The organism is Dyella sp. S184, assembly GCF_009766065.1.
In the GTDB taxonomy this organism is placed as follows: domain Bacteria; phylum Pseudomonadota; class Gammaproteobacteria; order Xanthomonadales; family Rhodanobacteraceae; genus Rhodanobacter.
This window is the reverse complement of the sequence record NZ_LMUE01000005.1, coordinates 57,672-288,357: the sequence shown is the minus strand read 5'-3', so window position 1 is coordinate 288,357 and position 230,686 is coordinate 57,672. Positions and strand designations below refer to the sequence as shown.

Sequence of the window (230,686 nt, the reverse complement as noted above, 5' to 3'; positions counted from 1 at the left end):
CTGGCTTCTGCCAGTCGCCGAAACTGCTCTGCGCCAGCTGCTCCGCCTGCGCCGGGGTGATGTCGCCGGTGAGCACCAGGATCGCGTTGTCCGGCCGGTACAGCCAGTCGTGCAGATGCTGCACATCGGTGCGGGTGATCCGCGCGATCGAGGCCGGCGTGCCGCTGCGCGAATGGCCGTAGGCACCATCACCGAACACGCCGCGACCGGCCACCAGCGAGGCCAGTGCGGTCGGCCGGCTCAGCGTCAGGTGCAGGTCATCGACCGCCTGCGCCTGCGCGCGCTTGAGTTCGTCCGCGCTGAAATCCGGCTGGCGCACCACCTCGGCCAGCAGACTCAATGCCTGCGGGAGCTTCGGCGTGGTCACCGTAATACCTACCGCGCTTTCATCCCAGCCCGCCGCTGCGTTCAACGAACCGCCCAGGGTCTCGGCGGCGGCGGCGATCTGCGGCGCCGTCTTGCCGGCGGCGCCCTTGCTCAGCAGGTTCGCGGTGAGGTCGGCCAGGCCGCCCAGTTGTGGTGGGTCCATCTCGCCGCCACTGCGCAGCACCAGCTGCGCGGTGACCAGCGGCAGGCCAGCGCGCCGCACGCTGACTACCCGCAGCCCGTTCGCCAGTGTCTGGGAGGATGGCGTCGGCACGGTCAGTTTCGGGGCTGGGCCCGGGGCCGGTGGCGTGGCTGGAAAACCCTGATCGGCAACCACGACAGGCGAGCTTGCCAGCACGACGCCGGTGGCAATCAGCGCAGCCGTAAAGACGGCCATACGAAATGCGCTTCTGCAATAACAGGTTATGTCACGATTATTCATTTCACTGCTCCATTGCCCGTTGCTGGCGTGCTCTTGGCAGCTTGTGGCAAGTAATCGATGGTGACGCTGTGCGCACCGGTCACATATTTCTGCAGCACGCGATGCACGTCTTCCTCGGTGACTTTCTGCAACGCGACAAGATCGGTATTGGCGTGTTCCGCGCCACCATCGATCAGGCTCGCCTGCCCCAGTGCAAACGCGACGCCCTGCGCGGTCTGCCGCTGCTTGAGTTCGGCGGTCAGCAGCTGGGTCTTCACCTTGTCGAGTTCGGCGGCGGAAATCGGCTGGGTCGCCAGCCAGATGATTTCCTCATGCAACAACTTCTCCGCCTCGGCCGGCTGATGGCCACTGGCGAGAATCGCGTCGACCGTGAACAAGCCCGGCCCAACCCGGGCGTCGACATCGGCACCAATCTGCTGGGCGATCTGGTGGCGATACACCAGCGACTGGTACAGCCGCGACGAGTCACCTTGCGACAGCAACGCAGCAGCAATCTGCAGCGGGATGATGTCGGCGCTCTCGGCCGCTGGTGGGATCAGCCAGGTAATCGCGACTGCAGGCAGCGGTGCGGTTTCGCTGGTGACGGTGTAGCGCAGGTTCTTCTTGCGCGGTGGTTCCTGCACGGTGACCTGCGGTACCGGCGTGGCCGGCTTCGCGATCGCGCCGAAATACTGGTCGACCCATGTATCGAGCTGCTTCGGATCGAAATCGCCAGCGACGATCAGGGTCGCGTTGTCCGGCCGGTAGAAGGTGTTGTGGAAATCGATCACGTTCTGCAACGAGGCCGCTTCCAGCTCCTCGATGCTGCCGATGGTCGGACGCTTGTAGGGATGCACCGTGTACGAATACGGGTCGATCGCGTTGAACAGCTTGCCGTAGGGATTGGCCAATACGCTCTGGCGGTACTCCTCCTCCACCACCGCGCGTTCGGACTTGAAGTTCGGCTCGTCCACATTGAGGTTGGACAACCGCTCGGCCTCGGCCCACAGCAGGGTCTGCAGGTAATTGCTCGGCACGATCTCGAAGTAGTTGGTGGCGTCATCGCCGGTGGAGGCATTGTTGGCACCGCCAACGTCCTCGGTCAGCCGGTCCATCTGCTCGGCGTGCATGTGCTTCGTGCTCTTGAACATCAGGTGCTCGAACAAGTGCGCGAAGCCGGAACGCCCCTGCGGGTCGTCCTTGGAGCCGACGTGGTACCACATCTGCACCGCCACATTCGGACTGGCGTGATCCTCCACGCTGATCACCTGCAGGCCGTTCGGCAAGGTGCGCTGCTGGTACTGGATCGGCGGAATGCTCAGTTCGGCCGCGGCCAGTGGCGGCGACAACACTGCGAACAAGGTGAGTGAAGCAAGCAACATGGCCGGGCGCAAACGCTTGGTCATCCCTTCAATCCCTTCGGGTCAAAACCTAACCATAGCAAGCCGATGGAGCGGCATGCGCATAACTTCCGGGCCATGGCGGAACTTTTTACCCGGACATTATTGACAACTTATTTGATCCGGGTAAAAATAAGTCGCCTATTCTCGCCGGATCAAAGCACATGCCTCACCGCGATAACCTCGCTTGCAGTGCCTTCGTCGGCAATCGCCTGATTGCCGACGGTGCGCTGGCCGACGTGGTCCGTGCAGCGAAACGGGCTCTCGATGCCGGCGCGCGTGACCCCATGCTGATTTTCGACAACCACGACAGCCGCCAGATCGAAGTGGATTTTCGCGGTACCGAGCATCAGGTACTGGCGCGCCTGCCCCAGGTTGAAGCCGTGCCGGAACCTGCCGCACGCGGCCCGGGCCGACCGAAGCTGGGCGTGGTTCCGCGCGAGGTCACCCTGCTGCCGCGTCACTGGGACTGGCTTGGCGAGCAGCCGGGCGGTGCCTCGGCCATGCTGCGGCGACTGGTCGAGCAAGCCTTGCGTGGTCATGGCGCAAAAGACCGTGCACGGCACGCGATGGAAGCGGTCGACCGCTTCATGCTCGCGATGACCGGTGATTTTGCCGGTCACGAGGAAGCATCGCGGGCGTTTTACCGGCGCGACCGCGAGCGTTTCATCGCACTGACCGAACCGTGGCCCGTCGATGTGCGCGATCATCTGCGCCGACTGGCCACGGTCTCCTGGGATGAGACAGGCGCTAACTGATTTCCGTCGCAGCAATCGTGGCATCGCTTTCAAACTCACTTCAGCAACGCGGCAGTTCGCAGACAGCCGATCAAGGACCTCCCGATGCAGACCTCCTCCCGCAGTTCGCTGTTTGCCAACCATAATTTCGCCCTGCTGTTCGGCGGCAGCACGATCTCGGCGATCGGCGACCAGTTCACCCTGGTGGCGTTGCCGTGGCTGGTGCTGAAGCTCACCGGCGATCCAGCCGCGCTTGGCCTGGTGCTGGCGGCGATCGCGCTGCCGCGAGCCGTATTCATGCTGATCGGCGGCGCGGTGGTGGATCGGATGTCACCGCGGCGGGTCTTGCTCGGCGCACGCGCGATCAATGCGTTGCTGGTCAGCCTGCTCGCGCTGCTGGTGCTGGCCGGCTCGATCCAGATGTGGATGATCTACGCGATCGCCTTGGGCATCGGCCTGTCCACTGCGTTTGCCTATCCGGCGGGTTCGGCGATCCTGCCGCAGCTGGTGGAACCGCAGCAGTTGCAGCCGGCCAATGCGCTGTTCATGGGCATGCGCCAGCTGAGCATGATTATCGGCCCAGTGCTGGCCGGCCTGGTGATCGGCATCGCTGCCCATGCGGGGCAGCCACAGGCAGTTGCTGACGCCCGCGGACTCGGGCTGGCCTTTAGCGTGGATGCGCTGAGCTTCCTGTTCTCGCTCGGCTCACTGATGCTGGTGCGCATCCACAGCGACCACCACCCGAAGGCACCGGAGGGCAGCGTGCTGACTAACGTCGTCAGTGGTATCCGTACTATCTGGGCCGACCTGCCACTGCGCGCGTTCATCCTCTATGTCGCGGTGGTGTCGGTGTTCGTCGGCGGCCCGATCCAGGTTGGCCTGCCGGTGCTGGCCGATACCCGACTGGATCTGGGCGCCGCGTCGCTGGGCATCCTGATGACCGCCAACGGCGTCGGCATGCTGCTGGGCAGTTTTCTTTCCGGCATCGTCACCAAGCTGGTACGTAGCCGGCTGGGCCTGATGGTGCTGGGTATCGACAGCCTCGCCGGGCTGGCGCTGGCCACGATGGCGCTGGTGCACTCGACGTTCGCCGGCGCCGCGCTGCTAACCGCCACCGGCATGCTGGGTGGCATCGCGCAGATCGCCATCTTTAGCTGGATCCAACGCCGGGTGGCACCGGAGATGATGGGACGCACCATGAGCGTGCTGATGTTCACCTTCATGGGCCTGGGCCCGTTGTCGGCCATGATCGCTGGCAAACTGCTGAAGGTGATCTCGTTGCCAGCGCTGTTCGTTGGCGCGGGATTGACGCTGACCGCAATCGCGCTCTGCTGCATGACCAGTCCGGCACTGCGCAGCATCGGCGCAGCGCGGCCGGCGACGGAAGCCGGCTGAGGCTTCGGTAAGGTGCGCCACTATTTCGGCAGCGCCGGCATCTGCTGCTGCAACGCCCGCTGACGCTGGATTTCGGCGCGCAGTCGTTTGCGCTTCGCCTTGCGTTCGCGGCGGTCGTGTTGCCACAGGTAGATCGCCGGGGTACTGAGCAAGGTCAGCAGCTGCGACACGAACAGGCCGCCGAGGATGGCGATGCCGAGCGGCTGGCGCATCTCCGAGCCGTAGCCGAAACCGATCGCCAGCGGCAGCGCGGCGCCCATCGCCACCAGGGTGGTCATCGTGATCGGGCGGAATCGCACCAACGCGGCTTCGCGGATCGCCTCCGGCGGCGTGTGGCCGTGCTCGCGCTCGGCGACCAGGGCGAAGTCGACCATCAGGATCGCGTTCTTCTTGACGATGCCGATCAGCATCAGCACCGCGATCACCGACATCAGGGTGAGCTGGGTATGCGTGACCAGCATCGCGAGAAACGCGCCCATGCCCGCCGCCGGCAAGGTGGAGAGGATGGTCAGCGGATGGATCAGGCTCTCGTAGAGAATGCCAAGCACCACGTACATCACCAGGATCACCGCCAGCAGCATGATCAGCGCATTGTTCAAGGTATCGACCAGATTCTGGTTGTCGCCGGTGTACTTCTGCTGCACGCCAGGCGGCAGCTGCGCGGCAAAGATCGCCTGATCAACCAGCTTCAGGCCATCCGCCTGGGTAACACCCTTGGCCAGGTTGTAATTGAGCGAGGCCGACTCGAGCTGGTTGTAATGGCTGATGGTGACCGGCGCGATACCGGGCTGGATCCGCGCCAGCGCCGACAGTGGGATCATTTTCCCGAGCGAGTTGCGCACATAGGTATTCAGCAGGGTGCTCGGGCTCAGCGACTCCGCACTGTCGGCGGTGAGCACCACCTGGTACTGGTTGATGTCCGAATAGATTATCGACACCTGGTTCTGGCCGAACGCGTCATACAGCGCCGAATCGACCTGGCCCATGCCCACGTTGAGGCGGGCGGCAACATTGCGATCCACCTGCAGCATCTGCTGCCTGCCGATGCTGTCGAAGCTGGTGGTGACGTCGCGGAACTGCTTCATGCCGCGCATGACCCGCGCCAGTTGCAAGGTGGGCTCCTGCAGTGCGGTGCCGTCATTGCTGCTGAGCTGGAATGAATACTGACCCTGGCCGCCACTACTAGGTCCACCGCCCTGGATGAACTGCACCGCAGTCAGCGAGACGTCGAGGTCAGTCACCGTCTTGTAGTACTTGTCCAGCCGGTCGACCACGGTCTGCGCCGAGTCGTGCCGATCGCCCGGACCATCGCCGAGCGGCTTGAGATCGACGAACAGCACGGACTTGTTGCCCACCGCGCCATTGTTGTTGCCGCCGCTGCCGAGAATGGTGGAGACATCAAGCACCGCCGGATCGGCCTGTATGACGGCAGCCATCGCCCGCGTGCGGGTAGCCAGCAGGTCGGGCGAGATGTTCGCGTCGGCGGTGATCTGCGCCTGCAGCAGGCCGGTGTCTTCCTTCGGCATCAGGCCGCCGCCGGCAACCTTGGCCACCACGATCGCCAGCAGCACGGTCAACACCAGCAGGATCGGTGGTTGCCAGCGCATGATGCGGCGATGGTGCATCGCCCAGTCCAGCCCGCGCTCGTAGATGCGCAGCATGCCGTTGTCGAAACGCTCCGCCATGCGCTCCAGCCGACCCGGTGCACGAGCACCCTCCGCCTCGTGCAGCAACCAGCTGCCACACAACGCCGGCGTGAGCGTGAGCGAGACCAGAGCGGAGATCACGATGGTGGCGATCAGGGTCACCGCGAACTCACGCATCAGCGTGGTGAAGATGTTGTTGCCGAACACCATCGGCCCGAACACCGCGATCAGCGACAGCGTGATCGAGATCACCGTGAAGCCGATCTCCTGCACACCGGTGAGCGCAGCCTGCAGCGGCGCCGTGCCCCGTTCCATGTGGCGCACGATGTTCTCGATCACCACGATCGCGTCGTCCACCACGAAGCCCACGCACAACACCAGCGCCACCAGCGAGAAGATGTTGAGCGTGAAGCCGAGCATCCACATCAGCACGAACGCGCCGGCCAGCGACAGCGGCACGCTGAACATGGCGATCACGGTGGGCCGCACGCGGCGCAGGAAGACCAGCATCACCAGCGCCACCATCACGATGCTCATCAGCAGCGCCACCTCCACCTCGTGCAGCGCGGATTCGGTGGTCGGCGTGAGGTCGAAGATCGGGGTGATCTGTACATCGGCCGGCAGCAGGTTGTGGAACGTCGGCAACGCGGCACGGATCGCCTCGACGGTGGCCACCGCGTTCGCCTCCGGCCGTTTGCTGATCTGCATCGTCACCGCGCGGGTGCCGTTGAACCACGCCGCCGCGTACTGGTCCTGCTGCCCGCTGCTGATCGTGGCCACGTCCGACAGCCGTACCGGAATGCCGTTGCGGCTGGCGATCACCAGCGAGGCGAAGTCCTGCGCAGTCTGCAGCGAGTCGTTGGCGGTCACTGTCATCTGCGTGTGGCCGTTGCTCAGCGTGCCCTGCGGCGAGGTGACATTGGCCGCACGCAGCGTGTTCGCCACGTCGTTCGCGGTGATGCCCTTGCTGGCCAGCGTGGCGGTATTCAGTGCGATCCGCACCGCGTGCGGCGCGCCACCGGACACCGTCACCTGCGCCACGCCGGGGATTTGCGCCACCGCCGGCTTCAGCAAGGTGTCGGTGAGGTCGTACAACTTGTCCGGTGGCAGACTGGTGGAGGTGAGCGACACCAGCAATACCGGAATCTGCGAGGTGTCGAACTTGATGTAGTTCGGCGGGCTGGGCATGCCCGACGGCAGGTCGGCGGAGGCAGCATTGATCGCCGCCTGCACGTCGAGCGCGGCCTTGTCGGCGTTGCGGCTCATGTCGAAGATGATCTGGATCTGCGCGCCACCTTCGCTGGCGCTGGAGAACATCTGCTTGATCCCGGCGATACGCCCGAGATGCCGTTCCAGCGGCGCCACCACCGTGGTGGCCATGGTCTGCGCACTCGCGCCGGGCATCTGCGCAAACACCGCCACGCCGGGAAACTGGATCGACGGGAAGGCCGCCACGCCCAGCAGCAGGTAGGCCCACACTCCGGCCAGTATCAAGCCGATGGCAAGCAGGGAGGTGCCGGCGGGGCGGCGGATCAGTGGGGCAAAGATATTCATGGCGCTTCCATGGCCCGCAAGCATAGTGGCGAGCTGCCATTCTCCGGCATGCTCACGGCGGACAACAGGGTAACTGCAACTGCGGGCATCCGGGTCATGTCGGCTTTGTGCCAGCGGCGGCGCCGTCGGATGTGCCCGAAGGGTCTCACCCTCGTCATGCCGGCGCAGGCCGGCATCGCTTCAAGAGGCGTTACCAGTTGTTCCGGGTAGCAAAGCGATGCCGGCTTGCGCCGGGATGACGGGAGAGTGTCAGGTTGCCGGCTGCAACTTCAGCCGGCGCTTCTCCGCACGCCGCGCACGCCGCGCGGCCTTGCGGATCTTGCGATCGTAATTCCACAGGTAGATCGCCGGCGTGCTGAGCAAGGTGAGCAGCTGTGACACCAGCAGGCCACCGACGATCGCGATGCCGAGCGGCTGGCGCATCTCCGAGCCGATGCCGAAACCGATCGCCAGCGGCAGCGCCGCACCCATCGCCACCAGGGTGGTCATGGTGATCGGACGGAAGCGCACCAATGCCGCCTCGCGGATCGCCTCGGGTGCGGACAGGCCACGGGTTCGCTCCGCCACCAGGGCGAAGTCGACCATCAGGATCGCGTTTTTCTTGACGATGCCGATCAGCATCAGGATTGCGATGATCGCCATCAGGCTGAGCTGCGTATGGGTGACCAGCAGCGCCAGAAAAGCGCCTGCACCAGCCGCTGGCAGGGTGGACAGGATCGTCAGCGGATGGCCGAGGCTTTCGTAGAGGATGCCCAGCACGATGTACATCGCCACGATCGCCGCCAGCAACAGAATGTAGCCACTGCTCTCCGCCTGCTGCAGGCGTTGGTTGGCGCCGGTGAAATCCACCCGCATGCCATCCGGCAACTGGATCGCCAGCGCGGCCTGGTTGATCAGCTTGATGCCCTGATCCTGCGGCACGTCCTTGGCCAGGTTGTAGTTAATCGTGGCCGCTTCCTGCTGGTCGTGATGGCGGATTTTCATCGGGCTCAGGTTGGGTTCGATCCTGGCCAGCGCCGACAGCGGGATCATCCTCCCCTGCGTATTGCGAACATAGCTGTTGAGCAGCGACTGCGCGCTGATCGATTCGGCCGCGCTGGTGTCCAGCACCACGCGATACTGGTTGAGATCCGAATAGATCACCGACACCTGGCGCTGGCCGAATGAGTTCTCCAACACCGTATCGATCGCGCCCATGCTGACCTGCAGGCGCGACGCGACGTCACGGTCCACCTTCAGCATCTGCTGCTTGCCGACCTGGTCGAAACTGCTGCTGACGTCCTTGAACTCTTTCAACGTGCGCAGTTGCTGCACCATCTTCAGCGCCCACGGCTGCAGGTCGCCGCCATTGCTGCTGACCAGCTGGAATTCGTACTGGCCGGCATTGTCACCACTGCCACCACCGCCGAGGAACTGCACCGGGCTCAGCGCCACCTTCACGTCCGGCAGCTTGTCGTACTGCTTGCCGAGCCGCTCCATCAGTACCTTGATGTTCTCGTGACGATCGTTCGGCCCGCTGCCGCGCGGTTTCAGATCGACGAACATGGTCGCCCCATTGCCCACCGCAGTGCCGCCGCCGTTGGCACCGAGCAGGGTGAGCACATCGACCGCATCGGGCTCGGCCTGCATCATCTTCGCCACCTGCTGCGCACGTGCGGCCATCAGGCCGGGCGAGATGTTGGTATCAGCGGTGATGTCGACCTGAATCTGGCCGGTGTCCTCGTCCGGCATGAAGGTGCCGCCGGCAGTCTTCACCACCGCGGCCCCCAGGGCGAAGGTGAGCAGCAGCAGGATCAACGGTTGCCAGCGCATGATGCGGCGATGGTGCATGGCCCAGTCGAGTGACCGTTCGTAGCGCCGGTGCAGGCTGCGATCGAAGCGTTCCACCATCTGCTCGATCCGCGACGGCGCGCTAGCGTCATCGGCACGGTCGTGTTTGAGGTAGCGCCCGCACAACGCCGGCGTGAGGGTCAGAGACACGATCGCCGAGATCACCACCGCCGCGGTTAGCGTGACCGAGAACTCGCGCAGCAGCAGCACCAGCACGTTGTTGCCGAACAGCAACGGAGCAAATACCGCAATCAGCGACAACGTGATCGAGATCACCGTGAAGCCGATCTCGCGCACGCCGATCAGCGATGCCTCCAGTGGCTCTTCTCCGTGCTCCATGTGCCGCACGATGTTCTCGATCACCACGATTGCATCGTCCACCACGAAGCCGATGCACAGCACCAGCGCTACCAGCGACAGCGTGTTCAGGCTGTAACCGAACGCCCACATCACCACGAAGGCACCGGCCAGCGACAACGGCACGCTGAGCATGGCGATCAGCGTCGGGCGCAACCGCCGCAGGAACACCAGCATCACCAGCGCGACCAGGGCGATCGAGATCAGCAGCGCAATCTCGACTTCGTGCAGCGCCGACTTGGTGGTCTGGGTAAGGTCGAACACCGGCGTGATCACGATATTCGCCGGCAGCGACGCGCGCAGTTGCGGCAGCTTCGCGCGGATCGCCTCGACCGTGGCTACCGCATTCGCTTCGGGCCGTTTGGTGATCTGCATGGCGACGGTGCGGGCGCCGTTGAACCAGCCCATCTGATACTTGTCCTGCTGGCCGGCATAGACCCTGGCTACGTCGGACAACCGTACCGGCACACCCTTGTTGGTGGCGATCAGCAGACTCGCGAATTCCTCCGGCTGCTGCAGCGCGTCGTTGGCCTGCACGGTCATCTGCGAATGGCCGTCGCTGAGAATGCCCTGCGGCGAAGCCACATTGGCGGCGATCAGGGCATTGCTGACGTCATTGGCAGTCAGCCCTTTGGCGGCCAGGGCGTGGGTATCCAGGTCGACCCGCACCGCATGCGGCGTCCCGCCGAACACCTGCACCTGGGCCACGCCGGGAATCTGCGCCACTGCCGGCTCCAGCAAGGTCTCCGTCAGGTCGTACAACTTGTCCGGCGGCATGCCGTTCGAGGTGAGCGTGATCAGCAGGATCGGCAGCGATGAGGTGTCGGCCTTGAAGTAGGTCGGCGGGCTGGGCATGCCTGAGGGCAGGTCGGCGGAAGCGGCGTTGATCGCCGCCTGCACGTCGCGTGCGGCCTTGTCGACCTTGCGCCCGAAGTTGAAGCGCACGATCACCGTGGCTGAACCCTCGGAGGCATTGCCGTACATTTCCTCGACGCCGGGTATCTGCCCGAGATGGCGTTCCAGCGGTGCCAGCACGGTGCTGGCCATGGTCTGCGTGCTGGCGCCGGGCTGCGCGGCCTGCACGAACACCGCCGGGAATTCCATCGACGGCAAAGCCGCCACGCCGAGCAGCAGATAGGCGCACAAACCGGCCAGGATCAGGCCAAGGGCGAGCAGCGAGGTACCGGCCGGCCGGCGGATCAGGGGGGCAAAGATATTCATGGCGCTTCCGTGGCCAGCAAGCATAGCGCTGAGGTGTTGCCGACAGACAGCAACCGCGCCGCAGGCAGCATGTGGGCGACAGCAGGGGCAGACGTTTCGATCATGCGGGCTTTATGCCTGCACTCGCGCCCCGGCGTATGTGCCTGAAGTCCACACCCTGTCGGAAGGCAGGGGTGCGAACTTCCCTATTCGTGCCGCCCTGTCCGTGCGGCCTCCTCCACTCCATGGACCGACACCGCCGGCTTCCGTGCCGGCGGTTCATGCAACAGCTCAGTGCGTGGACGGGCTGTAACGCAGGGTCAGGTACCAGGTGCGACCAGGCTGGTTGAAGTAGTACGCGGTCTCGTACTCCTTATCGAGCGCATTGGCCAGCTTCGCCTCGACCTGCCAGTCGGCGGTGAAGTGCCAGCTGGCACGCAGCGCCAGCGTGCTGTAGCCACCGAGGCGGTTCTGGTTGGCGGCATCGTCGTAGCTCTTGCCGGCGGCGTACCAGGTGGTACCGACGCCGAAGTCACCGAAGCGACGGTCGATGTCGATGCGCGCGGTGCGCTCCGGGCGACGTGGCAGCAGGTTGCCGTTGTTGGCATCGCCAGCGCCACCGTCGTCCTTCGGTTGCTGCAGGGTCAGATAGCCTTGTACCTGCCAGCCATCCAGGTTCGCGCCGAGCTGGCCTTCCAGGCCGCGGATACGCGCCTTGCTGACGTTGTACGGCACGTAGTTCTGGCTGGGGTCGAGCAGGATCAGGTCGTCGATGTCGGTCTGGTAGGCATTCAAGGCCCAGTTCCAGATGCCGAGTTTCTGACTCAGCCCCAGTTCGCCGCTGCGCGACTTCTCCGGCTTGAGATTCGGATTGGCCGACGGGATGCCGCCGTACGGCGGGTAGTACAGGTCGTTGAAGGTTGGCGCATGGAAGGCCGTGCCATAGCTGGCCATCAGGCGCAGGTCGTGATCGAAGTTGTAGCCCCAGGCCAGCGCGCCGGTATCGTGGCCGCCGTACTGCGAGTTGTCATCATGCCGCGCGGACAGCTGTACCTCGTTGCGGCCGAACGTGCCCTGGTACTGCGCATAGGTGCCGGTGTCGTTGCGGTCGTCGGCCAGGTAGCCGGTGCTGCTGTCGAGGTGCTCCTGCTGGTAATCCACACCGACCGTCAGCAGCTGGTTCGAGGCCAGCGCGATGTCGTTCTGCCACGAGAACTGGTTGCGCTGCGAGTTGTAAAAACCGGTCTGCGCAAGCGGGTAGTAGGTGCCGTAGTAGGTGCCCTGGTAATACGTCGTGGCGAGGTCCTTGCTCTGCCCCGCATTCAGCGTGACCTTCCATATATCCAGCGGAGTGAAGCTCAGCCGCACGCCAGCCACGCGCTGCTCGTTGACGGCGTCGTTGCCGCCATAGGGACTACCGGCATATTCCACGTCGTTCTTGCTGCGCAACCAGGTGAAAGCCAGCTCGGTGCCGTTGTCCCAGCGGTAGCCGGCATTCGCCGCGCCGTTCCAGTTGCGGTAGGCGTCGTCGCGCGGATCGTCCACGAAGCAGCCGGCACCGTTGCCGCCGTTGGCCTCGGCCGCGCCGAACTTGCAGCCGGGAAAGCCGCTGGTGTACTCGCCACCCAGGCTGACGTTGTACCAGGCGTGCTGGTCGCCGCCGGACAAGCCCGCCTGGCTGCCGAACAGGCCGTTGCTACCAGCCGTCATGCTCAGCGACGGCGTCATACCGCCATCGGCCTGACCGTGCCGGGTAAAGATCTGGATCACGCCGCCGATCGCGTCGGCGCCGTACAGGCTCGAACGCGGGCCGCGCACGATCTCGATGCGCTCGATCTGCTCCACCGGAATCTGCTCCAGCGAGGCGAAGCCCGCCGTCACCGAGCCGATTCGCACGCCATCGATCAGCACCAGCGTATGGGTGGAATTGGTGCCGCGCAGGAACAGTGTGCTCTCCTGGCCAAGGCCGCCGCTCTGGACCAGGTTCACGCCCGGCAGTCCGGTCAGCAGGTCGATCACGGACACCGGCTGCAGCCGCTCGATATCGGCGCGGGTGATCACGGTGACCGACGACAGCGCATCGTCCACGGTAATCGGGGTGCGTGTAGCGGTGACGATCACCGGATCAAATGCTGTCGCATTGTTCTGGCCGGTCACGTCGTTCTGATCGGCTGCATGGGCAGCCATCATGCAGCTCAGGAGTGCTGCTGCCAGCAAGGTCTTCTTCAAGGTCGTTCCCCAGCCGCGCACCCGCGCACGGCTCATGCGTTCAATGAGCTGGCAGCAGACGCAGGAAGAAAGACGGAACGACGGGCAGGCAGGGTCGCCACACGCGTGGTTCGGCCTCGCCCACCGCGAGCCACCAGGAATCGTTCGGGCCGGTCTCCGGGCTTGCGAGCGACATGCGGTGATCCGCATATCCTGAACGGCGCCTTCCCGTGCTCAAGCACAGTGGCATTCGCCGTACGTGAATCTCGCTTACCGTTGCGGGGGCAGCGCCGGCCTTGCAGTGCATGCAGCACCGCGCACCGGCTTCCCGTTTCATCCCTTGGACATCATGTCTGTCGGGACACCTGAACCGGGCAAGTCTAGCTTTGGACGGCTATTTCAGCAAACGCGTTGGAGAAACGAGAGAAAGCGCAGCGGCTTTTACTCGTTTCTCATTCCTTTATCCTCACTGCTCGCTCGCCATGCCGCCGATCCAGCTCTGCTGCACGCGGTAGTCGTCGTCCAGCACCACCAGGTCAGCCTGATAGCCCGCGGCGATGCGGCCATGACTGGCGCCGAGGCCGAGGAAATCGGCCGGATAGGTGCTGGCCATGCGCACCGCCTCGTCCAGCGGCAGGCCGAGCAGTTGCACCGCATTGCGCACCGCACCGGCCATGTCCAGCGCGGAACCGGCCAGCACGCCTTGTGCGGTCTGGCAGATGCCATCCTTCGCGGTGATGGTTTCGCCGTTGAGCACGAAATCCGGATGATCCGCGCCCACCGGCGGCATCGCGTCGGTGACCAGCAGCATCTTGCCGCGTGCTTTCGCCGCGATCGCCACGCGCAGGCTGGCGGGATGCACGTGATGACCATCGACGATCAGCCCGCACCAGCTGTCGGCATCCTCCAGCGCAGCGCCGACCACACCCGGTTCGCGACTGCCGAACGGCGTCATCGCGTTGAACAAGTGAGTAAAGCCACGTACGCCAGCGGCCAGCGCAGCCTGCGTGGTCGCGTAGTCGGCCGCGGTATGGCCGGCGCTGACGATCACCCCGGCAGAGGCCAGTGCACCGATGCTGGCCAGTGGCACCCGTTCGGGCGCCAGCGTGAGCAGGCGTACGCCGCGATGCGGCGCGCACAGCAGCGCCAGCTCCTCGCTGCCGGGCGTGTGGAAAAATTTCGGATCGTGCACGCCCTTGCGCGCTGGCGCGAGGTACGGGCCTTCGAGATGGATGCCGAGTACACCGGGCACACCTTCAGCCAGCGCCTGCTCCACCGCGGCAAGCGCGGCGCGCATCACGTCCACGCTGTCGCTGACCAGGGTTGGCAGGAAACCGGTAGTGCCGTAGCGCCGATGCGCCGCGCCGATGCGGCGGATCGTCTCCACCGAGGGCGCATCGTTGAACAACACGCCGCCACCGCCATTGACCTGTGTGTCGATGAAGCCCGGCAGCAGCATCGCGCCGTGCAGATCGTGCCAGGTCGCGTTGTTTATGCGTGGATCAGACGATGGCAGCAGGTCGACGATACGCTCGCCGTCCAGCAACACAGCAAGATCGTCGCGCCAGCCGTCGGAGGTGAGTACGCGGGCGTTGGTGAGGGCGAGTGGCATGGTGCATTTCCCTTGAGAAGAAACGAGTGAAGAGGAGTGAGAAATGAGAGAAAGCGGCACCAACGCACCACTCGTACCTCATTCATCTCCACTCACTCCTCAAACCGTTTCGGTCACCTTGTTGAGATGCGGAGGTACGTCGGGATTGAAGCCGCGACGCAAAGCCAGTTCGCTCGCCGCGCGATAGAAACTCTGGATGATCAGCAGCGGCGTACACAACGCCGGCAGCCCGGCCAGCACCGGAAGCATGCCAGCACCTTGCATGCCGGGTGCGGCCACGAAAACCTGCGCGCCGCGCTTGCGGAACTCGTCGGCAATCGCCAGCGTGCTGGCCAGCGTGTCGTCGTCCTGGGCGAAACACAGTACCGGGAAATGCGGCCCGACCAGCGCCATCGGGCCATGCTTCACCTCGGCCGCACTGAACGCCTCGGCGTGCAGGCCACAGGTTTCCTTGAACTTCAACGCCGCCTCCAGCGCGATGCCGAAACCGAAGCCGCGACCCACGACGAACAGGTTGTGCGCGTCGACCAGGCCATCGCTCAACGCCGACCAGTCGGCGTCCCAGCCGGCACGCAAGGCATCGGGCAACGCATGCAGCGAATCCACCAGGGCACGGTCGCCGTGCCAGCGCGCGCACAGATGCAGCACCGCGGCAAGGGCGGCGATGTAACTCTTGGTCGCCGCCACACTGCGTTCGGGCCCCGCATGCAGCGGGATCACCGTGTCGGCAATCGCCGCCAGCGGCGAATCCTCGACATTCACCATCGCCACCACGCGCGCGCCGGCCAGCTTCGCCGCCTGCGCGTTGCGCACCAGATCCGGACTCTTGCCCGACTGCGAGATCGCGATGAACAGCGCGCCCTCCCATTGCTGCGGGGCTGCGTACACCGACGTGACCGAGGGCGACACCGAGGCCGTGACGATGCCCAGCTGGGTCTCGAACACGTATTTCGCATACGCCGCGGCGTGATCGGAACTGCCGCGCGCGCAAGTGACGATGAAGCGCGGCGGCTGCGCGCGCAGCGACTGCGCCAGCGCCGTCACCACACTGTCGTTGGCAGCGAACTGGCGTGCGACGACGTCGGCCGCCTCGTGCGCTTCGCGGTACATCAAGGTGTTGCTGGCCTGCGTGGTTGCTGTGTTCAAGCTGTTCTCACCAAGGTTGGTCTCAATCGGTTTGCAGTTCGGCGACGAAGTCGTAGATGTCGCCGCGATACCAGGAGCAGGTGAACTCGACCACGCGGCCGTCGTCCAGGAAGCTGCGGCGTTCGATGCTCAGCCCCGCACTGCCCACGGCGACGTGCAGCAGGCGCGCCTGCTGCACATTCAGCGACACCGCACGCAGTCGCTGCAGCGCGCGACGCGGGCGGCAGTTGAGTTGTTCCAGGGCCTCGTACAGCGAGTCATGCACCAGCATCGGATCGGGCAGCACGCTGGCCGGCACCACGCTGCGCTCGATCGCCAGCGGTTCGTCCTGGCCGTAGCGCACACGATGCAGCCGCACCACCAGCGAACCCGGCGACAGGTTCAGCGCCATCGATTCTTCCGGCGTCACCTCGCCGATACCGCGCTCGAAGAATTCCGAACGTGGTGACAGGCCACGTTCGCGCAGATCTTCGGTGAAGCTGGTCAGCCGTGACATCGGCTTGACGATGCGTTCGGCGATGAAGGTGCCGGCACCATGACGCTGGGTCAGCAAGCCTTCCTCGACCAGGCCGGCGATCGCCTTGCGCACGGTCACACGCGACAGCTTCAGCGCCTGCGACAGATCACGTTCGCTGGGCAATGCCTGACCCGGCTCGATGTCGCGGTGCTCGACCACGTTGCGGATCGCCCGGCGCAGGCGCAGATAAGCCAGCGGCTGATGCGTGGCCGGGTCGTGGCAGATCCGGCGGTATTCGTTGGCCAGTGCAGTTTCCATATTTGCAGAAGATACCAATAGCGAACCACTGACCGCAAGCCCCCTCATGACAACGTTGGCATTGGGCGCAGCCTGCGCTAGAGGCGTGGAGTCGAAGTGCGCTGGGCGGAGTTCCTTCGATTTCGGCCTGCGGCCTACGCTTGGAGCCTTCCCTGGACTTGATCCGGGGAACGGTATTTTCGGCAATCGACTTGCTTCGACGCCGTTCAAGCGACATTTCATGAATTCGTATGCATAGCGGTAGCCGATCTGGTATTTCACTGGTACGATCATCAGCACCCCCGGGCCAGACGCGCCGCCAGGCCCTCTGCCCGCCATCCGGCATCGAGTCGAGGTGACTGCGTGACTGTTTCTTCCCAATCGGTCGAACCGTTCGACCTGGTGATTTTCGGTGGCACTGGCGATCTCGCCGTGCGCAAGCTGCTGCCGGCCCTGTTCCATCGCTTCCTCGACGGCCAGATCCCGGCCAGCAGCCGGATCGTCGGCATCGCCCGCGAGGCACTGGACGACGCCGGCTATCGCGCGCTGTTGCGCGAGGCCTTGGTCGATATCTGCGATGCGGCGAAGCTCGACGTCTTCCTGCAGCAGGTCGGCTATCGCCCACTGGATGCACGCAAGGACGAAGGCTGGGCCGAGTTCGCCGCATTGATCAAGGCGCAGCCCGACCACATTCGGGTGTTCTACCTGTCCACCTCGCCGGAATTGTTCGTCGACATCTGCGCGCAGCTTGGCCAGTACGGGCTCAACCAGGGCGCCTCGCGGGTTGTGCTGGAAAAGCCGATCGGCCGCGACCTCGCCAGCGCGAACCAGATCAACGACGCGGTCGGCAAGGTCTTCAGCGAATCGCAGACCTTCCGCATCGACCACTACCTCGGCAAGGAAACGGTCCAGAACCTCTTGGTGCTGCGCTTCGGCAATGCGCTGTTCGAGCCGCTGTGGAATGCCGGGCACATCGACCATGTGCAGATCACCGTCGCCGAAACACTCGGTGTCGGCCATCGTGGCGCGTACTACGATCGCGCCGGCGCGTTGCGCGACATGGTGCAGAACCACATGCTGCAACTGCTGTGCATGGTGGCGATGGAGCCGCCATCGTCACTGGCGCCGGATGCGGTGCGCGACGAAAAATTGAAAGTGCTGCATTCGCTCAAGCCGATCGACGACAGCAACGCCAGTCAGCTTACCGTGCGCGGCCAGTACCGCGCCGGCGTGGCTGAAGGCGCCAGCGTGCCCGGTTATCCGGACGAACTGGGTAACAACAAATCCAATACCGAAACCTTCGTCGCGCTGAAGGCGGAAATCGCCAACTGGCGCTGGGCCGGCGTGCCGTTCTACCTGCGCACCGGCAAACGCCTGCCGAGCCGGGTGTCGGAAATCGTGGTCACCTTCAAGCCGGTGCCGCATTCGATCTTCAATCCCGACGCCGGCCCACTGGCGCAGAACCGGCTGGTGCTGCGACTGCAGCCTGACGAAGGCGTGAAACTGTGGCTAACCATCAAGCATCCCGGCCCCGGCGGCCTGCGCCTGCGCCACGTGCCGCTGGACATGAGCTTCGCCGAAGCGTTCGGCGTGCAACAGCCGGATGCGTACGAGCGCCTGCTGCTGGATGTGGTACGCGGCAATCCCACCCTGTTCATGCGTCGCGACGAAGTGGAAGCGGCATGGCGCTGGGCCGGCCCGATCCTCGCTGCCTGGTCCGCGAGCGGCGAAGCACCGCGGCCGTACGCCGCTGGCAGCTGGGGACCGAGCGCCGCCGTGGCATTGATCGAGCGCGATGGCCGCACCTGGAATGAAGACAGTGAATAGCGTGCGCTCTTTACTCTCGCTTCACCCGGCCATGTCGATGCCTGCGGCAGACTTTGTCTCCCTTCCCCACGAGCTGCGCGCCAACGGCTGCTAGCCGCAGGCGCGCCACCATCATCATGCCCAACCTCTCGAACGTCACTACGCACAGTTTCACCGATGGCCACACACAGGCCGTGGCGCTGGCCGGACAGGTCGCCGCACAGTTGCGTGCTGCGCTGGCCGAGCGCGGCCACGCACTGCTTGCGGTTTCCGGTGGCAGCACGCCCAAGGAATTTTTCGCCTGCCTGTCGCGCGAACCGCTGGACTGGGCGAAGGTGCAGGTCACCCTGGTCGACGAACGCTGGGTACCGGACAGCGACGAACGCTCGAATGCGCAACTGGTGAAATCGCTGCTGTTGCAGCATGCCGCCAGCGCTGCGCAGTTCGTGCCGCTGTATACCGGCGCGGCGACGCCCGAGGAAGGATTGGCCGAGGCCACTGCACGGATCGGCGCGCTGCCGTTGCCGTTCGACGCGGTGGTGCTGGGCATGGGCGACGATGGGCATACCGCCTCGTTCTTTCCCGGCGGCGATCATCTGGCCGAAGCACTGGATCTCGATGGTCGCACTCCCGTGCTGCCGATGCATGCGCCCGGCGCCGGCGAACCGCGCATCACGCTCAGCCTGCCCTTCCTGCTGAATACCCGCGCGCTATACCTGCTGGTTGCCGGCGAGAAGAAGGGCGACCTGCTGGCCGATGTGCGGCTGGGCCTCGACGCGGCAAAGAACTATCCGATACGCGCCGTGCTGATCCAGCAGCGCGTGCCGGTGGCTGTGTACTGGTGCCCGTGAAGGCGAGAAGTGAGAGACGAGGAGTGAGAAGTGAGAGAAATGCACCAACCACTTGCTCCTTCTCTCGCTTCTCACTCCTCTCCACTCACTTCTGGATTTGAATCATGAGTACGTTGCACCCCGTCGTTGCCGAAGTCACCGAACGCCTGCGCGAACGCAGCCGCGAAACGCGCGCAGCCTACCTGCGCCGGATCGACGCCGTCGACCGCGGCGGTCCGCAACGCGAACACCTGTCCTGTGGCAACCTCGCGCACGGCTTCGCCGCCTGCGGTACCGAAGACAAAGCGGCATTGCGCTCGGGCCGGCGCGCCAACCTCGCGATCATCACCGCCTACAACGACATGCTGTCGGCGCATCAGCCGTACGAGCGCTACCCCGCGCTGATTCGCCAGATCGCGCGCGACGCCGGCTTCACCGCCCAGGTCGCCGGCGGCGTGCCGGCGATGTGCGATGGCGTCACCCAGGGCCAGCCCGGCATGCAGCTGTCGCTGTTCTCGCGCGACCTGATTGCGATGGCCACCGCGGTTTCGTTGTCGCACGACATGTTCGACGGCGCGCTCTACCTCGGCATCTGCGACAAGATCGTGCCGGGCCTGCTGATCGGCGCGCTGAGCTTCGGCCACCTGCCCGGCGCCTTTGTACCCAGCGGACCGATGCCCAGCGGCATTCCCAACGAACAGAAATCCAAGGTGCGCCAGGCGTATGCCGACGGCAAGGCCAGCAAGGCCGAGCTGCTGGAAGCCGAAGCCGCGTCGTACCACACCGCCGGCACCTGCACCTTCTACGGCACCGCCAACTCCAACCAGATGCTGATGGAGATCATGGGCCTGCACCTGCCCGGCGCCAGCTTCACCGCGCCGGACACCCCGCTGCGTGATGCGCTCACCGCCGAGGTGGTGCGCCGGGTCAATGCGCTCAGCGCGCTGGGCGAAAGCTATCTTCCCATCGGCCACATTATCGACGAGCGCGCGATCATCAACGGCGTGATCGGCCTGCACGCCACCGGTGGCTCCACCAATCACCTGCTGCATCTGGTGGCGATCGCGCACGCTGCCGGCATCCTATTGCGCTGGGACGATTTCGACGCGCTGTCCGGCGTGATCCCGTTGCTGGCGCGCGTGTATCCGAACGGCTACGCCGACGTGAACCAGTTCCACGAAGCGGGCGGCATGGCCTTCCTGATCGACCAGTTGCTCGGTGCCGGCCTGCTGCACGCAAACGTAAACACCATCTTCGGCACCGGCATGGACTGCTATGCGCAGATTCCGCAACTCGACGCGGCCGGCGCATTGCACTGGACGCCGGTGTCGAAGCAAAGCGGCAACCGCGGCGTACTGCGCGGCATCGACGAACCATTTCGCGCCGACGGTGGCCTGCGCATGCTGCAAGGCAATCTCGGCCGCGCGGTGATCAAGGTGTCTTCCGTACCGGACGACCGGCTGGTGATCGAGGCGCCAGCGATCGTGTTCCACGATCAGGACGAACTGCCCGCGGCATTCAAGCGCGGCGAGCTCAACCGCGATTTCGTGGCGGTGGTGCGCTTCCAGGGCCCACAGGCGAACGGCATGCCCGAGCTGCACAAACTCACGCCGGCGCTGACCCTGCTACAGGATCGCGGCCACCGCATCGCACTGCTCACCGATGGGCGCATGTCCGGCGCTTCCGGTCGCGTACCCGCCGCGATCCACGTGACGCCCGAAGCGGTAGCCGGCGGCAATATCTCCAAGATCCGCAACGGCGACATGATCCGTCTCGATGCCGTGAATGGCCGTCTGGACGTCCTGATGGAAGCTCACGAACTGGATGCGCGCCTGCCGCACACCGCCGACCTGTCCGCCCAGCACAGCGGCATGGGCCGTGAGCTGTTTGGCCTGTTCCGTCAGGCCGCGACCACCGCCGATCTCGGCGCGGGCGTGTTGTAACCCAATCCCTGTAGCGAATGCCCTGCGTCGTATCCCCAAAGACATCGCGCACAAGGTGCGCTCCTGCACAAATCCACTTACTTGGCGAGTGAATCCATGAGCAACATCGAACTCAAGCAGCAACACGTCGAAGCCACCATGCGACTGGCGCCAGTGATCCCGGTGGTGGTGATCGACGATGTGCGCGCCGCGGTGCCGATGGCGCGCGCCCTCGTCGCCGGTGGCACGCCAGCGATCGAAGTGACCTTGCGCACGGCGGCCGCACTGGATGCGATTCGCGCGATTGCCGCCGAAGTGGAAGGTGCCGTTATCGGCGTCGGCACCGTGCTCAGCGCGCGTGATCTGAAGGCCGCGCAACAAGCCGGCGCGCGCTTCGCGGTATCGCCCGGCGTGTCGCCGTATCTGCTCGATGCTGCCGACGACAGCGAATTGCCACTGCTGCCCGGTGCCGCTACCGCCAGTGAGGCGATGAGCCTGCTCGAGCGCGGCTATCGCCACCTGAAGTTCTTCCCGGCGGTGCCGGCTGGCGGCCACAAGCTGCTCGGTGCCTGGGCCAGCCCACTGCCACTGATCCGCTTCTGCCCCACCGGTGGCATCGGCCTCGCCAGCGCACCGGATTTCCTTGCCCTGCCCAACGTGATCTGCGTCGGTGGCTCATGGCTGACCCCAGCCAACCTGCTCACGAGTGGCGACTGGTCCGCGATTGAGTTGCTGGCGCGCGAAGCGGCCGGATTACGCCAGGCCACCTGATTCCGTTTTCCTGCGTGCAAAAGCAACTGCTGCTGGGCCATGCATACGCATTTCCCTAATGTATGGCTTCGCCAAGGCTCACGGTATTGCGCAATGCAGGCACGTACTCAGGATGGTCTGAGATATCGTTGTGTCCAGCATCAGATATGACAATAAACGACACAATTCCGGCCTTGAAATGGGCCAGCAATCGCTGCGTACTTGGCATCGGAATGACGCCATCATTTTCCGCCGCAATGATCGTCGTCGGGACAGAAATTCGAGGTGCAAACCGCCACGATTCGTATTTGTCCCGCAAAAGCAGGTTGATCGGCAAGAACTTAAAGCGCTCGGCTGCCAGCTCTAAAATGCTGTTGTAAGGCGTCACCAGAACAAGGCGTGATGCCGGGCGCAGGCTTGCCACATGAATCGCTATTCCGCTGCCAAGGCTGCGGCCGATCACCGTAACGTCTTCATGCTCTTTATGGATTGCGTCAAACAGCGCGATGCCATCAGCAACAAGATTTTTCTCTGTGGGCTTGCCCGTGCTGCCGCCATAACCACGGTAGTGCAAAGCGTAAATCGCGGTGTGGGGGAAGGCCTCCACCAATAACGGAAGTGATTGAGAGACGTCCTCGCCATTGCCGCCGAAGTAAAGGACTGCATGGGACCCCGCATCCGAATGGATGGAAACAACGAGGTCAGCGCCCTCTCTTTGAAAGCTCGTCGTCTGGGTGGCCGTGTCCACCGATGCAGGCGTAGGGTGATAGATAAATGAGCGCTGAAACAAGAACAGCAGTGCGCATACAACTACGTATGCGCACAACGCGATCGCAAGCAGCCATACCAAGCCTCTGGCAACATATTTCGTCAGCATGCGGCGCACCATTGCGGCTGATCAGTTGCCACTTTTCTCCGGCTTCACATACGTATTGAACAACTCATCGATCCGCCGGTATTCGTCGTACCACGAATCCGGATGCTCGAAGCCGTGGCGTTCCAGCGGGTACAGCGAGATCCAGAAGTTCTGCTTGTGCAGCTCGATGAAGCGCTGGTACAGGCGGATCGAGTCGCTGGCCATCACGTTGTCGTCGATCAGGCCGTGTTCGATCAGCAGCGGGTCGCGCAGGTTGTTGGCGAACTCGATCGGCGAGCTGGTCTTGTACGCCTCAGGATCGAGCTGCGGGTCGTTGAGGATGTTGGCGGTGTATTCGTGGTTGTAGCTGGTCCAGTCCGATGGCGCGCGCAGCGCGGCACCGGCGGCGAATTCGCCCGGCGCACGCAGGATCGCCATCTCGGTCATGAAGCCGCCGTAGCTGCCGCCATAGATGCCGACACGCTCCGGATCGACGCCATGGTTTTTCACCAGCCAGGCCTTGCCGTCGAGCAGGTCTTCCAGTTCCGGATGGCCCATGTGTTCGTAGATCGCGGTGCGCCAGGCGCGGCCGTAACCTTCGGAGGCGCGGTAGTCCATGTCGAGTACGACATAACCCTGTTGCACCAGCAGGTTGTTGAACATCTGCTCGCGGAAGTAATAGGTCGACGACAGCGTGACGTCCTGCAGGTAGCCGGCACCATGCACGAAAAGTACAGCCGGGCGTGAAGCGGCAGCGGCTTCGTTGGCGGGGCCGTAGTACTTCGCATAGATCACGCCGGCACCATGCGATGAAGGCACTTCGACGATCTTCGGCGCGATCCAAGCATGCGCGGTGTACGCCGCCTTCATCGTGCTGGTCAGTTCACGCGGATCGCCGCCAGCACTCGACTGCACCGCCAACTGCGGGAACACGTACGGCGCGGAATGCAGCACGGCCAGCTGGCTGCCATCCGGCGACAGCTTGAAGTCGTCCATGCCTTGATAGTGAGTGATACGGCTCAACGCACCGCCGCCAACCGGCAGGCGGTACACGTCGTAGCTGTACGGCGCGACCTGGTTAGTGCGCACGTAGAACCACTTGCCGTCATCGCTGAGCAGCGGATGGCTGACCTCGAACTTGCCGGACGTCAGCGCCCTGGCACCGCCGTCGAGCGGCTTGCTGTAGAGCTGCGAATAGCCGGTTTCCTCGCTCATGTACCACAGCGTGTGGTTGTCCTTGAGCCAGCCGAAATCGTTGAAGTTCCAGTTGATCCACGCGTTGTCGGTGAGCCGCTGCTGGTTGACCAGCGCGTGGCGGGCGAAATCGACGCTGGTGATCCAGCGATCCTTGTTGTCGATCGCGCGCAACTGGATGGCGAGATGACTGCCGTCGTCACTCCACACGATGCCGCCGCCACCGCCGTCCTCGGCATTGGCGACGATACGCACCGGGCGCACGTCGGGCGCCTTCAATGCCTTCGCCTCGTCCTGCTTGCCGGCCTTGTCCAGCGCGGCCACGGCCTGGCTACGCAGTGCTTTGAGCGGATCGTCCTTGATGCCCGGCAAGGTGTCGGTCTTCAGCGGGTACTGCTGGTGGTTGCGCAGATCCAGCAGCAGCAGCGACTGCGGTGCCGGGTCATTGTGGCCGACATAGGTACGCGCCTTCTGCGGCTCGGTATAGCCGCTGTCGGTGACGTAATGATTGACCTGCGGTGCCTCGCCCTTGGCGTAGTCCTTCGGCGCCGTCACCAGCAGCAGCCAGCGGCCATCCGGCGACAGCTCGGTATCCACGACGCGGGACTTGTCGCCCAGCCAGAACGGCGCCGGCGCACGGCCTGGATCGGCGGCATCGAGTACCTTGTCCTCGTCGTGCAGGGCCTGCTTGTCGGCCTTGATCTCGCGCAGCGTCTTGAACAGGCCCAGCTGCAAGTCGCCCAGTTGGTCGGGCTGCTTGGCCTGCGGATCGTCGGCGAAGTTGAGCACCGCCACCGGAGCGGCGACCCCACTGGTCAGGTCGTAGCTGTACCAGTCATTGCCGTCGCGGTACTGCAGCGCGCGGCCATCGGCGGAAAACTGCGGCGAGGATTTTTCCTGCGGCGTGCGCGTCACCTGCTGCCGCCGGCCACTGGCCAGATCGACCACGAACACGTCACCGTGCAGGATGAACGCTGCGTGCTGATGGGTGCGATCGAACACCGCCGGGCCGTCGGCCCGTGCCATCGCGGCCGGATCGAGCTTCACGCTGTTGCCGCTGGCCGGATCGACGCGATACAGGTCACGCACCGGGCCGCCGTCGCGCTTGACCGAGTAGTACAGGCTGCGCCCGTCCACGCTCCAGTACGGCGTCTCCACCGACTGCCCGATCCAGTCGGGATTGGCCATGATGGTTTCCATGTCGAGCGACCCCGTGATCGCGACCGACGGCGTGGCGGCGGCCGCAGGCAGCACACAGAAGGCGATCAGGCCGGCAAGCAACACTCGACGCATGGATGTATCCCCACAGGCAAAAAACCAGCATAGCCGAGCATGGCGGCAGCGCGTGGCAGCCCATGCCATAAGTCAGGGGTCGGCGCCGGCCAAAACCGCCGGACTCTGGCGCACCGCGCAAGCTTCGGCATAATGGACACTCAACCTTCTGGGGGGAAGGGAATCCATGCTGTCCAGTCTGAGTACGTTGCCGGCCTTCCTGGCCTATTTCGCGACCAGTTTGCTGCTGCTCGCGCTGTTCGTTATCTGCTACGTCTGGCTTACCCCGGTACGCGAAATCCGCCTTATCCGCGCCGGCAACGTCAGTGCCGCGGTAAGCCTGTGCGGCGCCGTGCTCGGTTTCGTGCTGCCGCTGGCCAGCGCGATCGCGCACAGCGTGAGCCTGCTCGATCTTGCGGTGTGGGGCGGCATTGCGCTGTTGATACAGCTGTCCGCATTCGCCCTGCTGCACCTGCTGTTGCGTGACTTGCCGGCACAGATCGAGCAGGACCATCTGGCGATGGCGCTGATGGTGGCGCTGGCCAGCGTGGTGGTCGGCCTGATTGCCGCGGCAGCGATGAGTTAGTGTCGATGGATACACAACGCCGCTACCCACGGCCGCCGCCACCTCATGGAACTCATCCGGGGACGGCCACCGACAGCTCCGCGCAACGCCGTTCGCTGGCCGTACCGCTGGTATTGGCCGGCACACTCGGCTTTGCGCTGTTGCAGCACAGCGGTACCGACGTGCAGCGCAACCGCTACCGCAACCTGCAGGATTGCACGAGCGACTACTCGCTAGAGCAGTGCAATTCCGACACTCCGCTCAGCGGTAGCGGCGGCACCTCCTATTACGGTCCCTGGTACCGCAGCCGGGGCAGCAGCACTACCCAGGATGCCAGCGATCCTGGCCCAGGCCGCAGCGGCGGTTTCGGCGCGGCGCATACTCTCGGCGAAGCCGGTCCCAGTGGGGTCGAACTCGGCAGTCGTGGTGGTTTCGGCCGCAGCGGCCGCATTTCCGCGCGAGGCGGTTGATGCGTCGCGAGCGGATCGTCGCACGACCGGACTGGCCGGCCCGCGTCGAGTCGCTGGGCTTCCATTTCCACACGCTCGACGGCGCACCGTACTGGCGCGAGGATGTCTGTTACGTCTTCGACAGCGAGCAGATCGATATGCTGGAAGCAGCCATCACCGAGCTGCATGGGTTGTGCCTTGAGGCCGTGGATCGCATCGTGCGCACCGGCCGTTACGCCGAGCTGGGGCTGGACGAGCGTGCCGCAGCCCTGATCGAACACAGTTGGCGCAACCGCGATCCTGCTATGTATGGACGCATGGACTTGAGCTATACCGGCCACGGCGCGCCCAAGCTGCTCGAATACAACGCCGACACGCCTACCGCCCTGCTCGAAGCCAGCGTGGTGCAGTGGTACTGGCTCACGGAGACGCAGCCGGGCGCCGACCAGTTCAACTCGATCCACGAACGCCTGGTGGAATGCTGGCGGCAAGTTCTGCCGCCGCGCTCGACCATGCACTTCGCCGCCAGCTACGAAAACCCCGAGGACGCCGCCGCCTGCGACTACCTGCTCGATACCTGCCTGCAAGCCGGCCATGCCGTGCAGGCGCTGGATATCGAGCAGATCGGCTGGAGCGGGCGCGACTTCATCGACCTCGAGAACCTCCCGATCGGGCGCCTTTTCAAGCTTTATCCCTGGGAGTGGATGCTGGCCGAACCATTCGCGCAGCATCTGCCGCAGACGCGGCTGCAATGGATCGAGCCGCCGTGGAAGATGCTGCTCTCGAACAAGGCGATCCTGCCGCTGCTATGGGAGTTCTTCCCCGGCCACCCCAATCTGCTGCCGGCCAGCCGCCGTCGCGCGGACCTCGCCGGAGCGGTGGTACAGAAACCGTATTGGGGCCGCGAAGGACAGGGCGTGCATGTGTTGGCCGCGCACGAGAACCCCATCGCCACGGCAGAGCCGTGCGTCTTCCAGGCATTTGCCCCGCTGCCACGCTTTGATGGCCGCCATGCGCTGGTCGGCGCCTGGGTGATCGGTGGCATCGCCGCCGGCATCGGCATGCGCGAGGATGTTGATGCGGTCACCCGCAATACCAGCCAGTTCGTGCCGCACTATTTCCGTTGATGGCTACTCGTGCCTTCGGATGGGCCGCGGGCGCGATACGGAAGTTGGCAAGTCGGCATGCTTACAGTGGATTGGCGCAGTTGCGCGGGAAGCTGGCGACCTGAGTCACGCGGGTGGAGGTGACTGTTACGATGCAGCCTTCACCCTTACTTAATCAATCACGATCACGCCATGACCCTGCCCGCCTTCGAGATCGAAACCGCCGCCAACCCCAGCCACAGCGTGATCTGGCTGCATGGGCTGGGCGCCGACGGCAATGACTTTGCGCCGATCGTGCCGCAACTGGTGGATCGCGCGTGGCCGGCGCTGCGCTTCGTGTTTCCGCATGCGCCGGTACGGCCGGTGACGATCAACAACGGCATGTCGATGCGCGCCTGGTACGACATCGCCGCGTTCGATCTCAATGCACGGCAGGACGAGGCGGGCATGCGCGCCTCGGTCAGCGAGGTGGAGACCCTTATTGCACGCGAGCATCAGCGCGGCGTACCGAGTGAGCGGATCCTGCTCGCGGGCTTCTCGCAGGGTGGCGCGATCGCCCTGGCGGCCGGCCTGAAGCATGCGGAAAAGCTGGCCGGCATCATCGCGCTGTCGACCTATCTGCCCGCTTATGTCGCACAGCCCGGCGAACGCAGCGCGGCGAATGCGGCGATTCCGATTTTCTGGGGCCACGGCAGCGTCGATCCTGTGGTCATCCTGCAGCGCGGCATCGATTCGCGCGACCTGCTGAAGTCGCTCGGCTATGCCGTGGAATGGCATACCTACCTGATGGCGCACGCGGTCTGCCCCGAAGAAATCAGCGACCTGCGCTACTGGCTCGGTCAGCACCTGGCATAACCACGCCCGCGCATGCGGCATACTTGCCCGCATGCGCGTACCCACGTCCACCAGCGGCCACCGCGGCCGCGCCGAGCACAGCCCGTTGCCGGATTTCTGCGGACTACCGGCCTTGTTCGCATTATTCGTGGTGGGTGCACTGACGGTAACGGTGATCTGGCTGGCCCGCGACAACCAGCGCGACTGGTCGGCCTACAGCGTCAGCATGCTGTTCGTGACCTGGCTGGTGCTGGTGTTTACAGTGGTGCTGTGCAAATTGCGGCCACTGCTGCAACGGCTGCCCGGCCTTACGCCTTATCTCGGTGTGTGGCTGCTGATCGTGCTGATCGTCACCGTCGCCAGCATCGTGGCGCGCTGGCTCGACAGCTCGCTGCAGATGCATCTGATCGGCAGCAGCACGCCAGCCTTCGTGCGCGACAACGCATTTATCGCGGCATTGCTTGGTGCGGCGATGCTGCGTTACTTCTATGTGCTGGCACAGTGGCAGGCGCGGCTCGCGGCGGTCACGCGGGCCCAGGTCGAGGCCTTGCAGGCACGCATCCGCCCGCACTTCCTGTTCAACAGCATGAACACCGTGGCCGCGCTGATCCGCGTTGATCCGGCGGCGGCCGAACGCACGGTGGAGGATCTGTCCGAACTGTTCCGCGCCGCGCTGGGTCAGCACGACAATGGCGACGACACGCTGGGTGATGAGCTGGCACTGATCGAGCGTTACCTGGCGATCGAGCAGCTGCGCCTTGGCGCGCGCCTGCATGTGCGCCGCGAACTGGAGGATCTGCCCACCGAATTCCCGCTGCCACGACTGCTGCTACAGACACTGGTGGAGAACGCGATACGCCACGGCATCCAGCCGCTGCTCGAAGGTGGCGAGGTGATCCTGCGCGGGCGCCGCGACGGCAACGGCATCCGCATCGAGATCATCAATCCGCTGCCCACCAGCCCCGCTTCGCCCGGCAACGGTCACGGTCTGGACAGCGTGCGCCAGCGCATCGCCTATCGCTATGGACCAAATGCCAAGGTACAGGCGGGAGTCCAGGGCGATAGCTTCGTGGTCCTGCTGCAATTGCCGGGACCGTCGGCGTGATGCGCGTGCTGATCGTCGACGACGAGCCACTGGCTCGCGCACGCCTGGCCGCACTGCTCGGCGAATGCGACGACGTGGAAATCGTCGGCAGCGTCGGCGACGGTGAAACTGCACTTGCTTCACTTGGTGAACTGCGCCCGGATGTCCTGCTGCTGGACATCAACATGCCCGGCCTCAGCGGCACCGCGCTGGCACAGCGCTTGTCCGGGCGCACACGCGCCCAGGTGATTTTCTGCACCGCTTACGAAACACACGCGATACAGGCGTTCGAACTGGGTGCGGTCGATTACCTGCTCAAACCTGTGCGGCTGGAGCGACTGCGCGATGCGCTGCAACGTGCACAGCGACGGCTTGCCGATGCGCCGCGCGAACCGGTCGCCTATCTGCATGGCCGGATGCGTGGTGAACAGATCCGCATCGCACTGAACGAAGTGATCAGCCTACTCGCCGAAGAAAAATACGTCGTGGTGCAACACCTCCGCGGCGAACTGCTGATCGAGGAATCCCTGCGCCAGCTGGAAGAAACCTACCCCGATCAGCTGATCCGCCTGCACCGCAACTGCCTGGTTCCCCCATCGCGCCTGCTCGGCGTGAAAACCCTCGCTGACGGCCGCGTCCTGGCACGACTCGATGGCACCGAACTCAGTCCAGAAATCAGCCGACGCAATCTACCCGCCGTGCGCAAGCTGCTGCGGCTTGGCTGAACGCGCGCAAGCGCCACACCAGCAAACAGCCCAAAACGGCGGTGTTTATTACTCCGGATTGTGGGTGATAAGAGATAGCACGCCAATTCGTGCAATATGCAACGGTGCAACACGTCGCTACAGATGCGCTCCGCCATCAGCCAAAGCATTGACTAGACAAGGTTTCAATCGTTTGACGCCGTGCCTTCAAGTCCTGAACATCCGTTGCATATGCCCCGATCGGGGGTCTAATAAGGGCGATTATCCCCTACTTGACATTACGGCCCGACGCCTATTAGGCTCAAAGCGACAGGCCAGCGTTTTAATCTTCGTATTCTCTATCGCCTTGGCGGGGATCATTGGGTGCTGCAACAAAGCGACTGCTAGTCCGATCATAAATTCGGAAAAAACTTGTGTTTCGTTTGATGCCTGCCCCATCTTCATAGGCGATATGTCCGAGGGCACACAATTCATAAATACCAGCTTTGAATTGCTCAACCTCAATGTTTTTGAGGTTACGACATTTAACGTCTATGGATGCACCCATACCCGGCGGGACTACTTGAATAAGAGTATTTGGAGTGGCGTCAAATTCTTCTGCTCCGCCGGGTGGATATCTAAAAAATATGTCTATCCCAACGCTGAAAATTTTTGCATTGGTTTCTCCTACGTTGGAGACTTGAATCGTTGCCGTTATTGGTTGATCGATCGCAAAAACCATATTGTCGATTCTACGAATACGGATTTTGGGTCGATGGGAGGCGGCAAATTCTTCGCGCGAAAGTTTAATTTGTCGACCAATAAGAACGCCTTGCGCTATTCCGCCGAGAACCAAGAAGCCCGTGAGGATATCGAGGGCGAGCGTATAGCTAGCAAGCTTTCCCGTGTACTTGGTAATTTTTTTATCGGTTTCGGATTGTGCCTCGGCGCTATCACTGCTGCTTTGGGTTGGGGCGGTATGTTCCTTTATGGCAAGCACCGCACTCTGGGAAGCTTGCTGTCGGTCTTGGCCGCTATCTTTTTTGCTGTTTCCGTTTGGCTGGTTTTCGGCTGATGCAGCGCCTACAGCCAACATCATAGCCAATGAGACCGCGACCAGCTTGCGCATGTTCAGCACCCCTGAATGGCCGCTTGGAAGATTTCAGGATTCTTGCGGTTGTTGTAACGGAACTGGAACTCGGCAACGTACAGCGGCAGATATTTGGCACTGACCTTGTGATAGGAACCCATGATGCCGCGCTTGAATAACGACCAGAAACCTTCGATGGTGTTGGTATGAATCGCGCCGACCACGTACTGTCCTGCGGTGTGATTCACGACACCGTGCGGGTAATCCAAGCCCAGCGGCGCATAGCCCCGGTGAGTATCGGTGCAGAGCAGGCTCACCTTCTGCGACACGGCCTCACGAACAAAGCGTGTCAGGGCCTCACTGCTGGCCTTCTGGATCACGCGAGCAACGACGCTGCCTTTGCGACGCACCGCGCCGATCACGATGGCTTTGCCTGTGCCACCTGTACCACCAGCGGAACCCGTACCACCGGGACCGCCGCGCTTGTCCTTGTGCCGGTTCTTGGCTTTGCCGCCCACGTAGGTCTCGTCGACTTCGACGATACCCATGAGCTGCTGGAAGTCTTCGTCAGCCATGCCAGCACGGATGCGATGGCACATGCTCCATGCGGTCTTGTAGGAGCCGAAGCCAAGCAGCCGGAAGATTTGCAGGGCGCTCATGCCCTTCTTGCTGGTGAGCATCAGGTGGATCACTTGGAACCACTGGCGCAGCGGGATATTGGTGTTCTCGAAGATCGTCCCGACTGTCACGGAGAAACGGTAGCTGGAATCAGTCGCGCAGTCGTAGCAAACCCAATGAAAGGACTTGGTGCCATGTTCCTTCACGGCCAAGCTGCCGCATCGCGGGCAGCACACACCAGTCGGCCAGCGTTGCGTTACAAGAAACGCCTTGCACGCGTCATCGTCCGGGAACATCACCTCAAACTGGCGGATGCTGAGCTGGTGAATCGGTGCGTTCTTGGCCATGACCGTGTGTTCCCTGATGCCTTGGAACACAGCATAGGAGCGTCACGATGAAATGTCAAGTAGGGGATAATCGCCCTTTCTAATGGGGTCATCAAGATCAGCGGCCTGACGGTAGGCAACTCCGACCCTCTATGCTGTCCGACAGTACCAGCGGTCGAAACATTTAAAGTTTCCGGCGGGCGCTTCGTTGTAGTTCCGCCCTAACCAGTCATTCGAGGCGGACGGCTACGCCGCCGCTCAATTCCAGCGCTAGGCCATAGGAGGACACCAAATGAAGCGCACATGGACGATCATCGGGGTTGAAAATGTGGCTGGCAGCTTCAAATGGTACCAGTCGCTCTTTGGCCAGACGGAAACACGTCCCGCCCATGACGACTTCGGGCAAATCCTCGACTCGGATGGCACGGTTTTGCTCTGCCTTCACGCATGGGGTGCCCACGAGCATCCCTCCTTGATGAGCCCCGCTCACGGGAAGCCTGGCAACGGCCTCATCCTGTTTTTCCGTGTGGACGATTTCGACATGGCGCTGCCAAGGGCGCGCGCGCTCGTCACTCGGCTCGAAGAGGAGCCACACAGGAACCCGAACACGGGAACCATGGAGTTCTCGCTCCGGGATCCGGACGGGTATTACGTCATGGTCAGTGCGCTCTCCACGGCCTGACCATGCGTACGAGCCGACACCGCTTCGCAGCACGGCATAACTCCAGCGTCAGGCAGCATCGACAACTATGGAAATCATCAAATTTTCCAGTGAAGAGAAAGATCTGATTGTTCGCAAGATCAAGCTGTACTTCTCGGAAGAGCTGAAGCAGAAGATCGGAAGTTTCGATGCGGAATTTCTGCTGGATTTCTTCGCACAGGAGATAGGTGCGTACTTCTACAATCGCGGCCTCTACGACGCGCAAGCCGTACTTGCAGCCAAGCTGGAGGATATCCAGGACTCCATCCATCAGCTTGAACAAGCGACTGACTTCAGGAAATGACGCAGCACGGCGGTGCCCGATAACTTCTTCAGGCGGGCGGGCGCAACACATGCTGCTTAACTCAGGCGACAGCCACTCTTCCAATGAACAACTTACAAACTCTGACGCGCTACAAGGCATGGGCTGACGATCTTTTTTACACCGCCCTTGCGCAACTGTCCGAGCGGGAACTTGTTGCTCCACGCCCGATCGTCTTCGGCAGCATCCTGCGCACGATTAATCATGTGCGCGCCATGGATCAGGTCTGGCGGGCGCACCTGGAAGGCAAGCCGCACGGGTTTGTCACGCGCAACCCGGAAACGCATCCGCCGCTTGCCGGGTTACGGAAGATCCAGCAGGCGCTGGATGCGTGGTACATCGAATACGCCGACTCGCTGACGGACCCGGCGTGCGAGCAGGTGGTCGACTTCACCTTCATTGGCGGCGGCAATGGCTCCATGAGCCGCGCAAACATCCTGCTCCATGTCGTCAACCACACGACATACCACCGCGGCCATGTGGCAGACATGCTGTACGCAATCGGCGCAGTGCCGCCAACCACCGATTTACCGGTGTTCCTTCTGAGAAAGAACGAAGGTGCCTGAGCTTTCGTCAAAGCGGCGCGCATAACGCGCGCCGCTTGATTCAGACGTTACTTGCAACCAGTGCTCCAAACCGCAGCATCACTTCGCTTCGGACTTGATCTCATGGCCGCCGAACTCATTGCGCATCGCCGCCAGCAATTTGTCGGAGAACGATTCGGTGTCGCGCGAGCGCAGCCGCTCGATCAGCGAAGCGGTGATGATCGGGGCGGGCACGTTGAGGTCGATCGCCTCGTCCACCGTCCAGCGGCCTTCGCCGGAATCGACGACGTACGGCGCGATGCCGTCCATCTTGGGATTCTTGCCGAGCGCGTCGGTGGTCAGGTCGAGCAGCCATGAACGGACCACGCTGCCATAGCGCCAGATCTCGCCGATCTGCTTGAGGTCGAGGCCGAACTCCTGCTTGTGCTGCAGGATCGAGAAGCCTTCGGCATACGCCTGCATCAGGCCGTATTCGATGCCGTTGTGGACCATCTTGGTGAAGTGGCCGGAACCGACCGGACCGACGCGGCCCCAGCCCTGATCCTTGGCCGGTGCCAGCGTCTCGAAGATCGGTTTCAAGGCATCGACGGTTTTCTCGTCGCCACCGACCATCATGCTGTAGCCCTCTTTCAGGCCCCACACGCCACCGCTGGTGCCGCAGTCGACGTAGTCCAGGCCGTTGTCGGCGTAGAGCTTCGCGCGGCGCACGGTGTCCTTGTAGTTGGAGTTGCCGCCATCGATTACGGTGTCGCCCTTGGCCAGCAACGGCAGCAGTGCGTTGACGGTGTCATCGGTGACCTTGCCGGACGGCACCATCAGCCACACCGCTCGCGGCGTAGGCAGCGCCTTGACCAGAGCCTGCAGCGAATCGGCCGAGCCTGCACCTTTCGCTTCCACCGCCTTGCGCGCATCCGCGTTCGGATCGAAGCCGGTCACCTTGTGGCCACCCTTGACCAGGCGCTCCGTCATATAGGCGCCCATCTTGCCGAGACCGATCATGCCAAGTTCCATAACGTGTCCTTAGTTTGAAGTGACGAGATAACAAGCTGGCCATCCTACGCGGACCACCGATAAATCGGCGTGAGCGCAGCCGGCCTGCATGGACATGCCAGTCAGCGTGCCAGCCAGCGCTGCAACCTTGCGCGCAGCCGCTGGGTGATACGGGTACGGACATAGGCCTTGGCGGCTTCGCGGATCGCCTCGGCCTGGGTAGGATAGGCGTGGATGACTTTCGCCAGCGTGCGCAGGCCGATGCCGGCGACCATGGCCAGGGTGATCTCGTTGATCATCTCGCCGGCATGGCGGGCCACGATGGTGGCGCCGAGAATGGTGTCGGTGCCGTCGCGGATATGGATTTTCACGAAGCCGATCTCCTCGCTATCGGTCACGGCACGATCGATCTGGTGCATCGGCACGGTAAAGGTCTTGACCGGGATGCCTTTGCGATTGGCTTCGCGCACGTACATGCCGACATGGGAGATTTCCGGATCGGTATAGGTACACCACGGAATGACGAGTTTGCTCAGGCGCTTGCGTCCCCGCATCAAGGCGTTGTGCACCACGATGCGCGCCGAGGCGGCCGCGGTGTCGGTGTACTGCTCCTCGAGACAGACATCGCCGGCGGCATAGATGCGCGGATTGCTGGTACACAGGAAATCGTCGACCGCGATGCCATCGGCGGCATCGTAGTCGACGCCCGCTGCTTCCAGATCCAGCCCCTGCACGTTCGGCGCGCGGCCGACGCCGGTGAGGATCGCGTCGACTTCGATGGTGCTGTGGTAATCGGCGCTGACCAGATCGACCAGCTTGCGGCCGTTTTCCACACGCACGGCGGTGACCTCGGTATTGAGCCGCACTTCGAGGCCGTCACGCGCGAAGGCATCGGAGAGGATCTGCGCGGCGTCGCGTTCCTCCTTTTCGAGGAACAGCGGCTTGTCCTGCACGATGGTGACTTGCGCACCCAGATGACGAAAGGCCTGGGCCAGTTCGCAGCCGACGGGACCGCCACCGATCACCAACAGGCGCTGCGGCAGTTCGGTCAGGTTGAAGACGTTGGCATTGGTCAGGAAGCCGGCTTCGCGCAGTCCCGGGATGATCGGTACATGCGGACGCGTGCCGGTGGCGATCATCGCCTTGGCGAAGCGCAGCTTCTGCTCGTTCACCATCAACGTGTCCGGTCCGGCAAAGCGCGCATTGCCGAAAAACATGTCGACGCCGAGCGCGGCCAGCCGGCGTACCGACGAACCGCCGCTGAGATGGCTGCGGATACGGCGCACGCGATCCATCGCCGCGCCAAAGTCCACCTGGATGTTGTCCGGAACCTTTGCGCCGTAGCGGGCCGCATCACGCATCTCGGCATACAGTCGCGAAGTGCGGATCAGCGCCTTGGAAGGCACGCAACCGGTGTTGAGGCAGGTGCCGCCGATCAGGTGTCGTTCGATCATCGCCACCTTGACGCCCATGGCGCAGGCCAGTTCCGCAGCGGCGACGCCGGCTGATCCGGCGCCGACGATGATCAGCGCGTAGCGGTCCGCCGGTTCCGGATTGACCCACGCCTGCGGATGCACGTCAGCGAGCCGCTTGTCTTCGTAGCCATCCTGCGGGGTGGTGACTGACGCATCAAAAGGCGACATCAGTTCGCTCCTCCGGGATGGCCTTGCCGCAACCAGCCGCCTTCGAATCCGGCGCCCTGCAAGCCGTCGCTGATATAGCGGCAAGCGCGCGTCAATCGCCAGATGAACTGGCTGCGGTGGTTCTCGATCATCATGAACACGATGCCCTGATCGAGCCCGTAATGACCTGCCGACACCCACGGCCGTTCGACGCTGGCACCCACGGTCGGGTTGAAGCTGCTGGCCAGCCGATCGTCGGTCAGCATCTGCGGATAGCGTGTCAACATGTTGCGCATGGCTTCCAGCACCCGCTCCGGCGCAAATGGCAGCGAGGCCAGCACGGCCGATGGCGACAGCGTGCCGTCATCCGGGCCGTATGGCACGCCGCGTGCCGCGTAGCCGAACAGCCGCCGTTCCTCATTGAACACGTCAGGCTGCTCGTCGGTGGGACCGTCGCCGGCGGAAAGCCCCCAGCAGTTTTCGTCGTAGCCCGCGAATTCGTGCGGATTGAGCTGGGTATACCTGCGCTGGATGGAAACAGCGTTGCGGCTGTTCTCGAAATAGTCGAAGTCCTTCTCGCGCATGAAACTGTCACGGATGTCGCGCAGATCGATCCATGCATGCGAGAACTGATGGACGAACAGCGGACCAGCGTAGAGGTAGTCGTGGTTGTACAGATTTTCCCACTGATAGGTAGCCGTCCACGCGGTGTAGCAATCGCCTTTGATCGGGTGGGTCGGCGAGCCCAACGCCAACACGTAAAGCACGATTGCCTCGCTGTAGCCTTCCCAGCCGTAATGCAGGAATCCGCTCTCGGGTTTCCAGCCCTGTTTGATGGTGTCACCGTCATCCTGCGCCCAGCACCAGTCGATGCGCCGATAGAGGAAATCGGCCAGTTCGCGCAACTCGGCTTCATCGGGCGTATCGGCCGTGAAATACATGCTGGCGGTGAGCACGCCGGCCATCAGCAGCGCCGTGTCGATCATCGACAGCTCGGACTGCCACACACGCGCACCGGTGTGGATGTCGAGGAAGTGATAGTAGAAGCCCTTGAAGCCGGTTGCCGTGGGGCTGCCGCTCTGATCGCTGTCGCGGAAGAAACGCAGCGCCGCGAGACTGCGCTGGACCGCATCGGCACGTTCCATCCAGCCACGCTCCACCGCCACCGGATAGGACGAGAGTGCAAAGCCGACCACGGCGATGCTGACCGGTGAGTTGTCGCGCGAGGTATCGGCCACCAGGCCATTGCGCGGATTCATGTTCTGCACGAAGTAACCGAAGGCAGCGCACTGCAGCCGGTCGAGCAGGGCCTCATCCGTGAGGGCGGAGAGCTGGGTCATCGGGGATTCCACGGCTGGTCGATCTGGTGCTGCGCCTTGTGTGTCAACCCGGGGGCGCTGGCTGAGCACAGCTCGCTTCGGTTATTCATCGCACCATCCTACTCTGCGGCAAGGTGAAGCAAAGGTCGACGCCGCCGTCTTGACGCCACGGATGCCGACACATGGCGCATGCTGATGCTTTCGCCGCTACCGCCTGGACGATCCATGCCATCCCCCTCTTCGCGCACCATCAACCCGCGCCAGCACGCCCTGCTGTCGAACGGTCATTACAGCGTGATGCTGAGCAGCAGCGGCTCCGGCTACAGCCAATGGCATGACCTGGCGGTGACGCGCTGGCGCGAGGATCCCACCCGCGACCCCTGGGGCAGTTACCTGCTGCTGCGTGATGAGGACAGCGGCGCGGCATGGTCGGCCAGCCAGCAGCCGCTGGGCCTGCGCATGCCGGATGACGCGGTGGTGTTCAGCGCCGGTCGCGCCAGCTTCAGCCGTCGCCACCACAGCCTGCACAGCGTGCTGGACGTGGCGGTGGCCCATGATGCCGACATCGAACTGCGCCGCCTCACCCTCAGCAATCACGGCGATCGCACGCGCACGTTCTCGATCACCTCGTATGCCGAGCTGGTGATCGGCCCGATCGGTGCCGACAACGCGCATCCGGCGTTCTCCAAGATGTTCGTCGAGACCGAATGGGATGCCGCGCATGGCGTGTTGCTGGCCACCCGGCGGCGGCGCGCGAGCAGCGAGGCCGAAGTGTGGGCGGGGCACGCGCTGCAGGTGGTTGGGCAACCGGCTGACGCCACGCCTGAATACGAAACCGACCGCGCGTGTTTTCTAGGGCGTGGCCGCACGCTGCGCCAGGCGCAGGCGATGCAGCCGGGTGTCGCGCTGTCGAACACCAGCGGTTGCGTGCTCGATCCGGTGTTCAGCCTGCGTCGACGCGTCACGCTCGGTCCCGGCGCCAGCGTGACCTTGCTGCTGTGGACGCAGCTCGCCGACTCGCGTGAGGGTGCACTGGCTCTGGCCGCGCGACTGGGTAACGCAAATGCTGCCGAGCTGCTGTTCGCCGATGCGGCCAACCATGCCGAAGCCGAGCAGCAACGGCTCGGTATCGATGCCGCCCAGGCGGCGCGCTTTGCGCATTGGATGGACGCCGTGCTGTGCAGCGATCCAAGCCAACGCGCGGCGCCTGACGTCTTGGCGCGCGGTCACGGTGGACCACCCACGCTGTGGGCGGCGGGCATTTCCGGCGATCGTCCGATCGTGCTGTTGAGTCTTGGCCACTCGGACGCGCTGCCACATGTGCAGGAGCTGCTGCTGGCGCAGGATTGTTGGCGCAGCCAGCGGCTGGCGGTCGACGTGGTGCTGTTGAACACCGCCACCGGTACCGATGGCGATGCACTGCAAAGCGTGATCGCGTCACTGGTGAGCACGCAACAGGCGCTATTGAAAGCCAGCGATCAGTTGCCCAAGGCCGAGCTGTTTGCACTGCGTGACAACGCGATCAGCGATGACCTGCGCAACGGCCTGCTGACGGTGGCCCGTGTGGTGCTCGACGACGCGCCGCCCACACCCACCTCCGCCACAGCAGCAGCGATCGCAATACCGGTGGCCATCCGCGCGAGTACACCCGCCGCTGCGGCCACCACGGCGGCCGCTGGCCAGCCGGAGTTCGCCAACGGCCATGGCGGCTTCAGCGACAACGGACGCAGCTATCGCATCGACCTCGACGACGAACACCCCACGCCGGCGCCGTGGGTGAATGTGATCGCCAATCCCGCGTTCGGCTTCCTGGTCTCGGCCGAAGGCGGCGGTTATGCGTGGTCGCTGAACAGTCAGCAGAACCCGCTGACGCCGTGGCCGAACGATCCGGTCAGCGACAGTCCGCACGAGGCGCTGTACCTGCGCGACGAAGACACCGGCGTATTGTGGAGTGCCACCGCGCTGCCGATCCGCGTGGATGGCGCGAAGTACACGACCACCCATGGCAAGGGCTGGAGCCGCTTCAACAATGACGCACATGGTATAGAGCTGGAGCTGACCCAGTGCGTGCCGACGAACGATTCGATCAAGCTGTCACGACTCCGCCTGTGCAACCGCTCAGGTCGGGCACGTCGGCTGTCCATCACCGGCTATGTCGAGTGGGCGCTGGGCGCGAACGGCACCACGCCGGCGCCCTACGTGATCACCTCGCGCGATGAGCCAACCGGCGCGCTGTTTGCGCGCAACCCGTGGCGCGCGGATTTCGGCGACCGCGTGGCATTCATCGATCTAGGCGGTCAGCAGCATTCGATGAGCGGCGATCGTCGCGAATTCCTCGATCCGCTCGGCACGATCGCGCGACCGGCCGTGCTGCGTGACGACCGACCGCTATCCAACCGGCTCGGTGCCGGGCTGGATCCGTGCGGTGCGCTGCAGACGCGGATCGAACTGCCACCGGACACGCAGATCGACATCGTCTTCATGCTCGGCGATGCGGGTTCCGAGGCCGATGCACAGGCCCTCATCATCAAATACCGCGCAACCGATATCGACAGCGTACTCGCCGATGTCGCCACGCAATGGAATGGCCTGCTCGACACGGTGCAGGTGCGCACGCCGGATCGGGCAATGGACATCCTGCTCAACGACTGGCTGCTGTACCAGGTGCTCGGTTGCCGGCTGTGGGCGCGCACGGCGTACTACCAGGCCAGCGGCGCGTATGGCTTCCGCGATCAGCTGCAGGACGTGATGGCTTTGTGCGTCGGCCGCCCCGACCTCGCGCGCGAACACCTGCTGCGCGCCGCCGGCCGCCAGTTTGCCGAAGGCGACGTGCAGCACTGGTGGCTGCCGCCGGGTGGCCAGGGTATCCGCACGAAGATCAGCGATGACCGCATCTGGCTGGCCTATGTCGCCATGCACTATGTCGGCGTGACTGGCGACAGCGCGGTGCTGGATGACGTGCTGCCGTTCCTCACGGGCCAGGCAATTCCTGAAAGCGCCACCGATGCGTTCTTCCAACCGGCGGCCTCAGACCAGCGAGTCTCGATCTACGAGCATTGCGCCCGCGCGCTGGATTCCAGCCTCACCCGCGGCGCCCACGGCCTGCCGTTGATCGGCACCGGCGACTGGAACGATGGCATGAATGCGGTCGGCGAACAGGGTCGTGGTGAAAGCAGCTGGCTGGGCTGGTTCCTGCTGTCCACTATCGCCGCGTTCGCGCCCTGTGCGACGCAACGCGGCGAAAATGAGCGCGCCGGGCGCTGGCTGGATTACGCCGACAATCTGCGCACGGCGCTGGAACAAGCCTGGGACGGCCAGTGGTATCGGCGCGGCTATTACGACGACGGCGCACCGCTCGGCTCGCATACCAGCGACGAATGCCAGATCGACACCATCGCGCAATCTTGGAGCGTGATGGCTGGTGCGCGCGACCACGCATATGCGGCACAGGCGATGGCTTCGGTCGACCAGCTACTGGTCGATCACGAGCACCAGATCGCGCGCCTGTTCACCCCGCCGTTTGATCACAGCAAGGAAAACCCCGGCTACATCAAGGGCTATCCGCCCGGCGTGCGCGAGAACGGCGGCCAGTACACGCATGGCGCGACCTGGTCGATCTTCGCGTGGGCGAAACTCGGCGACGGCGACCGTGCCGGCGGCCAGTTCGACCTGCTCAATCCGATCCGGCACAGCGACAGTGCCGCAGCCGTGGCACGCTACAAGGTGGAACCATATGTCGCCTGCGCCGATGTCTATTCGGTGGGCGCACTGACCGGCCGCGGCGGCTGGACCTGGTACACCGGTTCCGCTGCGTGGCTGTATCGCGGTGGACTGGAGGCAGTGCTTGGCTTCCATTTGCAGGGCGACAAGCTGCGCATCGATCCATGCATCCCGAGCGAATGGCCGGGCTTCCAGCTCAGCTATAAACATCGCGGCAAGCAGCATGTAAGCCGTTACGAGATCAGCGTGGAGAATCCGGGCAAAGTTTGTCGTGGTGTGACGAGCGTTGAACTGGATGGCCGAATGCTGGCTGCCGGCGATGCCATGGCGCTGGTTGATGACGGCCAGACGCATGCGGTGCGCATCGTGCTCGGATAGCTATCCTGTTCGCCGTATCCATCGTGATGGTCATCACTTCTGATACCTGCCCGTCGTGGGCCGATCATCATGAATGACGGTGTTCGCGTAGCTGCCTCGGTACAGCCGCACAATCCAGACCACCGTCATCCAGCCATTGCCGTGTGCATGCTTTCGCCTGGGCGATGAGTGTGTGTGCCACGGAATAGTCATACGGCGATGTTTCGAGTGGACACAGGCTGGGTACGATCCGCAGTTCGACCATGCTGTCTGCAAACCGCTCCGCATCGTGCACCAGCTGACGTGATACCAGCAGACTGAGTGCATGCATCGCGCGTGCGATGGCCCCGCTTGGCATCTGGTTGAGCGCGCAGGCAAAGCCCGTGGGCAGCACGATGATGCGTGTTGCGCCAAGTTTCACTGCCGTGGATATTGGCGTGTTGTTGGCGACACCGCCGTCGACCAGTAAACGCGCGTCGATCTGCACGGGCGGAAAAACGCCTGGGATCGCCGTGCTCGCCAGGACTGCATCAATCACTGATCCTGACGACAGCAACACTTCATGTCCGGTCAACATATCGGAGGCCACGATGTGAATCGGCATGGCTGCTTCTTCCAGTCGTCGATACGGCAGATGTCGCTCCAGCAGGCGTCGCAGCGCATCCGATTCCACCAGATAATCGCGACGGCGCAGCAAGCCGAGCACGCTGCGCAGGTTGAATGGAAAAACATCCTGGCGGCGAAGCGCACACCAGAGCCGTTCCAGCTTGTCGGCCCCCGCACAGGTAGGATCCGCAGCGAAATAAGCCGCATTGATGGCGCCTGCCGACGCGCCCACCAAGAACGCAGGCGTTTCGCCCCAGTCGAGCAGAGCCTGCAACATGCCCACCTCCACTGCACCAAGACTGCCGCCACCGGCGAGGACAAAGGCCGTTCGCTGTGCTGTCCTATCGATGATCGCGCTGGTATCCGTCATTCCAGTCACCTGCATGAACCGATGTCGCGTCTGATCCGATCAGACGCTTGAGCACTCAGCCCCGGCATGGTCTTCACCTCAACCTGCCAAGGTGTTATCCCGCTGCAAAAGCCGCCCGTTACAGTGAAGTCGTCAACCGCGTCAGCCAGTCGGGACTGATCGAGAGAAGGAGCGCTTCGAGCTTGCGATCGAAGCCGGTCAGGATGAGCGTGCCGAGGATCACGAACAGGCCACCCATCACGGCTTTTGCGGCATGCCCGAACGAAGACAGCGAGCCGCGAATTCGCATCATGGTGGCATGCGACAGGCCACCCAGAAGAAGAAGTGGCAAGCCTGCACCGAGCCCGAACACGAGCATGAGCAAGGCGATCTGCCCGAGATCCCGTCCTTGTGCCGCAAGCGTGGAAGCGGCGCCAAGCGTCGGCCCGACGCATGGGCTCCAGACCAGACCCAGCAGCAATCCGATCGCGAACTGGCTCGGCAGGCCTTCGCCCTTGATCGAGGCGAGGGCGTGCTGCCCACTGGAACCGATGCGTGCGCTGATGGTGGCAAACGCCAGCTGCAGCCGTTGGGACAACATCACCACACCGAACAGCACCATCAGCGTGGCCGCCACGCGGCGCAGTGTCTCTGTACCCAGACCAATCGATGCGCCTAACGTGGAGATGAAAATCCCAACCACGGTAAACGACAGGGCCAGCCCGAGTGCCAACGCCGCCGTGCCGAGACGGTGTTTGGACAGTGCCGAGGCGATCAGGATCGGCAGGATCGGCAATACGCAAGGCGACAGGATCGAAGCGGCGCCGGCCAGGAAACTCACCGCATAAGTGGCGAGGCCAAATTCCATCACAGCGCCTTCTGCAAAATTGCGCGGATCGCCGGCTCCTGCGTCTGCCCGGTGGAACGCGAAACTTCTTGGCCGCCTTTGAAGACCACGAAGGTCGATTGCTGGCTTACGTTCAGCGTTTTTTCGAGCGCGGTTTCGGTGTCAAAGTCAGCTTCGAAGATCGTCACCGCCTTGAGCTGCGGTTCCGCCGCGAGCCGGGCCACGATGGGCTGTTGCACCCGGCAGGTCGGGCACCAGTCCGCATGGAAATAGACCACGATCGGCTGGCCGGCGGCCTTGGCCTGGTCGAACTTTGCCTGGTTGAAGGGCACCTCGTTTGCCATGGCGCTGCATGTCAGCAACAACAGGAACACGCTCAAGAGATATTTTTTCATGATGACGGCTGCCCTCGTGATTTTTTCAATATGCGGCGACGTGGTGCATCCAATCATTCGTCAGATGAATGCATCGGGTTACCAATCACGCCGTCGATGCGATGGCACTGCAACTCGCAGGCGCATGTGCCTATGCAATCAGCCCTGCGTGCGAATACCGAGCCAGCGCGCCACCAGCGTGTCGAGACTGGCCTTGCCCGGTCCGGCGACGAGCAACCAGAAGAAGATCAGGCTGTAGACCACCTCATCGGCCTCGACGTAATCGTCCAGCCCCATCAAGTTGGCTGACACCACCAGGGTGACCGCGACGGCCATGTTGATAATCATCGGAATGCAGACGAGACGAGTGAACAAGCCAAGCAGGATAAAGAGGCCACCCAGCAGCTCGGTCCAGGCCGAGAGTGCCGCATTGAAGGCTGGATGGGGAATGTGCCAGCCGACAAAGCGCTGGGTGAAGCCATCCAGATTCTGCACTTTGGCGATGCCTGTCTCGAGCCAGAAATAGCCGAATACCAGGCGCACAACGAGAGGGCCGACCCAGCGGTTGGCGTGAAGCAATTCGAGCAAACGTGAAGCCTTGTCAGCGATGAACTGGCGCATCGTAAAGTCCCTTAAACATGACGAGTCGGCATCTTGTGTGCGTACGGGCACCGCCGCCATGTTCGTGCGTCCATGCTTTCTTGCCGCGCGTCCGGCTCTTCATCCAGTCACTCGCTACCGGACGATCAGACACAAAAACGGGATGTACGGGAACAGCCAGCCCCCCTCCGACTGTCGATGATGTGCTCGTCGGGGTCGGCTCAAGGCGACAAAGCAGCCCAATCCGGCAACACATCTCCCATGCCGCATTTGATTGCGGCCCATACGACTTACCAGGAGTTACCCATGAAAACCAACAAACTCAGCGGTGCCGCAATGGCCGTGATGGTCGCCGGCCTGTTTGCCATGAGCTCGATGTCGTCGGCTGTCGCCTCCCCTAGCGGCGCGAGTGATTCCGCAGCGGTCAAATGCATGAACTCGTCATCCTGCAAGGGCCATGGCGCATGCAAGCAGGCCAGCAACTCGTGCAAGGGTCAGAACTCCTGCAAGGGCCAAGGCTTCACCATGCAGAAAACTCAGGCGGACTGTAGCGCTGCCCAGGCGGCCAACAAGACTTCCTAATTGGCCCGACGGGGCTTTCCGGCTCTGTCAGCGGAAAGCCCCTTCCTCCCGCATCTCTATGCAGCCTGCCGAAGCCATGACTATCGAGAAAAACGCTGATCGCTTGCCCTATCTCGGTTACGGCCTTGGCCTGCGCGTCGAGCATTACGAAAGCCTGCTCGAGGAACCCGGCAACGTCGAATGGCTGGAAATCGTTTCCGAGAATTACATGATCCCCGGCGGCCGCCCACTGGTGTGGCTGGACAAATTCCGCGAGCGCTTTCCACTGGTGATGCATGGCGTGTCGATGTCGATCGGCGGCACCGATTCGCTGGACGAGGGTTATCTTGCGCGGCTCTCGGCGCTCGCCCGCCGCGTGGAACCGGCATGGATTTCCGATCATCTGTGCTGGACCGGCGTGCAGGGCATCAATCTGCACGACTTGATGCCGCTGCCTTATACCGAAGAGGCCCTGACGCATGTGGTCGATCGCGTCCGCCGCGTGCAGGACGTGCTGGGCCGGCGCATCCTGCTGGAAAATGTTTCAAGCTACATCAGCTTTGCCGACGCACAGTTGACGGAATGGCAATTCCTGGCGGCGGTGGCCGAGCGCGCCGATTGCCTGATCCTGCTGGATATCAACAACATTTATGTCAGCGCGCACAACCATGGGTTTTCGCCGCTGGACTACCTGGATGGCATCCCGGCGTCGCGCGTCCAACAGTTCCATCTGGCCGGTCATGAACATGGCGAGAAGCTGCTGATCGACACGCACGATGCACCGATCGTCGATGACGTGTGGAACCTCTATGTCGAGGCAGTACGTCGATATGGCATGGTCTCGACGATGATCGAACGCGACGACCATATGCCACCCCTCGCCGAGTTGCTGATCGAACTCGATTGCGCGCGCTTGCTGGCCAAGCCCCTGCTGCGAGCAGCGGCATGAGCCATCTGCAGGCGCTTCAGCAACGCATGCTGCAAGCCGTGCTTGCCGACAGGCCGCCACAGTCGCGGGATCTGCAGGATGATGCTCGCGCGGATACCTCGACTCGTCTGGCAATCTATCGCAACGGTTACCGCGTGCGCCTGCGTGATGCACTGGCCACCGAATTTCCCGGCCTGGGCGTGATGATGGGCCGGCGCTTCGGCAGCTTGCTGGACCGCTATGTCGAGGCGCACCCGTCCGGGCACTACAACATCCGCTGGCACGGCGCAGGCGTCGCGGCCTTCCTGGAATATGGCCTGCCCTGGCGCGACAAGCCCGCGCTGGCCGACATGGCACGCCTGGACTGGGCCATCTCCACCTCGTTTGATGCCGCCGATGAACCGGTGCTTGCCGCTGCCGACCTGGCCGGCGTATCCGCCCATGCGTGGGCAAATCTGCACCTTCTTCTGCAAAACCACCTGCAAATCCTTTCCACCCACTACAACGTCGATGCTTTTCGCCGTGCGGCGGATCGCAACGACAAGCGCCCACGAATGCGTCGTCATGACGCGGCGCGCCACCTGCTGGTCTGGCGGCAAGCGCTGACCGTGCACTACCGCTCCATCGGGATGGACGAATTGTCTGCACTGAGCGGCGCGATCAAGGGCGAGCCATTCGCTGCCCTCTGCGAGCGCCTCTCCGAGTATCACGATCCTGCAGATGCCTTGCCGCGCATGGCCAGCTTCCTGCATCGATGGCTGGCCGACGGCCTTATCAGCCGGTGGCTACTGGACTGAGGCATCCAACGGCCCCAGGGGCGATGTAACCATCCGCGCGTCCTTGGCGAAAGAGGCTATGAGAGCCACTCGCCGGAAGGACACACCTGTGTATATCGAACCCAATCCAATGCTGGCTGGCGAACCTCGACCACCGCTGATCGAGCCGGCACTCGAGTCGCTGCTGAATCAATCGATGCTGTGCGTGGCCGTCGTTGCCGAGCTGCATCGCTGCGGCTCGTGGTTTCTCGATGGACCACGCTATCACTGCGGACTGTTCCATCTGGTCGGTGCCGGTCAATGCAAAGTCGAATGTGCCGCGCTCGGCCACGCTGTGCAGTTGGAAGCCGGCGATCTGGTCGTGTTTCCGCAGGGCGATCCGCATCGATTGAGCGTCGATGGGCAGGCGCTCCTGGAAGATGCCGGCCGGACCAGCCTTATCTGCGGTGAAATGAGATTTTTCGGCAACGCGCATCACCCGCTCAGCCATGCGCTGCCGGCGTGCTTCGTGGTGCGCTCGAAGGATGCCGGAAACACATTCCAACAGCTGTCGACCATGATGGTTGAGGTGGTCAATGCGGGCCAGGGCGGTCGACAGGTACTGCTTAACAAGCTTGCCGATGCTATGTTCACGCTCGCCGTCTGCGACTACGCCAAGCGTGCCGGTGAACGACGCGGTTTGTTCGCCGCCGTAGCCGATGCACGCATCAGCAAAGTATTGCAGGCAGTGCATGAAACCCCTGGGGACCCATGGACCATGCAAGCGATGGCTGGGCTCGCCTGCATGTCACGTTCGGCCTTCGCGGAACGCTTTACCCAGCTGATGCAGATACCGCCGATGCAATACGTCACGCAATGGCGGGTGAGCGTTGCCGAACAGTTGCTGCGCGACCGGCAGCAATCCGTGGCTTGCATTGCCGAACAATTGGGTTATAGCAGCGAAGCGGCGTTTCGGCGCCTTTTCAAGCGCGTCAGCGGCATTTGTCCTGGCCGGATACGTTCGGATGCCGTCAGCCCTGCGCTGAACTAGGCAGCGGATTTTCGTCTAATCCGCCATCCCATTCGCGTATGGACATCGGCTGCTGCCCTGCAGTAGCCCAGCCTGCTGGCATCACCATGTCCATGCCAGGTAGGTGAGGTAAAAGCTAGCGCCTGCGCGTACGCGACGCGCCCAGCTTGCGGGTAAGCGTGTTGCGCCCCACGCCGAGTGCCTGCGCAGCGTTCTGGCGATGGCCTTCGCTGGCCAGCAGTGCCGCCTGCAACAAAGTCTGGTCGAGCGCCTCGCGGGCGCGGGCATGGATATCCGCGTCGCCCTTGGCCAGCGCCTCGACTGCCCACTCGCGCAAGGCATCGGTCCATTCGCCGCTGCCTGAGGCACCCGCGACGGTGGCCCCCAGATCAGCCGGAAGAATCTCCGCACCTGGTGCAATCACTGCCATGCGCCGGCACAGGTTTTCCAGCTCACGCACATTGCCGGGGAAGTCGCGCTGCGCGATCAGCTTGAGTGCTGCACGCGAGAAGCGCTTGGGCGCCAGTTTCAGTTCCTGCGTCGTCGCCGCGAGGAAGTGCTGCGCCAGCAGCGGGATGTCGCTGCGCCGTGAGCGCAATGGCGGAAGTTCGATACGTATCACGTCGAGCCGATGCATCAGGTCGGCGCGGAACTGCCCGGCGGCCACGCGCGTGGCCAGGTCCTGATGAGTGGCGGCGACGATGCGCACGTTGCCGCGAATCAGTTCACGCCCACCGACACGGTAGAACTCACCGCCGGCGAGCACGCGCAACAACCGCGTCTGCAGCGCCAGCGGCATGTCGCCGATCTCGTCGAGGAACAACGTGCCACCTTCGGCCTGCTCGAAGCGGCCCGCGTGGCGGCGCGTGGCGCCGGTGAACGCGCCGGCCTCATGACCGAACAGTTCGCTCTCCAGCAGTTCGCTGGGAATCGCCGCGGTGTTCAACGCGACGAAGGCTTTGCCGCGCCGCGCGCTTTCCTCGTGCAGCGCGCGTGCCACCAGCTCCTTGCCAGTACCGGTCTCGCCGGTGATCAACACGTTGAGGTCGCTCGCCGCGACGCGGCCAATCAGGCGGAATACCTCGCGCATCGGCGCACTCTCGCCGAGCAACGCATGGTTCGATGCGACGGCATTGCTGGCCACGACCGCCGGCGCGGCGGCGCTGGCCAACGCGCGCTGCACCACCGCGACCGCCTGATCGAGATCGAACGGCTTGGCCAGGTAATCCACCGCGCCGGCGCGATACGCCGCCGCAGTGGTGGCGACATCGGTGTAAGCACTCATCACGATCACCGGGCCGATGCCTTGCGCCTGCAATTCGGTCAGCAGGCTCAAGCCATCCTCGCCTGGCATGCGCACGTCGGTAAGCAACAGGGCTGGCCGTGCTTCCTGCAACGCCGCACGTGCACTGGCGACCTCGCCGAATTCGCATACCGCGAGGCCGGCATCACGCAAGGCCTCGGCCAGCACGAAACGCACGCCGCGATCATCGTCGACGATCCAGATTTCTTCAGTCATGTGCGCGTTCCAGTGGCAGATATAAGGAGAACACCGTTTCGCCCGGTCGACTCGTGCAGCGCAATTCGCCGCCGTGCTCGTGCGCTATTTCGCGCGACAGCGCCAGCCCGAGACCGGTGCCATCAGCGCGACCGGACACCAGCGGCTGGAACAGCGTATCGCGCAGCTGTGCGGGCACACCGCTGCCGTCATCGATCACATCCACCCGCAACGCCATGCGCAGCACGCGCTCACCCAGGCGCACGCCATGTTCGACCCGCGTACGCAGGGTAAGCGACTGCGCGTCCGCTTCCAGTGCATTGCGCGCGAGATTGAGCAGCACCTGTTGCAAGCGGCCCGCATCACCGAGCAGATCCGGCACGCTGGGGTCGTAATCGTGACGCAGCTGTGGCGGCGAAGGCTCGGCCTGCAACAGGTCGGTGAGCCGCTCCAGCAGCTGATGGATATTCACCGGACCGAACTGCGGGGCGCCGTCGTGATGCAGCAGGCGGTTGGCCAGCGTGCCGAGGCGATCCGCCTCGTCGATGATCAGTCCAGCCAACGCCTGCAGATCCTCGCTGCCGACCCGCCGCTGCAACAGCTGCGCCGCGCCGCGCAGACCGGCCAGCGGGTTCTTCACCTCATGCGCAAAACCGCGCAACGTCGCCGACAACGGCGAACTGGTCAACAGCGGCGCGGCCAGTGCATGCACTTCCAGCAGCAGGCCGCCATCGAGCGGCTGCAGCGCGATATCCGCGGTCATTTCGCGGCCACTGGCCGTCACCAGCGAAATCCCGCGCCATTGTTGCGGCCGCTGTTCCGTCAGCACCCTCGCCGCCTGCACCAACCCCTCTGGATCAGCGAGCAACAAGCCCAGTGACTGCCCCACCGCCGTGCGCGGCCCCAGCTCCAGCCATTCGGCCAACGCGGGATTGATCCACTGCAGGCACAGCCCGGCATCGACCCGGGCCAACCCGGTCGCCATCTGCTCCGCCCATGCACGCCATGCCGTCTCGCTCATTGCACCATGATGGTTAATGCGTCGATTTGGTGCAAATACTGCCTGTCAGTTGCTGCTGGGCGGAAAGGCACTAATGGACAGAACTCCATAGTTTGTACGTCATGCGCAGACTTTGGAGAACAGGTCGTCGAGGCTGTTACCGTCGGACATCGATGAATTTCTTATGGTCAAGGTGCTTTGGTACTGGCTGATGAACCTAGTCGATGCTTTATGCGGTCCGCCACCCGTAGGGCATTGGCGATGATGGTCAAGGTCGGATTCACGGCGCCGATCGACGGAAAGAAGCTGGCATCCGTGAGGTAAAGATTGTCGAGCTCGTGCGTCTTGCAATCGAGATCGAGAACGGAGGTCGCAGGGTCCGTGCCGAAGCGCGCCGTCCCGGCCTGATGCGCGGTGCCGCCGATCGGGATGTTCTTGCCGAGGTAGAGGCTGCGTTCCAGCAGGACAGGATGCGCGCCGGCCTTGCTCAGCATCTGTTCGAGCTTTTTCTTCAGGCGATGGTGCGCTTCCATGTTGCCTTCCGTGATGTCGAGCACGACGCGCTCGCCGTCATAGGAAATGCGATTTTCCGCGCGCGGCAGATCTTCGCTGGACAACCAGAAGTCCATGGAATGTCGCGCCATTTGTTCGAACGGCATTTTCGGCACCCATTCCAGCCAGCCCGGCAGGGCTTCGCCACGTATCTGCGCGCCGTGTGATGTGGCACACATCTGGATGAGCCCGAGTGGATAGTCCCAGTCATCCGCACCGAAGTAATAGTCGCTGACGGCCAGGGTCTTCTGGAAAATCGTGTCGTTCGGTTCGCGCATCAACGCCATCAGGATGGACTGGTTGTGCCGCATGTAGTTGCGTCCCACCTGATCGGAGCCGTTGGCGAGACCCTTCGGATGCGTCTCGCTGGCCGAACGCAGCAGCAGGAGTGCCGTGGAAAGCGCACCACACGCCACTACCACGATGTCGGCCGAATAGCGTTCCTGCTGACCGTCCCGCATGACATGCGCGGCCGTGACGCTCTTGCCCGTGGCATCGGTTTCCAGCCTGGACACGTAGGCGCCGGTCAACAGGGTCAGGTTGGAGTGCGCCTTGAGCGCAGGATCCACGCACATGACCTGGGCGTCGGCCTTGCCGTTGAGCAGGCAGGGAAAACCATCGAACGCATCGCAACGTATGCATATGCTGGTTGACGTTGGCTTGCCGTTTTTCTCGTCGAGCAGGATGCCCAGCGGCAGGTGGAATGGATGCAGACCGTCCTGAGTCAGGCTTTCGCTGAGCGCCTGAATGGCCGGCTCGTGCGAAACCGGCGGATAGGGAAACGGGCTGCTGGAGGGTGGCTCGTTGGGGTCTTCGCCGCGCTGACCGTGGACGTGAAACAGCCTTTCCGCTTCGGCGTAATACGGCTCGAACGTGTCGTACTTGAGCGGCCATGCTGGCGAGATGCCTTCCTTGTGCCGGACTTCCTCGAAGTCCTTTTCGCGCAAGCGGAACAACGCTGCGCCATAGACCTTGGAATTTCCGCCCACGTAATAGTGCAGGCCCGGCTGAAAGGTCTTGCCATCCTTGTCGTACCAGGTTTCGGATGCCTGATAGGCGCCGTCGACAAACACGGTTTGCGAATCCCAGTTCGCCGGCGAGCGCGGCAGATAATCCCCGCGTTCGAGGAGAAGAATCCGCTTGCCGGTTGGCGCCAGCCTGTGCGCCAGCGCGGCCCCGCCCGGGCCGCTACCGATGACAATAAGGTCGTAGTGGGTGTCTGGCATGTTTGCTTCCGGCGCTGCTGTGATCGGTATCGGTCGTGATCAACCGCCGGTCGCGAATCCCGGGTACAACGTCATGCCGCCGTCCACGAACAACGTGGTGCCCACCACATAGTCGGATTGATCCGACGCCAGCCACACCGCGGCACGTGCGATGTCCACCGGTTCGCCGATGCGCCCGTAGGGCACCAGGGTCATCAACTGCTTATAGGCCTCGGGCGTATTCCAGGCGGAGGTGTTGATCGGCGTGCGGATCGCACCGGGCGCGATGGCGTTGACGCGTATGCGCTGCGGTGCGACCTCCTGCGCAAGGCTCTCCATCAGCATCTTGATGCCGCCCTTGGACGTGGCGTAGTTCGCGTGGCCGGCCCACGGAATTTCCTGGTGCACCGAACTCATGCAGATGATCTTCCCGGCCGCACATGAAACGGCGGGCACGACACCCCGCCGCACGAATTCCCGGACGGCCTCGCGCGCGCACAGGAACTGCCCGGTGAGGTTGATGCCCAGCACAGTATTCCACTGCGCCAGGGTCATCGCATGGAACGCCGAATCGCGCTGCAGGCCGGCGTTGTTGACGAGTATGTCGATGGTGCCGAATTGCGCGATCATCTGCCGGAACATCGCGGCCACCTGCTCTTCCGACGAGACGTCCGCCTTGTACGCCAGCGCCTGCACACCGAAGCCGCGCAATTCGTCCACCACGGCGTTGGCCGCGTCGTCGCCTTCGACGTAGTTCACCACGACATCCGCGCCGGCCTGCCCCAAGGCAATCGCCACACCGCGACCGATGCCGGAATTCGCACCGGTGACGAGTGCCTTCTGCCCCGTGAGCGTCTTGTGTATCGGCACGTTCGGCGCGGTTGACTTCAAAACGGGTACGGTGGCATTCACGCGGCAGACCTCCAGCAAGATATTGCCGGAAGCCTGTACCTCCGATCGTCGCGTAAACGTGATCAATCTCCCGATGATCGTTCGCTATTTGCCGACACTTTCTACGACGCGGCATTCACCGTGCCACGCGCACGCTGCTGGTGTTTGGAGAAATGCACGGAGAAAATCTCTTGCTCAGCGTCCTGGTGGTTTTCTTCGCGCGCTGCCTGCTGGTGCTGCTGTTTCTTCCGTTCAGCGCGCTCGACAAGTTGCTGAACGCTAAGCAGGCGGTCGATCAGGCCGCCACGGCAACGCACTCGCGGTCACTCGGCACCGTGCTGATCTGTGCGGGATTCGCGATTGAAGTCGTGATGTCGCTCGCCATCCTGACGGGTGTGGCGGATCGGCTTGCCGCGGTCATCCTCGCCGGCTACTGCGCGATCACCGCACTGCTGTGGAAGCAGTTCTGGAAAGCGCCGGATTTCCGTTTGAAGGGTGCAAGCCAGGGCCGCGATACGTTCTGGGATTTCCTCAAGAACCTCGCGCTCACCGGAGGATTCCTGCTGCTGGCATTTGGCGCGACGGCGACAGGCGTCGGACGCTTTCTCGACCATCCACTGGCTTCTTCGCATCCCTACGCGCTGTCCGAACCGGTGGGCCGATGATGTCGGACAAGCCGTCCGTCAGTTACTGGCACCTATGGACCGATGCCGAAGGTGTCAGCCATCAGAAGCGCTGCGCGCTGACCCGCTTCGACCTGAAGTCGATGCAGCCGCCTGCCGCTCCGCAGTGGCAGGGAAGCAGAATCCAGGGACCCATGACCTTCATGGTCACAGTGCAGCCGGTGGGCTGGGTAGGCACATGGCACGAAAATCCGGCGCCGCAGTGGATCGTGCCGCTGTCGGGACGCTGGTTCGTGGAATCGATGGATGGCACGCGCATCGAGATGGGCGCAGGAGAAATCTCCTTCGGCGGCGATCAGAATTGCCGCGAACATGACGGACGCAAGGGTCATCGGTCCGGCACCATCGGCGACGTTCCCGCCGTGCTGCTGGTGATCCAGCTGGATGAATCGTCCGCGCCGTCTTCGCCGTGTGGATTCGGGTAAGCAGCGATGGACGCCCTTGACATCCTCGACCCAAAGTTTGCGCACTATCTCCTCGCCAACGCAGCGCTGGAGGAACTCGCCTCCGGGTTTCGCTGGATCGAGGGCCTGGTCTGGATGGGCGACGCCGATTGCCTGTTGTTCCAGGATCTGCCGCGCAATCGCACGATGCGCTGGATCGAGGATGTCGGGATCTCCACTTATCGATGCCCCTCGCACTATGCGAACGGCCAGTGCCGCGATCGCCAGGGCCGGCTGATTTCGTGTTCCCACCGCGAACGCTGCCTGTTTCGCACCGAACTCGACGGCACGCTGACGCGGCTGGTGGATCGCCACGACGGCCGCCGCCTGAACTCGCCGAACGATGTGGCCGTGAAGTCGGATGGCTCGATCTGGTTCACCGATCCGCTGTACGGCATCCAGAGCGACTACGAAGGTGGCCGGCAGGCTTCCGAGCAACCGCCCGCGCTGTACCGCTTCGATCCCGGGAACGGAAACATCAACCTGATGGCGGGTGATTTCGACGGCCCGAACGGCTTGGCGTTTTCACCCGATGAAACCAGGCTCTATGTTGCGGAAACCGGCGACCAGACCACCGACAATCCGAAGCAGTACATCCGGGTTTTCGACGTGGCGTCGGATGGCGGTCTGAGTGGCGGCGGCATTTTCCACAAGATCGAACCCGGCTATGCCGATGGCCTGTGCATGGACGAGGAAGGCAATCTCTGGTCGAGTGCCGCCGATGGCGTTCACTGCATCGATCCGGATGCACGGCTTCTGGGCAAGATACGCGTGCCCTATCGCGTGTCCAATCTGACCTTCGGCGGCCCCTTCCGAAACCGGCTGTTCATCGGTGGCTCGCATACCTTGTACGCCATCTTCCTCAACCGCCGTGGCGCCGGATGGCCATGACGACGGCCAGCGCCGGCAACACGATGGCGCGACTCGCGCGCATCAGCCTCACCTGCGCCGATGCAGAACGTCTGGCAGGCTTTTACGAGCGTGCGCTGGGCTTTCGCCGATTCGCGAGCGAACGACTTTCCGGCACGATGTTCGAGAAGCTCTTGCATGTCAAAGGCGGCGCCTTGAGCATCCTGCTCGGCCTCGGCCAGCAGATCGTCGAACTGCTGCAGTTCGACCAACCGGGTCGAGCGTATCCGGCGGATACCCAGTCCTCGGATCTCATCTTCCAGCACTTCGCCATCGTCGTTGCGGATATCGACGAGGCGTACAAGAACCTGCAGCGTGTGCGCGGCTGGACTGCCATCTCGGATGCCAGCCCGCAGCGCCTGCCGGCATCCTCCGGTGGTGTCAGCGCATTCAAATTCCGCGATCCAGAGGGCCATCCGCTCGAGCTGCTGGCCTTCCCTTCCGGCCACGTGCCTGCACACTGGCATGTGCGTGAAAAGGGCGCACTCCATCTCGGCATCGATCACTCCGCCATCAGCGTGTCGGACAGCGCCCGCAGCATCGCTTTCTATGCGGCGCTGGGCCTCGTCGTTTCCGCACGTTCGTTGAACGAGGGGACGGAGCAAGGGCAGCTCGACCATTTGCCCGACCCACGCGTGAACGTCATCGCCATGACGCCGAATCAGGCCACGCCGCATGTCGAACTGCTTTGTTACGAGCGGTCGCGGGCGGATCGCCGCGAGCCACTGCAAAGCCACGACGTCGCCACGACGCGGTTGGTATTCCAGTCACAGGTCTCAGCTGATGCAGCCAGCATCGAACCGCTGCCCTATCGCCTGGCCGACCCGGATGGTCATCACCTGATCATCGCGCCTGCAACCGGCTAACCGGACTGGCTAGCCAGTGCCGACCCGGCGTGCATGCCGCCGGAACCGCATGCAGTCACGCATCGTAATCGAATCGTATGGCAGCCACGGACTGGGGCGGCATGGAAACGTCCAGCGTGTATTGCCCGTCCCTGCTTTCGATCGGCAGCGCAGTCGTCTGCAGGCACGATGCCTCGTTCAACTCGGCGACCATCGCCTTGCTGAGGTATTCCGGCTTGCCCATCTGTTCCCAGCGCCGCTTCGCATTCGCATGCTCCAGGTCGATCCGCCGGATCGTCGCGGAACCGGCGGACTTGACGTTCCCGAGCGTGAAGGAGACGGCCTCAGTTGCGATGGGATGGCACGGCAGTGCGAAATTGGTGAGCACCAGCGTCGCCGATTTGCCGTCGCGCACCAGCCATGCATCCACGGTGGCGTGTTCGCCCTGCACTGCCAACAGCTCGGTGCCCAGTCCATGCAGCAACTCGTAGGCGCGATACGCCGGCTTGGCGATGCCATGGATGTTCAGCAGCCCGAAGCCGCCCTGGAACGGTTCCGAGGGGAAATAGTTTTCCTCGAAAATATCCGAGAAGGTCCAGTAACTGTAAGCCTGCACCAGCCCGTTGGCTTCCAGCACCGTCTTCACGATGAAGGCGGCAGCGTAAGGATCGTCATGCATCGGATCGCGCGGATTCGATGACGTGCACCACTCGGTGTAATAGACGGGCCGCTCGCCCGCCTGCTGGCGCACGGCGCGCGCTTCCTCGCGCAGGATGCTGCGCGTGCTTTCCGACAGTTCCGTTTCCGTATCGTCGCCCGGCTTGCCGAACGAATCGGTCGGATAGTGATGGGTGCTGATGAAATCGGCTGGCAAGGCCTGCGCCGTGCAGAAGTCGATGAAATCGGAGATCCAGGCATTGTCCGCCGTCACCGGTCCGCCGACCTTCAGTTCTGCGTCCACCGTCTTGATCGCCTCGACGGTATAACGGTAAAGCTCGAAGTAATCGCTCTGCTTGCCGCTGCCGAATGCCGTGAGATTCGGCTCGTTCCAGACTTCGAAGAACCATTGCCGCACTTCCTCGATGCCGTAGCGCTCGACCCAATGCTTCACCAGCTTGTGAATCAGCACCGACCACTGCGCGAGATCCCTCGGCGCGCTCACGTTGGCACGATAATGAAAGACCGTCTGGTCGCCGGATGACAGCGCGGAGGGCATGAAGCTCAGCTCCACGAACGGCTTCATGCCGATGGACAGCAGGAAGTCGAAAATCTGATCGGCATTGAAAAACGAATACAGCAGCTGGTCGCTCTGGCAGATCAACGTGCCCATGTCGTCGGACAGGATGCCGTGGAAGCGCACATGCTGCATGCCCAACTCGTCATGCGCACGCTTGAGCTGCGCCTGCCAGTCCGCACGCAACGCGAGCGTGGCATGCCCGCTCCCGACGGTATGCTCCCAGAAGTGCGGGAGTGCAGTCGACTTGTCGTTGAGTTTACCGCTGAAGCTCGCAACCATATTGCCGTTTTCCCGATATCGTGGATCGATTGAGTCAGATCTTTCGGCATGCACTTGAGACAAACTGACAGCGAATTCTCTTTAGCTTTGCGAGTTTCGATTGTGCGAAAGATATGCTCGGGCCTACATGCGCCGAACATCACAAGCAGTGATCGTCCACCGGCATGTGTGCATGCATAGTGATCCTCCGTCGGCTTTTCGAGCGCTGTTACCGGTACATGGTCATTCAGCCGAAAAAGCATGCTTGGCAGGTCGGCTGCGCACGGATTCATAGTCCAGTCCCGCCTACGCAAAGCCAGGCGTGGCGAAATGCTGAATATCGTGGGTGGGTGCCGGGGTTGAGCGCACCCGATGTCGCTCCGGTGCAGCAGCACCGTAACTCAGCCTGGAAGGGAATCCTGCTACTGGCCGCTGGCCCTGGCCCCGCCGGCGATGGCTGAATAGCCATCGTTCAAGGTTTTCAGAAAAGCGATCAGGTCATGGATCTCGGCTTCGTTCAAAGCTGGTTTCCCCGCATAGGGGCGATCCAAAGGCGCATCGGTGCGGTTGATGTTGTCACGGTATCGCGGTGGCGAATCGTCGAATTCATCGAGCATGCCTGCCACCATCGGATACCACTTGCGCGGATCGGTATCGCGCTCGACATAGAAATGCATCACATCTTCCAGACGATGGAACCGGCCGTTGTGGAAGAACACCGCGCGTGTCTCCACATTGCGCAGGGTCGGCGTCTTGAACATGCCGCAATACCCGGCCTCGCGCGACAGATCCTGACGATAGGGCCCGCACAGACCGAGATCGAAATAGCCGGGATCACGATTGGCGAGTATCTCGGGGTTGCGTGGCACACCCAACGCGGCAAACGAATAATCGGTGAACGCGGCCGGTCGTCCGCCCGGGCCCGGTGTGTCCGTGTGGCACTTCGCACAATTGCCTTTCTGCGGATTGTTGAACAGTGCATAGCCACGGATTTCCTGCAGCGTGAGTTGGTCGTGGCCGGACATCACTGCATCGAATTTGCTGGTATACGGATGAAAACTGGCGTCCTCGGTCTGGAACGCCTCGAGTGCCAGACCGATGTCTTTGAAGGCCTGGTCGGGATGGCTGAAGATGTTCGCTCCGAATACCTGCGCGAACTCCTGTGCGTACTTCCCGTGCTTCACTTTCGCGACGACAGCCTCTTCATTCGGGTTGGCCATCTCGTTCGCATGCAGCAAGGGTATGGCGGCCTGCTGATGCAACGAAGCCGCGGCGCCATCACGGGTAAAGCCACCGGTCGGACCTTCGTCCTCGCTGTCTTCGGATGCGGGTGTATAAAAATGCTGACTGAAGAGCGGTGTAAACGTCAGGTAACGCAGTGATGGCACTGAACGCGTTCCCGCCTGGCGCAGGTCTGCTCCGCCGCGCTGTACCGCGAGACCATTCGGTGGTCCGTAGGCATGCTCCGGGCTATGGCAGCTCGCACACGACATTCGCCCCGATGCCGACAGTGCCGCGTCGAAGAAGATTTTTTTTCCAAGGGCGGCTGGTGCGCTCAAGTGTGCCGGCACCGGCGGATAACGCACCCACATCTGCAGCGATGTTTTCGCGGCTGCGGCCGGCTGGGTCGCAGACACCGGCCAAGCTTCGACCGATAGCGAAAGCCACAGGCCGATCGCCGCAAACAGCGCGGAGACCGCGCAGGTTGCCTGCCTGATGCCGCTGCGTGTCGTCCTGCCAGCATGCATCGCGTCGCTCAGCCAAGGATGGAATGGAAGTTTGCCGTCATGCGAAGCCTCCGCTGCATTCAGAAATCGAACATCGACATCAGGTCACCCACGGCCGGCGTATTGATCGGCTGGTATGGATGCGCCGCCAAGGTCACCGGGTTCGGCAAGGTGTCGCGGCTGCGTGTCGACAGCGGCGGCATGCGCCAGTTGCGCTCGATGAATTTCAGCACCGAGGCATGATCGTAGTAGGTATGTTCGACCGTGCCTCGGCGGGCATAAGGCGACACCACCAGCATGGGAATACGCGGACCGTCACCGAAGAAATCCAGGCTCTGGATATAACCGGTATCGAAGTGGCCGCCGCCTTCGTCGGTGGTTATCAGGATCGCCGTATGCGCCCATAGCGCCGGGTCTGCCTGGACTTTGGCCAAGATCGTCCGCAGGAAGGCCTCATAGCTCGCCGGTGCCGAATAGCCGGGGTGTCCGCTATCGAGATTCTTCGGTACCACGAACGAAACCGCGGGCAAGGCGTGATTCGCGATGTCGTCAAAGAACGTGGTCAATCCGGCGAGCCTGGCCTTCAGCGCCGTATTCGTCATCACCTCGGCCGATCCCACCAGCGGATCGCCGATGTTGTTGTACTGCTCCATTTGCGCCTTCGCCGGGGGCAGATGCATGGTCGCAGCGTCGGCCGCGAGATCCGCCGGATCGCGCCCGCCGGTATACCATTTCCACGTCACGCCTTTGCGTGCCAGCGCTTGCGCAATGGTGGGCACGCGCTGCGGCGGATAAGTGTAGTTGTTCGGACCGATCGGCTGGACCTTGCCATCGATGTCATAGCCCGGATCGTAATTGTTCACCAGGTAATACGCGTCGGGCGCACATTTGCTTTCGATGTGCTTCGCGCGCAGGAACGCGAGGATGCTGCCTACGCCAGGTTGCCCGGGGTCGGAGCACTTCACGTAAGAGCCGCCTTCATACCCATCCTGGACATAGAAGTTCGCGGTACCCGGCATCGGGTTCGGATTCTCGATCTGGTTCGCCGGTGGCGCGGCGATCATCCCGTCCTTGTTGAAGTAAGGCATGTCTGCCGTGGCCATCGAGAAGAAATTGTCGCCGGTGCCACCCATCACGGACTGATGGTAGTTGTCGCCGAGGGCGAATGTCTGCGCCAACGCATGGAACAGCGGAGCATCACCGGTCGACATGTTCATGAAGCCCATCAGCTCGCCACCCTGGGCCGGGTTGGCTGGCGTGACGCCTTTGCTGTCACCGCCCATTCCGGTCGCGGCAGCCACCCAGGTGAACATGTCGTGTCTGCGGTTGTCACCGCCGGTCTGCTGCCACATCTGGAAGAAACGGTGCACCGGATCTCCGGTCACGACGGCCGCGCCCGTCGCGCTGTACGGCACGTATCGGGTGATCTGAAACGGGCCATTGGGCAGAGTCGCAGGGAAACGATTATCGGGAAGCCCGCCAGCGGTCTGAAACGTAACCGGATCCAGCTCACCGATCGTCTTCGGTTGCGGCAACGTGCCGTAGGCGCCGGCGCGAGCGGGATCGATGGAGTACCCGGTTTGAACCGCACCCTTGTACTGCGCCGTCACGCTGAAGTTTGGCCCCGGCGTGCCATCGGCCTGGATGATGCCTTCGGACAACAGATTTCTGATCGTCTGGCCCGGCGGTGGGACATAACCGCCGAACAGACCGTCGAGGCTCTGGTTCTCGCCGATGATGACGATCACGTGTTGGATAGGCGTTGTCGTCGGCCCTTCGGCCAGCGCCGCGGCCGATGCCACCGCCCTGGCCGACACGGGGGCAGACAAAGCACCGCTGGCAGGAATCGAGACAACCGTGCGGTCCTCATCGCTGCCGACAGCAACCGTGCCGTCGTACACATTGAAGCGCGTGACCGCGAACAAATTGCCCAGCGGGCTCTGCGCATTCGTCTGGTAGGACGGGTCACCGATCGGATCGGCAACGGCATGCACCGGTAGGTGAAGTGACGTGAACAGCGGCTGCAGGACGCCGCTCACGTCCCTGTTCGCCTGGGCAATACGTCCGATGGAAATGCCGGCCGCGGTCATTTGTGCCGTGCTCGGTGCGTCATGAAGCACCACACCCAGCACGCGCTGGGTCAGCAACGAGGTCAGCGGATTCAGATTTGCCACGATGGGCTCCATCGCACCGTCAAGCGATGGAACGATCACCGCTGACAACGTGACTGGTGTGCCGTCGCTATCGTTGAACGGTGCGGTAAGCACGACGGGCCCGGCACCCTTCAACACGATCGTGAAATGGCCATGTGCGTCCGTCACGCTCGATAGCGTGCGATTCCCTGCACTGTCCGTGGCTGTCACCGGCACGCCAACCAGCGGCACATTGCTGCCCACAACACCGCTCACGCGATGGTTCGCAGGGTTTGTCGAGGTAGGTGCGCCAACGCAAGCGGTCAGGGACATGAGTGCAGCCAAGCCGGCCAGTGCCAATAAACGAGGTTTCATCAAGTATCCCGGTAGTCAGTGCTTGAACTGTCCACGGACCTCTCGTGGCGCAGGCTATCCAGCATCTCAAACATGTTTGCAGTTGCAGATGACAACTTTGATTATGGCGTGGCTTGCGGTCGACGTTAGGCTCACACCGCTTCGCCTCGGTCGTGGACTCGGCATTTCGCATTCCCATGCCAGCGCTCCGTCGGCCATGGATCAGCGATAGGCCGCCAACGCGCTGCCGAGCGCTTCCTTCAGCGGACCCAGCCAGGCCTCGTATTTCGTCCATTGATCCATCGCGTCGCGGAAGATCGGCTGACGGACCTGTTCCGAGCTGGCCGTGCGCACGCTGCGCGCAGTCTTGTGGAACTCCAGGCAGGACGGTTCGAATGCCAGTCCGCAGAAATCGAGAATCCGCCGCACATTGCTCTCGAGATCCTCGACGACGTCCTCATGCTGGACACGCAACACGTGACCCGGCAACACCTCGCTCCAATGTTGCATGAGATCGAGATAGGTGCGGTAGTACCGCGCGATGTCTTCGACGCTGTAGGTGAATTCCTGGCCCGTGGCAAACAGCTGTTTCAGGTTGCTGAAACAGCAGGCAATCGGTTCGCGCCGTACGTCGATAATCTTCGCGTTGGGCAGGATCAGATGGATCAGGCCGATATGCCGGAAGTTGTTCGGCATCTTGTCGATGAAGTACGGCTTGTTGCCGCGATAGATGCGGGTATCGTCCAGGTACTTTTCACCGAGTCGCAGAAAATCCTCGGGCGCGAGCTCTGCCAGGATGCCCGGATAACGCGGGTTGCCGAGGTCGAGATCCCGTCCTTGCAGGTCGAGCACCATGCGTGGGATCTCGCCCAACTCATGGGTGCCTTCGACGCGCGAATGGGATGCCAGTATTTGCTCGATCAAGGTGGAACCGGCGCGCGGCAACCCGACGATGAAGATTGGGTCCGGGCGCTGATCGCCAACGCCTTTGCGGCTGGCGATGAACTCGCGCGTGCAGACTTCGATCTGCTGGCGTGTGTTGGTTTCGATGATCTCGGCGCGGTAGCGGCTCTCGGACCGCTTGAGCGCGTTGCCCTGGCTGTAATAACGCCACGATTCGGCGTAATCACCACGGTCCTCGAACGCCTTGCCGAGCGCGAAGCACAGATGCTGACGATCGACGGGCTGCGTGGCCGGTGCTGCTTCGGCGGCGCGCATGCGGGCGATCTCCGCATCGGCGAAACGATACGTTTTCAGATTCGCCAGACTCCAGTAAGCATCACCAAAATCCGGGCGAGCGGCAGCAGCGGCGCGATAGGCCTCGATCGCTTCCGCCTGCCGTCCCTGCGTCTTCAGCGAATGGGCGAGCGACAGATGCAGGTCGGCCGCGCCGGGCAGCTCTTGCAGCAGCTTCCGGTACAACGTGATGGCGCGATCGTGTTCTCCCAAGCCGACGCTCGCGCTGGCGTAGAGCGCCCGGTAATCGAGATGCTCGGGCTCGCGGGCAAGCAGCTTCTCGGCCTCCTCGCAGGCACGCTGGTACAGGTGTCGCTCGAGCAGTACGCAGGCATAGTCGTAGCGTGCCGCCCGATAATCCGGGGCAAGCTTCAGCACGGCGGCGAGCAGGGTTTCGGCATCGTCGAGTACGTCGCGCTTCAGGCCGATGCGGGCGAGCAAGCGCATCGCCTCGACATCGTTGCCGGCTTTGAGCAGATAGGCCCGGATGATCTGTTCGGCAGGTTCCAGTTCGCCATCCGAAAAATGGCTGGTCGCGCGCACGACCTCGGGCGCCAGGCGCTTGAGCGTGGCGACGTGCGCGGCGGCGGTCGCCGCGTTGGCGCTATCGCCCGTCATGCGGTAGAGCCCTTCGAGCAGGTTCCAGCTCGAAGGCAGCGCCGGGTTGATGTTGACCGCACGCAGCAGCGCGTCGATCGCGCGCGGCGCATGGCGTCGCACCACGTAACAGTGGCCGCGCTCTTCGTGCATACGGCTGTAATGAGGATATTGCTGTTCCATGCGCGCCAGCGTTTGCAACGCAGCGTCGATCTGTCCCAGGTAACGCTGGCTGCGGGCTACCAGATAGAGCACTTCGACATGATCGGGTACCTCGGCCAGCAACGCCTGGGCGGCCGGCAAGGCGAACGCGTGCTGCCCGTCCACCTGCAACTGACGGATGCGCTGCAGCTGAAGCTCCAGCGACGAAAGGTTTGGGTCGGTTGCCATAGCGTTCACAGGAACAAGGAGAACCATTACTAGTGGGGGCGGGCGTCCAGCCCACCCCCATTCTATTTGCATCGACTTCGCGCGAGATGAGCGCCTAGAACTTGAAGCCCACCTTCACGCCGATCACACGCGGACGGATCGGTACCTGCGACTCGATGAACTCGGCCGAGGACGTAAACACGCTGGCGTGACTGTTGTTCAGATTGGTGCCGTAAAGCGACACGTTCCAGTTGTCCTTGGCCACGCCCAGCGATGCGTCGACGGTGGTGTAGGCGGCCTGCAGGTAACGCAGCTCCACCGTGGTGATATCCGTCACGCCTGTGCCGCTGGGATAGGTTGCCGGCTGGTTGTACATCGAACCGGTGCGGTTTGCGCCAACCTGCCAGAACGCCTTCATGCCGTCGCCGAACGTCCAGTCGTAACGCAGGCGCAGATTGAACTGCGAGCGGGGCGAGAATGCCGGCGTGCTGCCCACTTCGCCGAACGGATTGGCGAACGACGCCACGTCGCCGACGGCTCCGGTTTCGACGATGCACGTGTTGTAGCCGGCCGACCCCGGAATATTGTTGACCAGGCACGGCGAGTTGGTCTGTTTGGAATGGTTGAGTGAACCCGCGCCCATGAGGGTCAGGCCATCGGTAATGCGCCCCTGGAATTGCAGCTCCATGCCCTGAACCTTGTAGTTCGGACCGTTGACCGCGAAGGTGGTGTTACCCAGCACCAACGGGTTGAAGAACTGCATCTGCACGTTGTCCCACCGCATGTCATACAGTGAGCCATTGAGCTGAAGGCGGTCATCGAAGAATTGGGTCTTGAAGCCGATTTCGTTGTTGGTCAGCGTGTCGGGCGCGTAGCTGAGCGGCTTCTTGTACTGCGCCTCGCCATCGAGCTTCGCCACGTCCGAAGACGTGCGGTTGAAACCACCCGGACGGAAGCCCTGCGAGAAGGTGTAGTACACCATCGTGTCCGGCGTGATGTGCCACACCAGGTTTGCATTGCTCTTAAAGCCGTTATACGTCTTGTGGTAGTTCATCACCGTGTCATCGCCCACATAGGTGCCATTGGGCACGTTTACCTGGGCGGTGGTGGTATAGAACTCGGTGCCGGTCTGCCACTCGGAGTAATGGTAGTAACGCGTGCCGACCGTCGCGGTCAGCACATCCGGGAGGATGTCATACGACATCGAGCCGAACGCCGCTTCCTGCTTGTAGCCACGTTGTGCGTTTTCGCCGAAAGCCGTGCCAACGGGCTCGTTGACGCCCGGCGAGGACTGCGCGTTGGCTACGCAGGGCGCACCACCGGCTTGTGCGGTCGCAAGATTTCCCGGTGTGCACGACGGAATGGTCAAGTAATCGAAGGCCATGTGGTCGTCGATGTTGAAATCTTCGTAGTACAGGCCGCCAAGGAAACGCAGGCGATCGTCTTCCGGTGTGCTCAGGCGCAACTCGTGGCTCTGGTGCGTGCTGGACACCTTGTCGTTCCAGTAGCCATTCGGCGAATAGCAGGTCGGCTTGCCGGCGCTGGAGAGGCCCGCTGAAGTGCCGGTGCATTGGTAATACATGCCGCCGGCGCTACGCGCGTAATTGGTGTAATCCTGCTGCTCGCTGATGCGGCGATTGGTGTAGCCGCCGGTGTAAACCAGCGACAGGTCGTCGCTGATCTCGCCGTTCAACGTCCAGGTGGTGTTGGTGTAGTGGTCATTATTCCAGGCCGGCACGAAGTCGGTGATCTGATTGGTGCCGAGCTTCTGGCCATCCGCACCGACTGGGTACGTCGAGGCCTGGCCGTTGGCATCCATGTTCTGGTAGCTCTCGGCGATCAGGAAGTTCCAGTTGTCGTTGATCTTCCACAGCCCGGACACGCGGGCACCTTTATAGTCGACCGGATTCCAGTTGTTCTGCGCGACGCTGTAGTTGTTGGCAACCGGGGTGCCGCCGGCAGCCACGTAAGGAGCCATCGCACCGCCGCCGTCGGTGGGCAGGCGCGTGAACGTGCTCGGCACGTTGTCGATGTAGCCACCCTGATGATCGTTGTAGATCACGGCACGCACAGCGAACGTACCGGGAACGATCGGCAGGTTCAGCACCGCGTTGGCGGAATTGTTCGGGGCGCCGCCGGCGGTGATGCCGGTGCTGGCTTCGATGCTGCCGCTGACCTTGTCGAGATTCGGCTTGTTGGTGATGTAGCGCACCGCGCCGGCCTCGGCGCCACCGCCGAACAGGGTACCCTGCGGGCCTTCGAGTACTTCGACGCGTTCCATGTCGGCCATGTAGATGTCGAGGTTGCGCGCCGGGAACTGCATGGACTGGTCGTCCAGATAGACGGCCACGTTCGGGAACGGTGCGATGGTCGCGCTGGACTGGTTGCCGAGGAAGCCGGTGCTCAGGCCACGCATGTAGATGTTGCCCTGGCCCGGCCCGTTCGCGGCGAAGGTCACGTTGGGCAGGTATTTGATCAGGTCATCGAATGACGCGATGTTCAACTGTTGCAACGTCGTGCCGGTGAATGCCTGAATCGTGATCGGCACGGCCTGGATGTCTTGGGTGGTGTGCTGCGCGGTGACGGTAACCGTCTGCAGCGTGTTCACGTTGGACGGGTCGGCCGTGGCCGGTGCCGCCGCGGCCGAGGTTGCCGCGGGCGACGTAGCGCTGAGCGCGGCGGCGGTCGGGGCGCTGTTGGTGAATGGGGTGTTGTCTTCAGCGGCATAGGACGCGCGGCATGCAACGAGCGCAGTCAGCACCGCGAAGGCGATCTTATTGACTTTCAAGGGTCTCTCCAGATGGTCTGTAGCTGAGTGTCACAACAGCACGGCGTCAGCCACGGGCGGCGCGGGCAGCGCCGCTGACGACATGGGCGGTTGTGGAGTCATTGGGTTGTGCTGGCAACTGTTGCCGCAGGTAGCGCAAGGCGTGCTGGAGCGCGAAGCAACGCCATAAAGCGCCCTTGAGCTAAGTGATTGGTTTCAAGCGTTCCCCTAGGCCCGCCTTGCTGGTGATGGCCCCTGTATTTCAACTGAGTCTCATTGCATGCATGTTGTGCGGGTATTGCGTCGCGACTTCGCGGATGCGACATCCAGGGCTACTTATCTAGATCGACCGATCCAGGTGGCTGTCGATACGCCGCCGCCCTACGTGGCGCTAGCGCATCAACTCCGAAGCACCCGTTGGCAATGCGCCCCCGCCTGACGCATGCCGCCGTGTACAAAGTGTTCCCCCGACGAATCGAAGCGGTATGGCGAATCAGCGAGAGCAGCATCGTGCCGTGTTGTCTATCGTTCCGTGCCAGGCATTCCAGCAGGCTCGCGTGCTGCTGCCATGACGGGACCTAGACAACCCAGGGAAGTGGTATGCACGACATCGAACGAGGAACGGGTGTCACACCGGAAGGCGGACCAGCGGCATCTTGCGTGCTGCTGATGGACCATGACTCAATGCGGCGGCTCGGTGGTACTGGCCAAGCCGTTTTCCATATGACCGGCAAGACGTCGTGACCAGTTGCTCAATCCGGCAACCGTAGCCTTGAGGTCATACCAGTTGGCATTGCTGCCCAGGTTCCAGGTGTCGCTGACGCTACCGCCGGCTTTCACCGTATAGATGCGCACGTCTTCGCCGTTGTACCCGTTGATCACCGTCATCGTGCAGCTGCTGCTGCCGGCATTGGTCATGGTCAGCTGAATACTGTTGCCGGTGGGGTTATAGGTGATCTGTGTTTCGGGCATCACCGAAGCCGACTTGGCGCTGCCCTGCCAATGGCGCAGGAAGCCATTGGGCCCATGCACTTCCAGCGCGTAGGTGCCACCGCTAAAGATACTGCCATTCCAGTAATCGGAAACGCTGTCTGCGGCACCCACGGTGTAGGTCCAGGGACCCGTGGAACTACTGCGGTTGAATGCGTAAACCTGAAATACCGCGCCAACCGTACCGTTGTTGATGAAATTGATGTCGAACTGGTTTGCCGAGGTGTTGATGCTGCCTTGCGCATCCAGAATGTATGGAAGCGCGCACGCCGGATAGGTACCCGATTCACCTGTGGGCATGGCCTGCGTGGTCGGTACCGTCGGGGTGGGCAGCGAGGAGCATTCCGTGCTCGACTGTGCGGTGTAGCCCGCGGTCGAAGGCAGACTCGGCCAAGCCGTATTGTCGCCACTGAAATTGAATGCCGAGGTGAGATTGCCGCAGACCGCGCGGCGCCAGGCACTGATGTTGGGCTCGGTGACACCGAAGCGCTGCTCGAGGAATTGCAATACCGAGGTATGGTCGAACACCTGCGAACACACCCGGCCGCCGTACGTCCACGGCGAAATGATGATCATCGGTACGCGGAAGCCAAGGCCGATCGGCGAAGAGCTGATGGTATCGCCCGATTCGTTGACCGTGGTCAGCTCGCCGGACGTGCTGACGGTTGATTTACCACTCAGGATGTCCGAAGGCGGGCACGGCGGCGGGATGTGATCGAAAAATCCGCCGTTCTCGTCGTAGTTGAGGATGAAGACGGTGTTGGCGTAAACGCTGGGATTGGAGGCCAGCGCTGCAATCAGTTGTGCCGTGAGGTTTTCACCATCCGGTGGCTGGTAGCTCGGATGTTCGGATAGTGTGCTGGGTGCGACGATCCACGATACCTGCGGCAACGCGTTGTTGGTAACGTCGCTCTGGAAGGCCGTCACGATGTTGGCTACCGTGGCCATGCCCTGGTCGTAGAGCGCCGATCCGGAGGCGGCTTTCTTGAAATTGGCGAACCACGCCAGCGCGTTATCGTCGAAATTGTCGGTTTCCTGATAAACCTTCCAGGTGATGCCGGCCGACTGCAGCCGCTCGGCATAGGTCGTCCAGGTCCAGCCCGAGCTGGATTCCGTGTCGTCCAGTATCGGCGTCTGACCTACCGAGAGACCGTTGCAGCCGGTGAACAAGAACAGGCGATTCGGATTGGTGTCGGTCAGGGTGGAGCTGAAGTACTGGTCGCAGATGGTGAAGTTGTCGGCCAGCGCGTAGTAGAACGGCAGGTCGTTGCGATCATAGAACCCCATGCCCATGCCGGCCGAGCGCGCCGTGTTCCAGGCATTGAACTTGCCGCCATTGACCATTTCCGTATCGACGGTAAAGCCCATCGACGACGCGGCCACGCAAGTGGCGCTGGTCGCCGTCGTATCCATGTGGAACGGCAGCATGTAACCCGCGGCATTGCCGGTGTAGGGTTGGTGCCAAACGTTATTCGCCGTCAACGTGGTGCTTGGCAACGGCGGCGGTACGGGATCGTTGAAACCGCGCACGCCGGGCCGGCTGCCGTAATAATGATCGAACGCACGATTTTCCTGCATGAAAATCACGACGTGCTGCACGTCGTTGATGGTGCCGGTCAGGCTGGCTGCAGGTGTCGCCAGTGCCTGGCGGATAGCCGGCGGCAACATGGACATGACCGTCAATCCGCCCGCCGCCCCTGCCGTCATTTTCAGGAACCGCCGGCGCTTGATATCGTCTATCTCGCTCACGTCGTTCTCCACGTTAGTCAGGTAGGCTTCTGCCGCACTCCGGCCTAGCACTAGAAGAACGCAAAGACGTTTCAGCCGATTGCCAATCGCGGGACAGACTGCGTACAAGAAGCAGACCCGTGCGCAGGGTTGTCTAATGCCTTCACACCCTGTCTCTGGCTATTCCAGAGAATCCAGGAGCGCCGGATGCGCAGTCCGGCCTAGACAACGCCACAACGCTGTCATGTGCCGGCCACAACATGCCCGACATTCCGTAAAGGGTTGTCGGTATGCGTGTTACTTCCTGGCTGTCTGACCAGCATCGTCATCGGATGACGATCAATCTGCTCGCCGGCAGCGCGGCGTTTCTGGCGTATGCCTCGATGTATGCGTTCCGCAAGCCGTTTACGGCTGCCGAGTTCACCGGCCTGCATTTCGCCGGGGTCGACTACAAGGTGTGGCTGGTCATCGCCCAGGTGTTCGGTTACATGCTCAGCAAGGTTCGGGGCATTACCTGGATCGCCGAGATGCAGCGGCAGAATCGAGCCCAGGCACTGGCCGGATTGATCGGCTTTTCCTGGGTTGCCTTGCTCGGCTTCGCGTTGATTCCGGCACCGTGGAATATCGCCTGCCTGTTTCTCAACGGATTGCCGCTGGGCATGGTGTGGGGCGTGATATTCGGCTACATCGAGGGCCGGCGCAGCACTGAACTGATGGGCGCCTTCATGTGCGCCAGCTTCATCGTCGCGTCCGGCGTGGTGAAGACGGTAGGCAAGTACCTCATGGTCAAGCACGGTGTCAGCGAGTTCTGGATGCCGTTTGCCACCGGCATGGTGTTCGTGCCACCGCTGTGTCTTGCCACATGGGTGCTCGAACGCCTGCCGGCACCGAGTGCCGACGACATAGCCGCGCGCAGCGTGCGCATGCCGATGGATGCGCAAAGTCGCAGCGCGTTCCTGGCACGCTTTCTACCCGGCGTGGTCCTGATCGTGTTGGCGTATATCGCGCTGACGATCATGCGCGATTTCCGCGACAACTTTGCCGCCGAGATCTGGGCCGACCTCGGCCTTGGCAACAGCGCCGCCGTGTTCACCCAGACCGAAGTGCCGATCGCTATCGCCGTGCTGCTGATCACCGCCTGCACGATGCTGGTGCGTGACAACTTCAAGGCGCTGATGCTGAATCATGTGATGATTTTCAGCGGCTTTGCCATCGCGGTGATCGCCACATGGCTGCACAGCCGTGGCGTGATCGACCCGGTGTGGTGGGTCGGCGGCAGCGGCTTTGGCCTGTACCTCGCTTACGTGCCTTACAACTGCACGTTTTTCGAACGCATGCTGGCGACCTTCCGGGTGGACGGCAATGTCGGATTTATCATGTATATCTCGGACGCCAGCGGCTACATGGGCAGCGTCGCCATCATTCTGTTCAAGGAATTCGGCGGCATGCACCTGTCATGGGCGGCGTTTTACGCCAGTGCCGTGGTGGCGCTATCGAGCATCGGCATGCTGATCACCCTCACTTCGGCGCTCTATTTCAAGGCCAAGGCCCGGCGCGTCGACGTGCCAGTGGCGATGCCGACCCTTGCCTGACTCGTTGCATCACAACAGTGAAAGCTGCGATCCCAGCCCAGCTGACTGGCCATCGTCGCGACATGTTCAACGACGCTATTTGTCGACTCAGCGGGTTTGCGTGATCGCACCCAGCAACGCGATGCCGGCTTCGGCGAGATCGCCGTCGTTGTGAATCACCAGGGTGCCTGTTGGCGCCAGATAGGCATCGCTACGAGCAAGTCGTGCGGCGATATCCTGACTGCTTTCACGTCCGCGTGAAGCCAGACGCTTGGCCATCGTCTCGCGACTGGCGGTGATCAGTACAGGGTGCAGCTCAGGGAAGCGCTCGCATGCCTGCAGATAGGCATCACGCGAACCATTCACCACGACCTTGGCACCGCGCTCCAGCCAGTGCTCGATTTCGCGGCCAATGCCGTAGTGCAGTCCATGGGCCTGCCAGGTCAGTGCGAACAGTCCGCGATGCTCGCGTGATACGAACTCCGCCTCGCTCAGCGCCACATGGTTCTCGCCGCCTGCATCCGCCGGTCGGGTGATGTAGCGGTGTGCGCAGAGCACATCATGGGAAACGCCATACGCGCGCACCCAGCGAAGCACGCTGTCCTTGCCCGCACCTGAGGGCCCCATCACGTAGTACAAGCGTCCTTCACTCACAACGTGTTCTCCATGCCCGGTGCGCACAACGGAATCCGTTCGACCAACTCGAACGCGCCACCAGGCGTGGCTTCACGACAGATCGATAGCGCATCCACCCGCGTCGGCGGAAGCTCGGCCACGCGTGGCTCCAACCATTCGCGCATTGCCTTTTCTTCAGACTCGAGGGCGGGCGCGGACAAGGTCAGGTGAAAGCGGTAGCGATCCAGTACATATGGATAGCCGTAACCTTGCAGCAAGCGGACTTCATCCCCATCGAGACCAGCGCTGCGACGATCCAGCGTCTCTTTCGACAGCGGGGCACACAGGGGCAGCAATGCCGTCAGGCAGGTTGCCGCCAGTTGCTGTGGTGCAGCCCCATCAACACATGGGCGAAGGGCGAGAAAGCCGGCTAGCCGATGGATGTGCAGTGGCAATTCAAACGATGCGCAGGCATGTGCCACCGAGGCGACGGCACGACGCACATCGTCATAGGCGACATCCGCTGCCAGCGTGAATGGGGCGCGGATCGTCGCGTGCCAACCGTAGCGACGTGCTTTGACCAGCAATGCATTTTGCCGTTCTGTGCTGATGCCCGGCAGTTCCGGCGCATGGGGCGACGCCGCCAGCCAGTCATGACCCAGGCGACCCAGCGCGGTGTCGCTGGCGGGGCAGAAATAGATCGCGTAGCGCATCAATCGTTCGCCATCAGCACGAGTTGCACCCAGTCGCCCGAAAAGCGCGTGATGCCATATTGCACCGGCACGCCGCGCGGATCGGCATTGATCGATTGCACATGCAGCACGGGGCGGTTCGTTGGCTGTTTCATCAGCCGCGCCGTATGGGCATCCGGCAAGCGCGCAGAGACGCGGGTATGTTTGCGTACATAGTCGCTGATGCCGAACTCGTTCAGCGTCTGGGTGACTGACTGCGTGCGCCGATAGATCGCCGGCAGTCCGGGAAAACGCGCTGCCGGAAAGTACGCCGTGCTGTGGTCAACGATATGACCGTCAGCCCGACTCGTCGTTTCGATGCGATAGACATACTCGTTGCGCCCCAGGCCCAGCGCGTCCGCCACCTGCGCCGGCGGGATCTCGCGGGCGTCTTCCAGGATCTCAGTGTCGGTATCGACATTGAGGTTGCGCATGTTCTGAGTGAAGCGCGTGCGCCGGCTGATCGCGTAGTCCAGCGTCTGCTCCTGCACGAACGTGCCCCGCCCCTGCTCGGTGCGCACCAGATTGCGCTGCTCCAGCGCGGCCATCGCTCGACGCACGGTGTGCCGGTTGACGTCGAAACGGGTCGCCAACTCCTGCGCAGAGGGCAGCATCTCGCCCTGCCGCAACCGTCCCTTGAGGATGTCGTCGGCAAGAATGTCGCCAATCTGGCTCCATAGCGCCACGCCACGCCCGCGCTCTATTTCGCTCATACCACTTCACCCGCCTGTCTATTCACCGTCATGGCAGCGGCACGCTGGCCTGCTGGAATGTGTCGCATCGGGTCAGTACGACCCGGTCTGTCTAGATAACTAGACATTTGTGACAAGCAGAGGAACACGCATGGACACCCCCACCCACCTGGCGCGCGCGCAATGGATGTCGTTGCTGGCGCAAGCCGAGCCAGCCGAGCTGGCCCAGGCCATGGAATCGCTGACGCCGCCGGCCGCTGCCACCACCTGGCTGCGACCGCCGCAGACTGGCCTTTACATGCTGCGGGGCCGGGTTGGCGGCACCGGACCGCAGTTCAATCTCGGCGAGGTCAGCGTGACCCGCTGTAGCGTGCAGATCGGAGAACGCATTGGCCACGCGTGGGTACGCGGCAGCAACAGTCATCACGCCGAACTGGCAGCTTGCGCCGATGCATTGCTGCAGGATGCCGGGCAACAGCCGCAGTTGCAGGCACAGGTATTGGAGCCGTTGCGCCACTCCCTCGATCAACGCCGCGCGACCGCCAGCCGAAAGGCCGCGGCCAGCAAGGTGGAGTTCTTTACCGTGGTGCGGGGCGAATGATGCTCGCCGCCTTCGCCCACCCCGTATTCGATAGCCAGCGCAACTTTCGCGAGCTGCTCCAGGCCATGGCTCGCCCGGCCGCTTCGCGCGTCGTGCCGGTGCCGGCCGCGGCACCTGCCCCGGTCTTGCCGGCAACCATGGCCGTCCTGCTCACCTTGTGTGATGCCGATACCGCACTTTGGCTGCAACAGCCCAATGAGCAGGTGGCATCGCATCTGCGCTTCCATGCCGGCGTGCGGCTGGTGCAGGAACCGGCCGAGGCGGATTTTGCGCTGATCACCGAACCGTCCTCGATGCCTGCGCTGACCCGGTTTGCCCATGGCGACCTGCGCTACCCGGATCGTTCGGCCACCCTGATCGTGCAGGTCGATGGCTTTCACGAAAACGACGGTTGGCGCTTCGCCGGCCCCGGCATCCGCGATGTCGAACAGCTGGCGATCGAAGGCCTGCCAGCCGGGTTCTGGCAACAGCGTGCCGCGATGAGCGCGCAATTGCCGCTCGGGGTCGACCTGATCTTTATCTCTGGGGAGCGCATGGTCGCGCTGCCGCGTACGACCCGCGTTTTGGAGGATTGAATGTACGTTGCCGTTAAAGGCGGCGAGCAGGCCATTACCCGCTCGCTGCAATTGCTCGCCGAAGCACGTCGTGGCGATCTGGCTACTCCCGAGTTGACGCTGGATCAGATTCGCCAGCAGCTGCGCCTGGGCGTTGCCCGCGTCATGCAGGAAGGTTCGCTGTACGACGAGGAGCTGGCGGCGATGGCGATCCGCCAGGCCGCTGGCGACATGCTCGAAGCGATTTTTCTGCTGCGCGCCTATCGCACCACGCTGCCCCGCTTTGGCTACACCCAGCCGCTGGATACCAATGCGATGCGCGTGCACCGTCGCGTCTCGGGCACGTTCAAGGATGTCCCCGGTGGCCAGGTGCTCGGCCCTACCTATGACTACACCCAGCGTTTGCTTGAGTTCGAATCCACTGCGCCGGTTGAGCCGATCGAGGCCACCGAACCGCTGCCGGATGCCATGCCACGGGTACTCGATCTGCTGGATGCCGAAGCCTTGATCGAACGCATTGATGCCGGTGGCGATCCTGAACCCATCGACCTCACGCGTGAGCCGCTGATGTTTCCGGCCGATCGCGCCACTCGACTGCAGAACCTGGCGCGCGGCGACGAGGGCTTTCTGCTGGGCATGGCCTATTCCACCCAGCGTGGTTATGCCGAAAGCCACCCTTTCGCGGGCGAAATCCGCATGGGCGAAGTCGACGTGCTGATCTGCCCGGAGGAGCTTGGCTTCACCATCGAGATCGGCTCGATCACCCTGACCGAGTGCCAGATGATCAACCAGTTCCATGGTGGCAACGGTTTGCCACCACAGTTCACGCGCGGCTATGGCCTGTGCATGGGCGAAGGCGAGCGCAAGGCGATGTCGATGGCGCTGGTCGACCGCACGCTTCGTTGCGACGAACTCGGCGAACCTTCTTACGCGCCGGCGCAAAACCAGGAGTTCGTGTTGTCGCATTCGGACAACGTGGAAGCCTCCGGCTTTGTGCAGCACCTGAAACTGCCGCATTACGTGGACTTCCAGGCTGAGCTGTCGCTGCTGCGCACCTTGAGCGCGCAGCACGCGCACCGCGCCAAGGATGAGGAAGCAGCTACTCAGGAGACCTCGTCATGACGTCGAACTACAACTTCGCCTTCCTCGACGAAAACACCAAGCGCATGTTGCGCCGCGCCCTGCTCAAGGCAGTTGCGATTCCCGGCTATCAGGTGCCGTTCGGCAGCCGCGAGATGCCGCTGCCCTACGGCTGGGGCACCGGTGGTATCCAGCTCACCGCCGCGTTGCTGGGCCCGGATGACGTGCTGAAGGTGATCGACCAGGGCGCCGACGACACCACCAACGCGGTGAATATCCGCCGCTTTTTCGCCCGCGTCGCCGGGGTAGCGACCACCGAACGCACGACCGAGGCGAGCGTGATCCAGACCCGCCATCGCATTCCTGAAACACCGTTGCGGGAAGATCAGATCCTGGTGTTCCAGGTACCCGAGCCGGAACCCCTGCGCACGCTCGAGCCGCGCGAGGCAGAAACCCGCACCCTGCATGCGCTGGCCGACTACGGATTGATGCACGTGAAGTTGTATGAAGACATCGCCCAGTACGGGCATATCGCCACCAGTTACGACTATCCGGTCCTGGTCGACGGCCGCTTTCTCACGTCGCCGTCGCCCATCCCCAAGTTCGACAATCCCAAGCTCGACCACTCGCCGGCGCTGATGCTGTTTGGCGCAGGCCGTGAGAAGCGGCTGTATGCGATTCCGCCCTACACCCGAGTCGAAAGCCTGGCGTTCGAGGACCACCCGTTCGAGATCCAGCGCTGGGAACACCAGTGCGAACTGTGTGGATCGGATGAAAGCTATCTGGATGAGGTGGTGGTGGACGATCGTGGTTCGCGCATGTTCGTCTGCTCCGACACCGACTTTTGCGGCCAGCGTCGCGCGGAGCAAGCCGCATGAGCGCCTTGCTGCAAGTACGGGGCTTGAGCCATCACTACGGCCAGCGGATCGGCTGTCAGGACGTGAGCTTCGACCTTCGTCCGGGTGAGCTGCTGTGCATCGTCGGCGAATCGGGTTCGGGTAAATCGACCCTGCTCAAAACCGCCGCGGCACAACTCGCTCCAAGCGCCGGTTCGGTGCGTTACCGCCAGCGCGATGGCGACTGGCTGGAGCTGGATGAACTGAGCGAGGCCAACCGCCGTCGCCTGGCCCGCGAGGAATGGGGCTTCGTTACCCAGAATCCTCGCGATGGCCTGCGTCTCAACGTCAGCGCGGGTGCCAACGTGGCCGAACGATTGATGGCACTGGGCATGCGCAATTACGGGCAACTGCGCGATATCGCCCGCGGCTGGCTGGAGCGGGTCGAGATCGATCCGTCGCGGATCGACGATGCGCCGACGGCTTTTTCCGGCGGCATGCAACAGCGCCTGCAGATCGCCCGTACCCTGGTCACCCAGCCGCGGCTGGTGTTCATGGACGAGCCGACAGCCGGCCTCGATGTCTCGGTGCAGGCACGCATTCTCGATCTGCTTCGCCGGCTGGTGAACGAACTCGGACTCGCCGCGGTGATGGTCACCCACGATCTCGCCGTGGCACGCCTGCTGGCCGCACGCACGATGGTGATGCAGGGTGGCCGCGTCGTCGAAACCGGGCTCACCGATCAGATTCTCGACGATCCGCAGCACCCCTATACCCAATTGCTCGTTTCCTCGGTGCTGACCACATGACCGCTGCTGCCCTGTCTGGCTCTGCCATCGCCGCTTCCGCCACGTCCCCGTCGCCCATGCTCGAACTACGTGGCCTGGGCAAATCGTTCGAACTGCATCATCAGCACGGCGCCCGTCTCGATGTGCTCGATAATGTCGAGCTGACCCTGCATGCCAGCGAATGCGTGGTGCTGTCAGGTCCATCCGGTGCGGGCAAGAGCAGTTTGCTGCGGGTGATCTACGGAAATTATCGGCCCAGCCGTGGCGCAGTACGCGTGCGCCACGACGGTGACTGGCTCGATCTCGCCGAGGCCACACCGCATCAGGTACTCGAGGTGCGGCGGCGCACGCTGGGCTATGTCAGCCAGTTTCTGCGGGTGATTCCGCGTGTGCCGGCGCTGGACATCGTTGCCGAACCGCTGATCGAAGCGGGATTGTCCACGCCGGAAGCGCGGCAACGCGCCAGCGCGCTGCTGCATCGGCTGAATGTCCCCGAGCGCCTGTGGCAACTGCCGCCAGGCACCTTCTCTGGTGGCGAACAGCAGCGCGTGAACATCGCCCGTGGCCTGATCGTGTCGCGCCCCCTGCTCTTGCTGGACGAGCCGACGGCCTCGCTCGATGCCGACAACCGCGTCGTTGTCGCCGAACTGCTGGAAGAAGCGCGTGCTGCCGGCTCCGCCGTGCTGGGCATCTTCCACGACGAGGACATGCGCGACCGCGTTGCCACTCGCCTGTTTCCGATGCGCCCTTTCCAGATCGCCTGATTTCAACTCATCGGCTACCCCTAATGAATACAAATGATTTCGTTCTGACCAACGCCCGCATCGTGCTCGACGATCGCGTCGTGCATGGCACCCTGATTGTCCGAAACGGCTTTATCCGACTCGTGGATGAAGGATCGACACAGGCACCGGGCGCCATCGATTGCGATGGCGACTACGTGATTCCCGGCCTGATCGAACTGCATACCGATAACCTGGAAAAGCATCTGATGCCGCGCGCCGGGGTGCTTTGGCCGGCGCTTCCGGCCGTACTTACCCATGATGCGCAAGTCGTCGCCGCCGGCATCACCACCGTGTTTGACGCCTTGTCGGTGGGCGATCTGGAAGAGGAAAGCGTGCGCATCGAGACCTTGCAGGGCACCTACGATGCCATCCTCGCCGGCCAGGCCAGCGGCGCACTGCGCGCCGATCACTGGATCCACCTGCGCTGCGAACTGGCCTACCCGCGCCTGCTCGAGGCACTGGAGCCACTGATGAACCACAGCAGCGTGCGCCTGCTGTCGTTGATGGATCACACCCCGGGCCAGCGCCAGTACCGCGACATCCAGCAGTACCGCAAGTACTACAGCAAGAACCACATGAGCTGGACGGAAGACGAATTCACCGACGTGGTGACCCGCCGAACCGATCAGCAGGCCACTTACAGCAAGCGTCATGAAAGCGCCGTGCTATCGATGGCGCAGGGCAGGGATATCGTATTGGCCAGCCATGACGATACCGATGCCGAGCAGGTGGAGTATGCGCATCGCATCGGCGTGACCATCTCCGAGTTCCCGACCACCCACGAAGCTGCCGAAGCGGCACGCAAGCTCGGCCTGGCCACGGTCATGGGCGCGCCCAACGTGGTACGCGGTGGCTCGCACTCCGGCAATGTCGCCGCGCTGGAACTGGCCCAGGCCGATCGTCTCGACCTGCTGTCCTCCGACTATGTGCCGGCCAGTCTGCTGCACGGTGCCTTCATGCTGCACACCCAGGCTGGCTGGTCCATGCCGCGCGCCATTGCCACGGTGGCAGGCAATCCTGCCAAGGTGCTTGGCCTCAACGACCGCGGCCAGCTCAAGTCCGGCTATCGGGCGGACGTGGTGCGCATGCGGACGGTGGATGGGTTACCCATCGTGCGCAATGTCTGGGTGCGGGGCGAACGCTCTTTCTGAATTTGTGCGTGGAACCATGGCTTGTCCGCGCCAGGAAAGCAGGCTCGGCTGGCAGCAAATGCGCCAGACAGCGCACGCGCAGCATGGCTTCAAACAGGGCATAGTGCGCTCGCGGAAAGGCGACAAGTTGCTGTTCTACCGGGACTTGTGCGAACCATCGCGTCGGTTCCCGCGGAAAAATTCTTGCTCCCGGACATGCTTTGACGCGAACTCTGATGCTCTGACCGCGCAACCATGTGTTGCGCCCCAATGTGCGGGAATAGCATCCCTCTGGAAGAGCGCCTGCTTGGCATCGATGGGTGCTGAAGGCATGGCGATGGCGACCCTCGCCTGATGGTTTGCCACCTTTTGGCTGTCTCGATCACTCGATCGCAGGTCGCGGGATTTCCATCTAGACCGTTATGCCAGTTGGCCCCGCCATGGATTTGCCCTACATTCCGCTTGCCGAGAAAGATTCCGGCGCTTCATCCACCGAACCGCATAGGGAAACGTATGTCGAAGATCCAGAAGAAGGTCGTGAAGAAAGCAGCCCCGAAGGTTGCTGCCAAGCCGGTTGCTCCCAAGCCGATCAAGGATGCGCTGAGCAAGTCAGGACTGGTTGCACATATCGCCGAGACGAGCGGCGTAGCAGCCAAGGACGTGCGCGCGGTACTCGCAGCGCTGGAAGGTGCAGTTGTGGGATCGGTTCACAAGAAGGGCCACGGTTCGTTCACCCTGCCCGGCCTGCTGAAGATCTCCGCCATCAGCGTGCCGGCCAAGCCGAAGCGCAAGGGCATCAATCCCTTCACCAAGGTTGAGCAGTGGTTCGCCGCCAAGCCGGCCACCGTGAAGGTCAAGGTGCGCCCGCTGAAGAAGCTCAAGGATGCGGCTGCCTGAGTGATGAACAAACAGACGCGGTGACTTCGGTCACCGCATCTGTTGCCGGACCGCTTCATTCGCAAGGAACGACCCGGTCTGATCACTGCGGTCCCGGGCGCAACGCTTGAGGATCCATATGAGATATCTGCTCGGCACGATCGTTGCCGCATGCATGCTGTACTCTGTGCCGGCTCTTGCGTGGCCAGACCATGCCACGACGGCTGCGCCGGCAACAATGGATTCGGCGAACTCCCACTACGACCTGCAGAATCCCTTCGCCAGAATCCTCCGCGGCGAGTTGCCGGCGGACAAAGTCTACGAAGACGCGTACGTGCTGGCCTTCCTGTCACTCGACCAGAAAGCGCCCGGGCATGTGCTAGTGATCTCGAAGACCTCGAAAGCACGCAACATCATGGAAATATCCCCGCAGGATCTGGTACGGGTAATGCTCGTCGCGCAGCGGATCGCCAAGGCCGAGCGCATCGCACTGCACGCTGACGGTGTGGTGATCCAGCAAAACAATGGCGCCGCCGCCGGGCAGACCGTGTTCCATCTGCATGTGCACGTAGTGCCTTACTGGAACGCTGCGCCACCATCGTTTGCACAGGACGCGCAGGGGAAACTGGATCGCAAGGCGATCGCTGCAAGGATTGCTGCTGCGATCCGTGATTGATGGCCGCCGCGACTCACCGAGGCGTCGCGCGACTGCAAAACGCCAGCAGCGGGAGTCGACCGGCCGACTTCGGCCAAAGGCGGTCGTTTGCTCTCAAGGCATAAACCAACCGGCAGAGGGGGCGCCGCCCCTTTTTGTCCTGCACAAAGCTTCTTCACTCGCACCATAGCGCGGAATGCCTCAGCGTCGGCTTGATGCACGGCTTACCGTCGCCAGCAGATGGCGTGGGGAGCGGCTCGCCGGGTTTCCACAGGCCGAGCTGCCTTTCGATATTGGGCATTTCTGAGTCGATCACCGCCAGCGTGTTGCCATCGTTGTAGCGGGTGGCGCTGCGGTAGCGAAGTACTTGGCGATAGGCTCCCGCACGGGACAGCGTATTGACCACGATCCAATAACCGTAAGGAGGATGTTCCTGCGGCTCGGCGGTGATCACGCTGCCGCGAAGCGGCCCATCGGCGATGAAACGGATCTCTTGGTTGTTGTTGTGGCCAGTGCTCTTCCTATAGACGCGTCGGAATTCATCGTGGCCAGAGTCGTAGTCAAGTAACTGGGTGGCTACGATCTGATCTCCATCTCCGGAATTCAGGCTGCCGGTGACAAGCAAAAGAAGTGGTGCGGCCTTCGGCCCCTGTGGATAGACCACCTTGGCGGTGAGCAGATAGTGGGGTTCCCACGCAATGGCATAGTCTGGTGTTGGGGCCCGGAGCGGAGGGGTGACCGGATCAGACAGGCATGGGCCCGTTGGGCCTCTTTGCAGGCATAGGGTGAGTGCGCCAGGCGCATCATTCTCGCCGTAGTCCTTGACCGGCATCCCCTCAATCACGACCAAGCGCCAAGGCGAACGAGTATGGAACATCTTTTCCAGGTCGAGCTGCATGCTCTGCGGAGTCGGGTGGACTGTCGGCGATGATGCGGCTGGACTCTGTGCGATCGCGGTGGTACTCATCAGCCCTACCGCCAGCGCCATCACGATAGTGCTCCGATTGTGCATCGCCGCCCCATAAGTTGTCCTAATGAATCGGCATGGTAGTCCAAAAAAAGACCCTAGCTATTCAAGCGAAGATGCATGAGCGAGCGACCGTTTAGGGTTGAAAGCGCCCATAAATGAACTTCAAGACGCCGCCGGAGCGCGGACCCTACTTTCTTCAGTGGCACCGGTACAGCGTGTCCCCGACCTTCTTCAGAAGATGCACATTCCGCTCATGATGGTCGGACCAAAGTTACACGAAAATTTGGTCTTGAATGGGACCGGCAGGAGTGTCTATGGTCCCCCGGTCGAATGCATACAGTCGCTCTGCACCAACGGGAAGAGGGCCTCTAGCACACATGCCAAGGGAACCATCAAACTCCGCAATGAACCTAAGGTCATCGGACAGTTGTCGCGAGATGACACTGGTTTTATCGGGCCTAAGGTTCATGGCATCTGGCAGGTTCGGGTGCCTACTGATCATGAAATCGATGATTCCATCATGGCCGGAAATCCTGCCATCTACCGCATCAATCCCGATGTGCGGGCTAACAACCACCCCTGGAAGGATCTTCATGCACACCGGAAAATACCTGCTGATAGCCTCTGACCCCGATGTGGCGTGCGCCAACCCTCCCTGCAGAGCCGAAAACACCAGCACGAAGCACAAAGAACGTTTCAGCATGACTATAGGCACAGCAAACTCATGTGGATTTTCTGGCCCGTTACGATCCTCCGAAGAGTGTCGGCTTTGGGTTGCGGATTCAGCCGGATGGTCAGCCGGTTGGTGATGTCGGTCAAGTTGTGTAGCGATCCTGATCAGCTGTGCTGGCAATGATTGGTCAACAAGCTTGCAATCTACACGTGACTACAAAAGATAACGGGCGCCGCAGCGCCCGTTATCTTTCATACATCGCGATATCGACCCGATCAGATCGCGTAGTACATCTGGAACTCGATCGGATGCGTGCTGGCGCGGTAGCGGGTGACCTCCTTCATCTTCACTTCGATATAGGCATCGATGAAGTCGTCGGTGAACACGCCGCCGGCCTTGAGGAAGTCGCGGTCCTTGTCCAGCGCTTCCAGCGCCTGGTCGAGACTGGAGCAGACCTGCGGGATGTTCTTCTCCTCTTCCGGCGGCAGGTCGTACAGATCCTTGTCGGCCGGCGCGCCCGGGTCGATCTTGTTGAGGATGCCGTCGAGGCCGGCCATCATCAGCGCGGTGAACACCAGGTAGCCGGAGTTCATCGGGTCGGGGAAGCGCACCTCGATGCGGCGGCCCTTCGGGCTGGCCACGTACGGGATGCGGCAGCTCGCCGAGCGGTTGCGTGCCGAGTAGGCCAGCATCACCGGTGCTTCGAAGCCCGGCACCAGACGCTTGTAGCTGTTGGTGGTGGAGTTGGCGAACGCGTTAATCGCGCGAGCGTGCTTGAAGATGCCGCCGATGTACCACAGCGCGGTCTGCGACAGGCCGCCGTACAGATCGCCGGCGAACAGGTTCTCGCCGTTCTTCGCCAGCGACTGATGCACGTGCATGCCACTGCCGTTGTCGCCGACGATCGGCTTGGGCATGAAGGTGACGGTCTTGCCGTTCTGGTGGGCGACGTTCTTGATGACGTACTTCATCGTCATCAGTTCGTCGGCCTTCTTCACCAGCGTGTTGAAGCGCACGCCAATCTCGCACTGGCCGGCATTCGCCACTTCGTGGTGATGCACTTCGACCTTCTGGCCGAGCGACTCCAACACCTTGCACATGTCGGCGCGCAGGTCGCTGAGCGAGTCGACCGGGCTGACCGGGAAGTAGCCGCCCTTCACGCCCGGACGATGACCGGTGTTGTCACCGTCGTACTTGTAGCGCGAGCTCCACGCCGCTTCCTGCGAGCCGATCTCGTAGAACACGCGGCCCATGTCGTTCTGCCAGCGCACCGAGTCGAAGATGAAGAATTCCGGCTCGGGACCGAAGAACGCGGTGTCGGCGATGCCGGTGGATTTCAGGAACGCTTCGCCACGCTTGGCGATCGAGCGCGGGTCGCGGCCATAGGCCTGCATGGTCGACGGCTCCAGCACGTCGCAGTGCAGGATCAGCTGCACGTGCGAGCTGAACGGGTCGAGGTGGGCAGTGTCCGGATCCGGCATCAGCACCATGTCCGATTCGTTGATGCCCTTCCAGCCGGTGATCGAGGAACCGTCGAACATCTTGCCGTCCTCGAACGTCGACTCGTCGATCGCGTGGGCCGGGAAGGTGACGTGGTGATGTACGCCGAGCATGTCGGCGAAGCGGAAGTCGACGAACTCGACCTCGTGTTCCACGATCAGATCGAGCACTTTTTGAGCAGACATGGCGGAGCCTCACAGGGAAAGGGATATCGCTTTAGAGCAAGCCCCGTGCCATGACGTGAAATCGTTGTGGCACAAGCGCTGGCGCGGTAAACGGGTATGGAAGACGCTTACGGTAGCACCAACACAATACGGATGGATGATAGATTTTGCACCGTTATGGTGCGTTTGGTCATGCCGCCCAGGGACGCTGGTTTCGAGGTCTCCCCCAGTCTGTGTAGCACAAGCGTTTAGCGTCCGAACCCACGAAAAAAGCCCCGGCTCACGCCGGGGCTCTCATCCCACGTGACAGGTCGCCGATCGCCTAGAAGTCCTGTTTGAAACGGATGCCGATCGTGCGTGGCTGGCTGAAGCCGGTATAGACCTGCCCATCGGGGTATTGCGGCACCACATCGTGGGCGCCGCAAATCGTCACGCCGCACTCGGTGAACTTGTACTGCGCCGCGCGCGTGTCGAACGCGTTGTCGATGTAGACGTCCACCGACCAGCTCTTCCTCTGGATACCTGCGGAAAGGTCGAGGGAGTTGTAGGAAGGGAGATTGCCGAGCAGGTTGCGCTCGACCAGTCGCAGGTCCGTGGTGCGTTCACCCACATGCACGAGCGCGCCCTGCACGAAGGCGTCATTGCCAGCCAGGTCGAAGGTATAACGCGCGATGAGGTTGCCCTTGAAGCGTGGCGTGATCGGCAGCTGGGTACCGGTGGGGGCCTGTGGTCCGGTCACGGCATCGCCCGTCTGCGGGTCGATCGTGCCCGCCGGGCAATAGGTGACCGGGGTACCGGCGGCATTCGTGAACCCGCAGTAGTTCGCGGTCAGCTTGGCGTCGTACAACGCGACGCCGGCACTGAGATTCAAGTTGTAGGTCGCCTGCCAGTTCAGCTGGGACTCGAACCCGTCGATGCGCGCCGAATTGGCGTTCTCGATGATGGTCAGGCCATTCGGCCCCAGGATGTTGAACTGGAAGTGGTTCCAGGTTTCGCGGAACACCGCGCCGTTGAACGACAGCCGGTTGTCGAACCAGGAGGTTTTCCAGCCAAGCTCGAGGTTGGTCAGGAAATCCGCCTGGTAGGGCGGCAGATCGCCGGCGCGGTTGACGCCACCCGGACGGAAGCCCTCGGACCGGGTCAGGTAGAGCATCTTCGTGGGCGAGATATTCCAGGTCAGGTTGTACTTTCTGAGCGAGCCGCTTTCCTTCACCGACTTGTTGAAGTCCAGACACGGGGCACCCTCGAATGGATCAGGTGAGATGCAGCCGGCCTGACCATACGTCGAGTCCGGCGAAAAGCCGCTGCTGAAGCCGTAGAAGCCGTACAGATCGTTGCGGGTGCGGAAATAACGATCACCTACCGTAGCGGTGAGCACGTCGGGGATGAAGTCGAAGGACAGTTCGCCGAACAAGGACTCGTCGCGGTCGTAGCGCATCTGCTTGGTCAGCCAGATAGTGTTCGGCCAGCCCGGTACGGACAGCGAGTCAGCCAGTCCGTTGATCTGGTAGTCCTGCATGATGTCGTGCTTTTGTTTCTGCCAGAACGCGCCGGCCACCAGCCGCAGGCGATCGTCGCTGGGTGAGGCAAGGCGCAGTTCGTGGCTGTTGTTGGTGTAGGCATCCCGGTCGGTGATGTACTCGGACGGATTGATCAGGGCGCCGCTGTTGTCGTGGATATACGCGCCGTACTGGAGCAGGGTGTCGTACCAGAACGAGTAGTCGTTGTAGTCGGTTTGCTCTTCCTGGTTGCGCTTGAGATGGGCATAGGAATAAGTCAGATCGAAGTTGCCGATCTTGCCCTGCACGGTCAGCGCGCCCTGCCACCAGCGGTCATCGACGCGCTCGGGGTAGAAGTGGGTCACCGCCAGACTGCCGATGGCTGGATCGCTGGCAAAGGTGCCATGCGAGATCGTCTGCTGCCCCATCAGGGTCGGACTGATTGACCAGTCGTCGTTGAGATCCACTTTCAGCGCCGCTCGCGCACCGTTGGTGTTGACGTCGTTGTAGTCGTTTTTGGCGTGCCCGACGCATTGGAGACTCGAGCTGGGCGAATTGTTATCGCTTGGTACGCAGCCAGGTTCATTGCTGACGGTGATGCCGGAAACCGGGAACGTACGCGTGCCGGCCACGTTGTCGATGTAACCGGCATCATGCTCGTGCCAGCCGACCAGCCGAACCGCCGCGTCGCTGCTGAGCGGCAGATTGAGCATGCCTTCGATGGTATCGCCGATGCCACCGTGATCGACCTGATCGGTGCCGACGGTGTAATTGGCCGCAAAAGCGCTGGGATCGGGCTTGTTGGTGATGATGCGCAAGGCGCCAGCCTCGGCGCTCGCGCCATACAACGTACCCTGTGGGCCGGCCAGAACCTCGATGCGGGCAATGTCGTACATGTGGATGTCGAGCGGGCCCTGGATCGTGGTGACCGGCTGGTCGTCCAGATACACACCGACGCTCGGCTGCGAGCCGGAATGGTTGGTGTTGCCGCCGCTGGCCACGCCACGCATGTCGATGGTGGCGAAGCCGGGGCCGGTGGCGATGCCGCCACCGCCCTGCTGGAACGTGACGCTGGGCAGATACTTCACGTAGTCGTTGAAATTCTGGACGTGCAGCGCCTCGAGCTGATCCGTCTCCAGCACATTGATGCTGATCGGCACCTTCTGCAGGTTCTCGGTGCGTTTCTGCGCGGTCACGTTCACCACGTTCAAGGTCGTGGTCTTCGGTTTTGTTGCCGGTGTCGCGGGCGCGGTCGACGATGCGGGCGGCGTGGCGTCCTGCGCGAAGGCAGGCGCGGCCACGGCCAGACAGATCGCCGCGGCAAGCGGCAAGCGGACCAGGCGCACTCGTTGCGCCCTCGTTATTTTTTTGGATCTGTTCGCGTGCATAAGCTCCCCTCTCTAGTCCACGACAATCCAGCGGAAGTAGCTACGTCTCCTCCAACTCCGGTACGTTGGGATAGCTCTCCAGTACTGGCCCCAATGCCAACTCCAAAGGCACCAACCATGGTGCGTAATGCCGCCAGTGATCCACCCCTTCCCGGTAGATCGGCTGGCGTACCTGTTCCGAACTGGCGGTGCGTACCGGCCGCGCGTTCTGGAAGAACCGCAGGCACGATTCCTCGAACGGCAGCCCGCAATACTCAAGCAGCCGACGAACCTCCCCCTCGGTGTCCTCGACCATATGTTCATAGACGACACGGTGGATCCGTCCCGGCAACACCGCGTCGAAATGCCCCATCAGCGCGACGTAGTCGCGGTAGTAGCGACCAAGATCCCCGAGGTCGTAGCTGAAGCTCTGCCCGCGCGCGAAATGCTGCTTGAAGCCGGAGAAGCAGCAGCCCAGCGGATGCCGGCGCGCATCGATGATCTTCGCGTTCGGCAGCATCAAATGGATCAGGCCGATGTGCATGAAGTTGTTCGGCATCTTGTCGATGAACAACGGCGCCGAGGTCTTGCGCTGGATCCGGGTGTGCTCGAGGTAACGCTCGCCGAGTGCACGCAAGGCATCGACATCGAGTGCAGCCAGTGCGTCGTGGTACGGCATCGCGCTGTCGGCATCGGCTTGCGTGCGCAGCATGCGCGTGATCGAGGTGACCTCGGGCAGCTCCATCGTGCCCTCGACCTGGCTGTGGCTGGACAGGATCTGCTCGATCAGGGTGGAGCCGGCACGCGGCAGGCCGACGACGAAGATCGGATCACGCGCCGGACTGCCGGCCCCTGCACGCGCGGCAAAAAAATCGCGCGTGTAGTGCGCACGGATGTGCTGCACCCGCGCATGGGTGTCGTCGGCGCTGTAGTGCAGCTGCGCGTGACGGATCGCATTGCCCTGGGCGTAATGCCGGAAGGATGTTTCGTACTCGCCGGCGTCCTCCAGCGCCTTGCCGGCGGCGAACTCCAGATGCAGACGGTCGTCCTCGGCGAGATCCGTGCGAGCCAGTTGCCGGCGCATTGCGGCCAGGTCGTCGGCGCTGAAGCGGTAGGTCTTCAGATTGGCCAGACTCCACCAGACTTCGCCGAAGGACGGTTCGAGCTCCAGGCTGCGACGATAAGCATCGATGGCGCGGTCGCCATGGCCAGCGGTTTTCAGCGCATGGCCATAGCTCACCCACACTTTCGGATTTCGCGGGTAGTGTTCCAGCAGATCGGCATAGATGCGGATGGCGGGTTCGTACTCGCCGATCCGGCACAGCACCGCCGCCTTGAGATTGCGGCAGCCGAGATGACCGGGTTCCGCCGCCAGCAAGCGCTCGATCTCGACCAGTGCCTGTTCCGGCTGGTTGCTGCGATGCAGGACCAGGGCGTAGTTCTGGCGCGCAGCATGGAAGCTGGGCGCCAGCTCCAGGCAGCGTGCGAGCAGGTTCACGGCATCCTCGTTGCGGCCCAGACGTGCGGCGACCTCGGCGAACATGCGAATCGCGGCCACGTCGGTCGGCGCCTGCTTCAGATGCTCGCGCAACAAGGCTTCGGCAGCGGGAATGCGGTTCTCCGCCAACGCGATGGCGGCATCCAGCAGGCGCGGATCACGGGTGGAATGACGCACGTGACTGGCGTACGCCTCGTCGGCTGCCTCCTGTTCGCCGGCCGCCATGAGATGGTCGCCCAGCACGCGCCAGGCTTGCGGCAGCTCGGGCTTCAGTGCCACCGCCCGGCGCAACGCATCGATCGCTTCCTGCCCGCGCCCGTCGCAGCCCAGGGCCAGGCCCAGGTCGAGATGAACCATCGCCCAGTTCGGCTGGGTCTGTGCCAAGGGTACGAGGATGTCGAGCGCGCCTTGGTCATCACCCAGGATCGACCGCGCCTTCGCCAGCAGCCGCAGCGCGGCCGGGTGAGCCTCGACCACCTTCAGTATCTCGGTGAGCTGCTCGGCGGCCAATGCCGGATCGCTGTCCAGCAAGCGCGTGGCGTGAGCTAGTGCCTGTTCCACCGTACCGGTGGCAGACACCTCCGTCACGACTCACTTCCCCGTGACGATGCGACCTGCCGATCTGGGTCGGATTTCAGGTGGTGCTGCAGAGGCATGGCGCGTTGCATGGACGGCAGCAGCTCCTCACAGGATCTTTCAGCAATCTACAGCTGAACTCGGCGGCCAGATAGTAGGTACCGAAAAGAAATACGTCCCTGGTGACCTGCGACGCAAGTTCGCACTCCACCTGCGCAGCAAGGAATAGCGGGCTCAAACTGCCTGTCACGGCGCGACTGCAGCCCGATCGCTCAACCGGCTGCCGATTGAATCCATGGCCCGCGATCCGGCTCGGCCAGCAGCCGCCCCCGCAAAGCCCGTAAGCTATAACGCCTGCTGCCGACGCGCCAGAACTTGTCGGCGCGCCTCCATATTTCTTGTGGAACTGTCCCGTGACCGACCTGATTCACGTCATCTTGCTCGGCATCATCGAGGGCGTCACCGAATTCCTGCCGATATCCAGCACCGGCCATCTGCTGATCGCCGAGAAGTTCGGGCTCGGTGAACGCTCGGACCTGTTCAACGTCGGTATCCAGGCCGGTGCGATTCTGGCAGTCACGTTCATCTACTGGTCGCGGATCTGGCAGCTGTTCACGCAGTGGCGCGACCCGGCCAACCGCGATTACCTGTTCAAGCTGTTCGTGGCGTTCATGATCACCGTGGTACTCGGACTGATCGTCACCCACTACGGCTTCAAGCTGCCGGAGAAGGTGACGCCGATCGCGTGGGCACTGGTGATTGGCGGCTTCTGGATGCTCGGTGCGGAAGGGCTGGCCGCGAAGCAGGTGGATCGCACCCAGGTGACCTGGCGGGTGGCGATCCTGGTCGGCCTCGCCCAGATGGTGGCGGGTGTATTTCCCGGCACCTCGCGTTCGGGTGCGACGATTTTCACCGCGATGCTGGTCGGCACCAGCAACCGCGCCGCAGCCACCGAGTTCGCCTTCCTGGTCGGCATCCCGACCATGTATGCGGCGACCGGTTACGAGCTGCTGAAGGTCATGAAGAACGGTGGCGTGGCGCACGAAGACTGGAGCGCCCTGATCATCGGCTTCGTGGTCTCGCTGATCGTCGGTTTCATCGCGGTGAAGTGGCTACTCGGCTATATCCGCACGCACCGCTTCACCTGGTTCGCGATCTACCGCATCGTGCTCGGCGTGGCGCTGCTGTTGCTGGTGCCGGCGGGCACGTGACGCTTGCTTCTTGTCGCGGCTTGCAGCGGCAGGGCATCTCAGGCAACGGCAGCGATCCGCTCTTCGCCGCGCTCGGCCTTCTCCGCATTGATCCGCGCGGTAATCCGGCACTGCGGTTCGCTGGTGCGCTGGAACAGCTCGCTGATCCACTCGATGAACGCCTGCACGCGCGCCGACAGGTGGCGCTTCTGCGGATAGACGATCCATACCGGTGAACCGGTGGAGATCGTGTCGGTCATCACGATCTCCAGCTGACCCTTGGCCAGCGCGGTGGCAGCCAGACAATGCGGGATCTGGATGATGCCGAGACCGGCGACCGCCGCCTGGATCACCGATTCACCGTCATTGATCAGCATGTGCGCGTCGATATCCAGCTCGACCCGCCCGCTCGGGGTATCGAACTGCCACTGGTACGGCTTGCGGGTGCTCGGGTAGACGTAGTTGATGCAACGATGCTGCTGCAGATCCTCGATGCTGCGCGGCGCGCCGTGCCGGCGCAGATAGTCGGGCGAGGCGCACAGCACATTGTTGAAATAGCCGAGCTTGCGTGCGATCAGGTTGGAATCTTCCAGTTCGCCCATGCGGATGGCGCAGTCGTAGCCCTCTTCGTTGAGATCGAAGTGGTAATCGCACATCGCCAGTTCGAGCCGGATATCCGGGTAGCGCTGCTCGAATTCGGCCAGGTTCGGGATCAGTGCGGCACGTCCGATCGCTGAATGGGCAGCGAGTCGCAGCCTGCCCACGGGGTGGCTGCGCGCATGCCCCAGCGCCTCGGTTGCCTCAGACAGGTCCGCAAGAATCTCCTTGCAACGTGCATGGAATGCGGCCCCATCGTCGGTCAACCGCAGCGATCGTGTCGAACGGAACAGCAGCCGTGCGCCCAGCTGGGTCTCCAGCCGCGCCACCGCGCGGCTGACGCCGGAGGGCGTCATCCCCAACTGGCTGGCGGCGGCGGCGAAACTCTTTGCCTCGACCACCCGGACGAAGGTCGAAATTGCTGAAAAGTCTTCCATAGCCTGGATTCCTGACCGATTCGTGATTACGAGTCATGAGTGTAGTGCGCAAGAAACGGATTTTCTATACCGCAAGGTACACCTATTCTCTCGACCCTTCGCCGGGGATATGTGCCCGGCCTACAAGGTTCTGGGAGCGCAAGATGAAAAAACAATGGATGCTGGCCCCGCTGGTTGCCGCCGGTGTACTGGGCAGCTGGATTCTTCTGCATGGCAATAGCAGCCAGGCCCAGAGCGCGCCCGGCGGCCCGCCGCCTGAAGTGACGGTGGCGCAAGCCTTGACCCGCGAGGTCAGCGACAGCGCCGAATTCACCGGCCGACTGCAGGCGGTCAACACCGTGCAGGTGCAACCGCGGGTCGGCGGCTTCGTGGACTCGGTGCATTTCCAGGAAGGCGCCCTGGTGCACAAGGGCGACGTGCTGTTCCAGCTCGACCCGCGCCCGTACCAGGCCGAAGTCGACCGGCTCAGCGCCAACCAGGCGCAAGCCAAGGCCGCCTTGAGCCTGGCCGAAACCAATCAGCACCGCGCCGCGATGCTGCTGGCCCAGCACGCCGTGGCACAGCAGGAAGCCGACAGCCAGGACACCGCCGAACAGAGCGCGCGTGCACAACTGGAAGCCAGCACAGCCGCACTGGCCGCAGCACGCTTGAACCTGGATTTCACCCAGGTGCGTTCGCCGATCGACGGCCGCGTCAGCAATATCCGCATCACCCCCGGCAACCTGGTCACCAGCAGCGACGTGCTGACCAGCGTGGTCACGGTGAATCCGGTCTACGTCTACTTCGACGTGGACGAACAGACCTGGCTCAAGCTCGATCATCTGCGCGCAAGCGCGTCGCAGGCAGGCCGTGAGGCGCGGATCGAAGCGACGATGGGTCTGGTCGACGAAGCCGGTTATCCGCACGAAGGCCGCCTCGACTTCGTCGACAACCAGCTGCACACCGAGTCGGGCACGATGCGACTGCGCGCGGTGTTCGACAACCGCGATGGCCTCTACACGCCCGGCCTGTATGCCCGCGTGCAACTGCAGAGTGGCCAGGCCCGCCCGCGCCTGCTGGTGGACGATCGCGCGATCGGCACCGACCTGGGCAACCAGTTCGTCTACGTGGTCGACAAGGAGCGCAAGGTGGAATACCGCAAGGTCAGCACCGGCGCGCTGTTCCACGGCCTGAGGATCGTCGACAGCGGCCTCGACGCCAGCGACGTGGTGATCGTCAACGGCCTGCAGCACGTGCGCCCCGGCGCCGAGGTCAACCCGCAGAAGGTGGCGATGCAGTACCGCCTCGACGACAGCGACAAGGCCTTCGTCGATGCCAACCCGGCCACGCCCACTTTGAACAATGACACGCCTACCGCGCTGGCCACCACGGCCACCGGCAAGCGCGCGCAGGACTGATTCCCACATCATGAAAAACATTGCCCAGTTTTTCGTCAACCGGCCGATCATGGCCGCCGTGCTGTCGCTGCTGTTCGTGATTACCGGCAGCATCGCGGTGTTCCAGTTGCCGATCAGCGAATACCCCGAAGTCGTGCCGCCCACCGTGGTGGTGCATGCCAGCTATCCCGGCGCCAATCCCAAGGTGATCGCCGAGACCGTCGCCACGCCGCTGGAAGAACAGATCAACGGCGCGGAAGGCATGCTGTACACCTCCTCGCAGGCGACCAGCGACGGCGCGCTCACGCTGACCGTGACCTTCGCCCTTGGCACCGATCTGCAGACCGCCCAGGTCGACGTGCAGAACCGCGTGGCGCAGGCCTTGCCCAAGCTGCCGGAGGAAGTGCAGCGGCTCGGCGTGACCACCCAGAAGAGTTCGCCCGATCTGACCATGGTGGTGCATCTCACCTCGCCGGATCAGCGCTACGACATGCTGTACCTGTCGAACTACGCGCGGCTGCACGTGAAGGATGTGCTGGGCCGGCTCGATGGCGTCGGCGACGTGCAGATCTTCGGTGCCGGCGAATACAGCATGCGCGTATGGCTGGATCCGCAGAAACTGGCCTCGCGCGGACTCACCACCGGCGATGTGATCAACGCGATCCAGGAGCAGAACGTGCAGGTCGCGGCCGGTGCCTTGAACGCACCGCCGGGGCCGAGCAATTCGGCGTTCCAGCTCAACATCAACACGCGTGGCCGACTGGTCAGCGAAGAGGATTTCCGCAACATCATCGTGCGCACCAACGCCGATGGCGGTGTCACCCATCTGAACGACGTCGCCCGCGTCGACCTGGGCTCGAACAACTACGCGCTGCGCAGCCTGCTCGACAACAAGCCGGCGGTGGCACTGCCGATTTTCGCGCGACCCGGCTCCAATGCGATCCAGATCTCCAACGAAGTACGCGCCACGATGGCGCAGCTGAAGAAGGATTTCCCGCAGGGCGTCGACTACAGCATCGTGTACGACCCCACGGTCTTCGTACGCGGCTCGATCGAGGCGGTGGCGCATACGCTGCTGGAAGCGATCCTGCTGGTGGTGCTGGTGGTGATCCTGTTCCTGCAGACCTGGCGCGCCTCGATCATTCCGCTGGTGGCGGTGCCGGTGTCGCTGATCGGCACGTTCGCGGTGATGTACCTGGCCGGCTTCTCGCTCAATGCACTGTCGCTGTTCGGGCTGGTGCTGGCGATCGGCATCGTGGTCGATGACGCGATCGTGGTGGTGGAAAACGTTGAGCGGCACATCGAACTCGGGCAGTCGCCGAAGGAGGCCACGCGCAAGGCAATGCACGAGGTCACCGGCCCGATCGTGGCCACCGCACTGGTGCTGTGCGCGGTATTCATCCCGACCGCCTTCGTCAGCGGCCTCACCGGCCAGTTCTACCGCCAGTTTGCGCTGACCATCGCGATCTCCACGGTGATCTCGGCGTTCAATTCGCTGACCCTCAGCCCGGCGCTGGCCGCCGTGTTGTTGAAAGGCCATGACGCGCCGAAGGATCGTCTGACGCGCGGGATCGATCGCGCGTTCGGCTGGTTGTTCCGCCCGTTCAATCGCATGTTCCATCGCGGCTCCGACCGTTATGTCGGCGGCGTGAAGCGCATCCTCGGCAAAGGCTCGATCGCGCTGGTGCTGTATGCCGGCCTGATCGGCCTGACCTGGCTCGGCTTCTCGCATGTCCCGACCGGCTTCGTGCCGGCGCAGGACAAGCAGTATCTGGTGGCGTTCGCGCAACTGCCCGATGCGGCTTCGCTCGATCGTTCCGAGGATGTGATCCGGCGCATGGACGAGATCGCACTGAAGCAGCCGGGCGTGGAGCACGCCGTGTCCTTCCCCGGTCTGTCGATCAATGGTTTCACCAACTCCACCAACTCGGGCATCGTATTCGTCACGCTGAAACCGTTCGAGGAACGCCGCAGTGCGGATCTGTCGGCCGGTGCGATTGCCGGTGCACTGAATCAGAAATTTGCGGCGATCCAGGACGCCTATATTGCGGTGTTCCCGCCGCCGCCGGTGATGGGACTGGGTACGATCGGCGGCTTCCGTCTGCAGATCGAGGATCGCAGTGACCGTGGTTTCGATGAGCTGTACAAGCAGACCCAGGGCCTGATCGCGGCCAGCCAGAAAGTGCCGGCACTGGCCGGGCTGTTCTCCAGCTTCCAAGTCAGTGTGCCGCAGGTGGATGCCGACGTGGATCGCGAGAAGGCCAAGGCCGAAGGCGTGAACCTGGCCGACGTGTACCAGACCATGCAGGCCTATATGGGCTCGCTCTACGTCAACGACTTCAATCGTTTCGGCCGCACCTATCAGGTCAACGTGTCGGCCGACCCGGCGTTCCGCCATTCGGCGCAGGACATCCTGCAGTTGAAGACGCGCAACGCGCAGGGCCAGATGGTGCCGCTGGGTTCGTTCGTCACCGTGCAGCAGGGTGCCGGTCCGGATCGCGTGCAGCATTACAACGGCTATCCCACCGCCGAGATCAATGGCGGACCCGCGCCCGGTTTCAGTTCCGGCCAGGCACAGGCGGCGATGGAAAAACTGGCGAAGGAAAACCTGCCGGACGGCATCAGCTTCGAATGGACCGAGCTGACCTACCAGCAGATTCTCGCCGGCAATACCGCGATCCTGGTGTTCCCGTTGTGCGTGCTGCTGGTGTTCCTGGTGCTGTCGTCGCTATACGAAAGCTGGTCGCTGCCGCTGGCGGTGATCCTGATCGTGCCGATGGTGCTGCTGTCCGCGATCGCCGGTGTGTGGCTCTCTGGTGGTGACAACAATATCTTCACCCAGATCGGATTGATCGTGCTGGTCGGACTGGCGTGCAAGAACGCGATCCTGATCGTCGAGTTTGCCCGCGAACGCCAGCACGAAGGCATGAGCCGTCATGAAGCGGTGCTGGAAGCAGCGAAGCTGCGACTGCGCCCGATCCTGATGACCTCGTTCGCCTTCATCATGGGTGTGGTGCCGCTGGTCACCTCGCACGGTGCCGGTGCCGAGATGCGGCATGCGATGGGAGTGGCGGTGTTCTCCGGCATGCTCGGCGTGACCATCTTCGGGTTGATCTACACGCCGCTGTTCTATGTCGTCATTCGTGCCCTGGTCGAGCGTCGCGAAGCATGGGCGCGTGAGCGCGCCGCCGCGCACGCCCAGCCGGCGCTGGAAAACCATTGAGATGAAACCGCTACTCAAGATCGCTGCCCTCGGTGTCGCCGTGGCCTCGGACATGCTCGGCGTGACCCTGTCCGGACTGATCTACACACCGTTGGTCTACGTCGTCATTCACGCCCTGGCGGAGCGCCGCGAGTCACGCGCGCACGCTATCGGGTTGGAGAACCATTGATGAAAACCTTCATTCACAACACCGTGCAGGAAATCTCTGCTCGTCATTCCTGCGAAGGCAGGAATCGCTCCATCGTGCATCTTGGCGAGCGAGCAAGTGCGATCCCGGCCTTCGCCGGGATGACGACGTGGGTTCGAGGTACTCTGCTGGTATCCGCCCTCGCATTGGCCGGCTGCGCCAGCATCGGTCCCGACTACCACGCCGTGAAGCCAGCCACGCCGCAGCTGCAGGGGCTCGATGCCACGCAGGAAAGCAATGCGCAGTTCCAGGCCGCGTGGTGGAAGCAGTTCAACGACCCCACGCTGGATGCGTTGATCCAGCGCGCCGCCGCGAACAATCTGGACCTGCGCATGGCAGTGGCGCGATTGCATGAATCGCGTGCGCTGCTGAGCAGCGCCAAGTCCGATCAGTTGCCCACCGTGGACACCGATCTGAATTACACGCGCAGTCGCGAGCAGGAGCCCGGCTTTACCAGTCAACGCACCACCGTCACCACCTATCAGGCCGGTTTCGATGCGTCGTGGGAGCTGGATCTGTTCGTTGGCGTGCGTCGTTCGGTCGAAGCCTCGCACGCCGACCTCGGCGCCAGCGAGGCGGCCCTGCACGATGCCCAGGTCAGCCTGCTGGCCGAAGTCGCGCGCAACTATTTCGAATTGCGCGGCAGCCAGCTGCGACTGGATATCGCCCAGCGCGACATCGACAACCAACAGCAGACCGTGCACCTCACCGAAGTACGCGATCAACTCGGCTCCGGTTCCGAGCAGGACGTGGCCAGCGCCAAGGCGCGGCTGAGCGCGGTGCAGGCGCAGCTACCTGTGCTGCAAACTCAGGTCAGTGCCAGCGAATTCCGCCTCGCCGTGTTGCTGGGCGAACGACCGGGTGAACTCGACATCGACGTCTCGCCGAAAAGCTTCACGCCGATCGCGATCAACCTGCCGATCGGCGACGCCGGCGACGTACTGGCGCGCCGGCCCGATGTGCATGTCGCCGAACGCGAATACGCCGCCGCCACCGCGCGCATCGGCGTGGCCAAGGCGGATTTTTTCCCGCACATCACGCTCGGTGGTTTCCTCGGCTTCCTGGCCGGAAGCAGCAACGATTTCGGTGGTCCGTCGACACGCGCATGGTCATTCGCCCCGAGCATCAGCTGGCCCGGCCTGAACGTGCAGCGCGTGCGCGCCAACCTGCACGCCAGTGAAGCCCGCGCCGATGCAGCACAGGCGAACTACCAGCAGACCGTGTTGCTGGCGATCGAGGACATCGACAACGCGGTCACCGGCTTCAACCAGCAGCGTGTACGCGTCGATCACCTGATCGAACAGAGCACGCAGAGCAAGCGCGCCGAGGAGCTGGCGCAGGTGCGTTACCAGGAAGGCGCCACCAGCTTCCTGGAACTGCTCGACGCCGAACGCACCCAGCTGTCCGCCGAGGACGATCTGGCCCAGGCCGAAGCGTCGATCAACACCCGGGCCGTGGCGTTGTACAAGGCACTCGGTGGCGGCTGGCAGGCTTGCGGCGACGAGCATTGCAGCGCCGTCGCCAAGGCCAACCCCAGCGTTGCGCCATGAACAGTCGGATGGCCAAACGCACGCCGGTGGCGACACCGGTCTATCGCGTGGCGCTGGTCAGCGGCGCCAATCGTGGCATCGGTTTCGAGGTAGCGCGCCAGCTCAGCGAACGCGGCATGACCGTATTGCTGGGTGCACGCGACCTCGACAAAGGACTGCATGCAGCGCGCAAGCTGGCCGGTGCAGCGGGTGAGGTGATCGCAGTGCAGCTCGACGTCACTCATCAGGACGAGGTCGATGCCCTCGCGCGCTGGATAGAAGTCACCTACGGCCGGCTCGACGTACTGGTCAACAACGCCGGTGGTCACTACGACCACGATGCCGAAGCAAGCACGCCCGACCTCGCCTCAGCACGCGATGCGCTGGACACCAACCTGTTCGGTGCATGGCGTTTGTCCAGTGCGATGCTGCCACTGATGCGCAAGCACGGCTACGGCCGCATCGTGAATATCTCGAGTGGCTGCGCAACCTCCACGAGCGGCAGCAACTGCGTGGCCTATCGCACCTCCAAGGCCGCACTCAACGCGTATACCCGCACGCTGGCCGCGGAGCTCGCTGGTAGCGGTATCGCGGTCAACGCGGTGTGTCCAGGCTGGGTCGCCACTGAACTCGGCGGCCCCGGTGGACGATCGGTGGAACGCGGCGCGGCCGGCATCGTGTGGGCGGCCAGCCTGCCTGTGCCGTCACCGACCGGACGCTTCTTCCGCGACGGCGAAATCATTCCGTGGTGAACGGTTAGTCCTTGTCGAACCCGCTGTGTTGCGAATACAGCGCATGCCAACGACCGTCGACGTACACGAAGATGTCGGAGGAACTCACGCCACGCTGCGGCCCCGCTACCAGATCGTAGAACGACAGGATCGCGGTGTCGCCGTGGAGCACCACGCTCTTGCCCGACGGATGCGCCTTGAGCCACGCCTCGACCTTGCGGCGCTCGGTGTCCGAACCACGGTTCTTCGCCGCGTGCGCCACGATGGCGGACTTCGGATGTGCCACGCCATCGGCACCGACCGAACGGTAGTCGGGCAGCAGCAGATCATCCAGATACGCGGTGTCGCCGCTCTCTTCCGCCTCCAGCCAGTGCTGGTCGACCGCGATCACCGCCGCCTCGTTCCTGGCGGTTTCGTCCATGCTGCTCGCCTGCGCGTCGGAACCTGCCGCGAACGCACCCGTGATTCCCATTGTCGTCACGGCAAGACATGCCATGCCGATCCTGAAGAGATATTGCTTGCGCATCTTGCTGTCCTCGTCCGCGGCGACATGACCGCAGTCGCACACTGCACGGCGTGGCAGTGAGCTACATCGTTCTTGTGACGACCGACTGCGACGGCGTGACAAGCGGTCGATATGCGCCTGCCAGCGGTGATCACTGATGCGACGGTCTGGCCACGTCGGATAAGGGCATCATCTGGCACCCATCTTCATGACTTTCCAGCCACCTGCGCAGGCACTCGTACCGCTTGTCACAACCACGACGCCGATCGTCACAAGATCGGCGACGGCGATAGTCGCCCGTGCCAGCCTGTGTGAATCATCCACATCGACGCCATCGTCCGAACGGATACCCATCGGGCACGCGGCAAGGGTAAGACTGACATGCGATTGGCAGCCACTTTCGTGATCCTTGCAGCCGCGAGCCTGCTCGGCACCGCACGCGCCACGTCATCCGATGTCCTGCCGCCTGTCGCCCGCCCACGAAAGTCCTCATGCAGGTCCATGCATCAGGATCTGCCCTGCTCATCTCTGTGGAAACGACCCATGATTCCTTGTCGCCTTTTTCTGTTCCTCACCCTGTGCGTGGGCGCTTGTGCCATACCTGCCTGCGCGGTCGCGACAGCACTTGGCATCGCACCTCTCACTTCGACAGACGCAGTGATGTCCGCATCAGATGCGCCTTGGAGCAAGCAGGACGATGCCGATCCTGTGTTCACGCCCGACCGGAAAATGGTCGTGTTCGCACGCGGAAACGGATTGACACGGCACCTCTATATCGCCCATCGGAATGGCAACCTCTGGTCGAAACCGGAACGCGCACCGTTCTCGGATCAGTGGATGGATCTGGAACCAGCGATGGCTCCGGATGGTTCGTACCTGGTCTTCATTTCCAATCGGCCGACGACACCCGGCGGCAAACCGCTGGATGGCTACTGGGGCGGCAAATCGCGGCCGGGCCGCGGCGGCAATCTGTGGCGCGTGAACCTCATGGGCGACGTCTTGGGCACCCCTGAACGCCTGCCCGATATCGTCAATGCCAGTACCGCTACGTACTCGCCCGCCGTGGCCGCGGACGGCAGCGTCTATTTCACGCATCCCGATCCGCAAACGCATCACACGCGGCTTTACGTCAGCCGCTTCGCCGATGGCCGATTCCAGACGCCGCAACCGATGCCGTTCAGCGACGGCGTGGCGGCCGACTACGACGCGGCGGTGGCGCCCGACCAGTCCTTCATCGTGTTCAGCTCGAACCGGCCGCCCACGCCGCCCAATAGCAGCGACCTGTTCGTGGCGTTCGCCACGGCCACCGGCTGGGGCCAGCCGATCCGGCTTGGTCCTTCCGGCATCGAGGCGCGTCTCGATCCGGATCTGTCCACGCTGTATTTCACGGCGGCGGACGATCGCATCTATCGCCTGCCGATCGCCCGCTGGCTGGCGCAACAAGCAGAGAAGAAGCCATGAAGAGGGCGCGCATCGGTTGTACGGCGGTCACGTTGCTGCTGGCCACCGGGCTGTCTCCCACGGCCACCGCGTCGTCATCGATCGGCATGACGGATGAACTGGCACCGCTGGCCTGGTTCGTCGGCGCATGGGAGTGCGCCGGGCAGTTCTCCAACGGCAGGCCGATCCATTCCCGCGAGATCTACAGCACCGAAATGGACGGCCACTGGCTGCGCATGCAGCACGCGGACACGCCGCCGGATCGCTACTCTGCGTACGAATGGTGGGGTTACGACCGCACTACCAGGCAGTTCGTGGTGACCGTGTTCGACAACAGCGGCGGCGTGCGCCACTACGTTCCTTCCGGCTGGACCGGTACCACGCTGAGCCTGCGCAACACCGCGAGCAGCGGCTACATTGATCGCTTCGTGTTCCGGCGCAGCGGCGATGCGCAATACCGGATCAGCTATGCACACCTCGACAATCGCGGAACCTGGCAGCCGGGCGACGAACTCACCTGCCGCAGAGATGCGGGGCCGCCGGCTTGAATCTTCGGCTGCGCGAACCCCGTCCCGTGCCGACGTACCTTCCGGCACATCCGTCGGCCGATCGGCGCTGGCACACTGCACGCATGAACGTGGCGAAAGCGACGACCATCGTCGGCGAAGATCAGGTACCTGACGACGACCTATCGCAGCGACTCCGAAACTGGGCACTGGCCTTCGGTTTCTGGACGCTGCTGGCGTTGTCCTACGCGCTGAGTTCGGGGCTGTCCTCGCTCAGCGAAGGGCGTGATGCCGCCTGGTTGCGCGGGCTGACCTGGAGCCTCACCGACTTCTGGCTGTGGATGCTGCTGGCGGCCGGGATCGGCTGGCTCGGGCGACGTACGGCGGCCTTCGGCTGGCCGCGCCTGCTGGCTGTGCACGTGCCCCTCAGCCTCGGCGTCGCGCTGGCGCAGACAGTGCTGCAGTTGCTGATCTTCTGGATCCTATGCGGCCCGGGCAGGATGCCGGTGGATACGTTCGGCGGCTTCATCCACATGGAATTCGCCTACAAGTTCCAGCAAGGGCTGGTGACCTACTGGGTGATCCTGGTGGTGCTGCGCGGGATGGAATCGCGCCGGCACCTGCGCGACGAGCGCCTGCGGCGTACGCAGCTGGAGACGCAATTGGCGCAGTCGCAGTTGCAGGCGTTGCGTATGCAGCTGCAACCGCACTTTCTGTTCAACACGCTCAACGCCATCTCGGCGCTGGCGTTGGCCGATCCGCTGCAGGCACGGCTGATGATTGCGCGGCTCAGCGATTTTCTGCGCCTCACGCTGGAGGAATGCCACGCACCGCAGGTGCCGCTGTCGCGCGAGCTGGAATTCCTCGCGTGCTACCTCGGCATCCAGCAGGTGCGCTTTCAGGATCGGTTGAGCACACAGCTGGACGTGGACGACGACACCCTGGACGCGGCGGTGCCCAACCTGATCCTGCAGCCGCTGGTGGAGAACGCGCTGCGCCACGGCCTGCAGAACAAGCCCGGCGCCGGCATCCTGCGCATTTCCACGCGGCGTGCCGGCGACCAACTGCAGCTGCGTGTGGACGACGACGGTCTCGGCCTGCCGCCGGCAGGCACACTGGAAGGCATCGGCCTGGGCAATACGCGTTCGCGCCTGCACATGCTGTTCGGGGACGCGGCGCGACTCGAACTCACGCCGCTGGCCGGCGGCGGCGTGAGCGTCGAGGTGCGCCTGCCCTTTGTCGTGCACATCGCATCATGACGCCACGCTTGCGCGCCGTATTGGTCGACGATGAGGTGCTGGCACGCCTCGCGTTACGTCAGGCGCTCGCTTCGCACGCCGAAGTGGAGATCGTCGGCGAATGCGGCAATGCCGACGAGGCGATGCAGGCGGTGCGCGCACTACGCCCGGATCTGCTGTTCCTGGACATCCAGATGCCGGGCATGGACGGCTTCGAATTGCTGCACGAACTGGCACCCGATTGCCTGCCCCTGGTGGTGTTCGCTACTGCCTTTGCCGAACACGCGCTGCGGGCATTCGACGCCAGGGCCGTCGACTATGTACTCAAGCCGATCGAGCAGGCACGTTTCGACCAGGCGATGGCACGCGTCAACCAGCACTGGCAGGGGCTGCACACACCACACGCCCACACTGAACCCACCGTCATGACAGGTGTGGACGATTACGCGCAACGGATCAGCGTGCGCCATGGCGAACATATCCGGGTGATCAACACGACCGACATCGACTGGATCCGCGCCGACGGCAACTATGTGCACCTCCATGTCGGCAGCGCCCGCTTCCTGCACCGCGACACGCTGCGCCACCTGCTGGCGACACTGGACCCGGCGCGGTTCCTGCGCATCCACCGCGGCATCATGGTCAACCTCGATCGCGTGGCCGAAGTCCATCCACTGTTCCAGGGCAATGCCGAAGTAGTGCTGCGCGACGGCACCCGACTCCATCTCAGTCGACGCTTCCGCACCCATGCGCGACGCGCGCTCGGCATGGCCTGATCCGTCGGCTGACTTCATAGACCGTTCGTGCATCACTGCCGACCACTCGTCACGCCCGATACACCGGACATCACAAAGCTGGCGCGGCGAACCTCGATCGGCCGCAAGCTTCCTGGAACCTGTGGCAACGAACCTTCCATGGAGATCGTGATGAACCCTCGTTCCCGTGTTGTCGCTACCGTCGCCTTTTGCACCTCGATCTTTTGCCTGGGTAGTTCATCGGCCTACGCCGAGTCGACCGCGGCGTATCTGAGCCCCAGCCTCAAGGTGGGAGAACATCTGTCCGATGTGTTTTCCAAAGCCGTCTCGATAAAGGGAACGGGATTCAACGAGAAGGTCGATCGCATAAGCGGCAGCGCCGACTATAGGGTGACCGGTGTCACGCCGGAGGCCTTCATCTTCGATGAGGAAGGTCGTTATGACGGGCGTCCAACCCATGGCGTGACCCACGATATCAAGATACTTCAGGACGGCATCACCAATTGCCACAAGGGCAAGTGTGTCGTCGACGACGATACCAGCGGGGTGACTTTCAATCCTTTGTTGTGGGGCAACGCACCGGATGGCATTCGCGCGGGAACCACCTGGACGGTCACCATCCCCAAGCCCTGGGAAATCGGCCCGGCCGGCACCGAGCAGGTGCGGGTGGTTCGCGTCGACCCGCTCAATGATGTCATCACGCTGATCCGCCATGGCAGTGGCAGCGGCCCGTCATCCGATGATCTGTACCGTCAGCAGAGTGGAACGCCGATACAGATCACCACCACGACCGGAAAGACCATCGACGTGTCGGTGATCCCGGGCCAGACCACTTGGCGCGGCTACACCACGATATGCAAGGGCGTCATCGTCAGCGACGAAATCATGGTGCAGCGACACGTGATGCTGGTGTCCAAGGGCGGCGACAAATTCGAGGGCGAGCAGCGCTCCTATACCTTGCTCAACCTGTCACAAGACACGATCTAATCGTTGCCGGCCACCGATACACGGAAAACGGGATCGCGCCTTGCGCTTCGGCATCGAGCAAAACCCCATTCGATACGCCACTTGAGAAGTCATGCCCCATGAGCCGTATTCTCGCCATCGCCTGTTCGTTCTGCCTTGCGGTCGTTGCGCCCTGCTTCGCCTCGTCGCACGCGTCCGCCAGCACGGCTTCTATCGCGGCGCTCGCGACGATCACGCTCGACGACATCATCCATCCGGACAGCGACGACACCCTCGCCTTCACTCCTGACGGCAATACGGTGTTCTTCGACCGCAGCAACGGGCCGCACAAGACCGTCATGGTTTCCCGCAAGGTGAACGGGCACTGGTCGACCCCCCAAGTCGCGAGCTTCTCGGGCCACTGGTTCGACCAGGATCCGGTTGTCTCGCCGGACGGTTCGTACCTGTTGTTCAATTCCGACCGGCCAACGACACCGGGCGGCCAGCCGCTGACGCAGAACTACTTCGTCGGCGGCAACGCGCCGGGCAGCAATATCTGGAAAGTGGAGCGCAAGGGCGATGCATGGGGGAACCCGGTATGGTTGGGGCCGATCATCAACGACGATCCCTTCGTCGATTTTGCGAGCATCGCCGCCGACGGAACCTTGTATTTCATCCGTTGGGACAAGCAAGCGCGGGCGATGCATATCTGGCGCTCGCTGTACCGCAACGGCAGCTACCTGACTGCCGTGCGCGTCGGCCTGGGCGATCCCGACGTCTCCACGCATGATCCCGCGATCGCGCCCGACCAGTCGTTCATCGTGTTCGACTACGGCAAGACCAAGGGCGGCCTCGGCCGCCTGTGCATCGCCTTCAGGCAAGGGGATCACTGGAGCCGGCCCGTCGACCTGGGTGATGCCGTCAACAAGGATCTGCCGTGGGGCGCACATGTCTCGACCGACGGCGACGCGGTCTATGTCACCGGGCAGTCGGGCATCTGGCGACTTTCGCTTGCCGGGTGGCTGAAGCAACCCCCAGCGGACACGGCGAAGCGGTAATAGCCCTCAACGCTGCACCATCACCGCGAACCAGTGCCAGCTGCGCACGCGTTCGGCAATCAGCTTGGTGCAGGTCAGCATCGGCACCGCCAGCAATGCACCAGGAATGCCCCACAGCCAGCCCCATACCAGCAGCCACAACAGGATCGCGATCGGACTGAGGCGCATGCTGTGGCCCTGGATCATCGGCGTGATCAGGTTGCCTTCCAGCGCGGTGATACCGGCGAAGGTCAGCACCGGCAGGAATACATGCAGGCTCATCTCGTTCGCATAGAGCATGCACACCACCGCGAGCACCGAGGTGGTGACGATTGCACCGACGTAGGGAATGAAGTTGGCGAACATCGCCACCGCGCCCCACAGCAGCGGATCAGGCACCTTGTACAGCCACAGCATGCCGGCGGTGACCGCACCCAGGCCGGCATTGATCAGCAGCGCGGTCAGCAGGTAGCGCGATACCTCGGTCTGGATGCCACGCACGATCACCACCGCATGTCGCTTGTAGCCAAAGCCCGGGGTGATCTCCACCAACCGCCGCAGCATCGTGTCGCCATAGACCAGGAAGAAGAACACCAGCAGCACCACACTGAGTACCGCAGCCAGTACCTTGGGCGTGGTGGAGACCACGTCCCAGGCACTGATCGTCATCGGCGGAGATGGCGTGGCCGGCGTGTGGATGGTGCCGGTATTGCCGCTGACCAGGGTCTGGGTGGCGCGATTCGCCGCTTCCAGCGGCTGGGTGAGGTGCTTCAGTTTCGGTACGAAGCTCTTGAGAGCCTGCGGCGCACCGTGGAACCAGCCGACTGCCGGTTGCGTCAGCATGCTCACACCGCTGCCGATACCAAAGATCAGGCCGATCATCAGCACGCTCGCCGTCAGCCAGCGCGGCAGATGGATGCGTGTACCGGCAGCGACCAGCGGATTCAGCGCCAGCCCGAGAAAGGCAGCCAGCAGCAGCGGAATCAGCAGTGCCTTGGTCAGCGTGATGGTGTACATCAGTGCCAGGAACAGCAGCATGTTCAACAGCCCGCGAATGGCCCGCAGATGGCGACGCATGCCGCGTGTCGTCTGCAAGCCGCGCACCAGCTGCCGCGGCGGATAACCTGGCGCGACCTGATCCATCAGGATGACCGGCACCACGTTGTCGCCTTCGCGATCCTCCGGCGGTGGCGCGAATTGTTCGGGCTCGCTCATGACGGCTCGCCGCCGCCACCCGTGGCCGGCTCATCAACGCTGCGCTCATCCTGGTCGCGATCCCTCGTACCCGGATCGAATGCGCCCAGCCCGGCCGTGCCCAGCTCCGCAATCAGGCGCGTGCCGAAGGCGACTGCCTCAGCCAGCCCACCGCCAAGCAGGGGCCCCAGACCCGGCACGCGCAACGGATGCACGTTGAGACTGCCCAGCACGAAGCCGGCGCCCGCGGCTGCGCCCACTGTCGTCAACGGATGTTGATGGCTGCGCGCCAGCAAGGCCGCCGCGGGCGTGCTCAGTTCCTGCCTCGCCGCGCTCATGCGCAATTGCGCCATGCGTACCCTGGTGAGCTGATCGAGAACCTTCATGGGCGAGCTTCCCTCCCGCTGTCCTGTTCGACCTCGGTCTCGGCCTTGTGCAGGGTGTCACGCATCATCGCACTCCATTCTCTGCGCGTGACAGGCATGCTCATCCAGTGCATGCAGTGCCGGAACAGCAGGATCGCGCCGAACAGGAACAGCACCTGCAGCAAGGCCAGCACCAGCAGTGCCCAGATCCACGAACCGAGCCACGTCGCCAGCACGACGCCGAGCAGGCCCAACACGCTCAGGCCCAGACCGACGCCGGCCACCGTGGCGGCCAGACCGGCCAGCAGCATCCACGACACCGCGCTGCGCGCCAAGCCCAGTTCCGCCGCCAGCAGATGCAGCTGGGCACCGAACAGGTGCTTGACCGCGCGACCGAGCTGGCCGATCTCGGTCAATAGCCCAGACGGAGACGGCGCCGCATCCGGCGCCGTCGCATCCTGGGGTGTATCACCCTCGTTGTGCATTCCCTGCTCCGCTGTCGCGTGGCTCAACGCCGCAGGATACGACCAAGCAGCCAGCCCGCGCCAAGCGCGATGGCAACCGACTGCACCGGCTTCTCGCGCACGTACTCACGTGCCTGCTCCAGCCACGCATCGGCGCGATCCATCGTCTCGTCATAGACCTCGCGACTACGCTCGCTAACGTGCGCAGCCTTGTCGCTGGCCCGGTGGGCGGCATTCGCGGCCTTGTCGGTGGCGTGATGCAGCCCTTCCTCGACATGATCGGCAGCGCGATCCACCGCCTCCTTGGTGCTCTCCACGACATTCGAGGTAGCCTGCTTGATCCGCTCGGCGCTGTCGTCGATGCGGTTGCCGGTGGCCGGCTCGGGGTTCTGTACCTGCTTGTTCATTGCATGCTCCGGAAAGGATTCAGTGTGGCGCAAACACGTTGCAACGGACGGCCAGTCAACTGGCGCGGCGGAAGAACGCGATGACCGCCAGAATCAGAAAAATGATGAACAGGATCTTCGCAATGCCGGCCGCGGCACCCGCGATGCCACCAAAACCGAGCACAGCGGCAATGATAGCGATGACCAGAAAAACCAGGGCGTAATGAAGCATGGTGGTGTCCTCTTGAATGAAAGCCAGCAGCGGCCAGCGAGGCCACGTAGTGCCATTCACCCATAGCCCATGCCATGCGGGTGTGAAGGGAACCGGCGCCACCGTGCACGCGGCGCCGACGTTTGGCTCAGCCCACGACCGCCGGATTGAGGCTGTAAGTGCCGATCAGTTCAGCCTCGGCTAGTACATGGCCAGCCATGGCGGCGCGCAGTTGTTCCGCCGTGAAACCCTTCACCAGAGGCAGCGTGGCCACATCGAGCGCGCTGATCTTGAAGTGATAGTGATGCAGCAACGCGTCGTTCCACGGCGGGCATGGGCCGTCATAACCAAGATATTCGCCACCCATGTCCGCATCGCCGGAGAACCAGCCGGTGTAATCGTTCACGCCTTGCACACTGCCGTGCGGCCCGACCGGATCGCGCTTGCCGCGCGGGGTGATCCCGTCACTGCACGAGCCCGCACCCAGCTCGCCGCACTCGGCCGGGATATTCGCCATCAGCCAGTGCACGAACTCCACCCGCGGCAGATCCGCCGGCACCGTGTGACCTTCCTTGTTCACGTCATCGCCGCGGCTGGGTACGTCGGTATCGATGCAGGTGAGCACGAACGAGCGGGTGACCAGGGGCGCATTCTTCCAGGCCAGATGCGGGCTCAGGTTGTCTGACAGTGCAAACGGATTCGCACGCTTGCCGAATGCGTACTCGGCGGGAATCGACTGACCGTTCTCGAAATTGTCGCTGCGTAGTTGCATGAATATCTCCGTATGAACCTCAAAATTACCTATCCAGCTCGTCATTCCGGCGAAGGCCGGAATCGCCCTTCAACAGCGAAGCTGGTCATCACACTTCAACAACAACACCGACCACCTAGTCACAGAATAGTTGGATAGAGATCGCACCATCCGGGATTCCCTTCTTCAATCACCCGTACCTTCCAGGCCCGCTTCCAACCCTTGAGCGTCTTCTCTCTAAGGATCGCCGACTCCATCGTCGAATGAAGCTCATACCAGACCAGCGTATGCACGCCGTAGCGGTTGGTATAGCCCTCGACCACATCGTTCTTGTGTTGCCAGATGCGTTTGACCAGGTCGCTGGTGACACCGATATAGAGAACGCCGTTCTTCTTGCTTGCAAGCATGTAGACGCAAGGTTGTCGCCGATCCATGGCGTTTTCTCCAGTGTTGAGGTGCGATTCCGGCCTGCGCCGGAATGACGAGCTAAAAGGTCGAAGCCCGCAATATCCCAGTTACCGATCTCTCTCATATTCGTCATTCCGGCGCAGGCCGGAATCGCACCTCGCCTTGTCACCACGCCTGACGAAACACTAAGGCCGATACGTCACCCGATACACCGCCCCCGCCAGATCATCACTCACCAGCACACTGCCATCCGGCAGCGGTTGCACGTCGGCCGGGCGCCCCCAGGCACTTTCGTTCTGTTCGAAACCGGTGACCAGCGGCTCGTACGACAGCACATTGTTGCCGTTCAGACGTACCGTCATCACCCGGTAGCCGGATTTCTTGCTGCGGTTCCACGAGCCGTGCTCGGCGATGAGAATCGCGCCCTTGTAGCTGGCCGGAAACTGCTTGCCCTCGTAGAAGCGCATGCCGAGCGAGGCCACGTGTGCACCGAGATTCAACACCGGCGGCACGTAATCCTTGCAGCTCTTGCCCTTGCCGAATTCGGGATCGAGCGTGTCGCCCTGATGGCAGTACGGATAGCCGAAGTGCTCGCCGGGGCGGGTGATCTCGTTCAACTTGTCGCTGGGCATGTCGTCGCCCATCATGTCGCGACCGTTGTCGGTGAACCACAGACGCCCGCTGCCGGGCTGCCAGTCGAAACCGACCGTGTTGCGGATGCCGCGCGCCACGTCCTCGATGTCGGAGCCGTCCGCGTTCATGCGGGTCAGCTTGGCGTGATCCGGACCCGGATCGCAGATGTTGCACGGCGCACCGATCGGCACATACAGCTTGCCGTCCGGGCCGAACGCGATGAACTTCCAGCCGTGGTGCGTCTCGGTGGGAAACTTGTCAGTGACCACGACCGGTTTCGGCGGATCGTCCAGATGGTTCTCGATATCGCGCAGCACGTAGATCCGGCTCACCGCGGAGATATACAAGTCACCGTTCTTGAACGCCACGCCGACCGGCAGCTGCAGCCCGCTGGCGATCACGCGTACCTTGTCGGCCACACCGTCGCCTTTTGTGTCGGTAAGCGCGTAGACCTTGCCTGCGCTGTTCGAGCCCACGAACACGGTGCCTTTCGCGCCCAGCGTGATCTCGCGCGCATTCGGCACCTGGTCCGAATACACCGCGATATGGAAACCCTTCGGCAGGGTCAGCTTGTCCAGTTGCGGCGCGGCGAAGGCCGGCACCGCCAGCAGGTAGAGCAACCACCACAGTTTCGTGCGCATCGGTCAGCCTCCACATCAAGGGCAGACCGTGATGCTAACGCCGCCAGCATGAAATATCGGTCGACGCGGCTATTTCGTCGCCGCGTCGACCAGGCGGACCACCTCGGACCAGGGCGTCGGGCCTTCATGCATCGCGTAAACCGTGGTTACCTCCAGATGTTCGCGTGCCACCGCCTGCACCACCTCATGCATCAGTTCCGGATCGTAGAGCGTGTGGTCGGCATTGAGCGCCAGCGTGTCGCTGGCATACAGCAGCTTGTGCTGCGGGAAATACACCATGTACTGGCGCTCGGTAGAGGCGCCGCGCAGCGGATAGATCACCACCCGATTCGCCCCGCTGCCGATCTCCTGCCGCCCCGAGACCACGTGCCATTGCGGGGCTTTGGGTGCGGTCTGCAGATGGTCCGGCTGCAGGCGGTGCGGGGCTGCCACGAGCCGGTCCAGCAGCGGCTGGTTCAGATCGAGGATGTACACCGGCAAGCCCTCGGCCACCGCCTCGCGTACGCCGGCCATATGCGGCCACGAATCGGAGCTGGACAGCACCGCCTTTACCGGCGCACCGGCAACCGCGCTACGTGCCTTGGCCAACACACCTTCGGTGTAATGCGGCGAGATCGGCGCTTCCAGTACCAGCACGCCGTCGTCCTGCTTGATCAGGGTCGCATTCCACGCACCGATGTACAGCTCGATGCCCGGTGCCAGCTCGACGTGGTGCTTGTCACTGAATTCACGGTTCCAGCCCTTCGACTGCGCACTCTTCGCCGCCACCGCCGCATCCATTGCGAAGGTCTTGTCGTCCAGCGTCGTATTAAAGCTGGCATCGAGGATCTGCATCGACTGCCACAGCACGCCGTTGCGCTGTTCGATGCGATTGGTCGGCAGCACCATGCCACCCAGCAGCTTCCAGTTGTCGTAATAGACGCGCTGCTCGACGTCACCCCAGGCAAACCAGAAATCCTGGAATGTGGCCGTGCGCTCGAACGCATCCGGCAGGTGGTTGAAGGCATTCAGCAGCACACGCACCGGCTGCCCCTGCCAGTTGAACTCCAGCACACTGTGCGGGGTGGAACGCAGCCATTCGCCGCTGGCGTAATGCAGGTCAGGCGCGGCCGCCGCGGTGAGCAGCAAGCGCTCCGGCCCCAGCGCCAGCGTGACGCGGGTGTCCTCCAGATCGGACAACCCGCACGGCGAGTCGCCATCCTTTCCGCGATACACGCCACCTTGGGCGGTGGCCACCAGGGTCTGCTCGATGTCTGCCTGATGCGGGTCGGACTCCGGCCATACGGCGCGGGCATGCTGCTGCAGCCGGCCCTTGTCGAAATCCACCGTGAGCTGGTCGCGCTCGTAGCTGGTGATGAACGGCGACTGCCGGTACGACTGCTCGGTAAGTGCGGTGTGCCCGATCACGTCGAGTTGCACGTTGTGGATGCCCGCCAGCTTGTCGCGGCCACCCATCGCGATCAGCGCCAGGTCAAGGCAGGCGCGTGCATCGAGCCGCTCGCAACCAGGCTGGCCAGCGATGCCTTCGCGGGAACCATCCGGCCCGGGCGATGCCGACGCATGCGCTGCAGCCGTAGCGACCAGACTCAACGCCGTCAGTACGGCGACCGGGGAAATCCTGTACCAACGCTTGCGGCTGTTCATCGCTTGTCGCTCGATCAGGCCCGACGGGCGGATGCTGCAGCCTACGAGGTTTGCGCGGTGGCGCCCCATGAGGGAAGTCATGCCGTGCGGGAAGTCATGCCTTCGGCCTCCACCTCGCATGTTTCGGCGTAGTCTTGAACGCCCACCGTCAGGAGGACCGAACCATGTTTCGTCGAACCTGCAAGCTGCTCATCCCATTGTTCGTGACGTTGCTGCTCCCCACCGTCGCCAGCGCGGCTCCTGCCACTGCAACCGATAGCACCACCATGGCGCTGCAGCAGGCGGTGAACGGCCACTGGCGATCGCCCGCCAACCAGGCGCGCGATCAATACCGCCACCCGGTCGAGACCCTGCAATTCTTCGGCATCAAGCCGGACATGACGGTGATCGAAATCTCACCCGGCGGCGGCTGGTACACCGAAATCCTCGCGCCCTTTCTCTATGCGCACGGCCATCTGATCGAAGCTGCGCCGTCGACGGCCGCGAAATTCACCGCCAAGCTCAAGGCCGATCCGGCGGTATACGGACACATAGCAAACGTCATCCCGTTCGCACCACCGGATCAGGTAAACCTCGGCGCCGACAACTCCGCCGACATGGTGCTCACCTTCCGCAACACGCATGACTGGCTCAACCACAGCCAAGCCACTCTCGACGCCGTGTTCCAGGCCGCGTTCAACGTGCTCAAACCCGGCGGCGTGTTCGGCATCACCGAACACCGCGCCAAACCGTTCGCCGATGCCGTGGATAGCAGCAAAGCCCTGCACCGCCTGCCCGAGGATTACCTCATCGCGCTCGCCCTCAAGACCGGCTTCCGCGTGGCCGGCGTGTCGGAGATCAATGCCAACCCGAACGATCCGGAAGACATCAACGTGCACCGCCTGCCACCGGATCTGGCCGGGCCGGACAGTGAGCACGCAAAGATGAAAGCGATCGGTGAGTCGGATCGGATGACGTTGAGGTTTGTGAAGCCGTGAAGAGATATAGACGTGTGAATGCCGATTATGTGATCCCGATTGGCACGCCATCGAAGCCACGGCCTTGACCACTAACTCGTCCGCCACGTAGTTTCACCCCCTCACCACCGAACTCAGCTATGTACGACCTCCCACCTTTTCATCTCGCCTTCCCGGTAACCTCGCTAACCAACGCCCGCGCGTTCTACGGCGACCTGCTCGGCTGCCCCGAAGGTCGCTCCAGCGATAGCTGGGTGGACTTCGATTTCCATGGCCACCAAATCGTGGCGCATCTGGCACCGGAGGAAGCACGAACCGTGGCGGCACACGATGTCGATGGCGACAACGTGCCGATGCGCCACTTCGGCGTGGTGCTGTCGATGGATGCATGGCAGGCATTGGCCGAGCGGCTGCAGGCGGCCGGCACGCGTTTCGTGGTCGAGCCGCATATCCGCTTCAAGGGTCAGGTCGGCGAGCAGGCCACGATGTTCCTGCTCGATCCCTGTGGCAATGCGCTGGAGTTCAAGGCGTTCGCGGATCGCGCGCAGTTGTTCTCGAAGTAGCGCGGCAGGAACGATGACGATGGAAGCGGAAGACCTGCCGAAGCTGGTGAGCGTGCGCATGCCGTATGGCAAGTATCAGGGGCGACTGATCGCCGACCTGCCCGGGGCGTATCTCGCGTGGTTTGCGCGCAAGGGTTTTCCGAACGGCGAGCTGGGTCGGCTGCTGGCGTTGATGCTGGAGCTGGATCACAACGGGCTGTCGTCACTGCTCGACCCGCTGCGCAAGCGTTAGCAGCACCGTGCGTGGTTACACTGGCTCCCGATGAATAGCGACTCCCATGAATTCAGCGGCGTGACAAGCGCGCTGACCACCGATGGCTGGTTCGTGATGCCGGATCTGCTGTCGGCCGCACAGACGCAGGCATTGGCCACCGAATGCCGCGCCATGCATGAGGCCCGGCAGCTGACGCCGGCGCGGGTCGGCGCCACGCGCACCGCCACGCCGTTGCGCGGCGACAGCACGCACTGGTTCCAGGCTGGGGCGATGAGCGCGCCGCAGCAGGCGTTTACCGATCGTCTCGACGCGCTGCGTCTCGCACTCAACCGCGAGTTGATGCTCGGCCTGGTCGAATGCGAATCGCACTATGCGGTGTATCCGCCGGGCGCCGGTTACACGCGGCATATCGACCGCCTGCGCGACAGCGATGCGCGGGTGGTGTCGGCGGTGTTCTACCTCAACGAGGGCTGGCAGGACGCCGATGGCGGTGCGCTGCGGCTGTATCTGGACGGTGGTTCGCATCGCGACATCTATCCGCACGCGGGCAAGTTGCTGTTGTTTCTCTCCGCACAGTTCGAGCACGAAGTACTGCCGGCCACACGCGACCGCATGAGCATCGCCTGCTGGATGCGGCAGCGGGCGCTCGGGCCGACGTTCTGAAACGCCGGCGTTTACGGGCTCGCCGCGTCTGGCCCAAGCAGTTCGATTTCGGCCAGCGCCGTCGGCGACGCGCCTGCCGATGGATCGAGCTGCAGCCGGTAATACGCATAGTTGCCCGGGGCATGCACGGCGAACGCGCGCGTCTGCTGCGGCCATGCAAAACGCTCGTGCTGACGCGCATCCAGCGTATGCCAGTGCTGGCCATCGCTGGATGCTTGCAGCTGCCAGTCCGAGGGGGCGGCGGCGCTGGCGCCAGAGGTGAGCGTGAGCATCGCGACCTCACGTGGTTGTGCGAAGTGCCAGCTGATCGTAACCGGCACCGCGGGCAGCGTGGCTTCAGTGCTGCTGTCGTTGTCGGACAGCGCCGCCAACTGCGGGATGACTGGTGAGCTGCTGACTTCGCCATGCTCGCCATCGGTGAGATCACGCAGCGGATGCGGCTTGCCGTGGGTGGTGAGTGACGCCGGTAGCGCGGCCTCGTCGCTGCCCCACGTCGAAGGCTTCGGCCCCATCGTGAAATCCAATGTGGCGCCCTGCGCCAGCAGCGCGTGCGGCAGGGTCAGCCGGTTCCACGGCTGGCCGTTGACGCGCAGGCTCTGGATATAGCGGTTGCTGTCGCTGACTGCAGGCGCACTGATCACGATATGCCGGCCGTTCTCCAGCCGGATATCCATGTGCGGGAAATACGGCGCGCCGATCACGTAGTCCGGCGTGCCCATCCGCAGCGGATAGAAACCGGCGGCGCTGAACAGATACCAGCCGGACATCTCGCCGTTGTCCTCGTCGCCGAGATAGCCCTGGCCGATCTCGCTGCCGACGTAGAGGCGGGAGAGGACATCGCGCACCTTGTCCTGCGCCTTCCACGGCTGCCCGGCAAGGTCGTACATGTAGATGATGTGGTGCGAGGGCTGGTTGCTGTGGCCGTACTGGCCCATGCGCACGTCGCGCGCCTCCAGCATCTCGTGGATCGGCTCGCCGTAGCTGCCAACATGGAACACGCCCGGCGTGGCGAAGAACGCATCGAGCTTCGCCGCCAGGCCGGCACGACCGCCGTACAACGCGGCGAGGCCGGCGCCGTCCTGCGGTGCATGAAACGCCATGTTCCAGCCATCGGTCTCGGTGTAGTCGCCGCCCCAGCGCAACGGGTCGAAGTTGGCCTTGTCGTAGCGCCAGTGACCGCCGGCATCGCGACCGACGAAGAAGCCGACCTCGGGATCGAACAGGTTGACGTAGTCGAGCGCGCGATTGCGGTAGTAGCGCGCGTCGTCGGCGTAGTTCGACTGGTAAGGATCGTGCGGATCGGGCTGCGCGGCCAGCACGGCGGCCAGATTGCCGATCCCGAAGTCGTTGATATAGCCGTCCATCGACCACGACAGTCCTTCATCTACGCTGGTGTCGGTGTAGCCATTGAAGATCGAACGCTCGAGCCCTTTGCGCCCGGTGCCGGCCAGCGGACTGACCACCGAGGCGTCCTTCAAGGCGGACTGGTAGAACGAACGCACGTCGAAGTTGTGCACGCCTTTCAGCCAGGCATCGGCGAACGCCACGTCGGCGCTGGTGCCCACCATCAGGTCGGCGTAGCCCGGTGAGGACCAGCGCGCGATCCAGCCGCCGTCGCGGTACTGCTGCACGAAGCCGTCGATCATCGCGCCAGCCTGCGTGGGCGTGAGCAGGTCATAGGCCGGCCACGCGGTGCGGTAGGTGTCCCAGAAGCCGTTGTTCACGTACGGCTTGCCGTCGACGATGCGTGCGCCGGTCTGCGTGGGCGTATCGGCGCCGGTGGGCGCGGAGAACGGGCTGGCGTAGCGGTAGACCGGATGCGCCGCGCTGCCGGTGTTCTCGTAGGCCTCGTTCGGATAGAGGAACAGCCGGTACAGGTTGGAATACAGCGTGGTCAGCTCGTCACGGCTGGCACCCTGCACGCTGACGATGCCGAGCAGTGCATTCCACGCCTGATAAGCACGTTGCTGCACGCTGTCGAAGCTGTCGTTCGGCGCGATCTCCAGCGCCAGGTTGTGCTTGGCCTGCTCCACGCTGATCAGCGAGGTGGCGATGCGCAGGTTCACTACCTTCGTTTTCGTGGTGTCGAAGCCGAGCCATGCGGCGACGTGGTCGCGCCCCGCGCCGGTCAGCCGGCCGCTGGCCTGCACCTGTTGATCCACCGTGCCGTAGAAGAACAAGCGCGTGGCACCGGTGGACAGCCGGCTCTTCACATCCGACCAACCACTGAAACTGCGCGTCGCCGGATCGAGCGTGATGCCGCCATGGTCATTAATGTTGTCGAACAGCAGCTGCGAACGCGCGCCAGTGAAGCTGAAACGGAACATCGCCGCGTGATCGGTCGGCGTCATCTCGGTGACGATGCCGTTGTCGAATGCGACGCGGTACTCGTCGGCGCGGGCTGTCTCGTGATCATGGCTGAAGCTGAGCGAGCGCGCCGCACGGTCGAGCACCGGCACGCCATCGGGCTGCGCTTCAGGCATCAGCTGCAGGGTCTGGCGGTCGCCCATCCACGGGCTCGGTTCGTGCGACAGCGCAAACGCCTGCAGGCGCGGCCGGTTGTCCGCGCCGTTGTGCGCTTGGTACTGGTACAGCCAGTTGCCGCTGGCGTCGGTCACCGGTGTCCAGAAATTGAAGCCATGTGGCAGCGCCACCGCGGGAAATGTGTTGCCGCGGGAGTAGTTGCCGTTGGCGTTGCTGCCGCGGCGCGTGTCGACGAAGTCCGCCGGTTGCCGGCGTGTATCCGGCAGCGCAGCGCCGATGCGGATGTCGTCGACGTAGCCTTCGAACGCGGCGACCGGGCCGTCGTGATCGAGCACGATCTGGCGGATGTGCCGTCCCGCCGCCACGTGACCGACGTCGATCGTGATGAAGTTCCACTGATCCGGATACAGCGTGCGGCCATCACCCTGCGCACGAGCCATGGCAGCGATGCGGTGCTGGTCCAGCGCGCCGCGAGTGGATAGCCGACTGCCGTCGTCGAACACCAGATCTACCGCGACATAGGTGGCGGGATTGCGCAGGTCGTCGTGCACGCGCTGCGGAAAGATCACATACGAAAGTTGCGTACCGGCTTGTACCGGCAGGTCGACATCGAACAGGCGCAGCTGCTGGGTGCCCCCCGTATTGCCGCGGTAGTGCAGCGAATGCAGGCCGCTGAAGCCCACGTCGGATTTCGCATCGAGCGCCGCGTCCTTGCCCGGGCCGCCACCGATCTGCGCGGTGAATGCGGCGTCAGCCGGTACCGCCAGCGGCGCGGGTTCACCGGGTTCAAATGAAGTCTGGAACGTGTCCGGATTCGCATGGGCCAACGCCTCGCCACGAATGCCGCCAGCCGCTCCGATGATCCCCGCTGCGCACAGATACAGGGCGCGACGCCAAGTGGATGCCTTCATCTCGAACCCTCTGGAGCCATGCGCTGCGCCGGTCACATCCGAAAGGTTGGCGATTGGCCAATCGACGGGAAGACCTCGATTTGAATCGATCTAAATTTGCTCTGTCAAGCCGTGCCGCAGCAACTGCCGCACTTCAGTCGATATCCAATACGCCCTGCATGACGGATACACAGGCGCCGCCGACCTGTGCCGTGATCACGCCGTCAGCTTTTCGTGCCGCAAGCTGCAGCTGGCTGGGCCGACCCATTTCCAGGCCTTGGGTCACCTCGAAGTGGAATTGGCCGTCGGTCGCTGGATCCAGGCTGGCAAGCAAGCCGGCCAACGCCGCGTTGGCGCTGCCGGTTGCCGCATCTTCGGCTGATCCCAACTGCGGACAAAAGTTGCGGGCGCGCAGGCGCGCGTTTGTAGCCGATGCTTCCCTTGCATAGACATGCAGTCCGCGCGCCGCGTGTGTTTCCAGCAGCGCGCAACTGGCCTCGGCGTCCAGACGAATGCGGGCCAGGGCTTCCGTGCCGGTGAGCTCCACTATCACGAACGGCAGGCCTACCGAAGCTTCGCGGGGAGCATGCCGCTCGAGCAAGACATCGACCGGGTTCAGTCGCAGACATGCAGCGATCGCCGCAACATCGAAGCTCTCACCCAACCACAACGATTCCGGCGCCGTGAGAGTGGCGCCCGTCACAACGCCCTTTTCCGTCTGGATAGACACCGGAACAAGGCCTGCCAGCTCTTCGAACAACACGGTGTCGCCAATGCGCCGGCCGAACAGCTCGCCCATGCGCGCCAGCACATATGCCGTACCGACATTGGGATGGCCAGCAAACGGCACCTCGCAGGCCGTAGTGAAGATGCGCACACGTGCGGTATGGGCCGGGTCATCCGGCGGCAGCACGAAAGTACTCTCCGAGAAGTTGAACTCGCGCGTGATCGCCAACATCTGCGCCGTTGTCAACCCTTCGCTGTCAAGCACAACAGCCAGTTGATTGCCGCCGTACGGGTGAGTGGTGAAGACATCGGCTACGACATAGCGACGTGACGGCATGAGCGTTCTCCTGGGTGAGTGCCGTAGTTGTACGTGGCCTGGACGCGGGTGCCGCGTTGCCGGTCAACAGGTCTATCGATCAACCAGCGTGTCGGCGATCGCATTGAAGCGGGCAGCGATGTAGTCGTCGCTGAAGCTGGTCATGCCATAGCCGCGGATGAAACCGCAGTGGCCGCCGAAGTCGGCGATGTCCAGTTCCACGTTGGGCGGCAGCTGGAGTTTCTCGAACGCGTCGACCGGAATCACCGGGTCATCGCGCGCGGTGAGGATGGTGGCGGGTATCTGCATCGCCAGCAGCGCATCGCCGGCCACCGAGTAGCCGTCCAGATACTGTTGCAATGTCTTGAAGTCGGTATGCCGCAGCACCATCGCCTCGGTGAGGCCGCGCAGGTTCTGCTTCAGCTCGGACATCTCGAAATATTCGTGCTGCGGAAACGCCTTCTGCTTGGCCTGCAGCGAGTGGCGCCACTTGCGCATGAAATAGGCCTGGTAGAACCACGGCGCGGATTCCTCCAGCGAGAACAGGCCTTCGCCGGGATCGATGATCGGGCACACCGCCAGCACATAGCTCAGCGGAATGCCGACGCGCGAGGTCTGCAGCGCGGCGCGAAGCGCGAAGTTTCCGCCCAGCGAGAAGCCAGTCAACGCCATCGGGCGTGCCGGCCAGCGCTGCGCGATGTCGCCCAGCGCATGCACCACCTCGTCGATGCGACAGGAGTGGAACAGCGCCTCGTTGAGGTTGTAGCTGTCGCCGTGGTCGCGGAAGTTCAGCCGGACGATGTCCCAGCCATCAGCGAGCAGGCGGCTGCCGGTCTGCAGCACATAGGTGGAATCGACGCTGCCTTCCCAGCCATGGAACAGCACGGCAAGACCGCGCGCCTGCGGCCGGACCTTCTGCGCGGTATAGGCACCGGTGAGGCGCACGCCACCGCCGCCGTCGACCACGATCGCTTCGGCACCTTCCAGCACCGTCTGCGCAGCGCGCGGCAGCAACATGCGACGCACGCCACTGGAGGACAGCATGGTCTGGATATGGCCGCTACGCAGCGGCCAGGGCGGACGGAAATCCTTTCCGCGCGGCAGGCTCATGCGCAATGGTCGTCCGGCACGGCATCCTGCAGAGCCGCGTCGATACGCTCGCGCGATTGCTCGGCCATGCGACGTCGCGCATCCGGACTGGCCGGCACCGGCGTGAGGAAATGCACCTCGGCATCCATTGGTGCCTCACCCAACAGGCGCACGATGTTGCCCATGAAGCTCTCTTCTACTCGGAAGCCGGCATCGATCACGCGCCGGCCGTCACGGGCAAAGCGCAGCGCTACCGGCTGCACCGGCACCTCGGCATCCAGCGCGGCCTGGAAGATGCGTGCGTGGAACACCTTGAGTACACCGTTGTAGCCCGTGCCACCCTCCGGGAACACCGCCACCGAACGCCCATCGTTCAAGCGTTCGACCATCACCTGCATCACCGTGGACAGCGAATGGTTGCTGCCGCGCCGATGGAAGATGGTGCCGCCGTTCGCGGCCAGCCAGCCAACCAGCGGCCAGTCGGCGATCTCGGCCTTGGCCACGAAGCAGGCCGCGCGCTGGCTGTGCAGCAGCTCGATATCGATCCACGAGGTGTGGTTGGCGACAAACAGCACCGGATCGGCCAGTGGCTGACCGACACGCACAGAGCGCATGCCGAAGATGCGCAGCAGCATGACCGACCACCAGCGGATCATCCGATGCGCGAACGGCTCCTTGCCGTCTTTCATCACGACGTGCTGGTTCCAGCTGAGGATCAGCGAGCACAGCAGGACACCCAGCACGATGTGCAGCAGCACCAGCGGCACGCGCCAGAGATATCGCAGCGGGCGCAACAGGTCGCGTTCGGGGACGGTGGTGGTGTCGATGCTCATCAGTCGATTAGTTTAGCGGGCGCAGGCGCTCAACGCTCCAGTTGACTCAGTGGCAGTGATGGGGAGCGCTTCACCGTGCGAAGCACGAAGCTGGAATTGACATCGGCCACACCGGCGGCGTTCAACAGATGGTCGAGCAGGAAGCGCGAGAAATCCTTGAGGTCGGCCACGTAGACGTGCAGCAGGTAGTCCATGTCACCGGTCAGCGCATGACAGGCGATCACCTCGTCCCAGCCGTTGACGTGTTCGACGAAACGCTCGATCGCATCGGCCTCGTGCTTGGCCAGCTGCACCCGCACGAACGCCTGCAGGCCCAGGCCAACCGCCTGCGGATCGATCTGCGCGGCATAGCCAGTGATGATGCCGTCCGCCTCCAGCCGCTGCAGCCGGCGCAGGCACGCCGACGGCGACAGGCTGACCCGTTCGGCCAGCTCGGCATTGGTGATGCGTCCCTCGCCTTGCAGCACGGCGAGCACGCGCAGGTCGGTGCGATCAAGCGTTGCCATATGCAATAAACATATGATTTTTCCATTTACCACGCAATTATAGTGCAATAGATGCTGTATATAAGGCAACAAAACAAGCTTCGTGTGGCAGATCGGCCGTATGCTGTTGCGGGTTCATTCCCTGTCATGCCGGAGCCCCCATGGAAAACACCACGCCCCGCAAGGTCGAACACCAACAGACCGATCGTGGTTACGTGCCGGTATATGCCACCGGCGTGGTCGAGCAGCCGTGGTCTAGCTACAGCAAGACCGACCATGAAGTGTGGGACACCTTGTTCCAGCGCCAGCGCGAGATGCTGCCCGGCCGCGCGTGCAAGGAATTCATGGCCGGTGTCGAGCGCTTCGGCCTCGGCGATGGCGGCATCCCGAAGTTTGCCGAACTCAACAAGGTGCTCGGCGCCGCCACCGGCTGGGAAGTGGTCGCGGTCGAAGGCCTGCTGCCGGACGAGGTGTTCTTTGATCACCTGGCCAATCGTCGCTTCCCGGTCAGCTGGTGGATCCGCAAACCCGACCAGCTCGATTACCTCAGCGAGCCGGACCTGTTCCACGACCTGTTCGGCCATGTGCCGCTGCTGCTCAACCCGGTGTTCGCCGACTACATGCAGGCGTATGGCCGCGGCGGCATGAAGGCGTTCGCGATCGGCCCCGAAGCTTTGATGAACCTCACGCGGCTGTACTGGTACACGGTGGAGTTCGGTCTGATCAACACCGACGAAGGCATGCGCATCTACGGCGCCGGCATCGTCAGCTCCAAGGGCGAATCGATCTACTCGCTGGATTCGCCATCACCGAACCGCATCGGCTTCGGCCTCGAGCGCGTGATGAGCACGCGCTACCGCATCGACACCTACCAGCAGACCTACTTCGTGATCGACGGCTTCGAGCAATTGTTCGAAGCGACGCATCCGGACTTCACGCCGATCTACGCCAAGCTGCGCGAGTTGCCTGCGCATGCCGCCGGTGATGTGCTCGACGATGATCGCGTGTTCACTCGCGGCAATCGCGAGGGTTGGGCGACCAACGCGGACACCTGAGCGTTACTTCACTTGATGCGCGAGGGCCGGCTAGCAGCTGGCCCTTTTTATTGCTCGCGATAAGTAGCTCTAAAATCGAGAGAAAATAACGAGCAGTATTAAGTCTTCTTTCGGCCAGTAGCAGGCATGCAACGCCTGAATTAAGCCGCGCCGCGAAGCGGCGTAGGCTTGAATGAATTGTTATGTGTCCAGCTCGTTGGATACATGCTCAATTAATTCTCTAGTGTTCTTGGAGTACTCCGCTTCTAAATCAATGCCACACTTGTTCGCAAGAACCATGATTGACCAGAGACAGTCTGACAACTCATGCCCAAGTTTCGCTTTGCAGTCGTCAATTTTCCGGACACCTGCATTCGCCTGGATCAGTTTTGCCAAATCGCCGACGTCGCCTACGAAACCGAGCGCAAGCTCTTCCGTGGTCCATACACGTCCATACATCTTGATTTCAAGCTGCTCGTAAAGCTCATTGAGCCGTAGGGCAGATTTTTCCAGATCAGTAAATTTCATGTTGAATACACATAACGCTGGAGTTAAGCGGCAGCGAAGCCGTGCGCCTTGAACGAGCAGTTAGGCGGCACTTGGCGGTGCTCTCATGACTTGCCGTCGCGCTTGAGGATTGCCTTTGCGTCTTCGAAACCAACGGGAACCGATGTGTGCTCGTGCACAACACGCAGGACATCGCCGCTTGTTTTGAGCACCCAGCTAATTCGGTTTTGCATTGAGTGGACGTCTTGACCCTGCGCCGATATTCCAGTGTAGGTCGCGACGGCGCTCATCGCCGCAAAGCTTGGGGAATCGATGATCTTCACGTCGTCGAATGCGACCCGGCACTTTTCGTCTTGGAGCGAGGAGAACCAAGCTTCAATCGCAACTCGCCATGCGGCTGCTCCCTCATATGTCCAAACACCCCACGTGTCGAATACTCGAACGTCGGAATCATACAAGTGCATAAACGCATCAACTTCCTTGAACAACACGGCCGATTTGTAGGTTTCGAGTGCACGCAAGACCATTTTTTCGGTATCACTCATCTCGATCTCCATCAGCTCGGGACAGGGCGCTAGTCTATTCCGTCCATCTGAGGGGGACGCCTCGGCCTCGTGCCGCTTAACGCTGGAGTTAAGCGGCGCCGGAGGCGTCCGCCTTGAACGAGAGGTTAGGCGCACTCAGTAGGTGCACGTTTCAATTCTCTCTACAAGGGTTATTGGCTCCTTCCGCGGAGCATACCGCCAACCTTCTACAGCCTCCCGAACGGCACGATCGCATTCAAGCCGTCCTGATGAATGCATGAACCTGAAGTCTGAGGTGGCACCGGAGAGTGACACGACGAATTCGATTTGAATTGTGGTGCTGCGCGCATCGCTAGGGAGGTGCTTTGGCCAAATTACGGCGACCTTGTGGATCGGCTGTGGCAGTACCTGCTTGGATGCAAGGATTGTTACCAGACTCAGCGTAGGCCCATCTTTTCGCGAAATGGTGCCTGTGTACTTTTCGATTACGATTGGAGTCTTGCTTGGGGTCCCCGCAATTCCAAGTCTTGGGGTGACTTCCCATCTTGAGCCCCGATCCACAGCGGGATCGGCCCCGCCACAGCCAGAGACATAATGTCGAAAATAGAATTGCGCGATTGCGTTTGCTTGCTCAAACGTAATGCCAGCCTTGAGGTCCGCTTTGCCAATCGCAGAGGCCAACTCCTGTTCTGGAGTTGTCGTGTCGTGCGCACCTGCTGCGGAGCAGGAACCTATGGCGATCATGAGAGCTGCTAAGGCGTATTTCATAGGCCTAACGCTGGAGTTAAGCGGCGGCGAAGCCGTCCGCCTTGAACGAGATGTTAGGCCGCACCGCGCGCAGCCGATGGTGCTACGCCATTGCAAAGCCCGAAAGGATCATGGCAAGTAGCGACAGCATAGCAATTGAAACCGATGCTTGGGCTGCCCTAAGAAGCCAAAACAAGCCTCTTGAGAGAGGCGGTAAGGAAACCCAAGGCAGCAGATATTTGAGCTTGAGAGAGAGGACGTGGCCGCCGCGGACACTGGCCCATGCGCAAAGAACTTGCTGCGACGCCGCTGGTAATTTTGGCGTGAGGATTCCTACGAGCACGACGTGCACGCCGAAGAAGGCCAGCGTAGTGAAAAGCAGTACGTCAGTAGCGAGGTTGTTCATGCGGCCTAACTACCTAATAGACGGACCTAGGGGTCCGGTTATACATCCCTGACCACGCTCGGAAGTCCAGACACAACGCCATGATTCAACAGGAGCTTATCTGTGCTGGGTCCGGCTAACAACCAGATATATAACCGGATGGAGCACGCCGGCTTTGTCGCTGCTTATGGAGTGCTATGCAATGTCCGCATTCAAAATGCAGTTGCTTACCAGATGCCAATTCGACGTGCCTCGTCGAATTCCACTCGACAATTTATCCGGTGTTAATCGCTTTAACTCGTTTACTTCCAGTGCCTGCGCCATGCGCGTACCGTCACAGCGGCGACTGATCAGATACCGCGCCGGCGCGCAGCAAGCGACTGCAGCGGTCTAGCGTGGCACGGCATCCACCCAAGGCTTGATGACACTGATCCACAACAGGTAGCCCTTGCGGTTCATGTGCAGACCGTCCGCGCCAAACAGCTCGGGCTGTGGCTGACCTTCTTTGCCGAGCAGAGGTGTGAAGGCGTCGAGATAAGTCACGCCCTTCTGTGTCGTGGCATACGCATGGACCAGCGCATTCGCCTGACGAATCTTCGGCAGCAATACCGCGCGCGCCACGCTGGGCTTGATCGCGATGAAGGCGATCGGCACGCTGGGATCGACCGCACGCGCCTTGTGCACGAAGGCAGCGAAATCGTCGCGTACCTGTTCTGGGCTGCTGCCTTCCTGCAGGTCGTTGTCGCCGGCGTACATGACGATGGCGCGTGCGTGGTACGGCGCGACGATGCGATCGGCGAAGAAGGTCGAGTCGCTGATCACGGAGCCGCCGAAGCCGCGATTGATCACATTAACCTCCGGAAAATCCGCTGCCAGTGATTTCCAGTGTTCGATTGACGAGCTGCCGATGAACAGGATGGAGCCCGCGGCCGGTGCACGCGCCTGATCGGAAGCCTCGAAGGCGGAAATCGCCGGATTCCACTGTGCATGATCGTTCTCGCGGGCATGTGCCAGCAGCGGCAGCAATGCGAGCAGCAGGATGAGCAGTCGTTTCATCGTTCCACCTTGGTCTCCGGGGCAAGTCCCGAGACTAACGCGGACGCGAGAGTTCCGACACCTTGAGCACCATCGCGATGTGTTGTCCGTTCCAGCGATAGATCATGTGCTCGGACTGCACGCACGGCGCCACCAGGTCCGGATAGAAAACGGCCACGCATTCACCCGCATGGCGTGCGCTGTTGTAGACGAAGCCATTGGAACCGGCCTTGCGCAGCCGTTGCGCCAACGCGACGCTGGCGACGTAACTGTGCGGATCCTGCGCTTCGGGCCAGCCATCACGCAGGTCGTGCAGCTTGCCGGCAATGCTGGTGCGGTAGCAGCGCATCTCGATGTCACAGGCCGGCTCGGCGGTGGCGGCAAGGAACTGCTCGCGGTGGTAGACGGTTTCCTCCACCGCGGTGGCGACGCTATGCGCGGCATAGAACACGCCCCAGCTACCGTCGGAGAAACGGCTGCCTTCCGGATTGAGATGGGTGAACGCCGCCATCACCGGGGTGGAACCCGGCCCGCTGATGCGGCGCTCCCGCGGCACCATTTTCAACGCGCCCGCCTCCTCGCGCAAACGCGGGTTGGTCATGGCCTCGATCGCAAATACGGCATCGAGATCGGCCGGGTCGGCGATGCGGTCATACACGCCCACCGGCGGGAAGCGACTCGGCACGATGCGATACGCCTGGCTCCAGCGGATGCGTTTGACGGGCGGCAGAGCAGTCGACATCGGATCTCCAGTGAACTGAATCCTTGCGTCAAAAATCCCGTGTCCGAAATAGCGGCAAGGGCATCGACACTTTCAATGGCGTCATCCCGGCGAAGGCCGGGATCGCTTCATGACGATAGTGCGGGTCATCGATTCCTCAATCTTGTGAGGAGCGGACAGCTCAGCTGCATGAAGCGATTCCGGCCTTCGCCGGAATGACGGCTGGGAAGTCGTTTCCGCGGCGCACATCCATCAGCATCGCAAGCGCCCGTCTCGCTGGCCGCGACTATCCACACAGTCCTGCTCAACCGCGCTGCGCATCCAGGTATTGGCGCACCACATAAAGGTCGGCCACGTTGCCCGACAACATGCGCTCGAGCGCGGAATGGCCACCGAACAGTGGCGCCTGGTTCGGCTTGTGCAACCACGCGTCGGCTTGGGCCGGATCGGGAAAGAGGATCTGCAGCGATTTCCAGATGCCGAGCAGGTAGCTTATCCGTTCGATCGTGTCGCGACCGGGCACACCCTCGCGCTGACGCTTCCATTTGTAGAAGGTGGATTCGGGCGGGTCGCCGAGCAGCTTGCGCTGGTCGGCCATGCGCAGCTTCCACTGCTCGGCCAAGCCGAAGAACGCGCGCAGCGCGGGGCCACCGAGATCGTCAGCGGGAGCGGTTTCAGGCAGCGACCGGGTCAGCATGTGAAACTCTCCATATGAAGTTAGTGTTTATATTACTTCATATGGATAGTTTGATCAATTCTTGACCACGCCCCCGGCGATGCTCAGGACCCGGCCGGCCCGGCCTTCCCATCCTTTGCACAGTCGCAACCGAAGTCCGGCTCAGGCCCACCCTCGGCAATGAAGCGGTCGATGCGCTGTACCAGCACCGGCAGCGGCACAGAACCCGTGGACAACACCGTGTCGTGGAAGTGGCGCAGGTCGAATTTCGCGCCCAGTGCCTTTTCCGCCTTGGCACGCAGCTCCAGGATTTTCAGGTAGCCGAGTTCGTACGACAGTGCCTGGCCTGGCCAGCTGATGTAACGGTCCACTTCGTTGGCGATCTCGCGCGCGGACAGGGCGGTGTTGACGGTCAAGTAGTCGATCGACTGCTGGCGTGTCCAGCCCAGGTGATGGATGCCGGTGTCGACCACCAGCCGGCAGGCACGCCACATCTGGTAGGAGAGGAAGCCGAAGTGCTGGTAGGGCGTCTTGTAGATGCCCATCTCGTTGCCGAGGAATTCCGAGTACAGCCCCCAACCCTCGCCATAGGCGGAGATGTAACCGTTGCGGCGGAATTCCGGCTGGCTGTGATCCTCCTCCGCCAGTTCCAGCTGCAACGCGTGACCGGGATACGACTCATGCAGGGTCAATGCGGGCATGTTGTAGAGCGGGCGCGACGGCAGATCGTAGGTGTTGACCAGATAGACGTCCGGACCGCCGCGGCCGGAGGTGTAGTACGGCGCGATGGCATCGGGCACCGGCTCGATGGTGAAGCGTTCGCGCGGCAGGTGACCGAAGAGTTTCGACATCTGGCCGTCCGCTTCCTTGGCCACCCATGCACTCTTGTCGAGCAGCTCCTGCGGCGTCTTCGCGTAGAACTGCGGGTCGCTGCGCAGGAATTGCAGGAACTCGGCGAAGCTGCCCTTGAAGCCGGAGTCCTGCATCACCTGCAGCATCTGCGCGTGGATCTTCGCCACCTGATCCAGGCCGATCTGGTGGATCGCATCGGGGCTGAGGTCGAGCGTGGTGTACTCGTGGATCTGCTGGCGATAGAACGCCTTGCCGTCCGGCAAGGCTTCGGCGGCCAGCGTGGTGCGCGCATGCGTCACGTAGTCGTTGCGGAAGAAGCTCAGCAGCTTCGCATAGGCGGGGATCACCTCGTCGCGGATCCGCTGCAACGCACGGCCCTGCAGTGCCTGCGCCTGGTCGGCCGGGATCGACGCCGGCATCTGCTTGAACGGCGCGTAGAAGCTGCTCTGGGTCGGGTCCTGCAGGTCGGCGACGGCGGCGATCGAGACGTCCCTGCCCTTGAGCACTTCGCGTGGCACGCTGAAACCTCGCTGCAGGCCGGCACGCATGTTGGCGATCTGCTGGTCGAAATAGGCAGGAATCTGGTCGAGGCGATCGAGGTATTTACGATAGTCATCAACCGTGCGCAGCCGATCGCTGCCTAGGTCGTAGTCGATGTCGGACCAGAACGCCGAGTCGCTGTTGAACGGCATCTGCCAGTTCATGAACTTCTGGTCGGCGACGAAGTTGCCGATCTGCTCGCGATAGACCGCCTCGTTGACCTGGTTGGCCGGCGACAGCTTCGCCACGTCGATGCCATCCAGCTGCTTGAGCACGTTTTGCCAGTAGGCCAGCCGCTGCTGCTGGCTGGCCGCGTCGACATCATCGAGACGGCCGTTGTTCGGCTGCGCCTCACCTGAGGTGCTGACGCCGGCCTGCCCGGTGCGCCAAGCCCATTCGGCGGTGTAGATCTGCTTGAAGCGCGCATCCGCGTCCTGCGCCGCCCACGCCGGAACCGCCAGGCACAGTGTGCCCAGTACCAGCCATTGCTTGCCTGTCATGATCTTCACTGCAGAGGTTTCCCCATCGGTTGCGGTGCAGGTGCTACCGCCAAGGCCGCATCTTGCACGCTCCAGAAGTCGAGCGCCTGTGGCAAAAGCTGGGGTAGTGCCGCACGCAGCAGCAGCTCGCGCACAGCATCCTTCAATCTCGCCACGCGCAGCGGGATGTCTCGGGCACTGAGCCACGTCGCGAAATCCGCCAGCGACTCCAACGCGGTGCTGTCCAAATCGGACGACTCCTCCAGGCTCAGCACCACCACACGGGTCCCGGCATGCTCGTCGACCCGCTGCCGCGCCAGCGCCAGGATCGACTCCGCGTTGGCGAAGAACAGCGGTTCTTCCGGACGCAGAATCAGCATGCCGGCCTGCTCCTGCGCACTCGGATGTTCTGCGATATCGACGAAATCGTGACTGCCGGGCAGCTGGCCGAGCACGCTGAGGCGCGGGGTGGCCAGCTGGCGCAGCAGCATCACCAGGCTGAAGGCGATGGCCACCAGCAGGCCATTGAGAATGCCCAGCGCCAGTACCGCGACCACCGCGGCGAGCGCCACCAGCCGGTCACGCTTCCATTGCAGGTAGGGTTTGAATACCGACAGCCGCCACGACTTGCTCACCGCGTGGATCACGATCGCCGCGAGCACCGGCTCGGGAATGCGCTCGATCCAACGCAACAGCAGCAGCACCATCACCAGCACACTGGCCGCGGCGACCAGCCCGGCCAGCCGTGAACGCGCGCCGGCCGCCTCGTTCGCCGAGGTACCGGAATAGCCTGCCCCTAGCGGCATGCCATGCAGCAGGCCCGACAGCGCGTTCGCCACGCCGATCACCAGCAGGTCGCGATTCGCCTCAACGGGATCGCCATGCTTCAGCGCAAACGCGCGGATCGCCCCGTACGACTCCGCGTAGAGCACCAGCAGCAAGGCCGCGGCCAGTTCGATGCTGGGCAGCCATTGGCCGCTCGTTGGCCACACCGGCAGCGACCAGTCCGGGGTGAGATTGATCGCGCCGGTCAGCGTCACGCCGTGCTGCGCCAGCCAGCCCGAGGCGGCCACGCCCAGCACGATGACCAACAGGCTGCCGGGCAAGCGGCGTACCCGCTCACACAGAAACAGCAGCAGCAGCGCGATGACACCGGCGCCCATCGTGGCCGGTTGGATCTGGCCAATCGATTTGACCAGCGTGGTGAGTAGCAAGGGCACGAAATCGCCGTGCAGGCCCGGCAGGCCAAACAGGTTCGGCAGCTGCTTCAGTGCGATCACGCAGGCAAGGCCGAAGGTAAAGCCGCGCAGTACCGGCCGCGCGATCAGATGCGACAGGCCGCCGAGACGCGCCACCCCGGCGATCAGGAAACAGCCGCCAGTGAGCAGCACCAGGGTTGCCGCCACCGCGGCGCGTGCCGCTCCCGCCGGGCCAGCCAGAGCGAGTGTCCCGGCAGCGAGTACCGCCGCCGAAGATGAAGTGGCTGAGACGATCGCATAGCGGCTGCGCCCCAGCAGTCCGTAGCAGACCAGGCCGACCAACAGCGCGATCACACCGGCTTGTGGCGGCAACCCGGCGATGCCCGAATACGCCACGGCTTCGGGCAGCAGCAGGCCGGCGATCGACAAGCCGGCCAGTACGTCCACGCCGACGGTGGAACCCGGCGCAGAAGCAGATGCCGGGCTCGCGCTCATCCGATCGTCCCGCTCCAACCCGGCAGGTACGCCGTTTCATGACTGTGCGCAAACAGCAGTGCCTGCTGCATTACCTTCGCCGTGATCTTGCCGCCCGGCAGCTTCAGGTTGCGACGGTAGAAATCTGCCCACAGGAATTCCGCAAAAGGGATGGCGTCCTTGGCGCAGCCGCCGGCCATGCGTACCCGCGCGGCAAGCGTGCGATAGGGGTCATCGGCCATGTCGGTGAGGCTGGCCGGAATCGCATCGTAATCGGTGCGGTTGCCATGCTGGTCGTACGGATGCGCCCAGCGGTTGAACTCCATCGTGTGCCAGAACACCGGCAGTTCCAGCCAGGAGAAATCGCGCTGGATCATCACTGGCACGCTCTTCACGCCTTCCTCCAGCAATGCCAGGCCGAGGTGGTGGTGGTCGACGATATAAACGCGCTGCTTCGGCCCCAGCACACCCGGAAACCAGTGCGATTCGAGCAGTTCCTTGCGCTTCTTCCTGCCGAGCTTTTCCCATTCCGCACGCTTGGCCGCCACCTCGCTCTTGCCCACGGTCAGCTGGGTCGGCCGCAGCTTGGCCGGAGCGATCGACAACAGCGGGTGATGCACAACTGACGACATGGCACGACTCCTTCGGACAGACGCAGTGCTGCCGAGCGTACCCGAGCCGACCCTGCATGGGGGCCGTTTGCCACGCGTAATTTTTTGCGCTCCGGCTATTCCATGCCCGCGTAGTAGCCGCGCATCGCCAGCAGATAGGCATCCAGGTTGCGGCCGTCCAATTCGTCGAATACCTCACCAGTCTCGGCGAGTTCATCGATGCGGTCAGGGCGGAAGTTGCGGAAACCTTCGCGCAACCGGCACCATGTGCCGAGCGTCCACTTGCCACCCCAGAATGCCAGGCATAACGGCTCGACCTCGCGCGCACTGACGCTGCCCGCTTCGTCGCGATAGGCCAACTGCAAGACCTGGCGCGCCTCGATCGCCGCATGCAGCCGGTCGATTCGCGCGGCGAACGCCAGCTTGTGTTCGTCGCGCCAGATCGGTGCATAGATGCGCGTGCGTGCCGAGCGCTCGCGCAGTTCCGGCGGCAGCACCGCCTCGATCTTCATCAACGCGGTCTGCGCGCCCTCGGCCAGCTTGGCGCCGGCGAACGCGCGCACGAAGCGCGTGCCAACCACCAGCGATTCGAGCTCGTCGGCGGTGAACATCAGCGGCGGGATGTCCGAACCCTTGCGCAGCACATAGCCGACACCCGCCTCGCCCTCGATCGGCACGCCGGAAAGCTGCAGGTCGGCCACGTCACGATAGATCGTGCGCAGGGAAACGCCCAGCGTCTCGGCAAGCTGGCGCGCCTGCAAGGCCGTGCGCCGTCCGCGCAGGGCGTTGATGATGAGGAACAGGCGATCGGCACGACGCATCGGCACATCATCGCCGAGCCGGGTGATGACGAACAGCGCCGAACGTCACGCCTGTCGCGATTCATGGCACCAGGCCCATCACTGGATCATGCCGCCTGCGCAGCCGCCAGCTCGGCATCGGCAGCCGCGGCGCGCTGCATCGCCGGCCGCGCGAGCACACGATCGATATAGGCGCGGATCACCGGCAGTTCCGGCACCAGCTTGAACATCGTGGTCCAGTTCAGCGCGGTGCCCCACAGCACATCGGCCGCGCTGAAGGTATCGCCGAGCAGGTACGGCCCCTGCTCCAGCTGGTCGGTGAGTGTCTTCAGCATGGTGTCGAAGTCGCCGTACGGACAGGTCGACGGGGCCGCCGGATCACGCTTCATCGACCTGTCGATCAGCGCCGGCTCGAAGCACGAGCCGTAGAACACCAGCCAGCGCAGGTACGGGCCGCGCAAGGGATCACCGATCGGCGGTGCCAGCTTCGCCTCGGGGTAGAGGTCGGCCAGATACATGAAGACCGCCGGTTGCTCGGTGATCAGCGCATTGCCGTGGCGGATCGCCGGTACCTTGCCCATCGGATTGATCGCCAGATACTCCGGCTGGCGCTGCTCGCCCTTCTTGAAGCTCAGCACGTGCAGGTCGAACGGCACGCCGAGTTCCTCCAGCAGCGCGCGGGTACCGCCCGAACGACTGTTCGGGGCATGAAAGAATGTGACTTGCGGGTTCATGACGATTCCTCGCGATGGTTAGGCAGTGATGCGACGATCAAAGATGTCGCGTTTCCGCTGGCGCCGACTGCCAGTTGTTGTTGCGACCATCGGCGTAATGCCGTGGTGCATCGATCAGCTCCCGCGGCTCGACGTCATCAAGGCAGGCGAGATTCACGCTGTAGAAGTCGCCACCGAGCACGTCCAGATGGCCGCGGCCAAACGGTCGCACGCCGCAGTGCCGGCAGAACAGGTGATGCATGCTGTTCGAGCCAAACTGGTAATCGGACAGCGCATCCTCTCCTGACAACAAGCGAAACGCGTCCGGTTTCACGATCACACCCCACGACCGCGTCTTGGTGCAGATCGAGCAATTGCAGTGGCCGGTGCCGGCGGTGAGATCGATCTCGGCGGCGAATCGCACTGCACCGCAATGGCAACTGCCGTGATAGGTCTTGTTCATGACTTGCTCCGCTTGAAGAAGTTGCCGTGATACAGGCCCGTCAACGCGGCCAGCAACATGCGCCGGCGGGGTCGGGCGGCAGGCACCGACTCCTGACTATCATTCGAAACGTCTGCGCCCGGCCAGCGGTATTGTCCATCCATCAGCAGACCGCGCTGACGAAGCGGCTGGTAGGCCCTCATGATGTGTTGCAGGATCGGGTTCATGTGGCTGTCCTCACGCCGCGGCCAGGCTTTCGCCCACGCACCACGGCGGTAGCTGGGCATGCTTGAACAACCGATACCAGTGCTCGCGGTCACTGGGGCTGTACAGATCCAGCGTGTGGATCACCTCGCGGGCAAACTCCACGCTGCCGAGGTGACTAGCGGTAATCGTGCCGCCGTCGCTCACGGCCAACACGCTGGCGTCGTACTGCTCGTCGCCGGCATAGCCGGGCACCTGACTGGCGATCTGGCCGGGCCAGTTGCCGGTATGCCGGCATTCGTCGAGCAAACCGGCACGGGCCAGCGCCAACACGCCACTATCAATGGCCGCCACCGGCGCACCGGCCGCATGCAGCTGACGGATCGCGGCCACCGCCGGCTCCCCTTCGCCGCGTTGCCACAGATGACCACCAGGCACGATCAGCAGCGCCGCGCACTGGAAGTCGAGCTGCGCCAGTGATAGCTCGGGCTGCACGGTGAGGCCACCCATCGATGCCACTGGCGCCCGCGTAAAGCCCACCGTCCGCACCTGCCAGTCACCAGGGCGTCGGATCTCGCACAACGCCAGCGCGGCCTGCCAGTCGGCAAAACCGTCAAACACCAGGAAATAAACCGTATCGCGCATGTCGTATCCCTCCGCTGTGGAGGTACAGCATGGCTAGCCCCTGCTGCCAACGTGCTGTCAGTAGCGGCCACCTTGCTCGTCATTCCGGCGAAGGCCGGAATCGCTCTTCTCAACAGCGAAGCTGGTCATCCAACGCATACCTTCAAGCCGTAGAGACTGGATTCCGGCCTTCGCCGGAATGACGGCTATCACTACCGCTGGCGCCGTTCAGCCGGAGCCGGGACAATATGCCTTCCTTTTGCCCGGACCCGACATGAAGCCCATTTCGCTGATCCAGTTCCTGATCGAGGAACGCCGCGCTGGCCACATCAATGCCGAACTTTCACTGCTGATCGAAGTGGTCGCGCGCGCCTGCAAACGCATCGCGGTCGCCACCAACAAGGGCGCACTCGGTGGCGTGCTGGGCATGGCGGGCAGCGACGATGCGCTGAGCATGAACATCCAGGGCGAGGCGCAGAAGAAGCTGGACGTGATCTCCAACGAGATCCTGCTGGAGGCAAATGCCTGGGGCGGCCACCTCGCCGCCTGCGCTTCCGAGGAGATGGAAGATCCGCAGCAGATTCCGGACGGTTATCCGAAGGGCAACCACCTGCTGTTGTTCGATCCGCTGGACGGCAGCTCGAACATCGACGTGAACATTTCGGTCGGCACGATCTTCTCGGTATTGCGCTGTCCGGACGACGTGACCGAACCGCGGGCCGAGCACTTCATGCAGCCGGGCACCACCCAACTCGCCGCCGGTTACGTGGTGTACGGGCCGGCCACGGTGCTGGTGCTCACCTTCGGCCACGGCACCCACGAGTTCACCCTGGAGCGCGAGGTCGGCAGTTTCATGCTGAGCCGGCGCGGCATCCGGATCCCGGAAGAAGCCACCGAGTTCGCCATCAACATGTCGAACCAGCGCCACTGGCAGGCGCCGATGCAGCGCTACATCGGCGAGCTGCTGGCCGGCAAGGAAGGTCCGCGCGGCAAGGACTTCAACATGCGCTGGGTCGCCTCGATGGTGGCCGACGTGCACCGCATCGTGACTCGCGGCGGTGTGTTCTATTACCCGCTGGACGCGAAGATCCTCAAGCAGGGCGGCAAACTACGCCTGATGTACGAGGCCAACCCGATGGCCTTCATCATCGAGCAGGCCGGCGGCGCGGCAACCACCGGACGCGAACGCATCATGGAACTACAGCCAACCGGACTGCACCAGCGCGTGCCGGTCTTCCTCGGCTCGAAGAAGGAAGTCGAGGTGGCCACGCATTACCACCAGGAAGCGGACGGCGCGCAGAGCTGATACAGCAGCACCCTCTTCCCATCGAGAGGGTGCAAGCACATGGCCCGTTCCGTGCCCCGGTCACGCCATGATTCAGCCATAGACTCACACCCCCACCCTCTCCCACGCGATGCGACCGATGTCCTCCCGCCGCTATCTGCTGCCTCTGCTCGCCACGCTCGCGCTGAGCGCATGCTTCGGTGGCAGCAAGCCCACGCCAGCACCGCCAGTCATCGTGCCGCCGCCTGCACCGGTGGAGCTGAAGATCGGCCTCGCACTCGGCGGTGGCGCCGCGAAAGGTTTCGCGCATATCGGCGTGATCAAGATGCTGGAAGCCAGCGGCATCCATCCGGATGTGGTCGCCGGCACCAGCGCCGGCAGCGTGGTCGGTGCGCTGTATGCCAGCGGCATGGATGCGTTCCAGTTGCAGCAGACCGCGTTCGGTCTGGATGAGACGAAGATCCGCGACGTGCGGCTGTTCTCCGGTGGTCTGGTGCAGGGGCAGGCGCTGCAGGATTACGTCAACCAGCTGGTTGGGCAGCGCCCTATCGAGCGATTGAAAATCCCGTTCGCGGCTGTCGCCACCGAGCTGGAAACCGGCCAGCGCACGGTGTTCGTGAGCGGCAATACCGGCCAGGCGGTGCGCGCATCCTCCAGCATTCCCGGCGTGTTCGAACCGGTCGAAATTCGCGGCAAGCACTATGTCGATGGCGGCGTGGTCAGTCCGGTGCCGGTGGACGCGGCGCGCCAGCTCGGCGCCGATTTCGTGATCGCGGTGGATATCTCGACCAAGCCCAGCGGCAGCAATCCACAGGGCATGGTGAACATCGTCGGCCAGACCATCGCGATCATGGGCCAGCAACTGGGCGCCCAGGAAATGGCGCGCGCCGACGTGGTGATCCGGCCCAACATCAGCGGCATCGGCCCGACCGATTTCGAGCAGAAGAACCAGGCCATCCTCGAAGGTGAGCGGGCAGCGCTGGCGGCGATCCCGGGCATCCGTGCCAAGCTCGCCGCGATGACTGCGGCACGTCAGGCCGCCGCCGCGTCGACACCCGCGCACTGACCCGCCGCCGCATTCGCCAGGCCATGCCCTCCTGCACTTGGCGCACGGGGTGCCCGGTTGTAGCGTGGTGGTTTACCCATGCCGGAGCCCACCATGCTGAAACGTCCGCACCTGCCCGTCCTGATGCTGTCGATGGCCATGGCGCTGGCGCCTGCGGTGTACTCCGAACCGGCCGGTGTCGATCCACGCATTGAGCAGGTGTTGTCGCAGCTGGCCAAGGCCCAGCCGATCGAAGCCGTGGCCATCTCACCCGACGGCAAGCAACTGGCCTGGGTGATCGAGAATCAGGGCATGTCGACGATTACCGTGGCGGCGGCCGATGGCAGTCACGCGCACCCGGTGAGTGCCGCGGCCAAGCCCGGCAGCTGCGCCGAATCCGGCATTGCGTGGGCGCCCGATTCGCGCCACCTGGCGTTCGTGTCCAACTGCAGCATCGACCTGACCAGCACCAAGGTGATGCAGAACGACATCTATCTGGCCGACACCACCGGAAACGCCGCACCCGCGCGGCTGGCCCAATTGAAAGGCTACGCGCGTGCGCTGCAGTGGACGGCCGACGGCAAGTCGCTCGGCTTCCTGTATGTGCCCGGCGCCACCCGCCACGCCAGCGCGCTGGCGGCGGCGAAGCCGGCGGCCGGTGAAGTGGGTGTGACCGGGGTGGAAATACAACACGTGGCCAGCCTCGATGTCGCCAGCGGCACGCTGCGCGAACTCACCCCGGCCGGCATGTACGCCTACGAATTCAACTGGTCCCCGGACGGATCGCGGATCGCCTATACCGCTGCGCTGCCACCAGGCGACAACAACTGGTGGATCGCCAAGCTCTACGTACAGCCGGCGAAACCTGATGCAGCAGCGACCGTTCTGGTCGACCCGGCGAATGCCGACAGCGGGTCGTTGCGCGGCCTGCAGATCGCACTGCCGCGCTGGTCGCCGGACGGCTCACGGATCGCCTTCATCGGCGGCCTGATGAGCGACCAGGGCGCCACCGGCGGCGACATCTACGCGGTCCAGAGTGCGGGCGGCACGCTGGCCAACCTCACGCCCGGCATCCACGTCACACCGTCGTGGATCAGCTGGAATAACCCGCAATCCTTGCTGGTGAACCAGATCAGCAATGGCCAGACCCAGCTGGCCGACTATGCCGTGCACGGCGACCGGGCAACCCAGCAAAAAGTGTGGTTCACCCTGCCGGCCAGCGTTGGCGATGGCACGGCCGCCTTGGCAGTATCGCTGTCGCACAACCAGCAGCAGATCGCCTTTATCCAGAGTTCGTATGCCGCCGCGCCCGAAGTACATGCCGGCGCACTCACCAGTACGCCGCCACCCGCGGTCACCGCCATCAATGCTGCACTGAAACCGAGCTGGGGCAAGGCCGAATCGGTGGAATGGAACAACGACGGTTTCCACGTTCAGGGCTGGCTGCTGTACCCGGCCGACTATGACCCGAAGAAAACCTATCCGATGATCGTGGTGGTGCATGGCGGCCCGTCCAGCGCGGTGATCCCGAGCTGGCCCAGCGTTGGCTACGGCGGCGCGCCATTGTCGGCGCTGGGCTATTTCGTGCTGATGACGAACCCGCGGGGAAGCTATGGCCAGGGTGAGAAGTTCGTGCAGGCGAACCGCAAGGACTTCGGTTACGGCGATCTACGCGACACCCTCGCCGGCATCGACGCGGTGGAGAAGAAATTTCCGGTCGATGACAAGCGCCTTGGTCTCACCGGCTGGAGCTACGGTGGCTTCATGAGCATGTTCGCACCGACCCAGACCCAGCGCTTTCGCGCCGTGGTGGCCGGCGCCGGCATCTCGAACTGGCAGAGCTATTACGGCGAGAACCTGATCGACCAGTGGATGCCGCCGTTCTTCGGCGCCAGCGTCTACGACGACCCGGCGGTGTACGCGAAGAGCTCGGCGATCAACTTCATCAAGCAGGCAAAGACGCCCACCCTGATCGTGGTCGGCGACCGCGACGCCGAATGCCCGGCACCGCAATCGTTCGAGTACTGGCATGCGCTGCGCGCGCAGGGCGTGCCCACGTCACTGGTGGTGTATCCGAATGAGGGGCACCATTTCATCGACCCTGTACATCAGCGCGATGTGCTGCAACGGGCGCTGGGCTGGTTCGCGAAATATCTGCCAGCAGGCGGCTGACCGCATGAGCAGTGGTTCCTTCCGGTCTCGGCCGGAAGGAACCACTGCTCATGATTCGGGCGGATCGCGCCGGCGCGTGTGCGTGACTGCTCCGACTATGCCGCTGCCCAGCACCACCACCGTGCCGACGATGATCCATTGCGTAGGTGCGTGCAGCAGGAAGGCGGCATAGGCCAGACCACCGATCACGATAATCATGCCGATAAGATAAAGCGCAAATGAGGACATCGTTGGCTCCATGTTTTCCGGCCCATGTCACCGCGAGGCGGAGCAGATACCGGAATGTCGATTCGCAGCGATCGATTTGACCCGTGTAGCCATCAGCAGCGCGTGAAGTTGCGTGCGGCGGGATCAGCTCAGAACAACTCACCCTGCGGCGACGGCTTGCGCGGCGGTACGAAGTGCGAAGTGTCGAGCGCGAGTTCGCGGGCGCGACCAAAGCCGTGTTTGCGGCAAGCGATCTCGAAACGGCGGCGCAGCAGGTCGGCAAATACACCCTGGCCACGCATGCGGGTGGCGAAGTTGCTGTCGTAGTCGCGACCACCGTTCATCTGCTGCACCAGACTCATCACGTGTTCGGCACGCTGCGGTGCGTGCAGCGCCAGCCATTCGCGGAACAGCTGCTTCAACTCGTAGGGTAGGCGCAGCGTGGTGTAACCGGCGCAGCGTGCGCCGGCGGCGGCGGCCTGCTCCATGACTACTTCCATGTACTTGTCGTTGAGTGCCGGAATGATCGGTGCCACCAGCACGCCGACCGGCACGCCAGCGTCGGCCAGAGTGCGAATTGACTTGATACGCCGATGCGGCGCGCTGGCACGTGGTTCGAGTTTGGCGGCCAGGTGGTTGTCCAGCGAATTGACCGAGACGAATACCTGCACCAGCCGTTCACGCGCCATTGGCACCAGGATGTCGAGGTCACGTTCGACCAGCGCATTCTTGGTGACAATGGTGCACGGGTGATGGCATTCGGCGAGCAGCTCCAGTGCGGCGCGGGTCAAGCGCCACCGCTTCTCGATCGGCTGGTAGGGGTCGGTGTTGCTGCCGATATTGATCGGGCTGATCACGTAACCGGGCTTGGCCAGTTCCGCGCGCAGCACCTCGGCGAAATTGCCTTTGGCGCGCAGCTTGGTTTCGAAGTCGAGGCCGGGCGACAGGTTGAGATAGCTGTGCGATGGCCGCGCAAAGCAATAAATGCACCCATGCTCACAACCGCGGTACGGGTTGATTGCCTGGCTGAAGGCGATGTCCGGCGAGTCGTTGCGGCTGATCACACTGCGCGCGCGTTCTTCGGTGACCTCGGTGCGCGGGCGCGGCGCGTCTTCGTCCAGCAAGGCACTTTGCCAGCCATCGTCCTCGGCCTGATGGCGGATGTTCTCGAAGCGACCCTCGGGATTGGAGGCGGCACCGCGGCCCTTGATCATCCGGCTCGTTTGAGCCTGACCGTGCGGGGTTGGCGGTGGCAGCGAATCATCCATCGGCACAGTTTGCCGCGCCGATGTCTCAGCCGCCGCGACATCTTTCAAACCCGTGATACAGCCTCTGCCAGGCGCACTTCGACGGCGTTATGATGCGCCCGTCCGGCCGCGTCAGGCGGCGTGTTCCATGTGTCAGGGGTCCATCATGCGCTGGCTGTTACTCGTCCTCACCCTGTTCGCCTTCGTGCTGTGTTTCACCCGTCACAGCGCCGGTGCCTGGGGCTTCTGGCTGCTGGCGGGCTTCATCGGCATCATCGTCACCACGCTGGCATTCGCGCAGGCACGCATTGCTGGCAACTCGCGCGGCGACAGTCTGTCCGAGTACGACCTGAGGCAGCTGCGCGAAGGCAAGGATCCACTTACGCACGATCGCGACCGCTCAGCACCCTGAGCACACTCAGTATTCATACCCGCTGCGCCGCCGTGCATGGAGTCGCTCACCGTTCGATCACGATCACTGCACATCGGAACACGGATTCTTGCGGGACATCGCATTGGTTAAATTTGGGAGCTCATGATGCATCTACCTGCTTTGGTCGTCTTTCTTCTCATCGGCGCGATTGCGGGCTGGCTTGCTGGTCTGATCGTGCGCGGCTTCGGCTTCGGCCTGCTCGGCAATATCGTGGTCGGCATCATTGGCGCGTTCCTCGCCGGCTGGCTGCTGCCCAGGCTTGGGGTCAGTTTCATGCTGGTCAGCCCGCTGGTCACCAGCATCGTCTACGCGATGATCGGTGCGATTGTCCTGCTGGTGATAATCGGCCTGATCAGGCGCACCTGAACGTTCCTGTCCGAACCAGGCCACCGCCGGCCATGCCGCGGTGGCCCTCGCACAAACGGCGCGCTACTCTCGCACGCCTATGAGCGAACTCAACCAGCGCGATTTCACCCTCGAGCCCGAAGACAATGCCCGCCTCGCCAACCTGTGCGGGCCGTTCGACGAGCATCTGCGCCAGATCGAACTGCGCCTCGGCGTGGAGATCAACCACCGTGGCAGCATCTTTCAGGTGATTGGCGAGGAGGTTTCCGCCAGGGCTGCTCAGAAAGTGCTTGCTGCGCTGTATGCCGTGACCGAAGACGAGGCACTGACCGGTGTCAGGATCAACCTGCATCTGGCCGAATCCGGTATCGATGCGATCACCGCCGAAGCGGTCGACGGCGCGCAGGAAGTGACGATCAAGGTCAAGCGCGGCGTGATCAAGGGTCGCGGTGCGAACCAGGCGCGCTACCTGCACGCCATCGCCAATCACGACATCAACTTCGGTGTGGGGCCGGCCGGTACCGGCAAGACCTACCTTGCGGTGGCCTGCGCGGTCGAGGCGCTGGAGGCGAACCGCGTGCAACGCCTGCTGCTGGTGCGCCCCGCGGTGGAGGCCGGCGAGAAGCTCGGCTTCCTGCCCGGCGACTTGTCGCAGAAGGTCGATCCTTACCTGCGCCCGCTATACGACGCGCTGTACGAAATGCTCGGCTTCGAGAAAGTGGCCAAACTGATCGAGCGCAACGTGATCGAGATCGCGCCGCTCGCCTATATGCGCGGGCGCACGCTGAACGACTCCTACGTGATCCTCGATGAGGCGCAGAACACCACGGTCGAGCAGATGAAGATGTTCCTCACCCGCATCGGTTTTGGCACGGTGGCGGTGATCACCGGCGACGTCACCCAGGTCGACCTGCCGCGCAGCACCCGCTCGGGCTTGCGCCAGGCGGTGGAAGTGCTGCGTGGCGTCGGCGGCATCAGCTTCACCTTCTTCACTTCGCGCGACGTGGTGCGCCATCCGCTGGTGGCGAAGATCGTGCGCGCCTACGAGACGTTCGAGCAGAAGGAAGAGGACAGCAAATGAGCGGGCAGCCTGCCGAGGTTGCGCTCGCGGTTGGCTATGCGGTACCGCGTGCCGGACTGCCCGCACCGGCCAGCTTCCGCCGCTGGGTCGAGGCGGCGTTGCGCGGCGCCAAGCGGCGCAAGCCGGCCGAGCTGGCGATCCGCATCGTCGATGCCGACGAAGGTCGCGCGCTCAACCGCGATTACCGCGGCAAGGACTACCCCACCAACGTGCTGTCATTCCCCGCCGAACTACCACCCGGCGTTCTACTGCCGCTGATCGGCGACCTGGCCATCTGCGCCCCGGTTGTACTGCGTGAAGCCGCCGAACAGGGCAAGCTGGCGCGCGATCACTGGGCGCACCTGACCATCCATGGCGTGCTTCACCTGCTTGGCTACGATCATATCGAAGAGGGTGAAGCCGTCGCGATGGAAGCCCTGGAAACCCGTATTCTTGCCGGTCTTGGCATCGCTGATCCGTACGCCTGAATCCTTGGCCGGTCTCCGTTTTCGTGGGCGCGAGCGCGGCTTGTGCTCTGAATTGTCACGGATTTTCCGCTAAACTCAAGATACCGCCCGCTTGCGGGCAGCATCCCTGCGATAAATGAACGACGACCCTGGCAGTACCAACGGCCCGGCACACCGCACATGGTGGGACCGGCTGGGCCATATGTTTTCCGGCGAACCACGCAACCGCGACGAACTGCTTGAAGAGTTGCGTGCCGCCCAGACCAACGGACTGCTGTCCGTCGACACCCTCACCATGGTCGAGGGTGCGCTCAAGGTCAACGAGCTGAGCGTGGACGATGTGATGGTGCCGCGCGCCCAGATCGTGATGCTCGCGGCCGAGTCCCCGCTGACCGAGATCCTCGCCACCGTGGTCGAGTCCGGCCACTCGCGTTTCCCGGTGCATGGCGAGGACAAGGACGAGATCCTTGGCATCCTGCTGGCCAAGGACCTGCTGAAGTTCTTCGGCTCCGCCGAGCATTTCGACATCCACGCGATCCTGCGCCCGGCCGTGCTGATTCCCGAATCGATGCGCCTGAACGTGCTGCTGGACGAGTTCCGTCGCTCGCGCAACCACATGGCACTGGTGGTGAACGAATACGGCGGCGTCGCCGGCCTGATCACCATCGAGGACGTACTTGAACAGATCGTCGGCGAGATCGACGACGAGCATGACGATGACGAACCCGAGCTGATGCACGAACAACCCGGCGGCGACTGGCTGGTCAGCGCGCTGACCCCGGTCGAGGATTTCAACGAACAGGCCGGAACCGAGTTTTCCGACGAGGAATACGACACCGTCGGCGGCATGGTCACTTCCGAGTTCGGCCACCTGCCCGAGGTCGGCGAGGAAGTGGCGATCGGTGGTTTCCTGTTCCACGTCACCGAGGCCGACGACCGTCGCGTGCAGCAGTTCCGCGTGGCACGGCACGACAAGCGCTAGGACCGCGATAGCCTCCTACTGCAAGCAGGGAGAGGGAAGGTTCGGGTGCTCTGTTACGGACGTCCAATTCCCTGGATCTTCGGGCGCATGACCGTGCAGCTGCAAGAACGCCTTCGCAAGGCCGATTACGAGCACCTGTGTGCCGAGTCGGTCAGCGCCCTGGACGGCTTCTGGGTCGAAGCCGCACACCTTCTGCGCTTGTACATGAGCCATGGCGACGGCACCATGCATGGATGATTGCAAAGCACGCCCAGACGCTTGCCAACCTAGCCGAGTGCCTGCGCGATGACGAGATTCATGTCTGGCATCTGCCGTATCAGGCCACGCAGGGTCGGGCGCCACTACGCCGCGTGCTGGCGGCCTATCTAGGCATCGACGCCGACACGGTCGCGCTGGTCGATGGCGAGCATGGCCGGCCGGCACTCGCCAGCAGCCACGACCAGCCGCTCGGTTTCAACTGGTCGCACAGCGGTGACCACGCGCTGATTGCTCTTGGTCGGCATGTCGTGCCCGGCATAGATGTGGAGCGTCGGCGCGAACGACCACGGGCGCTGGAGATTGCCCAGCGCTATTTCAGCGTCGACGAGGCGGCCGCTTTGGCGACGTTGCCGGCAGCGGATCGCAGCGACGCTTTTCTTGAACTTTGGACGGCGAAGGAAGCTGTGCTCAAGGCCCTTGGGCGTGGCATTGCATTCGGGCTGCACCGACTCAGCATCACCAGCACCGCCGATCAGCTAATCCTTCGGCAACTCGAAGATGACGACATTCACGCCTGGCAATTGCAGCGGCTGGCTATCGAGACCACGCTGCTAGCCGCACTGGCCTGGCGTGGCGGCACACGGCAGATCCGCCTGGGCACGCTTGCCAGCCTTGACTGATCGGTGCACTGTCTGCGTTCGCTCGCGGCCAGTCATCTGACTCACGGTGCCCTTGCCGCGCGGACTTCACTGCACGAGACCATTCACTCGCAATGACCCTGCTCAGCGTCAACCTCAACAAGATCGCCGTGCTGCGCAATTCGCGCGGCGGTGATGAACCTGATATCTGTCGGGCTGCGCAAACCTGCATCGAAACCGGCTGCGGTGGTATCACGGTGCACCCGCGACCGGATCAGCGCCATGTGCGACCGGATGACGTGCGCGCACTGGCTGCCATGCTGGCTGGCCGGGTGGAATACAACATCGAGGGGAATCCGTTCGCTGGCGCACGCGGCGAATATCCTGGTCTGGTTGCGCTGGCGCGCGAAGTACGACCTACCCAAGTCACCCTGGTGCCTGATGATGACGGCCAGATCACATCGGATCGCGGCTTCGACCTCGCGCACGATGCCGATCGCCTGCGGCCACTGGTCGCCGAATTGAACGAGCTCGGCTGTCGGGTCAGCCTGTTTGTTGACGCCGGCGTGCAGGACTTCGGCCTTGCGGCAGCCATCGGCGTGCAACGCATCGAGATCTACACCGGCCCCTATGCGCAGGCGTTTGCGGATGGGCAGCCGGCCGCCATGCTGGCCGCATGCGCGGATACTGCGCGTCGCGCGCAGCAGGCCGGGCTCGCCGTAAATGCGGGGCACGATCTCAGCCAGGCGAATCTGGGCACGTTCAAGACAGCGATTCCCGGACTGGCGGAAGTCTCGATCGGCCACGCGCTGATCGGCGAAGCACTCTACGAGGGGCTCGCCACCACCGTGCGCAACTACCTGCAGATCCTGCGCTGAACGGATTCGCTGCATCTGCACGGCAATATCCACACAAACAAAAACCCCCGCACCAGGCGGGGGTTTTGCATTTCGTCAGATGAGCTGCGTTGCCGCCTGCACGATCAATCGGCTTCGGTGAAACCGATCTTGGTCAGGTTGTAGCTCTTGGCGTCAGCCAGTACACGTGCCACGTACTGGTAGGCGACGCCGTCGTCGGCAGCAATCTGGATTTCCGGCTGGTTGCTCTGCTGGGCAATCACCGCGAGCTGGGCTTTCAGGCCCAGTTCGTCGACCGGTGTGTCGTTCCAGTAAAACGCGCCAGCCTGATCGATCTTCAGATGGATGGGATCCAGCGGATTCGGCGGGTTGACGACATTCGGGTTCGGCTGCGGTAGATCAACCTTGATCTTGTGCGCCAGCACCGGCGCCGTGATCATGAAAATGATCAGCAGCACCAGCATCACGTCGACCAGCGGTGTGACGTTGATCTCCGACATCGGTCCACTGGTTTTGGTAGTGAAAGCCATCTCTCGTCACCCCTTCGGCGCGTCAGTAGTCATGAAGCCGACATGCACCATGCCCGAATCCTTGGCATCGCCAATGACCTTCTTCACGATCTTGAACTCGGTCGCCTTGTCCGCACGGATCTGCAACTCCGGTTGCGGGGTCTTCTGCGCATTCACCGCAAGCTGTGCCTTCAACTCGGACTCGTTGACCTGATGGTCATTGAAATACAAGCTGCCATCCTGCTTGATCGCGAGATCCAGCGGCGGCACCGGTAGTTCCTCATCCTTGGTCTTCGGATTGGCGGTGGGCAGATCGATGGTGATGGTGTGCGACATCAGCGGTGCGGTGATCATGAAGATGATCAGCAGTACCAACATCACGTCGACCAGCGGCGTGACATTGATTTCTGACATCGGTCCGCCGGTATTGCCACCGGTGCTCATAGCCATGAGTCAGACCTCTCTTAGGACTTCAGAGCCGGCGCGGAGCCTTCGACACGCGAGCCGGTAGCGAAGAAGTCGTGCAGGTCATGCGCAAATTCGTCGAAGCGGGCGTAGGTCAGGCGGTTCGAGCGGCTGAAGAAGTTGTACGCGAACAGCGCCGGGATCGCGGAGAACAGACCGAACGCGGTCATGATCAGCGCCTCACCGACCGGGCCGGCCACCGCGTTCATCGAGGCGTTACCGGTGGCGGCGATGCCGATCAGCGCGTGGTAGATGCCCCACACGGTACCGAGCAGACCGACGAACGGAGCAGCCGAACCGACCGTGGCGAGCAGGGTCATGCCGCCTTCCAGACGCAGGCTCTCGCGAGCGACGGCCTGGCGCAGGGCGCGGTCGATGAACTCCGAACGGCTCAGCGACTCAGCCAGACGACCGGTGGTACCGGAGGTGCTCTGCTGATGGTGGGCAACCGCCGAAGCAGCATCCAGTGCGATCTTGGAGAACGGCTCGCTCTTGGGCTGTGCTTCCAGCTCGCGGATCGCGTCCTGAGTGGAGGCATTGCCCCAGAAGCCGTCAATGACCTTGTCGGCACGCGACTTCACCGTGGCATTGCGGATGCCGTTGGCGATGATGAAGTACCAAGACAGGAACGACATCGCGACCAGGGTCACGAAGACGACCCAGCCAAGCCAGTCGAAGTTCTGCATCAGGTTGGAGAAGCCCATCTGTTTCATGGCTTCAGCGTTGGTATTGCCACCCAAGGCCTGTGCGGCATCGGTTGTTGCAGGAGTCTGTAGGAACATAACGCTACCCTAGGGAAGTCAAGCGTGAACTGTAACTGTAATCCAGTGAATCCGGATTACAGCTGGTTGAGATTGAAGTTGACGGGAACGCGAGCGTAACCCTCAACCTTTTGTCCATTTCTGATGGTCGGGTTGAACTTCCACTGTCTTGCCGCATCCATGGCCGCACGATCAAGCTCGTGGAAGCCGCTGGACTTGTCGACCCGGATGTCCTTCGGGGTTCCATCCACACCAACCAGGATCATCAGGATAACCGTGCCTTCGTGATGCTGACGTACTGCCTGCGGCGGGTACTTCGGCTGCATGCGGCTGTTGTAGCTCAGATCCTGGCTCGCCGTGATGTCCGCCGGCGGCGCCGGTGGTGCTGGCGGTGCCGGTGGCGCTGCCGCAACCGCATTCTGCGAAACCTCTTCCACCGGTGGTGGCGGGGTCGGCGGCGGCGGCGTCGGCGGCGGCTTGATCTGCTGGATGATCTTCGGCGGTGGCTGCTTCGGCGGCTCCGGCGGCGGCGGCGGTGGCGGCGGCGGCGGCGGTGGCGGCTCGATAAAGTTCACCTGGACGATGTGTTCTTTCTCTTTGTGGTCCTGATGCGGCGGAGCCATCGGCGCCACGAGCAACAGGAACGCAAACGCATGCAGCCCGATGGCAACTGCCAACGCCCAAGTGCGTTTCCAACTAAACGGCTCGCGCCCGGATTCTTCGTTACTTGAGGCCATCTGTCACTGTCTGAAGCTGATCAATCGGAAGAGAACGTTGCCGCAGGGCTGAACTCGAAACCGTCCGAATGTCTGGACGGAGCTCGCCGCTGGGGAGACGCAGGGAAAGGTTTTCAACGGTACAACAGCACATGACTTTTGTATAGCACCCGTGGGTCGATTGAATGGACGTCCATCCGTTCCACGAGTGCTCAATACCCGGCCTTATTTGCCGCCACCGTTCTTTTTCAGCCACTCGTTGGCCTTGTCAGAGGTCTCCGGCTGCTGCGCTGCCAACTTCATCGCGGCAATCGCTGCGGGCTTGTTCTTCAAGCCACTCTCGCTCTCGGCGAGGATCATGTAGGCCGTGCCCTTGTGCTTCACACCCTTGCTGATGCTCTGCTGAGCCATGTTCCTGGCCTCGCTGAACTTGCTTTCGGTCAGCAGCAGGTGACTGGCGCGCATGGCGGCCTCGCCATCGGTGGCGCCCGCGTTGGCCTTGTTGTAGGCATCGAGTGCCTTGCTGGTGTTGTCCGTCATCTCGTAGGTCTCGCCCAGCAGCAATTCGTTGTCCGCGCTGGAGGTGACCACGCCCTTGCCCATGCCTTCTTCGAGTACCTGGGCAGCCTTGGTCGCGTCCGGCTTGGGATCGTCACTGGATTGACCGGCGATCAGATACAGCTTGGCCAGATTCACGTAGTTGCTTTCGGATGTGAGCGTCCCGTTGGCACGCGCCTTTTCCATCAGCTGGATGGCTTCCGGATTCTTCTGCGCCTGCATCAGCACCGCGACAGCATTGTTGAGTGCCTGCGGATCCTTCGGGTTGGCCTCATAATTTTTCTGAGCCATCTGCGCGGCCTGGTCGCCCTGGCCGGATTCGGCATAGCTGGCCATCAGGATCTGGTTCCAGCTTTCCTCCGGCTTGTCGGTCAGCGACTGCGCCTTCTTGATCGCGGCAATCGCCTCGGGGTACTTGCCCAAGCGGTAATCGTCATTGCCTTCGGTCGCGTAGGAGGTAGCGGTTTCCTTCTTGCCCTCGGCGCGCCACTTGGCGATGGTATCCAGCGATGCCTGATACTGCTCGTCGGCCAGCTGGAACTGCGCCAGCATGTATTCGAGCTGGAAGTAGGTGTCGTTCGGCATCACACCATTCGCCAGCGATTGCTGCAGCAGCGCGATCGCACCCTTGTAGTCGTTATCGTTGTACTTGATCGTGGCCAGACCCTGCAGGGCCAGCGCCTGGACATACTTGCTCTTGCTGCCATCGACCAGCGGTTGCAGGATCTGCACGGCCTTGTCCTTGTCACCGGCACTGACCGCATCCAGGCCAGCACTAAGCTGCTTCTGATCCTTCTCGCTGGTCAGATCGAGTTTTGGCGCAACGCGGGTTGCGTTGGGATACAGCACTTCCGGCTTGGCCTTGCCGGTGTCGCTCGCCAACACCGGGCTAGCGGCCAGAGTCAGCAGCAACGCCGTGCTCGCCAACATCGTCAACCCACAGGCATGCTTCATGGTGATCCTCATCTCGTGTGCGCGTTTCAAATGACGCGGGGGATTGCGGAGCGTAACCCGAGCCGACAAGTGATAACAAGTCGCACCGCCGCATAAAAGATTGTTAAAAATCAATTACTTGGCGGTTTGTGCTGATATCTCGCACACCTTTTCGCGTGGTCACGGCGATTCCATGACCGCGACATGGTGTTTCGCAGCGACCGGCATGCGCGAAGACAGCCACGGGAATCCCGCGGCGTGGCCCCTCAGATATCCAGGTTTGCGACCTTCAACGCGTTCGCCTCGATGAAATCGCGGCGTGGTTCGACCGCCTCTCCCATCAGCATGGAGAACATCTGATCGGCGGCGATCGCATCCTCGACACCGACCTGCAGCATGCGGCGCGTTTCCGGATTCACCGTGGTTTCCCACAGCTGCTCCGGATTCATTTCACCCAAGCCCTTGAAGCGCTGGATGCTGCGGCCCTTTTTCGCCTCGTCCAGCAGCCAATTGCGCGCCTCGACGAAGCTGAGCACGCCACGCGAGGCATTGCCCCGGCGCACCACCGCGTCGGGCTGGATCATGCCGGCGATCTGCTGGCTGATGGCCAGGATCGGGCGGAACTCGTTGCTGCTGAAGAAGGGCTGCGGCAGGAACCAGGTATGGCTGAGTCCGTGCTGTTCGCGGACCACCTCGATGGCGGCCAACTGCTCGGCGTGAGCCGAACGCAGCGACAATTTGTAAGTTGGCTTGCCCAGACCACTGGCGGCCAGCCGCCGCTCAGCCTGTTGCAGCCAAGCCTGCATCGCAGCCGGCTTGGCCCACAAGGCCGGCTCCAGCGGGGTGTGCTCAAGCAAGGCCGTCAGCATGGTGACGTCGAAACGATGCGACAGCTTGGCGATCTGATCCTGCGCCTGCTGGTAGCCGCGCAGCAACTTCTCCAGCGCCTCGCCGGTGATCGGCGGTGCATCCGGGCTGTAAGTCAGCGCCGCGTTGTCGACCGCGCTGGAGATCAGGTAATCATTCAGCGCGGTGTCGTCCTTGATGTACAGCTCCTGCTTGCCCTGCTTGACCTTGTACAGCGGCGGCAGGCCGATGTAGATGTGGCCGCGCTCGATCAGCTCGGGCATCTGGCGGTAGAAGAACGTCAGCAGCAGGGTACGGATATGCGAGCCGTCGACGTCCGCATCGGTCATCAGGATGATGCGGTGATAGCGCAGCTTGTCGGGGTTGTACTCGTCCTTGCCGATGCCGGTGCCGAGCGCGGTGATCAACGTACCGACTTCGGCCGAAGCCAGCATGCGGTCGAAACGCGCTTTCTCGACGTTGAGGATCTTGCCCTTCAGCGGCAGCACGGCCTGGGTCTTGCGGTTGCGACCTTGCTTGGCCGAACCACCGGCGGAATCACCCTCGACCAGGAACAGTTCGCACAGTGCCGGATCCTTCTCCTGACAATCGGCGAGCTTGCCGGGCAGGCCGGCGATGTCCAGCGCGCCTTTGCGGCGGGTCATCTCGCGCGCCTTGCGGGCAGCTTCACGGGCACGCGCGGCGTCGACCACCTTGGAGGCGATCGCCTTGGCCTCGTTCGGATGCTCCAGCAGGAATTCGCCGAGCTTCTCGTTGACGACCTGCTCCACCACCGTCTTCACCTCGGACGAGACCAGCTTGTCCTTGGTCTGCGAGGAGAATTTCGGGTCGGGCACCTTGACCGACAGCACAGCGATCATGCCTTCGCGCATGTCGTCGCCGGACAGGGTGACCTTGGCGTTCTTGGCCAGGCCCGATTTTTCGATGTAGCTCTGCAGCGAACGTGTCAGCGCAGCGCGGAAACCGGTGAGATGGGTGCCGCCGTCGCGCTGCGGAATGTTGTTGGTGAAGCAGTACATCGACTCCTGGTAGGAGTCGGTCCACTGCATCGCCACTTCCACCGTGATGCCGTCCTGCTCCGAGACCAGGCTGATCACGTTCGGGTGCAGCGCGGTCTTCAGCTGCGCCAGATGCTGCACGAACGAGCGGATGCCGCCCTCGTAGGCAAACGTGTCATGCCGACCCTCGCCCCGCTCGTCATACAGATCAATGGTGACGCCGGAATTGAGGAAGGCCAGCTCGCGCAGGCGTTTGGCCAGGATGTCGTAATGGAATTCGATGTTGCTGGTGAACGTGGCCGGGCTGGGCAGGAAGCGCACCAGGGTGCCGCGCTTGTTCGACGGGCCGACTACCTTGAGCGGATACAGCGGCTCGCCGAGCGAATATTCCTGCAGATGCTCGAAACCGTCGCGGTAAATCGTGAGCCACAAATGTGAGCTCAGCGCGTTCACCACCGACACGCCCACGCCATGCAGGCCGCCGGAGACCTTGTACGAATTCGCGTCGAACTTGCCACCGGCATGCAACACCGTCATCACCACTTCGGCGGTGGAACGGCCTTCTTCCGGATGGGTATCGACCGGAATACCGCGACCGTTGTCGCTGACGCTGACCGAGCCATCGTCGAGGATTCTGACGATCACCGTGTCGCAATAACCGGCCAGCGCCTCGTCGATCGCATTGTCGACGACCTCAAACACCATGTGATGCAGGCCAGTGCCGTCATCGGTATCGCCGATGTACATGCCGGGGCGCTTGCGCACCGCTTCCAGGCCTTTCAATACCTTGATGTTGCTCGAATCGTAGTGGGATTCGTTGAGGGATTCGTTCATGCGTCGACCGTTTCCTGGCGCCAGCGACCCGCCCGACACGGCGCCGTGAATGGCCGGGCTAAGGGTTATGCACTCTTTGTGAGAGGCAACCTTCCGATTATAGCAGGCGCGCCAATTGACCTTGTTCCACGTGGAACACGCGCTTGGGGAGCTCGCGCAAGGCCTGCGGTACCTCGGTGCCAGTCAGCAATACCTGCGCGTTCGCCGTGGTCAATTGCGCCACCACGGCTGCCTGATGGGCCTGATCGAGCTCCGAGGCCAGATCATCCAGGCACACCACCGGCCACTCACCGCGGCGTTCCGCATACAACTCGGCTTGCGCCAGCATGCAGGCCAACGCGGTGAGCTTCTCCTGACCGCGTGAAAGGTGTTCGCGTAACGGCGCCTGTTCAAACGCGATCGACCAGTCGGCCCGATGTGCGCCGAGCGTGGTGTGCCCCCGCGCCAGATCCCTGCCCCGTTGTTCGCGCAGCTGCTGGGCCAGGTCCACCTCCTCTGACCAACCGCGGCGATAGCGCAGCTCCTGTTGACCGAGCTCCGGCAACAAGCCGTCGATGCTGGAAAGCAGCTTCGGGCGCAACAGATCCAGGTAGGCCCGGCGCTGCCGGTCGATCTGGTGGGCGGACTGTGCCAGTTCTGCCTCCCATGGTGCAAAAAGCTCATCGGAAGCTGTTGTTGCCGAACGCAGCAGGCTGTTGCGCTGCTTCAGCGCGCGCTGATAGCGGCGCCAGCTGGACAGAAAGTCGTGTTCCACGTGGAACACGCCCCAGTCGAGGTACCGCCGGCGTTCCTCCGCCGCACCAGCAATCAGCGCATGCGATCCCGGTTCAAAGCAGACTACGGCGCATTCGTGCACCAGCTGTCCGATCGTGACGCCCGCCCCATCCACCTTGGCTTCCCAGCGCGCACCGTCGCGGCCCAGGCCCAGGCGACAGGGGCGTTCGTCGGCATGGCGCAATTCGGCGAATATCGACAATTGGGATGCGCCTCGCTGCAGCAAGGCCTCTCTTGCCCCGCTGCGAAATGAACGGGCATGCGACAACAGGAAGGCCGCTTCCAGCACGCTGGTCTTGCCTGCTCCATTCGCACCGACGAACACGTTGATGGCGGGACCCAGTGCGATGCCGATATCCGTCAGGCAACGCAAGCCGCGAATGCGCAACTGTTCAAGCCGCATTGACGCGGCTCCACATGCAAGAACGCCGGGGAACCTGATGGCTACCCCGGCGTTGCCTGCTTTTACTGAAGATGGTGACGACCATGCAGTGGCCGTCAGAGCCGCAACGGCATGATGACGTGGCGCGCGTGTTCGCTGTCATGCTCCTGCACCAGGCAGCTGGACTGCGCATCGCGCAGGCTGAGCCGCGCCTTGTCGCCGCGCAGCGCGGCCAGCGCATCGAGCAAGTAACCGACGTTGAAGCCGACGGCCAGATCCGACACGTGGGTGTCGGCCTCGACTTCCTCGACCGCCTCTTCCTGCTCGGGGTTGTGCGCCACGATGCGCAGCTTGCCCGGCGACAGTTCCAGCCGAACACCACGGTACTTCTCGTTCGAGAGAATCGCGGCACGCTGCAGGGCACCGCGAAGTACCTCGCGGTCCAGAACAGCGTTCTTGTCGGCGCCGAGCGGGATCACCGCTTCGTAATCCGGGAAACGGCCGTCGATCAGTTTGGAAGTGAACACCACATCGCCGCGGCGTACCCGCAGATGGTTGCGGCCAAACTCCAGCTCGACCTGACCTTCGCCGGTTTCCAGCAAGCCGATCAACTCGTTCACACCCTTGCGCGGAATGATGATCTGGCGGCGTGTCGTCACCGTGCTCTGCAACTGAGTTTCCTTCATCGCCAGGCGGTGGCCATCGGTGGCCACGCAGCGCAAGGTGTGTTCCTGGAGATCCAGCAGCATGCCGTTGAGGTAATAACGTACGTCCTGGTTCGCCATCGCGAAAGCCGTGCGTTCCATCAGGTCGCGCAGCACTTCCTCGGGCAGGCTTACCTTTTCCACCAGCTCGATTTCATCGATGGTGGGGAATTCGCTGGCAGGCAGGGTGGTCAGCGTGAACCGGCTGCGGCCGGCACTGAGTGCCACGCGGTCACCGTTGAGCTTAAGGTCGATCCTGGCGCCATCTGGCAGTGCACGCACGATGTCGAACAGCTTGCGCGCAGGAATGGTGATCTCGCCATCAGCCAGTTTCTCGGCATCCGCCGTGGCCACCATCTCGACTTCCAGATCCGTACCGGTCAGCGAGAGTCGGTTGTTGGCAACCTTCACCAAAAGGTTGGCCAATACGGGCAGCGTCTGGCGTCGTTCAACGACACCGACCACTTGTTGCAGTGGCTTTAGCAGCGCTTCTCGTTGGATGCTGAATTGCATGGTTTGGCTTCCCCTTCTGTTGCTGTTTTGTCTTTAAAAGAAGTTTAGTGGTTGTAGTAGGCGCTGTGGGTAACTTTTTTTCTTCACTATTTCTTTAAAAATCAGCATGTTGGATGAAAACTTGGCTGTGTCTGAAGTTGCTGCCTGACGGTGGGCTATTTGTGGATAACTTCAGAGGTGAATCCATCCACCCATTATCCACAGCTTCGACCCCCGGTTATCCATAAATTTTGCGCGCGTGCGCAGAAAAACGACTCAGCCGGTCAAGGTGCGGATCAACTGTTCCCAGTCCTGCCGCATGCGTGGATCGGTTTCGATGAATTTGCGGATCGTCTTGCAGGCGTGCATCACGGTGGTGTGGTCACGACCACCGAACGCCTCGCCGATTTCCGGCAGGCTGTGCTCGGTCAATTCCTTCGACAGCGTCATCGCGATCTGGCGCGGCCGTGCCAGCGAACGTACGCGTCGCTTGGACAGCAGATCCTGCAGCCGCACGTTGAAATATTCCGCGGTGATCTTCTGGATGTTCGGAATCGTGATCGCCTGGGCATGCGTGGCGAGCAGATCGCGCAGGGTTTCCTCGGCGAAATCGGTGGTGATCGGCTTGCCATAGAAATTCGCGCGCGCCGCCAACGTGTTCAGGGCCCCCTCGAGGTCGCGCACGTTGGAGCGGATGCGCTTGGCCAGCAGCATCGCCACGTTCTCGTCCACCGCCACGCCCTTTTCGTGCGCCTTGGCCAGCAGGATCGCTGCACGCGTCTCGAAATCCGGTGGCTCGATCGCCACGCTCAGCCCCCAACCCAGACGCGATTTCAGCCGCGGCTCCAGCTTGTCCACTTCCTTCGGGTAGCGGTCGCAGGTCAGGATGATTTGCTGCTTCGACTCGAACAGCGCGTTGAAGGTGTGGAAGAACTCTTCCTGCGTGGTGTCCTTGCCGGCAAAGAACTGGATGTCGTCGATCAGCAACGCATCGACCGAGCGGAAGCGCCGCTTGAACTCATCCATGCTCTTGGTGCGCAGCGCCTCGATCATCGAGCCGACGAACTGCTCCGAGCGCAGATACAGCACCTTGAAGCTCGGATTGATTTCACGCATCAGGTTGCCGGCGGCGTGCATCAGATGGGTCTTGCCCAGTCCGGTGCCCCCATACAGCAGCAACGGGTTGTAGGCGCGGCCCGGGTTCGTCGCCACCTGCATGGCGGCGGCCTTGCCCAGCTGGTTGGACTTGCCTTCGACGAAGGTTTCGAAGGTGTAGTGCGGATCCAGGTTGTGCGCGAACGTCGGTGCGGCCGACGGCTCGGGTCGCGCGCGCGGCGGGGCAACCGTTGGCTTGCTCACCGTGACAACTCGTGCCGAATTGGAGCCCACATCCAGCCGCACCGGCCATGGTCTCCCGGTCAGCAGCAGCAAGACCGCCTCGATCCGCGACAGATAGCGCTCGCGCACGGTGTCCAGCGTGTAAGAATTTGGCGCAAACAACTGCAGCGAGTCGGCATCGTCGCGTGCCTGCAAGGGCATCAGCCAGGTATGCAGGTCTTCGGCACTTAAATCGCCTTCGAGACGCTCAAGGCAGCGCCGCCACAGATCACTCATGGATAGTTTTCAGCCACTTAGCTTGGCGCTTTCGCGCGGGGAATGGGCTAGTCTAGCAGCCGCCACCGCGCGACTACCGAAAGATATCCACATGAGTATCCACAGGCCGCTGTCAAGCGACATTTGACAGCGATGCCGGATACCCGACATACTTTCTGACCTTTTTATCCACATTCCCTTCGGAGTAAGCCATGAAGCGGACCTTCCAGCCCAGCAAGCTCAAGCGCGCTCGCACGCACGGTTTCCGTGCTCGTATGGCCACGGCCGACGGTCGCAAGATCCTCAACGCGCGTCGCGCCAAGGGTCGCAAGCGCCTGATCCCGTAAACCAGGGTAGCGAGCATGCCAACCGCCGGGTTGCCGCGCGAGGCGCGGTTACGTCGGCCTGGTGAGTTTGCCGCCTTGCGGACAAGCAGCGGACGCGCAGGCGGCCGCTGTTTTCATTTGCGTTATCGCAACAACGAACTGGGTCACGCCCGGCTCGGGCTGGCGATCTCCAAGCGTGTCTCCAAGCGTGCGGTGGAGCGCAACCGCATCAAGCGGCTGCTGCGCGAATCGTTCCGGCGCATCCAGCACCAGCTGCCAGCGATCGATCTGATGGTGATGGCACGTGAGCAGGCGGCTGGCGTACCCGGTCCGCAATTGCTGGCCGAACTCGATGGATTGTGGAAAAAGCTGCTGACGAACCGACCCGAGATCCCCCCAGCCATTGAAGCGGGCTGACGCCACCTCCACAATTGTGCGTTGCCCTTTCTCCTTTTGCCCTCCGCGGCGTTCAAGTGTCGTGGCGTTACCCGGATCTGCTACGCGATGAATCAAACGCGCACCTTCCTCATGTTCGCCCTGTTTGCGGTGGGCTACCTGCTGTTCCTGGCCTGGGAGAAGGACTACGCGCCGCCGCCGGTCGTGGCCGCCAGCACTTCCACCAGCGCGACCGCGGACGGCAGTGTGCCTGGCGCCATCCCATCGGCAAGCACAGCATCCAGCAGCGTCTCGGCGATCGGCAACGCTGGTGCCGATGCCGCCCATGCGCCGGCGCAACTGATCTCGATCACCACCGACGTACTGCAGCTGACCGTGGACACCCGCGGCGGCAGCCTGGTGCATGCGGATCTGCTGGCGTATCCCAACGCACCGCGTACCCGCAAAGAGCCCAGCCCGGCGCCGACCACGTTGCTGGATAACGACCCAACGGAATACTTCGTTGCGCAGAGCGGTCTGGTCAGCAGCAGCGATACCGCCGCGCAGGATCAGCCGAACCACCAGGCCGTGTTCGAGAGTGCAAAGACCACGTACACGATGGCCGATGGGCAGGATGAGCTGAAGGTCGACCTGACCTGGCAGGACGCCGCCGGCCTCAAGGTCACCAAGACCTACAGCTTCAAGCGCGGCAGCTACGTGATCGGCCTGAGCCAGCGCATCGACAACGGCGGCAACCAGCCATGGACCGGCAATGCCTACCAGCAGCTGCTGCGGGTCGCGCCGGTGGCTACCGGCAACTGGTTGACCAATATGTCCCACCCGGAGTTGCGCGCCTTCCAGGGTGCCGCCTGGTACACCGGCGAGAAGTTCCAGAAGTTGCCGTTCAAGGATTTCAAGGAACCGAAGGATCAGCTCGACAGCCAGATCAAGGGTGGCTGGGCGGCAATGCTGCGGTTGTACTTCTTCGCCGCATGGATCCCTCCGGCCGATCAGACCGAGCACTACGTCACCGAGACGATCAACCCCGACAGTGCGCAGCCGCACTACCTGATCCGTGCGGTCGGTCCCGCGCTGAGCGTGGCGCCGGGGCAGAGCACGACCACTGATGCGCGCCTGTACCTCGGCCCGAACGTGCAGGGCACGCTGGACGCGATCGCGCCGGGGCTGAACCTGACCATCGACTACGGCATGTTCAAGCTGATCGCCGTGCCGATGCATGCGGTGTTGTCCTTCCTGGATGGAATCGCCCACAACTGGGGCCTGTCGATCATCCTGCTGGTGCTGCTGATCAAGGGCGCGACCTGGAAGCTGACGGCAGTGCAGTACAAGTCCAGTGCCAAGATGCGCAAGCTGGCGCCGCGCATCCAGGCGCTGAAAGAGCGTTACGGCGACGACAAGCAGAAGATGCAGCAAGCCACCATGGAGCTGTACAAGAAGGAGAAGGTCAACCCGATGGGCGGCTGCCTGCCGGTACTGATCACCATGCCGGTGTTCTATGGCCTGTATTACGTGCTGACCTCCAGCCTGGAACTGCGCCATGCGCCGTTCCTGTGGATCCCGGATCTGAGCGCGCACGACCCGCTCTACATCCTGCCGATCATCTACGCGCTGGTGATGCTGGGTACGCAATGGTTGAACCCGGCCGCCGCGGGCATGGATCCGGCCCAGGCCAAGATGATGAAGGTCATGCCGCTGCTGTTCACGCTGATGTTCGCGTTCTTCCCCGCCGGCCTGTGCCTGTACTACGCCGTCAACGGCCTGGTCGGTCTTGGCCAGCAGTGGTGGGTCACCCATCACGTCGATCGCGACGACACCCTCAAGGCAGCCTGAGCGCATCCGTGTTCGAGCAACACCTAGTCAGCCGCGATCGGATCACCGTCGCGGCTGACTTCGTTTAGAGTCATCGCATCATGTCCGACCATACTGCCGAGACGATTGCCGCGATTGCCAGTGCGCCCGGTGCGGCGGGTGTCGGTGTGCTGCGGGTATCCGGTCCGCAGGTGCCCGCCATTGCGCAGACCCTGCTTGGTCGCGTGCCACAGCCACGTCATGCTCATTTCGCCGCGTTCCGTGATGCCAGCGGTGCACTGATCGATCGCGGCCTGCTGCTGCACTTCCCTGCCCCCGCTTCGTATACCGGCGAACACGTGCTGGAACTGCAAGGCCACGGCAGCGCCGTGCTGCTCGACTTGTTGCTGCGCCGCGTATGCGAACTCGGCGCACGACTGGCGCGACCCGGCGAATTTACCGAGCGCGCGTTCCTCAACGGCAAGCTCGACCTGGCCCAGGCCGAAGCTGTCGCCGACCTGATTGCCGCGCGCTCGCAGGCCGGCGCACGCGCCGCACTGCAGTCGATGGAAGGCATGTTCTCGCGCAAGGTCGAAGCGCTGCTGCAGGCGTTGATCACGCTGCGCGTGCATATCGAGGCAGCAATCGATTTTCCGGAAGAGGAAATCGATTTCCTTGCTGACCCGGCGATCTCCCGCCAGCTCGAAGCGCTGCGCGTGGAACTGGCCGAGCTACTACGTGAAGCGCAACGTGGCCTGCGCCTCAACGATGGCCTGCGCGTGGCGATCATCGGACGCCCGAACGCCGGCAAGTCCAGCCTGCTGAATGCGCTGGCCGGCAGCGATCGTGCGATCGTCAATGCCGCCGCGGGTACCACCCGCGACGTGCTGCGCGAAAACCTCAGCCTCGACGGCATCGCACTGGAACTGGCCGACACCGCCGGCCTGCGCGAGACCGACGATGAAGTCGAACGCGAAGGCGTGCGCCGCGCGCATGGTGAACTGGCGCGTGCGGACGTGGCACTGCTGGTCACCGACACCAACTATGCGGCCGACTTGCGCTTCTTCGACGGGTTGTCCGCCATGGTCGAACGCGTGGTACTGATCAACAAGATCGACCTCGACCACACGCCTGCCCGCCATCATCAGTGCGACGGCATGCATTGGCTATGGGCATCGACGAAAACCGGTGAAGGCCTCGATACCTTGCGCGAACACCTCAAACGACTGGCCGGTGCCGGCAGCGGCGAAGGCGCCTTCAGTGCACGCCGCCGCCACGTGCTTGCGCTGCAGCAGGTCGCCGCACAGCTCGATCACACCGCTGCCGTACTCTCCAGTAGCAGCGCCGGCGAACTTGCCGCTGAAGAACTGCGCCACGCGCAGCATACGCTCGGCGAGATCACGGGCAGTTACAGCAGCGATGACTTGCTGGGCGCAATCTTCGGATCGTTCTGCATTGGCAAGTAGATTCGTATCCAGATCGGCAGCATCCATGCACGATGCTGCTGGCAAGCTGACCTACGCCGGCTTCACGCGAGTCATCGCGGCGATCGTGATCGGCAACGGCTTCATCACCTACGACTTCACGATCTATAGCCTGTCAGCGGCAATGATCGGCAAGCTGTTCTTTCCTTCCAGCAGTCCGGTGTCGTCCCTGCTGTTGTCGCTCGCCACGTTCGGTGCCGGCTTTGTGATGCGCCCGCTGGGTGCGATCGCGATCGGCCATATTTCCGACAGCCGCAGTCGCAAGGCAGGCATCGGGGTAGCGCTCACGCTGATGACGATCAGTACCTGGATGATCGCGTGCATGCCGACGTATGCGTCGATCGGTCCCGCTGCGACGATACTCATCGTCGTTGCGCGATTGATGCAGGGGCTTGCTGCTGGCGGGGAGATTGGGCCGGCATCGACCTTGCTCATGGAGTCGATTGGGTATGAGCGCCGCTGCTTCATCGTCAGCTGGCGCGGCGCCAGCCAGGGCATGGCCGCCTTGGTGGCGGCGCTGATTGCGGCAAGTACCACGGCCTTGCTTTCACCCATGACCATGCAAGGTTGGGGTTGGCGCATTCCTTTCGCGCTGGGCGGCCTGATCGGTCCGGTCGGCTGGTACTTGCGTCGCCGCCTGCCGGCGGGTTCCGACCAACCACGCAGAAAGTTCATGCCCGGCCAGTTGTTCGCGGAGCACGGGCGCCCGCTTGTCTACGGCATCCTGATGATGGCGGCACCGTCGGCGAGCTTCTACGTGACGGTGTTCTACATGCCGAGTTATCTGGTCCAGTCACTGCACTGGCCTGCTGCGATCAGTCTGGTGACGGCCTGTCTCTCCGGTCTCGTCATCCTGGTGGTGACGCCGCTGGTCGCTAGCGTTGCCGACCGTCATGCGAGCCGGAAGACGCTGCAGTACCTGACCCTCGTGGCGTCATTGCTGGCGACCTATCCGGTCTTCTGGGCACTGACCCATGGCGTCGGCCACGTCGCTGCGCTTGGCATCATTGCGGTCTATGTGGCGTTTTCGCTGAACAATGCCGGCGCCAGTTCGGTGTTGATGCTCGAGGCACTACCGCGGCATCGGCGCGCGGCAGGCCTTTCGGTGACCTACAGCGTAGGCGTGGTCATCTTCGGCGGCTTTTCACCGTTCCTGGTCACGTGGCTTATCCATGTGACCGGCGATGTCATGATGCCCGCGTGGTATCTGATCGCCGCGACCGTTATCACGCTTTTTGCGCTGAACCGGTTTCCTGAAAATATCGGTGCACGGGTTCTGTCACACCAGAACCGTGCTTGCTGATTAACTCGGCGCCAGAATTTGCTGCAGGTCGATCGCCCGCGCACGCATGTCTTGTGGATTCATGGAGAACGCGCGACGGAAGGCTCGGGTGAAATCCGATGCGCTCTTGAAGCCGAGTCCATAAGCGATCTCGATCACCGGGAGATGCGGGAAGCGCACGAGTTCATCTGCAGCCGCGCGTAACCGGCAGTGGCGGATATAAGCACCAAGCCCTCCTTCGTGCTCGAACCAGCGATAGATCGTGGCGCGCTTCAGGTGCAATGCGTTGATCACATGCGTGGGAGTCAGATTGCTTTCATGCAGGTTGGCCTCGACGAAACGCCGTACCCGTCTCATCACGGCAGCCTGAATGGCCGCACGGTCGGCACCCGTCAGGCGGGACGCCTTCCTGAATCCGGCGACGAGGAGTTCGGCGCTCGCGCGCAACGCGACGGTCGCGCCGTCGGCGTCGAGCCTTGATATTTCACTGCCGACCGTGGCGACGTGATCCAGAATGAGACCGGCAAGTGGCGAACCCAGCGGCAGGACGCGACCATGAATCGACGCACCATCAGGCAGGCCGGCATCCACGAAGGTTCTTGGCACGAACAGGCTCAGTACGCGACAGGCTGGTCGGTCGACATGAAACGGCTGGCTCATGTCGAATGCAATGATCCCTTTTGCCGAGTCCACCGCACTGCGCTTCTTGCGAATGCCCGCCACGTTGCCGGCATCACCTTCGAGAAAGAGGTGAAAGACATAATCTCGGCGAGAGTCGGTGGAGACCCGTGCCACCGAGCGGTCGAGCACGATCGCGTCGGTGCGGCAGTCGGAAAAAGCCATGCCGTTGACCGCATAAAAATCAATGTTCCCGCTGAATCCTTCAGCCAGCTGCTGTTTCGACGGTAGTACGTCGACCACATGCCCAACGCGCTTGCGCCAGGCCAAGACCTGCGCATTGGCAGGCAAGGCGCGCGTGCTGAAGCTGGTGGTGTCGATACGTGGGCACTGCACGTCAGCGTCAGCGGGTCGATGCGTCATGGAGCGTGGAGTCATGGAGGCATTTGACGAACGAAAGGAACGGTTTGCGTAAAGCGGCCCTGGCAAACGTTTCGTGCGCAGCCGCTGAATCCGAAACCGAACCAAGCAAAGATCATACCAATAAGGATGATATGAGGCATGGCCGTTTCGCTATCGACTCAGATGACCTTGGCATGGTGCGAACGTCCTGGCTGCTGGTGAGGTTCGCCACCATTGCAGGCAGCGTATGACTGTGTACGTCACCTCTCGCCCCAGAAGCGATGTTCACGTGTGTGACGTTTGCTCGGCGTGGCCATCGCTGGTCGACCAGGCTTGAGGCAGGTCCTCGATCAACTCGACATCTCTGGCGAATTTGTCTTTGGCATAGAGATTGCCAGCCATAAAAACTTGCCCTTGGGAAGTGAGACGCAGGGTCAAGCGTGCTGGATTTATGTGTCGATACTCACAGAAAAAGATATTGGTCGTGTCCGCACGACTCAGCTCTCAAAACAAGGATGGCATCCCACCCCATAGCCGTTGCCTGCGTGGATTCGACGGATCCAGCTAAGCGGCTTCATTGGATGTGCCGGGATGCCGCGTAGAAATTGCTGCAGGGGGAAGGATGGGACGCCGGCTTCACTTCATTTCAGGCCTGCCCAGATCGGGCTCCACACTGCTTGCGGGTCTGCTTGGTCAAAATCCGCAGTTTCACGCGGGCATGAGCGGCCCGGTCGGCGGCCTGTTCAACACGCTGCAAGGCGAGATGAGCGGCCGCAACGAGTACTCGGTGTTCATCACCGACGCGCAGCGCCGCCGTGTTCTGGAAGGCCTGTTCGATGCCTACTACGCCGCGGATCATCCGGCCGAGGTGGTGTTCGATACCAACCGCATCTGGTGCAGCAAGCTGCGTGTGTTGAGGGAGCTGTTCCCCGCCGCCAAGGTGATCGCCTGTGTGCGGCACATGCCGTGGATCATCGACAGCATCGAGCAACTGGTGCGCAAGAACGCGTTCCAGCCGTCCTCCATCTTCAATTACCAGCCCGGCGGCACGGTGTACTCGCGCGCCGAAGGCCTCGCCAACGGTGATGGCATGGTCGGCTTTGCCTATAACGCGCTGAAAGAGGCGTACTACGGCGAGGACAGCGCGAATCTGCTGCTGCTGCAGTACGAGACGTTGACCAACGATCCGGCCAAAGCGATGAAAGCGATCTACGACTTCATCGGCGAACCGGCCTTCGCCCACGATTTCGACAACGTCAGCTACGACGCCAACGAATTCGACCTGCGAGCCGGCACGCCAGGTCTGCACACCGTGCGCAAGAAGATCGAAGCGCGCGAGCGCCGCACCATCCTGCCGCCGGACGTGTTCCGCCGCTTCGAGAACGACGCCTTCTGGCGCGATTCCAACCTCAATCTGCGTGGAGTGCGCGTGGTCTGAACCGACCCCACGGGCGAGACATGCCCGCGATCTGCTTCCACCAAACCTTTTTCTTTTGCTCCGGGCAGGCGTCGCCTGCCACGCATCACTCAAAACCTATCAGCGAATTGATTCGCGAACCTTCAGGGGACTTCACCAATGAACCGCATCTACCGCATCGTCTTCAACCGCACGCTCGGCGTGCCACAAGTCGTCTCCGAGCTGGCCAGTGCGCCGGGTGGTGCCGTGGTCGGCGCTGTAGATACGTTGCCGAAGGTGGGCCTGAAGTCGCGCCTGTTGACGGCGGCAGTGGGTCTGGCACTGGCCTCGGTCGCGTTACCGACGTGGGCGCAGAGCTGTGCGACGACGTCGGGAACAATCAGCACGTCATGCACGGGAGGAACCAGCGCAAGTGGTGGCAACGATCAGAGTACGGGCACCAGCGCCCCCGGGCAGTCGCCTTCGGTAAGCGGTAGTGGTACCGGTGGCAATGCAACGGTAGCTGGCACCGGAGGTTATTTTGGCGGTAACGGTGGCGCGGGTCTCGCTGGTCCTGGAACGATCCGTGGTAGTACCACGAATAGTGGCGCAGGCGGCGGCGGCGGCGTTTACGGCGGCGGTGGTGGCAGCGGTTGGGGATCTGTTGGGGGTGCCGGTGGCGCACCGGCAATTCTGGCTACAGGAAATCTTACCGTTGCTAGCGGCGTTACTGTTCAGGGTGGCAGCGGCGGTAACGCATCTTTGGCAGGTTCGATCGGATCTGGAGCTGCCTATTTTTACGGCGGTGGCGGCGGTGGTGGCGCAGCAGGGGTGGCTGTTGCGATAAGTAATAGCACGTTGATCAATAACGGTGTGATCAACGGCGGAGCCGGTGGTACTGGTGCTTACAGCGCGGCCTTGAGCGGCGGCGGCGGTGGCGGCGGCATGGGTGTTAGCGTCAGTGGATCGGGCAACCAGATACAAAACAACGGAAGCATCACGGGCGGCGCGGGTGGTGCCGCAGGCGTGGCTGGAGTTATCAGCGGTGTAGTCTACGGTGGCATCACCCCGCAGGCTGGTGGTGGCGGCAGTGGCGGCGCCGGCCTCAGCGTTACCGGCAATAGCAACACGATTAACAACAGTGGAAGCATCGCCGGTGGTGCGGGTGGCTTCGGATCAATTGTTGGTACGGGTGGTGTTGGCGTCGGTATATCCGGCAATGCCAACCTGCTGATCACTAGTAGCAGCATCAGCGGCGGCTTGGACGGCAGCGGCGCCAATTCCGCCGATGCAGTGGAAATCACCGGCAGCAACAACACGCTGGAGCTCGATAGCGGTTACAGCTTCACCGGCAACGTGGTTTCCACGGCCGGAAACGGCAACGTACTCGCACTAGGCGGCAGCACTGGCGACAGCTTCGACGTTTCCAGCATCGGCGGTGAATTCACGGGTTTCGACAGCTACGCAAAAACCGGCACCAGCACCTGGACCTTGACCGGCACCACGACGGCAGTGACACCGTGGACGATCAGCGGCGGTACGCTGTCGGTGTCCTCCGACGCCAGCCTCGGCGACGCCAGCGGCAGCCTTACGTTCAACGGAGGCACGCTGCAATTCGGCAGCAGCTTCAATCTCGCCAGCACGCGTGCGATCACGCTCAATGCCGGCGGCGGAACCATCGACACCAACAGCTATGCCACGACGATCTCGCAGGCGATGACCGGTAGCGGCGGCCTCACCGTGACAGACAGCGCGGGCAGTGGCACGTTGACACTGACCGGTGCCAACACCTACACCGGCAGCACCACCATCAACACCGGTGGCACGCTGGCACTGTCCGGCACGGGCAGCATCGCCAGTTCCAGCGATGTCACCGCAAATGGCACGTTCGATATCAGCAACACGACCACCGGCGCATCCATCGTGTCGCTGGATGGCAGCGGCAATGTCAACCTGGGTACACAGTCGTTGTCACTGACTAACGCCAGCGGTGCCTTCAGTGGCGTCATCAGCGGGAGCGGAAGTCTCAACGTGGCAGGTCCCATTGAAATCCTCTTGGGCGAAAACACCTATACCGGCGGTACGACGGTCGGCAGCGGCACTGATCTGCTCATCGGTGACCAGGGGACGACCGGTTCCATTGTCGGTAACGTGACCAACAACGGTTATCTGCTTTTCGATCGCAGCGATGCCATCACGTACGCTGGCGTGGTCAGCGGTACCGGCGGGCTCTATCAGTACTCCGCCACAGGTACCCTCACGTTGACGGGTGCCAGCACGTTTACCGGAAATGCCGCGATCTTCGGCGGCACATTGGCACTGAGCGGCAACGGTAGCGTTGCGGACGCATACAACGTCATTGACTACGGCACATTCGATATCAGCAACACGACCAACGGCGCATCGATTACGTCGCTGAACGGTAACAGCAGTGGCAACGTCAATCTCGGTGCACAGACATTGACGTTGACCAACGCATTCGATGAGTTTGACGGCATCATTGCCGGCAGCGGCGGCCTCACGGTAGCGGCGGGCAACGAAACCTTGACCGGCACGAATACTTACACGGGCGACACGACGATCAGTGGCGGCACGCTGGCGATCACCAGTGGTGGTAGCGTGGCCAGCACCGCGAATGTCATCGACAACGGCGCGTTGATCGTGGACGGCGTTGGTTCGAGCATCACCGCGACTGGCGGCGGTACGCCGTTCCAGGTCGGTAGCAACAACGGCACCGGCAACGGCAGCCTGACGGTGAGCAATGGTGCATCAGTCACCAGCGACGGCGAACTCAATATCGGCCAGAACGCGGGCGATACCGGCACGGTGACCGTCACCAGCGGTGCGCAGGTGGTGGCGGCCGCTAGCATCAATGTCGGCAAGTACGGCAGCGGTACGTTGACGGTCTCCAATGGCGGTTCGGTCAACAGCAGCTTCCTCTCAATCGCCGACCAGGCAGGTTCGACCGGCACGGTGACCGTGACGGATGCAGGCTCATCGGTAACGGTTGAACCAGGCGGCCAGATCGTGGTCGGCAACCATGGCGGCAACGGCACGCTGACCATCGCCGACGGCGCTTCGGTGACCGGCGACAGCGTGTCGATTGCGGCGGATGCAGGCTCGATCGGTGTGCTGAACATCGGTGCGGCCGCAGGCAGTGCCGCGACGGCCGCGGGCACACTGAATACGAGTACCGTCACGTTTGGCGCGGGCACCGGCTCCCTGGTGTTCAACCACACCGATACCGGCTACACCTTCGATCCGACGATCAGCGGTAATGGTACCGTCGATGTGCTGGCCGGCACGACAATACTTACCGCAGACAACACCTACAGCGGTGCGACCACGATCAGCGGCGGTACGCTGGCGTTGAGTGGCAATGGCAGCATCGCCGATTCCAGTGTCGTCACGGCCAATGGCGTTTTCGATATCAGCGGCACGACCAACGGCGCATCCATCACGTCGTTGAACGGCAACGGCAACGTCATGCTGGGTACGCAGTCATTGTCCCTGACCAATGCCAACGATACGTTCAACGGTGTGATCGCGGGTAGTGGAGGGTTGGTTGTTGCGGCTGGTCAGGAGGTGCTTGACGGCGTCAACACCTACCTCGGTGCGACGACCGTCCAGGGCGGCACGCTGCTGATCGGTGACAGCGCCAATCCAGGTGCGTCGATTGCCGGTGATGCCAGTGTCGAAAGTGGAGCCACGCTGGGTGGCTTCGGATCGATAGGCGGCAGCGTGGATGTCGCCAGCGGCGCGCATCTTGCGCCGGGCGTTGCCGGCAGCATCGGCACGCTGACGGTTAACGGCAACCTGACAGTGGCGCAGGGCGGCATCCTCGATTACGAGTTCGGCGCTCCGGGTGCAGATTTTGGCACGGCTGGCACCGGCGACCTGGTCACTGTCGGCGGCAACCTGACGCTCAATGGCGCAACGCTCAACGTCAATGCCGATCCTGACTTCGGCCCGGGTCTGTACCGACTGTTCAACTACAGCGGTACGCTGACCGAAACCAACGGCGGCATCTCATTCGGTACTGTTCCAACTGGCGACACGCTGTCGATCCAGACGCTGACGACGGACAAACAGATCAATCTGGTCAACACCGGTGGCGAAACACTCAATATCTGGAACGGCAACGGCCTGGCGTCGCCCACGCAGATGGGCGGCGGTACGGGTACGTGGTCGGTAACCTCGTCAAACTGGACCGACATCAATGGCGACGTGTCGGCGGCGATGAGCCCGCAGCCGGGCATCGCGATCTTCGGCGGCGCCGCAGGCACGGTTACCGTAGACGACAGCGCTGGTGCGGTATCCGCTACCGGCTTGCAGTTCATGACCGATGGCTACGTCATGAACGGCGATGCGTTGACGCTGGTCGCCGATGCCAAGGGCAACGCACCGGTCATAAACGTTGGTGATGGCACCACGGCTAGCGCCAGCGATGTCGCCACGATCGACAATGTGTTGCAGGGCACTGACGGCCTGGTCAAGAACGACTACGGCACGCTGATTCTCAACGGTGCGTCCACCATCAGCGGCGCGTCGGCCGTCGAAACGGGCGAGCTGGACCTGGACGGCAATGGCAGCAGCTTCATCGGTGGATTCACTCTGTCTACCGGCACCACGTTGGCGGTTGGCGGCGCAGGTGTCAGCGTCATCGGCATGGGCGGCGCGCACGGCAGCAATGGTGGCAGTTACAAATACGGCCCTGGCGGGAATGGTTCCGCGGGCAGCGTCGGTGGCGTAGCCGTCAACGGTGCCGGTTTCACCTTCAATAACAACGGAGTCATCGCCGGCGGCGCGGGTGGTGCTGGTGGTGTCGGTGGCTATGGCGGTTTTCTCAGCGGCAGTCAGAGTGGTGGTTCCGGTGGTGCGGGCGCCTATGCGGGTGCAGGCGTGAGTGGCAGCGGTTTTAGCCTGGTCAATACGGGCCAGATCAGTGGCGGTCAGGGTGGTGCTGGCGGCTACGGCGGCCATGGGTCCCTCGGCAAATACAGCAGCACGAATAATCCTGGCGGCGCAGCGGGTGCCACCGGTGCCGGCGGTGGTGGCGCCAGCGGCATATACGGGACGGGCTTCACGCTGACCAACAACGGTAGCGTCGCCGGTGGCGCCGGTGGCGTCGGCGGCGCGGGTGGCAGCAGTGGCCATGGTGGTGATGATTCCTCGGGCAACGGTGGCGACGCTCCTTCCGCCACAACGGGTGGTAATGGCGGCAACGGTGGCAGTGGCATCGCCGGCACGAGCTTCACGACGAACAATGTGGCCACGATTACGGGCGGCGCAGGCGGCAACGGTGGCAACGGCGGTGCTGGTGGCTATGGCGGCGCCTCCTTTTCCACCAATGGTTCCAATACGGGTGGCGCAGGCGGCAACGGTGGCAACGGTGGCAACGGCGGCAACGGCGGTGCGGGCGTGTCGGGAACGAGCTTCACGCTGACCAATAGCGGCAGTATTCAAGGTGGCGTCGGTGGCAACGGTGGTATCGGTGGCGCCGGTGGCGCCGGTGGCTATTCCAGGAATGGGCAGACTGGTTCGTCCGGCGCCAACGGTCAGGCCGGCAACGGTGGCCAAGGCGGCGCTGGTGTCAGTGGCGCTGGCTTCCAGCTGAACAATACGAGCAGCATCACGGGCGGCAATGGTGGTACGGGTTATGCCGCGGGTGCCGGCGGTGTCGGTGTCGTGTCGACAGGTGGTTCCACTGTGATCAACAGCGGCACGATCGCTGGTGGCATCAGCGGTGACGGCGCGACGCAGGCGGACGCAGTGGATTTCAGCGGTGGCGGCAATACGCTGGAGATCGATGCGGGCTACGCCTTCACCGGCAACGTAGTGAGCAGCAGCGGCACCACAAACGGCGGCGATACGCTCGCTCTGGGCGGCACGACCAATGACAGCTTTGATGTGGATCAGCTGGGTGCTGCCGGCAGCAGCGTGCAGTACCAGGGTTTTGCCAACTACCTGAAATCGGGTACTAGCACCTGGACGCTGACGGGCACCGGCAACGCCAGCGAAGCGTGGACGATTACCGATGGCACGCTGGCAGCCAATACCGGCAGCTTGGTCGGCAACGTGACGTTTGCGCCAGTGACCGGGGGTTCGGCCAGCGTGGACTTCGACCAGACCATCGATGGCACGTATGCCGGCGTGATCTCCGGTGACGGTTCGCTGAGCAAGACCGGCGGCGCGGCACTCATCGTCACGGGCGACAACACTTATACCGGAGGCACCACGATCAGCGCGGGCACCTTGCAGATTGGCAACGGCGGCACGAGCGGTGCGGTCGCCGGTCACATTCTCGACAATGCTGCACTCGTGTTCGATCGTTCGGACACGTTGATCAACAGCGGTGCCATCAGCGGCAGCGGCAGCCTGACGCAGTCGGGCACCGGCACGCTGGCGCTGACCGGCAGCAATACCTATAGCGGTGGCACCACGATCAGCGCCGGTACGCTGCAGATTGGCAACGGTGGCACGACCGGTTCGGTGGCAGGCGCCATCGTCGACAATGGTGTGTTGGCGTTCGATCGTAGCGACGCGGTGAGTTTCGGTAACATCGTCTCCGGCAGCGGCAGTCTGCTCAAGATCGGCGCGAACAGCCTGACTCTCAGCGGCATCAATAGCTACACGGGCGGCACCTCGCTCAATGCCGGCACCCTGGTGCTCGGCAATGCCTCGGCGATCAGCAGCGGCACGCTGGCCATGGCTGAAGGCACCACGCTGGATTTCACCAGTGGCTTCACGCTGGCCAACGCGATCACGTTGAGCGGAGATCCCACCATCAATGTGAGCACGGGCTTGACGACCACGTTGGCGGGTAGCATCAGCGACGGCACGCAGGCCGGCGATTTGGTGAAGACCGGCGCCGGCAGTTTGGTCCTGACCGGTACCGACACCTATACCGGTAGTACGGAAGTGGCCGCTGGGATTCTGAATGTTCAGGGCAGCCTTGCCAGCAGTGTCAGCGTCGATAACGGCGCTACGTTGGTCGGTACGGGCAGCATGGGTGGCATGACGATTGCCAGCGGCGCCACGGTGTCGCCGGGTGGCAATGGCGTCATCGGCACACTGACGGTAAACGGCAACGCGAATCTGGCGGCGGGTTCGACGTATTACCTCGATGCGACCGACACCGGCAGCAGCGACCTGATCCATGCGAGCGGTACGGCCACGCTTGGCGGCGGTTCGGTCGTCTCGATGGAGGCGGGCAGCAACTGGAATACGTCGATCAAGTACACGATCCTCACCGCCGACAGCGGCGTCAGTGGCACCTTCGGTAGTGCGACGTCGAACTTCGCGTTCCTGACGCCGACGCTGAGCTACGACGCTGACGATGCATATCTGACGCTGGTGCGAAACAGCACCGCGTTCCCGGCAGTCGGCGTGACACCGAACGAGATCAACACGGGTGCGGGTGTCGAGGCGCTGGGATCGGGCAATGCGATCTATAACGCCGTGCTGCCGTTGTCAGCCGATGCGGCGCGAGGCGCGTTCAACGAACTGGCGGGCGACAGCCTCGCCAGTACGCGCACCGCGATCATCGACGACAGTCACTATGTGCGTGATGCCATCAGCGACCACCTGCAAGGTATGCAGGGTGCGAACGCGATCGGTCAGCAGGCCGATGCGCAAGGCAGCGTGTGGGCCAGTACCTGGGGCCATGGCGCTAACCACGACAGCGACGGCAATGCGTCAAGCCAGAGCAGCAACGGCAGCGGCCTGCTGGTAGGTACCGATAAAACCTTGGGCGCGTGGCGTGTGGGCGCGGTCGCCGGTGCAGGTGAGCTGTCCAACAGCAGCACCGAGAACAACGCGGCCGATGCGCACAGCACCAGCACGGTGCTGGGTCTGTACACCGGTGTGGATCTGGGTGCGTGGCAGTTCCAGGGCGGTGCGGCACACAGCTGGTATGAGACCAGCAGCCGTCGCTACTTCGACGTACCGGGCCTGGGCAGCCTCGCCGCGGCCAAGTACGACACCGGGGTTACGCAAGCGTATGTCGACGGCGGCTACAAGTTCAGCTTTGCCACCAGCAGCTTGACCCCGTTTGCCACCTTGGCACGCGTGTGGATTCATCAGGATGCCATCAGCGAAGGCGGCATCGCCGGGCTGGATGTGCAGGCCAACGGCAGCAGCGTGAATTACGGCACGGTGGGTGTGCGTGCGGCGTGGGCACCGAATGCCTGGACGCAGTGGTTTGCGAGCGTGGGTTACCAGCACGCCTGGGGTGACCTGGCCTCGGTCGATCAGCAGCGTTTTGCCAATGGCGGCACGGGTAGCTTCTCCGTCGCCGGTCTGCCGGTGGCGGCGAATGCCGAGGTTGCTGACATCGGCATACGTTTCCCACTGGGCAAGAACGTCACGTTCGACGCGAGCTACCACGGCCAGTTCGCCAGCCAGACCAAGGATCAGGGTGCACGGATGGTGCTGAACGTCAGTTTCTGATGCTGACCACCCTGCTCCACGTTTGTCGGAGCAGGGTGCAGGACCGCACTTGTGAATCACAAGCATACGTACGCAAGGAAGCTGGTCATCGGCGGCGTGCCTCAGGGTCGGTGTCTTCTCTGAAGGTGGGAAGACACCGGTGTGGAATATGTTCGTGAAGGACTGGTGGCACCAACAGTAGTTTCCAGAGCGCCCGGTGGGCGCTCTTTTTTTGTTCGTCGTCGGTGCTGGCCTCGTGCTTGTCGGCTCGTATGCCTCTCTGCATCGGCAGGTAATCAGCCGGTCTGCTGGGCGAGCCGCGTCTCCACTTCACGCAAGCTGGGCATGCCGCCCTGTGCACCGAGTTTGCTGACCGATAGTGCCGCAGCGGCGCAGGCCTGGCGCACGGCGATGGCCAAGCCTTCGTGCAGGAACACGGCGAGAGCGGCGTTGAAAGTGTCGCCGGCGCCGGTGCTGTCAACCACATCGACCTGAAAACCGGATTGGTGTATCGGTTCGCCCTGCTCGCGATACCACGCGCCTTCGGCGCCGCGGGTGAGCACGACGGGACACGGTGCGCGTTGCATCAGCGTGCGGAAGTCCTCAGTGGGGTCCGTGCCGAGAAGGATCGCCAGTTCATGCTGGTTCGGCGTGACATAGCGGGCGAGCTGCAACCACTCGGTGGGCAGCTTCTGCGCGGGCGCGGGGTTGAGGATCACCGGCACGCCCAGTCGATGACCGAGGCGCAAGGTGGCTTCCACGGTCTCCAACGGGATCTCCATCTGTACCAGCACGGCGTCGGCGCGCGCGATCAGTGCGTGCGCCTGTTCGACTTGCGCCGGCGTCACGCGCGCGTTTGCTGCGGGCACCACAATGATCAGGTTCTCGCCGTCGGCGACGGTGATCGAGGCGGTGCCGCTGGCGCAATCGTCGAGCTGGACGGTGTGGCTGAGATCAATGCTTTCCGCGGCCAGACCCTGGCGCAGTTGCTGGCCGAACGCGTCGTTGCCAGTGGCGCCGACCAGCGCCACCTCGGCGCCCAGCCGCGCCGCGGCCACAGCCTGGTTCGCGCCCTTGCCGCCGGGGACGGTGAGAAAACGTTCGCCGAGGATGGTTTCACCAGGACCCACAAAGCGTGGTGCCTGGGTGACCAGATCCATGTTGATGCTGCCGACGACAACGATACGGGTCATGACACCCCTGGCCGATCTTTCGAGAAAGGGGTCGAGCATAAGCGATTGCGTCGCGCAGTAAAGGCGAAGGGCCGACAACGAGCCGGCCCTTCGGCAAAGATGTGTGCAGCAGTGCCTTACTGTTTGTCGGAATCGTCGTCGCTCGAACTCTTCTTGTCCTGACGGTGCTGCATGGCCTGCTGCTGCATCTGCTGGTATTGCTGCTTCTGGCTGTCGGTGAGCACGGCCTGCAGCTGGGTGTTGCTGTCCTGCATGAGCGCGCGCATCTTCGCGCGGCGATCGCTGGGGGCCAGCGTGGTATCCGCGCGCAGTTGCTGCATCTGCAGTACCCGGCTCTGCAGGATCGGCTCAATCTTGGCAGCCTGCTCTGGCGTTAGCTGGAGCTTGCGGCTGAGCCGTGCGGTCTGGCGCTGCGGATCAGGCGCCTGATGCACGGGCTTGGTGGCGGCCGAGTCGCTGGACGTTGCCGTGTCCTGGAAGGGCTGGGCAATAGCGACGCCGGTGCCGGCAATAGCCAGGGCGAAACCGAGCAAGGCAAGGCGAAGAACAGGTTTCATCGCGATATCTCCGGAAAGAGTGGGCAGCATGGCTATGAACGCGAGATCTAACGCGTGCGTTGACGCGAGCCGCGGGATTTCTTCGCCAGGCCCTGCCATTGCCTGGTCGTACGCTTGAATCAGAGATTGCCGCCCCGATCCTTTAACGATTCCGCCTATTCCAGGAGATAGCGATGATCGAACTGCATTACTGGCCTACACCCAACGGCCACAAGATCAGCATGTTCCTCGAGGAAGCCAGCCTGCCCTACGAGATCAAGCCGGTGAACATCGGCAAGGGAGACCAGTTCAAGCCCGAGTATCTGAAGATTTCGCCGAACAACAAGATGCCGGCGATCGTCGATACCGATCCATCGGGTGGTGGCGAGCCGCTGAGCGTTTTCGAGTCCGGTGCGATCCTGCAGTACCTGGCGGAGAAGACCGGCAGGTTCATGCCTGCTTCCGCGCGCGAGCGCTACGTAGTTCTGGAATGGCTGTTCTGGCAGGTGGGTGGGCTCGGTCCGATGCTGGGCCAGAACCACCATTTCAATCGCTATGCGCCGGAGAAGATCCCGTATGCGATCGACCGCTATGTCAACGAGACGCACCGCTTGTACGGCGTACTGGATAGACGTCTGGACGGCCGTGCCTTCATCGCCGGCAAGGACTATACGATTGCCGACATGGCGGCCTATCCGTGGATCGTGCCGTACGAGGCACAAGGCATGACGCTGGAGGAATTTCCCCACCTCAAGCGCTGGTTCGAAGACATTCGCGCACGTCCGGCGACGCAGCGTGCCTATGCTTTGGGCGAGACGATCAAGGAACAGACCGACCTTCGTACCGACGAAGAGGCACGCAAGATCCTGTTCGGACAGAAATAGGCAGAACCACGGATGGCGCTGGAAACCAGCGCCATGGATCACTCGATGCGAGTGACCGATTCCTGGCTGCCTGGTGCCAGCAGTTCCGGTGCCGGTCCGGCCACGGCCAGCAGGGACTGCGCGTAGCTGTCCTCGATGCTGACGGTGGAAACCTCGTCCCAGCCGAAGAACGAAACCTCGCGCATCCACTCCGCGTCAGGGCTGAGTTCCTGCATGTAAAAACCATCGTCGTCGACACTGGCCAGACGGCCGATGTAGCAGACCTCGGCTTCATCCTCGCTGTCCACATGCACGCCGATCACCGGGGCCTGCGCACCGGCGGCCTGAATGACTTCACGGATGTTGTCCAGTGGGAATCCACGCGGCGGCCGCGGCAGGATGTGCTTCAGCGCCAGCGCCTTCTCGAAGAACACATGGTGCTTGTCTGGCGACTCCAGCTCGGAAATGTCGCGATGGCGCATCACGTACATGCCGTCGTAGGTGATGCCGTCGCCGACGACCCAGAGCAGGAAGAATTCGCGTCCGACGCCGCCTACGTAACCACAGAAGCTGCCGTGTTCGAGGTCTTCGCGCCACAGCCGCACCAAGGTCTGGGTCTGCTGCGCTTCACGCAGCTGGGCGCGCTGGCCGGTGCTTTTCAGTTCAATAATGTTGCTCACGAGCCCATTTTAACAGATTGGGGTGACCGGCTTGTTAGAGCTTCATGAGGTTAGAGAATGTAGCGGCTGAGATCTTCGTTCTGAACGAGGCTGCCAAGGCTTTTGTCTACATGTTCGGCGTCGATCTTGTAGTTTTCGCCGGACTTGTCCGCGGCCTCGTAGGAGATTTTCTCCAGCAGGCGCTCCATCACGGTATGCAGCCGGCGGGCACCGATGTTCTCGGTGCGCTCGTTCACCTGGAATGCCACCTCGGCCAGCCGGTCGATGCCGCTGTCGACAAACTCCAGCCCCACGCCTTCGGTGGCGAGCAACGCCGTGTACTGCTTGGTCAGCGCGTTGTGCGGTTCGCGCAGGATGCGCTTGAAGTCGTCCACGCTGAGCGCGGACAGCTCGACGCGGATCGGCAGGCGACCCTGCAGTTCCGGGATCAGGTCGGACGGCTTGGCCAGCGAGAACGCGCCGGAGGCGATGAACAGCATGTGGTCGGTCTTGATCGGGCCGTACTTGGTCGACACGGTGGAGCCTTCGACCAGCGGCAGCAGGTCGCGCTGCACGCCCTCACGGCTGACTCCGGCGTGGCCGCGGTCGCCGCGTTGCGCCACCTTGTCGATCTCGTCGATGAAGACGATGCCGTTCTGCTCGGCCGCTTCCATCGCCTGCGCGCGGATCTCGTCGTCGTTGAGCAGCTTGCCGGCTTCCTCGTCGATCAGCATCGGCCGCGCCAACTTGATCGCCAATTTCCGTTGCTGCGTCTTGGCACCACCGATGTTCTGGAACATCTGGCGCAACTGCGCGCCCATCTCTTCCATGCCGGGCGGGGACATGATCTCCACACCCATGTTCATGGCGAAATCCAGCTCGATCTCGCGCTCATCCAGCGCGCCTTCGCGTAGCTGCTTGCGCAGTTTCTGGCGGGTATCGCTGTCGATCGCCGGTGCCGGCGCGTCGTGGCTCCAGTCGGTGGGCGCGCTCTGCCGGCGCGGCAGCAAGGCATCGAGGATGCGATCCTCGGCGCGATCCTCGGCCAGTGTGCGCACGCGCTTGACCGCGTGCTCGCGGGTCAGCTTGTAGGCCACGTCGGCGAGGTCACGGATGATGGATTCGACATCCTTGCCGACGTAGCCGACCTCGGTGAACTTGGTCGCCTCCACTTTCACGAACGGCGCATTCGCCAGCGTGGCCAGGCGTCGCGCGATCTCGGTCTTGCCCACGCCGGTGGGGCCGATCATCAGGATGTTCTTCGGCGTCACTTCCTCGCGCATGCCCGGCTCCAGTTGCATGCGCCGCCAGCGGCTGCGCAGTGCCACCGCCACGGCGCGCTTGGCGTCGTGCTGGCCGATGATGTAGCGATCGAGTTCGTTGACGATTTCGCGGGGAGTCAATTCGGACATGGGCTTAGCCGGGAATGGGGAGTCGGGAAACGGGAATCGGAAGGCGTGGGGTTACCGAGCTGGCTTCTGGCCATTCCCGATTTCCCATTCCCGATTCACAGCTCTTCGATCGACACGTTGTGGTTGGTGTAGATGCAGATGTCGCCGGCGATCTTCAGCGCCTTCTCGACGATGGTTCGCGCATCCAGCTCGGTATTTTCCAGCAGTGCCATCGCAGCCGACTGCGCGAAAGGGCCGCCGGAGCCAATCGCGATCAGGCCGTGTTCGGGTTCGACCACGTCGCCGTTGCCGGAGATCAGCAGCGACGTCTCCTTGTCGGCCACGGCAAGCATCGCCTCGAGCCGGCCGAAGCGACGGTCGGTGCGCCATTCCTTGGCCATTTCCACCGCGGCACGAGTGAGGTTGTTGTTGTGTTTCTCGAGCTTATGTTCGAAAAGTTCGAACAGGGTGAACGCATCGGCGGTGGCGCCAGCGAATCCGGCCACGACGTCACCGTTCTTGCCGAGCCGGCGCACTTTGCGCGCGTTGCCCTTCATCACCGTATTGCCGAGCGTGACCTGACCATCACTGCCGATCACGACGCGACCCTCGCGGCGCACGCAGACGATGGTGGTGGCGTGGAAAGATTCCATGGTGGGGACTTGCTCCGGGGAGGAGCTGACTAGATATGGATCGACCCCGCCGATTGCAAGCAATCGGCGGCCGCTTCAGTCCGACAGGGCACGTATGAACGAGTCGGCGGCGGCGGCCACCTCGGCCGGCGTGCGGTCGGCCACGCACAGGGCTTCGTCACGCGGGCCACGGGGCCGATAACGGATCAGGTTGTTGCGCGTGAAAAATCCCAGCGTGGGCACGCCGGCGGCGCAGGCCAGGTGCATCACGCCGCAGTCGGCGCTGATGTAGCCATCGCACTGTGCAAGCACCGCCGCCATCCGGCGCACGTTGCTGGAATAGAACGCAGGAAAGCGCAGCTGCAGCTGCGATTGGCCGTGGGCGGGGAGCATCTCGATGAAGCGCAGTTGCGGATGGGTCGCCGCCAGTGCATCGACGAGGGCCAGCCACCAGTCGCCGGAAAGGCGCTTGTTGCCGGTGGCATTCGGGAACAGCGCGATCACCTTGCGATCGCCGTCTGGCGCGTGACCGAGCAGGTCGGCCAGCAGCGCGCGGCCACACGCCTGCTCTTCCGCGCGCAGCTGGATGCGCAGCAGTGGCCACGCGTCGGCGTTATCCGTGAAAGAAAGTCCCATAGCGCAACGCAACGCGTACACACCGTCCAGCGAAAAATGTTCCGGTGCTTTCGCCAGGGCCGCCTGCCAGGCGGCACCACCATCGCGCAGCTCACGCTTGCTGTCGGGCAGGCCGAGCAGGTAGCGGGCACCACTGAGGAAAAGCAGCAGTCGGCCCGAGCGTGAACCGCGTGTGCTGTCGATGGCCAGGTCGTAACGGTTCCGCCGCAGGCGCAGCAAGGTGAGCAGCAGGTGCAGCGGATGGTGGCCCGGCCGTCGGGTCAGCTGATGGATGTGGCGAACCTGGCGAAATCCGGCAAACACGTCATCGGCAGCCTCGCAGCCGGTGACCAGGTCGATCTCGGCACCGGGATAGCGCCGCTCCAGCTCGGTCAGCAGCGGGGTCAACAGCAGCGTATTGCCAAGCCGATGGTTGGGACGCAGCAGCAGGATGCGGAAGATGTCGCGTGGTGGCAGCTCACCAATGCCCACCAGATGCCGATGCGGCGGCCGCACGCCGTGATCAATCACAGCGGGAGCTGTGACGGAAAGTGGTATTTCCGAACGGGTCACGGGGCTGGTGCCTAGATGAAATGTCGTGGAGAGATTGTGACGGAAAAAATCTTTCCGGAGGCTTATTACAGCTCGGCCGACGCTCGCCTGTTCAGTGAACGGTGCGATTTCGCAGTTACTTGCGCCGCGCTCGCGGATGCGCGGCATCGTAGACCTTGGCCAGGTGCTGGAAGTCCAGATGCGTGTAGATCTGCGTAGTGGCGATGTCCGCGTGGCCGAGCAGTTCCTGCACCGCGCGCAAGTCGCCGGAGGATTCCAGCATGTGGCTGGCGAAGGTATGTCGCAGCAGATGCGGATGGATGTGCTTGGGCAGATTTTGCTGCAGCGCCAGCTTGTTCATGCGCAGCTGCACGGTGCGCGGGTTGATCGGCGCGCCGCCGCGGCCGCGGAAGACCGGACTCTCTGCCGGCATGCCCTGCTCCGCGCCGAGCGCACGCAGCGCGGCGATCGCATGCCGCCCGACCGGTACGATACGGGTCTTGCTGCCTTTGCCGAGCACACGTACCTCACCGCCATCGAGATCCAGGTCGATCCAGCGCAGGCCGACCAGTTCGGACAGGCGCAGGCCGCTGGAATAGAACAGTTCCAGCATCGCGCGATCGCGCACGGCCAGTTTGCCACCGCTGTCGGTTTCCACCAGCGCACTGGCTTCGTCGACATCGAGTACCTGCGGCAGTTTGCGGCGGACCTTCGGGCCGCGCACGCCGAGCAGCGGATCGCCGGCCAGCAGGCCTTCGCGGTTGAGCTGGCGGAACAGGCTGCGGCAGGACGACAGCAGGCGCTGCAGGCTTTTCGGCGCCAAGCCCTCTTTGGCCGTCTCGGTCTTACGGCGATGCTCGCCGGCGATGAAGTTGCGCATCCGGTTCGCGTCCAGCGCGTCGAACGAGGTCAGTTGCTGCTCTTGCATGAAACGCAGCAGCTTGGCCAGGTCGCGGCGATAGCCGGCGACCGTGTGCGGTGACGCCTGCCGCTCGCCAGCGAGGCGGTCGAGCCAGCGGTCGACCAGTTGCTCAGGTGTCATTGCGGCTCAGGAGACATCCCGCGCGCGCGCCAGGGCGGCGGTGATGGTGGCGGCGATCATCTTCAGGAACAGCGTGCCCATGCCCGGCTGGAAGCGATCCGGATTGTGGCTCCCGATCGCCAGGATGCCGGAGTCACCCAGCTTCATCATTGCGACCGAACGGATCAGCTCGGCATCACGACCGAACAGCCGGGTGAGCTTCTCGCTGGACAGGCGACCGGAGACCGGTTCGCTGTGCTGCAGGAATTCGGCGAACTCCGGCAATGCGTCGGCACCACCGGGAATCTGCTGCAGCCATTCGGCACGCGGCAGCTGCGGTTCGTCGCCGAACAGCAGCAGGCGCACCTGCTCGGTGTGGAAATCCGCGCTCAGCTTGGCGACCACCGTGCGCGCGGTCACCTCCATCGTGTTCGCGCGCAGCAGCGCCACGGTAAGCGCGTGCACGCGCTCCATCAGCTTCTCGTTCTCGGCGGCAATCTCGATCAACTCGGCAAGCCGCCGCTCCAGTTCGGCGTTCTTGTCGCGCAGGCTCTGCAGCTGATACACCGCCAGTGACGACACCGGGCCCTGCTCGCGCGGCATGGTCAGCTTCGCCGCCAGATCGGGGTATTCGCTGAGGAATTCCGGATGACGTTTCAGATAGGCAGCAACCACCCGGGCCTGGGTAGCGTCGTCGAGCAGGGTTGCGGTCATGCGAAGGTGTCCTCGAACCAAGGCGGGGCGTGCGGGAAAAGCGCGCCGTCTGGCTGGAGTGTGCGATGGACGCGGGCGCGCTTCAACCCGCGCGTCAAGTCGTGGGGGTGGGAACCGACCATACGCCCTCGAAGGCGAACGCGGCCGGGCCGGTCATCCACAGGGTGTGGCCGGGGCCGGCCCAGTCGATTTGCAGGGTGCCGCCCGGTAGTTCCACCTGCACGCGGTCGCCGACTTCGCGACGCTGGTGCAATACCGCCATGGCGGCGCAGGCACCGGTGCCGCAGGCCCGCGTCCAGCCCGCGCCACGCTCGTGCACACGCAGATGCAGAAGCTGCCGATCCAGCTTCTGCACGAAACCGGCATTGGCGCCTTCGCGAAAGCGTGCATGCCCGGTCAGCGCGGGGCCAAGCCGGGGCATGGCGTGGGTGGGGAGATGGTCCACCACGACCACCGCATGTGGATTGCCCATCGAGACGGCGCCGATCTCCAGCGCCTCACCGTCCATATCCAGTACGTAACGATCGGCCGCCTGCGGTGTGTCGAACGGAATCCGCGACGGATCGAAGATCGGTTCGCCCATGTCCACCGCCACGCGGTCGGTGTCGAGCAAGCGCACGGTCACCGGTCCGGATGGGCTTTCCAGGCGCAGCATGTCGCCGATCGCCACCGCGCCCGCGCGATGCAGCCATGCCGCCACGCAACGCACGCCATTGCCGCACTGGCCTGAGGGCGAGCCATCGGCATTCCAGATGCCGTAGTAGAACGCACAGGACAGATCGCGTGCCGGCTCCACGCTCAGCAGCTGGTCGAAACCCACACCGGTATGACGGTCGGCCAGCGCACGGATCTGCGTTGCCGCCAGTGGAAAATCACGATAGCGACAGTCCAGCACGACAAAGTCGTTGCCGATGCCGTGCATTTTCGAGAACTGCAGTTGCATGGTGTCAGGACTGTGCGCTGGCAGGCGTTGCGCTGCTGGCTGCCGCGGCTGGCGTTGGCGGTTTCGGTTTCGCTGGCGGTTTCGGCTTGGTCGATACGGCGGCTGGCTTGACCGGCGGCAGGAAGAGCGGACCCTTCTGGCCGCAGCCGACAAGCATGGCAACAACGAGGCAGAGCGGCAGCAGAAAGATTGATCGGCGCATGGCGAGGTTTCCTGTGGACGTTCGCAGTATAGCGACGCCCAATGAACCAGCCGCAGCACCAGGTCATCACCGTTATGATGCACGGTAGACCGCACACCGCGGCGGCGAGGGTGACACGATGGACTGGAGCACGCTGTTGCGCATGCCGATGACGGTGCTATTGGTGCTGGCGACGGTGTTCCTGCTGGTCACCCTGGTACAGCTCGTGGTGCTGCGCCGGCACCTGCACAACGGTCGCCGGCTCGCCGCCAGCTGGCGCGCGTTGCTGTGCCTGATCTGCTTCGCACTCACCCTGCTGCTGGCCGGCACCGGCGTCGCGCTGCGTGGCTACCGGCTGCTCAGCGAAGAAACCCCGGTGGTCGACATCGACGCGCACATCCTGTCGCCGCAGCGTTGGGCACTCACCTTGAGCTGGCCCGACGGCAGCACGCGGCAGGAGCAACTTTACGGGGATGACTGGCGCGTCGAAGCCGTGGTGCTGAAATGGAAACTGCCGGCGTTGCTGGCCGGGTTGCCGCCGCTGTACCGACTCGACCGGCTATCCGGTCGCTACGACGACCCTGCACAGGAAGCCAGTGCGCCGCGGACCGTGATCAGCCTCGGCGAAAACGGCAGCTTCGACCTGCTCAACCTGAAGAAGCAGTACGCGCAATGGTTGCCGGAAGTCGACACCGTCTACGGCAGTGGCGCGTTCCTGCCGCTGGTTGACCAGGGCCATTACAGCATCAGCCTGATGCGCACCGGTGCGCTGGTGGCGCGACCCGACGATGCCACCGCGCAGCGGATAGGCTCGCCACTCGGCGGCTGAGCGGGGAGCTGGCAGGCGATGCCGCTGATACCCACTTGCAGTTAAATCGCAGGAACTTGAGCCCGCGCAACGTCACAGCACACTGCTAGATTTGCGCGGCAGCCTGCCCGGCGACAATGGGGTGCCGGAGAGATTTCGCTGCGGGTTCATCGAGCCAAACCCAACCAGGAGAGAAACATGAAGCGTACGCAGTCATTCGCACTGATCGCAGGTCTTGCACTGGCCACCTCCGCGGTGTTTGCCGCACCACCCGTGCGGGATGTCAGTGCGAAGCGCCATCCGAGCATCGCCGCGGCGCAGCGACTGACCGACCAGGCGTTCAAGCGCATTACCGATGCGCAGCAAGCCAACGAGTGGGATATGGACGGGCATGCGGCGAAGGCCAAGGATCTGCTCGATCAGGCCAGCCGTGAACTCAAGCAGGCGGCGGAGGCAGCGAACCACAACTGAGTGACTTTGGGTCGCCTTCGCTGAGGTGACCCGAGCCGTGCCGTTGCGTGCGATCGATCCCGTCTGTTTCAGGCGGGATCGATCGTTTCAGCGATCCGCGGGACTGCTGGCGGAACTCGTCTTGACCGCATCAACGCCTGGCGGCAGCGACGCCGGGTTTCCTACCTGATAACCGCCGCCGAGTGACTGGATCAGCTGCACGGAGAGATCCATCTGCTGACTGTCCAGTGCGGCCATGCGCTGCTGCGCGGCCAGCAGCTGCTCGCGGGCGATCAGCGTCTCCAGCGAACTGCCGAGGCCGCCCTTGTAGAGTTTCAACGTATCGTCCCAGGCTTGCTGTGCGTCCTGTTGCGCACGTTGCTCGGCGGCGATCTGGGTCCGCATCGACTTCAGCGCGGAGTAGTGGTCCGCAACTTCGTTGACCGCGCGAACCAGGGTCGCGTTGTATTGCGCCACCAAGCCGTCGTAACTGGCATCGGTCGCCGCCAGATTGGCCCGTCGTCGGCCCCCATCGAAGATCGGCAGGCTCAGCGCGGGGATAACGCCAAAGGTGCGTGCGGGTAGCGCGAACAGGCTGGTGTTGTCACCCACCTCGACGAAGCCGGCCATCGCGCTGAGGCTGATGTTCGGCAGGAACTCGGTCTTCGCCGCCTTGATGTCCTTGTTCGCTGCCTCTACGCGCCAGCGCGCGGCTACCAGATCGGGACGACGGCCGATCAGGTCCACCGGCAAATTGTCCGGCAACGCGAGTTCGGCTGGTTTCAGCAGGCGTGGCCGCGCAATCTGCAGGCCGCGGTCGGGACCCTGGCCGAGCAGCACCGCCAGGCTGCTGCGGACGGCATCGATCGCCCGCTCGACCTGGGCTTGCTGCTGCTGCGCGCTGGCCACCGCGAAGTCGGCCTGATGCAGTTGCTGCGGCGTAGCCAGGCCCGCGCTCACATAGCGGCGGGTCAGTTCAAGCACCTTGCCGGTACGCTGCAGTTCCGCCGCGGCCACATCCTGCTGGGCGTAGGCATAGCCGAGCTGGATATAGGCGCGGGCGACGTTCACCGACAGCTGGATGCGTGCGGCGTGGGCGTCGATCTGGGCGGCGCGGCTGCGACCCAGCGCGGCCTCCCAGGCGGCGCGCTTGCCGCCCCACAGATCCAGCCCCCAGGAAAAGTCGAGCGTGGCCGAGCTAGCCCAGGCAAACGTGCCGAGATCCGCCACCGGATAGCTGTAATCCTTGTTGGACAGTCGGATCCCGGGCGCTGCGGCGTCCAGATCCACCTGCGCACCCCGGGCCGCGTTGGCACCCTGCACCTGGGCCTGCGCCAGTTTGGCCAGCGCATCGGCGCCCGCGAGTCCGGGATTGTGCTTCAGAGCCTCGTCGATCAACGCCGACAACTGCGGATCGCCCAAGCCCACCCACCAATCCTGCGCTGGCCATGCTGCCGGGGTGAGTTTCGCGTCAGCGAGGCTGTGCTCTATGGCGAGGTTTTGCGAATCAGTCAGCTGACCGTCGGGGTGCAGGCCACGACTGGTCGTGCAGCCGGCGAGCGTCAAGGTCAGGGTGGTGGCAAGAGCGAGGATACGCATGGACATCGGAAAATCTCATGAGGCAGGACAGTTCGAGCCACCGCCGTATGGCGGTGCCGCGACTCCCCCGCTATCCCCCCGGATCGCAGCGACATGATAAACCCGCGCTGGCCGTTGCGCTGCGCAACCCTCATCGGGCTGCGGCGGTCGCTGCCTCAATCCAGCGATTTCTCGTAACGCCAGGCATGCGTGCCATCCTGGTAGTAATGCGGGTAATGGCCGATGTGCCGGTAACCGTGTCGTTCGTACAGACGCACCGCGTTGGCGTTGTCGTCGCGCACTTCCAGTCGCACCGCGTGGCAACGACGTTGCCGCGCACTTGCTTCAATGGCCTCCAGCAGCGCGGTGCCGACGCCCTTGCCGCGCGCCTCCGGTTTGCTGGCGATCGAGTACAGCCGTGCCACGCCGCTGCCCTTGCGGAAGAACACCACGGCGGTGCCGAGGAAGTTGCGGTGATTGGCGCTGGCCACCAGCACCAGGGCCGTGTCGCTGTCCAGGTGGCGGCGATATTGCGCGCGGGTCAGCCGGTCGCTGTCGAAGGTGCGATCTTCCAGTGTCACCAGATCGTCGAGGTCGGACGATTCGGCGCGACGCACGCGCACGCTGGCGCTGGCTGGGGGTGGGTGCATGCCTGGGGATTCCGGCGCGACGCGGCGCGCGTATTCGTGCAACAGATGGAGTGGGGTGATCAGCACGCGCGGACTCTAGCAGCCGGCGGCGTCTGCTGCGCGTGTTCACAGGCGGCTCTTGATCACGGGCCATACCGTTTATTCACTCTTCAGGGCTTTACCCTTGTGCGAGGCCTGCCTGTGCCAAACTGCGCGCCTTGTGTGTCCCGCCGCGCCGCGCGCAGGGGCATCCCGCCATAGCTGGATAACCTGAGTGGTGCCATGACCCGTCTGGTCATCGTTGTCGAAAAAGCCTCCGACTGGGGCTCGTACTACCCCTCCGTCGACGTCATGAGCGCGATGGATTACTTGCGCGAGCCGGTTGGTGGCGACGACGAACGCACCCACGTGATCAATCTGTGCCGCAGCTATAAATACCTTGGCACCGGCTACTACGTGTCGCTGCTGGCCGAAGCGCGTGGGCACAAGGTGATGCCGTCGGTGCGCACGGTGAACGACCTGCGCCGGCGCTCGCTGTACGGCGTGGACATCAACGACCTCAACCAGAAGCTGACCCACTTCCTGCCGGCCGGTGGCCGCGACACCACCGACTTCGGCATCCTGGTCTACTTCGGCGAGACCGCCTACCCGGCGCTGCAGGATCTGTCGCGCCAGGTGTTCGAGTCTTTCCCCTGCCCGCTGCTGCGCATCGAGTTCGAGCGCGACCGCGTATGGCAGGTCAGCGCGATCAAGCCAGTCGGGCTGCAGACGCTGGACGATGCGCAGGAAGACGCATTCGCCGAGGAGCTTGATCGCTTCTCCAAGAAGCTGTGGCGCAAGCCGCGCGCGCGCAAGCTGTATCGCTATGACATCGCGATGCTGGTCGATCCGGCCGAGCAGATGCCGCCATCGAACAAGAAGGCACTGAAGGCCTTCATTGCTGCCGGCAAGCAGCTCGGCATCGAGGTCGACCCGATCGGCAAGAACGATTACCAGCGTCTTGCCGAATACGACGGCCTGTTCATCCGCGAAACCACTGCCAGCGATAACCATACCTACCGCTTCGCTCATCGCGCGGAGAAGGAAGGCATGGTGGTATTCGACGATCCGACTTCGATTCTCCGCTGCACCAACAAGATCTTCCTCAATGACCTGATGGTGTCGCGCAAACTCGCGGTGCCGCGCACTGAGATCCTGTATCGGGACGACAGCAAGGGCATGAAGGAGGTCGTCGCCAAGCTCGGCTTTCCATTGGTGCTGAAGATTCCCGATGGCTCGTTCTCGCGCGGCGTGGTCAAGGTGGAGAGCGAGCCGGCGCTGGAGCAGGCCGCGGGCGAGCTGTTCCAGCACAGCGCGCTGCTGCTGGCGCAGGAATATCTCTATACCGAGTTCGACTGGCGCATCGGCGTGCTTAATCACGAGCCGCTATATGCCTGCAAGTACTACATGTCGCGCAATCACTGGCAGATCTACAACCACGGCGCCAAGGGCACGGCAAAAACCGGCGGCTCCGAAACCGTCGCGGTGAGCGAGGCGCCAGCTGAGGTGGTCAAGCTGGCATTGAAGGCAACCCAGCCGATCGGTGACGGATTCTATGGCGTCGACCTCAAACAGGTCGGCAACAAGCCGGTGGTGATCGAAGTCAACGACAATCCGTCGATCGATGCCGGCGTCGAAGATGCCCATCTGGGCGATGCCTTGTACCTGCGCGTCATGCAGGAGTTCCTGCGCCGGATGGAACGCAAGCGGCAGGGCATTACAGGCTGAAGCGCGGCGTAAGGCTCAATGCCATGCGCTGCCTCGCAGCGGACGGCGCTGCGGCCGGCACAGTGCGAACAATTGACGCGGCAACGCCGGTTCCAGCACCAGCAATACGGCCAGCGGCGCGCCCAGCAGCCAGAACGCCGGCGTCCAGCCGAGCAGGTCCGTGCGTAGCGGAACCAGGGTGGTCAGCAGCAGCGCGGCGCCACCGAGCAGCCACAGCATGGCGGCCACGAGCAGGCGTGAGTTACGCGGAGAACATAGGGTCTGCGGGCGCATCGGCATATCCGTTCGGTGAAGGATGGCCGCATCGTGCAATGCGCCCATCTCACTGGCTGCGACCGGTCCTCAGGAAGGAGGTTCTGGCAGTCGCGGCTTGTAGAATGCGTGTCTGTGCGCCGATCCGGTGCCAGCCAACCATCCAGGGAAACCAAGTGGATCCAGCCCAGTTCGCCGTGTTTGGCCATCCGATCAGTCACAGTCGGTCGCCGCAGATCCACCAAGCTTTTGCGCAGCAGTTTGGCATCGCGCTGGAGTACCGCACGATCGACGCAGCGCCAGCCGACCTCGTCGCTTCGGTGCGACGCTTCTTCGCCGATCATGGCCGCGGTGCGAATGTCACGCTGCCGCACAAGGCGGCTGCCTTCGCGCTGGCCGACCAGCACAGCGAGTCGGCCACGCGTGCCGGCAGCGCGAATGTGCTGACCCGCTTGGCGGACGGCAGGCTGGCCGCGCACAACACCGATGGCGCCGGCATGGTGCGCGACATCACCGATCGCCACGGCGTAGATCTGCGCGGCCATACCGCGCTCCTGCTCGGTGCCGGTGGTGCCGCGCACGGCGTGGCGTGGAACCTGCTGGATGCTGGGGTGGATACGCTGACCATCGTCAATCGCTCGCCCGAGGCAGCCGATGCACTGGCCGATGCGATCGGCGAGCCGGCGCGCGCGCATACTCGTTACTGGGAAGATCTGGCTGACATCGGCAGCTACGATCTGATCATCCAGGCCACTTCGGCCGGGGTGCTGGGTGCATCGCTGCAGCTGCCATTCTCGTTGGTCGGTGCCCGTGCGCTTTGCTACGACCTGTCCTATGGCATCGCGGCCAGCGGTTTCCTGACCTGGGCGAAGACGGCCGGTGCGCGCTACGCATTCGACGGCCTCGGCATGCTGGTGGAAACCGCTGCCGATGCGTTCGAGCTGTGGCACGGCCAGCGGCCGGATACCGAGCCGGTGTACCAACTGCTGCGCCGGCAGACTGCGTGAGCGTGCTGGGCTGCCGGGCCGGCTGTGGTGCCTGCTGCATCGCGCCGTCGATCAGCTCCCCGATCCCCGGCATGCCCCGTGGAAAGCCTGCGGGTATTCGTTGCGTGCAGCTCACGAATGACAATCGCTGCGCGATCTTCGGTGACCCGCGTCGGCCGGCGGTGTGCGCCAGCCTGCAGCCGGAGCCGGCGATGTGCGGTACCGACCGCCAGCATGCGTTGGCGTGGATCACGGCGCTGGAAACGGCAACCTCCAACGTCTGAACTCTCGCTACGAGCGCGGTAGCCAAAATTCCGGCATATCCCCATTCCTGAGCAGCGACGCTGTGCTAGCGTTGGCGGACAGGGGGCACCATCACGTGGGGAGTCACGCATGTTGCCTAAGGGGTTTGTCCGTCGTGGCCTGGTGCTAGCCGGGTTGTCTTTCACATTTGCCTGCAGCGCTTTTGCTGCACCGGCCAGCAGTCCGGTCGGTTCGAGCAATGTCACCGTGGCCGATCCGGGCGTGCCGCGTCCGCCCGGTACGCCGTGTGTCGTGCAGCTTTTCAGCAACGACACGTTCGACGATTACGGCACCCGTTCTTTCAGCTATGCCCCACCCGCCGGCTGTCCGGGGCATTGGTCCAAGGTGGTGCTGGAAGCGGATTTCTCGGTCACCGCCGGGGTGCAGTACGACCGTACCGCGACGATCTGGCTGGGCGGCGTGAACCTGTATTTCGGCACAACCCAGGAACCGGGCGCCACCCTGGCACCGAGCTGGCACGTGGAGCGTGACCTCACCGATTACATCGCACTGCTGGGTCAGGCTGGCCAGGGCCAGGCGATCATCGGCAACACGGTGAACAGCACGTATAACGGCGTCATCCATGGCAGCGCGAAGCTGCTGTTCTATCCCGCCTCGATCCTCGCGCCGTCGGCACAGGTGGCGGATGCGATCTATCCGCTGGGTTCCGATCCGGTGGGCAACACCGTGACGCTGGCTACCCCGGCCGACCAATTGACGAAGACGCTGAGCCTGCCACGCAATGTCGAGCGCGCCTATCTGGATGTGTTCGCGCAAAGCCAGTATGACGACGAGTTCTGGTACACCTGCGTGCCCGACCAGTACGCCGCCGAAGTAGATGAATGCGGCGGCGGCAATTTCCGCGAGGCGGAGATCAGCATCGACGGCCAGCCAGCCGGCGTGGCGCCGGTGTATCCGTGGATCTACACCGGTGGCATCGATCCCTTCCTGTGGGAGCCGACGCCCGGCGTGCAGACGCTGAACTTCATGCCGTACCGGGTCGATCTCACGCCGTTCGCCGGCGTGCTCAGCAACGGTGCATCGCACACGGTCGCGGTGAGCGTGGCCGGCGCGAACAATTATTTTTCCGCTACCGCCACCCTGCTGGTCTATCTTGACTCGCACACCAAGCAGATCAGCGGCCAGATCGAGCGCAACACGCTGGCCGATCAGCCGCCGACACCGACGATCGGCAGCACCCTGAGCACGGATGCCTCGGGCGATGTCACCGGCAACATCACCACCAACCTGAGCCGGCATTACGTGATCGAGGGCTATGCCGATACCGCGCACGGCCGCGTGCATAGCCAGGTGGACGCCACGGTGGGCTTTGCCGACACCCAGGGTTTCACCATCAACGCCACCACCTACGATCAGGTGACCGACCAGTACACCTCGGCCGACAGCAAGAGCCAGAGCAATGTCGGTGGTTCCGTCACCGCCGAATACCACGAGCATGTGGGCTACCCGTTGCACCTGGACATCGATCAGGTAGTGGCGGCGGATGGCAGCGCCACCGTGGCCAGCACGACGCATCAGGGCTACGAGAAGCGCGACGAGCATGTGCTTGGCGGCATCGTGCTGTACTCGGCGAAGGTGGGCAACAAGGTGGACAGTGCCGACACGTTGGACTTCGATGCCAGCGGCAACTTCACCGGCCATACCGGCCAGCACAGCAAGCAGGAGTTCACTTTCCGCGATTCGCTGGGCGGTTGCTACCGCAGCGACGTCGGCTCGCTCAGCGGCGTGGTGTCCAGCTACGACAGCGGCAAGAACTGTCCCGATCAGCAGAACCGGGTGTTCTGGTTCACTCATCCGGATGGCTCACCCGACGACGGCAATGCCGCCGTGCTGGGCTGGTGAGTAGCACGCCGTTGCCGCCGTGCAGGCGGCGACGGCAACCTGTTCGCGCCGAACCGCCATATGACTGAAACACGACACGGCTATCGTGGCGGGACCCGCCGGGAGCGTGCCGAATGCGGCAACTTCCGCGAGCGGTCGGAAGTCCATGCAGCAGGTGTCATGTTTCGCATTCTCTATGCCGCGTCGCGTCGCAACGCGCTTGTACTCGTTTCATTGCTGATCATGGCTACGGTCGCCAGCGGTATCTTCTGGTACAGCTACGCCACCGCGAATGCTGCACCGAACATCGGGGGAACGTCATCCGGCAACCCGGCTGACGCATCCGCTAACGATGCGCAGAGCGGCACCCAGATCCTGCTCGGACTGGCCCGCGATGCCATGCATGATGGCCGACTGGTGGCGCCGGCGGGCAGCAACGCCTACGAGTTCTACCTCAGCGTGCTGCAGCTGGAGCCACAGAACCGCACGGCGCAGGAAGCCTTGCGCGAGTCCTTCCCACGCGCCTCCGAAGAGATCGAGAGCACCATCAACCAGAACGATCTGGACGAGGCGCGGCGCGAGATCGACCTGCTGCGCGAATTCGACAGCAACAACTTCACGTTGGCCTTGCTTGGCGGCAAGCTCTCCGCGGCACGCAACATCGAAACGAAACGGCATGAAGCGGAAGCCGAGCGCATCCAGCAGGCTGCCACGCCGGGCATGTGATCCCGCGGTGGTGTCAGCGCAGCAGCGGCCCCGCCTTTCTTAGCAGCAGCGCGACCAGTTCCGGCTGCATGAAGTCGTAGTCATCCGGGATGTCCAGACAGATCACCCGCTTGCCCTTGAGGTGGTTGCGGTGACGCGCCTGCAGACGCCGCCGGTGGCTGGCTTCCATCACCATGATGAGTTCGGCCCAGTCCAGCTGCTCGGTCGTCAGCGTGACTTCGGCATCCTCGGCCACGCCGGCGGAATCCACTTCGAGGCCCGGCCACGCACCGAATACCTGCTCGGCGGTGGGACTGCGCAGGCGGTTGCGGCTGCACACGAACAGTACCCGCCGCACAGTCATCAGGCAGACGCCAGATAGGTGTCCTTCAACCGCACGTAGTGGTCGGCGGAGTAGTGCAGCTGTTCGATCTGCTGGTCGCTGAGCAGACGCACGAACTTCGCCGGGTTGCCCAGCCACAACTCGCGCTCGCCGACCACCTTGCCCGGTGGGATCAGGCTGCCGGCGCCGACAAAGCCGTATTTCTTCACCACCGCGCCATCCATGACGGTGGCGTGCATGCCGATCAGGCAGTAATCGCCGATCGTGCAGGCATGCACCACCGCAGCATGACCGATGGTGACGCCTTCGCCGATCAGGCACGGAAAGCCCGGTCCGTACGGACCGGCGTGGGCGACATGCACGACGCTGCCGTCCTGGATGCTGGTGCGGGCGCCGACGCGGATGTAGTTCACGTCGCCGCGCAACACCGTGCCGGGCCAGATCGACACGTCGTCGCCTAGCACCACATCGCCGATCACGCTGGCGGCGGGATCGACATACACACGATCGCCGAGGGTGGGCGTGATGCCCTTGTAACTGCGTAAAGAATTCATGGGAGCATGGTAGCCGTCGGCGTGCCCTCGTGTGTACGTGCTTCGAGTATCTCGATCGTGTGCCGGTACCCCGCATCGATCGCGCGCTGCCAATCCTTCCAGTCAAGCATCCCGATGTGATCCAGCGGCGGCGAGATCAGCAGGTCGGCGCGTTCGCGCCGTTGTTCGCTCGCCGTCTCGCCGTTGACCATGCCGGCGCGCACCAGGGTCGATATCAGGCCCGGTCGGCGAATGTCTTGACGCCGCTGCAGCAGCAGACGCCATAGCGGCGGTGTGGCCGATTCCTCGGCGGTGGTGAGCAGGGCGATATCAGCGCGGATGTCCAGCGCGGTGATATGGGCGATGCCGTCGGCGGCCATCACATCGGTCGGCAGGTTGTTGACCAGTGCGCCGTCGACATGGACACCGCCTTGATGCAATACCGGCGGCAGCACGCCAGGAATCGCACTTGATGCGCGCAGCCACAGCCACAGCGGGCCACGTCGATGGACCGCCATGCCGCCGCCGGACAGGCGGGTGGAAACGCAGAAATACGACAACGGCAGATCCTCGATCTCCAGTACGCCAAAGGCGCGCTGCAGCATCAGCGAAGCGCGCCGGCCGCGGGTCATCGCCACCAGTGGCAAGGTCCAGTCCGACAGGGGCCGACCATGCACGAAGGCGCGGCGCAAGGTTTCCGTCATCGCCTCCAGCTCCCAGCCGCAGGCCAGCCCGGCACCGATGATCGCGCCGATACTGGTGCCGCCGACCGCGTCGAAGGTGTGGCCCGCTTCATGGAGCGCGCGCAGCACGCCCAGATGCGCCACACCACGCGCGCCCCCGCCGGCCAGCACCAGGCCGCGGCCATGTCCGCTGACCAATCGTGCCAACCGCACGATGTCGCTGTCGTGGCAGATATGGTGATGCCGCAGATCGCCGACGAACGGCGCCCGCCAGCGCTGCGCCGCGCCGAGGCTGACCTGGTGGCCGGCATGCAGCAGCACCAGATGGCGGGTGCGGTGGCCGGTGCGTTTCGGATCCAGCAGGGCGGCTTCCGGCCATGCACGTGCCGGTTGCGCAGCCAGCGCCGGCAACAACAGCACGTCGGCCTGGCGCAGACAGCGCTGGCGCCACAGCGGGTCGCCGCTCGCATCCAGATAGATCACGAAGCGCAACTTCGCCTCGCGTTCGGCGAACCAGTCGCCGCTGCGTCCGGCGCCAAGCTCGCCATCGATCACGCCACAGCTGCCGTAAGCGCCCAGCGCCTGCGCCAATTGCATCGCCAGCACGCGCGCCGGCACTGATTGATCGATCGGCAGGATGGCGAACGTGCGCGGCGCGCCGGCTTGATCCGCACGGCGGTCGCGCTGTTGCAGTCGCTCAATCGCCATCCGCGCCACGCCAAGCATGGCGTGCGGGTAGCGTCCGAGCAGCCGTTCGAAGGCGTCGCGATCGAGCCGCAGCAACTCGGAATCGCGCAGCGCGCGTACCGTACGGACACGCTGCTCGCCACCCAGCAGGCTGGCCGCGCCGACACTTTCGCCGGCTGCGATCAGCTGGGTCAGCTCGGCGGTATCCTCCGGCGAGCGGTCGTCGAACACGCCAAGGCTGCCGCTTTTCAGCAGATACAGCGAATCAGCGGGCTCACCGGGTTTGAACAACGGCCGGCCGCCGGGCAGGCCCAGCCACACCAACTCATGGGCCAGTGCTTCGCGCACAACGGCATCCAGCTGCGCAAACATTCCGCTGTGGGCAAGCAGTTCGGCGACATCCGGCGGCGACATGGCAGCAAGGTTACGGTGCGATCCATGACAAAACGGCATTACCGTGCCGATCGCGGGGTTGTGCTGGGGCGATGCAGGATCGCGCAGCGTGCTTGATTTCGGCCGGCGTGATCGCCACGCTGGTGGCCTCAAGGAGCTCCCATGAACCAAGACAATCCGCTGCTGGCCGACGATACCCTGCCGGTGTTCTCGCAGATCCGCCCCGAACACGTCGAGCCAGCGGTCGACGCGATCCTCGTCGACTATCGTGCCGGCATCGACGCGCTCACCGCACCCGGCGCACCGCGTGATTTCGCCACCGTGATGCTGACCCAGGAGCGGCTGGAGCAGCGGCTTGCCCGCGCGTGGGCTCCGGTTTCCCATCTGCATTCGGTGGCCGACAGCGAGGCCTTGCGCAAAGCCTACGGACCGGCTGAGGAAATGCTCACCGAGCACGCGATCGAGCTGGGTCAGAACCGCGACCTTTACGCCGCCGTGCAGGCGCTGGCGGATGCGCCGGATTTCGCGCAGCTGCCGCGTCCGGAGCGCGCACTGGTCGAACACGCATTGCGCGACTTCCGGCTGTCCGGAGTAGCGCTGGAGGAGCCGGCGCGTTCGCGCTTCCGCGAGATCGGCGTGGAACTGTCGAAACTCTCCACCGAATTCTCCAATGCCGTGCTCGATGCCAGCGAGGCATGGCACGAACATATTACCGATGAGCGCGATCTTGCTGGCATTCCCGAATCTGGTCGCGCGGTGTTGCGCCAGTACGCCGAGGATCAGGATCTGGACGGCTATCTGGTCACGCTGAAACAATCCAGCGTGCAGGCCGTGCTCAGTTATGCCGACAACCGCGGCCTGCGCGAACGGGTGTACTGGGCGTACCAGACGCGCGCCTCCGACCAAGGCCCGAATGCAGGCAAGTTCGACAACAGCGCGCGCATCGAGAAGATCATGGCGTTGCGCCACGAAGCCGCGCAACTGCTCGGCTTCGCCAACGCGGCGGAGGAATCGCTGGCGACCAAGATGGCCGGTTCGCCGACCGAGGTACTGGAATTCCTGCATGACCTGGCCGTCCGCGCCAGGCCAGTAGCACAGCGCGAACTGGCTGCGTTGCGCGAGTTCGCCAGCAGCAAGCTCAAGCTCGACAATCTTGAATCATGGGACGTCGGCTATGCCTCGGAGAAGCTGCGTCAGCAGCAGTACGCGCTGGACGAGGAACAGCTCAAGCCCTACTTCCCGCTGCCGGCGGTGATCGCAGGCCTGTTGGGCCTCACCGAAAAACTCTACGGCATCACGCTCGCCCAGCGTGACGACGTCGACGTATGGCATCCCGAGGTGCGCTATTACGATGTGCGCGATGCCGATGGCCGCGTGTTCGCCGGTGCCTACGTCGACCTGTATGCGCGCAATGGCAAGCGGGGTGGCGCATGGATGGATGTCTGCCGCGCGCGCTTCGACGATGGCGTGAACCGGCAATTGCCGGTGGCCTTCCTCACCTGCAACTTCGCACCGCCGACCGAGGGCAAGCCGGCGCTGCTCACCCACGATGATGTGCTCACCCTGTTCCACGAGTTCGGTCATGGCCTGCATCACCTGCTGACCGAAATCGCGCTTCCCTCGATCGGCGGCATCGATGGGGTCGAATGGGACGCGGTGGAACTGCCCAGTCAGTTCATGGAGAACTTCGGCTGGAACCGTGCCGCGCTGGACCTGTTCGCGCGTCACTACGAAACTGGCGAGCGGCTACCCGACGAACTGTTCGAACGCATGCTGGCTGCGCGCCACTTTCACGCCGGCCTGTTCCTGGTGCGCCAGCTGGAATTCGCCTTGTTCGATTTCCTGTTGCATCTTGAATACGACCCGGAGCAAGGTGCCCGTCCGCTGGTCGTGCTCGAACAGGTACGCAAGCAGGTTGCGGTGATGCATCCGCCCGCATGGCAGCGTTTCCCGCATGGCTTCAGCCATATCTTCGCCGGCGGCTATGCCGCTGGTTACTACAGCTATCTGTGGGCGGAGCTGTTGTCGGCCGACGCGTTCGGCGAATTTGAGGAACACGGCGTGATCGATCGCGCTACCGGCGATCGCTTCCGCCGCGAGTTCCTCGCGGTCGGTGCGAGCCGCCCGGCACTGGAAAGCTTCGTCGCGTTCCGCGGCAGGAAGCCGGAGCCGGAGGCGCTGTTGCGCAGCCACGGGCTGGCCTGAAGCGTTGGGCTTTGTATCGCGCCATCCGCTGTGGTGGCGCGATACAACAACGCGATACAACAAAACTCGGGACAAAAAAAAGCCCGCCGAAGCGGGCTTTTCAAGATCGCTCAAATCCCGAAGGATTTAGGCAACCTGGACTTCCTCAGCCTGCAGGCCCTTCTGGCCCTTGGTGACGACGAACGTGACGCGCTGGCCTTCCTGCAGGGACTTGAAGCCCGTGCCCTGGATCGCGCGGAAATGCACGAACAGGTCGTCACCGCTTTCCGGGGTGATGAAGCCAAAACCTTTGGCGTCGTTGAACCACTTGACTGTACCGCTCTGACGATCCGACATGTAACATACCTTTGAAGCTAGTGATGGTTTGCGGCTCGGAGCGTAGTGCACTTGACCGCAATAGGAGCAGAAGCCCTGAGTTTCCTCAGACTCCTGCTTTCCCAGCATACACCGGAATGCAAGGTTTCGGTGGGTTTAATGCACAAATCCCTATTCGGCGGCGTGTCCACGCCCACCAGGTCCCGATCATTTACCGCCCCAGGCCGCGCTGCAGCGCCGTTCTCGCCAATTTGATATGGACAGCAACAATGGCCTCGAAAATCGCAAAAACCGTCCCGTCTTGCTGTTGATTGCCGGTTTCAGGCAGCCCGGACGTGCACATCCCTTACAATGTCAGGATGAAAATCGCCTCGTGGAACGTCAATTCGCTGAAGGTGCGCCTGCCGCACCTGACCCAGTGGTTGGCCGATGCGCAGCCGGACATCGTGGCGCTGCAGGAAACCAAGTTGGAGGATGCCAAATTTCCGGTCGACGAGCTGGCGGCGGCGGGCTATCGCACGGTGTATTCGGGCCAGAAGACTTACAACGGCGTGGCGATCCTGGCTCGCGAGCAACCCACCGACATCGTCACCGATATCCCCGGACTGGATGATCCGCAGCGGCGGATCCTGGCCGCCACTATCGGCAAGTTGCGCGTGGTCGACCTGTACGTGGTCAACGGCAAGGCGGTCGGCGACGAGAAATACGCTTACAAGCTGGACTGGCTGGCCAAGGTGCGCGAGTTCCTGGCGCGCGAACTGGAGCGCCATCCGAACCTGGTGGTGCTGGGCGATTTCAACATCTGCCCGGATGATCGCGACGTCTACGATCCGGTGGCCTGGGGCGAAGACATCCTGTGTTCGCCGCCGGAGCGCGCTGGACTCAGGGCGATCACCGACCTCGGGCTGCACGACAGTTTCCGGCTGTTCGAATCCGGCGCTGAACATTACAGCTGGTGGGACTACCGGCAGGCCGCGTTCCGTCGCAACATGGGCCTGCGCATCGATCTGATCCTGATCGGCGAGGCATTGAAATCCGCCGCCACGGCGGCAGCAATCGACCGCGAACCGCGTCGCTGGGAGCGTCCTTCCGACCACACGCCGGTGACGCTGGAACTGGATATATGACCGCAAAAACCGAATGGCCCAGCTCGCTGGACGACAACGAACTGGATGAGCTGGATCGCTACCTGCGCGCGCATACCGGCGAAGGCGACCTGCTGCTCGACGGCGTGCACGGCTTGCTCAGCGCGCTGGCGGTCGGTCCGCTGCTGGTATTGCCGGACGAGTGGCTACCCGAGGTGCTGCACGAACCGTTCGCCGACGAGGATGAAGGCAACCGCGTGCTGGCGCTGCTGGCCAAGCTCAACGATTCGATCAGTGCGGAACTCGACGTCGATGCCTATGAGCCGATCCTCGGCGAGGTCGAACTGGAAACCGGCCCGACGCTGTCGGCCGCCGGCTGGTGTGAAGGTTTCAGCCGCGGCATCGACCTGCGCGCCAGCCTGTGGGAAAACCGCCTGTCCGAAGACCCGCAGTTGATGGAACTGCTCGGCCCGGTGATGGCACTGGCGGTGGACGAAGGCATCCTCAGCGCGGATACCGAGTTCGAGAAACTCAGCGAAGATGAATACGACGAGTGCCTGTCGCAAGTACCGGCCGTGCTCGGCGCGGTGAATCAATACTGGCAGGCCAAGCCGGCCACCGAGGCTGAAGTGGAAGCCATGGTGTTGCAGTCGCCGGGCGATGATCACGATGACGACGCACCACCGCGCCAGCGCAGTGGGCACTGGGTGCACTGAAGGCCGGGTCTCTGGTCGCCGCAGCGTTGCCGGGATGAAACGATCCGTTCCAGCGCTAGCGCTTGGATAAGCGCAGCAACGGGGCCATCTTCGTGGCCAGACATCTCTGACTGGAGTCACCCCATGAGCGATCGCCACATCACCCGCCGCATCCGCGGCACCGACACCTCCGACGGCGCCGGCGTGAAGCTGAAGCGCATCATCGGCCAGCCCGGACTCGACATGCTCGATCCGTTCCTGCTGCTGGACGAATTCCGTTCCGACGATGCGGGCGACTACATCGCCGGCTTCCCGGAGCATCCGCATCGCGGCTTCGAGACGGTCACCTACATGCTGGCCGGGCATATGCAGCACGGTGACAACCACGGCAATCGCGGTGACCTCACCCCGGGCAGCGTGCAGTGGATGACCGCTGGCCGCGGCATCCTGCATTCGGAAATGCCGCAGCAGGAAAACGGCCTGATGTGGGGGTTCCAGCTGTGGGTGAACCTGCCGGCGAAGGACAAGATGACTGCGCCGCGCTACCAGGACATCGGCCCCGAGCGAATTCCGGTGGTGCATCCGGCTGACGGTGTCGAGGTGAAGGTGATTGCCGGCGAGCTGGCCGGTGCGACCGGTCCGGTCGAAGGCATCGTCACCGCGCCGGTGTATCTGGACATCAGCCTGCAAGCCGGCGCGTCGTTGACGCTGGATCTGCCGACCGGGCATCACGGCTTCGCCTATGTGTTCGAGGGCGAATCGGCATTGGTCGGTGGCGAATCACTGCAACGCAGCGAGCTTGGCGTGCTGTCCGAAGGCGAGCAGCTGCAACTGGCCGGTGGCGGCAAGCCATCGCGCATGCTCGTCGTCGCCGGTAAACCGTTGAAGGAAAGCGTGGCGCGCTACGGGCCGTTCGTGATGAACACGCCCGAGCAGATCCACGAGGCGATCGCCGACTTCCGCGCCGGCAAGTTCTGACGTTCCACGTCCAGGATTGCCCTTGATCAGCCCCAGTACGGACATCCCGGGTCAGCCGATGTGCTGATCCGGAGGTGTTGCAGTTGCCGATTGCATTGATGCAGGGCCCGCAAGGGCCGCTCCAGGCTGCGCTTGGATCGACAACCTGTGATTGCTGTAGCGGAATCACGCGTCCACACCAAAAGCGTTCATCAACTTGTGCCATTTGGTACGGGTGATGCTTTGCCTTTCGTGGCGGGATGAGAGCTGACCAGACTCTGGCGGTTGAAGCGATCCGATGGGCATGTCGGCGGTCCTTATTGATGTCAGTACGTATAAAGTTATGACTGAAAACAATATTGTTTGCCGAGCAACGGGTCGCACTGATGCCAACTGACAACAATAAAGTCCTTTCAGACGCCAACTGACACCAATTGGTACCGATGCATCCTTTGGCTGAGCTGGACATTGCGCAGTCAACCGCACGACGCATAGACTCGGCCTTAAGGGGCGGCCCTATTGGGCCGAAGGCAGTTGCGGCAGGGGGACACGGATGACGATAGTTGTCGCGTTGAAAGTCGGGGACGGTCTCGTCCTAGGGGCGGATAGCGCTTCCGCGCTGTTTACGGCTGACCAATATCACAATTCCTACTTCAACACTGAAAAGCTGATTCACGTCCGAAACCTTCCCGTGGGCGCGCTCACTTTTGGACTTGGAAGCCTTAAGAACAGGTCAGTATCCAGCCTTGCGAACGAGTTGCGAGCGAGGCTGAGCGGACCAGACCCCGCGTGGCATGTCGATCCGCGAAATTTCAATGTGGAAAACGTCGCCAATGCGTTCAAGCGATATTTCTACGACGAGCTCTATGAGCCACTGCACGGTGGCAACGACAACTCGACGGTGATGGGCTTCCTTATCGGTGGCTATTCATCGGATAAGGATAGCGCGGAGATTTGGCGGCTTACGTTGACCGGCCATGGTGCCGAATTGGCGCAAGTTGTGCAGCCCGAGGCCATCTGGGATTGCGTATGGGAAGGCGCGCGCGAGCCGATTCAGCGCGTACTATTTGGATACTCGAGTCAGATCGAACAAAAGCTTATCGCGGCGGGGGTTACCCTCGACGATGCAAGAGCGCTGTTGACGAGCATGGAACCTTTGATTAACGGCGCAATGCCGATTCAGGATGCAGTCGACCTTGTGCACTATTTTATTGATGTGACGTGTGGCTACGTACGCTTCCAGCCTGGATACTCCATTGTCGCAAAACCCGTTGATCTTGCAGCTATCACCAAGCACAACGGATTTAAGTGGGTCGCGAGAAAGCACTACTACCCGTCGGAACTGAACACTTGAGGTTCGTCGATATGAACAAATCCCATGCTCAAGATGCTGCAGGTTCATACGAGAAAGTTGTGAGTGCAGCAGCACGGCATGAACCTTCGCGTGTTGAGGTCAAGCGTCTGTCTTCGGAACAGCTTACAAAGTTGAAAGAGTCCGTGTCGCCCGACTCGAGTACGCGCAAAACACCATATGTCGGTGTGTACGTCGAAAAATTCTGACCTTTCCGAATAGATGCCAACGCGCTTAGTTCTTACGCGACTTCGCCAAAGTCCCAGTCGTCTAGCACGACAAACTCATGAAACCGGCATCCTGGCGAAGGGCAAACCACACTGGGACTGACGATCCCTGATGCGCTGACGCTATGACTCTTCAACGTCAGCCCATGTCCGTGAGGGCATGTCATTTCCGCCTTGAATCGGGCGATTGTTGTGTGGTGACAAGCCTTCCATTGCATTGGCGGCGGCTCGTTCGTGCCGCGATAACGTCGAACGTTACATCGAGTTCGCGACGAATAACTTGTGCGGACGTGCTCTCGTGTGGCGCTGTCATCGGGCTGTGACGGTGTGCGAAACAACCCCGCCAAGGCTCGCAGAATCTGGCCTAGAAACGCAATCATGCTCGCTCGGATGAGCCAAACAGATTCAGGAGTCGAAACGTCATAGCTTGCACGCTCACACCATATTTCTGAGCAAGAGGAAGAATCCGACTGGGATCTTCGAAGTCGAGCTCGATGCTGGCGATATCCTTCTGAAGGAAAAGCTGTGGCATTAACAAGGACGCAGCAAACGCATTCGCCTCGATTTCCTGGACGTCTTCCGCACGTGAAGAACTAGGTGATCTCAAGTTGATACGAAAAAGCTTATCGACGTGAACTTCACGACCCTCATGGAGAGCCAGATGACCTAGTTCATGCGCGATTGTGAATCGCTGACGTTCGGTGGATTGGTTTGTTGCGACTCCAATGACTGGAGCCGTGTCGCTTCGCACGAGTACCCCGGACACGTTTTCATCGAAGTCTCGAAAGACAATCTCCGCACCTACGTGGGCTGCGATCTTCTCTACTGGCACTGGTGCCGATCTCGTGCCGCTTGCGGTCAGTAGCTCGTCGACGAGTTGCCTGATTCGGGCATAGCGGGGTCGGGTCGGAGTCATCTTTCCTTACCCTTCGCTTGCTTGAGCTCGCGGACGAAATTCTGCACAGACGGCAATGCACCCAAGTCATGAGCATTCCTCGTCTCGACGACAGGGGTTTGCGCAGAGCCAAGAACATCACCTGCTGTCTTTCCAACGGCGGCACATATGCTTTCGAATTGATCGAGCATCAATCGTTGCCTGCCTAGCTCGATGTTAGTTACCGAGGTTCGGGACAGACCCACAGCATTTGCCAGTTGCGCCTGGGTGAGGCCTACGACCTCGCGCTGCTCGCGGATTTTGCTACCGAGCGCTTTATAGAAGGTTTCTTTGTCTGTCATGAGGGGAGCTCATAGGACGAGCCACAGCGTCGCCCATACGGGGGGCAATGTCAATGTTGATGACATGGAGATGTGATTGTTAGTGACAATGCCAGATGTTTGTGAGACAAACATTCCGCCCGCCTTCCCCCTTGCGGGTCCCCGACAAAGAGGTAAGCACCATGAGCACCCCTGACGCATCCGGATCGGCTGGAGCCGACTCCGAAAGTAAGAGCCACCCGATGGCGCTCGCTGTGATCACCACGAGCGGCGTGTTTCCCAACCTTGATGACTATCGGCGCGGCTATAGCACCGAGGTAGTACGTGAATTGCTTGCCGCTGCCGCGCTGCAGCTTGGGCTTACAAACACTGCGGACTGGGTGGCCACGGTCGGGAATCGGCCCATCAATGAAGCGGAGACCTTCGCTGCGAATGATCTCTACGGCATCGTCGAGATCGAGTGGCATAAGCGGGAGGGCGGTGGCGGTGCATGAGGCACTCGCCAAGTCTAACTTCGAGCGAGAGGTTGCCAACCTCTCGCTCGTTTTCACCCGGTGCCATAGCTGGGAAGTTAATTCGATCGAATATCCGGTCGTCGATGTTACGTTCAACGGAACACGCCCGCTTCGCGTGCAGCTCACTTGCGATAACTGGCCCGAACTCCCTCCCTCGGCACTACTTCTCATGCCAGATGGAAGTCCGCCGGTAGGCTTGCCCGGTGGGGTTTTCCACCAGGATTTGCATCCTACAACACGGCGCCCATTCGTCTGCATGCGTGGTTTCCGTGAGTACCACACTCATTCAAGCCATCTTACCGATCTCTGGGATACATATCGCGCGCAAGACGGCATGAACGTGGCCGGTCTGCTCACCCAGCTATGTGTCGCTTGGCGTACGCAGGTAGGACTATGACAACCCAGTTGAAGTGCGCGCCACAGATTATTGAAACGACATTGCGCCATCTGCGCGAAGGCGGCGAGCGCGATGTCGAAACCGTAGTTCTTTGGCTTGGCCACGCCACCGCCGAGGTGACGCAGATCACTGAAGCCTACCGCCCCGATCAGGTGGCGGCCTTTGATCGCTTCCACATGTCGAGCGAAGCCATGCGAGCGGTTATGGCTCATCTTCGGAAAACTCGCGCAAAGATCGTTGCTCAGGTGCACTCGCACCCGCGCGAAGCATTCCACTCTGCCGCAGATGACGAGTGGGCAATCGTGCGCCACGCGGGCGCTTATTCACTGGTGGTGCCGAACTTCGCAGAAGACACGACGCCGAATAACTTCTTCGACCAGGTTGCCGCATATGAGTTGTCGTCCGACGACAGGTGGATGCACATCGAACTCCGAACTGCCCTCAAGCTGGAAGAGCCATGAATAACGGCATCAATGAAAACGTTCGCACGCTCATGGCAGCAACTGGTCTCTCAGAGGGAGAGGCAACCGAGAAGCTTTCCCTTCGAGTTCGCGTTTCACGTTCCGACTCGCCCGCCTGCATGAATCTCGCGCGAGACGTTGAGTCACTGCTCTCCCGCACCGTCTCCATAGTCGATCTGAACATGGAATGTGACGTCGAGATTGCGCTTGGTACGAAATACGTAACCACCGCACCCCTGCAGATATGGACCAGTCTTGATGGGGACACCTTGTCCCTTTCTGCGCAGAATGATCACGGTGAGAGGGGCGATGTAGTCCCAGGCGGGATTGAAGATATCCACGGGCTCCTTCGCAAAATCGCAGCGTGCTATCTATGCGGATTTACCCTTAGTAACGCGCTCGGGTTGCTGGCAGATCGCAATCCTCCATCGACAGCAACTGTTGATTCCCCGGCGTTGACTGTGCGTTTCAGTGACTTGGGCATTCAACCTGGGCTACTGAATAGCGAAGTCATCCTTCGTGACACGGTGCTAGTCGGTGCTGGTGGGGTAGCCAACGGATTTCTATGGGCTGCGGAGGAACTCCGGATTGTCGGCGAATTGACGATCGTTGACCCTAAAAAAGTTCACCGCGGAAATTTGAACCGCTGCCTCTACTTCGTGCCGCGCGATGTGGGCGCGAGCAAATCGTCGCTCTTAGCTCAGCGGTTTAATCGTCCGGGGCTGGCTGTAACAGCCTACGAAGGCGATCTGGCAAGCTATCTGTCCACGCGGCCCGGAAATAAGGTTACTCGAGTTATCACGACCGTAGATAGTCGCCGTGCGCGCCGCTCGGTGCAGAATGACTTACCGCTTGAGGTCATCGATGCCTCGACAACGGACATCAGCGAAATCATCGTCCATAGTCATCGGCAACCTACGAAGGACGCATGTTTGGCGTGCATCTACCCGCATGTAGTAAATGAGCAGCAGCAGGACGAGCACACCGCAGAAAATCTTGGCATCACAGTGGATGACGTCCGCAAGCCGCTGATTGATGAAGCGCTGGCAACGAAACTTTGCACCAACTTTCCTACATTGGACAAAGCTGCTCTGATCAATACAGCGCTGGACACGCTCTACAAATCCATGTGTGGCGAAGGGCAGCTTCGGACCCCGGCCGGAAAACAAGCCTCGGCTCCTTTCGCCTTTATCTCCAACTTGGCGGGAGCGCTTCTCGCCTTGGAGCTGGTCCGCTTCGACACCAAGAACCACGTAGCGGATGATACGAATTACCTGTTTCTATCCCCGTGGCACGCGCCACATCGTCATCTAAGAGCTAAGAAACCGCGGTTGGCCGATTGCGCGTTCTGCTCCCAGCTGGGGACGGCTAAGGCCTGGCAGACGGTTTGGCCAGACGTTTTTAGTCAAGCTACCGAACCGTCGTGACTCATGGCGACGTTGGCTGAGCAGGACGTGCCGGTCAAGACCGAGCAACGCCGCGGGCTCAAGCGCATCGACTGAGCCATCTGCTCAGACTCTTCAAAGCTTTCTCACCCGTTATTTCCAGCTATCGGCGAGATAGCTGGGACGCCTCAACGGTCATCAAGGCAGTCCTCGCAGGCTAACGCTTGAGGAATTGTGCGCCGCCGACTGAAAGTCGCCAGTCCTAACAATAGGGATTTCAAAGCGTTGCGCGGGGTATCTAGATTTTGACGTGATACATATATATCACTTCAAAATCAATGACTTACGCTTGTTATTCGGTAAGTTCAGGCGTAAGCTGCATCAAGCATGCTTTTCTCGGCCTTTGGGGATTTAAGTGGCGAAAGATCGCGTTTCAGCCCGCACTGAGCTGTACCTGCCGAACGCGGCCCTCCTTAGCTCCACCGCTACGGCGAGAGCGATGGGATTTGAGTCAACTAGTGCTTTATCTCGCGCCCGGCTTGAGGGGCGGCTGCCCATCACGATGTTTCAGGTTCCCGGGCGGCGCGGTTGGTTTGCCGCGACAAGCGAAGTTAGAAGCTGGCTGGAATCAATTCTCCCGACGACCGCGCGAAGTCTCTCGGGTGCGTTGCCCGCAAGGGAGACGACAGATGCCTAGCTCGCGGTGCGATGGCTTCGTGTCGCTGGAGAGTCACCTCTCCTGCGCGGGCCAAGCATCTCGCGACGCTGCAGATTGGGTGCGACGTCAACTTGAGCAACGGGGACCGATTATCCCCTTGCAGGACGCCCATACGCTTATTGCTGCAGCGGTTCCGGCATGGCGGCCTCGCCTTCGGAATGAACCCTTTACACCCCTGCCAGGCGTTTCGACGCCCTACGCTTTAACAAGTGAAGTCTGCTGGCGACTGCTAAGCCTGCTTAGTCAGTCAAAGGCTCGTTGCAAGCCCATCTTTGCCACAAGGGAGGTACCAACACACCCATAAATCGCCTTCTTGGTGACGCCATTTGGCGAGCCCCATAAATGCGAACGCCCAAGATTCAGGCTTGGGCGATCGCTGTAACCGTCGATTTGGTGACCGACGTGTTCAGCGTATACCTCCTCGGAATGCCGTTCAAGGGGTATGTTCGCGCGCTACCGGCTCGCCTCTAACTAATTAGAGGTGATCATGAACGCACCACAGTTCGATCTCCAAAATGCTCTACGCGAGCGCGCACGCGCCCTGCTCCACACCTCGGAATTGGCCAGAGATCGCTATCCCGACATCACGATAAAGCACCTGGATTGGTGGTCACGCTCGATACCGTTGTCGCATGGCTGCCACTCGACCGGCTATGCGCCAACGTGGCCAGGTCAAGCACTGCTCCCGGTGGAAAGCCGGCTAGAGCGGCATGTGCTCAAAGCCCTAACCGCCTGCCCCGAGTGCGTCGCGGTGGCCACGCAGCCCGTATCGATCCACTACACCGCAGGTGGAGATCGGCGCAGCTATACCCCCGACATTCTTGTCGCGTACGTGTGCGAGTCAACGAGAAAACTAGAGTGCTTTCTCATCGAGGTGAAAACGAAGCACCAGGCTGATCGCTATCGCTACAAGTTAATGGAGCGACAAGCCGCTGTCACATTGTCGACGGCCCTCCCGCTTGTTGTGATTACTGAAAAAGACTTCGTTGGAAACGGGGAGAGCAGCCATGTCGACTAACGCTCTGTTCGCTGAAGGCCGACCCGTCGTTTGGAATGGACATAGCGGAGAAATCGTAGAGAACTCCGACGCTAGCCCAGACGTACTGATCCGTCTTACGGGTGAGAAGGTAATACGAACTGTGCCGATGTCTAACCTGACGCCTCTCGAGCCGTTGAATGAAACCGATCGCGACTTGCCATTGGCTGCTATCGACGCCGACGAGTGGGAAAGGGCCGCTGAAAAAGCCAATGCATGCAAGGCAATCGAGGGTGCTTGCGACAAGACCAAGGCGGTGGCGATGGCCGCGCAGACTCTTGGTGTAGATGAACGAACGGTCTGGCGAATTTGTCGGGAATACCAAATAGAGCCAAAGGTGTCCGCTCTCTTAGCCCAAAAACGAGGACGTCGAAAGGGAAGTCGCTACCTCGGCGTGCGACGGGAGGCATTACTGCACGAAGCCATAGAAAAGTCCCATTTGACCCGAGAACGACCGAGTCTGGGGGTCGCCATGGACCATTTGGAATTGGAATGCGCGAAGCAAGGACTGGCCTGTCCCTGTGAAAAAACGGTGCGTAATCGCCTCAAGGCCATTGCGCCAGAGTACGTAATGCAGCGGCGCCACGGTGGTAAGCAAACGCGAGAAAAGTTCAAGCCGGTGCCTGGAACACTGACCGTGATGCGGCCTATGGAGTTGATTGAAATAGATCACACGTTGGCCGACATTCTTCTCGTGTCTGATGACGCAAGACGCGTGGTCGTTGGAAGGCCCTGGGTGACCTTTGCGATTTGTGTCGCAACGAGGTGCGTCGTCGGTTTCCACATTTCGTTCGAGGCGCCCACCAGCTCCTCTCTCGCGATGTGCATTCTTTCTATCGTGCTACCCAAAGAACAGTTGGCGCGTTACCTCGGCTTTGACCTTTTAGGCGTGGAATGGCCTTGTTCTGGGGAGATCGAAGTAATCCTTACTGACAACGGCCACGACTTTCACGGCATCGCGATAAAGCGGGGCTGCCAGGAGCATGGCATCGAACTTCGATACCGGCCCGTGGGTAGCCCGCACTGGGGCGGAGTCATTGAACGTCTCATTGGGACAATGATGGGGCGATTGCGCATGCTCCCCGGCGCTACGCAGCGCGACGTACGAGCAAAAGCTGGTCAAGACGTCGAACGGAGGGCCTGTCTCACCCTGTCCGAATTTCGGCAGTGGCTCGTCACGGAAATCACAGCGCACTATCACCAGGTAGTGCATCGCGGTATCGGTATGCCGCCGATTGAAGCATGGCGCAGTAAGAGCTCTTCCGAAACATCCCCGGCGTGCGAGCTCTCAGATCACCAGTGCATGCGTCTCTATGTTGATTTCCTTCCTTACTGCGAGCGTCCCATCAGTCGCGTAGGTATCAACATGCATGGTATGCGGTACTGGTCGGACGAGCTGCGTGACTACGTTGCCAAGGGCGTCAGGCACGCGATTCGATTCGACTCCCGTGACATTCGCCGCGTGTATTTCGTCGACCCTTTCGGCCAGGTCATTATCGTGAACTGTGTTCGCACGGACGTGCCGCAGATGTCAGTGGCCGAATGGCAAAAGCTGAGTTCCGCACAACGCACCACGGGAAGCATTCAGCAACGAATCGACGACCGGATCGCCGGCCATGACGCCAACAAGGCACTTGTTGCCACCAGTCAGAAGGCCACGCGCCAAGCGCATCGCTTGTCACACAAGAAAGTTGAAAGAGATAAGAACGTGCTAGCGCTCCCCATGCCGAAGGTAGCGACAGAACCGACCGCCCCTGTGACGGTGTTCAGCCCAAATCGAGTTCCTATCCCATTCGAAATTATGGAGTTCTGATCATGACTGACTCAATCGATTTCTCGACTTCACAGCCATCGCCAAATGATTCGGAAGTACGGGCGGAGCTTGATGCGAAGGTGTCAAAAACTGAGACAGAGAAGAAGGATCTCCGTAACGCATCTAAGGAGGAAAGGACTATAGCCGTCCAAACAGAACGCGTTATCTTGCATCCTCAACTTAAAAAGGCGGTGAATCGTGTTCTCTGGATGATCAAACAACAGCCGCGTTCCCGCGCCCCCGGACTCATTGTTACGGGTCCCACCAACAGCGGGAAAACTACCCTTGGGAACGCAATTTTGAAGGCCTATTCACAGCTAGCGCCGTCCTCATTTATCGGTAGCGTTCGTCCCTGTGCCGTCATGATTGAGTTATCAGGGCTTGCCACTTCCCGGGCCGTCTATGGCCGAATCCTGGAGCAGATCAATGCGCCCGTAAACAACAACGCACGGGTGGCAGATCGCGAGCTTGTCGTAACCATGACTCTGCGAAACATCAATTGCAGGCTGCTTATTCTGGACGAGACGCAAGACGTGCTTAAGACGTCCGAGCGCGACCAACAACGCGTACTAGACGCAATCAAATATTTGATGAATTCACTCAAAATGCCAGTGCTCGCGCTGGGGGTCGAGCAGGCCGGAAAAGCATTCGATAGCGATCAACACCTTCGCGCGCGATTCAGTGAAATCAAGCTACCACCATGGAGGGACGACGACGACTTGGTAGACCTCCTTGCCAGTCTGGAGCCGAACTTGCTGCTGCAGGGGAACGTAAATCTGCGCACTAGGGAGATGATCACGAAGCTGCTTGAGCTCTCTGACGGGAAGCTTGGTTACATCATCGACATAGTAAAGAACGCCGCCATCGAGGCAATCATCTCCGGAAAGGAGACGATCACTCCGGAAATGCTTCGGCTTCCATGGGATGTGCCTTCGCACGAAATGCTGGATGGGCCAACGATTCACTGAGCCCGGCCGTGGATAAACACATGCTGCGTAGTCGCAAAGGGGGCGGCCCTTTCATTTACTGTGACCGCCCCCACGACGACGAATCACTGTCATCGTGGCTGGACCGAAACGTCCAACGTTACGGATTGACTAGGGAGGGCGCGGTGCGCGCGGTTGGAGCACGTTTTGAACGCGGTTGGGATTTTGATGCGTTCGATTGCTGGGAGGCGCGCCGCCCATTTTTTGACGCTACAGGGCTGGAATGGACAGATCTCGCTCCATTCGCCAGCCCGGTGCCGGAAAGGGATTGGATGCTGCACCCAACGTGCAGGAAACACTATTGTCCTCTCTGCTTTGAGGACGATCTGCAGCAACGCAAAACGCCCTATTTTCGCCTACAGTGGGCTCATGTCTTGGCGACGCATTGCTCCTTTCACAGAACGCCGTTGTTCGATTGGCTCCATACGAACAACGACGGAAGTCGCATACTGCCGCCTAGTTGGATTCGAGATCCGAGCATGAAGGAACTCGACGTTACGAATCGAATTCCCGCGGATCTGCAGGCCATTAATGCCCTCAAAGAGGGCCTATCTCGGCATCCCGAATCGAAAGAGATTTGGGATACGCTGACCACCTTTGAACGCGCATGCCTTACGTACGAGGCCTACCGCTCACCGGGGAACGCGCCGACCCATGCGGCCAAGGACCTTGGTGCAATCTGTCGGCTTCTGGTGTTGGTACTTCGTCGAGCCGGCAATCCGAATGAGTTTCGTTGGATCGTGCGTGATCTCTGCCCTGACTTTTTTGAACGCAGTTATCTGTCCTTTAACCGCAACGCGCTGCCCCGGACAACGAAGCAATTGGCATGGCGACGTGGAGTGCGATGTCTAAGCGACATGCCCACTCGTCGTGCTGCTTTGTGGGTTGTTGCGCATACGTTCTCAAGGCTATCGCCGCGAACCAGGCTGCGGAACGGCGGATGCGCTCCCCCCGGACATTGTCCAGGGTGGTTAGAATCCATGTCGAGGGTCATCGGTTCGAGAGAACAGGTCAGGGAAGCGCTACAAGATCAGCCGTCCCGTCACTTGCTGGAGCCCAGACGTTATTCATCAGTCGATGGCCCTCCGCCGCACTATTGGTGAAACGCACATACAGCTGAGCTCGCCCTTAGAGGTTGAGAACATGCGTAAGAAAGTCCGACTATCCAAATCAGATGAAGCGCTGATTCCTGACGACTCTACAGAGTCGTCCCCCGGCCGTACGCTGGATCGCGTTTATGCCGCCCTGCGTGGTGAATTCGATGCTGACCAACTGGAGCCTGACGAGGCCCGCATTTTTCACGATCTCTGGGCTGTGTACATGGCCGGTCCGAATCCGGAGCGTGATGCTTTTGTGGCCAAGATGCGCGCCGAAGGCGGATATGTTGGAGAAGATGAGCAGGGCCGACTTGTTCGTACGCTCCCCGGAGGCGGCCTTGAACTCATCGGGGATTCGACCAAGATTTGATATTCGACCGAAGACATCAGGCTGCAGCAGGGCCTGGAACCAGTGAGGGCCGAGAGGAGGGTTACACCCATACCAGGTGAGCCAGCTAGTCTCAATGCTTGCCTTCAGCGACCTGACCCACCCTCCAAATCCGAACGGTGTTCTTATCAATCACGCGGTATGCGAGTCGCACACGACGTGCGCGAGCCAAGCCTGACAAACGAGCGGCGATGGGCTGTGGCGATGTAACCGTGGAATGCCACCATCACTTTCGGCGTCAAGAATCGTTTGTAGCAAGAAACTGTCCCCATCTTTGAGTTCGAGAATGGTGCCCATAGACAACAATGCGGTCGAGAACCAGATCAGGCCGTGGGCGCTTGGACGTTCCAACTGGTTGTTTGCCGGATCGCTTCGTAGTGGTAAACGGGCGGCGGCAATCATGAGCCTTATCCAGTCGGCACGCATGAATGGGCATGATCCGTATGCCTATCTCAAAAGCGTGTTAACTCGACTGCCATCTCAAAGATCCGCTGAGATCGCTACCTCACACTTGACGCCCTAGGCCCCAGGCTCGGTACTAGCGGAGCGACATGACCATCTCGTGCCAAGCCATGCCGCCGTGGTCGGAAGCTGAAGGTTGTACGTACTCATAACCCATGCGGCGATAGAGCTCAACATGACGATCTTTGCACATGAGATGGATCGTTTTTTTGCCAAATGCCTTCATTCGCGCAACAAAATTTTTCATCAGCAAGGTGGAGTAGCCTTTACCTTGGTGCCTAGGGTCGAGCACTACCGACATGATTACAACATTGGGTGCATCCGCAGAGTGGCCGACCAGCTCCTTAAACTCCTCATCGGACATCACTACCTCATAAGCACAGCCGCTGTTGATGAAGCCAACCACTTCCCCCTCGATTTCGAGGAGGAGAAAGCCCTCCGGGTATTGATTGATCCGGGTGCGAATTTTTTCTAGGGTAGCGGCTTCATCCCCTTCATACGCCGAGCTTTCGATCTGGTAGCACCGAGAAGCGTCGGTGGGAAGTGCGTCACGAAATTGTATGGATGACATGAACAGGCCTGCGAATAAAAGATGCTCATATCTTAATGGAAGCGCAGCATGCGCATGCTGCATTTTCTTCATTGACGGATGAGACCTATGCATTCTGCACTGCGCCGGCTCGACTTGAATTTACTGCTGGTTTTCGACGCGTTATACCGCAGCGCGAGCGTAGTAGCCGCTGCAGATGAGCTGGCGCTGAGCCCATCTTCGTTCAGCCACGCACTGGCCAGGCTCCGGGTCACTGGAAGACGATCTCTTTATTCGCGCTGGGAACACTATGACGCCGACGCCCGTAGCATGCGGCTTGGCTAACCCAATCGCTCAGGCACTCAACCTGCTGTCAGATGGGCTTGGAGCAAGCGAAGTTTTTGATCCGTCGACCAGCCATCAGGCTTTTACGTTCGCCGCAACCGACTACATCTTGTACGCGGTGCTCACGCCATTGGTATCCGGCAGCATCACCAGCAGCACCGAGCCCTGCGGCGCATCCGCTGCGACCTGCAGTGCCGCGGCAAGCGTGGCACCGAACGATATCCCGACAAAAATACCCTCCTGCCGAAGTTGCCGGCGCAAGCGATGCTTTGGTCAGCGCTCGCTGAAGGAAATCCGCGAGAGTGACATGGCTATCATGAAACGCGGACGGCAGGTTTCGCGCGCGAAGGTTCCGAACGGACGCTGCCCATGAAGCAACACCTAGTATCTGAAGTAGCGCGACCCTAGTTACTAGTCTGCGTGCCTACCTTGACCGATCTGACCTATCCTCCAGATTCGAACGGTGTTCTTGTCAATCACGCGGTATGCGAGTCGCACACGACGTGCGCGAGCCAAGCCTGACAAACGAGCGGCGATGGGCTATGGCGATGTAACCGTGGAATGTCACCATCACTTTCGGCGTCAAGAATCGCCTCTAGCAAGAAACTTTCCCCGTCTTTGAGTTCGAGAATGCGTTGTTGATCAGAGCTAAGGGTCTGACCCGCGCGTTCAGGGAGGGGGACGTCGGATTCATCGGGCCCACTTTGTATTTCTCTCTATTCATTGCCTAGCCCTTCGGATTCTCTTCTTCTTATTTTGTCCGTGCATGAGCACGTACAACAACCGAATGCGCACAGAACACTTCATCTATTCTTTATTCAACATTTGGCGATGCGCAATCTTTGCTAGATCCATGGCCATTCTGACCAAGACTTTCTGTTTCTTTTCTTGGTTGGAACGAAACCTTGCTTGCCGCCATCGCAATGCTCGCTGATACAGCTGCATGTCGGCCGCGTGGAAGTCACGCACCTTTTCCAGAAACACGTCATCAACGATGCGACGTGAAATCCCGTACTTCATCGCGTTCAAGTATCGGGGCTGCAAACTGGTGGACAGGAAGCGCTCGGAGAACTCAAGCATGTCCTCTCTGTAGTATTCGGTGATACCGACGAAGGCAAACCTCTCCAAGGGGAAACCCCACAGATATTGCGTGTAGATATTTCTGAACTGTTCGCTCAGGCAAAACTGCTCCAGCGTCCAGCCTTCCTCAATGAACTTTCGGTGATTCGGCGTGGCGTTTTTTTCATCATAGTTCGCTCGCCAATAATCATAGTGAGAAAGCATGCGTGCCACTGGCTCTCTCATCCAGGTAACAAACGTCAAGGCGCCCTTGGTATCGAGCCGCTGGTACTTCACCGGCATGAAGTGTCCGTGCACGCACTCGATGTTATCCAGCCCTTGGTCGGCAATGACTTCGCCAGCCGAGAGAGCTGCTCTGAACCGATCGAGCCGCGAGTGGCTAAGGGCCTGATCGCTGTAATCATTCCGGTAGCGATCACCGAAATGCTCCATCAACGACGCCTTGAAACTTGTTCCACCTGTCTTCGGCAGGTGCAGGGAAATAAGGGGCATGGATCCTCAACCATCAGGCATCTTCGATGCCGCCACAAGGTCAATTGCAAACGAAAAAAATAGGAATTGCTCGGCGACGAGCGATGGGTTCTGGAATGCCTGGTGACATAGTCACTTGATAGGCACAAGACCCCCTGCACTGAACTAGCTGCGCGTTAAAAAGGAGACTATGAACAGGCCCTTGGTGGAGCAGTTACATTGCCGTCTGCTGACAACCTGCTTCTGAATATCCAGAAACATGCATAAGAAAATCTGGCGACGTCCTGTCGCCAGGTAAATTACGCATGACCAACTTCAATGCCCAAGAACTTGCATGCGATTAGAGCGCCGGCGGTGCACCGACATAAGCGCGCCAGGCGATGAGCAAGTTTGTCGCGTTTACCGAACCCAGACCGGATGCAAAACTCCATCCAGGCTGAGCGCCATAGGCTTTGTTACCTACCCCATACGTGGTGGGTGTGTCGTCGATGGTGGTTAGCCCGGCTTGGCCCGCTCCAACAAAACCGTTTTTGTTCACAATCGCTGCGTAGTAGTAGCAATTCGGAGTTGTACTGGCGACGAAACCTGGACTCGGTGCGCTTATTTCGAAGCAATTGGAAGAAGTGGATCCACGCGTGACGTTGTGGAATACACAATTGCTGGTCCCGGTTGCGCCGTTGTCTGCATTGCAGGAAGCAAGACTGGTGGGCGTTGGACCACTAGCGCCACCGTATTCGTTGGCGGCAAGTGCATAAAGCGTGGGCGCCGCATTACCTTGATCCGCTGGAAGTCCGCGCGCGGCGATGCCCTGATCGATCAACGCTTGAATGCCAGCAAACATCGATGTGGAAATGCCTGTACTTTCTTCGAGAAGCACCGGCGTCGACCATCCTGGTGAGCAGGGGTAGTAGGAGTCGCAGACGACTATCGACGTGTAGTTATCAAAAGATCCCGCAAATAGCGCCACGTCGGGAATATCGCGGAAATGATCCTTTGCCGCGTTGTATACCTGCTGCTGCCAAGCCGGCTTGGCATCGACGGATGATGGCCCACCCGAGCCTGCACTGGCCGTCAGGTAGTATCCATCGGGATCATACGCCGCGTAGTAATCCTGACAGAACGCGACGGCACTGCTGTAACCATAAGCCTTGGCGGCGACACCGTTACCGCAAGACCCATTCCAGGCAATCTCCGGTACATAGGAAAGCGCTGAGCCGCCGACCACGCTCGGCGTGGCAGCAAAGTACTGGTTGGTGGTGCCATCAAGAATATCCGCGAGGTCTGTACCCCCAACAGCGGTGTCATGGGGCGAACTGGCAAGTGCGTTGACATCAATCATCGTGTTGCCGGGGATGCCGTAGCCGTTGATTTGGGCATCCGCGAAATCCGGATTCAAGCCTGAATCACCAGCCTCCACGAACACAGAGATGCCTTCCGCGTCCGCCTGTGCCCACATCAGATCGATCGCAGTCTTACTAGCGCTATCCACCAAAAGCTCGCCAGCAGCGTAGCCGACGCTGATGATGTCCGGACGGCCGCTGGAAGCGTTGACCAAGTTGGTGGCTGCGATGAAGGTACCCCCAAAGAAGTTCGACGTCTCATAGCCCGAGAAGTCGGCGGTATAGTCGGAGCAGGTGGCAACCTCGATATTCGCGCCAGGGGCAATCGCGGTCGCCCATTCGGCATCCTCAACAGTTCCAGAGTAATCACCGAAGTTCGCCACCGATGGATCGACACAGTTATTCGTCCCACTGGTAGGTGCGGGATTGATCTGTGTAAACGTTCCGCCATACTGGCCAAGGTTGAATTGGCTAACGAAATTGGTCCAATCCGCTGGAACCATGTCATATTTTCCAACCACCGCAATGGTGATGCCTTTGCCCGTCACGCCATTGGCACGAATCGTCTTAATGCCATACATCGTGGCCATGTCGTTGGGCACCAAGGCCCGGTCCGCGTTGCCTAAACCACCGACTGGGATGGCCTGTCCGATTACTTTCGAACCCATTGCCGGGTTCTTGGATGCCTTAGGCACAAACCCTTTCTTTGAACCATCCCACTGGCCAACCTGAGATGTCGATTTCTTGTTCAACGGCGTTGCATGGAAATTGTTCAAACCCATCACACCAGCGACGATGGGTGCGAGTGCCGCCGGAATACTGATATCACTGGCATTGGAAAAATGCTTGACGTTGTTGATCGTGTAGATATTTTCCTGCGTGTGGAACGCCTGATTCACCTGTGCTGCGGTGCCGCTGAAATCGATCTGTGTCTTGTTCGGGTACACGTTGTTGACGGTGAAGCCTTGCGACGTCAACCACGCGGTCGCGGCGGCGATATCACTATCGACCACGCCGAATTGTTCGCCGAACTGCTCCGGTGTGAGCCACTTGTGGAACTGAGCGGATTTGGGGTTGTGCTGGTTGGCAATCAACGCTTCCATGGCCGCTGTCCGCAACGCGCTAGGCTGGAGCACCAATTGGAGATGATTCATTGAAGTCGAGCGACTCATGGGAGTGCTCGGCGCTTGGGTCGTAAATCCGAGATGGGTTTTCGTCAGGGTGGACAGTTTGCCGTTGGTCACGGCCTGCGTCACCCGCGGCGCTTCGGTGGCGCTAATACCTGTGGGCGCTGCGACGGTAATCTGCGGTTGTGCCAGCAGCATGCCGGGGGCCCCGGCCAATGCGGCAGCGATCGACGCACTGAGAATGAAATAGGATTGTTTCATGATGAAGCCTCATCGAATAAGTTGATCGAAAGTGGATGGCGTGCTGTCCCGCGTTATTGCGGGGCAGCGGATGGCGCGTTGACGAACGCCCGCCATGCAATCAACAGATTTGTGGCATTCACCGACCCGAGTCCTGAGGCGAAGCTCCAGCCAGGCTGGGCACCGAACGCTTTGTTGCCCGTGCCGTACGCAGTGGGCGCCGCGTCGGCAGTAGTGAGGCCAATGGAAACCACCAATTCAGGGTTGGTATACGGTGGCAAGCTAGGGCTGTTGTGGTCATCGAACACGCCGTAGTAGTAGCAATTAGGTGTGGTGAAATTCGTTTGAGCAAAACATTGCGTGGAGTTCGAGCCCCGCGTGACGTTGTGAAACACACAACTACCGGTTCCCGTGGCACCGTTGTTAGCATTGCAAGCGGCCAGACTGGCTGGTGTTGGACCTGTCGCACCGCCATATTCGTTAGCCGCCAAGGCGTACAACGTGGGTGCTGCATTTCCCTGGTCGGTGGGTAAACCGCGCGCAGCCAGTCCCTGGTCCATCAAAGCCTGAACACCGGCAAACATGGGTGCGGACAGCGAAGTACCTTCAACGAGTTCGACCGGACCGGTCCAACCCGGTAGACACGGATAAGCCGCGGTACAGAGAATCACTAAGGAGTTGCCGCCATACGATCCACCAAACAGGACTACATCGGGCAGATCGCGCGATTGGTCTTTCGCAGCGTTGTATATTTGCCGCTGCCACGCCGGCTTCGCATCCACCGAGGAAGGGCCGCCGCTGGATCCCTCCGATGTGAAGTACCAACCCGAGGGATCATGTTTCAGTGCATTGAGGCAGAACGCAACAGCACTGCTATAGCCGGCAGACGTCGCTGCAACACCGTTAGCGCAGCTTGCGTTCCAGGGAATCTCTGGCACATAGGACAGCGCTGATCCGCCCACCGCACTTGGCGTGGCGGCAAAGTATTGGCTGGTCGTGCCGTCGAGAACGTCTGCCAAGTCTGTACCACCGACGCCGGTATCATGAGGCGAAGTGGCGAATGCATTCGCATCGACCGCGTTATTGCCATAGGCGCCGTTAATAAGCTCACCATTAAAACTCGGATTGGAACCCGAGTCACCCGTCGACACGAACACGGAGATGCCCTCGGCATCCGCCTGCGCCCACATCAGGTCAATCGCGGTCTTGCTGGCGCTATCCACAAAAAACTCGCCAAAACCGTAACTGGCGCTGATGACGTCTGGCCGCGTAGCGCCGTTGACCAAGTTCGTCGCCGCAATGAACGTACCCCCAAAGAAGTTCGTCGTCGAAGGGCCGGACAGGTCGGCGGTGTCGTTGGAGCACGTAGCTACCTCGATACTCGCGCCAGGGGCAATCGCGGTCGCCCACTCGGCATCTAGAATGGTTTCGACGGATTCACCAAAGGTTGCCACCGATGGATCGCTGCAGTTATTCGGCCCGCTCGTGGGCGCAGGATTGATCAAATTGAACGTGCCGCCATACTGGCCAAGGTTGAATTGGCTGACGAAATCGCTCCAATCCGACGGAACCATGTCACCATTTTCCACCACCGCAATGGTGATACCTTTGCCCGTCACGCCGTTGGCACGAATCGTCTTGATACCGTACATCGTAGCCATGTCGTTGGGCACCAAGCCGCGTAGGCTTCCTCCGAAAGCAAGGGCTTGACCGATCACTTTCGCTCCCGTTGTCGGGTTGGTAGTCGTAGGCACAAATCCCTTCTTCGACCCGCTCCACTGTGCAATCTTTGATTTCGACGCGGTGTGCAGCGCTGTGGGGTGAAAGTCGTTGAGCCCCATGACACCGGCAATCACTGGCTGCAACGCTGCCGGGACGCTGATGTCGCTGGCATTGGCCAGGTGCTTATCCTTGCCAAGGGTGTAAATGCTTTCCTGTGTGTGGAACGCCTGGTTGACCTGCGCCACCGTGCCGCTGAAATCGATTTGTGTCTTGTTCGGGTACACGTTGTTGACGGTGAAGCCCTGGGCGGTCAACCACGCGGTCACAGCGGCGATATCGCTATCGACTACGCCGAACTGTTCGCCGAACTGTGCAGGTGTCAACCACTTCTGGAACTGGGCGGACTTGGGATTATGCTGGTTGGCAATCAGCCCCTCCATTGCCGCCGTCCGCATCGCGCTGGGTTTGAGCACCAGCTGCAGGTGGTTCATTTTCGTTTCGCTCGCGAGCGGCACGCTCGATGAAGCTTTGGCTACAAATCCAAGATGAGTCCTCGGAAGCATAGTCACGTTGGCATTGGTAACGGCCAGGGTGACCCGAGGAGCTTCGTTGGCATTATCGATTGTCGCTGTGGCGCTAGTCATGCCTGTCGCCGTTTGCGCCTTTAATGCTCCGGCCCCGCTAGCCAGCGCGGTCGCAATGCATGCACTCAAAATAAAATGTGTTTGTTTCATGATCGAACCCCACTACAAAGTTGGTCAAAAAATGGGAGGCGCCCTAGCCGGCTCGTCTTTGGCGAAGCTCGCTACCTGTGAACATCTCTTCAGCCTCCCTCCCGCTCATCACGCTTGTATTCCTAAGCGCACCCTCGCCTACAAACTGCTTATTTTTCTCGCGGACAGCCGTCACCGCTCCAGCGAGGGAGGGCGAAGGTTGGGTCGTACATGTCCCCGTTCAATCAAAGATGATGGAGTGGCAAGCGGTAGTGTCTCTAAGGGAAACGTGATGGCTTGCGACCAGCTTTGAGGCTTTTCCAGAGCTGTGATCGAGTATCGGCTCGCCCGAGCAGCACCACAACAGAAAGTGCTGATGCATTTACAACTTGGTGTAAATGCATCACTAGTCGATCACGATCTTGCAACAACATGAGCAGCCTGTCCGACTCATGTTTTCAGCGCGAGGATCGCGTTCTCGCCTTGGAACTTGGCGTTAACCCGTTTGGAAATGCATCCAGGGCGGCGCGCCAACCCAGCTGGAACCTCGTTCGAGTATCAAAGGACTTCATGAGTTCATTGATGCGTCGGGTCAGGGTCATAGACGAGATACCCGCCTCGTGTGCGATCGCCTTGTCATTGAGGCCTGCGGCCAGCAAGGGAATGATTTGCTCGGCCGCGTCGGACCATCGGGCATCAGCTTTTCCGGCGACCAATTTACCGGTTCGTGTAAACACGACAGGCGTCGATCGTTCCCAGGTCAATTCGAAAAGTGAGCGGAGGCCGTCCAGCAATGAAGATGCCCTCACCAAGAGGGTCGGACCATCCATGTCGTCTAATCTCAACGGGATAAGTGCAATCCGTTGGTCCGCAATAAGCATTTTCACCGGCAAAGCGGGGAAAATCCGGGCTTCTTCACCGTTCTCCACGGCGCTGCGCATCAATTCGAGCGCGTTAGGTAAGCCAAGAAATCCCGTGTCGGAGATGTTGCGTACGCGAACCCCTTTCGGCACTTCTTGAAAAGCAATATTTAACGCAGGTGCACGTTGGAAGCCAAGAATCTCACTTCGAGTCGTGTCTATTACCTGAGTAAAGATTTGACTCAGGGCTGCACGGTTTTTGATGATCTCGACAGCCAATTCGTTCTCACGAGGATCAGCAAACGCCAGGAAGCGACCCTTCAACGCTGGTATAGCTGAACGCGCAAACTCCAGACCAGCCTGGCGTTGACTAATGAGTGCCTCTACCGCGAGCTCCGGTGGCGCAGCGACATAGCGTCTTGGACGGTCAGACGAGTGGGAGACCAACCCCTTCAACTCGATGCTATCGAGCAGGCGCTGAGCACTAGGCGCTGATAGGGATAGCAAGTTGGCGACTTCCGCCGCCGTCGCCATACGGTGTTCAAGAAGTACGCCATAAGCGCGCTCCTCCATTTCGTCGATGCCTAGAGCCTCCAAGGGCCTTGGAGCATCTACTACAGTACGTCGCGTGGCCATTTACGTTTCCTCATGCTTCGAGATCACCAAGCAACTCATCGCTAATCGCATGCGCAAAGGGCCGTGAGGTCGCAAAGGTAATGCTGTCTTTATCCCGCCGTCTATACGTCTATACGCCGCTACAGCGTATGACCTCCACAAGCTCTGCACGTTCGTGCGTATCGGCAGAGGTCGTAGCTCGCTCTTTCAAGTCGGGTATGACCGAACGTGCTCGCTCAGCCGGCATACCCCTCATAAGTCGGCCTCTTTGGGTCAATAACCGCCAAAAAGTGCGCAGCCAACTCACCTCAGCGAGAAATTGATCTCATTTGGGGTATTGCGCTGAAACAGGCTACATCTGCCCTAAATCCTCGTTTCTTACGGCCGATCTGGTCCTTCAGATGGCTGAGAACGCAAGTTGGCAGACCTTATGCTTCGATGTTTACAAGACCGGCCAGATGCCATCTGACACGTTTTAGGGTCGCTGACATCTTTCACGTGCTTACTGACATCAATAAGGGCGGCCGACAGGGCAATTCATTGGCAACGGGATTGCGTCAGGGGATGGATTGACGTTAAATCTACATTAATCTTTCTCGTTAAATTTGAATTAAACTCAAGAGAAACGACCGACTGCGTGCTGAAGCTCTCGTTTCAGGCGAAAAGAAACCATATAAACCATTGTTTATCATAAATATGACCACCCTGATCTTCATCCTGATACTGGCTCTGGCCGCGTTCACCGCGCTGGCTGTGAAGCGCGTACCTGTCGGTCAGGTGTACAGCCTTTATCGGCGGGGCAAGCCGGTGCGTTTGCTGCAGCCGGGCACCCATGTGTTGATGCCGTTGCGTGATCGTGTCGCTCATCGGATCGATCTTGGCGGTCACATCTTGCGCTTCCAGGAATCGCTGGCCGGCACACATGACGTCAGCGGCAGGGTTTACTGGCAGGTGCTGGAGCCGGAGCAGGCTGATGCAGTGATCGAGCAGGCGGATCAACTGATTCGAAGCGGCACACTGGATGCACTGCGTGGGGAGCCGGAGGTTGCCGGCGACGACTCCCGTGATCTGGGCTTGCGGCTGAAGCAGAAGCTGAATTTGGCGCTGCGCGAACGCGGCATGATGGTGACCCGGGTTGAGCTGGAGTTCGCCTGAATCTAGGTAACAAACGCAAGATTGCCCAAGAGCGATCTGCACAGGGGATGTTGAAAGATTTTCACCCGCTACGGCGGGTTTTCTTTTGTCCGCGGCTGGCGTCGCAGCGCGCCGATCCGGATACTTGCCAGCCTTCGTATCACCACGGGAATCCGCATGACCGCGCACACTGCCCTGCAGGCCCGGCTCGAACAGGGTATCGCCGCGCTTGGCCTGTCATTGCCTACGGATGCGGTGGCGCGCCTGCTCGACTACCAGGCGTTGCTGGAGCGCTGGAACGGTGCCTACAACCTCACGGCCGTACGCGATCCCGTGGAGATGATCACCCGCCACCTGCTCGACTCGCTGGCGATCCTGCCGTTTGTACAGGGCCAGCGCCTTGCCGATCTAGGCACCGGCCCCGGCTTGCCAGGCATTCCATTGGCGATTGCTGCACCGGGGCGGGAGATCCTGCTGGTCGATTCCAATGGCAAGAAGGTGCGCTTCCTGCGTGAGGCGATCCGCACGCTGAAACTCGAGGGTGTGCGTGCGATGCAATCGCGGGTGGAGGAGGTCGAAGGTCAGTTCGACTGCATCACCGCGCGTGCGTTTGCCAGCCTGGCCGACATGCTCGGCTGGGGCGGCCACCTGCTGGCGCCAGGCGGTGTCTGGCTGGCGATGAAGGGCAAGGCGCCGGACGACGAACTGCCTGGTGTCCCGGCTGGCTTCACGGTGCGCGGCATCCATGCGCTGGCCGTGCCGGGGCTGGCGGCCGAGCGCAGCCTGGTCGTGCTCGGTCGGGCAAGTTCCTGAGCGGATGCTAATCTAGACCCCTTTTCACCCGTACACGGTATCGACGACACCATGGCCCGCATCATCGCTGTCGCCAACCAGAAAGGCGGCGTCGGCAAGACCACCACTGCCGTCAATCTCGCTGCCGCCCTGGCTGCCGCGAAGCGCAAGGTATTGCTGGTCGATCTGGATCCGCAGGGCAACGCCACGATGGCCTCGGGCATCAACAAGCGCGAGACCCGGCCGAGCGGTTGCGAAGTGCTGCTGGAAGAAGCCGAGATCACCGCGGCGATCGTGCCGACCGACGGCCATTACGACCTGCTGCCAGGCAACGGTGACCTCACCGCGGCCGAGCTGAAGCTGATGGACGCGCTGGCGCGCGAGCATCGGCTGAAGGAACTGCTGGCGAAGGTCTCGGCGAATTACGACACCATCCTGATCGACTGCCCACCGTCGCTGAACCTGCTCACGCTGAATGCGCTGACCGCCGCCCACGGCGTGCTGATCCCGGTGCAGTGCGAATATTTTGCGCTGGAAGGCCTGTCCAGCCTGCTGGACACGATCAAGGCGGTGCGCCACCGGTTGAATCCGGCGCTGGAGATCGAGGGCCTGCTGCGCACCATGTACGACGTGCGCAACAACCTCGGCAACGAAGTCTCGGCCCAGCTCACCCAGCATTTCGGCGACAAGGTATTGCGCTCGATCATCCCGCGCAACGTGCGGCTGGCCGAGGCGCCCAGCCACGGCCAGCCGATCCATCTGTACGACCGCAGTTCACGCGGCGCGATTGCATACATCGGCCTGGCCGGCGAAGTGATCCGGCGTGAGCGTGGACTGCCACCGCGTGCTGACCAAGCCGTTGCGGTCGACGACATCGAACCGCCAACACACGGCGGTGGCGGCGCGATGCTCAAGGCGCCGGCCGCCAACCATCAGGAATAAAGCATGGCTGCTGCGAAAAAACGTGGATTGGGACGCGGGCTTGATGCCCTGCTCGGTGGCGACGGCGAAGCTGCGCCGTCGCTGATCGGGCAGGAAGGCGAGCTGCGCATGTTGCCGATCCAGCAGATCCAGCCGGGCAAATACCAGCCGCGCCGGCACTGGAACGACGAGGCGCTGGACGAGCTGGCCGCGTCGATCAAGGCGCAGGGCCTGATCCAGCCGGTGGTGGTGCGCGCCATCGGCAAGAACAGTTACGAGCTGATCGCCGGCGAGCGTCGCTGGCGCGCGGCCCAGCGTGCCCAGCTGGCCGAACTGCCGGCACTGGTGAAGGTGGTGCCGGAGGCTGCGGTGCCGGCGATGGCGCTGATCGAGAACATCCAGCGCCAGGATCTCACCCCGCTGGAAGAAGCCGACGCGCTGAAGCGGCTTATCGACGATTTCGACCTCACCCACCAGCAGGCCGCCGACGCCGTCGGCCGCTCGCGTGCCGCCGTCTCCAACCTGCTGCGGCTCACCGATCTGCCCGCCTCGATCAAGAAATTGCTCGACGAAGGCAAACTGGAGATGGGCCATGCGCGTTGCTTGTTGACCCTGCCCGAGCACGAAGCCGAGAGTCTGGCGCTGGAAGCGGCGCGCAACGGCTGGAGCGTGCGTGAGTTGGAGGAAGCCGCCCGGCGCGCGCAGAGTGCACCGAAGGGCAAGGCGAAGAGCACGCCATCGCGCGACGCCAACATCGCCGACCTGGAGCGCCAACTCAGCGAACGCTTCGCCACCCGCGTCGAGCTGGCGCAGGGTCGCGGCAGCCGCGGCAAGCTGGTGATCCACTACCACAGCAATGACGAGCTGGAAGGCATCCTCGGCAAGATCCGCTGAGGACAGCAATGAGAGGAGAGGAGTGAGAAGGAAGAGAAGGCATCAGGGCACGGTATGCCCGCGCGCTCTCGCTTCTCTCTCCTCTTCACTCGCTTCTCGCTCCGCCACACGCTTCACGTTCACGTAAATATTCAAGGCTTCCCCCATGCCGCAACTTTCCGTCGTCGTCCCCGTCTTCAACGAGCGCGACAATATTCCGCCGCTGCTCGACGAGATCGCGGCTGCCCTGCGCGGCAAGGTCGATTACGAAGTCATCTATATCGATGATGACTCCAGTGACGACAGTCGCGCCGTGCTGGGCGCACAGAAGGCCGTCCATCCGGAATTGCGCGTGCTGCACCACGTCACCCGCAGCGGACAGAGCACGGCGGTGTGGAATGGCGTGCGCGAAGCAAAGTCGCCGTGGATCGCCACGCTGGACGGCGACGGCCAGAACGATCCTGCCGACATCCCGAAGCTGCTCGCCGCGCGCGCTACGGCGGACGCCGAGACGCGACTGTTCGCCGGCTGGCGTACCACCCGTCGCGACAGCTTCAACAAGCGGATCTCCTCGAAGATCGCCAACGCGGTGCGCTCGCGCATGCTCAGGGACGCCACGCCGGATACCGGTTGCGGCCTGAAACTGTTCGATCGCGAAGTGTTCCTGCGCCTGCCCTACTTCGACCACATGCACCGCTACCTGCCGGCGCTGGTCAAGCGTGCCGGATTCCAGAGCCAGAGCGTGCCAGTGGGTCATCGGCCACGCACCGCCGGTGTGTCCAAGTACGGCATGCTGGATCGGCTGTGGGTCGGCCTGGCCGACCTGCGTGGTGTGGCGTGGCTGATGCGGCGTGGCAAGGTGACCAAGGTCGAAGAGCTATGAGTCGAGGAACCCAGATCCGCGTCACGCCAGGCTGATGCGGTCGTCGTATGCTGGGAATCTTCCGTTCGGGTGACCGCCTATGAGCATCGCCGTCAAACGTGTCTACGAACCAGCCGCGAAAACCGACGGTTACCGTGTGCTGATCGATCGGCTCTGGCCGCGCGGACTGAAGAAGGACGACGTGCTGCTGGATCAGTGGGCGAAAGAGCTGGCGCCCTCCACCGCATTGCGCCAGTGGTTCGGGCATGAGCCGACGCGTTGGGATGGTTTCCGTCATCGTTATGCCGCCGAGCTGGATGCCGCTTCCACGCATTGGCGGCCGTTGGCCGAGCATGCGGCAAGGCATGTGGTCACCCTGCTCTACGGCGCGCGCGATGAGGAACACAACAACGCCGTCGCGCTCAAGGCCTATCTGGAAAACTGGCTGCGCACGCACGGCCCGCGCTGAGACCATCGAAACCAATGTGAGGTCAGTGCTGCCGCTGTGGCGTCGCCGACTTCGACCAGTGCGCCAGCGCCTCACGCGTCTGCACACGACCACGCTCGATCAACTCGCGGGCGCGATAGAACTCGTATGCAGTCGATACGTTGCGTGGCAGCTGGATCAGCAGATCCGGCTCATACGCAGCCAGGCGCAGGCGCGAGAGGTTCGCCTGCATCAGGTCCATCGACTGGTTGAGCAGATCCCAGGCGCCAGGTTCGCGCGGCTTGCCTTCGCTGTGCGGCAGCAGCCGACCGAAGAATTCGCCAAGGCGGCGACGGTAACTGGTCTCGTCCACGGGATCGTCGTCAGTTGCTATCTCGACCGGCGCCAGCTGTGCCGGACCATCCATGCTGACCGCGAACAGGTAGTCGGCCGGATCGCGGATCAGCGGCGTGACGGGTACCGGATTCAACAGCGCGCCGTCGAGCAGTCGGCGCCCGTTGACTGCATATGGGCGAAACACTGTCGGGATCGAGATCGAGGCGCGGATCGCGTCGAACAGCGAGCCGCGCGTCAGCCATACCTCGCGTTCGCGATCGAGGTCGGTGGCGACCGCGGTGAAGGCGAGCGGCAGTTCCTGGATGCAGACGTCGCCAATCAATTCGCGCAACGTGCCGATGATCCGCTCGCCCTTGATCAGGCCGCCGCCGGAAAACGTCCAGTCGAGCAGTTTGAACACGTCAAGCCTGGCCAGCGTGCAGGCCCAGTCGCGATAGACATCGAGCTTGCCCATCGCATACACGCCACCAATCAAGGCGCCCATCGAGGTGCCGGCAATCGCGGTGATCTGGAATCCCTGCGCCTCGATCTCCTCGATTACGCCGATATGCGCCAGCCCCTTTGCACCACCGGCGCCGAGCGCCAGCGCCACGGTGGGTTTGCGTGGCACCACGGCATCGGCCGGTGCTGCGCTGGTTTCGGCGATCTCGGTATGGCTCATCGCGGCGCCTCGCTCATGCCGGCGACTGTTGGTAACCGCCCAAGGCCAACTGCAGCAGGATCTTCATTTCCTCGCGCAGCGGCAGCGGCCCCATGACCTCTGCGTCCGGGCCGTATTTGAGTACGTCCATCAGCAGTTCCTTCGAATTGGAGTAGGGCACTTTCAGTTCATAACGACCATCCGGCAGCCACTCGCCTTTCTGCTGCGAATGCCAGTGCTCGTCGGCGACCCAGCGGGCGGCGTGCGGCGAGAAGCGCAGAGTCGCCCATGCCTTCGGTTTGCCGGCGAAGATGCCGTAGCTGGAGGCGAGCAGTTCGTTGAGGTCGCCTTCCGCGACATCGGTGGCTGCGGCATCCAGCGCATGCGCCTCGGCCATGCGATCCACCGCGAAGCTGCGCAACGCCTCGCGGTCGTGATCCCATACGTCCAGATACCAGTTGTCGCGGTAATGGGTCAGCCGTTGCGGCGACACGGTGCGGTGGCTGTCGATGTTGGTAGTGCGTGCGCGGTAGCGGAAACGCAGTTGCTTCCGCTCCAGCACCGCGCCGGCGACGATGCGGAATACCTGCTGGTCGAGCTTGCGCTCGCCCCACGGGATCACCCGGATGCGCTCGATCGGCAATGCCTTGCCGCTGCCCTGATCGGACAGCAGGCCCTCGATGCGCGCCTTGAACGGCGCCAGTGCACCGGCCAGCACGCCCGGTCCGGAGCGGCTGATCAGCTCGTTCAGGGCCAGCAGCGCGGACAGTTCGTCGGAGGTCAGCCACAGCCCTGGCAACTCGAAGCGTTCGCCCTCGCCGACTTCGTAGCGAAACGCGGCCTGCTCGCCGCCAGCGCTTTCGATCGGCGCGCGCAGCGCGTCGCGCAGAAACGCGATGTCGCGATACAGCGTGGCGCGCGAACACTCCAGTTCGCCGAGCAGGCGCGACAGCGGAATTGGGTAATGCGCCGATTTCAGCAGGCGGTGCAGGGTCAGTATGCGTTCGTAGCGATCCATGGACTCGTCGGCATATCGTGGGGATGAACGTTTGTAGCATGGCGGCGGTGCATGGCTGCCGCAAGCCATAGCTTGCTCGATGTATAGCGCTTAGGAGTGACGGGCTACGCGACGTGCCGTTGTCCGCTTGGCGGGATGTCCGGACCACATAGGCGCGATGACTTTTGCCAAAGGTTTCGGCGGCCTGAAACTCAGTGCTGCCTGAACCGCGCTAGCAAGCGTTCACAGTTCGTTCAATCCATTTCGTTAAGGTACGCATCACTATTAATTAACAAATGGACTGCCCCCGATGAAAAAGACCTTGATCGCCGGCCTGCTGCTGGCCGCCCTTGCAAGCTCTGCTGCGCAGGCTCAGGACGCAACGCCTGCCGCTGCCACCAACGATGGGGGTTGGAGCGGTTCGGGCCAAATGGGTTTTGCCTCGACCACCGGCAACTCGCGTTCGCAGAACATCAACGCCAAGCTGGACTTCAAGCAGGAAAACGACCAGTGGAAGAACGATATCTTCCTCAGCGAGCTGCGCGCCAAGAGCCAGACCAAGGTGGTCGACGCCGCCGGCAATACGGTCAATCAGTTCAACACCACCGCGAATGATTTTACGGCGGGAGCCTCGGCTGGCTTCAAGCTCGATCCGCGCAGCTACATCGTCGGTTCCGTGTATTACGACCACAACGATTTCGGTGCCCAGCTGTGGCAGGGCACCGTCGCCATTGGTTATGGCTACATCGCCGTGAAAGACGATCGTAACGAGTTGTCGTTCGAGGTCGGCCCCGGTTACATGCGCTTCCGCCCGGCGGTTACCGACGTCGTGGTCGGCGGCATCGATGTACCGCAGCAGACGACCGTGGAAGGTCAGACGGTGCTGCGTGGTCTGGTCAACTACAAGTTCAAGATCACCGACAACACCTCGTTCGATGACACCTTCCTGCTGGAATCGGGCTCGAAGGATACCTATATGCAGAACGATGCCGGTATCGCAGTCAGCATGACCAAGAAGCTGTCGCTGAAGGTGGGTTTCCAGGTGCGTCACAACAGCACCGTGCTGCCGGGTATCAAGAAGACGGATACGCTGGCGACCACCAACCTGGTCTACAGTTTCTAAGTCCAGCCTGCTTCGTTGCCGCAGTATCGACGGCCCTTCCGCGCAAGCGGGAGGGCCGTTTACGTTGTGGTGCGCGATCAGCGTCCGAGCAGTTCGTCCGCGCCCTGGGCCAGCAGGGTCGCGGCGACGTGTTGGCCCAGGGCCTCCGCCTGATCGCTGGTGCTGCTGCCCTCGGCATGCAGCAAGCGGCCGCTGGCCGCATCGCCAACCATGCCGCGCAGATACAGTCCGTGTTCGCCAAGCACACACCAGGCGCCGACCGGCACCGTGCAGCTGCCGCCGAGTGCCTGGTTCATCGCGCGCTCGGCGGTGATGGTGAGTCGGGTATCGGCATCGTCCAGCGCGGCGAGCAGGGCCAGCACGCTGGCCTGCCCTTCACGCGCCTCGATCGCGATCGCCGCCTGCCCCGGTGCCGGCAGCCAGTCCGGTGCGGCCAGTCGGCCGCGGATGCGTGCGGCCAGACCCAGCCGCTCCAGACCGGCGCAAGCCAGCACGATCGCGTAGTAGTCGCCAGCGTCGAGCTTGCCGAGGCGGGTGCCGACATTGCCGCGTAGGTCGAGCAGCACCAGATCCGGCCGCAGCGCGCGCAGCTGCGCCTGCCGCCGCAGCGATGAGGTGCCGACCCGTGCGCCGTGGGGCAACGCAGCGAGGTCCGCGTAATGGTTGCTGACAAACGCATCCGCCGCATCCGCGCGCGGCAGGATCGCCGGCAGCACGAAACCCGGTTCCAGCTGGGCTGGTACGTCCTTCAGCGAATGCACGGCCAGGTCGGCGCGGCCTTCCAGCATAGCCACCTCGAGTTCCTTCAGGAACAGGCCCTTACCGCCGATCGTCGCCAGCGGCTGGTCGAGAATCTCGTCGCCACGAGTAGTCATCGGCACCAGTTCCACCAACAGCCCCGGATGCGCCGCGCGCAGCAGGGCGGCGACGTGCTCGGCCTGCCACAGCGCGAGTGCGCTCTTGCGGGTGGCGATACGCAGGGTGGGGGGATTCATTGGAACTCCGCGACATTTGGCTGGGTCATATTGTCGCGTAGTTTCCGCGTACGGGTGCAGCGACGTATCGGCGCAGGACGGGTGCGCAGCCCGCGACGGACAGCTACGATGGTCGGCATCGCATAGGAGAAGATCATGCAAAGCGGCAATCCGGTACTCAACAAGAACACCTTCCTGGACGCGGCCAGCGGCGCAGTCGTTTCGCGCGGCGACGAGGCGATGACGATCAACGGCACGGTCAACAAGACCGGGTTTCTGCTGATCCTGGTTCTGGTCGGTGCGATGTACAGCTGGAGCCAGTTCAGCGGTCCGGCCAGCATGCCGGCAATGCTCCCGTTGGTGCTGATCGGCGCGATCGGCGGCCTGATCCTGGCCCTGATCACCTCATTCAAGAAGACCTGGGCGCCGATTACCGCGCCGCTATATGCCTTGGTGGAAGGTCTGTTCATCGGCGCGCTGTCGGCGATCTTCGAGATGCGCTATCCGGGCATCGTGATCCAGGCGGTGGGGCTGACCTTCGGCACCATGGCGGCGCTGCTGCTGGCCTATCGCAGCGGGCTGATCAAGGTCACCGAGAAATTCAAGCTCGGCATCGTCGCCGCCACCGGCGGCGTGATGCTGCTGTACCTGGCCAATTTCGCGATGGGCTTCTTCGGCCACTCGATGGGCTTCATCAACGGCCATAGCGGCATCGGCATCGCGTTCAGCGTGGTCGTGGTGGTGATCGCCGCGCTGAACCTGGTGCTCGACTTCGACTTCATCGAATCCGGCGTCAACGCCGGTGCGCCGAAGTACATGGAGTGGTACGGCGCGTTCGCGCTGGTGGTGACCCTGGTGTGGCTGTACCTGGAGCTGCTGCGGCTGCTGTCGAAGCTGCAATCGCGCAACTGATATCGCGCACTCAGTCCAATCAACGCTGATGGGGTCAGCGTTGAGTTTTCATGAGCAGTCCAGAAAGGGGATGAATTGTGATGATCCATGGTCTGGCGAAGCATTTCGCATTGGCGATGCTTCTCATGGGAAGTACGGTGGGAGCCGTAGCAAACAGCATGGATCGCGCCGAGGTCATCGCGCCACCAGTGCCTATTTACACCCCTATGCCGCAATATCCGGGGTCGGCTTCGAATCGCCCAGAAGGCATGGTTCTCATGCTGATGGATATCGATATCGAGGGACATGTCATCACGGCACGTATCGACCAGTCCAGCGGTTATCGGGTACTCGACGAAGCTGCATTGAACGCGATCCGACATTGGCGATTCAAGCCAAAAACCGTCAATGGTGTTGCGGTGGAAGGTTATGTGAGGCTGCCCGTCAACTTTAACGCAGCACCGACACCACCAGCCTCGTCATTTCCGCCGGATGCGACCGTAATGGAGGGAGAGAAAGCTGCCAGCGTCGGCGATTTTGGCGAAGCATTTCGAAAATTCGAGCCATTGGCTATTCAGGGCAATGCGCTCGCGCAATATGACCTGGCACGGGTGTACTACTTTGGCTCGGGAGTACCAGTCGATTACGTCAAGGCGCTGACATGGTTTCAGAAGGCAGCGGAACAGGGACACTCTCACGCACAGGCCATGCTTGCCGGCATGTACATGAAAGGTCAGGGCGTGCCCAAGGATTATGCGACCGCAGCCGTCTGGTTTCGAAAGGCGGCAGAGCAACATTATGTGGATGCCGAGTTCATACTCGGTGATCTTTATGAAGGCGGGATTGGCGTGCCGCGCGACTACGTTGAAGCTGCACGCTGGTATCGCGTGGCAACAGCGCATGGAAGCCCTGTCGCGGCGAAGAGTCTGGCGATCATGTATGCCGAGGGGCGTGGTGTGCCTAAAAGTCCCGAGATTGCCTATGCGCTCTTTCATCTCCCGTCGAACGTGCCCGATCGACCCGACCAGGCGCGTGCCCGTGGCGAGCTGAGTACTTCCTTGACACACGAACAAATCGCCGCGAGCAATGCATTGGTGCAACAGATGAAGCAAGTGGGTGTGCTGCAGGTGCTGGATTCTTATTGACCGTGCTTGTCGTTTGCCGCGATGGTGCGCTTGGCGCAGCTAAGTGATGAGTGTCATGTGGAAATCAGCATCACCTATATCGACCTGAGCAAGTGGACCGCCACGCGCGCACGTTGCCACGCGTGGTATATGCAGCAGGCGCCAGCTCGCCAGACAATCCTCAACAGACGACCCATGGCCACCATGCCAGATGGACTCCATTCAAGCGGGGAAGCAGCATGAGTCGGATGCCGGGCCTGGATCTGTTGCGTGCCATCGCGATCGTGTGGGTGATGCTGTTCCATTCGTACATCGTCGGCGGCATCGGCGAGCGCTTTGCCCTGCTGGAAAGTTACGGCTGGATCGGGGTCGACCTGTTCTTCGTGCTGAGCGGTTACCTGATCGGCTCGCAGTTGCTGAAGCCGCTCAGCCGTGGCGAGCCGCTGGCGTTCGGCAATTTCTACCTGCGCCGCTCGCTGCGTGTGTTGCCGGCATATCTGGTGGTGTTGGCGCTGTACTTCAGCATGCCGGGTTTCCGCGAGGCGGACGGCATCCAGCCGCTGTGGCAGTTCCTCACGTATACGGTCAACCTGCTGATCGACTACCAGCACAACAAGGCGTTCTCGCATGTGTGGTCGCTGTGCGTGGAAGAGCATTTCTACCTGCTGTTTCCCTTGCTGGCCTGGTGGCTGATGCGCCGCCCATCTCTGGCGAAATTCGTCGGTGTATGCGTGGCGACGGTGCTGGCGGGCATGGCCATCCGCGGCTATGTCTGGCTGCATGAGCTGGCGCCGACGCCGAACTCGCTTGAGTTCGGCGTGCGCTTCGTTGAGGGCATCTATTACCCGACCTATACCCGGCTCGACGGCCTGCTCGCGGGCGTGGTGCTGGCGGCGATCCAGGCGTTCCGTCCGGCGTGGTGGCGGCAGATGCAGGAGCGGGCCAACCGCTTGCTGCTGCCGGCAGGTCTGCTGATCACGGCGCTGGCGATGTGGCTGTTCCGCGATCGGGCTGGTCTGTTGCCAAGCGTGATCGGCTATCCCTTGCTGTCGCTGGGCTTCGCCTTGCTGGTAGCTGTCGCGGCCGGCACGCAAGGCTGGCTGAGCCGCTTGCGGATACCCGGCGTGAAATGGCTGGCGCTGACTTCCTACAGCCTGTACCTGATCCACAAGGCGGTATTTCATCTGGTCGAAAGCACGCTGCCACCGCAGTTGCTGGAGCAGGGCGTACTCACGTTCGCGATCTATGCGGTGGCGGCGTTGCTAGGTGGAGCCTTGTTGTACTACGGGGCCGAACGGCCGTTCCTGCGACTGCGCGAACAGCTGCGCCACAGGAAAGCCGTCCCGGCCATCGCCGACGAAATCGCCGCGTCGACGGCGCCGATTCAATAACGCCGATCGCGCGAGATCAGCGCACCAACAGCGCCTTCGCCCGCGCCACCACGTTATCCACCGTGAAGCCGTATTCGCGCAGCAACACGTTGGCCGGCGCGGAAGCGCCGAAGCGGTCGACGCCGAGCATGTCACCCTTGGCGCCCACGTAGCGATCCCAACCTTGCGAGACGCCCAGTTCCACCGCGAGTCGTGCGGATGCATTTGGCGGCAGCACCTGATCGCGGTAGCTCTGCGGCTGCGCATCGAACAGCTCCCAGCTCGGCATCGACACGCAGCGCACCGCGATGCCTTCGGCCTGCAGTTGATCGGCGGCGGCGAGGATCAGGGCGACTTCGGAACCGCTGGCGAGCAGGATCAACGTGGGCTTGCCGTCCTTCGCGTCGCTCAGCACATAGGCGCCCTGGCGCACGCCGTCGGCACTGGCGTAGCGCGTGCGGTCGAGCGTGGGGAGATCCTGTCGGGTCAGCGCCAGCAGTACCGGATGCTTCTCCGATTGCGCCGCCACCTTCCACGCCTCTGCGGTTTCA

At 62.4% G+C, this 230,686-nt stretch carries 206 protein-coding genes, 1 pseudogene and 1 riboswitch (2 of these 208 only partly in view); of the genes and pseudogenes, 100 read left to right on the top strand and 107 right to left on the bottom strand.

Translation table 11 applies throughout. The features are described from left to right. Positions 1 to 763 carry the 5' portion of a pitrilysin family protein gene (locus tag GSQ75_RS11235; protein WP_158754964.1) on the bottom strand. 725 nt of this gene lie to the left of the window's left edge, so 763 of the gene's 1,488 nt are visible here — the first part of the coding sequence; it begins with the start codon at positions 761 to 763; its stop codon lies beyond the left edge, outside the window. A 41-nt stretch (positions 764 to 804) separates the two neighbouring features. Then, a complete protein-coding gene (locus GSQ75_RS11230) occupies positions 805 to 2,193 on the bottom strand; it encodes a pitrilysin family protein (protein WP_158754963.1) in 1,389 nt (462 codons plus the stop codon). Between the two features lie 158 nt (positions 2,194 to 2,351). On the opposite strand from GSQ75_RS11230, the gene GSQ75_RS11225 reads away from it, so the two are divergent. Both GSQ75_RS11225 and GSQ75_RS11220 read left to right on the top strand, forming a co-directional pair. After that, a complete protein-coding gene (locus tag GSQ75_RS11225) occupies positions 2,352 to 2,945 on the top strand; it encodes a DUF2239 family protein (protein ID WP_158754962.1) in 594 nt (197 codons plus the stop codon). Between the two features lie 84 nt (positions 2,946 to 3,029). Beyond that, positions 3,030 to 4,319, top strand: a complete 1,290-nt coding sequence (locus GSQ75_RS11220; protein WP_158754961.1) for an MFS transporter — start codon at positions 3,030 to 3,032, stop codon at positions 4,317 to 4,319. Between the two features lie 20 nt (positions 4,320 to 4,339). Here GSQ75_RS11220 and GSQ75_RS11215 read toward each other — a convergent pair whose 3' ends face one another. The 6 genes from GSQ75_RS11215 to GSQ75_RS11190 form a co-directional block, all read right to left on the bottom strand. Continuing rightward, positions 4,340 to 7,519, bottom strand: coding sequence for an efflux RND transporter permease subunit (locus GSQ75_RS11215; RefSeq protein WP_158754960.1), 3,180 nt, complete (start codon positions 7,517 to 7,519; stop codon positions 4,340 to 4,342). A gap of 249 nt (positions 7,520 to 7,768) precedes the next feature. Next, entirely contained in the window at positions 7,769 to 10,927 is a 3,159-nt protein-coding gene (locus GSQ75_RS11210) for an efflux RND transporter permease subunit (RefSeq protein ID WP_158754959.1), read from the bottom strand. A 270-nt stretch (positions 10,928 to 11,197) separates the two neighbouring features. After that, positions 11,198 to 13,171, bottom strand: a complete 1,974-nt coding sequence (gene btuB / locus GSQ75_RS11205) for a TonB-dependent vitamin B12 receptor (protein WP_254058538.1) — start codon at positions 13,169 to 13,171, stop codon at positions 11,198 to 11,200. A 93-nt stretch (positions 13,172 to 13,264) separates the two neighbouring features. Then, positions 13,265 to 13,498, bottom strand: a riboswitch (cobalamin riboswitch). An 82-nt stretch (positions 13,499 to 13,580) separates the two neighbouring features. After that, positions 13,581 to 14,726 carry an N-acetylglucosamine-6-phosphate deacetylase gene (gene nagA / locus GSQ75_RS11200; RefSeq protein WP_158754958.1) on the bottom strand — a complete coding sequence of 382 codons (1,146 nt, stop codon included), beginning with the start codon at positions 14,724 to 14,726 and terminating at the stop codon, positions 13,581 to 13,583. Between the two features lie 99 nt (positions 14,727 to 14,825). Next, on the bottom strand, positions 14,826 to 15,836 hold the full coding sequence (locus GSQ75_RS11195; protein ID WP_158755146.1) for an SIS domain-containing protein: 1,011 nt from the start codon (positions 15,834 to 15,836) through the stop codon (positions 14,826 to 14,828). A 58-nt stretch (positions 15,837 to 15,894) separates the two neighbouring features. Next, complete coding sequence (locus GSQ75_RS11190; protein ID WP_158754957.1) at positions 15,895 to 16,647, bottom strand: GntR family transcriptional regulator; 753 nt, start codon at positions 16,645 to 16,647, stop codon at positions 15,895 to 15,897. A 342-nt stretch (positions 16,648 to 16,989) separates the two neighbouring features. On the opposite strand from GSQ75_RS11190, the gene zwf reads away from it, so the two are divergent. From zwf to eda, 4 genes are all read left to right on the top strand, one after another. Beyond that, on the top strand, positions 16,990 to 18,453 hold the full coding sequence (gene zwf / locus GSQ75_RS11185; protein WP_158754956.1) for a glucose-6-phosphate dehydrogenase: 1,464 nt from the start codon (positions 16,990 to 16,992) through the stop codon (positions 18,451 to 18,453). Positions 18,454 to 18,569: 116 nt separating this feature from the next. Next, positions 18,570 to 19,283 (top strand): 6-phosphogluconolactonase, encoded by a 714-nt coding sequence (gene pgl / locus GSQ75_RS11180; RefSeq protein ID WP_158754955.1) that lies wholly within the window; start codon positions 18,570 to 18,572, stop codon positions 19,281 to 19,283. Positions 19,284 to 19,387: 104 nt separating this feature from the next. Next, positions 19,388 to 21,205: a phosphogluconate dehydratase gene (gene edd, locus GSQ75_RS11175; protein ID WP_158754954.1), complete on the top strand. Its 1,818-nt coding sequence runs from the start codon at positions 19,388 to 19,390 to the stop codon at positions 21,203 to 21,205. A gap of 96 nt (positions 21,206 to 21,301) precedes the next feature. Continuing rightward, on the top strand, positions 21,302 to 21,955 hold the full coding sequence (gene eda, locus GSQ75_RS11170; RefSeq protein WP_158754953.1) for a bifunctional 4-hydroxy-2-oxoglutarate aldolase/2-dehydro-3-deoxy-phosphogluconate aldolase: 654 nt from the start codon (positions 21,302 to 21,304) through the stop codon (positions 21,953 to 21,955). Positions 21,956 to 22,010: 55 nt separating this feature from the next. Here the strand turns inward: eda and GSQ75_RS11165 are convergent, their stop codons facing one another. Beyond that, on the bottom strand, positions 22,011 to 22,811 hold the full coding sequence (locus GSQ75_RS11165; protein ID WP_158754952.1) for an alpha/beta hydrolase: 801 nt from the start codon (positions 22,809 to 22,811) through the stop codon (positions 22,011 to 22,013). A 21-nt stretch (positions 22,812 to 22,832) separates the two neighbouring features. Beyond that, complete coding sequence (locus GSQ75_RS11160) at positions 22,833 to 25,277, bottom strand: prolyl oligopeptidase family serine peptidase (protein WP_158754951.1); 2,445 nt, start codon at positions 25,275 to 25,277, stop codon at positions 22,833 to 22,835. A 166-nt stretch (positions 25,278 to 25,443) separates the two neighbouring features. Here GSQ75_RS11160 and GSQ75_RS11155 point away from each other — a divergent pair, with 166 nt between their 5' ends. The 6 genes from GSQ75_RS11155 (at position 25,444) to GSQ75_RS11130 (ending at position 30,019) form a co-directional block, all read left to right on the top strand. After that, complete coding sequence (locus GSQ75_RS11155; RefSeq protein WP_158754950.1) at positions 25,444 to 25,842, top strand: DUF350 domain-containing protein; 399 nt, start codon at positions 25,444 to 25,446, stop codon at positions 25,840 to 25,842. Between the two features lie 5 nt (positions 25,843 to 25,847). Further along, the gene (locus GSQ75_RS11150) at positions 25,848 to 26,291 is read left to right on the top strand and encodes a hypothetical protein (protein WP_158754949.1); all 444 of its coding nucleotides are present in this window, start codon (positions 25,848 to 25,850) and stop codon (positions 26,289 to 26,291) included. Further along, positions 26,291 to 27,397, top strand: a complete 1,107-nt coding sequence (locus GSQ75_RS11145; RefSeq protein WP_158754948.1) for a glutathionylspermidine synthase family protein — start codon at positions 26,291 to 26,293, stop codon at positions 27,395 to 27,397. Before GSQ75_RS11150 ends, GSQ75_RS11145 begins: the two co-directional genes overlap by 1 nt. Positions 27,398 to 27,568: 171 nt before the next feature. Further along, positions 27,569 to 28,231, top strand: coding sequence for an alpha/beta hydrolase-fold protein (locus tag GSQ75_RS11140; protein WP_158754947.1), 663 nt, complete (start codon positions 27,569 to 27,571; stop codon positions 28,229 to 28,231). Positions 28,232 to 28,262: 31 nt separating this feature from the next. Beyond that, positions 28,263 to 29,315, top strand: coding sequence for a histidine kinase (locus GSQ75_RS11135; protein WP_158754946.1), 1,053 nt, complete (start codon positions 28,263 to 28,265; stop codon positions 29,313 to 29,315). Beyond that, a complete protein-coding gene (locus GSQ75_RS11130) occupies positions 29,315 to 30,019 on the top strand; it encodes a LytTR family DNA-binding domain-containing protein (RefSeq protein ID WP_158754945.1) in 705 nt (234 codons plus the stop codon). Before GSQ75_RS11135 ends, GSQ75_RS11130 begins: the two co-directional genes overlap by 1 nt. Before the next feature lie 301 nt (positions 30,020 to 30,320). On the opposite strand, the gene GSQ75_RS11125 is transcribed toward GSQ75_RS11130, so the two are convergent. Beyond that, on the bottom strand, positions 30,321 to 31,106 hold the full coding sequence (locus GSQ75_RS11125) for a hypothetical protein (protein WP_158754944.1): 786 nt from the start codon (positions 31,104 to 31,106) through the stop codon (positions 30,321 to 30,323). Between the two features lie 2 nt (positions 31,107 to 31,108). Continuing rightward, complete coding sequence (locus tag GSQ75_RS11120) at positions 31,109 to 32,032, bottom strand: IS1595 family transposase (RefSeq protein WP_158754943.1); 924 nt, start codon at positions 32,030 to 32,032, stop codon at positions 31,109 to 31,111. Positions 32,033 to 32,303: 271 nt separating this feature from the next. Between GSQ75_RS11120 and GSQ75_RS11115 the strand changes: the two genes are divergently transcribed. From GSQ75_RS11115 to GSQ75_RS11105, 3 genes are all read left to right on the top strand, one after another. Further along, on the top strand, positions 32,304 to 32,693 hold the full coding sequence (locus GSQ75_RS11115) for a VOC family protein (RefSeq protein ID WP_158754942.1): 390 nt from the start codon (positions 32,304 to 32,306) through the stop codon (positions 32,691 to 32,693). Positions 32,694 to 32,760: 67 nt separating this feature from the next. After that, a complete protein-coding gene (locus GSQ75_RS11110) occupies positions 32,761 to 33,015 on the top strand; it encodes a DUF2164 domain-containing protein (protein WP_158754941.1) in 255 nt (84 codons plus the stop codon). Positions 33,016 to 33,098: 83 nt separating this feature from the next. Then, a complete protein-coding gene (locus GSQ75_RS11105; protein ID WP_158754940.1) occupies positions 33,099 to 33,599 on the top strand; it encodes a DinB family protein in 501 nt (166 codons plus the stop codon). A gap of 78 nt (positions 33,600 to 33,677) precedes the next feature. Here the strand turns inward: GSQ75_RS11105 and gnd are convergent, their stop codons facing one another. The 3 genes from gnd to GSQ75_RS11090 all read right to left on the bottom strand — a co-directional run bounded on the left by gnd (position 33,678) and on the right by GSQ75_RS11090 (position 37,530). Then, positions 33,678 to 34,589 (bottom strand): phosphogluconate dehydrogenase (NAD(+)-dependent, decarboxylating), encoded by a 912-nt coding sequence (gnd, locus tag GSQ75_RS11100; RefSeq protein WP_158754939.1) that lies wholly within the window; start codon positions 34,587 to 34,589, stop codon positions 33,678 to 33,680. Positions 34,590 to 34,690: 101 nt separating this feature from the next. Continuing rightward, positions 34,691 to 36,211, bottom strand: a complete 1,521-nt coding sequence (locus GSQ75_RS11095) for a mercuric reductase (RefSeq protein ID WP_158754938.1) — start codon at positions 36,209 to 36,211, stop codon at positions 34,691 to 34,693. After that, complete coding sequence (locus GSQ75_RS11090) at positions 36,211 to 37,530, bottom strand: glucoamylase family protein (protein WP_158754937.1); 1,320 nt, start codon at positions 37,528 to 37,530, stop codon at positions 36,211 to 36,213. Before GSQ75_RS11090 ends, GSQ75_RS11095 begins: the two co-directional genes overlap by 1 nt. A gap of 204 nt (positions 37,531 to 37,734) precedes the next feature. Between GSQ75_RS11090 and GSQ75_RS11085 the strand changes: the two genes are divergently transcribed. Further along, the gene (locus tag GSQ75_RS11085) at positions 37,735 to 41,607 is read left to right on the top strand and encodes a glycosyl transferase family 36 (RefSeq protein WP_158754936.1); all 3,873 of its coding nucleotides are present in this window, start codon (positions 37,735 to 37,737) and stop codon (positions 41,605 to 41,607) included. Positions 41,608 to 41,674: 67 nt separating this feature from the next. Here GSQ75_RS11085 and GSQ75_RS11080 read toward each other — a convergent pair whose 3' ends face one another. The 4 genes from GSQ75_RS11080 to GSQ75_RS11065 form a co-directional block, all read right to left on the bottom strand. Beyond that, entirely contained in the window at positions 41,675 to 42,562 is an 888-nt protein-coding gene (locus GSQ75_RS11080; protein ID WP_158754935.1) for a patatin-like phospholipase family protein, read from the bottom strand. Between the two features lie 118 nt (positions 42,563 to 42,680). Then, positions 42,681 to 43,409 (bottom strand): cytochrome c biogenesis protein CcdA, encoded by a 729-nt coding sequence (locus tag GSQ75_RS11075; RefSeq protein WP_158754934.1) that lies wholly within the window; start codon positions 43,407 to 43,409, stop codon positions 42,681 to 42,683. Then, the gene (locus GSQ75_RS11070; protein ID WP_158754933.1) at positions 43,409 to 43,783 is read right to left on the bottom strand and encodes a thioredoxin family protein; all 375 of its coding nucleotides are present in this window, start codon (positions 43,781 to 43,783) and stop codon (positions 43,409 to 43,411) included. The genes GSQ75_RS11075 and GSQ75_RS11070 overlap by 1 nt, the downstream gene beginning before the upstream one ends. A gap of 138 nt (positions 43,784 to 43,921) precedes the next feature. Then, positions 43,922 to 44,383, bottom strand: coding sequence for a DoxX family protein (locus GSQ75_RS11065; protein ID WP_254058537.1), 462 nt, complete (start codon positions 44,381 to 44,383; stop codon positions 43,922 to 43,924). Positions 44,384 to 44,668: 285 nt separating this feature from the next. Between GSQ75_RS11065 and GSQ75_RS11060 the strand changes: the two genes are divergently transcribed. From GSQ75_RS11060 to GSQ75_RS11045, 4 genes are all read left to right on the top strand, one after another. Further along, entirely contained in the window at positions 44,669 to 44,944 is a 276-nt protein-coding gene (locus GSQ75_RS11060) for a hypothetical protein (RefSeq protein WP_158754931.1), read from the top strand. A gap of 76 nt (positions 44,945 to 45,020) precedes the next feature. After that, entirely contained in the window at positions 45,021 to 45,872 is an 852-nt protein-coding gene (locus GSQ75_RS11055) for a DUF692 domain-containing protein (RefSeq protein ID WP_158754930.1), read from the top strand. After that, on the top strand, positions 45,869 to 46,648 hold the full coding sequence (locus tag GSQ75_RS11050; RefSeq protein ID WP_158754929.1) for a DNA-binding domain-containing protein: 780 nt from the start codon (positions 45,869 to 45,871) through the stop codon (positions 46,646 to 46,648). The genes GSQ75_RS11055 and GSQ75_RS11050 overlap by 4 nt, the downstream gene beginning before the upstream one ends. Positions 46,649 to 46,736: 88 nt before the next feature. Then, positions 46,737 to 47,657 (top strand): AraC family transcriptional regulator, encoded by a 921-nt coding sequence (locus tag GSQ75_RS11045; RefSeq protein WP_158754927.1) that lies wholly within the window; start codon positions 46,737 to 46,739, stop codon positions 47,655 to 47,657. A gap of 115 nt (positions 47,658 to 47,772) precedes the next feature. On the opposite strand, the gene ntrC is transcribed toward GSQ75_RS11045, so the two are convergent. The 4 genes from ntrC to GSQ75_RS11025 form a co-directional block, all read right to left on the bottom strand. Beyond that, positions 47,773 to 49,155 carry a nitrogen regulation protein NR(I) gene (ntrC, locus tag GSQ75_RS11040; protein ID WP_158754924.1) on the bottom strand — a complete coding sequence of 461 codons (1,383 nt, stop codon included), beginning with the start codon at positions 49,153 to 49,155 and terminating at the stop codon, positions 47,773 to 47,775. Continuing rightward, a complete protein-coding gene (locus GSQ75_RS11035; RefSeq protein ID WP_158754922.1) occupies positions 49,148 to 50,155 on the bottom strand; it encodes an ATP-binding protein in 1,008 nt (335 codons plus the stop codon). The genes ntrC and GSQ75_RS11035 overlap by 8 nt, the downstream gene beginning before the upstream one ends. Positions 50,156 to 50,322: 167 nt before the next feature. Beyond that, a complete protein-coding gene (locus GSQ75_RS11030; RefSeq protein WP_158754921.1) occupies positions 50,323 to 51,912 on the bottom strand; it encodes a GMC family oxidoreductase in 1,590 nt (529 codons plus the stop codon). Positions 51,913 to 51,951: 39 nt separating this feature from the next. Beyond that, positions 51,952 to 52,803, bottom strand: coding sequence for an SDR family oxidoreductase (locus GSQ75_RS11025; RefSeq protein ID WP_216840668.1), 852 nt, complete (start codon positions 52,801 to 52,803; stop codon positions 51,952 to 51,954). A gap of 170 nt (positions 52,804 to 52,973) precedes the next feature. Here GSQ75_RS11025 and GSQ75_RS11020 point away from each other — a divergent pair, with 170 nt between their 5' ends. Genes GSQ75_RS11020 through GSQ75_RS11005 form a run of 4 tightly spaced genes read left to right on the top strand, consistent with a single transcriptional unit; the run spans position 52,974 to position 55,683 of the window. After that, positions 52,974 to 53,447 (top strand): DoxX family membrane protein, encoded by a 474-nt coding sequence (locus tag GSQ75_RS11020; RefSeq protein WP_216840667.1) that lies wholly within the window; start codon positions 52,974 to 52,976, stop codon positions 53,445 to 53,447. Further along, positions 53,447 to 53,890 (top strand): cupin domain-containing protein, encoded by a 444-nt coding sequence (locus tag GSQ75_RS11015; protein ID WP_158754917.1) that lies wholly within the window; start codon positions 53,447 to 53,449, stop codon positions 53,888 to 53,890. Before GSQ75_RS11020 ends, GSQ75_RS11015 begins: the two co-directional genes overlap by 1 nt. 6 nt (positions 53,891 to 53,896) lie before the next feature. After that, the gene (locus GSQ75_RS11010) at positions 53,897 to 54,799 is read left to right on the top strand and encodes an SMP-30/gluconolactonase/LRE family protein (protein ID WP_158754915.1); all 903 of its coding nucleotides are present in this window, start codon (positions 53,897 to 53,899) and stop codon (positions 54,797 to 54,799) included. Further along, complete coding sequence (locus GSQ75_RS11005) at positions 54,796 to 55,683, top strand: VOC family protein (protein WP_158754913.1); 888 nt, start codon at positions 54,796 to 54,798, stop codon at positions 55,681 to 55,683. Before GSQ75_RS11010 ends, GSQ75_RS11005 begins: the two co-directional genes overlap by 4 nt. 55 nt (positions 55,684 to 55,738) lie before the next feature. Here the strand turns inward: GSQ75_RS11005 and GSQ75_RS11000 are convergent, their stop codons facing one another. From GSQ75_RS11000 to GSQ75_RS10975, 6 genes are all read right to left on the bottom strand, one after another. After that, positions 55,739 to 57,178, bottom strand: coding sequence for a glycosyl hydrolase (locus tag GSQ75_RS11000; protein ID WP_158754911.1), 1,440 nt, complete (start codon positions 57,176 to 57,178; stop codon positions 55,739 to 55,741). A gap of 401 nt (positions 57,179 to 57,579) precedes the next feature. Continuing rightward, complete coding sequence (locus GSQ75_RS10995) at positions 57,580 to 58,905, bottom strand: cytochrome c peroxidase (protein WP_158754909.1); 1,326 nt, start codon at positions 58,903 to 58,905, stop codon at positions 57,580 to 57,582. Positions 58,906 to 58,964: 59 nt separating this feature from the next. After that, complete coding sequence (locus tag GSQ75_RS10990; protein WP_158754907.1) at positions 58,965 to 61,391, bottom strand: alkaline phosphatase family protein; 2,427 nt, start codon at positions 61,389 to 61,391, stop codon at positions 58,965 to 58,967. 201 nt (positions 61,392 to 61,592) lie between these two features. After that, a complete protein-coding gene (locus GSQ75_RS10985; protein ID WP_158754905.1) occupies positions 61,593 to 63,593 on the bottom strand; it encodes a tetratricopeptide repeat-containing sulfotransferase family protein in 2,001 nt (666 codons plus the stop codon). A gap of 94 nt (positions 63,594 to 63,687) precedes the next feature. Beyond that, the gene (locus GSQ75_RS10980) at positions 63,688 to 66,360 is read right to left on the bottom strand and encodes a TonB-dependent receptor (protein WP_158754904.1); all 2,673 of its coding nucleotides are present in this window, start codon (positions 66,358 to 66,360) and stop codon (positions 63,688 to 63,690) included. Between the two features lie 660 nt (positions 66,361 to 67,020). Then, the gene (locus tag GSQ75_RS10975; RefSeq protein WP_158754902.1) at positions 67,021 to 69,078 is read right to left on the bottom strand and encodes a phospholipase C, phosphocholine-specific; all 2,058 of its coding nucleotides are present in this window, start codon (positions 69,076 to 69,078) and stop codon (positions 67,021 to 67,023) included. A 311-nt stretch (positions 69,079 to 69,389) separates the two neighbouring features. Between GSQ75_RS10975 and GSQ75_RS10970 the strand changes: the two genes are divergently transcribed. Further along, positions 69,390 to 70,649 (top strand): DUF5690 family protein, encoded by a 1,260-nt coding sequence (locus GSQ75_RS10970; protein ID WP_254058535.1) that lies wholly within the window; start codon positions 69,390 to 69,392, stop codon positions 70,647 to 70,649. Positions 70,650 to 70,736: 87 nt separating this feature from the next. Here GSQ75_RS10970 and phnN read toward each other — a convergent pair whose 3' ends face one another. From phnN to phnF, 3 genes are read right to left on the bottom strand one after another with little or no spacing between them, the layout of a single operon-like run. Then, complete coding sequence (phnN, locus tag GSQ75_RS10965; RefSeq protein ID WP_158754899.1) at positions 70,737 to 71,282, bottom strand: phosphonate metabolism protein/1,5-bisphosphokinase (PRPP-forming) PhnN; 546 nt, start codon at positions 71,280 to 71,282, stop codon at positions 70,737 to 70,739. Beyond that, positions 71,279 to 71,956: a DUF1045 domain-containing protein gene (locus tag GSQ75_RS10960; protein WP_158754897.1), complete on the bottom strand. Its 678-nt coding sequence runs from the start codon at positions 71,954 to 71,956 to the stop codon at positions 71,279 to 71,281. The genes phnN and GSQ75_RS10960 overlap by 4 nt, the downstream gene beginning before the upstream one ends. Beyond that, on the bottom strand, positions 71,956 to 72,687 hold the full coding sequence (gene phnF, locus GSQ75_RS10955) for a phosphonate metabolism transcriptional regulator PhnF (RefSeq protein ID WP_158754894.1): 732 nt from the start codon (positions 72,685 to 72,687) through the stop codon (positions 71,956 to 71,958). The genes GSQ75_RS10960 and phnF overlap by 1 nt, the downstream gene beginning before the upstream one ends. A 130-nt stretch (positions 72,688 to 72,817) precedes the next feature. Here phnF and phnG point away from each other — a divergent pair, with 130 nt between their 5' ends. From phnG to GSQ75_RS10910, 9 genes are all read left to right on the top strand, one after another. Further along, positions 72,818 to 73,267, top strand: a complete 450-nt coding sequence (gene phnG, locus GSQ75_RS10950; protein ID WP_158754892.1) for a phosphonate C-P lyase system protein PhnG — start codon at positions 72,818 to 72,820, stop codon at positions 73,265 to 73,267. Continuing rightward, entirely contained in the window at positions 73,264 to 73,842 is a 579-nt protein-coding gene (gene phnH, locus GSQ75_RS10945) for a phosphonate C-P lyase system protein PhnH (protein WP_158754890.1), read from the top strand. Before phnG ends, phnH begins: the two co-directional genes overlap by 4 nt. Beyond that, complete coding sequence (locus GSQ75_RS10940) at positions 73,843 to 74,943, top strand: carbon-phosphorus lyase complex subunit PhnI (RefSeq protein ID WP_158754888.1); 1,101 nt, start codon at positions 73,843 to 73,845, stop codon at positions 74,941 to 74,943. It begins immediately after the preceding gene. Beyond that, the gene (locus GSQ75_RS10935) at positions 74,940 to 75,779 is read left to right on the top strand and encodes an alpha-D-ribose 1-methylphosphonate 5-phosphate C-P-lyase PhnJ (protein WP_158754886.1); all 840 of its coding nucleotides are present in this window, start codon (positions 74,940 to 74,942) and stop codon (positions 75,777 to 75,779) included. Before GSQ75_RS10940 ends, GSQ75_RS10935 begins: the two co-directional genes overlap by 4 nt. After that, positions 75,776 to 76,546 carry a phosphonate C-P lyase system protein PhnK gene (gene phnK / locus GSQ75_RS10930; RefSeq protein ID WP_158754884.1) on the top strand — a complete coding sequence of 257 codons (771 nt, stop codon included), beginning with the start codon at positions 75,776 to 75,778 and terminating at the stop codon, positions 76,544 to 76,546. Before GSQ75_RS10935 ends, phnK begins: the two co-directional genes overlap by 4 nt. Continuing rightward, entirely contained in the window at positions 76,543 to 77,289 is a 747-nt protein-coding gene (phnL, locus tag GSQ75_RS10925) for a phosphonate C-P lyase system protein PhnL (RefSeq protein WP_158754882.1), read from the top strand. Before phnK ends, phnL begins: the two co-directional genes overlap by 4 nt. A 23-nt stretch (positions 77,290 to 77,312) precedes the next feature. Continuing rightward, positions 77,313 to 78,461, top strand: coding sequence for an alpha-D-ribose 1-methylphosphonate 5-triphosphate diphosphatase (locus GSQ75_RS10920; RefSeq protein ID WP_158754880.1), 1,149 nt, complete (start codon positions 77,313 to 77,315; stop codon positions 78,459 to 78,461). A 492-nt stretch (positions 78,462 to 78,953) separates the two neighbouring features. Beyond that, complete coding sequence (locus GSQ75_RS10915; protein ID WP_158754878.1) at positions 78,954 to 79,337, top strand: HU family DNA-binding protein; 384 nt, start codon at positions 78,954 to 78,956, stop codon at positions 79,335 to 79,337. Between the two features lie 118 nt (positions 79,338 to 79,455). After that, positions 79,456 to 79,992: an HIT domain-containing protein gene (locus tag GSQ75_RS10910; RefSeq protein ID WP_158754876.1), complete on the top strand. Its 537-nt coding sequence runs from the start codon at positions 79,456 to 79,458 to the stop codon at positions 79,990 to 79,992. A gap of 154 nt (positions 79,993 to 80,146) precedes the next feature. On the opposite strand, the gene GSQ75_RS10905 is transcribed toward GSQ75_RS10910, so the two are convergent. The 4 genes from GSQ75_RS10905 to GSQ75_RS10890 form a co-directional block, all read right to left on the bottom strand. Then, the gene (locus tag GSQ75_RS10905) at positions 80,147 to 80,959 is read right to left on the bottom strand and encodes a hypothetical protein (protein ID WP_158754875.1); all 813 of its coding nucleotides are present in this window, start codon (positions 80,957 to 80,959) and stop codon (positions 80,147 to 80,149) included. A 930-nt stretch (positions 80,960 to 81,889) separates the two neighbouring features. Next, complete coding sequence (glnA, locus tag GSQ75_RS10900) at positions 81,890 to 83,299, bottom strand: type I glutamate--ammonia ligase (RefSeq protein ID WP_158754873.1); 1,410 nt, start codon at positions 83,297 to 83,299, stop codon at positions 81,890 to 81,892. 301 nt (positions 83,300 to 83,600) lie between these two features. After that, positions 83,601 to 86,165, bottom strand: coding sequence for a TonB-dependent receptor (locus tag GSQ75_RS10895; RefSeq protein WP_174236722.1), 2,565 nt, complete (start codon positions 86,163 to 86,165; stop codon positions 83,601 to 83,603). Positions 86,166 to 86,205: 40 nt separating this feature from the next. Continuing rightward, complete coding sequence (locus tag GSQ75_RS10890; protein ID WP_158754871.1) at positions 86,206 to 88,230, bottom strand: tetratricopeptide repeat-containing sulfotransferase family protein; 2,025 nt, start codon at positions 88,228 to 88,230, stop codon at positions 86,206 to 86,208. Between the two features lie 401 nt (positions 88,231 to 88,631). On the opposite strand from GSQ75_RS10890, the gene GSQ75_RS10885 reads away from it, so the two are divergent. Further along, positions 88,632 to 89,429 (top strand): undecaprenyl-diphosphate phosphatase, encoded by a 798-nt coding sequence (locus tag GSQ75_RS10885; RefSeq protein WP_158754869.1) that lies wholly within the window; start codon positions 88,632 to 88,634, stop codon positions 89,427 to 89,429. 38 nt (positions 89,430 to 89,467) lie between these two features. Here the strand turns inward: GSQ75_RS10885 and GSQ75_RS10880 are convergent, their stop codons facing one another. Further along, on the bottom strand, positions 89,468 to 90,442 hold the full coding sequence (locus tag GSQ75_RS10880; RefSeq protein ID WP_158754867.1) for a LysR family transcriptional regulator: 975 nt from the start codon (positions 90,440 to 90,442) through the stop codon (positions 89,468 to 89,470). 143 nt (positions 90,443 to 90,585) lie between these two features. Here GSQ75_RS10880 and GSQ75_RS10875 point away from each other — a divergent pair, with 143 nt between their 5' ends. The 5 genes from GSQ75_RS10875 (at position 90,586) to GSQ75_RS10855 (ending at position 97,509) form a co-directional block, all read left to right on the top strand. After that, on the top strand, positions 90,586 to 91,839 hold the full coding sequence (locus GSQ75_RS10875) for an efflux RND transporter periplasmic adaptor subunit (protein WP_158754865.1): 1,254 nt from the start codon (positions 90,586 to 90,588) through the stop codon (positions 91,837 to 91,839). Between the two features lie 10 nt (positions 91,840 to 91,849). Then, a complete protein-coding gene (locus GSQ75_RS10870; protein ID WP_158754863.1) occupies positions 91,850 to 95,041 on the top strand; it encodes an efflux RND transporter permease subunit in 3,192 nt (1,063 codons plus the stop codon). A gap of 1 nt (position 95,042) precedes the next feature. After that, entirely contained in the window at positions 95,043 to 95,210 is a 168-nt protein-coding gene (locus tag GSQ75_RS10865; RefSeq protein ID WP_158754861.1) for a hypothetical protein, read from the top strand. Positions 95,211 to 95,329: 119 nt separating this feature from the next. Continuing rightward, positions 95,330 to 96,778: an efflux transporter outer membrane subunit gene (locus GSQ75_RS10860; RefSeq protein WP_158755143.1), complete on the top strand. Its 1,449-nt coding sequence runs from the start codon at positions 95,330 to 95,332 to the stop codon at positions 96,776 to 96,778. An 8-nt stretch (positions 96,779 to 96,786) separates the two neighbouring features. Further along, on the top strand, positions 96,787 to 97,509 hold the full coding sequence (locus GSQ75_RS10855; RefSeq protein ID WP_254058534.1) for an SDR family oxidoreductase: 723 nt from the start codon (positions 96,787 to 96,789) through the stop codon (positions 97,507 to 97,509). Positions 97,510 to 97,513: 4 nt separating this feature from the next. On the opposite strand, the gene GSQ75_RS10850 is transcribed toward GSQ75_RS10855, so the two are convergent. Then, positions 97,514 to 98,014: a nuclear transport factor 2 family protein gene (locus GSQ75_RS10850; protein ID WP_158754857.1), complete on the bottom strand. Its 501-nt coding sequence runs from the start codon at positions 98,012 to 98,014 to the stop codon at positions 97,514 to 97,516. Between the two features lie 639 nt (positions 98,015 to 98,653). Between GSQ75_RS10850 and GSQ75_RS10845 the strand changes: the two genes are divergently transcribed. The 6 genes from GSQ75_RS10845 (at position 98,654) to GSQ75_RS10820 (ending at position 103,935) form a co-directional block, all read left to right on the top strand. Then, positions 98,654 to 99,454 carry a PD40 domain-containing protein gene (locus GSQ75_RS10845; RefSeq protein WP_158754855.1) on the top strand — a complete coding sequence of 267 codons (801 nt, stop codon included), beginning with the start codon at positions 98,654 to 98,656 and terminating at the stop codon, positions 99,452 to 99,454. Continuing rightward, on the top strand, positions 99,451 to 99,981 hold the full coding sequence (locus GSQ75_RS10840) for a DUF1579 family protein (protein ID WP_158754853.1): 531 nt from the start codon (positions 99,451 to 99,453) through the stop codon (positions 99,979 to 99,981). The genes GSQ75_RS10845 and GSQ75_RS10840 overlap by 4 nt, the downstream gene beginning before the upstream one ends. Positions 99,982 to 100,007: 26 nt before the next feature. Further along, a complete protein-coding gene (locus GSQ75_RS10835; protein WP_254058533.1) occupies positions 100,008 to 101,198 on the top strand; it encodes a histidine kinase in 1,191 nt (396 codons plus the stop codon). Next, positions 101,195 to 101,953: a response regulator gene (locus tag GSQ75_RS10830; protein ID WP_254058532.1), complete on the top strand. Its 759-nt coding sequence runs from the start codon at positions 101,195 to 101,197 to the stop codon at positions 101,951 to 101,953. The genes GSQ75_RS10835 and GSQ75_RS10830 overlap by 4 nt, the downstream gene beginning before the upstream one ends. A 138-nt stretch (positions 101,954 to 102,091) precedes the next feature. After that, positions 102,092 to 102,919, top strand: coding sequence for a hypothetical protein (locus GSQ75_RS10825; protein WP_158754850.1), 828 nt, complete (start codon positions 102,092 to 102,094; stop codon positions 102,917 to 102,919). A gap of 98 nt (positions 102,920 to 103,017) precedes the next feature. Beyond that, positions 103,018 to 103,935 carry a PD40 domain-containing protein gene (locus GSQ75_RS10820; RefSeq protein WP_158754849.1) on the top strand — a complete coding sequence of 306 codons (918 nt, stop codon included), beginning with the start codon at positions 103,018 to 103,020 and terminating at the stop codon, positions 103,933 to 103,935. 6 nt (positions 103,936 to 103,941) lie between these two features. Here the strand turns inward: GSQ75_RS10820 and GSQ75_RS10815 are convergent, their stop codons facing one another. From GSQ75_RS10815 to GSQ75_RS10775, 9 genes are all read right to left on the bottom strand, one after another. Further along, positions 103,942 to 105,057, bottom strand: a complete 1,116-nt coding sequence (locus GSQ75_RS10815; RefSeq protein ID WP_254058557.1) for an AI-2E family transporter — start codon at positions 105,055 to 105,057, stop codon at positions 103,942 to 103,944. Positions 105,058 to 105,125: 68 nt separating this feature from the next. Then, positions 105,126 to 105,494, bottom strand: coding sequence for a hypothetical protein (locus GSQ75_RS10810; RefSeq protein WP_254058531.1), 369 nt, complete (start codon positions 105,492 to 105,494; stop codon positions 105,126 to 105,128). Next, positions 105,491 to 105,958 (bottom strand): ABC transporter ATP-binding protein, encoded by a 468-nt coding sequence (locus tag GSQ75_RS10805; RefSeq protein ID WP_158754846.1) that lies wholly within the window; start codon positions 105,956 to 105,958, stop codon positions 105,491 to 105,493. The genes GSQ75_RS10810 and GSQ75_RS10805 overlap by 4 nt, the downstream gene beginning before the upstream one ends. A gap of 23 nt (positions 105,959 to 105,981) precedes the next feature. Beyond that, positions 105,982 to 106,344 (bottom strand): DUF883 family protein, encoded by a 363-nt coding sequence (locus GSQ75_RS10800; RefSeq protein ID WP_158754844.1) that lies wholly within the window; start codon positions 106,342 to 106,344, stop codon positions 105,982 to 105,984. Between the two features lie 55 nt (positions 106,345 to 106,399). Next, a complete protein-coding gene (locus GSQ75_RS10795) occupies positions 106,400 to 106,555 on the bottom strand; it encodes a DUF1328 domain-containing protein (RefSeq protein ID WP_077440832.1) in 156 nt (51 codons plus the stop codon). A 127-nt stretch (positions 106,556 to 106,682) separates the two neighbouring features. Continuing rightward, positions 106,683 to 107,306: a YbhB/YbcL family Raf kinase inhibitor-like protein gene (locus tag GSQ75_RS10790; RefSeq protein WP_158754842.1), complete on the bottom strand. Its 624-nt coding sequence runs from the start codon at positions 107,304 to 107,306 to the stop codon at positions 106,683 to 106,685. Positions 107,307 to 107,425: 119 nt separating this feature from the next. Further along, a complete protein-coding gene (locus tag GSQ75_RS10785; RefSeq protein ID WP_158754840.1) occupies positions 107,426 to 107,719 on the bottom strand; it encodes a GIY-YIG nuclease family protein in 294 nt (97 codons plus the stop codon). Positions 107,720 to 107,878: 159 nt separating this feature from the next. Continuing rightward, entirely contained in the window at positions 107,879 to 108,967 is a 1,089-nt protein-coding gene (locus GSQ75_RS10780; protein ID WP_158754839.1) for a PQQ-dependent sugar dehydrogenase, read from the bottom strand. 69 nt (positions 108,968 to 109,036) lie between these two features. After that, the gene (locus GSQ75_RS10775; protein ID WP_158754837.1) at positions 109,037 to 110,611 is read right to left on the bottom strand and encodes a hypothetical protein; all 1,575 of its coding nucleotides are present in this window, start codon (positions 110,609 to 110,611) and stop codon (positions 109,037 to 109,039) included. Between the two features lie 164 nt (positions 110,612 to 110,775). On the opposite strand from GSQ75_RS10775, the gene GSQ75_RS10770 reads away from it, so the two are divergent. The 4 genes from GSQ75_RS10770 (at position 110,776) to GSQ75_RS10755 (ending at position 113,007) form a co-directional block, all read left to right on the top strand. Beyond that, positions 110,776 to 111,588 (top strand): hypothetical protein, encoded by an 813-nt coding sequence (locus tag GSQ75_RS10770; RefSeq protein WP_158754835.1) that lies wholly within the window; start codon positions 110,776 to 110,778, stop codon positions 111,586 to 111,588. A gap of 119 nt (positions 111,589 to 111,707) precedes the next feature. Then, the gene (locus GSQ75_RS10765) at positions 111,708 to 112,130 is read left to right on the top strand and encodes a VOC family protein (RefSeq protein ID WP_158754833.1); all 423 of its coding nucleotides are present in this window, start codon (positions 111,708 to 111,710) and stop codon (positions 112,128 to 112,130) included. A 19-nt stretch (positions 112,131 to 112,149) separates the two neighbouring features. Beyond that, complete coding sequence (locus tag GSQ75_RS10760; protein WP_140805971.1) at positions 112,150 to 112,362, top strand: DUF3820 family protein; 213 nt, start codon at positions 112,150 to 112,152, stop codon at positions 112,360 to 112,362. Positions 112,363 to 112,392: 30 nt separating this feature from the next. Next, positions 112,393 to 113,007: a 2OG-Fe(II) oxygenase gene (locus tag GSQ75_RS10755; RefSeq protein WP_158754831.1), complete on the top strand. Its 615-nt coding sequence runs from the start codon at positions 112,393 to 112,395 to the stop codon at positions 113,005 to 113,007. Between the two features lie 11 nt (positions 113,008 to 113,018). On the opposite strand, the gene GSQ75_RS10750 is transcribed toward GSQ75_RS10755, so the two are convergent. The 5 genes from GSQ75_RS10750 to GSQ75_RS10730 form a co-directional block, all read right to left on the bottom strand. After that, entirely contained in the window at positions 113,019 to 116,402 is a 3,384-nt protein-coding gene (locus GSQ75_RS10750; protein WP_158754829.1) for a GH92 family glycosyl hydrolase, read from the bottom strand. A gap of 133 nt (positions 116,403 to 116,535) precedes the next feature. Further along, positions 116,536 to 117,444: a PhzF family phenazine biosynthesis protein gene (locus tag GSQ75_RS10745; protein ID WP_158754827.1), complete on the bottom strand. Its 909-nt coding sequence runs from the start codon at positions 117,442 to 117,444 to the stop codon at positions 116,536 to 116,538. 72 nt (positions 117,445 to 117,516) lie between these two features. Continuing rightward, the gene (locus GSQ75_RS10740) at positions 117,517 to 118,533 is read right to left on the bottom strand and encodes an alpha/beta fold hydrolase (protein ID WP_158754825.1); all 1,017 of its coding nucleotides are present in this window, start codon (positions 118,531 to 118,533) and stop codon (positions 117,517 to 117,519) included. Further along, a complete protein-coding gene (locus GSQ75_RS10735) occupies positions 118,530 to 119,345 on the bottom strand; it encodes a lysophospholipid acyltransferase family protein (protein WP_158754823.1) in 816 nt (271 codons plus the stop codon). The genes GSQ75_RS10740 and GSQ75_RS10735 overlap by 4 nt, the downstream gene beginning before the upstream one ends. Positions 119,346 to 119,374: 29 nt before the next feature. Continuing rightward, on the bottom strand, positions 119,375 to 119,851 hold the full coding sequence (locus GSQ75_RS10730; protein ID WP_158754822.1) for an Lrp/AsnC family transcriptional regulator: 477 nt from the start codon (positions 119,849 to 119,851) through the stop codon (positions 119,375 to 119,377). Positions 119,852 to 119,991: 140 nt separating this feature from the next. Between GSQ75_RS10730 and phhA the strand changes: the two genes are divergently transcribed. Further along, positions 119,992 to 120,885: a phenylalanine 4-monooxygenase gene (gene phhA / locus GSQ75_RS10725; protein ID WP_158754820.1), complete on the top strand. Its 894-nt coding sequence runs from the start codon at positions 119,992 to 119,994 to the stop codon at positions 120,883 to 120,885. A gap of 180 nt (positions 120,886 to 121,065) precedes the next feature. On the opposite strand, the gene GSQ75_RS10720 is transcribed toward phhA, so the two are convergent. The 14 genes from GSQ75_RS10720 to GSQ75_RS10650 all read right to left on the bottom strand — a co-directional run bounded on the left by GSQ75_RS10720 (position 121,066) and on the right by GSQ75_RS10650 (position 132,418). After that, positions 121,066 to 121,392, bottom strand: a complete 327-nt coding sequence (locus tag GSQ75_RS10720) for a nucleotide pyrophosphohydrolase (protein WP_158754818.1) — start codon at positions 121,390 to 121,392, stop codon at positions 121,066 to 121,068. Between the two features lie 83 nt (positions 121,393 to 121,475). Then, a complete protein-coding gene (locus GSQ75_RS10715; protein ID WP_158754816.1) occupies positions 121,476 to 121,916 on the bottom strand; it encodes a nuclear transport factor 2 family protein in 441 nt (146 codons plus the stop codon). 829 nt (positions 121,917 to 122,745) lie between these two features. Continuing rightward, positions 122,746 to 123,048 carry a hypothetical protein gene (locus GSQ75_RS10705; RefSeq protein WP_158754813.1) on the bottom strand — a complete coding sequence of 101 codons (303 nt, stop codon included), beginning with the start codon at positions 123,046 to 123,048 and terminating at the stop codon, positions 122,746 to 122,748. 369 nt (positions 123,049 to 123,417) lie between these two features. Then, positions 123,418 to 124,083, bottom strand: a complete 666-nt coding sequence (locus tag GSQ75_RS10700) for an SGNH/GDSL hydrolase family protein (RefSeq protein WP_158754811.1) — start codon at positions 124,081 to 124,083, stop codon at positions 123,418 to 123,420. A gap of 34 nt (positions 124,084 to 124,117) precedes the next feature. Beyond that, a complete protein-coding gene (locus tag GSQ75_RS10695) occupies positions 124,118 to 124,804 on the bottom strand; it encodes an RES family NAD+ phosphorylase (protein ID WP_158754809.1) in 687 nt (228 codons plus the stop codon). A 283-nt stretch (positions 124,805 to 125,087) separates the two neighbouring features. Next, positions 125,088 to 125,480: an MbcA/ParS/Xre antitoxin family protein gene (locus tag GSQ75_RS10690; protein ID WP_158754807.1), complete on the bottom strand. Its 393-nt coding sequence runs from the start codon at positions 125,478 to 125,480 to the stop codon at positions 125,088 to 125,090. 83 nt (positions 125,481 to 125,563) lie between these two features. Continuing rightward, complete coding sequence (locus tag GSQ75_RS10685) at positions 125,564 to 127,351, bottom strand: DUF885 family protein (protein ID WP_158755141.1); 1,788 nt, start codon at positions 127,349 to 127,351, stop codon at positions 125,564 to 125,566. A 5-nt stretch (positions 127,352 to 127,356) separates the two neighbouring features. After that, entirely contained in the window at positions 127,357 to 129,024 is a 1,668-nt protein-coding gene (locus tag GSQ75_RS10680; RefSeq protein WP_158754805.1) for a SulP family inorganic anion transporter, read from the bottom strand. Beyond that, positions 129,021 to 129,635 carry a ParB-like protein gene (locus tag GSQ75_RS10675; RefSeq protein ID WP_158754804.1) on the bottom strand — a complete coding sequence of 205 codons (615 nt, stop codon included), beginning with the start codon at positions 129,633 to 129,635 and terminating at the stop codon, positions 129,021 to 129,023. Before GSQ75_RS10675 ends, GSQ75_RS10680 begins: the two co-directional genes overlap by 4 nt. 95 nt (positions 129,636 to 129,730) lie before the next feature. Next, the gene (locus GSQ75_RS10670) at positions 129,731 to 130,435 is read right to left on the bottom strand and encodes a YafY family protein (protein ID WP_158754802.1); all 705 of its coding nucleotides are present in this window, start codon (positions 130,433 to 130,435) and stop codon (positions 129,731 to 129,733) included. An 86-nt stretch (positions 130,436 to 130,521) separates the two neighbouring features. Beyond that, positions 130,522 to 131,148, bottom strand: coding sequence for a glutathione S-transferase family protein (locus GSQ75_RS10665; RefSeq protein ID WP_174236721.1), 627 nt, complete (start codon positions 131,146 to 131,148; stop codon positions 130,522 to 130,524). 37 nt (positions 131,149 to 131,185) lie between these two features. Then, positions 131,186 to 131,590: a GFA family protein gene (locus GSQ75_RS10660; RefSeq protein WP_158754800.1), complete on the bottom strand. Its 405-nt coding sequence runs from the start codon at positions 131,588 to 131,590 to the stop codon at positions 131,186 to 131,188. Beyond that, positions 131,587 to 131,796, bottom strand: coding sequence for a hypothetical protein (locus GSQ75_RS10655; RefSeq protein WP_158754798.1), 210 nt, complete (start codon positions 131,794 to 131,796; stop codon positions 131,587 to 131,589). The genes GSQ75_RS10660 and GSQ75_RS10655 overlap by 4 nt, the downstream gene beginning before the upstream one ends. A gap of 10 nt (positions 131,797 to 131,806) precedes the next feature. Beyond that, entirely contained in the window at positions 131,807 to 132,418 is a 612-nt protein-coding gene (locus GSQ75_RS10650) for a DJ-1/PfpI family protein (protein WP_158754796.1), read from the bottom strand. A 253-nt stretch (positions 132,419 to 132,671) separates the two neighbouring features. On the opposite strand from GSQ75_RS10650, the gene GSQ75_RS10645 reads away from it, so the two are divergent. From GSQ75_RS10645 to GSQ75_RS10635, 3 genes are all read left to right on the top strand, one after another. Next, entirely contained in the window at positions 132,672 to 133,703 is a 1,032-nt protein-coding gene (locus GSQ75_RS10645) for a class 1 fructose-bisphosphatase (RefSeq protein WP_158754795.1), read from the top strand. A 118-nt stretch (positions 133,704 to 133,821) separates the two neighbouring features. After that, positions 133,822 to 134,748: a patatin-like phospholipase family protein gene (locus tag GSQ75_RS10640; RefSeq protein WP_158754793.1), complete on the top strand. Its 927-nt coding sequence runs from the start codon at positions 133,822 to 133,824 to the stop codon at positions 134,746 to 134,748. 93 nt (positions 134,749 to 134,841) lie between these two features. Beyond that, on the top strand, positions 134,842 to 136,899 hold the full coding sequence (locus GSQ75_RS10635; RefSeq protein ID WP_158754791.1) for a S9 family peptidase: 2,058 nt from the start codon (positions 134,842 to 134,844) through the stop codon (positions 136,897 to 136,899). Between the two features lie 48 nt (positions 136,900 to 136,947). Here the strand turns inward: GSQ75_RS10635 and GSQ75_RS10630 are convergent, their stop codons facing one another. Together GSQ75_RS10630 and GSQ75_RS10625 are read right to left on the bottom strand one after the other, a co-directional pair. Then, the gene (locus tag GSQ75_RS10630) at positions 136,948 to 137,127 is read right to left on the bottom strand and encodes a hypothetical protein (protein WP_158754789.1); all 180 of its coding nucleotides are present in this window, start codon (positions 137,125 to 137,127) and stop codon (positions 136,948 to 136,950) included. A gap of 128 nt (positions 137,128 to 137,255) precedes the next feature. Beyond that, the gene (locus tag GSQ75_RS10625; protein ID WP_254058530.1) at positions 137,256 to 138,320 is read right to left on the bottom strand and encodes a PA0069 family radical SAM protein; all 1,065 of its coding nucleotides are present in this window, start codon (positions 138,318 to 138,320) and stop codon (positions 137,256 to 137,258) included. Positions 138,321 to 138,519: 199 nt separating this feature from the next. Here GSQ75_RS10625 and GSQ75_RS10620 point away from each other — a divergent pair, with 199 nt between their 5' ends. The 8 genes from GSQ75_RS10620 to GSQ75_RS10585 all read left to right on the top strand — a co-directional run bounded on the left by GSQ75_RS10620 (position 138,520) and on the right by GSQ75_RS10585 (position 143,354). Further along, positions 138,520 to 138,765: a hypothetical protein gene (locus tag GSQ75_RS10620; protein ID WP_158754786.1), complete on the top strand. Its 246-nt coding sequence runs from the start codon at positions 138,520 to 138,522 to the stop codon at positions 138,763 to 138,765. A gap of 126 nt (positions 138,766 to 138,891) precedes the next feature. Next, a complete protein-coding gene (locus GSQ75_RS10615) occupies positions 138,892 to 139,152 on the top strand; it encodes a GlsB/YeaQ/YmgE family stress response membrane protein (RefSeq protein ID WP_158754784.1) in 261 nt (86 codons plus the stop codon). A 79-nt stretch (positions 139,153 to 139,231) separates the two neighbouring features. Then, on the top strand, positions 139,232 to 140,212 hold the full coding sequence (locus tag GSQ75_RS10610) for a PhoH family protein (protein ID WP_158754782.1): 981 nt from the start codon (positions 139,232 to 139,234) through the stop codon (positions 140,210 to 140,212). After that, on the top strand, positions 140,209 to 140,679 hold the full coding sequence (gene ybeY, locus GSQ75_RS10605; RefSeq protein ID WP_158754780.1) for an rRNA maturation RNase YbeY: 471 nt from the start codon (positions 140,209 to 140,211) through the stop codon (positions 140,677 to 140,679). Before GSQ75_RS10610 ends, ybeY begins: the two co-directional genes overlap by 4 nt. A 115-nt stretch (positions 140,680 to 140,794) precedes the next feature. After that, entirely contained in the window at positions 140,795 to 141,640 is an 846-nt protein-coding gene (locus tag GSQ75_RS10600) for a transporter associated domain-containing protein (RefSeq protein WP_158754778.1), read from the top strand. 87 nt (positions 141,641 to 141,727) lie between these two features. Next, on the top strand, positions 141,728 to 141,877 hold the full coding sequence (locus GSQ75_RS10595) for a hypothetical protein (protein WP_158754777.1): 150 nt from the start codon (positions 141,728 to 141,730) through the stop codon (positions 141,875 to 141,877). Next, the gene (locus GSQ75_RS10590; RefSeq protein WP_158754775.1) at positions 141,874 to 142,518 is read left to right on the top strand and encodes a 4'-phosphopantetheinyl transferase superfamily protein; all 645 of its coding nucleotides are present in this window, start codon (positions 141,874 to 141,876) and stop codon (positions 142,516 to 142,518) included. The genes GSQ75_RS10595 and GSQ75_RS10590 overlap by 4 nt, the downstream gene beginning before the upstream one ends. A gap of 92 nt (positions 142,519 to 142,610) precedes the next feature. Next, positions 142,611 to 143,354: a pyridoxine 5'-phosphate synthase gene (locus GSQ75_RS10585; protein WP_158754773.1), complete on the top strand. Its 744-nt coding sequence runs from the start codon at positions 142,611 to 142,613 to the stop codon at positions 143,352 to 143,354. A 104-nt stretch (positions 143,355 to 143,458) separates the two neighbouring features. Here GSQ75_RS10585 and GSQ75_RS10580 read toward each other — a convergent pair whose 3' ends face one another. The 9 genes from GSQ75_RS10580 to dnaA form a co-directional block, all read right to left on the bottom strand. After that, positions 143,459 to 143,863, bottom strand: a complete 405-nt coding sequence (locus tag GSQ75_RS10580) for a biopolymer transporter ExbD (RefSeq protein WP_158754771.1) — start codon at positions 143,861 to 143,863, stop codon at positions 143,459 to 143,461. A gap of 6 nt (positions 143,864 to 143,869) precedes the next feature. Continuing rightward, a complete protein-coding gene (locus GSQ75_RS10575; protein ID WP_158754769.1) occupies positions 143,870 to 144,292 on the bottom strand; it encodes a biopolymer transporter ExbD in 423 nt (140 codons plus the stop codon). A 14-nt stretch (positions 144,293 to 144,306) separates the two neighbouring features. Beyond that, on the bottom strand, positions 144,307 to 145,089 hold the full coding sequence (locus GSQ75_RS10570; RefSeq protein WP_174236720.1) for a MotA/TolQ/ExbB proton channel family protein: 783 nt from the start codon (positions 145,087 to 145,089) through the stop codon (positions 144,307 to 144,309). Positions 145,090 to 145,145: 56 nt separating this feature from the next. Next, positions 145,146 to 145,805, bottom strand: a complete 660-nt coding sequence (locus GSQ75_RS10565) for an energy transducer TonB (RefSeq protein ID WP_158754767.1) — start codon at positions 145,803 to 145,805, stop codon at positions 145,146 to 145,148. A gap of 204 nt (positions 145,806 to 146,009) precedes the next feature. Then, on the bottom strand, positions 146,010 to 147,296 hold the full coding sequence (locus GSQ75_RS10560; protein WP_254058529.1) for a tetratricopeptide repeat protein: 1,287 nt from the start codon (positions 147,294 to 147,296) through the stop codon (positions 146,010 to 146,012). A gap of 245 nt (positions 147,297 to 147,541) precedes the next feature. Further along, complete coding sequence (gene gyrB / locus GSQ75_RS10555) at positions 147,542 to 149,974, bottom strand: DNA topoisomerase (ATP-hydrolyzing) subunit B (protein WP_158754765.1); 2,433 nt, start codon at positions 149,972 to 149,974, stop codon at positions 147,542 to 147,544. Positions 149,975 to 150,071: 97 nt separating this feature from the next. Beyond that, on the bottom strand, positions 150,072 to 151,151 hold the full coding sequence (recF, locus tag GSQ75_RS10550; RefSeq protein WP_158754763.1) for a DNA replication/repair protein RecF: 1,080 nt from the start codon (positions 151,149 to 151,151) through the stop codon (positions 150,072 to 150,074). Positions 151,152 to 151,246: 95 nt separating this feature from the next. After that, entirely contained in the window at positions 151,247 to 152,347 is a 1,101-nt protein-coding gene (dnaN, locus tag GSQ75_RS10545) for a DNA polymerase III subunit beta (RefSeq protein ID WP_158754762.1), read from the bottom strand. A 255-nt stretch (positions 152,348 to 152,602) separates the two neighbouring features. Next, on the bottom strand, positions 152,603 to 153,940 hold the full coding sequence (gene dnaA, locus GSQ75_RS10540; protein ID WP_158754760.1) for a chromosomal replication initiator protein DnaA: 1,338 nt from the start codon (positions 153,938 to 153,940) through the stop codon (positions 152,603 to 152,605). A gap of 191 nt (positions 153,941 to 154,131) precedes the next feature. On the opposite strand from dnaA, the gene rpmH reads away from it, so the two are divergent. The 5 genes from rpmH to GSQ75_RS10515 all read left to right on the top strand — a co-directional run bounded on the left by rpmH (position 154,132) and on the right by GSQ75_RS10515 (position 159,216). Beyond that, a complete protein-coding gene (gene rpmH / locus GSQ75_RS10535; protein ID WP_008211413.1) occupies positions 154,132 to 154,266 on the top strand; it encodes a 50S ribosomal protein L34 in 135 nt (44 codons plus the stop codon). Positions 154,267 to 154,281: 15 nt separating this feature from the next. Next, entirely contained in the window at positions 154,282 to 154,662 is a 381-nt protein-coding gene (gene rnpA, locus GSQ75_RS10530) for a ribonuclease P protein component (RefSeq protein WP_158754758.1), read from the top strand. A gap of 87 nt (positions 154,663 to 154,749) precedes the next feature. Beyond that, on the top strand, positions 154,750 to 156,471 hold the full coding sequence (yidC, locus tag GSQ75_RS10525) for a membrane protein insertase YidC (RefSeq protein WP_158754756.1): 1,722 nt from the start codon (positions 154,750 to 154,752) through the stop codon (positions 156,469 to 156,471). An 80-nt stretch (positions 156,472 to 156,551) separates the two neighbouring features. Beyond that, positions 156,552 to 157,895: a tRNA uridine-5-carboxymethylaminomethyl(34) synthesis GTPase MnmE gene (gene mnmE / locus GSQ75_RS10520; protein WP_158754754.1), complete on the top strand. Its 1,344-nt coding sequence runs from the start codon at positions 156,552 to 156,554 to the stop codon at positions 157,893 to 157,895. A 25-nt stretch (positions 157,896 to 157,920) separates the two neighbouring features. Then, positions 157,921 to 159,216, top strand: coding sequence for an MFS transporter (locus GSQ75_RS10515; protein WP_158754752.1), 1,296 nt, complete (start codon positions 157,921 to 157,923; stop codon positions 159,214 to 159,216). On the opposite strand, the gene GSQ75_RS10510 is transcribed toward GSQ75_RS10515, so the two are convergent. Beyond that, positions 159,217 to 160,143: an AraC family transcriptional regulator gene (locus GSQ75_RS10510; RefSeq protein WP_216840666.1), complete on the bottom strand. Its 927-nt coding sequence runs from the start codon at positions 160,141 to 160,143 to the stop codon at positions 159,217 to 159,219. Between the two features lie 694 nt (positions 160,144 to 160,837). Here GSQ75_RS10510 and GSQ75_RS10505 point away from each other — a divergent pair. Both GSQ75_RS10505 and GSQ75_RS10500 read left to right on the top strand, forming a co-directional pair. Next, positions 160,838 to 161,653, top strand: coding sequence for a sulfotransferase (locus tag GSQ75_RS10505; RefSeq protein ID WP_158754748.1), 816 nt, complete (start codon positions 160,838 to 160,840; stop codon positions 161,651 to 161,653). Between the two features lie 138 nt (positions 161,654 to 161,791). Then, the gene (locus tag GSQ75_RS10500) at positions 161,792 to 170,062 is read left to right on the top strand and encodes an autotransporter-associated beta strand repeat-containing protein (protein WP_158754747.1); all 8,271 of its coding nucleotides are present in this window, start codon (positions 161,792 to 161,794) and stop codon (positions 170,060 to 170,062) included. A 275-nt stretch (positions 170,063 to 170,337) separates the two neighbouring features. Here GSQ75_RS10500 and rbsK read toward each other — a convergent pair whose 3' ends face one another. Together rbsK and GSQ75_RS10490 are read right to left on the bottom strand one after the other, a co-directional pair. Further along, a complete protein-coding gene (gene rbsK / locus GSQ75_RS10495; protein ID WP_158754745.1) occupies positions 170,338 to 171,234 on the bottom strand; it encodes a ribokinase in 897 nt (298 codons plus the stop codon). A 116-nt stretch (positions 171,235 to 171,350) separates the two neighbouring features. Beyond that, positions 171,351 to 171,791, bottom strand: a complete 441-nt coding sequence (locus GSQ75_RS10490; protein WP_158754744.1) for a hypothetical protein — start codon at positions 171,789 to 171,791, stop codon at positions 171,351 to 171,353. A 173-nt stretch (positions 171,792 to 171,964) separates the two neighbouring features. Between GSQ75_RS10490 and GSQ75_RS10485 the strand changes: the two genes are divergently transcribed. Continuing rightward, positions 171,965 to 172,654 (top strand): glutathione S-transferase N-terminal domain-containing protein, encoded by a 690-nt coding sequence (locus GSQ75_RS10485; RefSeq protein ID WP_158754742.1) that lies wholly within the window; start codon positions 171,965 to 171,967, stop codon positions 172,652 to 172,654. A gap of 38 nt (positions 172,655 to 172,692) precedes the next feature. On the opposite strand, the gene GSQ75_RS10480 is transcribed toward GSQ75_RS10485, so the two are convergent. The 8 genes from GSQ75_RS10480 to GSQ75_RS10445 all read right to left on the bottom strand — a co-directional run bounded on the left by GSQ75_RS10480 (position 172,693) and on the right by GSQ75_RS10445 (position 179,362). Beyond that, complete coding sequence (locus GSQ75_RS10480; RefSeq protein ID WP_077517165.1) at positions 172,693 to 173,313, bottom strand: hypothetical protein; 621 nt, start codon at positions 173,311 to 173,313, stop codon at positions 172,693 to 172,695. A gap of 50 nt (positions 173,314 to 173,363) precedes the next feature. Then, positions 173,364 to 174,704 carry an ATP-dependent protease ATPase subunit HslU gene (gene hslU, locus GSQ75_RS10475; RefSeq protein WP_158754740.1) on the bottom strand — a complete coding sequence of 447 codons (1,341 nt, stop codon included), beginning with the start codon at positions 174,702 to 174,704 and terminating at the stop codon, positions 173,364 to 173,366. Positions 174,705 to 174,799: 95 nt separating this feature from the next. Further along, complete coding sequence (hslV, locus tag GSQ75_RS10470) at positions 174,800 to 175,336, bottom strand: ATP-dependent protease subunit HslV (protein ID WP_158754739.1); 537 nt, start codon at positions 175,334 to 175,336, stop codon at positions 174,800 to 174,802. Between the two features lie 75 nt (positions 175,337 to 175,411). Then, positions 175,412 to 176,503: a glycosyltransferase family 9 protein gene (locus GSQ75_RS10465; protein ID WP_158754737.1), complete on the bottom strand. Its 1,092-nt coding sequence runs from the start codon at positions 176,501 to 176,503 to the stop codon at positions 175,412 to 175,414. 115 nt (positions 176,504 to 176,618) lie between these two features. Further along, a complete protein-coding gene (locus GSQ75_RS10460) occupies positions 176,619 to 177,524 on the bottom strand; it encodes a tyrosine recombinase XerC (protein WP_158754735.1) in 906 nt (301 codons plus the stop codon). 6 nt (positions 177,525 to 177,530) lie between these two features. Then, on the bottom strand, positions 177,531 to 178,217 hold the full coding sequence (locus GSQ75_RS10455) for a DUF484 family protein (protein ID WP_158754733.1): 687 nt from the start codon (positions 178,215 to 178,217) through the stop codon (positions 177,531 to 177,533). A gap of 94 nt (positions 178,218 to 178,311) precedes the next feature. After that, on the bottom strand, positions 178,312 to 179,160 hold the full coding sequence (gene dapF / locus GSQ75_RS10450) for a diaminopimelate epimerase (RefSeq protein WP_158754731.1): 849 nt from the start codon (positions 179,158 to 179,160) through the stop codon (positions 178,312 to 178,314). A 4-nt stretch (positions 179,161 to 179,164) separates the two neighbouring features. Next, positions 179,165 to 179,362 (bottom strand): lipoprotein, encoded by a 198-nt coding sequence (locus GSQ75_RS10445; protein ID WP_158754729.1) that lies wholly within the window; start codon positions 179,360 to 179,362, stop codon positions 179,165 to 179,167. A 118-nt stretch (positions 179,363 to 179,480) separates the two neighbouring features. Between GSQ75_RS10445 and GSQ75_RS10440 the strand changes: the two genes are divergently transcribed. Together GSQ75_RS10440 and GSQ75_RS10435 are read left to right on the top strand one after the other, a co-directional pair. Then, positions 179,481 to 180,170, top strand: coding sequence for a hypothetical protein (locus GSQ75_RS10440; RefSeq protein WP_158754727.1), 690 nt, complete (start codon positions 179,481 to 179,483; stop codon positions 180,168 to 180,170). Positions 180,171 to 180,347: 177 nt separating this feature from the next. Beyond that, positions 180,348 to 180,620, top strand: a complete 273-nt coding sequence (locus GSQ75_RS10435) for a hypothetical protein (RefSeq protein WP_158754725.1) — start codon at positions 180,348 to 180,350, stop codon at positions 180,618 to 180,620. A gap of 87 nt (positions 180,621 to 180,707) precedes the next feature. On the opposite strand, the gene GSQ75_RS10430 is transcribed toward GSQ75_RS10435, so the two are convergent. Continuing rightward, positions 180,708 to 182,204 (bottom strand): efflux transporter outer membrane subunit, encoded by a 1,497-nt coding sequence (locus GSQ75_RS10430; protein ID WP_158754723.1) that lies wholly within the window; start codon positions 182,202 to 182,204, stop codon positions 180,708 to 180,710. Between the two features lie 149 nt (positions 182,205 to 182,353). Next, entirely contained in the window at positions 182,354 to 182,827 is a 474-nt protein-coding gene (locus GSQ75_RS10425) for an N-acetyltransferase (RefSeq protein ID WP_158754721.1), read from the bottom strand. Between the two features lie 261 nt (positions 182,828 to 183,088). Here GSQ75_RS10425 and GSQ75_RS10420 point away from each other — a divergent pair, with 261 nt between their 5' ends. Beyond that, positions 183,089 to 184,573: a RimK family protein gene (locus GSQ75_RS10420; protein WP_158754719.1), complete on the top strand. Its 1,485-nt coding sequence runs from the start codon at positions 183,089 to 183,091 to the stop codon at positions 184,571 to 184,573. Between the two features lie 15 nt (positions 184,574 to 184,588). Here the strand turns inward: GSQ75_RS10420 and GSQ75_RS10415 are convergent, their stop codons facing one another. After that, the gene (locus GSQ75_RS10415; protein WP_158754717.1) at positions 184,589 to 184,846 is read right to left on the bottom strand and encodes a hypothetical protein; all 258 of its coding nucleotides are present in this window, start codon (positions 184,844 to 184,846) and stop codon (positions 184,589 to 184,591) included. 155 nt (positions 184,847 to 185,001) lie between these two features. On the opposite strand from GSQ75_RS10415, the gene aroE reads away from it, so the two are divergent. The 4 genes from aroE to GSQ75_RS10395 all read left to right on the top strand — a co-directional run bounded on the left by aroE (position 185,002) and on the right by GSQ75_RS10395 (position 188,682). Then, a complete protein-coding gene (aroE, locus tag GSQ75_RS10410; RefSeq protein ID WP_158754715.1) occupies positions 185,002 to 185,832 on the top strand; it encodes a shikimate dehydrogenase in 831 nt (276 codons plus the stop codon). Continuing rightward, a complete protein-coding gene (locus tag GSQ75_RS10405; protein ID WP_158754713.1) occupies positions 185,829 to 186,095 on the top strand; it encodes a YkgJ family cysteine cluster protein in 267 nt (88 codons plus the stop codon). Before aroE ends, GSQ75_RS10405 begins: the two co-directional genes overlap by 4 nt. A gap of 109 nt (positions 186,096 to 186,204) precedes the next feature. Continuing rightward, positions 186,205 to 187,977, top strand: a complete 1,773-nt coding sequence (locus GSQ75_RS10400; protein ID WP_158754711.1) for a peptide-N4-asparagine amidase — start codon at positions 186,205 to 186,207, stop codon at positions 187,975 to 187,977. A gap of 159 nt (positions 187,978 to 188,136) precedes the next feature. Further along, complete coding sequence (locus tag GSQ75_RS10395; protein ID WP_158754709.1) at positions 188,137 to 188,682, top strand: energy transducer TonB; 546 nt, start codon at positions 188,137 to 188,139, stop codon at positions 188,680 to 188,682. A gap of 13 nt (positions 188,683 to 188,695) precedes the next feature. On the opposite strand, the gene GSQ75_RS10390 is transcribed toward GSQ75_RS10395, so the two are convergent. From GSQ75_RS10390 to GSQ75_RS10380, 3 genes are read right to left on the bottom strand one after another with little or no spacing between them, the layout of a single operon-like run. Then, the gene (locus GSQ75_RS10390) at positions 188,696 to 189,025 is read right to left on the bottom strand and encodes a low molecular weight protein tyrosine phosphatase family protein (RefSeq protein WP_216840665.1); all 330 of its coding nucleotides are present in this window, start codon (positions 189,023 to 189,025) and stop codon (positions 188,696 to 188,698) included. Next, positions 189,025 to 189,558 (bottom strand): gamma carbonic anhydrase family protein, encoded by a 534-nt coding sequence (locus GSQ75_RS10385; protein WP_158754707.1) that lies wholly within the window; start codon positions 189,556 to 189,558, stop codon positions 189,025 to 189,027. Before GSQ75_RS10385 ends, GSQ75_RS10390 begins: the two co-directional genes overlap by 1 nt. Next, positions 189,555 to 191,321, bottom strand: coding sequence for a patatin-like phospholipase family protein (locus tag GSQ75_RS10380; RefSeq protein WP_158754706.1), 1,767 nt, complete (start codon positions 191,319 to 191,321; stop codon positions 189,555 to 189,557). Before GSQ75_RS10380 ends, GSQ75_RS10385 begins: the two co-directional genes overlap by 4 nt. Before the next feature lie 141 nt (positions 191,322 to 191,462). Between GSQ75_RS10380 and GSQ75_RS10375 the strand changes: the two genes are divergently transcribed. After that, the gene (locus GSQ75_RS10375; protein WP_158754704.1) at positions 191,463 to 193,505 is read left to right on the top strand and encodes a M3 family metallopeptidase; all 2,043 of its coding nucleotides are present in this window, start codon (positions 191,463 to 191,465) and stop codon (positions 193,503 to 193,505) included. A gap of 126 nt (positions 193,506 to 193,631) precedes the next feature. Here the strand turns inward: GSQ75_RS10375 and GSQ75_RS10370 are convergent, their stop codons facing one another. Then, the gene (locus GSQ75_RS10370) at positions 193,632 to 193,841 is read right to left on the bottom strand and encodes a cold-shock protein (RefSeq protein ID WP_007809889.1); all 210 of its coding nucleotides are present in this window, start codon (positions 193,839 to 193,841) and stop codon (positions 193,632 to 193,634) included. 338 nt (positions 193,842 to 194,179) lie between these two features. On the opposite strand from GSQ75_RS10370, the gene xth reads away from it, so the two are divergent. The 4 genes from xth to GSQ75_RS10350 all read left to right on the top strand — a co-directional run bounded on the left by xth (position 194,180) and on the right by GSQ75_RS10350 (position 197,911). After that, positions 194,180 to 194,947 carry an exodeoxyribonuclease III gene (gene xth, locus GSQ75_RS10365; protein ID WP_158755136.1) on the top strand — a complete coding sequence of 256 codons (768 nt, stop codon included), beginning with the start codon at positions 194,180 to 194,182 and terminating at the stop codon, positions 194,945 to 194,947. Next, on the top strand, positions 194,944 to 195,621 hold the full coding sequence (locus GSQ75_RS10360) for a YecA family protein (protein WP_158754702.1): 678 nt from the start codon (positions 194,944 to 194,946) through the stop codon (positions 195,619 to 195,621). Before xth ends, GSQ75_RS10360 begins: the two co-directional genes overlap by 4 nt. A gap of 123 nt (positions 195,622 to 195,744) precedes the next feature. Continuing rightward, positions 195,745 to 196,578, top strand: coding sequence for a pirin family protein (locus GSQ75_RS10355; RefSeq protein WP_158754700.1), 834 nt, complete (start codon positions 195,745 to 195,747; stop codon positions 196,576 to 196,578). Between the two features lie 532 nt (positions 196,579 to 197,110). Continuing rightward, positions 197,111 to 197,911, top strand: coding sequence for a hypothetical protein (locus GSQ75_RS10350; RefSeq protein ID WP_158754699.1), 801 nt, complete (start codon positions 197,111 to 197,113; stop codon positions 197,909 to 197,911). A gap of 600 nt (positions 197,912 to 198,511) precedes the next feature. On the opposite strand, the gene GSQ75_RS10345 is transcribed toward GSQ75_RS10350, so the two are convergent. Together GSQ75_RS10345 and GSQ75_RS10340 are read right to left on the bottom strand one after the other, a co-directional pair. Then, positions 198,512 to 199,051, bottom strand: a complete 540-nt coding sequence (locus GSQ75_RS10345) for an ImmA/IrrE family metallo-endopeptidase (protein ID WP_158754697.1) — start codon at positions 199,049 to 199,051, stop codon at positions 198,512 to 198,514. Next, positions 199,048 to 199,371: a helix-turn-helix transcriptional regulator gene (locus tag GSQ75_RS10340; RefSeq protein ID WP_158754695.1), complete on the bottom strand. Its 324-nt coding sequence runs from the start codon at positions 199,369 to 199,371 to the stop codon at positions 199,048 to 199,050. Before GSQ75_RS10340 ends, GSQ75_RS10345 begins: the two co-directional genes overlap by 4 nt. A gap of 161 nt (positions 199,372 to 199,532) precedes the next feature. On the opposite strand from GSQ75_RS10340, the gene GSQ75_RS10335 reads away from it, so the two are divergent. The 8 genes and pseudogenes from GSQ75_RS10335 to GSQ75_RS10290 form a co-directional block, all read left to right on the top strand. Further along, the gene (locus GSQ75_RS10335) at positions 199,533 to 199,844 is read left to right on the top strand and encodes a hypothetical protein (RefSeq protein ID WP_158754693.1); all 312 of its coding nucleotides are present in this window, start codon (positions 199,533 to 199,535) and stop codon (positions 199,842 to 199,844) included. A 414-nt stretch (positions 199,845 to 200,258) separates the two neighbouring features. Continuing rightward, positions 200,259 to 200,723, top strand: coding sequence for a Mov34/MPN/PAD-1 family protein (locus GSQ75_RS10325; RefSeq protein WP_158754690.1), 465 nt, complete (start codon positions 200,259 to 200,261; stop codon positions 200,721 to 200,723). Further along, positions 200,720 to 202,150 (top strand): ThiF family adenylyltransferase, encoded by a 1,431-nt coding sequence (locus tag GSQ75_RS10320; protein ID WP_158754688.1) that lies wholly within the window; start codon positions 200,720 to 200,722, stop codon positions 202,148 to 202,150. The genes GSQ75_RS10325 and GSQ75_RS10320 overlap by 4 nt, the downstream gene beginning before the upstream one ends. Positions 202,151 to 203,313: 1,163 nt before the next feature. Beyond that, positions 203,314 to 203,844 carry a TnsA endonuclease N-terminal domain-containing protein gene (locus GSQ75_RS10315; protein ID WP_158754686.1) on the top strand — a complete coding sequence of 177 codons (531 nt, stop codon included), beginning with the start codon at positions 203,314 to 203,316 and terminating at the stop codon, positions 203,842 to 203,844. A gap of 127 nt (positions 203,845 to 203,971) precedes the next feature. Beyond that, positions 203,972 to 205,675: a Mu transposase C-terminal domain-containing protein gene (locus GSQ75_RS10310; RefSeq protein ID WP_158754684.1), complete on the top strand. Its 1,704-nt coding sequence runs from the start codon at positions 203,972 to 203,974 to the stop codon at positions 205,673 to 205,675. Between the two features lie 2 nt (positions 205,676 to 205,677). After that, on the top strand, positions 205,678 to 206,643 hold the full coding sequence (locus tag GSQ75_RS10305; protein WP_158754682.1) for a TniB family NTP-binding protein: 966 nt from the start codon (positions 205,678 to 205,680) through the stop codon (positions 206,641 to 206,643). Positions 206,644 to 207,804: 1,161 nt separating this feature from the next. Then, positions 207,805 to 208,128, top strand: a complete 324-nt coding sequence (locus GSQ75_RS10295; RefSeq protein ID WP_158754678.1) for a hypothetical protein — start codon at positions 207,805 to 207,807, stop codon at positions 208,126 to 208,128. 307 nt (positions 208,129 to 208,435) lie between these two features. Then, positions 208,436 to 208,661, top strand: a pseudogene (locus tag GSQ75_RS10290) (transposase domain-containing protein); the annotation flags it as partial. A gap of 23 nt (positions 208,662 to 208,684) precedes the next feature. On the opposite strand, the gene GSQ75_RS10285 reads toward GSQ75_RS10290, so the two are convergent. The 6 genes from GSQ75_RS10285 to GSQ75_RS10260 all read right to left on the bottom strand — a co-directional run bounded on the left by GSQ75_RS10285 (position 208,685) and on the right by GSQ75_RS10260 (position 217,671). After that, complete coding sequence (locus GSQ75_RS10285; protein WP_216840664.1) at positions 208,685 to 209,251, bottom strand: GNAT family N-acetyltransferase; 567 nt, start codon at positions 209,249 to 209,251, stop codon at positions 208,685 to 208,687. A gap of 333 nt (positions 209,252 to 209,584) precedes the next feature. After that, positions 209,585 to 209,743, bottom strand: a complete 159-nt coding sequence (locus tag GSQ75_RS19040) for a hypothetical protein (protein ID WP_216840679.1) — start codon at positions 209,741 to 209,743, stop codon at positions 209,585 to 209,587. A gap of 546 nt (positions 209,744 to 210,289) precedes the next feature. Next, on the bottom strand, positions 210,290 to 211,054 hold the full coding sequence (locus GSQ75_RS10275) for a sulfotransferase family 2 domain-containing protein (RefSeq protein WP_158754676.1): 765 nt from the start codon (positions 211,052 to 211,054) through the stop codon (positions 210,290 to 210,292). Positions 211,055 to 211,373: 319 nt separating this feature from the next. Further along, positions 211,374 to 213,761: a protease pro-enzyme activation domain-containing protein gene (locus GSQ75_RS10270; protein ID WP_158754674.1), complete on the bottom strand. Its 2,388-nt coding sequence runs from the start codon at positions 213,759 to 213,761 to the stop codon at positions 211,374 to 211,376. Positions 213,762 to 213,814: 53 nt separating this feature from the next. Further along, positions 213,815 to 216,196, bottom strand: a complete 2,382-nt coding sequence (locus GSQ75_RS10265; protein WP_158754672.1) for a protease pro-enzyme activation domain-containing protein — start codon at positions 216,194 to 216,196, stop codon at positions 213,815 to 213,817. Between the two features lie 437 nt (positions 216,197 to 216,633). Further along, positions 216,634 to 217,671, bottom strand: coding sequence for a helix-turn-helix domain-containing protein (locus GSQ75_RS10260; RefSeq protein WP_158754669.1), 1,038 nt, complete (start codon positions 217,669 to 217,671; stop codon positions 216,634 to 216,636). 675 nt (positions 217,672 to 218,346) lie between these two features. Here GSQ75_RS10260 and GSQ75_RS10255 point away from each other — a divergent pair. The 6 genes from GSQ75_RS10255 (at position 218,347) to GSQ75_RS10230 (ending at position 222,701) form a co-directional block, all read left to right on the top strand. Continuing rightward, complete coding sequence (locus GSQ75_RS10255) at positions 218,347 to 218,805, top strand: hypothetical protein (RefSeq protein WP_158754668.1); 459 nt, start codon at positions 218,347 to 218,349, stop codon at positions 218,803 to 218,805. A gap of 156 nt (positions 218,806 to 218,961) precedes the next feature. After that, the gene (gene rsmG / locus GSQ75_RS10250; RefSeq protein WP_158754666.1) at positions 218,962 to 219,597 is read left to right on the top strand and encodes a 16S rRNA (guanine(527)-N(7))-methyltransferase RsmG; all 636 of its coding nucleotides are present in this window, start codon (positions 218,962 to 218,964) and stop codon (positions 219,595 to 219,597) included. Between the two features lie 51 nt (positions 219,598 to 219,648). Beyond that, the gene (locus GSQ75_RS10245; RefSeq protein ID WP_158754664.1) at positions 219,649 to 220,518 is read left to right on the top strand and encodes a ParA family protein; all 870 of its coding nucleotides are present in this window, start codon (positions 219,649 to 219,651) and stop codon (positions 220,516 to 220,518) included. 3 nt (positions 220,519 to 220,521) lie between these two features. Then, entirely contained in the window at positions 220,522 to 221,391 is an 870-nt protein-coding gene (locus GSQ75_RS10240) for a ParB/RepB/Spo0J family partition protein (RefSeq protein WP_174236719.1), read from the top strand. 145 nt (positions 221,392 to 221,536) lie between these two features. After that, positions 221,537 to 222,253 carry a glycosyltransferase gene (locus GSQ75_RS10235; RefSeq protein ID WP_158754662.1) on the top strand — a complete coding sequence of 239 codons (717 nt, stop codon included), beginning with the start codon at positions 221,537 to 221,539 and terminating at the stop codon, positions 222,251 to 222,253. Positions 222,254 to 222,332: 79 nt separating this feature from the next. Further along, positions 222,333 to 222,701: a DUF488 domain-containing protein gene (locus GSQ75_RS10230; RefSeq protein ID WP_158754660.1), complete on the top strand. Its 369-nt coding sequence runs from the start codon at positions 222,333 to 222,335 to the stop codon at positions 222,699 to 222,701. Positions 222,702 to 222,723: 22 nt separating this feature from the next. On the opposite strand, the gene GSQ75_RS10225 is transcribed toward GSQ75_RS10230, so the two are convergent. Beyond that, the gene (locus GSQ75_RS10225) at positions 222,724 to 223,677 is read right to left on the bottom strand and encodes a patatin-like phospholipase family protein (protein ID WP_158754658.1); all 954 of its coding nucleotides are present in this window, start codon (positions 223,675 to 223,677) and stop codon (positions 222,724 to 222,726) included. Positions 223,678 to 223,690: 13 nt separating this feature from the next. Next, a complete protein-coding gene (locus GSQ75_RS10220) occupies positions 223,691 to 224,674 on the bottom strand; it encodes a YafY family protein (RefSeq protein ID WP_158754657.1) in 984 nt (327 codons plus the stop codon). Between the two features lie 289 nt (positions 224,675 to 224,963). On the opposite strand from GSQ75_RS10220, the gene GSQ75_RS10215 reads away from it, so the two are divergent. Beyond that, a complete protein-coding gene (locus tag GSQ75_RS10215; protein ID WP_158754655.1) occupies positions 224,964 to 225,776 on the top strand; it encodes a DUF481 domain-containing protein in 813 nt (270 codons plus the stop codon). A gap of 77 nt (positions 225,777 to 225,853) precedes the next feature. Here GSQ75_RS10215 and hemC read toward each other — a convergent pair whose 3' ends face one another. After that, entirely contained in the window at positions 225,854 to 226,771 is a 918-nt protein-coding gene (gene hemC, locus GSQ75_RS10210) for a hydroxymethylbilane synthase (RefSeq protein ID WP_158754653.1), read from the bottom strand. A gap of 135 nt (positions 226,772 to 226,906) precedes the next feature. Between hemC and GSQ75_RS10205 the strand changes: the two genes are divergently transcribed. The 3 genes from GSQ75_RS10205 (at position 226,907) to GSQ75_RS10195 (ending at position 230,156) form a co-directional block, all read left to right on the top strand. Further along, complete coding sequence (locus GSQ75_RS10205; RefSeq protein WP_158754651.1) at positions 226,907 to 227,662, top strand: Bax inhibitor-1/YccA family protein; 756 nt, start codon at positions 226,907 to 226,909, stop codon at positions 227,660 to 227,662. 80 nt (positions 227,663 to 227,742) lie between these two features. Further along, a complete protein-coding gene (locus GSQ75_RS10200; protein WP_158754649.1) occupies positions 227,743 to 228,786 on the top strand; it encodes a TonB family protein in 1,044 nt (347 codons plus the stop codon). A gap of 218 nt (positions 228,787 to 229,004) precedes the next feature. Next, positions 229,005 to 230,156, top strand: coding sequence for an acyltransferase (locus tag GSQ75_RS10195; RefSeq protein WP_158754648.1), 1,152 nt, complete (start codon positions 229,005 to 229,007; stop codon positions 230,154 to 230,156). 16 nt (positions 230,157 to 230,172) lie between these two features. On the opposite strand, the gene tkt is transcribed toward GSQ75_RS10195, so the two are convergent. Beyond that, on the bottom strand, positions 230,173 to 230,686 hold the final stretch of the coding sequence (gene tkt / locus GSQ75_RS10190; RefSeq protein ID WP_158754646.1) for a transketolase. 1,535 nt of this gene lie beyond the right edge of the window; 514 of the gene's 2,049 nt are visible here — the last part of the coding sequence; its start codon lies off the right edge, out of view — the gene reads right to left on this strand; it ends in the stop codon at positions 230,173 to 230,175.

Coding starts and splice junctions, on each gene's coding strand:
- GSQ75_RS10215 (WP_158754655.1), top strand. CDS start 224,964: ATGAAAAAGACCTTGATCGCCGGCCTGCTGCTGGCCGCCCTTGCAAGC.
- hemC (WP_158754653.1), bottom strand. CDS start 226,771: ATGAATCCCCCCACCCTGCGTATCGCCACCCGCAAGAGCGCACTCGCG.
- GSQ75_RS10460 (WP_158754735.1), bottom strand. CDS start 177,524: ATGACACCTGAGCAACTGGTCGACCGCTGGCTCGACCGCCTCGCTGGC.
- GSQ75_RS11225 (WP_158754962.1), top strand. CDS start 2,352: ATGCCTCACCGCGATAACCTCGCTTGCAGTGCCTTCGTCGGCAATCGC.
- nagA (WP_158754958.1), bottom strand. CDS start 14,726: ATGCCACTCGCCCTCACCAACGCCCGCGTACTCACCTCCGACGGCTGG.
- GSQ75_RS10795 (WP_077440832.1), bottom strand. CDS start 106,555: ATGCTTCATTACGCCCTGGTTTTTCTGGTCATCGCTATCATTGCCGCT.
- GSQ75_RS11000 (WP_158754911.1), bottom strand. CDS start 57,178: ATGGTTGCGAGCTTCAGCGGTAAACTCAACGACAAGTCGACTGCACTC.
- GSQ75_RS10700 (WP_158754811.1), bottom strand. CDS start 124,083: ATGAAACGACTGCTCATCCTGCTGCTCGCATTGCTGCCGCTGCTGGCA.
- GSQ75_RS11005 (WP_158754913.1), top strand. CDS start 54,796: ATGACGACGGCCAGCGCCGGCAACACGATGGCGCGACTCGCGCGCATC.
- GSQ75_RS10715 (WP_158754816.1), bottom strand. CDS start 121,916: ATGAGTGATACCGAAAAAATGGTCTTGCGTGCACTCGAAACCTACAAA.
- GSQ75_RS10435 (WP_158754725.1), top strand. CDS start 180,348: ATGAAGCGTACGCAGTCATTCGCACTGATCGCAGGTCTTGCACTGGCC.
- GSQ75_RS10790 (WP_158754842.1), bottom strand. CDS start 107,306: ATGCAACTACGCAGCGACAATTTCGAGAACGGTCAGTCGATTCCCGCC.
- GSQ75_RS10440 (WP_158754727.1), top strand. CDS start 179,481: ATGGACTGGAGCACGCTGTTGCGCATGCCGATGACGGTGCTATTGGTG.
- GSQ75_RS10985 (WP_158754905.1), bottom strand. CDS start 63,593: ATGGCAACCGACCCAAACCTTTCGTCGCTGGAGCTTCAGCTGCAGCGC.
- GSQ75_RS11160 (WP_158754951.1), bottom strand. CDS start 25,277: ATGCGTCGAGTGTTGCTTGCCGGCCTGATCGCCTTCTGTGTGCTGCCT.
- GSQ75_RS11010 (WP_158754915.1), top strand. CDS start 53,897: ATGGACGCCCTTGACATCCTCGACCCAAAGTTTGCGCACTATCTCCTC.
- GSQ75_RS10855 (WP_254058534.1), top strand. CDS start 96,787: ATGGCCAAACGCACGCCGGTGGCGACACCGGTCTATCGCGTGGCGCTG.
- GSQ75_RS10845 (WP_158754855.1), top strand. CDS start 98,654: ATGTCCGCATCAGATGCGCCTTGGAGCAAGCAGGACGATGCCGATCCT.
- ybeY (WP_158754780.1), top strand. CDS start 140,209: ATGAGCGGGCAGCCTGCCGAGGTTGCGCTCGCGGTTGGCTATGCGGTA.
- edd (WP_158754954.1), top strand. CDS start 19,388: ATGAGTACGTTGCACCCCGTCGTTGCCGAAGTCACCGAACGCCTGCGC.
- GSQ75_RS10430 (WP_158754723.1), bottom strand. CDS start 182,204: ATGTCCATGCGTATCCTCGCTCTTGCCACCACCCTGACCTTGACGCTC.
- GSQ75_RS10640 (WP_158754793.1), top strand. CDS start 133,822: ATGTCCTCCCGCCGCTATCTGCTGCCTCTGCTCGCCACGCTCGCGCTG.
- GSQ75_RS11165 (WP_158754952.1), bottom strand. CDS start 22,811: ATGCTGACGAAATATGTTGCCAGAGGCTTGGTATGGCTGCTTGCGATC.
- GSQ75_RS10690 (WP_158754807.1), bottom strand. CDS start 125,480: ATGCTGACCCGGTCGCTGCCTGAAACCGCTCCCGCTGACGATCTCGGT.
- GSQ75_RS10400 (WP_158754711.1), top strand. CDS start 186,205: ATGTTGCCTAAGGGGTTTGTCCGTCGTGGCCTGGTGCTAGCCGGGTTG.
- GSQ75_RS11015 (WP_158754917.1), top strand. CDS start 53,447: ATGTCGGACAAGCCGTCCGTCAGTTACTGGCACCTATGGACCGATGCC.
- GSQ75_RS10370 (WP_007809889.1), bottom strand. CDS start 193,841: ATGTCGGATCGTCAGAGCGGTACAGTCAAGTGGTTCAACGACGCCAAA.
- GSQ75_RS10320 (WP_158754688.1), top strand. CDS start 200,720: ATGAATAACGGCATCAATGAAAACGTTCGCACGCTCATGGCAGCAACT.
- GSQ75_RS10905 (WP_158754875.1), bottom strand. CDS start 80,959: ATGGCGCTGGCGGTAGGGCTGATGAGTACCACCGCGATCGCACAGAGT.
- phnH (WP_158754890.1), top strand. CDS start 73,264: ATGATGCTCGCCGCCTTCGCCCACCCCGTATTCGATAGCCAGCGCAAC.
- GSQ75_RS11190 (WP_158754957.1), bottom strand. CDS start 16,647: ATGGAAACTGCACTGGCCAACGAATACCGCCGGATCTGCCACGACCCG.
- GSQ75_RS10260 (WP_158754669.1), bottom strand. CDS start 217,671: ATGGCCACGCGACGTACTGTAGTAGATGCTCCAAGGCCCTTGGAGGCT.
- GSQ75_RS10620 (WP_158754786.1), top strand. CDS start 138,520: ATGCGCTGGCTGTTACTCGTCCTCACCCTGTTCGCCTTCGTGCTGTGT.
- GSQ75_RS11115 (WP_158754942.1), top strand. CDS start 32,304: ATGAAGCGCACATGGACGATCATCGGGGTTGAAAATGTGGCTGGCAGC.
- GSQ75_RS10880 (WP_158754867.1), bottom strand. CDS start 90,442: ATGGAAGACTTTTCAGCAATTTCGACCTTCGTCCGGGTGGTCGAGGCA.
- GSQ75_RS10920 (WP_158754880.1), top strand. CDS start 77,313: ATGAATACAAATGATTTCGTTCTGACCAACGCCCGCATCGTGCTCGAC.
- rsmG (WP_158754666.1), top strand. CDS start 218,962: ATGACCGCGCACACTGCCCTGCAGGCCCGGCTCGAACAGGGTATCGCC.
- GSQ75_RS10295 (WP_158754678.1), top strand. CDS start 207,805: ATGCGTAAGAAAGTCCGACTATCCAAATCAGATGAAGCGCTGATTCCT.
- GSQ75_RS10655 (WP_158754798.1), bottom strand. CDS start 131,796: ATGAACCCGATCCTGCAACACATCATGAGGGCCTACCAGCCGCTTCGT.
- GSQ75_RS10750 (WP_158754829.1), bottom strand. CDS start 116,402: ATGAAGGCATCCACTTGGCGTCGCGCCCTGTATCTGTGCGCAGCGGGG.
- GSQ75_RS10240 (WP_174236719.1), top strand. CDS start 220,522: ATGGCTGCTGCGAAAAAACGTGGATTGGGACGCGGGCTTGATGCCCTG.
- GSQ75_RS10670 (WP_158754802.1), bottom strand. CDS start 130,435: ATGCGTCGTGCCGATCGCCTGTTCCTCATCATCAACGCCCTGCGCGGA.
- GSQ75_RS10390 (WP_216840665.1), bottom strand. CDS start 189,025: ATGACTGTGCGGCGGGTACTGTTCGTGTGCAGCCGCAACCGCCTGCGC.
- GSQ75_RS10245 (WP_158754664.1), top strand. CDS start 219,649: ATGGCCCGCATCATCGCTGTCGCCAACCAGAAAGGCGGCGTCGGCAAG.
- GSQ75_RS10285 (WP_216840664.1), bottom strand. CDS start 209,251: ATGAAGAAAATGCAGCATGCGCATGCTGCGCTTCCATTAAGATATGAG.
- GSQ75_RS10205 (WP_158754651.1), top strand. CDS start 226,907: ATGCAAAGCGGCAATCCGGTACTCAACAAGAACACCTTCCTGGACGCG.
- GSQ75_RS10870 (WP_158754863.1), top strand. CDS start 91,850: ATGAAAAACATTGCCCAGTTTTTCGTCAACCGGCCGATCATGGCCGCC.
- GSQ75_RS10895 (WP_174236722.1), bottom strand. CDS start 86,165: ATGCACGCGAACAGATCCAAAAAAATAACGAGGGCGCAACGAGTGCGC.
- phnL (WP_158754882.1), top strand. CDS start 76,543: ATGACCGCTGCTGCCCTGTCTGGCTCTGCCATCGCCGCTTCCGCCACG.
- GSQ75_RS10615 (WP_158754784.1), top strand. CDS start 138,892: ATGCATCTACCTGCTTTGGTCGTCTTTCTTCTCATCGGCGCGATTGCG.
- GSQ75_RS10585 (WP_158754773.1), top strand. CDS start 142,611: ATGACCCTGCTCAGCGTCAACCTCAACAAGATCGCCGTGCTGCGCAAT.
- GSQ75_RS10565 (WP_158754767.1), bottom strand. CDS start 145,805: ATGGCCTCAAGTAACGAAGAATCCGGGCGCGAGCCGTTTAGTTGGAAA.
- gnd (WP_158754939.1), bottom strand. CDS start 34,589: ATGGAACTTGGCATGATCGGTCTCGGCAAGATGGGCGCCTATATGACG.
- GSQ75_RS10590 (WP_158754775.1), top strand. CDS start 141,874: ATGATTGCAAAGCACGCCCAGACGCTTGCCAACCTAGCCGAGTGCCTG.
- GSQ75_RS10500 (WP_158754747.1), top strand. CDS start 161,792: ATGAACCGCATCTACCGCATCGTCTTCAACCGCACGCTCGGCGTGCCA.
- GSQ75_RS10340 (WP_158754695.1), bottom strand. CDS start 199,371: ATGACAGACAAAGAAACCTTCTATAAAGCGCTCGGTAGCAAAATCCGC.
- GSQ75_RS10685 (WP_158755141.1), bottom strand. CDS start 127,351: ATGACAGGCAAGCAATGGCTGGTACTGGGCACACTGTGCCTGGCGGTT.
- GSQ75_RS11210 (WP_158754959.1), bottom strand. CDS start 10,927: ATGAATATCTTTGCCCCCCTGATCCGCCGGCCGGCCGGTACCTCGCTG.
- GSQ75_RS11095 (WP_158754938.1), bottom strand. CDS start 36,211: ATGTCGCCTTTTGATGCGTCAGTCACCACCCCGCAGGATGGCTACGAA.
- GSQ75_RS10455 (WP_158754733.1), bottom strand. CDS start 178,217: ATGACCGCAACCCTGCTCGACGACGCTACCCAGGCCCGGGTGGTTGCT.
- glnA (WP_158754873.1), bottom strand. CDS start 83,299: ATGTCTGCTCAAAAAGTGCTCGATCTGATCGTGGAACACGAGGTCGAG.
- GSQ75_RS10560 (WP_254058529.1), bottom strand. CDS start 147,296: ATGAAGCATGCCTGTGGGTTGACGATGTTGGCGAGCACGGCGTTGCTG.
- GSQ75_RS10840 (WP_158754853.1), top strand. CDS start 99,451: ATGAAGAGGGCGCGCATCGGTTGTACGGCGGTCACGTTGCTGCTGGCC.
- GSQ75_RS10850 (WP_158754857.1), bottom strand. CDS start 98,014: ATGCGCAAGCAATATCTCTTCAGGATCGGCATGGCATGTCTTGCCGTG.
- GSQ75_RS10415 (WP_158754717.1), bottom strand. CDS start 184,846: ATGCGCCCGCAGACCCTATGTTCTCCGCGTAACTCACGCCTGCTCGTG.
- dnaA (WP_158754760.1), bottom strand. CDS start 153,940: ATGAGTGATCTGTGGCGGCGCTGCCTTGAGCGTCTCGAAGGCGATTTA.
- GSQ75_RS10305 (WP_158754682.1), top strand. CDS start 205,678: ATGACTGACTCAATCGATTTCTCGACTTCACAGCCATCGCCAAATGAT.
- GSQ75_RS11125 (WP_158754944.1), bottom strand. CDS start 31,106: ATGCGCAAGCTGGTCGCGGTCTCATTGGCTATGATGTTGGCTGTAGGC.
- GSQ75_RS10650 (WP_158754796.1), bottom strand. CDS start 132,418: ATGCGCGATACGGTTTATTTCCTGGTGTTTGACGGTTTTGCCGACTGG.
- GSQ75_RS10740 (WP_158754825.1), bottom strand. CDS start 118,533: ATGAGCCTGCCGCGCGGAAAGGATTTCCGTCCGCCCTGGCCGCTGCGT.
- GSQ75_RS10810 (WP_254058531.1), bottom strand. CDS start 105,494: ATGAAGGTTCTCGATCAGCTCACCAGGGTACGCATGGCGCAATTGCGC.
- GSQ75_RS10610 (WP_158754782.1), top strand. CDS start 139,232: ATGAGCGAACTCAACCAGCGCGATTTCACCCTCGAGCCCGAAGACAAT.
- GSQ75_RS10225 (WP_158754658.1), bottom strand. CDS start 223,677: ATGAGCCATACCGAGATCGCCGAAACCAGCGCAGCACCGGCCGATGCC.
- GSQ75_RS10705 (WP_158754813.1), bottom strand. CDS start 123,048: ATGAACAACCTCGCTACTGACGTACTGCTTTTCACTACGCTGGCCTTC.
- GSQ75_RS11140 (WP_158754947.1), top strand. CDS start 27,569: ATGACCCTGCCCGCCTTCGAGATCGAAACCGCCGCCAACCCCAGCCAC.
- GSQ75_RS10325 (WP_158754690.1), top strand. CDS start 200,259: ATGACAACCCAGTTGAAGTGCGCGCCACAGATTATTGAAACGACATTG.
- GSQ75_RS10675 (WP_158754804.1), bottom strand. CDS start 129,635: ATGTCGTCAGTTGTGCATCACCCGCTGTTGTCGATCGCTCCGGCCAAG.
- GSQ75_RS10865 (WP_158754861.1), top strand. CDS start 95,043: ATGAAACCGCTACTCAAGATCGCTGCCCTCGGTGTCGCCGTGGCCTCG.
- GSQ75_RS10235 (WP_158754662.1), top strand. CDS start 221,537: ATGCCGCAACTTTCCGTCGTCGTCCCCGTCTTCAACGAGCGCGACAAT.
- GSQ75_RS11060 (WP_158754931.1), top strand. CDS start 44,669: ATGAAAACCAACAAACTCAGCGGTGCCGCAATGGCCGTGATGGTCGCC.
- GSQ75_RS11050 (WP_158754929.1), top strand. CDS start 45,869: ATGAGCCATCTGCAGGCGCTTCAGCAACGCATGCTGCAAGCCGTGCTT.
- dnaN (WP_158754762.1), bottom strand. CDS start 152,347: ATGCAATTCAGCATCCAACGAGAAGCGCTGCTAAAGCCACTGCAACAA.
- eda (WP_158754953.1), top strand. CDS start 21,302: ATGAGCAACATCGAACTCAAGCAGCAACACGTCGAAGCCACCATGCGA.
- GSQ75_RS11080 (WP_158754935.1), bottom strand. CDS start 42,562: ATGACGGATACCAGCGCGATCATCGATAGGACAGCACAGCGAACGGCC.
- phnK (WP_158754884.1), top strand. CDS start 75,776: ATGAGCGCCTTGCTGCAAGTACGGGGCTTGAGCCATCACTACGGCCAG.
- GSQ75_RS10485 (WP_158754742.1), top strand. CDS start 171,965: ATGATCGAACTGCATTACTGGCCTACACCCAACGGCCACAAGATCAGC.
- phnG (WP_158754892.1), top strand. CDS start 72,818: ATGGACACCCCCACCCACCTGGCGCGCGCGCAATGGATGTCGTTGCTG.
- GSQ75_RS10270 (WP_158754674.1), bottom strand. CDS start 213,761: ATGAAACAATCCTATTTCATTCTCAGTGCGTCGATCGCTGCCGCATTG.
- GSQ75_RS10645 (WP_158754795.1), top strand. CDS start 132,672: ATGAAGCCCATTTCGCTGATCCAGTTCCTGATCGAGGAACGCCGCGCT.
- GSQ75_RS10375 (WP_158754704.1), top strand. CDS start 191,463: ATGAACCAAGACAATCCGCTGCTGGCCGACGATACCCTGCCGGTGTTC.
- GSQ75_RS11155 (WP_158754950.1), top strand. CDS start 25,444: ATGCTGTCCAGTCTGAGTACGTTGCCGGCCTTCCTGGCCTATTTCGCG.
- phhA (WP_158754820.1), top strand. CDS start 119,992: ATGGAAAACACCACGCCCCGCAAGGTCGAACACCAACAGACCGATCGT.
- GSQ75_RS10770 (WP_158754835.1), top strand. CDS start 110,776: ATGTTTCGTCGAACCTGCAAGCTGCTCATCCCATTGTTCGTGACGTTG.
- GSQ75_RS10265 (WP_158754672.1), bottom strand. CDS start 216,196: ATGAAACAAACACATTTTATTTTGAGTGCATGCATTGCGACCGCGCTG.
- btuB (WP_254058538.1), bottom strand. CDS start 13,171: ATGAGCCGTGCGCGGGTGCGCGGCTGGGGAACGACCTTGAAGAAGACC.
- yidC (WP_158754756.1), top strand. CDS start 154,750: ATGAATCAAACGCGCACCTTCCTCATGTTCGCCCTGTTTGCGGTGGGC.
- GSQ75_RS10195 (WP_158754648.1), top strand. CDS start 229,005: ATGAGTCGGATGCCGGGCCTGGATCTGTTGCGTGCCATCGCGATCGTG.
- GSQ75_RS10960 (WP_158754897.1), bottom strand. CDS start 71,956: ATGCGCTACGCGATCTATTTCTGCCCCGCCAGCGACACCGCGCTGGGT.
- GSQ75_RS10515 (WP_158754752.1), top strand. CDS start 157,921: ATGCACGATGCTGCTGGCAAGCTGACCTACGCCGGCTTCACGCGAGTC.
- hslV (WP_158754739.1), bottom strand. CDS start 175,336: ATGGAATCTTTCCACGCCACCACCATCGTCTGCGTGCGCCGCGAGGGT.
- GSQ75_RS10875 (WP_158754865.1), top strand. CDS start 90,586: ATGAAAAAACAATGGATGCTGGCCCCGCTGGTTGCCGCCGGTGTACTG.
- GSQ75_RS11090 (WP_158754937.1), bottom strand. CDS start 37,530: ATGACCCAGCTCTCCGCCCTCACGGATGAGGCCCTGCTCGACCGGCTG.
- GSQ75_RS10420 (WP_158754719.1), top strand. CDS start 183,089: ATGACCCGTCTGGTCATCGTTGTCGAAAAAGCCTCCGACTGGGGCTCG.
- GSQ75_RS10805 (WP_158754846.1), bottom strand. CDS start 105,958: ATGCACAACGAGGGTGATACACCCCAGGATGCGACGGCGCCGGATGCG.
- GSQ75_RS10735 (WP_158754823.1), bottom strand. CDS start 119,345: ATGAGCATCGACACCACCACCGTCCCCGAACGCGACCTGTTGCGCCCG.
- GSQ75_RS11035 (WP_158754922.1), bottom strand. CDS start 50,155: ATGAGCGAGACGGCATGGCGTGCATGGGCGGAGCAGATGGCGACCGGG.
- GSQ75_RS11195 (WP_158755146.1), bottom strand. CDS start 15,836: ATGTACCGCGAAGCGCACGAGGCGGCCGACGTCGTCGCACGCCAGTTC.
- GSQ75_RS10910 (WP_158754876.1), top strand. CDS start 79,456: ATGAGATATCTGCTCGGCACGATCGTTGCCGCATGCATGCTGTACTCT.
- GSQ75_RS10230 (WP_158754660.1), top strand. CDS start 222,333: ATGAGCATCGCCGTCAAACGTGTCTACGAACCAGCCGCGAAAACCGAC.
- GSQ75_RS10595 (WP_158754777.1), top strand. CDS start 141,728: ATGACCGTGCAGCTGCAAGAACGCCTTCGCAAGGCCGATTACGAGCAC.
- phnF (WP_158754894.1), bottom strand. CDS start 72,687: ATGAGCGAAATAGAGCGCGGGCGTGGCGTGGCGCTATGGAGCCAGATT.
- GSQ75_RS10800 (WP_158754844.1), bottom strand. CDS start 106,344: ATGAACAAGCAGGTACAGAACCCCGAGCCGGCCACCGGCAACCGCATC.
- rpmH (WP_008211413.1), top strand. CDS start 154,132: ATGAAGCGGACCTTCCAGCCCAGCAAGCTCAAGCGCGCTCGCACGCAC.
- GSQ75_RS10765 (WP_158754833.1), top strand. CDS start 111,708: ATGTACGACCTCCCACCTTTTCATCTCGCCTTCCCGGTAACCTCGCTA.
- GSQ75_RS10935 (WP_158754886.1), top strand. CDS start 74,940: ATGACGTCGAACTACAACTTCGCCTTCCTCGACGAAAACACCAAGCGC.
- GSQ75_RS10820 (WP_158754849.1), top strand. CDS start 103,018: ATGAGCCGTATTCTCGCCATCGCCTGTTCGTTCTGCCTTGCGGTCGTT.
- GSQ75_RS10760 (WP_140805971.1), top strand. CDS start 112,150: ATGGAAGCGGAAGACCTGCCGAAGCTGGTGAGCGTGCGCATGCCGTAT.
- GSQ75_RS10220 (WP_158754657.1), bottom strand. CDS start 224,674: ATGGATCGCTACGAACGCATACTGACCCTGCACCGCCTGCTGAAATCG.
- GSQ75_RS10490 (WP_158754744.1), bottom strand. CDS start 171,791: ATGAAACCTGTTCTTCGCCTTGCCTTGCTCGGTTTCGCCCTGGCTATT.
- GSQ75_RS10350 (WP_158754699.1), top strand. CDS start 197,111: ATGACGATAGTTGTCGCGTTGAAAGTCGGGGACGGTCTCGTCCTAGGG.
- GSQ75_RS11085 (WP_158754936.1), top strand. CDS start 37,735: ATGCCATCCCCCTCTTCGCGCACCATCAACCCGCGCCAGCACGCCCTG.
- GSQ75_RS11230 (WP_158754963.1), bottom strand. CDS start 2,193: ATGACCAAGCGTTTGCGCCCGGCCATGTTGCTTGCTTCACTCACCTTG.
- GSQ75_RS10830 (WP_254058532.1), top strand. CDS start 101,195: ATGACGCCACGCTTGCGCGCCGTATTGGTCGACGATGAGGTGCTGGCA.
- GSQ75_RS10775 (WP_158754837.1), bottom strand. CDS start 110,611: ATGAACAGCCGCAAGCGTTGGTACAGGATTTCCCCGGTCGCCGTACTG.
- GSQ75_RS10335 (WP_158754693.1), top strand. CDS start 199,533: ATGAGCACCCCTGACGCATCCGGATCGGCTGGAGCCGACTCCGAAAGT.
- GSQ75_RS10660 (WP_158754800.1), bottom strand. CDS start 131,590: ATGAACAAGACCTATCACGGCAGTTGCCATTGCGGTGCAGTGCGATTC.
- gyrB (WP_158754765.1), bottom strand. CDS start 149,974: ATGAACGAATCCCTCAACGAATCCCACTACGATTCGAGCAACATCAAG.
- GSQ75_RS10815 (WP_254058557.1), bottom strand. CDS start 105,057: ATGGATCAGGTCGCGCCAGGTTATCCGCCGCGGCAGCTGGTGCGCGGC.
- GSQ75_RS10445 (WP_158754729.1), bottom strand. CDS start 179,362: ATGCGCCGATCAATCTTTCTGCTGCCGCTCTGCCTCGTTGTTGCCATG.
- GSQ75_RS11135 (WP_158754946.1), top strand. CDS start 28,263: ATGCGCGTACCCACGTCCACCAGCGGCCACCGCGGCCGCGCCGAGCAC.
- GSQ75_RS10345 (WP_158754697.1), bottom strand. CDS start 199,051: ATGACTCCGACCCGACCCCGCTATGCCCGAATCAGGCAACTCGTCGAC.
- GSQ75_RS11030 (WP_158754921.1), bottom strand. CDS start 51,912: ATGCCAGACACCCACTACGACCTTATTGTCATCGGTAGCGGCCCGGGC.
- GSQ75_RS10785 (WP_158754840.1), bottom strand. CDS start 107,719: ATGGATCGGCGACAACCTTGCGTCTACATGCTTGCAAGCAAGAAGAAC.
- GSQ75_RS10695 (WP_158754809.1), bottom strand. CDS start 124,804: ATGTCGACTGCTCTGCCGCCCGTCAAACGCATCCGCTGGAGCCAGGCG.
- GSQ75_RS10395 (WP_158754709.1), top strand. CDS start 188,137: ATGTTTCGCATTCTCTATGCCGCGTCGCGTCGCAACGCGCTTGTACTC.
- GSQ75_RS10745 (WP_158754827.1), bottom strand. CDS start 117,444: ATGCCGTCACGTCGCTATGTCGTAGCCGATGTCTTCACCACTCACCCG.
- rnpA (WP_158754758.1), top strand. CDS start 154,282: ATGCCAACCGCCGGGTTGCCGCGCGAGGCGCGGTTACGTCGGCCTGGT.
- GSQ75_RS10730 (WP_158754822.1), bottom strand. CDS start 119,851: ATGGCAACGCTTGATCGCACCGACCTGCGCGTGCTCGCCGTGCTGCAA.
- mnmE (WP_158754754.1), top strand. CDS start 156,552: ATGTCCGACCATACTGCCGAGACGATTGCCGCGATTGCCAGTGCGCCC.
- GSQ75_RS10200 (WP_158754649.1), top strand. CDS start 227,743: ATGATCCATGGTCTGGCGAAGCATTTCGCATTGGCGATGCTTCTCATG.
- GSQ75_RS10385 (WP_158754707.1), bottom strand. CDS start 189,558: ATGAATTCTTTACGCAGTTACAAGGGCATCACGCCCACCCTCGGCGAT.
- GSQ75_RS10600 (WP_158754778.1), top strand. CDS start 140,795: ATGAACGACGACCCTGGCAGTACCAACGGCCCGGCACACCGCACATGG.
- hslU (WP_158754740.1), bottom strand. CDS start 174,704: ATGTCCGAATTGACTCCCCGCGAAATCGTCAACGAACTCGATCGCTAC.
- GSQ75_RS11145 (WP_158754948.1), top strand. CDS start 26,291: ATGCGTCGCGAGCGGATCGTCGCACGACCGGACTGGCCGGCCCGCGTC.
- GSQ75_RS11130 (WP_158754945.1), top strand. CDS start 29,315: ATGCGCGTGCTGATCGTCGACGACGAGCCACTGGCTCGCGCACGCCTG.
- GSQ75_RS11220 (WP_158754961.1), top strand. CDS start 3,030: ATGCAGACCTCCTCCCGCAGTTCGCTGTTTGCCAACCATAATTTCGCC.
- GSQ75_RS10970 (WP_254058535.1), top strand. CDS start 69,390: ATGACGATCAATCTGCTCGCCGGCAGCGCGGCGTTTCTGGCGTATGCC.
- GSQ75_RS11110 (WP_158754941.1), top strand. CDS start 32,761: ATGGAAATCATCAAATTTTCCAGTGAAGAGAAAGATCTGATTGTTCGC.
- pgl (WP_158754955.1), top strand. CDS start 18,570: ATGCCCAACCTCTCGAACGTCACTACGCACAGTTTCACCGATGGCCAC.
- GSQ75_RS11150 (WP_158754949.1), top strand. CDS start 25,848: ATGGATACACAACGCCGCTACCCACGGCCGCCGCCACCTCATGGAACT.
- GSQ75_RS10860 (WP_158755143.1), top strand. CDS start 95,330: ATGACGACGTGGGTTCGAGGTACTCTGCTGGTATCCGCCCTCGCATTG.
- GSQ75_RS11120 (WP_158754943.1), bottom strand. CDS start 32,032: ATGGCCAAGAACGCACCGATTCACCAGCTCAGCATCCGCCAGTTTGAG.
- GSQ75_RS10580 (WP_158754771.1), bottom strand. CDS start 143,863: ATGGCTTTCACTACCAAAACCAGTGGACCGATGTCGGAGATCAACGTC.
- GSQ75_RS11215 (WP_158754960.1), bottom strand. CDS start 7,519: ATGAATATCTTTGCCCCACTGATCCGCCGCCCCGCCGGCACCTCCCTG.
- GSQ75_RS10360 (WP_158754702.1), top strand. CDS start 194,944: ATGACCGCAAAAACCGAATGGCCCAGCTCGCTGGACGACAACGAACTG.
- dapF (WP_158754731.1), bottom strand. CDS start 179,160: ATGCAACTGCAGTTCTCGAAAATGCACGGCATCGGCAACGACTTTGTC.
- GSQ75_RS10625 (WP_254058530.1), bottom strand. CDS start 138,320: ATGATCAAGGGCCGCGGTGCCGCCTCCAATCCCGAGGGTCGCTTCGAG.
- rbsK (WP_158754745.1), bottom strand. CDS start 171,234: ATGACCCGTATCGTTGTCGTCGGCAGCATCAACATGGATCTGGTCACC.
- GSQ75_RS10275 (WP_158754676.1), bottom strand. CDS start 211,054: ATGCCCCTTATTTCCCTGCACCTGCCGAAGACAGGTGGAACAAGTTTC.
- GSQ75_RS10780 (WP_158754839.1), bottom strand. CDS start 108,967: ATGCGCACGAAACTGTGGTGGTTGCTCTACCTGCTGGCGGTGCCGGCC.
- GSQ75_RS10505 (WP_158754748.1), top strand. CDS start 160,838: ATGGGACGCCGGCTTCACTTCATTTCAGGCCTGCCCAGATCGGGCTCC.
- GSQ75_RS11065 (WP_254058537.1), bottom strand. CDS start 44,383: ATGCGCCAGTTCATCGCTGACAAGGCTTCACGTTTGCTCGAATTGCTT.
- GSQ75_RS11070 (WP_158754933.1), bottom strand. CDS start 43,783: ATGAAAAAATATCTCTTGAGCGTGTTCCTGTTGTTGCTGACATGCAGC.
- GSQ75_RS10915 (WP_158754878.1), top strand. CDS start 78,954: ATGTCGAAGATCCAGAAGAAGGTCGTGAAGAAAGCAGCCCCGAAGGTT.
- recF (WP_158754763.1), bottom strand. CDS start 151,151: ATGCGGCTTGAACAGTTGCGCATTCGCGGCTTGCGTTGCCTGACGGAT.
- GSQ75_RS10940 (WP_158754888.1), top strand. CDS start 73,843: ATGTACGTTGCCGTTAAAGGCGGCGAGCAGGCCATTACCCGCTCGCTG.
- GSQ75_RS10995 (WP_158754909.1), bottom strand. CDS start 58,905: ATGCATGCTGGCAGGACGACACGCAGCGGCATCAGGCAGGCAACCTGC.
- GSQ75_RS10825 (WP_158754850.1), top strand. CDS start 102,092: ATGGAGATCGTGATGAACCCTCGTTCCCGTGTTGTCGCTACCGTCGCC.
- GSQ75_RS10575 (WP_158754769.1), bottom strand. CDS start 144,292: ATGGCTATGAGCACCGGTGGCAATACCGGCGGACCGATGTCAGAAATC.
- GSQ75_RS10570 (WP_174236720.1), bottom strand. CDS start 145,089: ATGTTCCTACAGACTCCTGCAACAACCGATGCCGCACAGGCCTTGGGT.
- GSQ75_RS11105 (WP_158754940.1), top strand. CDS start 33,099: ATGAACAACTTACAAACTCTGACGCGCTACAAGGCATGGGCTGACGAT.
- GSQ75_RS10255 (WP_158754668.1), top strand. CDS start 218,347: ATGACCACCCTGATCTTCATCCTGATACTGGCTCTGGCCGCGTTCACC.
- GSQ75_RS11075 (WP_158754934.1), bottom strand. CDS start 43,409: ATGGAATTTGGCCTCGCCACTTATGCGGTGAGTTTCCTGGCCGGCGCC.
- GSQ75_RS10665 (WP_174236721.1), bottom strand. CDS start 131,148: ATGAACCCGCAAGTCACATTCTTTCATGCCCCGAACAGTCGTTCGGGC.
- GSQ75_RS10315 (WP_158754686.1), top strand. CDS start 203,314: ATGAACGCACCACAGTTCGATCTCCAAAATGCTCTACGCGAGCGCGCA.
- GSQ75_RS10635 (WP_158754791.1), top strand. CDS start 134,842: ATGCTGAAACGTCCGCACCTGCCCGTCCTGATGCTGTCGATGGCCATG.
- GSQ75_RS10720 (WP_158754818.1), bottom strand. CDS start 121,392: ATGAAATTTACTGATCTGGAAAAATCTGCCCTACGGCTCAATGAGCTT.
- GSQ75_RS10425 (WP_158754721.1), bottom strand. CDS start 182,827: ATGCACCCACCCCCAGCCAGCGCCAGCGTGCGCGTGCGTCGCGCCGAA.
- GSQ75_RS10630 (WP_158754789.1), bottom strand. CDS start 137,127: ATGTCCTCATTTGCGCTTTATCTTATCGGCATGATTATCGTGATCGGT.
- GSQ75_RS10755 (WP_158754831.1), top strand. CDS start 112,393: ATGAATAGCGACTCCCATGAATTCAGCGGCGTGACAAGCGCGCTGACC.
- GSQ75_RS10990 (WP_158754907.1), bottom strand. CDS start 61,391: ATGAAACCTCGTTTATTGGCACTGGCCGGCTTGGCTGCACTCATGTCC.
- xth (WP_158755136.1), top strand. CDS start 194,180: ATGAAAATCGCCTCGTGGAACGTCAATTCGCTGAAGGTGCGCCTGCCG.
- GSQ75_RS10380 (WP_158754706.1), bottom strand. CDS start 191,321: ATGTCGCCGCCGGATGTCGCCGAACTGCTTGCCCACAGCGGAATGTTT.
- GSQ75_RS10680 (WP_158754805.1), bottom strand. CDS start 129,024: ATGAGCGCGAGCCCGGCATCTGCTTCTGCGCCGGGTTCCACCGTCGGC.
- GSQ75_RS10310 (WP_158754684.1), top strand. CDS start 203,972: ATGTCTAACCTGACGCCTCTCGAGCCGTTGAATGAAACCGATCGCGAC.
- ntrC (WP_158754924.1), bottom strand. CDS start 49,155: ATGACTGAAGAAATCTGGATCGTCGACGATGATCGCGGCGTGCGTTTC.
- GSQ75_RS10355 (WP_158754700.1), top strand. CDS start 195,745: ATGAGCGATCGCCACATCACCCGCCGCATCCGCGGCACCGACACCTCC.
- GSQ75_RS11055 (WP_158754930.1), top strand. CDS start 45,021: ATGACTATCGAGAAAAACGCTGATCGCTTGCCCTATCTCGGTTACGGC.